Annotated in this window: 223 protein-coding genes (1 of these 223 cut by a window edge); 90 read left to right on the plus strand and 133 right to left on the minus strand. The window is 60.1% G+C overall.

The window, feature by feature from the left end; translation table 11 throughout:
- The first annotated feature begins 298 nt into the window (after window positions 1–298).
- Window positions 299–841 (plus strand): gamma carbonic anhydrase family protein, encoded by a 543-nt coding sequence (locus ACUTQY_RS21645; RefSeq protein ID WP_033645236.1) that lies wholly within the window; start codon window positions 299–301, stop codon window positions 839–841.
- A gap of 42 nt (window positions 842–883) precedes the next feature.
- On the opposite strand, the gene aroE is transcribed toward ACUTQY_RS21645, so the two are convergent.
- Genes aroE through dprA form a run of 5 tightly spaced genes read right to left on the minus strand, consistent with a single transcriptional unit; the run spans window position 884 to window position 4,428 of the window.
- Window positions 884–1,702 (minus strand): shikimate dehydrogenase, encoded by an 819-nt coding sequence (gene aroE / locus ACUTQY_RS21650; protein ID WP_046688552.1) that lies wholly within the window; start codon window positions 1,700–1,702, stop codon window positions 884–886.
- Between the two features lie 11 nt (window positions 1,703–1,713).
- Window positions 1,714–2,283: an L-threonylcarbamoyladenylate synthase type 1 TsaC gene (gene tsaC / locus ACUTQY_RS21655; protein WP_033645237.1), complete on the minus strand. Its 570-nt coding sequence runs from the start codon at window positions 2,281–2,283 to the stop codon at window positions 1,714–1,716.
- A 7-nt stretch (window positions 2,284–2,290) separates the two neighbouring features.
- Entirely contained in the window at window positions 2,291–2,836 is a 546-nt protein-coding gene (locus ACUTQY_RS21660; RefSeq protein WP_019456195.1) for a DNA topoisomerase family protein, read from the minus strand.
- A gap of 25 nt (window positions 2,837–2,861) precedes the next feature.
- Window positions 2,862–3,335: a DUF494 family protein Smg gene (smg, locus tag ACUTQY_RS21665; protein WP_025160381.1), complete on the minus strand. Its 474-nt coding sequence runs from the start codon at window positions 3,333–3,335 to the stop codon at window positions 2,862–2,864.
- Window positions 3,307–4,428: a DNA-protecting protein DprA gene (gene dprA / locus ACUTQY_RS21670; protein WP_033652727.1), complete on the minus strand. Its 1,122-nt coding sequence runs from the start codon at window positions 4,426–4,428 to the stop codon at window positions 3,307–3,309. Before dprA ends, smg begins: the two co-directional genes overlap by 29 nt.
- Before the next feature lie 133 nt (window positions 4,429–4,561).
- On the opposite strand from dprA, the gene def reads away from it, so the two are divergent.
- The 5 genes from def to mscL all read left to right on the plus strand — a co-directional run bounded on the left by def (window position 4,562) and on the right by mscL (window position 9,379).
- Entirely contained in the window at window positions 4,562–5,071 is a 510-nt protein-coding gene (gene def / locus ACUTQY_RS21675) for a peptide deformylase (protein ID WP_015379260.1), read from the plus strand.
- A 17-nt stretch (window positions 5,072–5,088) separates the two neighbouring features.
- Complete coding sequence (gene fmt, locus ACUTQY_RS21680; RefSeq protein WP_046687909.1) at window positions 5,089–6,033, plus strand: methionyl-tRNA formyltransferase; 945 nt, start codon at window positions 5,089–5,091, stop codon at window positions 6,031–6,033.
- Window positions 6,034–6,105: 72 nt separating this feature from the next.
- Window positions 6,106–7,395, plus strand: a complete 1,290-nt coding sequence (gene rsmB, locus ACUTQY_RS21685; RefSeq protein WP_046687910.1) for a 16S rRNA (cytosine(967)-C(5))-methyltransferase RsmB — start codon at window positions 6,106–6,108, stop codon at window positions 7,393–7,395.
- Between the two features lie 53 nt (window positions 7,396–7,448).
- Window positions 7,449–8,825, plus strand: a complete 1,377-nt coding sequence (gene trkA / locus ACUTQY_RS21690) for a Trk system potassium transporter TrkA (RefSeq protein WP_004929716.1) — start codon at window positions 7,449–7,451, stop codon at window positions 8,823–8,825.
- Between the two features lie 137 nt (window positions 8,826–8,962).
- Entirely contained in the window at window positions 8,963–9,379 is a 417-nt protein-coding gene (gene mscL / locus ACUTQY_RS21695; RefSeq protein ID WP_015379263.1) for a large-conductance mechanosensitive channel protein MscL, read from the plus strand.
- A 58-nt stretch (window positions 9,380–9,437) separates the two neighbouring features.
- Here mscL and ACUTQY_RS21700 read toward each other — a convergent pair whose 3' ends face one another.
- The 42 genes from ACUTQY_RS21700 to fkpA form a co-directional block, all read right to left on the minus strand.
- The gene (locus tag ACUTQY_RS21700; protein ID WP_004929720.1) at window positions 9,438–9,644 is read right to left on the minus strand and encodes an alternative ribosome-rescue factor A; all 207 of its coding nucleotides are present in this window, start codon (window positions 9,642–9,644) and stop codon (window positions 9,438–9,440) included.
- A gap of 74 nt (window positions 9,645–9,718) precedes the next feature.
- Window positions 9,719–10,150, minus strand: coding sequence for a Zn(2+)-responsive transcriptional regulator (zntR, locus tag ACUTQY_RS21705; protein ID WP_016930321.1), 432 nt, complete (start codon window positions 10,148–10,150; stop codon window positions 9,719–9,721).
- Window positions 10,150–10,524 carry a DnaJ family domain-containing protein gene (locus ACUTQY_RS21710; protein ID WP_046687911.1) on the minus strand — a complete coding sequence of 125 codons (375 nt, stop codon included), beginning with the start codon at window positions 10,522–10,524 and terminating at the stop codon, window positions 10,150–10,152. The genes zntR and ACUTQY_RS21710 overlap by 1 nt, the downstream gene beginning before the upstream one ends.
- A gap of 148 nt (window positions 10,525–10,672) precedes the next feature.
- Complete coding sequence (gene rplQ, locus ACUTQY_RS21715) at window positions 10,673–11,062, minus strand: 50S ribosomal protein L17 (protein WP_004929726.1); 390 nt, start codon at window positions 11,060–11,062, stop codon at window positions 10,673–10,675.
- A gap of 40 nt (window positions 11,063–11,102) precedes the next feature.
- Window positions 11,103–12,092, minus strand: coding sequence for a DNA-directed RNA polymerase subunit alpha (locus ACUTQY_RS21720; RefSeq protein WP_002919219.1), 990 nt, complete (start codon window positions 12,090–12,092; stop codon window positions 11,103–11,105).
- Between the two features lie 25 nt (window positions 12,093–12,117).
- The gene (gene rpsD, locus ACUTQY_RS21725; protein WP_004929729.1) at window positions 12,118–12,738 is read right to left on the minus strand and encodes a 30S ribosomal protein S4; all 621 of its coding nucleotides are present in this window, start codon (window positions 12,736–12,738) and stop codon (window positions 12,118–12,120) included.
- Window positions 12,739–12,768: 30 nt separating this feature from the next.
- Window positions 12,769–13,158 carry a 30S ribosomal protein S11 gene (gene rpsK, locus ACUTQY_RS21730; RefSeq protein WP_004929731.1) on the minus strand — a complete coding sequence of 130 codons (390 nt, stop codon included), beginning with the start codon at window positions 13,156–13,158 and terminating at the stop codon, window positions 12,769–12,771.
- Window positions 13,159–13,174: 16 nt separating this feature from the next.
- Complete coding sequence (rpsM, locus tag ACUTQY_RS21735; RefSeq protein WP_004929734.1) at window positions 13,175–13,531, minus strand: 30S ribosomal protein S13; 357 nt, start codon at window positions 13,529–13,531, stop codon at window positions 13,175–13,177.
- Between the two features lie 148 nt (window positions 13,532–13,679).
- Window positions 13,680–13,796, minus strand: a complete 117-nt coding sequence (gene rpmJ / locus ACUTQY_RS21740; RefSeq protein ID WP_002227352.1) for a 50S ribosomal protein L36 — start codon at window positions 13,794–13,796, stop codon at window positions 13,680–13,682.
- Window positions 13,797–13,829: 33 nt separating this feature from the next.
- Window positions 13,830–15,161 (minus strand): preprotein translocase subunit SecY, encoded by a 1,332-nt coding sequence (gene secY, locus ACUTQY_RS21745; RefSeq protein WP_004929740.1) that lies wholly within the window; start codon window positions 15,159–15,161, stop codon window positions 13,830–13,832.
- A gap of 7 nt (window positions 15,162–15,168) precedes the next feature.
- Window positions 15,169–15,603: a 50S ribosomal protein L15 gene (rplO, locus tag ACUTQY_RS21750; protein WP_004929742.1), complete on the minus strand. Its 435-nt coding sequence runs from the start codon at window positions 15,601–15,603 to the stop codon at window positions 15,169–15,171.
- Window positions 15,604–15,606: 3 nt separating this feature from the next.
- Window positions 15,607–15,786, minus strand: a complete 180-nt coding sequence (gene rpmD, locus ACUTQY_RS21755) for a 50S ribosomal protein L30 (RefSeq protein ID WP_048232028.1) — start codon at window positions 15,784–15,786, stop codon at window positions 15,607–15,609.
- Window positions 15,787–15,792: 6 nt separating this feature from the next.
- Window positions 15,793–16,293: a 30S ribosomal protein S5 gene (rpsE, locus tag ACUTQY_RS21760; protein ID WP_004929747.1), complete on the minus strand. Its 501-nt coding sequence runs from the start codon at window positions 16,291–16,293 to the stop codon at window positions 15,793–15,795.
- Window positions 16,294–16,307: 14 nt separating this feature from the next.
- Window positions 16,308–16,661, minus strand: a complete 354-nt coding sequence (gene rplR / locus ACUTQY_RS21765) for a 50S ribosomal protein L18 (RefSeq protein WP_004929748.1) — start codon at window positions 16,659–16,661, stop codon at window positions 16,308–16,310.
- A gap of 9 nt (window positions 16,662–16,670) precedes the next feature.
- Window positions 16,671–17,204, minus strand: a complete 534-nt coding sequence (gene rplF / locus ACUTQY_RS21770; RefSeq protein WP_004929751.1) for a 50S ribosomal protein L6 — start codon at window positions 17,202–17,204, stop codon at window positions 16,671–16,673.
- 14 nt (window positions 17,205–17,218) lie between these two features.
- Window positions 17,219–17,611: a 30S ribosomal protein S8 gene (rpsH, locus tag ACUTQY_RS21775; protein ID WP_004929753.1), complete on the minus strand. Its 393-nt coding sequence runs from the start codon at window positions 17,609–17,611 to the stop codon at window positions 17,219–17,221.
- 30 nt (window positions 17,612–17,641) lie between these two features.
- On the minus strand, window positions 17,642–17,947 hold the full coding sequence (rpsN, locus tag ACUTQY_RS21780; RefSeq protein WP_004929754.1) for a 30S ribosomal protein S14: 306 nt from the start codon (window positions 17,945–17,947) through the stop codon (window positions 17,642–17,644).
- 13 nt (window positions 17,948–17,960) lie between these two features.
- A complete protein-coding gene (gene rplE / locus ACUTQY_RS21785) occupies window positions 17,961–18,500 on the minus strand; it encodes a 50S ribosomal protein L5 (protein ID WP_004929756.1) in 540 nt (179 codons plus the stop codon).
- A 14-nt stretch (window positions 18,501–18,514) separates the two neighbouring features.
- Window positions 18,515–18,829 (minus strand): 50S ribosomal protein L24, encoded by a 315-nt coding sequence (gene rplX / locus ACUTQY_RS21790; protein ID WP_004929758.1) that lies wholly within the window; start codon window positions 18,827–18,829, stop codon window positions 18,515–18,517.
- Window positions 18,830–18,838: 9 nt separating this feature from the next.
- Entirely contained in the window at window positions 18,839–19,210 is a 372-nt protein-coding gene (rplN, locus tag ACUTQY_RS21795; RefSeq protein ID WP_000613954.1) for a 50S ribosomal protein L14, read from the minus strand.
- Window positions 19,211–19,382: 172 nt separating this feature from the next.
- Window positions 19,383–19,637, minus strand: coding sequence for a 30S ribosomal protein S17 (rpsQ, locus tag ACUTQY_RS21800; protein WP_004929760.1), 255 nt, complete (start codon window positions 19,635–19,637; stop codon window positions 19,383–19,385).
- Entirely contained in the window at window positions 19,638–19,829 is a 192-nt protein-coding gene (gene rpmC / locus ACUTQY_RS21805; RefSeq protein ID WP_004929762.1) for a 50S ribosomal protein L29, read from the minus strand.
- Complete coding sequence (gene rplP, locus ACUTQY_RS21810) at window positions 19,829–20,239, minus strand: 50S ribosomal protein L16 (protein ID WP_004929764.1); 411 nt, start codon at window positions 20,237–20,239, stop codon at window positions 19,829–19,831. Before rplP ends, rpmC begins: the two co-directional genes overlap by 1 nt.
- 12 nt (window positions 20,240–20,251) lie before the next feature.
- Window positions 20,252–20,950: a 30S ribosomal protein S3 gene (rpsC, locus tag ACUTQY_RS21815; RefSeq protein WP_004929766.1), complete on the minus strand. Its 699-nt coding sequence runs from the start codon at window positions 20,948–20,950 to the stop codon at window positions 20,252–20,254.
- Window positions 20,951–20,967: 17 nt separating this feature from the next.
- A complete protein-coding gene (rplV, locus tag ACUTQY_RS21820; protein ID WP_002223844.1) occupies window positions 20,968–21,300 on the minus strand; it encodes a 50S ribosomal protein L22 in 333 nt (110 codons plus the stop codon).
- Window positions 21,301–21,314: 14 nt separating this feature from the next.
- On the minus strand, window positions 21,315–21,593 hold the full coding sequence (gene rpsS, locus ACUTQY_RS21825; protein ID WP_004929772.1) for a 30S ribosomal protein S19: 279 nt from the start codon (window positions 21,591–21,593) through the stop codon (window positions 21,315–21,317).
- A gap of 14 nt (window positions 21,594–21,607) precedes the next feature.
- On the minus strand, window positions 21,608–22,432 hold the full coding sequence (gene rplB, locus ACUTQY_RS21830) for a 50S ribosomal protein L2 (protein WP_004929775.1): 825 nt from the start codon (window positions 22,430–22,432) through the stop codon (window positions 21,608–21,610).
- Window positions 22,433–22,450: 18 nt separating this feature from the next.
- On the minus strand, window positions 22,451–22,753 hold the full coding sequence (gene rplW / locus ACUTQY_RS21835) for a 50S ribosomal protein L23 (RefSeq protein WP_004951179.1): 303 nt from the start codon (window positions 22,751–22,753) through the stop codon (window positions 22,451–22,453).
- On the minus strand, window positions 22,750–23,355 hold the full coding sequence (gene rplD, locus ACUTQY_RS21840; RefSeq protein ID WP_004929779.1) for a 50S ribosomal protein L4: 606 nt from the start codon (window positions 23,353–23,355) through the stop codon (window positions 22,750–22,752). The genes rplW and rplD overlap by 4 nt, the downstream gene beginning before the upstream one ends.
- A 10-nt stretch (window positions 23,356–23,365) precedes the next feature.
- Window positions 23,366–23,995 (minus strand): 50S ribosomal protein L3, encoded by a 630-nt coding sequence (gene rplC, locus ACUTQY_RS21845; protein WP_015379265.1) that lies wholly within the window; start codon window positions 23,993–23,995, stop codon window positions 23,366–23,368.
- Window positions 23,996–24,027: 32 nt separating this feature from the next.
- Window positions 24,028–24,339, minus strand: coding sequence for a 30S ribosomal protein S10 (rpsJ, locus tag ACUTQY_RS21850; RefSeq protein WP_001181005.1), 312 nt, complete (start codon window positions 24,337–24,339; stop codon window positions 24,028–24,030).
- 381 nt (window positions 24,340–24,720) lie between these two features.
- Complete coding sequence (gene bfr / locus ACUTQY_RS21855) at window positions 24,721–25,200, minus strand: bacterioferritin (RefSeq protein WP_033645244.1); 480 nt, start codon at window positions 25,198–25,200, stop codon at window positions 24,721–24,723.
- Between the two features lie 73 nt (window positions 25,201–25,273).
- Entirely contained in the window at window positions 25,274–25,468 is a 195-nt protein-coding gene (bfd, locus tag ACUTQY_RS21860) for a bacterioferritin-associated ferredoxin (RefSeq protein WP_015379266.1), read from the minus strand.
- Between the two features lie 131 nt (window positions 25,469–25,599).
- Window positions 25,600–26,784, minus strand: a complete 1,185-nt coding sequence (gene tuf, locus ACUTQY_RS21865) for an elongation factor Tu (protein ID WP_015376315.1) — start codon at window positions 26,782–26,784, stop codon at window positions 25,600–25,602.
- A gap of 70 nt (window positions 26,785–26,854) precedes the next feature.
- Entirely contained in the window at window positions 26,855–28,969 is a 2,115-nt protein-coding gene (fusA, locus tag ACUTQY_RS21870) for an elongation factor G (RefSeq protein ID WP_033645245.1), read from the minus strand.
- Between the two features lie 93 nt (window positions 28,970–29,062).
- Window positions 29,063–29,533, minus strand: a complete 471-nt coding sequence (gene rpsG / locus ACUTQY_RS21875) for a 30S ribosomal protein S7 (protein ID WP_004956203.1) — start codon at window positions 29,531–29,533, stop codon at window positions 29,063–29,065.
- A 96-nt stretch (window positions 29,534–29,629) separates the two neighbouring features.
- Window positions 29,630–30,004 carry a 30S ribosomal protein S12 gene (gene rpsL, locus ACUTQY_RS21880; RefSeq protein WP_004930426.1) on the minus strand — a complete coding sequence of 125 codons (375 nt, stop codon included), beginning with the start codon at window positions 30,002–30,004 and terminating at the stop codon, window positions 29,630–29,632.
- A gap of 143 nt (window positions 30,005–30,147) precedes the next feature.
- On the minus strand, window positions 30,148–30,435 hold the full coding sequence (gene tusB, locus ACUTQY_RS21885; protein WP_046687912.1) for a sulfurtransferase complex subunit TusB: 288 nt from the start codon (window positions 30,433–30,435) through the stop codon (window positions 30,148–30,150).
- Window positions 30,436–30,444: 9 nt separating this feature from the next.
- A complete protein-coding gene (gene tusC / locus ACUTQY_RS21890) occupies window positions 30,445–30,804 on the minus strand; it encodes a sulfurtransferase complex subunit TusC (RefSeq protein WP_342188400.1) in 360 nt (119 codons plus the stop codon).
- Between the two features lie 7 nt (window positions 30,805–30,811).
- A complete protein-coding gene (tusD, locus tag ACUTQY_RS21895; protein WP_033645247.1) occupies window positions 30,812–31,201 on the minus strand; it encodes a sulfurtransferase complex subunit TusD in 390 nt (129 codons plus the stop codon).
- Entirely contained in the window at window positions 31,201–31,923 is a 723-nt protein-coding gene (locus ACUTQY_RS21900) for a helix-turn-helix transcriptional regulator (protein ID WP_033645248.1), read from the minus strand. The genes tusD and ACUTQY_RS21900 overlap by 1 nt, the downstream gene beginning before the upstream one ends.
- A gap of 373 nt (window positions 31,924–32,296) precedes the next feature.
- On the minus strand, window positions 32,297–33,121 hold the full coding sequence (gene fkpA / locus ACUTQY_RS21905; protein ID WP_033645249.1) for an FKBP-type peptidyl-prolyl cis-trans isomerase: 825 nt from the start codon (window positions 33,119–33,121) through the stop codon (window positions 32,297–32,299).
- A gap of 356 nt (window positions 33,122–33,477) precedes the next feature.
- Here fkpA and ACUTQY_RS21910 point away from each other — a divergent pair, with 356 nt between their 5' ends.
- Window positions 33,478–33,705, plus strand: coding sequence for a SlyX family protein (locus ACUTQY_RS21910; RefSeq protein WP_033645250.1), 228 nt, complete (start codon window positions 33,478–33,480; stop codon window positions 33,703–33,705).
- A 63-nt stretch (window positions 33,706–33,768) separates the two neighbouring features.
- Here ACUTQY_RS21910 and slyD read toward each other — a convergent pair whose 3' ends face one another.
- The 4 genes from slyD to kefG form a co-directional block, all read right to left on the minus strand.
- A complete protein-coding gene (gene slyD, locus ACUTQY_RS21915; protein ID WP_004930407.1) occupies window positions 33,769–34,356 on the minus strand; it encodes a peptidylprolyl isomerase in 588 nt (195 codons plus the stop codon).
- A gap of 112 nt (window positions 34,357–34,468) precedes the next feature.
- Window positions 34,469–34,672 carry a YheV family putative zinc ribbon protein gene (locus ACUTQY_RS21920; protein ID WP_015379274.1) on the minus strand — a complete coding sequence of 68 codons (204 nt, stop codon included), beginning with the start codon at window positions 34,670–34,672 and terminating at the stop codon, window positions 34,469–34,471.
- Window positions 34,673–34,686: 14 nt separating this feature from the next.
- Window positions 34,687–36,495, minus strand: coding sequence for a glutathione-regulated potassium-efflux system protein KefB (kefB, locus tag ACUTQY_RS21925; RefSeq protein WP_033651722.1), 1,809 nt, complete (start codon window positions 36,493–36,495; stop codon window positions 34,687–34,689).
- A gap of 2 nt (window positions 36,496–36,497) precedes the next feature.
- Complete coding sequence (kefG, locus tag ACUTQY_RS21930; RefSeq protein WP_028127618.1) at window positions 36,498–37,049, minus strand: glutathione-regulated potassium-efflux system ancillary protein KefG; 552 nt, start codon at window positions 37,047–37,049, stop codon at window positions 36,498–36,500.
- Between the two features lie 129 nt (window positions 37,050–37,178).
- Here kefG and ACUTQY_RS21935 point away from each other — a divergent pair, with 129 nt between their 5' ends.
- Window positions 37,179–39,092: an ABC transporter ATP-binding protein gene (locus ACUTQY_RS21935; protein ID WP_060660182.1), complete on the plus strand. Its 1,914-nt coding sequence runs from the start codon at window positions 37,179–37,181 to the stop codon at window positions 39,090–39,092.
- Between the two features lie 6 nt (window positions 39,093–39,098).
- Here the strand turns inward: ACUTQY_RS21935 and tauD are convergent, their stop codons facing one another.
- The 6 genes from tauD to ACUTQY_RS21965 all read right to left on the minus strand — a co-directional run bounded on the left by tauD (window position 39,099) and on the right by ACUTQY_RS21965 (window position 44,060).
- Window positions 39,099–39,947, minus strand: a complete 849-nt coding sequence (tauD, locus tag ACUTQY_RS21940; protein WP_033645253.1) for a taurine dioxygenase — start codon at window positions 39,945–39,947, stop codon at window positions 39,099–39,101.
- Window positions 39,944–40,780: a taurine ABC transporter permease TauC gene (tauC, locus tag ACUTQY_RS21945; RefSeq protein ID WP_033645254.1), complete on the minus strand. Its 837-nt coding sequence runs from the start codon at window positions 40,778–40,780 to the stop codon at window positions 39,944–39,946. The genes tauD and tauC overlap by 4 nt, the downstream gene beginning before the upstream one ends.
- A complete protein-coding gene (gene tauB, locus ACUTQY_RS21950; RefSeq protein WP_033645255.1) occupies window positions 40,777–41,544 on the minus strand; it encodes a taurine ABC transporter ATP-binding subunit in 768 nt (255 codons plus the stop codon). The genes tauC and tauB overlap by 4 nt, the downstream gene beginning before the upstream one ends.
- 9 nt (window positions 41,545–41,553) lie before the next feature.
- Complete coding sequence (gene tauA, locus ACUTQY_RS21955) at window positions 41,554–42,549, minus strand: taurine ABC transporter substrate-binding protein (protein ID WP_004930383.1); 996 nt, start codon at window positions 42,547–42,549, stop codon at window positions 41,554–41,556.
- A 114-nt stretch (window positions 42,550–42,663) separates the two neighbouring features.
- The gene (locus tag ACUTQY_RS21960) at window positions 42,664–43,446 is read right to left on the minus strand and encodes a PhzF family phenazine biosynthesis protein (protein ID WP_046687914.1); all 783 of its coding nucleotides are present in this window, start codon (window positions 43,444–43,446) and stop codon (window positions 42,664–42,666) included.
- An 11-nt stretch (window positions 43,447–43,457) separates the two neighbouring features.
- Entirely contained in the window at window positions 43,458–44,060 is a 603-nt protein-coding gene (locus ACUTQY_RS21965) for a LysE family translocator (RefSeq protein ID WP_033645257.1), read from the minus strand.
- Window positions 44,061–44,179: 119 nt separating this feature from the next.
- Here ACUTQY_RS21965 and ACUTQY_RS21970 point away from each other — a divergent pair, with 119 nt between their 5' ends.
- The 3 genes from ACUTQY_RS21970 to ACUTQY_RS21980 all read left to right on the plus strand — a co-directional run bounded on the left by ACUTQY_RS21970 (window position 44,180) and on the right by ACUTQY_RS21980 (window position 46,411).
- Window positions 44,180–45,160: a hydrolase gene (locus ACUTQY_RS21970; protein WP_033645258.1), complete on the plus strand. Its 981-nt coding sequence runs from the start codon at window positions 44,180–44,182 to the stop codon at window positions 45,158–45,160.
- Window positions 45,157–45,390, plus strand: coding sequence for a YheU family protein (locus tag ACUTQY_RS21975; protein WP_004930376.1), 234 nt, complete (start codon window positions 45,157–45,159; stop codon window positions 45,388–45,390). Before ACUTQY_RS21970 ends, ACUTQY_RS21975 begins: the two co-directional genes overlap by 4 nt.
- A 151-nt stretch (window positions 45,391–45,541) precedes the next feature.
- Window positions 45,542–46,411: a phosphoribulokinase gene (locus tag ACUTQY_RS21980; protein WP_042785488.1), complete on the plus strand. Its 870-nt coding sequence runs from the start codon at window positions 45,542–45,544 to the stop codon at window positions 46,409–46,411.
- Between the two features lie 38 nt (window positions 46,412–46,449).
- On the opposite strand, the gene ACUTQY_RS21985 is transcribed toward ACUTQY_RS21980, so the two are convergent.
- A complete protein-coding gene (locus ACUTQY_RS21985) occupies window positions 46,450–46,857 on the minus strand; it encodes an OsmC family protein (RefSeq protein WP_025304517.1) in 408 nt (135 codons plus the stop codon).
- 382 nt (window positions 46,858–47,239) lie between these two features.
- On the opposite strand from ACUTQY_RS21985, the gene crp reads away from it, so the two are divergent.
- Window positions 47,240–47,872, plus strand: a complete 633-nt coding sequence (crp, locus tag ACUTQY_RS21990; protein WP_004090925.1) for a cAMP-activated global transcriptional regulator CRP — start codon at window positions 47,240–47,242, stop codon at window positions 47,870–47,872.
- Window positions 47,873–47,922: 50 nt separating this feature from the next.
- A complete protein-coding gene (locus ACUTQY_RS21995; protein ID WP_047026485.1) occupies window positions 47,923–50,001 on the plus strand; it encodes a YccS/YhfK family putative transporter in 2,079 nt (692 codons plus the stop codon).
- 40 nt (window positions 50,002–50,041) lie between these two features.
- Here ACUTQY_RS21995 and argD read toward each other — a convergent pair whose 3' ends face one another.
- The 6 genes from argD to ppiA all read right to left on the minus strand — a co-directional run bounded on the left by argD (window position 50,042) and on the right by ppiA (window position 56,850).
- A complete protein-coding gene (argD, locus tag ACUTQY_RS22000; RefSeq protein WP_033645260.1) occupies window positions 50,042–51,259 on the minus strand; it encodes a bifunctional acetylornithine/succinyldiaminopimelate transaminase in 1,218 nt (405 codons plus the stop codon).
- A gap of 131 nt (window positions 51,260–51,390) precedes the next feature.
- A complete protein-coding gene (locus ACUTQY_RS22005) occupies window positions 51,391–51,966 on the minus strand; it encodes an aminodeoxychorismate synthase component II (RefSeq protein WP_033645386.1) in 576 nt (191 codons plus the stop codon).
- A 72-nt stretch (window positions 51,967–52,038) separates the two neighbouring features.
- Window positions 52,039–53,562, minus strand: a complete 1,524-nt coding sequence (locus ACUTQY_RS22010) for a helicase HerA-like domain-containing protein (RefSeq protein WP_033645261.1) — start codon at window positions 53,560–53,562, stop codon at window positions 52,039–52,041.
- A gap of 151 nt (window positions 53,563–53,713) precedes the next feature.
- Window positions 53,714–54,439, minus strand: coding sequence for a two-component system response regulator BtsR (gene btsR, locus ACUTQY_RS22015; RefSeq protein WP_046688553.1), 726 nt, complete (start codon window positions 54,437–54,439; stop codon window positions 53,714–53,716).
- The gene (locus ACUTQY_RS22020; RefSeq protein WP_046687916.1) at window positions 54,439–56,124 is read right to left on the minus strand and encodes a sensor histidine kinase; all 1,686 of its coding nucleotides are present in this window, start codon (window positions 56,122–56,124) and stop codon (window positions 54,439–54,441) included. Before ACUTQY_RS22020 ends, btsR begins: the two co-directional genes overlap by 1 nt.
- Before the next feature lie 156 nt (window positions 56,125–56,280).
- Window positions 56,281–56,850, minus strand: a complete 570-nt coding sequence (gene ppiA / locus ACUTQY_RS22025; protein ID WP_038878108.1) for a peptidylprolyl isomerase A — start codon at window positions 56,848–56,850, stop codon at window positions 56,281–56,283.
- 353 nt (window positions 56,851–57,203) lie between these two features.
- Between ppiA and ACUTQY_RS22030 the strand changes: the two genes are divergently transcribed.
- From ACUTQY_RS22030 to tsgA, 4 genes are all read left to right on the plus strand, one after another.
- Window positions 57,204–57,542, plus strand: coding sequence for a PTS lactose/cellobiose transporter subunit IIA (locus ACUTQY_RS22030; RefSeq protein WP_025304525.1), 339 nt, complete (start codon window positions 57,204–57,206; stop codon window positions 57,540–57,542).
- Complete coding sequence (locus ACUTQY_RS22035) at window positions 57,539–58,846, plus strand: 6-phospho-beta-glucosidase (protein WP_046687917.1); 1,308 nt, start codon at window positions 57,539–57,541, stop codon at window positions 58,844–58,846. The genes ACUTQY_RS22030 and ACUTQY_RS22035 overlap by 4 nt, the downstream gene beginning before the upstream one ends.
- Before the next feature lie 72 nt (window positions 58,847–58,918).
- Window positions 58,919–59,899 (plus strand): LacI family DNA-binding transcriptional regulator, encoded by a 981-nt coding sequence (locus ACUTQY_RS22040; protein ID WP_033645266.1) that lies wholly within the window; start codon window positions 58,919–58,921, stop codon window positions 59,897–59,899.
- Window positions 59,900–60,090: 191 nt separating this feature from the next.
- Entirely contained in the window at window positions 60,091–61,275 is a 1,185-nt protein-coding gene (tsgA, locus tag ACUTQY_RS22045) for an MFS transporter TsgA (RefSeq protein WP_025304528.1), read from the plus strand.
- 54 nt (window positions 61,276–61,329) lie between these two features.
- Here tsgA and ACUTQY_RS22050 read toward each other — a convergent pair whose 3' ends face one another.
- Window positions 61,330–62,610 carry a cytosine deaminase gene (locus ACUTQY_RS22050; RefSeq protein WP_169539927.1) on the minus strand — a complete coding sequence of 427 codons (1,281 nt, stop codon included), beginning with the start codon at window positions 62,608–62,610 and terminating at the stop codon, window positions 61,330–61,332.
- 290 nt (window positions 62,611–62,900) lie between these two features.
- Between ACUTQY_RS22050 and nirB the strand changes: the two genes are divergently transcribed.
- The 3 genes from nirB to cysG are packed head-to-tail and all read left to right on the plus strand — an operon-like array spanning window position 62,901 to window position 67,227.
- A complete protein-coding gene (nirB, locus tag ACUTQY_RS22055; RefSeq protein WP_046687919.1) occupies window positions 62,901–65,450 on the plus strand; it encodes a nitrite reductase large subunit NirB in 2,550 nt (849 codons plus the stop codon).
- Complete coding sequence (gene nirD / locus ACUTQY_RS22060; protein WP_033645269.1) at window positions 65,447–65,773, plus strand: nitrite reductase small subunit NirD; 327 nt, start codon at window positions 65,447–65,449, stop codon at window positions 65,771–65,773. The genes nirB and nirD overlap by 4 nt, the downstream gene beginning before the upstream one ends.
- A 50-nt stretch (window positions 65,774–65,823) precedes the next feature.
- The gene (cysG, locus tag ACUTQY_RS22065; protein ID WP_046687920.1) at window positions 65,824–67,227 is read left to right on the plus strand and encodes a siroheme synthase CysG; all 1,404 of its coding nucleotides are present in this window, start codon (window positions 65,824–65,826) and stop codon (window positions 67,225–67,227) included.
- A 51-nt stretch (window positions 67,228–67,278) separates the two neighbouring features.
- Here cysG and trpS read toward each other — a convergent pair whose 3' ends face one another.
- From trpS to pilM, 12 genes are all read right to left on the minus strand, one after another.
- Entirely contained in the window at window positions 67,279–68,286 is a 1,008-nt protein-coding gene (trpS, locus tag ACUTQY_RS22070; protein ID WP_004930324.1) for a tryptophan--tRNA ligase, read from the minus strand.
- A gap of 2 nt (window positions 68,287–68,288) precedes the next feature.
- Window positions 68,289–68,987 carry a phosphoglycolate phosphatase gene (locus tag ACUTQY_RS22075; protein WP_033645272.1) on the minus strand — a complete coding sequence of 233 codons (699 nt, stop codon included), beginning with the start codon at window positions 68,985–68,987 and terminating at the stop codon, window positions 68,289–68,291.
- Complete coding sequence (rpe, locus tag ACUTQY_RS22080; protein ID WP_019456160.1) at window positions 68,980–69,657, minus strand: ribulose-phosphate 3-epimerase; 678 nt, start codon at window positions 69,655–69,657, stop codon at window positions 68,980–68,982. Before rpe ends, ACUTQY_RS22075 begins: the two co-directional genes overlap by 8 nt.
- Window positions 69,658–69,708: 51 nt before the next feature.
- Window positions 69,709–70,521 carry an adenine-specific DNA-methyltransferase gene (gene dam / locus ACUTQY_RS22085; protein WP_033651736.1) on the minus strand — a complete coding sequence of 271 codons (813 nt, stop codon included), beginning with the start codon at window positions 70,519–70,521 and terminating at the stop codon, window positions 69,709–69,711.
- Between the two features lie 84 nt (window positions 70,522–70,605).
- Window positions 70,606–71,619 carry an SPOR domain-containing protein gene (locus ACUTQY_RS22090; RefSeq protein ID WP_033645274.1) on the minus strand — a complete coding sequence of 338 codons (1,014 nt, stop codon included), beginning with the start codon at window positions 71,617–71,619 and terminating at the stop codon, window positions 70,606–70,608.
- Between the two features lie 156 nt (window positions 71,620–71,775).
- Window positions 71,776–72,876 (minus strand): 3-dehydroquinate synthase, encoded by a 1,101-nt coding sequence (gene aroB / locus ACUTQY_RS22095; RefSeq protein WP_046687922.1) that lies wholly within the window; start codon window positions 72,874–72,876, stop codon window positions 71,776–71,778.
- A gap of 106 nt (window positions 72,877–72,982) precedes the next feature.
- The gene (gene aroK, locus ACUTQY_RS22100) at window positions 72,983–73,504 is read right to left on the minus strand and encodes a shikimate kinase AroK (RefSeq protein WP_004391482.1); all 522 of its coding nucleotides are present in this window, start codon (window positions 73,502–73,504) and stop codon (window positions 72,983–72,985) included.
- A gap of 349 nt (window positions 73,505–73,853) precedes the next feature.
- Window positions 73,854–75,098, minus strand: a complete 1,245-nt coding sequence (hofQ, locus tag ACUTQY_RS22105; RefSeq protein WP_046687923.1) for a DNA uptake porin HofQ — start codon at window positions 75,096–75,098, stop codon at window positions 73,854–73,856.
- Entirely contained in the window at window positions 75,095–75,454 is a 360-nt protein-coding gene (locus tag ACUTQY_RS22110; protein WP_046687924.1) for a HofP DNA utilization family protein, read from the minus strand. Before ACUTQY_RS22110 ends, hofQ begins: the two co-directional genes overlap by 4 nt.
- Window positions 75,447–75,941, minus strand: coding sequence for a hypothetical protein (locus tag ACUTQY_RS22115; RefSeq protein WP_046687925.1), 495 nt, complete (start codon window positions 75,939–75,941; stop codon window positions 75,447–75,449). The genes ACUTQY_RS22110 and ACUTQY_RS22115 overlap by 8 nt, the downstream gene beginning before the upstream one ends.
- Window positions 75,934–76,473, minus strand: coding sequence for a PilN domain-containing protein (locus tag ACUTQY_RS22120; protein WP_046687926.1), 540 nt, complete (start codon window positions 76,471–76,473; stop codon window positions 75,934–75,936). Before ACUTQY_RS22120 ends, ACUTQY_RS22115 begins: the two co-directional genes overlap by 8 nt.
- A complete protein-coding gene (pilM, locus tag ACUTQY_RS22125) occupies window positions 76,473–77,306 on the minus strand; it encodes a type IV pilus biogenesis protein PilM (protein ID WP_046687927.1) in 834 nt (277 codons plus the stop codon). The genes ACUTQY_RS22120 and pilM overlap by 1 nt, the downstream gene beginning before the upstream one ends.
- Before the next feature lie 121 nt (window positions 77,307–77,427).
- On the opposite strand from pilM, the gene mrcA reads away from it, so the two are divergent.
- Window positions 77,428–79,986: a peptidoglycan glycosyltransferase/peptidoglycan DD-transpeptidase MrcA gene (gene mrcA, locus ACUTQY_RS22130; protein ID WP_046687928.1), complete on the plus strand. Its 2,559-nt coding sequence runs from the start codon at window positions 77,428–77,430 to the stop codon at window positions 79,984–79,986.
- Window positions 79,987–80,037: 51 nt separating this feature from the next.
- Here mrcA and nudE read toward each other — a convergent pair whose 3' ends face one another.
- Window positions 80,038–80,592 carry an ADP compounds hydrolase NudE gene (gene nudE / locus ACUTQY_RS22135; RefSeq protein WP_033645281.1) on the minus strand — a complete coding sequence of 185 codons (555 nt, stop codon included), beginning with the start codon at window positions 80,590–80,592 and terminating at the stop codon, window positions 80,038–80,040.
- 445 nt (window positions 80,593–81,037) lie between these two features.
- Between nudE and ACUTQY_RS22140 the strand changes: the two genes are divergently transcribed.
- The 7 genes from ACUTQY_RS22140 to ACUTQY_RS22170 all read left to right on the plus strand — a co-directional run bounded on the left by ACUTQY_RS22140 (window position 81,038) and on the right by ACUTQY_RS22170 (window position 87,937).
- On the plus strand, window positions 81,038–83,170 hold the full coding sequence (locus ACUTQY_RS22140; protein WP_123062013.1) for an intracellular growth attenuator family protein: 2,133 nt from the start codon (window positions 81,038–81,040) through the stop codon (window positions 83,168–83,170).
- Window positions 83,171–83,268: 98 nt separating this feature from the next.
- Window positions 83,269–83,949: a GMP/IMP nucleotidase gene (gene yrfG, locus ACUTQY_RS22145; RefSeq protein ID WP_025304546.1), complete on the plus strand. Its 681-nt coding sequence runs from the start codon at window positions 83,269–83,271 to the stop codon at window positions 83,947–83,949.
- A complete protein-coding gene (gene hslR, locus ACUTQY_RS22150) occupies window positions 83,946–84,353 on the plus strand; it encodes a ribosome-associated heat shock protein Hsp15 (RefSeq protein WP_033645283.1) in 408 nt (135 codons plus the stop codon). Before yrfG ends, hslR begins: the two co-directional genes overlap by 4 nt.
- A 25-nt stretch (window positions 84,354–84,378) precedes the next feature.
- Complete coding sequence (hslO, locus tag ACUTQY_RS22155) at window positions 84,379–85,257, plus strand: Hsp33 family molecular chaperone HslO (protein ID WP_033645284.1); 879 nt, start codon at window positions 84,379–84,381, stop codon at window positions 85,255–85,257.
- 194 nt (window positions 85,258–85,451) lie between these two features.
- The gene (gene pckA, locus ACUTQY_RS22160) at window positions 85,452–87,071 is read left to right on the plus strand and encodes a phosphoenolpyruvate carboxykinase (ATP) (RefSeq protein WP_015379308.1); all 1,620 of its coding nucleotides are present in this window, start codon (window positions 85,452–85,454) and stop codon (window positions 87,069–87,071) included.
- 126 nt (window positions 87,072–87,197) lie between these two features.
- Window positions 87,198–87,461: a FitA-like ribbon-helix-helix domain-containing protein gene (locus tag ACUTQY_RS22165; RefSeq protein ID WP_004930730.1), complete on the plus strand. Its 264-nt coding sequence runs from the start codon at window positions 87,198–87,200 to the stop codon at window positions 87,459–87,461.
- A complete protein-coding gene (locus tag ACUTQY_RS22170; protein ID WP_016930378.1) occupies window positions 87,458–87,937 on the plus strand; it encodes a type II toxin-antitoxin system VapC family toxin in 480 nt (159 codons plus the stop codon). Before ACUTQY_RS22165 ends, ACUTQY_RS22170 begins: the two co-directional genes overlap by 4 nt.
- Window positions 87,938–87,969: 32 nt before the next feature.
- Here the strand turns inward: ACUTQY_RS22170 and envZ are convergent, their stop codons facing one another.
- From envZ to cbpA, 4 genes are all read right to left on the minus strand, one after another.
- Entirely contained in the window at window positions 87,970–89,340 is a 1,371-nt protein-coding gene (gene envZ / locus ACUTQY_RS22175) for a two-component system sensor histidine kinase EnvZ (RefSeq protein ID WP_033645286.1), read from the minus strand.
- Window positions 89,337–90,056 carry an osmolarity response regulator transcription factor OmpR gene (gene ompR / locus ACUTQY_RS22180; protein WP_004709363.1) on the minus strand — a complete coding sequence of 240 codons (720 nt, stop codon included), beginning with the start codon at window positions 90,054–90,056 and terminating at the stop codon, window positions 89,337–89,339. The genes envZ and ompR overlap by 4 nt, the downstream gene beginning before the upstream one ends.
- A gap of 256 nt (window positions 90,057–90,312) precedes the next feature.
- Window positions 90,313–90,618 (minus strand): chaperone modulator CbpM, encoded by a 306-nt coding sequence (locus ACUTQY_RS22185; RefSeq protein ID WP_004930739.1) that lies wholly within the window; start codon window positions 90,616–90,618, stop codon window positions 90,313–90,315.
- Between the two features lie 5 nt (window positions 90,619–90,623).
- Window positions 90,624–91,586, minus strand: a complete 963-nt coding sequence (cbpA, locus tag ACUTQY_RS22190) for a curved DNA-binding protein (RefSeq protein ID WP_033645288.1) — start codon at window positions 91,584–91,586, stop codon at window positions 90,624–90,626.
- A gap of 230 nt (window positions 91,587–91,816) precedes the next feature.
- Between cbpA and greB the strand changes: the two genes are divergently transcribed.
- The 6 genes from greB to ACUTQY_RS22220 all read left to right on the plus strand — a co-directional run bounded on the left by greB (window position 91,817) and on the right by ACUTQY_RS22220 (window position 98,238).
- On the plus strand, window positions 91,817–92,290 hold the full coding sequence (greB, locus tag ACUTQY_RS22195) for a transcription elongation factor GreB (protein ID WP_033645289.1): 474 nt from the start codon (window positions 91,817–91,819) through the stop codon (window positions 92,288–92,290).
- A gap of 157 nt (window positions 92,291–92,447) precedes the next feature.
- On the plus strand, window positions 92,448–94,781 hold the full coding sequence (locus tag ACUTQY_RS22200) for a Tex family protein (RefSeq protein ID WP_046687930.1): 2,334 nt from the start codon (window positions 92,448–92,450) through the stop codon (window positions 94,779–94,781).
- Window positions 94,782–95,085: 304 nt separating this feature from the next.
- Window positions 95,086–95,382, plus strand: a complete 297-nt coding sequence (locus ACUTQY_RS22205; protein WP_142076148.1) for a hypothetical protein — start codon at window positions 95,086–95,088, stop codon at window positions 95,380–95,382.
- Window positions 95,383–95,386: 4 nt separating this feature from the next.
- Window positions 95,387–95,611, plus strand: coding sequence for a ferrous iron transporter A (gene feoA / locus ACUTQY_RS22210; protein ID WP_033645291.1), 225 nt, complete (start codon window positions 95,387–95,389; stop codon window positions 95,609–95,611).
- A gap of 72 nt (window positions 95,612–95,683) precedes the next feature.
- The gene (gene feoB / locus ACUTQY_RS22215; RefSeq protein ID WP_046687931.1) at window positions 95,684–97,999 is read left to right on the plus strand and encodes a Fe(2+) transporter permease subunit FeoB; all 2,316 of its coding nucleotides are present in this window, start codon (window positions 95,684–95,686) and stop codon (window positions 97,997–97,999) included.
- Entirely contained in the window at window positions 97,999–98,238 is a 240-nt protein-coding gene (locus tag ACUTQY_RS22220) for a FeoC-like transcriptional regulator (RefSeq protein WP_004930758.1), read from the plus strand. Before feoB ends, ACUTQY_RS22220 begins: the two co-directional genes overlap by 1 nt.
- A gap of 43 nt (window positions 98,239–98,281) precedes the next feature.
- Here ACUTQY_RS22220 and ACUTQY_RS22225 read toward each other — a convergent pair whose 3' ends face one another.
- Both ACUTQY_RS22225 and bioH read right to left on the minus strand, forming a co-directional pair.
- Window positions 98,282–98,566 (minus strand): YdgH/BhsA/McbA-like domain containing protein, encoded by a 285-nt coding sequence (locus ACUTQY_RS22225; protein ID WP_004930765.1) that lies wholly within the window; start codon window positions 98,564–98,566, stop codon window positions 98,282–98,284.
- 270 nt (window positions 98,567–98,836) lie between these two features.
- Window positions 98,837–99,607: a pimeloyl-ACP methyl ester esterase BioH gene (bioH, locus tag ACUTQY_RS22230; RefSeq protein WP_046687932.1), complete on the minus strand. Its 771-nt coding sequence runs from the start codon at window positions 99,605–99,607 to the stop codon at window positions 98,837–98,839.
- A 40-nt stretch (window positions 99,608–99,647) separates the two neighbouring features.
- Between bioH and gntX the strand changes: the two genes are divergently transcribed.
- Together gntX and nfuA are read left to right on the plus strand one after the other, a co-directional pair.
- The gene (gene gntX / locus ACUTQY_RS22235) at window positions 99,648–100,331 is read left to right on the plus strand and encodes a DNA utilization protein GntX (protein ID WP_046687933.1); all 684 of its coding nucleotides are present in this window, start codon (window positions 99,648–99,650) and stop codon (window positions 100,329–100,331) included.
- 58 nt (window positions 100,332–100,389) lie between these two features.
- Window positions 100,390–100,965 carry a Fe-S biogenesis protein NfuA gene (gene nfuA, locus ACUTQY_RS22240; protein WP_004930777.1) on the plus strand — a complete coding sequence of 192 codons (576 nt, stop codon included), beginning with the start codon at window positions 100,390–100,392 and terminating at the stop codon, window positions 100,963–100,965.
- Between the two features lie 184 nt (window positions 100,966–101,149).
- Here the strand turns inward: nfuA and malQ are convergent, their stop codons facing one another.
- On the minus strand, window positions 101,150–103,243 hold the full coding sequence (malQ, locus tag ACUTQY_RS22245; protein WP_046687934.1) for a 4-alpha-glucanotransferase: 2,094 nt from the start codon (window positions 103,241–103,243) through the stop codon (window positions 101,150–101,152).
- Between the two features lie 9 nt (window positions 103,244–103,252).
- Window positions 103,253–105,658: a maltodextrin phosphorylase gene (malP, locus tag ACUTQY_RS22250; RefSeq protein ID WP_046687935.1), complete on the minus strand. Its 2,406-nt coding sequence runs from the start codon at window positions 105,656–105,658 to the stop codon at window positions 103,253–103,255.
- 460 nt (window positions 105,659–106,118) lie between these two features.
- On the opposite strand from malP, the gene malT reads away from it, so the two are divergent.
- Window positions 106,119–108,833 (plus strand): HTH-type transcriptional regulator MalT, encoded by a 2,715-nt coding sequence (gene malT, locus ACUTQY_RS22255; protein WP_033645297.1) that lies wholly within the window; start codon window positions 106,119–106,121, stop codon window positions 108,831–108,833.
- 3 nt (window positions 108,834–108,836) lie between these two features.
- Here malT and ACUTQY_RS22260 read toward each other — a convergent pair whose 3' ends face one another.
- The 6 genes from ACUTQY_RS22260 to ulaA are packed head-to-tail and all read right to left on the minus strand — an operon-like array spanning window position 108,837 to window position 113,262.
- Entirely contained in the window at window positions 108,837–109,523 is a 687-nt protein-coding gene (locus tag ACUTQY_RS22260) for an L-ribulose-5-phosphate 4-epimerase (RefSeq protein ID WP_046688554.1), read from the minus strand.
- A 4-nt stretch (window positions 109,524–109,527) separates the two neighbouring features.
- Window positions 109,528–110,382, minus strand: a complete 855-nt coding sequence (locus tag ACUTQY_RS22265; RefSeq protein WP_033645298.1) for an L-ribulose-5-phosphate 3-epimerase — start codon at window positions 110,380–110,382, stop codon at window positions 109,528–109,530.
- Window positions 110,383–110,391: 9 nt separating this feature from the next.
- Complete coding sequence (locus tag ACUTQY_RS22270) at window positions 110,392–111,048, minus strand: 3-keto-L-gulonate-6-phosphate decarboxylase UlaD (protein ID WP_033645299.1); 657 nt, start codon at window positions 111,046–111,048, stop codon at window positions 110,392–110,394.
- Between the two features lie 12 nt (window positions 111,049–111,060).
- Window positions 111,061–111,531 carry a PTS ascorbate transporter subunit IIA gene (ulaC, locus tag ACUTQY_RS22275; protein ID WP_033645300.1) on the minus strand — a complete coding sequence of 157 codons (471 nt, stop codon included), beginning with the start codon at window positions 111,529–111,531 and terminating at the stop codon, window positions 111,061–111,063.
- Between the two features lie 10 nt (window positions 111,532–111,541).
- Window positions 111,542–111,850, minus strand: coding sequence for a PTS ascorbate transporter subunit IIB (gene ulaB / locus ACUTQY_RS22280; protein ID WP_033645301.1), 309 nt, complete (start codon window positions 111,848–111,850; stop codon window positions 111,542–111,544).
- A 14-nt stretch (window positions 111,851–111,864) separates the two neighbouring features.
- A complete protein-coding gene (gene ulaA / locus ACUTQY_RS22285) occupies window positions 111,865–113,262 on the minus strand; it encodes a PTS ascorbate transporter subunit IIC (RefSeq protein WP_033645302.1) in 1,398 nt (465 codons plus the stop codon).
- 354 nt (window positions 113,263–113,616) lie between these two features.
- Here ulaA and ulaG point away from each other — a divergent pair, with 354 nt between their 5' ends.
- From ulaG to glpD, 6 genes are all read left to right on the plus strand, one after another.
- The gene (gene ulaG / locus ACUTQY_RS22290) at window positions 113,617–114,681 is read left to right on the plus strand and encodes an L-ascorbate 6-phosphate lactonase (RefSeq protein ID WP_033645303.1); all 1,065 of its coding nucleotides are present in this window, start codon (window positions 113,617–113,619) and stop codon (window positions 114,679–114,681) included.
- 111 nt (window positions 114,682–114,792) lie between these two features.
- Window positions 114,793–115,548 carry an HTH-type transcriptional regulator UlaR gene (gene ulaR, locus ACUTQY_RS22295; RefSeq protein ID WP_033651753.1) on the plus strand — a complete coding sequence of 252 codons (756 nt, stop codon included), beginning with the start codon at window positions 114,793–114,795 and terminating at the stop codon, window positions 115,546–115,548.
- 84 nt (window positions 115,549–115,632) lie between these two features.
- Window positions 115,633–115,959: a thiosulfate sulfurtransferase GlpE gene (gene glpE / locus ACUTQY_RS22300; protein ID WP_033645305.1), complete on the plus strand. Its 327-nt coding sequence runs from the start codon at window positions 115,633–115,635 to the stop codon at window positions 115,957–115,959.
- 171 nt (window positions 115,960–116,130) lie between these two features.
- Window positions 116,131–116,967, plus strand: a complete 837-nt coding sequence (glpG, locus tag ACUTQY_RS22305) for a rhomboid family intramembrane serine protease GlpG (protein WP_033645306.1) — start codon at window positions 116,131–116,133, stop codon at window positions 116,965–116,967.
- Window positions 116,968–117,017: 50 nt separating this feature from the next.
- Window positions 117,018–117,776, plus strand: a complete 759-nt coding sequence (locus tag ACUTQY_RS22310; RefSeq protein WP_004930797.1) for a DeoR/GlpR family transcriptional regulator — start codon at window positions 117,018–117,020, stop codon at window positions 117,774–117,776.
- Between the two features lie 245 nt (window positions 117,777–118,021).
- The gene (gene glpD, locus ACUTQY_RS22315) at window positions 118,022–119,530 is read left to right on the plus strand and encodes a glycerol-3-phosphate dehydrogenase (RefSeq protein WP_004930801.1); all 1,509 of its coding nucleotides are present in this window, start codon (window positions 118,022–118,024) and stop codon (window positions 119,528–119,530) included.
- A gap of 59 nt (window positions 119,531–119,589) precedes the next feature.
- Here the strand turns inward: glpD and glgP are convergent, their stop codons facing one another.
- The 8 genes from glgP to asd all read right to left on the minus strand — a co-directional run bounded on the left by glgP (window position 119,590) and on the right by asd (window position 132,067).
- A complete protein-coding gene (glgP, locus tag ACUTQY_RS22320) occupies window positions 119,590–122,037 on the minus strand; it encodes a glycogen phosphorylase (RefSeq protein ID WP_033645307.1) in 2,448 nt (815 codons plus the stop codon).
- A gap of 140 nt (window positions 122,038–122,177) precedes the next feature.
- A complete protein-coding gene (gene glgA, locus ACUTQY_RS22325; RefSeq protein ID WP_033645308.1) occupies window positions 122,178–123,608 on the minus strand; it encodes a glycogen synthase GlgA in 1,431 nt (476 codons plus the stop codon).
- A gap of 135 nt (window positions 123,609–123,743) precedes the next feature.
- The gene (glgC, locus tag ACUTQY_RS22330; protein ID WP_004930810.1) at window positions 123,744–125,021 is read right to left on the minus strand and encodes a glucose-1-phosphate adenylyltransferase; all 1,278 of its coding nucleotides are present in this window, start codon (window positions 125,019–125,021) and stop codon (window positions 123,744–123,746) included.
- A gap of 15 nt (window positions 125,022–125,036) precedes the next feature.
- Entirely contained in the window at window positions 125,037–127,019 is a 1,983-nt protein-coding gene (gene glgX, locus ACUTQY_RS22335) for a glycogen debranching protein GlgX (protein WP_033645309.1), read from the minus strand.
- Window positions 127,016–129,202, minus strand: a complete 2,187-nt coding sequence (glgB, locus tag ACUTQY_RS22340; protein WP_033645310.1) for a 1,4-alpha-glucan branching enzyme — start codon at window positions 129,200–129,202, stop codon at window positions 127,016–127,018. Before glgB ends, glgX begins: the two co-directional genes overlap by 4 nt.
- Window positions 129,203–129,677: 475 nt before the next feature.
- Window positions 129,678–129,968 carry a contact-dependent growth inhibition system immunity protein gene (locus ACUTQY_RS22345; RefSeq protein WP_033645311.1) on the minus strand — a complete coding sequence of 97 codons (291 nt, stop codon included), beginning with the start codon at window positions 129,966–129,968 and terminating at the stop codon, window positions 129,678–129,680.
- Window positions 129,969–129,976: 8 nt separating this feature from the next.
- Window positions 129,977–130,582: an RNase A-like domain-containing protein gene (locus ACUTQY_RS22350; RefSeq protein ID WP_232096335.1), complete on the minus strand. Its 606-nt coding sequence runs from the start codon at window positions 130,580–130,582 to the stop codon at window positions 129,977–129,979.
- A gap of 381 nt (window positions 130,583–130,963) precedes the next feature.
- Window positions 130,964–132,067 carry an aspartate-semialdehyde dehydrogenase gene (gene asd, locus ACUTQY_RS22355; protein WP_016930397.1) on the minus strand — a complete coding sequence of 368 codons (1,104 nt, stop codon included), beginning with the start codon at window positions 132,065–132,067 and terminating at the stop codon, window positions 130,964–130,966.
- Window positions 132,068–132,259: 192 nt separating this feature from the next.
- Between asd and ACUTQY_RS22360 the strand changes: the two genes are divergently transcribed.
- Window positions 132,260–132,853, plus strand: coding sequence for a YhgN family NAAT transporter (locus tag ACUTQY_RS22360; RefSeq protein ID WP_025159894.1), 594 nt, complete (start codon window positions 132,260–132,262; stop codon window positions 132,851–132,853).
- A 30-nt stretch (window positions 132,854–132,883) separates the two neighbouring features.
- Here ACUTQY_RS22360 and gntK read toward each other — a convergent pair whose 3' ends face one another.
- The 4 genes from gntK to ACUTQY_RS22380 all read right to left on the minus strand — a co-directional run bounded on the left by gntK (window position 132,884) and on the right by ACUTQY_RS22380 (window position 137,151).
- Window positions 132,884–133,411: a gluconokinase gene (gntK, locus tag ACUTQY_RS22365; protein WP_046687937.1), complete on the minus strand. Its 528-nt coding sequence runs from the start codon at window positions 133,409–133,411 to the stop codon at window positions 132,884–132,886.
- 99 nt (window positions 133,412–133,510) lie between these two features.
- Window positions 133,511–134,827: a gluconate transporter gene (gene gntT, locus ACUTQY_RS22370; protein WP_016930400.1), complete on the minus strand. Its 1,317-nt coding sequence runs from the start codon at window positions 134,825–134,827 to the stop codon at window positions 133,511–133,513.
- A gap of 340 nt (window positions 134,828–135,167) precedes the next feature.
- Window positions 135,168–136,163, minus strand: a complete 996-nt coding sequence (gene gntR, locus ACUTQY_RS22375; protein ID WP_033645312.1) for a gluconate operon transcriptional repressor GntR — start codon at window positions 136,161–136,163, stop codon at window positions 135,168–135,170.
- Window positions 136,164–136,455: 292 nt separating this feature from the next.
- Window positions 136,456–137,151, minus strand: coding sequence for a pirin family protein (locus ACUTQY_RS22380; protein ID WP_342188395.1), 696 nt, complete (start codon window positions 137,149–137,151; stop codon window positions 136,456–136,458).
- A gap of 389 nt (window positions 137,152–137,540) precedes the next feature.
- Between ACUTQY_RS22380 and ACUTQY_RS22385 the strand changes: the two genes are divergently transcribed.
- Window positions 137,541–138,056, plus strand: a complete 516-nt coding sequence (locus ACUTQY_RS22385; RefSeq protein WP_033645313.1) for a GNAT family N-acetyltransferase — start codon at window positions 137,541–137,543, stop codon at window positions 138,054–138,056.
- Complete coding sequence (locus ACUTQY_RS22390; protein WP_128868642.1) at window positions 138,049–139,230, plus strand: P1 family peptidase; 1,182 nt, start codon at window positions 138,049–138,051, stop codon at window positions 139,228–139,230. The genes ACUTQY_RS22385 and ACUTQY_RS22390 overlap by 8 nt, the downstream gene beginning before the upstream one ends.
- Window positions 139,231–139,291: 61 nt before the next feature.
- Here the strand turns inward: ACUTQY_RS22390 and iolE are convergent, their stop codons facing one another.
- Genes iolE through iolD form a run of 4 tightly spaced genes read right to left on the minus strand, consistent with a single transcriptional unit; the run spans window position 139,292 to window position 144,168 of the window.
- Complete coding sequence (gene iolE, locus ACUTQY_RS22395; protein WP_015379329.1) at window positions 139,292–140,188, minus strand: myo-inosose-2 dehydratase; 897 nt, start codon at window positions 140,186–140,188, stop codon at window positions 139,292–139,294.
- Between the two features lie 59 nt (window positions 140,189–140,247).
- Window positions 140,248–141,132 (minus strand): sugar phosphate isomerase/epimerase family protein, encoded by an 885-nt coding sequence (locus tag ACUTQY_RS22400; protein WP_046687939.1) that lies wholly within the window; start codon window positions 141,130–141,132, stop codon window positions 140,248–140,250.
- A 31-nt stretch (window positions 141,133–141,163) separates the two neighbouring features.
- Window positions 141,164–142,186 carry a Gfo/Idh/MocA family protein gene (locus ACUTQY_RS22405; RefSeq protein ID WP_033645317.1) on the minus strand — a complete coding sequence of 341 codons (1,023 nt, stop codon included), beginning with the start codon at window positions 142,184–142,186 and terminating at the stop codon, window positions 141,164–141,166.
- Between the two features lie 41 nt (window positions 142,187–142,227).
- Complete coding sequence (gene iolD, locus ACUTQY_RS22410; RefSeq protein ID WP_033645318.1) at window positions 142,228–144,168, minus strand: 3D-(3,5/4)-trihydroxycyclohexane-1,2-dione acylhydrolase (decyclizing); 1,941 nt, start codon at window positions 144,166–144,168, stop codon at window positions 142,228–142,230.
- A gap of 546 nt (window positions 144,169–144,714) precedes the next feature.
- On the opposite strand from iolD, the gene ACUTQY_RS22415 reads away from it, so the two are divergent.
- Together ACUTQY_RS22415 and ACUTQY_RS22420 are read left to right on the plus strand one after the other, a co-directional pair.
- Window positions 144,715–146,646: a bifunctional 5-dehydro-2-deoxygluconokinase/5-dehydro-2-deoxyphosphogluconate aldolase gene (locus tag ACUTQY_RS22415; RefSeq protein WP_033645319.1), complete on the plus strand. Its 1,932-nt coding sequence runs from the start codon at window positions 144,715–144,717 to the stop codon at window positions 146,644–146,646.
- Window positions 146,647–146,849: 203 nt separating this feature from the next.
- Window positions 146,850–147,686 (plus strand): MurR/RpiR family transcriptional regulator, encoded by an 837-nt coding sequence (locus tag ACUTQY_RS22420; RefSeq protein ID WP_004930856.1) that lies wholly within the window; start codon window positions 146,850–146,852, stop codon window positions 147,684–147,686.
- Between the two features lie 38 nt (window positions 147,687–147,724).
- Here the strand turns inward: ACUTQY_RS22420 and iolB are convergent, their stop codons facing one another.
- Together iolB and ACUTQY_RS22430 are read right to left on the minus strand one after the other, a co-directional pair.
- Window positions 147,725–148,546: a 5-deoxy-glucuronate isomerase gene (gene iolB, locus ACUTQY_RS22425; protein ID WP_033645320.1), complete on the minus strand. Its 822-nt coding sequence runs from the start codon at window positions 148,544–148,546 to the stop codon at window positions 147,725–147,727.
- A gap of 77 nt (window positions 148,547–148,623) precedes the next feature.
- Window positions 148,624–150,129, minus strand: coding sequence for a CoA-acylating methylmalonate-semialdehyde dehydrogenase (locus tag ACUTQY_RS22430; protein ID WP_046687940.1), 1,506 nt, complete (start codon window positions 150,127–150,129; stop codon window positions 148,624–148,626).
- A gap of 556 nt (window positions 150,130–150,685) precedes the next feature.
- On the opposite strand from ACUTQY_RS22430, the gene ACUTQY_RS22435 reads away from it, so the two are divergent.
- Window positions 150,686–152,128, plus strand: coding sequence for a sugar porter family MFS transporter (locus tag ACUTQY_RS22435; RefSeq protein ID WP_033645322.1), 1,443 nt, complete (start codon window positions 150,686–150,688; stop codon window positions 152,126–152,128).
- A gap of 31 nt (window positions 152,129–152,159) precedes the next feature.
- Window positions 152,160–152,996, plus strand: a complete 837-nt coding sequence (locus ACUTQY_RS22440) for a TIM barrel protein (RefSeq protein ID WP_046687941.1) — start codon at window positions 152,160–152,162, stop codon at window positions 152,994–152,996.
- A gap of 36 nt (window positions 152,997–153,032) precedes the next feature.
- Here ACUTQY_RS22440 and fetB read toward each other — a convergent pair whose 3' ends face one another.
- From fetB to ACUTQY_RS22465, 5 genes are all read right to left on the minus strand, one after another.
- Complete coding sequence (fetB, locus tag ACUTQY_RS22445) at window positions 153,033–153,806, minus strand: iron efflux ABC transporter permease subunit FetB (protein ID WP_033645324.1); 774 nt, start codon at window positions 153,804–153,806, stop codon at window positions 153,033–153,035.
- Complete coding sequence (fetA, locus tag ACUTQY_RS22450) at window positions 153,793–154,470, minus strand: iron efflux ABC transporter ATP-binding subunit FetA (RefSeq protein ID WP_046687942.1); 678 nt, start codon at window positions 154,468–154,470, stop codon at window positions 153,793–153,795. Before fetA ends, fetB begins: the two co-directional genes overlap by 14 nt.
- 189 nt (window positions 154,471–154,659) lie before the next feature.
- Entirely contained in the window at window positions 154,660–154,947 is a 288-nt protein-coding gene (locus ACUTQY_RS22455) for a FaeA/PapI family transcriptional regulator (RefSeq protein WP_033645326.1), read from the minus strand.
- 37 nt (window positions 154,948–154,984) lie between these two features.
- Window positions 154,985–156,094, minus strand: a complete 1,110-nt coding sequence (locus tag ACUTQY_RS22460) for an FKBP-type peptidyl-prolyl cis-trans isomerase N-terminal domain-containing protein (protein ID WP_226772922.1) — start codon at window positions 156,092–156,094, stop codon at window positions 154,985–154,987.
- A gap of 29 nt (window positions 156,095–156,123) precedes the next feature.
- Window positions 156,124–156,537, minus strand: coding sequence for a hypothetical protein (locus tag ACUTQY_RS22465; protein WP_033645328.1), 414 nt, complete (start codon window positions 156,535–156,537; stop codon window positions 156,124–156,126).
- Window positions 156,538–157,294: 757 nt separating this feature from the next.
- On the opposite strand from ACUTQY_RS22465, the gene ACUTQY_RS22470 reads away from it, so the two are divergent.
- The 9 genes from ACUTQY_RS22470 (at window position 157,295) to pdxR (ending at window position 166,318) form a co-directional block, all read left to right on the plus strand.
- Entirely contained in the window at window positions 157,295–157,825 is a 531-nt protein-coding gene (locus ACUTQY_RS22470) for a fimbrial protein (protein WP_033645329.1), read from the plus strand.
- 91 nt (window positions 157,826–157,916) lie between these two features.
- Complete coding sequence (locus ACUTQY_RS22475; RefSeq protein ID WP_033645330.1) at window positions 157,917–158,468, plus strand: fimbrial protein; 552 nt, start codon at window positions 157,917–157,919, stop codon at window positions 158,466–158,468.
- A 71-nt stretch (window positions 158,469–158,539) separates the two neighbouring features.
- Window positions 158,540–161,041, plus strand: coding sequence for a fimbria/pilus outer membrane usher protein (locus ACUTQY_RS22480; protein ID WP_033645331.1), 2,502 nt, complete (start codon window positions 158,540–158,542; stop codon window positions 161,039–161,041).
- Window positions 161,042–161,065: 24 nt separating this feature from the next.
- Window positions 161,066–161,812 (plus strand): fimbrial biogenesis chaperone, encoded by a 747-nt coding sequence (locus ACUTQY_RS22485; RefSeq protein ID WP_033645332.1) that lies wholly within the window; start codon window positions 161,066–161,068, stop codon window positions 161,810–161,812.
- An 11-nt stretch (window positions 161,813–161,823) separates the two neighbouring features.
- Window positions 161,824–162,435 carry a fimbrial protein gene (locus ACUTQY_RS22490; RefSeq protein WP_033645333.1) on the plus strand — a complete coding sequence of 204 codons (612 nt, stop codon included), beginning with the start codon at window positions 161,824–161,826 and terminating at the stop codon, window positions 162,433–162,435.
- A gap of 14 nt (window positions 162,436–162,449) precedes the next feature.
- Window positions 162,450–163,454, plus strand: a complete 1,005-nt coding sequence (locus ACUTQY_RS22495) for a fimbrial protein (RefSeq protein WP_033645334.1) — start codon at window positions 162,450–162,452, stop codon at window positions 163,452–163,454.
- Between the two features lie 18 nt (window positions 163,455–163,472).
- Complete coding sequence (locus ACUTQY_RS22500; RefSeq protein WP_046687944.1) at window positions 163,473–164,012, plus strand: fimbrial protein; 540 nt, start codon at window positions 163,473–163,475, stop codon at window positions 164,010–164,012.
- A gap of 109 nt (window positions 164,013–164,121) precedes the next feature.
- A complete protein-coding gene (locus ACUTQY_RS22505) occupies window positions 164,122–164,745 on the plus strand; it encodes a LuxR C-terminal-related transcriptional regulator (protein WP_033645336.1) in 624 nt (207 codons plus the stop codon).
- A 79-nt stretch (window positions 164,746–164,824) separates the two neighbouring features.
- Window positions 164,825–166,318 carry a MocR-like pyridoxine biosynthesis transcription factor PdxR gene (gene pdxR / locus ACUTQY_RS22510; RefSeq protein ID WP_033651776.1) on the plus strand — a complete coding sequence of 498 codons (1,494 nt, stop codon included), beginning with the start codon at window positions 164,825–164,827 and terminating at the stop codon, window positions 166,316–166,318.
- Here the strand turns inward: pdxR and ACUTQY_RS22515 are convergent.
- Entirely contained in the window at window positions 166,315–167,229 is a 915-nt protein-coding gene (locus tag ACUTQY_RS22515) for a DMT family transporter (RefSeq protein WP_046688555.1), read from the minus strand. The genes pdxR and ACUTQY_RS22515 overlap by 4 nt on opposite strands.
- A gap of 297 nt (window positions 167,230–167,526) precedes the next feature.
- Here ACUTQY_RS22515 and ACUTQY_RS22520 point away from each other — a divergent pair, with 297 nt between their 5' ends.
- The 4 genes from ACUTQY_RS22520 to ACUTQY_RS22535 are packed head-to-tail and all read left to right on the plus strand — an operon-like array spanning window position 167,527 to window position 173,693.
- The gene (locus tag ACUTQY_RS22520) at window positions 167,527–168,765 is read left to right on the plus strand and encodes an SrfA family protein (RefSeq protein ID WP_342188393.1); all 1,239 of its coding nucleotides are present in this window, start codon (window positions 167,527–167,529) and stop codon (window positions 168,763–168,765) included.
- A complete protein-coding gene (locus ACUTQY_RS22525; RefSeq protein ID WP_046688557.1) occupies window positions 168,765–171,710 on the plus strand; it encodes a virulence factor SrfB in 2,946 nt (981 codons plus the stop codon). The genes ACUTQY_RS22520 and ACUTQY_RS22525 overlap by 1 nt, the downstream gene beginning before the upstream one ends.
- The gene (locus tag ACUTQY_RS22530; RefSeq protein WP_445583315.1) at window positions 171,707–172,120 is read left to right on the plus strand and encodes a virulence factor SrfC family protein; all 414 of its coding nucleotides are present in this window, start codon (window positions 171,707–171,709) and stop codon (window positions 172,118–172,120) included. The genes ACUTQY_RS22525 and ACUTQY_RS22530 overlap by 4 nt, the downstream gene beginning before the upstream one ends.
- On the plus strand, window positions 172,107–173,693 hold the full coding sequence (locus ACUTQY_RS22535; protein ID WP_445583316.1) for a virulence factor SrfC family protein: 1,587 nt from the start codon (window positions 172,107–172,109) through the stop codon (window positions 173,691–173,693). The genes ACUTQY_RS22530 and ACUTQY_RS22535 overlap by 14 nt, the downstream gene beginning before the upstream one ends.
- A gap of 33 nt (window positions 173,694–173,726) precedes the next feature.
- Here ACUTQY_RS22535 and ACUTQY_RS22540 read toward each other — a convergent pair whose 3' ends face one another.
- The gene (locus ACUTQY_RS22540) at window positions 173,727–174,626 is read right to left on the minus strand and encodes a LysR substrate-binding domain-containing protein (protein ID WP_046687946.1); all 900 of its coding nucleotides are present in this window, start codon (window positions 174,624–174,626) and stop codon (window positions 173,727–173,729) included.
- A 141-nt stretch (window positions 174,627–174,767) separates the two neighbouring features.
- On the opposite strand from ACUTQY_RS22540, the gene ACUTQY_RS22545 reads away from it, so the two are divergent.
- From ACUTQY_RS22545 to ACUTQY_RS22560, 4 genes are all read left to right on the plus strand, one after another.
- Window positions 174,768–175,778, plus strand: a complete 1,011-nt coding sequence (locus tag ACUTQY_RS22545) for an aldo/keto reductase (protein ID WP_096242669.1) — start codon at window positions 174,768–174,770, stop codon at window positions 175,776–175,778.
- 53 nt (window positions 175,779–175,831) lie between these two features.
- Window positions 175,832–176,629 carry an SDR family NAD(P)-dependent oxidoreductase gene (locus ACUTQY_RS22550; protein WP_033645342.1) on the plus strand — a complete coding sequence of 266 codons (798 nt, stop codon included), beginning with the start codon at window positions 175,832–175,834 and terminating at the stop codon, window positions 176,627–176,629.
- Window positions 176,630–176,665: 36 nt separating this feature from the next.
- Complete coding sequence (locus ACUTQY_RS22555) at window positions 176,666–177,082, plus strand: SRPBCC family protein (protein WP_033645343.1); 417 nt, start codon at window positions 176,666–176,668, stop codon at window positions 177,080–177,082.
- 144 nt (window positions 177,083–177,226) lie between these two features.
- Window positions 177,227–177,646 carry a VOC family protein gene (locus ACUTQY_RS22560; RefSeq protein ID WP_033645344.1) on the plus strand — a complete coding sequence of 140 codons (420 nt, stop codon included), beginning with the start codon at window positions 177,227–177,229 and terminating at the stop codon, window positions 177,644–177,646.
- On the opposite strand, the gene ACUTQY_RS22565 is transcribed toward ACUTQY_RS22560, so the two are convergent.
- Window positions 177,643–178,326, minus strand: coding sequence for a Crp/Fnr family transcriptional regulator (locus tag ACUTQY_RS22565; protein ID WP_033645345.1), 684 nt, complete (start codon window positions 178,324–178,326; stop codon window positions 177,643–177,645). The genes ACUTQY_RS22560 and ACUTQY_RS22565 overlap by 4 nt on opposite strands.
- A gap of 158 nt (window positions 178,327–178,484) precedes the next feature.
- Here ACUTQY_RS22565 and ACUTQY_RS22570 point away from each other — a divergent pair, with 158 nt between their 5' ends.
- Together ACUTQY_RS22570 and add are read left to right on the plus strand one after the other, a co-directional pair.
- Entirely contained in the window at window positions 178,485–179,426 is a 942-nt protein-coding gene (locus ACUTQY_RS22570; protein WP_033645346.1) for a nucleoside hydrolase, read from the plus strand.
- A gap of 9 nt (window positions 179,427–179,435) precedes the next feature.
- Complete coding sequence (gene add, locus ACUTQY_RS22575; protein ID WP_046688558.1) at window positions 179,436–180,428, plus strand: adenosine deaminase; 993 nt, start codon at window positions 179,436–179,438, stop codon at window positions 180,426–180,428.
- A 29-nt stretch (window positions 180,429–180,457) separates the two neighbouring features.
- Here add and ACUTQY_RS22580 read toward each other — a convergent pair whose 3' ends face one another.
- Window positions 180,458–181,657 (minus strand): BaiN/RdsA family NAD(P)/FAD-dependent oxidoreductase, encoded by a 1,200-nt coding sequence (locus ACUTQY_RS22580; RefSeq protein WP_033645347.1) that lies wholly within the window; start codon window positions 181,655–181,657, stop codon window positions 180,458–180,460.
- Window positions 181,658–181,957: 300 nt separating this feature from the next.
- On the opposite strand from ACUTQY_RS22580, the gene pitA reads away from it, so the two are divergent.
- Window positions 181,958–183,460 carry an inorganic phosphate transporter PitA gene (pitA, locus tag ACUTQY_RS22585; RefSeq protein WP_033645348.1) on the plus strand — a complete coding sequence of 501 codons (1,503 nt, stop codon included), beginning with the start codon at window positions 181,958–181,960 and terminating at the stop codon, window positions 183,458–183,460.
- A gap of 74 nt (window positions 183,461–183,534) precedes the next feature.
- Here the strand turns inward: pitA and uspB are convergent, their stop codons facing one another.
- On the minus strand, window positions 183,535–183,870 hold the full coding sequence (gene uspB / locus ACUTQY_RS22590) for a universal stress protein UspB (protein WP_004930978.1): 336 nt from the start codon (window positions 183,868–183,870) through the stop codon (window positions 183,535–183,537).
- A gap of 433 nt (window positions 183,871–184,303) precedes the next feature.
- Here uspB and ACUTQY_RS22595 point away from each other — a divergent pair, with 433 nt between their 5' ends.
- From ACUTQY_RS22595 to ACUTQY_RS22640, 10 genes are all read left to right on the plus strand, one after another.
- Entirely contained in the window at window positions 184,304–185,077 is a 774-nt protein-coding gene (locus ACUTQY_RS22595; RefSeq protein WP_033645349.1) for an SDR family oxidoreductase, read from the plus strand.
- A gap of 104 nt (window positions 185,078–185,181) precedes the next feature.
- Entirely contained in the window at window positions 185,182–186,090 is a 909-nt protein-coding gene (locus tag ACUTQY_RS22600) for a LysR family transcriptional regulator (RefSeq protein WP_033645350.1), read from the plus strand.
- 267 nt (window positions 186,091–186,357) lie between these two features.
- The gene (gene uspA, locus ACUTQY_RS22605) at window positions 186,358–186,795 is read left to right on the plus strand and encodes a universal stress protein UspA (RefSeq protein WP_004930988.1); all 438 of its coding nucleotides are present in this window, start codon (window positions 186,358–186,360) and stop codon (window positions 186,793–186,795) included.
- A 200-nt stretch (window positions 186,796–186,995) separates the two neighbouring features.
- A complete protein-coding gene (gene gdhA, locus ACUTQY_RS22610; protein ID WP_021505207.1) occupies window positions 186,996–188,339 on the plus strand; it encodes an NADP-specific glutamate dehydrogenase in 1,344 nt (447 codons plus the stop codon).
- A gap of 329 nt (window positions 188,340–188,668) precedes the next feature.
- Window positions 188,669–189,655 carry an autoinducer 2 ABC transporter substrate-binding protein gene (locus ACUTQY_RS22615; protein ID WP_033636379.1) on the plus strand — a complete coding sequence of 329 codons (987 nt, stop codon included), beginning with the start codon at window positions 188,669–188,671 and terminating at the stop codon, window positions 189,653–189,655.
- A gap of 105 nt (window positions 189,656–189,760) precedes the next feature.
- Entirely contained in the window at window positions 189,761–191,260 is a 1,500-nt protein-coding gene (locus tag ACUTQY_RS22620; protein ID WP_033645351.1) for a sugar ABC transporter ATP-binding protein, read from the plus strand.
- Window positions 191,253–192,242 (plus strand): ABC transporter permease, encoded by a 990-nt coding sequence (locus tag ACUTQY_RS22625; protein WP_015379367.1) that lies wholly within the window; start codon window positions 191,253–191,255, stop codon window positions 192,240–192,242. Before ACUTQY_RS22620 ends, ACUTQY_RS22625 begins: the two co-directional genes overlap by 8 nt.
- A gap of 1 nt (window position 192,243) precedes the next feature.
- Entirely contained in the window at window positions 192,244–193,197 is a 954-nt protein-coding gene (locus ACUTQY_RS22630; protein ID WP_016930441.1) for an ABC transporter permease, read from the plus strand.
- 10 nt (window positions 193,198–193,207) lie between these two features.
- Window positions 193,208–194,845: an FGGY-family carbohydrate kinase gene (locus ACUTQY_RS22635; protein ID WP_004931001.1), complete on the plus strand. Its 1,638-nt coding sequence runs from the start codon at window positions 193,208–193,210 to the stop codon at window positions 194,843–194,845.
- The gene (locus tag ACUTQY_RS22640; RefSeq protein WP_033645354.1) at window positions 194,845–195,444 is read left to right on the plus strand and encodes a KpsF/GutQ family sugar-phosphate isomerase; all 600 of its coding nucleotides are present in this window, start codon (window positions 194,845–194,847) and stop codon (window positions 195,442–195,444) included. The genes ACUTQY_RS22635 and ACUTQY_RS22640 overlap by 1 nt, the downstream gene beginning before the upstream one ends.
- A gap of 28 nt (window positions 195,445–195,472) precedes the next feature.
- On the opposite strand, the gene rsmJ is transcribed toward ACUTQY_RS22640, so the two are convergent.
- The 4 genes from rsmJ to ACUTQY_RS22660 form a co-directional block, all read right to left on the minus strand.
- Window positions 195,473–196,219, minus strand: coding sequence for a 16S rRNA (guanine(1516)-N(2))-methyltransferase RsmJ (rsmJ, locus tag ACUTQY_RS22645; RefSeq protein ID WP_028128290.1), 747 nt, complete (start codon window positions 196,217–196,219; stop codon window positions 195,473–195,475).
- 8 nt (window positions 196,220–196,227) lie between these two features.
- Entirely contained in the window at window positions 196,228–198,270 is a 2,043-nt protein-coding gene (prlC, locus tag ACUTQY_RS22650; RefSeq protein WP_046687948.1) for an oligopeptidase A, read from the minus strand.
- A gap of 118 nt (window positions 198,271–198,388) precedes the next feature.
- Window positions 198,389–198,850, minus strand: a complete 462-nt coding sequence (locus ACUTQY_RS22655) for an HIT family protein (protein ID WP_033651785.1) — start codon at window positions 198,848–198,850, stop codon at window positions 198,389–198,391.
- 16 nt (window positions 198,851–198,866) lie between these two features.
- Entirely contained in the window at window positions 198,867–199,271 is a 405-nt protein-coding gene (locus ACUTQY_RS22660; protein WP_025304616.1) for an ASCH domain-containing protein, read from the minus strand.
- 135 nt (window positions 199,272–199,406) lie between these two features.
- Between ACUTQY_RS22660 and ACUTQY_RS22665 the strand changes: the two genes are divergently transcribed.
- From ACUTQY_RS22665 to ACUTQY_RS22680, 4 genes are all read left to right on the plus strand, one after another.
- Complete coding sequence (locus tag ACUTQY_RS22665) at window positions 199,407–200,249, plus strand: 23S rRNA (adenine(2030)-N(6))-methyltransferase RlmJ (protein WP_033636386.1); 843 nt, start codon at window positions 199,407–199,409, stop codon at window positions 200,247–200,249.
- 130 nt (window positions 200,250–200,379) lie between these two features.
- Window positions 200,380–201,732: a glutathione-disulfide reductase gene (gorA, locus tag ACUTQY_RS22670; protein ID WP_046687949.1), complete on the plus strand. Its 1,353-nt coding sequence runs from the start codon at window positions 200,380–200,382 to the stop codon at window positions 201,730–201,732.
- Between the two features lie 160 nt (window positions 201,733–201,892).
- A complete protein-coding gene (locus ACUTQY_RS22675; protein ID WP_033645359.1) occupies window positions 201,893–202,387 on the plus strand; it encodes a molybdopterin-dependent oxidoreductase in 495 nt (164 codons plus the stop codon).
- The gene (locus ACUTQY_RS22680; RefSeq protein WP_033651793.1) at window positions 202,384–204,168 is read left to right on the plus strand and encodes an ATP-binding response regulator; all 1,785 of its coding nucleotides are present in this window, start codon (window positions 202,384–202,386) and stop codon (window positions 204,166–204,168) included. Before ACUTQY_RS22675 ends, ACUTQY_RS22680 begins: the two co-directional genes overlap by 4 nt.
- Here ACUTQY_RS22680 and ACUTQY_RS22685 read toward each other — a convergent pair.
- From ACUTQY_RS22685 to ACUTQY_RS22700, 4 genes are all read right to left on the minus strand, one after another.
- Window positions 204,158–205,009: a helix-turn-helix domain-containing protein gene (locus ACUTQY_RS22685; RefSeq protein WP_033645361.1), complete on the minus strand. Its 852-nt coding sequence runs from the start codon at window positions 205,007–205,009 to the stop codon at window positions 204,158–204,160. The genes ACUTQY_RS22680 and ACUTQY_RS22685 overlap by 11 nt on opposite strands.
- 456 nt (window positions 205,010–205,465) lie before the next feature.
- Entirely contained in the window at window positions 205,466–208,570 is a 3,105-nt protein-coding gene (locus tag ACUTQY_RS22690) for an autotransporter serine protease (protein WP_422125033.1), read from the minus strand.
- 118 nt (window positions 208,571–208,688) lie between these two features.
- Window positions 208,689–211,712, minus strand: a complete 3,024-nt coding sequence (locus ACUTQY_RS22695; RefSeq protein ID WP_046687951.1) for an autotransporter serine protease — start codon at window positions 211,710–211,712, stop codon at window positions 208,689–208,691.
- Window positions 211,713–212,192: 480 nt separating this feature from the next.
- Window positions 212,193–212,831 (minus strand): TetR/AcrR family transcriptional regulator, encoded by a 639-nt coding sequence (locus ACUTQY_RS22700; protein ID WP_033645365.1) that lies wholly within the window; start codon window positions 212,829–212,831, stop codon window positions 212,193–212,195.
- Between the two features lie 263 nt (window positions 212,832–213,094).
- Here ACUTQY_RS22700 and ACUTQY_RS22705 point away from each other — a divergent pair, with 263 nt between their 5' ends.
- Window positions 213,095–214,312, plus strand: coding sequence for a Tm-1-like ATP-binding domain-containing protein (locus ACUTQY_RS22705; protein WP_033645366.1), 1,218 nt, complete (start codon window positions 213,095–213,097; stop codon window positions 214,310–214,312).
- Window positions 214,313–214,403: 91 nt separating this feature from the next.
- On the opposite strand, the gene spy is transcribed toward ACUTQY_RS22705, so the two are convergent.
- Entirely contained in the window at window positions 214,404–214,895 is a 492-nt protein-coding gene (gene spy / locus ACUTQY_RS22710) for an ATP-independent periplasmic protein-refolding chaperone Spy (protein ID WP_342188447.1), read from the minus strand.
- 542 nt (window positions 214,896–215,437) lie between these two features.
- On the opposite strand from spy, the gene pdeR reads away from it, so the two are divergent.
- Complete coding sequence (gene pdeR / locus ACUTQY_RS22715; RefSeq protein WP_046687952.1) at window positions 215,438–217,432, plus strand: cyclic di-GMP phosphodiesterase; 1,995 nt, start codon at window positions 215,438–215,440, stop codon at window positions 217,430–217,432.
- A 16-nt stretch (window positions 217,433–217,448) separates the two neighbouring features.
- On the opposite strand, the gene ACUTQY_RS22720 is transcribed toward pdeR, so the two are convergent.
- On the minus strand, window positions 217,449–218,315 hold the full coding sequence (locus ACUTQY_RS22720) for a crotonase/enoyl-CoA hydratase family protein (protein ID WP_033652699.1): 867 nt from the start codon (window positions 218,313–218,315) through the stop codon (window positions 217,449–217,451).
- 341 nt (window positions 218,316–218,656) lie between these two features.
- Between ACUTQY_RS22720 and yhjD the strand changes: the two genes are divergently transcribed.
- From yhjD to ACUTQY_RS22735, 3 genes are all read left to right on the plus strand, one after another.
- The gene (gene yhjD / locus ACUTQY_RS22725; RefSeq protein ID WP_021505224.1) at window positions 218,657–219,676 is read left to right on the plus strand and encodes an inner membrane protein YhjD; all 1,020 of its coding nucleotides are present in this window, start codon (window positions 218,657–218,659) and stop codon (window positions 219,674–219,676) included.
- Between the two features lie 329 nt (window positions 219,677–220,005).
- Window positions 220,006–221,328 (plus strand): MFS transporter, encoded by a 1,323-nt coding sequence (locus tag ACUTQY_RS22730; protein ID WP_016930463.1) that lies wholly within the window; start codon window positions 220,006–220,008, stop codon window positions 221,326–221,328.
- A gap of 101 nt (window positions 221,329–221,429) precedes the next feature.
- Window positions 221,430–222,197 carry a CDP-diacylglycerol diphosphatase gene (locus ACUTQY_RS22735; protein WP_046687953.1) on the plus strand — a complete coding sequence of 256 codons (768 nt, stop codon included), beginning with the start codon at window positions 221,430–221,432 and terminating at the stop codon, window positions 222,195–222,197.
- Here the strand turns inward: ACUTQY_RS22735 and ACUTQY_RS22740 are convergent, their stop codons facing one another.
- Window positions 222,198–224,237: an AsmA family protein gene (locus tag ACUTQY_RS22740; RefSeq protein ID WP_033645371.1), complete on the minus strand. Its 2,040-nt coding sequence runs from the start codon at window positions 224,235–224,237 to the stop codon at window positions 222,198–222,200.
- 91 nt (window positions 224,238–224,328) lie between these two features.
- A complete protein-coding gene (gene pdeH, locus ACUTQY_RS22745; protein WP_046687955.1) occupies window positions 224,329–225,120 on the minus strand; it encodes a cyclic-guanylate-specific phosphodiesterase in 792 nt (263 codons plus the stop codon).
- Window positions 225,121–225,356: 236 nt separating this feature from the next.
- Between pdeH and ACUTQY_RS22750 the strand changes: the two genes are divergently transcribed.
- The gene (locus tag ACUTQY_RS22750) at window positions 225,357–226,292 is read left to right on the plus strand and encodes a sugar kinase (protein WP_046687956.1); all 936 of its coding nucleotides are present in this window, start codon (window positions 225,357–225,359) and stop codon (window positions 226,290–226,292) included.
- Between the two features lie 54 nt (window positions 226,293–226,346).
- On the opposite strand, the gene ilvC is transcribed toward ACUTQY_RS22750, so the two are convergent.
- On the minus strand, window positions 226,347–227,215 hold the 3' portion of the coding sequence (gene ilvC, locus ACUTQY_RS22755; protein ID WP_046687957.1) for a ketol-acid reductoisomerase. Its footprint extends 607 nt past the window's final position; 869 of the gene's 1,476 nt are visible here — the last part of the coding sequence; the start codon falls outside the window, past its right edge — the gene reads right to left on this strand; its stop codon occupies window positions 226,347–226,349.

Below are 227,215 nucleotides of genomic sequence, written 5' to 3' on the forward strand. Positions count from 1 at the left end.
TACGCTTTCCTCTTTCAGAGTCAACCCTAATTTTCAGGATTTTTTCTCTTTCTTCCCGGCCGCTGTGTGAAGTGAATCACTTGCGCCGTGTCGATGGAGGCGCATTATAGGGATCCGAGTTTTTTGCACAACCCCTTTTTTGATCTTTTCTTTCTGTTTGCACACTTTTCAGCCCTTCCGAGTGGATCTTGTGCGATCAGGGCCATTTTCCGCAGGATCCGGCGCTGCGATTGGTTGTAATTCCATCGTCAGAGTCTAGTATTGCCGGTAAATATGATCCCGACGTGAGGCAAGCACCATGTCCGATGCAGTACGTTCTTATCTTCAATACACCCCCAAACTCGGTCAGCGCGTCTTGATCGATCCTTCCAGCGTCGTCATCGGCGACGTCGATCTGGCGGATGACGTCAGCATCTGGCCGCTGGTCGCCATTCGGGGCGACGTCAATGCGGTAAAGATCGGCGCACGCAGCAACATACAGGACGGCAGCGTACTGCATGTGACTCACCGCTCCGAACATAACCCCGACGGTTATCCCCTGTTGATTGGAGAAGACGTGACCGTAGGCCATAAAGCGATGCTGCACGGCTGCGCCATCGGCAACCGGGTGCTGGTCGGTATGGGATCGATCCTGCTGGACGGTGTAGTAGTAGAAGACGACGTGATGATTGGTGCCGGCAGTTTAGTGCCGCCGGGCAAACGCCTGGTCAGCGGCTATCTCTATATGGGCAGCCCGGCACGCCAGGTTCGGCCGTTGACCGCCGCCGAGTTGGAAGGATTGCTTTATTCTTCGAACAACTATGTACGCTGGAAAGATGAATACCTGTCGGAAGACATCTGACGGACGCCCCGTTCCCTATAAATAAAGAGAACGGGGCAGGATTTATGCCGCCAGTTCGCTGCGCAACTGGCGCAATACCGGCTCGATCTCTGGCATCACGCCGTGCCAAAGTTGGAAAGCATGCGCCGCCTGCCCCACCAGCATGCCCAGCCCATCGGCATATTCCGTTGCCCCCTGCTGCTGCGCCCAGGCCAGGAATGGCGTAGCGCCCTGCTGATAGAACATGTCATAGCAACGAGTGTGTGCATTAACTACGCCCGCCGGCAACGCCGGGATCTCTCCGCTGATGCCGGACGCCGTCGCATTGATCACCAGTTCGAACGCTTGCTGATCCAATTGATCCATCGGCGCCGCCGAGATCTCCCCCAGATGCCGAAAAGCGTCTGCCAACGCCTGGGCTCGGCTGAAGGTGCGGTTGGTGATCGTTAGCCGACAGCCGAAAGACAGCAGCGGCAGGATCACGCCGCGCGCTGCGCCGCCGGCGCCCACCAGCAGGATGCGATCCTGCGGCCGGATCAATTGCTGACGCTGTAGATCGGTCAGCAACCCGATGCCGTCGGTGTTATCCCCCAACAGCTCGCCATTAGGCAATACCTTCAGGGTGTTGACCGCACCGGCCATCGCTGCGCGCTCGCTCAGCTCAGAAGCGGCCGAATAAGCACGCTCCTTGAAAGGCACCGTGACGTTCGCCCCCAGCCCTCCGGCGCGGATAAACGCCTGCAGGCTGGTTTCAAAACCGTCTAACGGTGCCAACACCGTCCCATAAGGATGCTCAATGCCGGTCTGGGCAGCAAACAGCGCATGAATTCGCGGCGACTTGCTGTGGCCGATAGGGTTGCCAAATACCGCAAACTTCTCCATGCCCATTACCTCTAGCCCTGACGGATCTGTTCACCGGTCAGAACGTCTCTGATTTCGGAAGGATTAAGACGGCCACCCACCTTGCCGCGCAATACCGGGAAAGCTTCGCCGAACTGCCGCGTAACCTCATCCGCACTGCGGCATGGCTCCAGCCCACTGAGATTGGCGCTGGTCGACACCAGCGGCTTGCCATACTGCCGGCACAGCTGCTGCACCAACGGATGATCGCTGACGCGCACCGCCAGCGAGCTGAAGCGTCCGGTCAGCAAACGCGGCGTCTCCGGCCGAGCGGGCAAAACCCAGGTTACCGGCCCAGGCCAGCTGGCAAACATCGTCGTGCGCTGCTGTTCGCTGAGCGCACTGTCGTCGATATAAGGCTTAAGCTGTGCATAGTCGGCGGCGATCAAAATCAGCCCCTTTTCCCACGGCCGCTGTTTCAGCGCCAGCAATGCATTGACCGCCTGCTCGCTGTCGGGATCGCAACCCAGGCCGAATACGGCTTCTGTGGGATACGCAATCACCTGCTGTTGATGCAAAGCATCGATGATAGATAAAAGGTTCGGGCTTAATTCTGAGTTCATGATGTGATTATTCTGTAGTCGCGACGGGTTTTCCGCACAGCTTGCTGGCACAGCACAGGACGGGGCCTTTTGCCGTGCGCTTTTCCATCAGCAGCGGATAATGGCAATAGGCGCACTCACCGGCGACAGGTTTAACATTGAGGGCAAACTGGCATTCCGGGTAACGATCGCAGGAATGAAAAACTTTGCCGTAACGCGACTTGCGCTGCAGCAGTTTGCCTTGGCCGCACTGCGGACAGGTAATGGCGGTTTCGTCAGGCTTATCGATCACTTCAGTGTGATCGCACTGCGGATAATCGCTGCAGCCGATAAACATGCCATAGCGCCCCTGGCGCAGCACCAACGTCGCCTGACATTTCGGGCACTGTTGCCCATCCAAGACCTTAACGATATGTCCATCGGCCTGCGCTTTCAGCGGCCGAATATATTGGCATTCAGGGTACTGGGAACAGCCGAGGAAGGGGCCGTGGCGACCGCTACGGATCACCAGTTCGGCCCCGCATTCCGGACAGGGTTCATTTTGCCTGGCGGCAAAAATCGCGTTTTTTGTCATAACGTCTTCTATGCGCGTTATCGGCTCAATGCAGATAACCTTCGTTCACTTCAAACAACAGTTCTTCCATTTGCTGATAGGCGCTTTCATATCCGGGGATATTAAACAGCACCATCAACACGACCCATTTCAGATCTTCGAGATCGAATTCCGCATTATCCAAAGCCATAACGCGGTCGATAACCATTTCACGGGTTTCGAGGTTCAATACCTGAATCTGTTCCAGGAACAGGAGAAAACCACGGCAGCCGGCGTCCAGACGTGCACCTTCTTCTTCGGTGTAGATCCGCATTGCCAGCGGATCGGCATCCATAAAGTAAGGGGCATTTTGACCCTCTTGCAGGTCAGCCAACTTCTCAAGCCAATTCAACGCGTTGTAGATATCATCCCGATGAAACCCCGCCTGAGCGAGATCATCGGTCAGTTGATCCTGATCGACGCGCATCTCTGGTTCATTGTGGATATAAGTTTCAAACAAGTACATGAGTACGTCGAACATGGCTTGCCCTCCTTATTCGGACATAGCCGCCGGGTACAGCTGCGATCCACCCTGCTAACTCCAGCTCGAGTAACTTGATTACCACCACTGGCACAGGTTGGCCGGCACGTTCAGCGACGACGTCAACAGGTGTCACCTCATCTCCTACGTTAGCCAACACATCGCCAAATGGCAATTCAACTTCAGCTTGCGACGCACAAATAGTTGTATTTTCGTTCAGTGACAGCCATTGAAGGCCGCTTCCCAGCAATTCGGCGATATCTTTCGGCCCGGTGACCAGATGCGCGCCCTGCTGGATTAACCAATGCGTCCCCTCACTCATCGGGTTTCCTAATGGCCCAGGCAAGGCGAATACCTCACGCCCCTGCTCCAACGCGTAGCGAGCCGTCACCAGGGTACCGCTGCGCAGCGAAGCTTCTATGACCAGAACCCCCAGGCTGAGCCCGCTGATAATGCGGTTACGGCGTGGGAAATGGTCGGCCAGAGGCAAATCGGTGACTAAATGATCTGAAATCACGGCGCCGCCCTGCTCGACTATCTGCTCCGCGAGCCGGCGGTGCCGGCGCGGATAGATATTGCCCAGCCCGCTGCCCAACACCGCAATCGTGCAGCCATCGGCCGCCAGCGCCGCACGATGGCAAATGCCGTCGATGCCGATCGCCAAACCGCTGGTGATGGTGAAACCGCAACGCGCCAACTCCTCGGCGAAATGGTTCGCCCAGCGCTCGCCGTAATGGCTGAACTGCCGGCTGCCGACCATAGCGAGCTGAGGTTGCAACAGCACCCGAGGATCGCCCTCGATCAGCAGAAACAGCGGCGCGTCGTCGATCTGAGCCAGGTTTTCAGGATAGCCGGGCGCCCCATAGTTCAGCATACGGTGCGCCGGCTCCTCCAGCCAACGCAGGGTGGCCGCCAGATAGACGGGATCCACTCGGTTGAACTGTGCCTGCTGCCGTTCGTTCAATCCCAGCTCATGCAACACGCGGCGAGGCTCGCCACTCATTTGCGATAACTGTCGCACGAGCCGACTGGCCACGACGGTCTGTAGCCCCGTGACTCCCCGCATCCGTAAAGCGATCTCTTCCGGCCGCATCGTCTGTTCCCTCAGCAAAAACGGTGGTATTGCCAATCTGAGCAATTGGTGCGCAATGCTGTCAATCAGGTCGGGAAATGTCTAGAATAGAGGTTAAACCTCGTTCATTACTCGGATACAGATCTAAAGATATATGTCAGTCTTGCAGGTATTACATTTCCCAGACGAGCGTCTGCGCAAAGTCGCAGCGCCGGTAAAAGAAGTCAATGCAGATATCCAGCGCATCGTGGATGATATGTTTGAAACCATGTACGCAGAGGAAGGCATTGGCCTGGCTGCGACTCAGGTGGATATCCATCAGCGCATTATCGTGATCGACGTCTCCGAGAATCGCGATCAGCGCCTGGTGCTGATCAACCCGGAGCTGCTGGAAAAAAGCGGCGAAACCGGCATCGAGGAAGGCTGTCTTTCCATTCCCGAGCAGCGTGCGCTGGTGCCGCGCGCCGCGCAGGTGAAGATCCGCGCGCTGGATCGCGAAGGCAAACCTTTCGAGCTGGAAGCGGACGATCTGCTGGCGATCTGCATCCAGCACGAGATGGATCACCTGATGGGTAAACTGTTCGTCGATTACCTGTCGCCGCTCAAGCGTCAGCGCATTCGTCAGAAACTGGAAAAAATGGCCAAGCTTCAAGCCCGCGCCTAACCGATCAGGAAATCAACGTGTCTGACTCTTTACGGATTATTTTCGCCGGAACACCAGACTTCGCAGCGCGTCATCTTGACGCGCTGTTGTCATCTGAGCACCAGATTGTCGGCGTATTCACTCAACCCGACCGTCCGGCAGGCCGCGGCAACAAGCTAACGCCCAGCCCGGTCAAAATGCTGGCCGAACAACACCAATTGCCGGTATTTCAGCCTAAATCGCTGCGCCCCGAAGAGAACCAGCGTCTGGTGGCGGATCTCAACGCCGACGTGATGGTGGTGGTTGCCTACGGGTTGATTCTGCCGCAAGCGGTGCTGGATATGCCGCGTCTTGGCTGCATCAACGTACATGGTTCGCTGCTGCCTCGCTGGCGCGGCGCGGCGCCGATCCAGCGTTCGCTCTGGGCCGGTGACAGCGAAACCGGCGTGACTATCATGCAGATGGATGTCGGTCTCGATACCGGTGACATGATGCACAAGATCGCCTGCCCGATTGAGAGCAGCGATACCAGCGCCAGCCTCTACGACAAGCTGGCGCAGCTCGGCCCGCAGGGCATGCTGACGACGCTGCGCAAAATGGCCGACGGCAGCGCCACCCGCGAAGTGCAGGACGAGTCGCAGGTCACCTACGCCGAGAAGCTGAGCAAAGAAGAAGCTCGCCTGGATTGGACACTGTCCGCCGCACAGCTGGAGCGTTGCATCCGCGCCTTCAACCCTTGGCCGATAAGCTACTTCACCATCGATGAGCAACCGGTGAAAGTGTGGCAGGCCAGCGTAATGGCGGAAAGCGCCAACGCGGAGCCGGGCACCGTTGTCCATGCCGACAAGCACGGCATTCAGGTGGCGACCGCCGACGGTATCCTCAATCTGATCCAATTGCAGCCCGCCGGCAAGAAACCGATGTCGGCGCAAGACCTGTTAAATTCACGTCGTGAATGGTTTACCCCGGGTAACCGGCTGTAAGTCACCCCACTGCCCGGCCGTTCATCGCCGGGCCGTTATTTTCTTAATGCCGATCGTTATCAGCTTCAGCCTATGAAAAATAATTACAATCTCCGCAGCATCGCTGCCAAAGCCATCGGCCAGGTGCTGGATCAAGGGCAGTCACTGAGTACTGTTCTGCCGGCGCTGCAAACCTCCATCAGCGATAAAGACCGCGGGTTGCTGCAGGAACTGTGCTTCGGCACGTTACGCGTACTGCCGCAGCTCGAATGGTGCATTCAGCAATTAATGGCCAAACCGCTGACCGGCAAGCAACGTACACTTCACTATTTGCTGATGGTCGGCCTGTATCAGCTGTTGTATACCCGTATCCCGGCGCACGCCGTGCTGGCAGAAACCGTGGAAGGCGCGGTAGCGCTGAAACGCCCGCAGTTGAAAGGCCTGATTAACGGTGTCTTGCGGCAGTTCCAGCGCCAACAGGAAGAGCTACTGCAGCGCGCCGCCAACAATGACAGCCGCTATCTGCACCCGAGCTGGTTGCTGAAACGTATTCAACAGGCTTATCCCGCCAACTGGGAACAGATCGTCGACGCCAATAACCAGAAGCCGCCGATGTGGCTGCGCGTCAACCGCCTGCATCACACCCGTGAGGCTTACCTGCAGCTGCTGACCGACGCCGGCATCGCCGCGGAGCCTCATGCAGACTATGCCGACGCAGTGCGGTTGCTGGCACCTTGCGCCGTGACCGATCTGCCAGGGTTCGCCGACGGCTGGGTCACCGTGCAAGATGCCTCAGCCCAAGGCTGTGTTGATCTGTTGGATCCACAAGACGGTGAACAGATCCTCGATTTGTGCGCCGCGCCCGGCGGCAAAACCACGCATATTCTGGAAGCGGTGCCGAAAGCACAGGTTATGGCCGTCGATATCGACGAACAGCGTCTGGCGCGGGTGAAAGAAAACCTGCAGCGTCTGCGTTTGCACGCAGAGGTTAAACTGGGCGATGGCCGCACACCGCAGCAATGGTGCGGTGACAAGCAGTTCGACCGTATCCTGCTGGACGCGCCTTGTTCGGCCACCGGCGTGATCCGCCGTCATCCCGACATCAAATGGCTGCGCCGCGATCGCGACATCGCCGAACTCGCCGCCCTGCAAGCCGATATCCTGGAGGCCGTCTGGCCGCATCTGAAATCAGGCGGCGTGATGGTTTACGCAACCTGCTCTATTCTGCCGGATGAAAACAGTAGTCAGATCGCCGCGTTCTTGCAGCGCCATGCCGATGCCAAGCTGGTTGAAACCGGCGATGCGCAGCGGCCGGGACGGCAGAATATCCCGCATCCCGAGGACGGCGATGGCTTCTTTTACGCTAAGCTGATTAAAATGTAATTCTTCAGGGTGCCCACGCGCCCTAAGTCTTTCAGTGTGAAGCAGAGAACACGATGAAAATAATTATTCTTGGTGCCGGGCAGGTTGGCGGGACGCTGGCGGAAAACCTGGTAGGTGAAAACAACGATATCACCGTCGTCGATACCGACTCCGGCCGGTTGCGTCAGCTGCAGGATAAATTCGATCTGCGAGTGGTTCAGGGACATGGTTCTCACCCCCGGGTGCTGCGCGAAGCTGGCGCAGAAGATGCCGACATGCTGGTCGCCGTCACCAACTCCGACGAAACCAACATGATCGCCTGCCAGATCGCCTATTCTCTGTTTAATACCCCCAACCGTATCGCCCGTATCCGCGCGCCGGAATATATCCGCGAGTCGGAGAAACTGTTCCTGCCGGAAGCGGTGCCGATCGACCATCTGATTTCGCCGGAGCAGCTGGTCATCGACTATATCTACAAGCTGATTGAATACCCCGGCGCGCTGCAGGTGGTCAACTTCGCCGAAGGCAAGGTCAGCATCGCCGCGGTTAAAGCCTATTACGGCGGCCCGCTGGTCGGCAATGCGCTCTCTTCGATGCGCGAACACATGCCGCATATCGACACTCGCGTCGCCGCCATTTTCCGCCAGGATCGGCCGATTCGTCCGCAAGGCTCGACCATTATCGAAGCCGGTGATGAAGTGTTCTTCGTTGCCGCCTCACAGCACATTCGCGCGGTGATGAGCGAACTGCAACGGCTGGAAAAACCTTATAAGCGCATCATGATCGTCGGCGGCGGCAACGTCGGCGCCGGCCTGGCCGCCAAGCTGGAGAAAGACTATAACGTCAAACTCATTGAGCGCAATCAGCAACGTGCCGCCGAACTGGCCGAGCAGTTGCACGATACCATCGTGTTCTACGGCGATGCCTCCGACCAGGAACTGCTGGCCGAAGAGCACGTCGAGCAAGTGGATGTCTTCATCGCCATCACCAACGACGATGAGGCCAACATCATGTCGGCTATGCTGGCCAAGCGCATGGGCGCCAAGAAAGTGATGGTCTTGATCCAGCGGCGCGCCTATGTCGATCTGGTACAAGGCAGCGTGATCGATATTGCCATTTCACCGCAGCAGGCAACCATCTCCGCGCTGCTTGGGCATGTGCGCAAAGCGGATATCGTCAGCGTTTCATCGCTGCGCCGCGGCGTGGCGGAAGCGATCGAGGCGATTGCCCACGGCGATGAAAGCACGTCCAAAGTGGTTGGCCGCATCGTTGAAGATATCAAGCTGCCACCGGGTACCACCATCGGCGCTATCGTTCGTGGCGACGACGTCATCATCGCTAACGGCAACAGCAAAATCGAACAGGGCGATCATGTCATCATGTTTATTACCGACAAGAAATTCGTGCCGGACGTTGAACGCCTGTTCCAACCGAGCCCGTTCTTCTTGTAGAACGAATTTATTTGGCGATGGTCTATAATCGCGTAGTTGTTCTCTGCCTTGAGAGGAGATAAAACTTCTCTCCTTTTGTGGCAAAGGGAAATTGCTTTGTTAAACTTGAGTTATTAATTCTGCAAGGGGTGCGTTCTATGAGTATGTTGAAAGAGTTTCGCGAATTTGCCATGCGCGGCAACGTGGTCGATCTGGCCGTCGGTGTGATTATCGGTGCCGCGTTCGGCAAGATTGTTTCATCCTTCGTCGCTGATATCATCATGCCTCCGCTGGGCTTACTGATCGGCGGTGTCGACTTTAAACAGTTCCATCTGGTATTACGTGAAGCTCAGGGCGCCGTACCGGCGGTGGTAATGAACTACGGTTCATTCATCCAAACCGTATTTGACTTCGTGATTGTCGCCTTCGCCATCTTCCTGGCGATTAAATTGATGAACAAAATGCGCCGCAAACAAGAAGAAGCTCCGGCAGCGCCGCCAGAACCTACTGCAGAAGAGAAACTGCTGACGGAAATCCGTGATTTGCTGAGCCAGCAACAGCAGCCAAAACTGTAAGACAGCATTTGGTTATGCCAATAAAAAGCCACCGGATGAAGGTGGCTTTTTTAATGCCTTAAAACCAGAAGGCCAGTGGTAAATTATCGTTTGATAGTTTGCCACTGGCCTCCCAGTTACCGCCTTTGTTGTGTTTTTCTTTACGTCGATAGCTGCCTTTGCCTTTCACATTCTTTTCTACCCGCTGACGGAATAGCGGGTCATGCAGAAGCGCCTCAATGGCGTTATCTTGAATCTGGCCTTTGGTATGACGATATTTCGTCATGATAATGCTCCTGTAAAATATGAGGGATAAAACGGGGCGATAATACTGCCGGCGATATAAAAATTAAAGTGCCGTCAGCAACCTTTTTTGCCTTTGTCATCGCTGGCGCCCTGTTCCAAAGCTTCCAGGATCGAACAGTAGTTGCTGGTATGGGCGGTACCGCAGCAGGCGTCGCTCAGCCGTTTCAACGATTCACGCATCCGGGTCAGCTCCGCCAACTTGCTTTCCACTTCGCTCAGGCGCGCATCAACGATAGACTTCGATTCCTGGCAGGTGTGATGTTCCGGATCGACCCGGATCGACAGCAGCTCGGCGATCGTTTCCAGAGTAAAGCCCAACTGCTTGGCATAGCGGATAAAACGCAGCCGCTGCAGATCCTGCTCGGTGTACAGCCGATAACCGCCTTCAGTACGGACATTGTGATCCATCATGCCCTGCTTTTCATAGTAACGCACGGTATCCGGCGTCACTTCGGCAAGCTTGGCCAACTGACCTATCTTGAACATTACTTCTCCTCTCGGGTGAGTTTACCGTCCAGCGCACGCTGATATTCGCCATGCAAGAAGTCCGTGCTCATTCCAGCGTGACGCAACCGATGTTCCAGCAGCGCCATGCGCTTGCTGAGATCGACATAGTCCGGATGCTCACTGTTGATCCCTTGCAGTAAGTGAGCAACGGTTAATGCCTCTTTGCGATCTTCCAGCGCCGGCGGCAGATATCCGGCATTTTTCAGCAGGCGGTAACCGGCGCGTAGCTCAGCAGGCACCGCGCTGTCATCGTCCAGCACGAGCGGTTGTCCCTGGCCGGGCAGATTGTCGAACTCGCCTTTATTCTGGGCATCAAGGATATGACGTTCCGCCCATTGGTCGAGCAACCCCATAACAGACAGCCTCAGTGAGCTTATTGAATGAGTCTAAGCATAACGGATAGGAGCGGGGATCTTAAGCTCGCCGGGGGAATTGAGCACATTTGGCTGGATTTGGACGTAAAAAAACCGGGCAAGCCCGGTTTTTTTACGCGTCTACAGATTACTCTGCAGTTGCTACTTCTGCTTGAGACTCAGCACGATCAACCAGCTCGATGTATGCCATCGGCGCGTTGTCGCCTGCGCGGAAGCCACACTTCAGAATGCGAGTGTAACCACCGGCACGGCTCGCGAAACGCGGGCCCAGCTCGTTAAACAGTTTTGCCACGATCTCGTTATCACGAGTACGGGCGAATGCCAGACGACGATTAGCTACGCTGTCGGTCTTGGCAAGAGTAATCAGCGGCTCAACAACGCGACGCAGCTCTTTTGCTTTTGGCAGGGTCGTCTTGATGATCTCATGACGAACCAAAGAGCCGGCCATGTTACGGAACATAGCCTGGCGATGGCTGCTGTTACGGTTCAGTTGACGACCACTCTTACGATGGCGCATGACCTTATCCTTCTCAGTAAAACCTTAACCTGTGATCCGGTTACTCGTCAGCAATGCTTGCCGGCGGCCAGTTTTCCAGGCGCATGCCCAGAGACAGACCACGTGAGGCCAGCACGTCTTTAATCTCGGTAAGAGATTTTTTACCCAGGTTTGGCGTTTTCAGCAACTCAACCTCGGTACGCTGTACCAGATCACCGATGTAGTGGATAGCTTCTGCCTTGAGGCAGTTAGCAGAGCGGACAGTCAATTCCAGATCGTCAACAGGGCGCAGCAAGATCGGATCGAATTCCGGTTTCTCTTCTTTAACTTCCGGCTGACGTACATCACGCAGGTCAACGAAAGCTTCAAGTTGTTCAGCCAGAATGGTGGCCGCACGGCGGATCGCCTCTTCAGGATCGATCGTGCCATTGGTCTCCATCTCGATGACCAGCTTATCCAAGTCAGTACGCTGTTCTACACGCGCAGCTTCAACATTGTAGGCGATACGCTCTACAGGGCTGTAGCAGGCGTCAACCAACAGACGACCGATTGGGCGCTCATCTTCTTCCGAATGAATTCGGGCAGAAGCCGGCACATAACCGCGACCGCGCTGAACTTTGATACGCATGCTGATAGCCGCGTTCTCATCAGTCAGGTGGCAGATCACGTGCTGAGGCTTGACGATTTCGACATCACCATCATGGGTGATGTCGGCAGCGGTCACAGGGCCAATGCCAGATTTATTCAGGGTAAGAATAACTTCGTCTTTGCCTTGAACTCTCACCGCCAGCCCTTTCAGGTTGAGCAGGATCTCCAGGATATCTTCCTGTACGCCTTCTTTGGTGCTGTACTCATGCAGTACACCATCAATCTCAACCTCGGTCACCGCGCAACCCGGCATAGATGAAAGCAGAATACGGCGCAGTGCGTTGCCAAGAGTATGGCCAAAGCCACGCTCTAAAGGCTCAAGGGTCACCTTGGCGTGCGTCGAACTGACTTGCTCGATATCTACCAGGCGCGGTTTTAGAAACTCTGTCACAGAACCCTGCATTGTGTCCTCTCTTTGGTACTAAGCTTTACTTGGAGTAAAGCTCGACGATCAGGTGTTCGTTAATGTCCGCAGACAGATCGGTACGTTCAGGCATACGCTTGAACACGCCTTCCATCTTAGCAGCATCAACTTCCAGCCAAGTCGGCTTTTCACGCTGCTCAGCCAGCTCCAGAGAAGCTTTAACACGAGACTGCTTTTTAGCTTTCTCGCGGATGCTGACTACGTCATTCGGAGATACCTGATAAGAAGCGATGTTAACAACGCGACCGTTTACCATAACTGCTTTGTGGCTAACCAGCTGACGTGACTCTGCACGAGTAGCGCCGAAGCCCATACGGTAAACAACGTTGTCCAGACGACCTTCCAGCAGCTGCAACAGGTTTTCACCGGTGTTGCCCTTCAGGCGGGTTGCTTCTTTGTAATAGTTACGGAATTGACGCTCCAGAATGCCGTACATACGGCGAACTTTCTGCTTCTCACGCAACTGAACACCGTAATCAGACAGACGCGGTTTACGCGCACCGTGCTGACCAGGTGCTTGTTCAATTTTACACTTGGAATCGATCGCGCGAACGCCAGACTTAAGGAACAGGTCTGTGCCCTCACGACGGCTCAGCTTGAGCTTAGGACCCAAATATCTTGCCATTTTCTTTCTCCAACAATCCTAAAAGCTGCGTTACACGCGGCGCTTTTTCGGCGGACGACAACCGTTATGAGGGATCGGAGTCACATCAGTAATATTAGTGATGCGGAAACCAGCCGCGTTCAGAGCGCGGATAGTAGACTCACGACCAGGACCAGGTCCTTTAACCATAACTTCCAGGTTCTTGATACCGTATTCTTTTACTGCGTCAGCACAACGTTCTGCTGCAACCTGTGCTGCGAACGGAGTGGACTTACGAGAACCACGGAAACCGGAACCACCGGCTGTTGCCCAACCCAAAGCATTACCCTGACGATCAGTGATGGTAACGATGGTGTTGTTGAAAGAAGCATGGATATGAGCCACGCCGTCAGAGACTTGCTTTCTTACACGCTTACGTGTACGAACAGGTGCCTTTGCCATTATTCAATAACCCCGATTATTTCTTGATCGGCTTGCGCGGACCCTTACGGGTACGAGCGTTGGTCTTGGTGCGCTGACCGCGTACCGGCAGACCACGACGATGACGCAAACCACGATAGCAACCAAGGTCCATAAGACGCTTGATGCTCAGGGTAATTTCACGACGCAAATCACCCTCAACGGTGTATTTGGCAACTGCATCACGAAGCTTTTCGATTTGCTCTTCAGACAGCTCACTGATCTTAACATTTTCAGCAATACCCGTGGATGCACAGATAGCCTGTGAACGGGTTTTACCGATACCGAAGATCGACGTTAAGGCGATAACGGTATGTTTATGATCAGGAATGTTAATGCCTGCTATACGGGCCACTATGCACTCCTACTATTTTATACAGCAACACCATTCTGAAAAGCCCGTTTTCAGGATACTCAAATAGTGTTGCAGTGCGACATACAAAAGATTGGCTGGCTAATCTAGCCAGCTCAACCCAACTTTGCAAGAAAAATATGCGAGATAATCAGCCTTGACGCTGTTTATGCTTCGGCTCGGCGCTGCAAATCACACGAACGACACCGTTACGCTTAACGATTTTGCAGTTACGACATAATTTCTTGACGGAAGCACGAACTTTCATTTTTACTCTCCGTAACTTCTCAAACGAATCTGACTAGCGGTTATAGCCTTTCAGATTTGCTTTCTTCAATGCAGACTCGTACTGACTTGACATCATCAGAGTTTGCACTTGAGCCATAAAGTCCATGATGACGACAACCACGATCAGTAGCGAGGTACCACCAAAGTAGAATGGTACTTTCATTGCATCACGCATGAACTCCGGGATCAGGCAGATGAAAGTAATGTACATCGCGCCCACCAGGGTTAAACGCGTCATTACTTTATCGATATACTTCGCCGTTTGCTCTCCCGGACGAATTCCTGGTACGAAGGCACCGGACTTCTTCAGGTTATCTGCTGTCTCACGCGGGTTGAATACCAACGCCGTGTAGAAGAAACAGAAGAAGATGATTGCAGACGCATAGAGTAACACATAAAGCGGTTGCCCTGGCTGCAAATACAGCGAAATCGTAGTCAGCCAGTTCCAACCGGTACCGCCCCCAAACCATGATGCAATCGTGGCCGGGAACAGAATAATGCTGGAAGCGAAAATCGCCGGGATAACACCCGCCATGTTCACTTTCAACGGTAAGTGTGTACTCTGTGCTGCATAAACACGACGACCTTGTTGACGCTTCGCATAGTTAACGACGATACGACGTTGACCACGCTCAATGAAAACAACGAAGAAGGTTACTGCAAACACCAATACTGCAACCAACAGCAGCAGGAGGAAGTGCAGGTCGCCTTGCCGCGCTTGCTCGATAGTATGGGCCACTGCCGGCGGGAGCCCCGCTACAATACCCGCGAAGATAATGATCGAGATACCGTTGCCGATACCGCGCTCAGTAATCTGCTCACCCAGCCACATCAGGAACATTGTCCCGGTGACCAAGCTCACAACCGCAGTAAAGTAGAATGCAAAGCCTGGGTTTAACACCAGGCCCTGCATACCAGGCATATTCGGCAGACCGGTAGCAATACCGATCGACTGGAATATGGCCAATACCAGCGTACCGTAACGGGTGTACTGACTAATCTTGCGACGGCCAGCCTCCCCTTCTTTCTTGATTTCCGCCAACGCCGGATGAACCACCGTCAGCAGCTGGATAATGATCGACGCCGAAATATACGGCATGATCCCCAGAGCAAAGATAGAAGCACGGCTGAGGGCACCACCAGAGAACATGTTAAACATTTCAATGATAGTGCCTCTCTGCTGCTCAAGCAATTTGGCAAGCACAGTGGCATCGATACCAGGAATCGGAATGAAAGAGCCGATGCGGAAGACAATCAGCGCGCCGATGACAAACAAAAGTCTGCGCTTCAGCTCGCCGAGCCCGCCTTTAGCACTTTGAAAATCTAATCCTGGTTGCTTAGCCATCTGCTACTTATTCCTCAATTTTACCGCCAGCAGCCTCGATAGCAGCACGAGCGCCTTTGGTGACACGCAGACCACGCAGGGTTACCGGACGAGCGACTTCGCCAGAAAGTACAACTTTCGCGAATTCGATCTGGACACCAACTACGTTAGCGGCTTTCAGCGCGTTCAGGTCGATAACATCGCCTTCAACCAGAGCGAGTTCAGACAGACGAACTTCTGCCGTGATCATCGCTTTGCGTGAAGTGAAGCCGAATTTCGGCAGACGACGGTACAGAGGCATCTGACCACCTTCGAAACCACGACGTACGCCACCGCCAGAACGAGACTTCTGACCTTTGTGACCACGGCCGCCGGTTTTACCCAGGCCAGAACCAATACCACGACCTACACGCTTAGGCGCATGCTTGGCACCTTCAGCCGGAGACAGAGTATTTAAACGCATCTGTTACTCCTCAACTTTAACCATGTAGGAAACCAGGTTGACCATACCGCGAACAGCAGGAGTATCCTCGCGCTCTACGGTGTGACCAATACGACGCAGACCCAGACCGAGCAGAGTAGCTTTATGCTTCGGCAGACGGCCAATTGAGCTGCGAGTTTGTGTAACTTTAATAGTCTTAGCCATGGTCAATTACCCCAGAATGTCGGCAACGGATTTACCACGCTTAGCAGCGACCATTTCAGGAGACTTCATATTCGCCAGAGCGTCGATAGTTGCACGAACCACGTTGATCGGGTTGGTGGAACCATAAGCTTTAGCCAATACGTTGTGCACCCCAGCAACTTCGAGAACGGCGCGCATTGCACCGCCCGCGATGATACCGGTACCTTCATGAGCAGGCTGCATGAACACGCGAGAACCCGTGTGAGCGCCCTTAACAGGGTGCTGCAGGGTGCCGCTGTTCAGCGCGACGTTCATCATGTTGCGACGGGCTTTTTCCATCGCTTTCTGGATCGCTGCTGGAACTTCGCGTGCTTTGCCGTAGCCAAAACCAACGCGACCGTTACCATCACCAACTACAGTCAGTGCGGTAAAGCTGAAAATACGGCCACCTTTTACGGTTTTAGATACGCGGTTTACCGCGATCAGCTTTTCCTGCAGTTCGCCAGCTTGTTTTTCGATGTGAGCCATCTTAAACCTCTTCCTTAGAACTGAAGGCCAGCTTCACGGGCAGCATCTGCCAGTGCCTGGACTCGACCATGATATTGGAAACCGGAACGGTCAAAGGATACTTTCGCAATCCCTTTTTCCAACGCGCGCTCAGCCAGAGCTTTACCTACGGCTGCTGCTGCGTCTTTGTTACCGGAATACTTCAGTTGCTCCGCGATAGCTTTTTCTAAAGTAGAAGCGGCTACCAGTACTTCAGAACCGTTTGGAGCAATCACCTGTGCGTAAATGTGACGCGGGGTACGATGTACCACCAGGCGGGTTGCACCCAGCTCTTGGAGCTTGCGGCGTGCGCGGGTCGCACGACGGATACGAGCAGATTTCTTATCCATAGTGTTACCTTACTTCTTCTTAGCCTCTTTGGTACGCACGACTTCGTCGGCGTAACGAACACCCTTGCCTTTGTAAGGCTCAGGACGACGGTAAGCGCGCAGATCTGCTGCTACCTGGCCAATTACCTGCTTATCAGCGCCTTTCAGCACGATTTCAGTTTGGCTTGGGCATTCAGCAGTGATACCTGCCGGCAGCTGGTGATCGATAGGGTGAGAGAAGCCCAGGGCCAAATTCACCACGTTGCCTTTAACGGCAGCACGATAACCAACACCTACCAGTTGAAGCTTCTTGGTGAAGCCTTCGGTAACACCAACAACCATTGCGTTCAGCAGAGCGCGCGTGGTACCCGCTTGGGCCCATGCGTTAGCAAAACCTTCGCGCGGAGCGAAAGTCAGTGCGTTAGCTTCTTGCTTCACTTCAACGGCGTCGTGGATAGTACGAGTCAACTCGCCGTTTTTACCCTTAATCGAAATAACCTGACCGTTGAGTTTTACCTCTACGCCGGCAGGAATGACGACGGGTGCTTTTGCAACACGAGACATTCTTTCCTCCCGAATTAAGCTACGTAGCAGATAATCTCGCCACCAAGACCAGCCTGGCGAGCTGCACGATCGGTCATAACACCTTTAGAGGTAGAAACAACAGCGATACCCAAACCGGCCATAACTTTTGGCAGCTCATCTTTTTTCTTGTAGATGCGCAGACCTGGACGGCTGATACGTTGAATGCTTTCTACCACAGCTTTGCCCTGGAAGTACTTCAGTACCAATTCCAGAACAGGCTTGGCGTCGCCTTCGATTTTGAAATCTTCAATAAAACCTTCTTCCTTCAGCACGTTGGCAATTGCCACTTTCAGCTTGGAGGAAGGCATGGTGACCGCAACTTTGTTCGCGGCTTGACCGTTACGGATACGGGTCAGCATATCCGCGATCGGATCTTGCATGCTCATCTGTCTTTACTCCCGTGATTCAATTGGTAATTACCAGCTAGCCTTTTTCAAGCCTGGTACTTCACCGCGCATAGCGGCTTCACGAAGCTTAATACGGCTCAACCCGAATTTGCCCACATAACCATGTGGACGGCCAGTTTGGCGGCAGCGTTTACGCTGACGAGACGGGCTGGAATCACGCGGCAGAGTTTGCAGCTTGAGAACGGCATTCCAACGATCTTCATCGGATGCGTTCACATCAGAGATAATAGCTTTCAGTTCAGCGCGTTTTGCAAAGAACTTGTCAGCTAATTTCACGCGCTTGACTTCGCGTGCTTTCATTGATTGCTTAGCCATCAGTAACCCTGCCTTACTTGCGGAACGGGAAGTTAAAAGCAGCCAGCAGCGCGCGGCCTTCATCATCAGATTTCGCAGTAGTGGTAATGGTAATATCCAAACCACGAACGCGATCGACTTTGTCGTAGTCGATTTCTGGGAAGATGATTTGCTCACGCACGCCCATGCTGTAGTTGCCACGGCCATCGAATGACTTGGCGGACAGGCCACGGAAGTCACGGATACGTGGAACAGCAATGGAGATCAGACGCTCAAAGAACTCCCACATGCGTTCGCCACGCAGAGTTACTTTACAGCCGATCGGATAGCCCTGACGGATTTTGAAGCCTGCAACGGATTTGCGGGCTTTGGTGATCAACGGTTTTTGACCGGAGATAGCTGCCAGGTCCGCTGCTGCGTTATCCAGCAGTTTCTTGTCAGCAATCGCTTCACCAACACCCATGTTCAGGGTGATCTTCTCGACCCGAGGGACTTGCATGACAGAGTTGTAATCAAACTGAGACATCAGTTGTTTGACTACCTCGTCTTTGTAGTAATCATGCAGTTTCGCCATCGTATTACTCCAAATTACTTGATAGTTTCGCTGTTAGATTTGAAGAAACGGACTTTTTTGCCGTCTTCGAATCTAAAGCCTACACGGTCAGCCTTGCCGGTAGCCGCGTTGAAGATAGCAATGTTAGAAACCTGAATTGCAGCTTCTTTCTCAACAATGCCGCCTGGTTGGTTCAGAGCCGGAACCGGCTTCTGGTGTTTCTTAACCAGGTTGATGCCTTCAACAATGACCTTGCCAGCAGACAGGACATTTTTTACTTTACCGCGCTTACCTTTGTCTTTCCCGGTAATCACGATAACTTCGTCATCACGACGGATCTTCGCTGCCATGTTCGCTCCTTAGAGTACTTCTGGTGCCAGAGAGATAATTTTCATGAACTTCTCATTACGCAGTTCACGAGTTACCGGCCCAAAAATACGCGTACCGATTGGCTGCTCGCTGTTATTGTTCAAAATAACGCATGCATTGCCATCGAAGCGAATGACAGAACCGTCCGGGCGACGTACACCCTTCTTGGTGCGCACCACTACCGCCTTCAGAACATCGCCTTTCTTCACCTTACCGCGAGGAATTGCTTCCTTGATGGTAATTTTGATGATGTCGCCGACGCCTGCGTAGCGACGGTGCGAGCCACCTAGAACCTTGATACACATTACGCGACGTGCACCGGAGTTGTCGGCGACGTTCAGCATAGTCTGTTCTTGGATCATTTTAGTGCTCCGCTAATGTCAACTACTACTTTAAAGACCCAAGTAAAAATTAGGCCGTTGAAAAGCCCCATAACCGAGGGCGCAGCATTATAACACCGCTTACTTGGTATGGGTAGAAAAAATAAACGGCTCATTTTCTGAGCCGTTTATTAAGTGAGAGCCAGCTACTCTATTACAGAATCGCTTTCTCTACAACGCGAACCAACGTCCAGGACTTGGTCTTGGACAGTGGGCGGCATTCGCGGATTTCAACCACGTCGCCGGTACCACATTCGTTGTTCTCGTCATGTACGTGCAGCTTGGTCGTACGTTTGATGAATTTCCCGTAGATTGGGTGCTTCACAGTACGCTCGATAGCAACAACGATGGATTTCTCCATTTTATCGCTAACAACACGACCCTGCAGGGTACGGATAACTTCAGTCATTTACACACCCGCCTTTTGAGTCAGTAAAGTCTTAACGCGTGCGACGTCACGACGCACTTGTTTCAACAGGTGAGTTTGTTGCAGCTGGCCACTGGCCGCCTGCATGCGCAAGTTGAATTGCTCACGCAGCAGGTTGAGCAGCTCGGCATTCAGCTCTTCAACGCTTTTTTCACGCAGCTCTTGTGCTTTCATTACATCACCGTCTTAGTTACAAAGGTGGTTTTGATCGGCAGTTTCGCTGCTGCCAGTTTGAATGCCTCGCGGGCAACCTCTTCTGGCACGCCGTCCATTTCGTACAGGACCTTACCAGGCTGGATCAGGGCAACCCAATACTCCACGTTACCCTTACCTTTACCCATACGCACTTCCAGCGGCTTCTCGGTGATCGGTTTGTCCGGGAATACACGGATCCAGATCTTGCCTTGACGCTTAACTGCACGAGTCATTGCACGACGAGCTGCTTCGATTTGACGAGCAGTCAGACGGCCACGGCCAACAGCTTTCAGACCGAAAGTGCCGAAGCTAACATCCGTACCTTGCGCCAGACCACGGTTGCGGCCCTTGTGCACCTTACGGAATTTTGTACGCTTTGGTTGTAACATCAGCGACTCTCCTTACTTGCGGCCTTTACGCTGCTGCTTTTTAGGTTGAGCAGCCGGTTCCGGTTGTTCAACTGCAGCCATACCACCCAGGATCTCACCTTTGAAGATCCATACCTTAACGCCGATTACACCATAAGTGGTGTGCGCTTCAGATGTGTTGTAGTCGATGTCCGCACGCAGAGTGTGCAATGGAACACGACCTTCGCGGTACCATTCGGTACGTGCGATTTCAGCGCCGCCAAGACGGCCGCTTACTTCAACTTTGATACCTTTAGCGCCAAGACGCATTGCGTTCTGTACTGCACGCTTCATAGCACGACGGAACATAACGCGACGTTCCAGCTGAGAAGTGATGCTGTCAGCAACCAATTTAGCGTCGAGTTCCGGTTTACGGACTTCGGCGATGTTGATCTGTGCAGGAACGCCAGCGATGTCCGCTACGACCTTGCGCAGTTTTTCGACGTCTTCACCTTTCTTGCCGATAACGATGCCTGGGCGAGCAGTGTGAATGGTCACACGGATGCTCTTCGCAGGACGCTCGATAACGATGCGAGAAACGGAAGCTTTCGACAGTTCCTTAGTCAGGAATTGACGAACTTTAAAGTCGCTGTCCAGGTTGTCAGCGAATTCTTTGGTATTCGCATACCAAGTAGAGTTCCAAGGTTTGACAATACCCAGGCGAATACCATTAGGATGTACTTTCTGACCCATTGCTAGTCTCCAGAGTCTCAGCGATCGGACACAACCACAGTAATGTGGCTGGTGCGCTTCAGGATGCGATCTGCACGACCTTTTGCACGCGGCATAATGCGCTTCATGCTTGGGCCTTCGTCTACGAAGATTTTCGTAACTTTCAGATCATCGATGTCAGCGCCATCGTTGTGTTCTGCGTTAGCAATGGCAGACTCCAGCACTTTCTTAACCAGACCAGCAGCTTTCTTGTTGGTGTAGGTCAGAGTTTCCAGAGCTTGCGACACTTTCTTACCGCGAATCAGGTCAGCAACAAGGCGAACCTTCTGAGCAGAAGAACGAGCGTGGCGATGTTTAGCGATAGTTTCCATCTCTTCCTCCTACCTTAGCGCTTTTTAGCTTTTTTATCAGCCGCATGGCCGCGATAAGTACGAGTCGGCGCGAATTCACCCAGTTTGTGACCGACCATTTCATCGGAAACGAACACTGGTACGTGCTGACGACCATTATGGACAGCGATGGTCAAACCGATCATGTTAGGAAAGATCGTTGAACGACGGGACCAAGTGCGCAAAGGCTTCTTGTCACCGCTTTCCACCGCTTTCTCTACCTTCTTCAGCAAGTGCAGGTCAATAAAAGGACCTTTCTTGAGAGAACGTGGCATGGCTTATCCTCTAATTATTTTTTGCTACGGCGACGTACGATGAACTTATCAGTACGCTTGTTGCTACGGGTCTTCTTACCTTTGGTCTGAACGCCCCACGGAGTTACCGGGTGCTTACCAAAGTTACGACCTTCACCACCACCGTGCGGGTGATCTACCGGGTTCATCGCCGTACCGCGAACGGTAGGACGAACACCACGCCAACGTGCAGCACCTGCTTTACCCAGAACGCGAAGCATGTGTTCAGCGTTACCGACTTCACCCAGGGTGGCGCGGCAATCAGCTGGAACTTTACGCATTTCGCCGGAGCGCAGACGCAGAGTTACGTAGGAACCATCACGAGCAACGATCTGAACGTAGGCACCAGCGGAGCGAGCCATCTGGCCGCCTTTGCCTGGTTTCATTTCTACGTTGTGAACCGTTGAACCAACTGGAATGTTGCGCATCGGCAGGGTGTTACCCGCTTTGATTGCAGCATCAACGCCAGATTGAATCTGGTCACCAGCTTTCAGGCCTTTCGGCGCCAGGATGTAACGGCGTTCGCCGTCTTTGTACAGAACCAGCGCGATGTTCGCGGAACGGTTCGGATCGTACTCCAGACGCTCAACCACAGCAGGGATACCGTCTTTGTTGCGCTTGAAGTCAACCAGACGATAATGTTGCTTGTGGCCACCACCGATATGACGGGTGGTGATACGGCCATTGTTGTTACGACCACCGCTTTTGCTCAGTTTTTCCAGCAGCGGGGCATAAGGTTTACCCTTGTGCAGCTCAGGGTTAACCACTTTAACAACGTGGCGACGACCCGGAGATGTAGGTTTACATTTAACAATTGCCATTGTTCTTACTCCTCCGACTTACTCTGCGCCGCCGATGAAGTCCAGATTCTGGCCTTCTTTCAGGGTGACGTAAGCTTTTTTCCAGTCGCTACGACGACCAACACGCTGACCGTGACGTTTCACTTTCCCTTTAACAACCAGGGTGTTCACGTCTTCGACTTCGACTTCAAACAGTTTCTGCACTGCAGCTTTGATTTCTGCTTTGGTCGCGTCTTTGGCAACTTTGAGAACGATGGTGTTGCTTTTTTCCATCGCAGCGGATGCTTTTTCAGATACGTGCGGTGCACGCAGCACTTTCAGCAAACGTTCTTCACGGATCATGCCAGCATCTCCTCAACTTGCTTCACAGCATCAGCAGTCATAACCACTTTGTCGAAGGCGATCAGGCTAACCGGATCGATACCTGCTACATCGCGCACGTCAACCTTGTACAGGTTGCGAGCTGCCAGGAACAGATTCTCATCCAGTTCACCGGTCACGATCAGCACGTCTTCCAGAGCCATATCTTTCAGTTTCTGTGCCAGCAGCTTAGTTTTAGGCGCTTCTACAGAGAACTTCTCGACAACGATCAGACGATCTTGACGTACCAGTTCGGACAGGATGCTTTTCAGCGCGCCGCGGTACATCTTTTTGTTTACTTTCTGACTGTGGTCCTGTGGCTTAGCAGCAAAGGTCACGCCGCCTGAACGCCAGATCGGGCTCTTTACAGAACCTGAACGCGCACGGCCGGTGCCTTTCTGACGCCATGGCTTTTTGCCGGAACCAGTTACTTCAGCACGGGTCTTCTGAGCACGGGTACCTTGACGGGCACCTGCTGCATAAGCAACAACAACCTGGTGTACCAGCGCTTCGTTGAAATCACGACCGAAGGTAGTTTCGGAAACAGTCAGCGCGCTTTGCGCGTCTTTCAATACTAATTCCATTGCTATCCCCTTACGCCTTCACAGCTGGTTTAACGATCAGGTTGCCACCGGTTGCGCCCGGTACAGCACCCTTAACCAGCAGCAGGTTGCGCTCAGCGTCAACACGTACTACGTCCAGGCTCTGAACGGTTACGCGCTCATCACCCAGGTGGCCAGCCATTTTCTTGCCTTTGAACACTTTGCCCGGAGTCTGGTTCTGACCGATAGAACCCGGAACGCGGTGAGACAAGGAGTTACCGTGGGTAGCGTCTTGGGTACGGAAGTTCCAGCGCTTAACAGTGCCAGCAAAACCTTTACCTTTAGAAGTACCGGTAACATCGACTTTTTTAACGTCAGCGAAGATTTCTACGCTAATTTCCTGACCTGCAGCGAATTCTTGACCTTCTTCCAGGCGGAATTCCCACAGACCACGGCCAGCTTCAACGCCAGCTTTAGCGAAATGGCCCGCTTCCGGCTTGGTTACACGGTTAGCTTTTTTGCTACCAGTGGTAACCTGAACGGCACGGTAACCGTCGGTGTCCAGGCTTTTAACCTGAGTCACGCGGTTCGCTTCAATTTCAATTACGGTTACTGGGATAGAAACGCCATCTTCAGTGAAGATACGGGTCATACCCACTTTTTTACCGACTAAACCAATCATTGTTTCAACCTCTCAATCGCTCAATGACCTGATTAACCCAGGCTGATCTGCACGTCTACACCGGCAGCCAGATCCAGACGCATCAGAGCATCAACGGTTTTCTCGGTTGGCTCAACGATGTCAACCAGACGCTTGTGAGTGCGAATCTCGTACTGATCGCGCGCGTCTTTGTTGACGTGCGGAGAGATCAGAACGGTAAAGCGCTCTTTGCGAGTTGGCAGCGGGATCGGACCACGGACTTGCGCACCAGTGCGCTTTGCAGTCTCGACGATTTCCGCGGTTGATTGATCGATCAGACGATGATCAAACGCTTTCAGGCGGATACGGATTCTTTGGTTCTGCATGAGACCAGAGCTCCAATTATTTATAAACGTAAATAATTACTCCTCACACCCATTTCGATTGATGGGGGAGTGTAATCGTCAACATATAACCCCCATATCGGGAGTATTGTTCGAAAGGCAAAAAAGGCCTGCCAATCGACTGATTCGCTAAAATCAGGCTTACCAAGATTAGGTAAGCCCGCGCATTATACGCAAAATGGCCCAGGAAGCAAGCCGCAGTTGGAAATATGCTCAGGAAATCGTCATTTTTGCGCGTTCAGTGGCAGTTGGCGTGTTAACACGGCGAACAGGGAATGAATTAGGCTTGGCGGGAACACTCTCCCCTGCCCCACCGAGAAAACGGCCGCCGGCAGGAGAGACGATGATGAATGGACGGAAGGCTTACTCTTTGCGCTCTAAAATCTGGGCCTGGGCATAGTTCTGAATACCGAGACGGGCAATCAGATCCAGCTCCGTTTCCAGCCAGTCGATATGCTCTTCTTCATCGGCCAGGATTTCAATCATCAAATCGCGGCTGACGTAATCGTGGATCGAATCGGCATAGGCGATGCCTTCGCGCAGGTTCTTGGCGCCCGCCAGCTCCAGCGCCAGATCGGAACGCAGCATCTCTTCGATGTCTTCGCCGATGTTCAGCTTGCCGAGATCTTGCAGATTCGGTATCCCTTCCAGGAACAGGATACGCTCGATGTAGCGATCGGCATGTTTCATTTCGTCGATCGACTCGTGATATTCCTTGTCGTTGAGGCGCATTAAGCCCCAATTCTTGAACATGCGGGCGTGCAGGAAATATTGATTGATGGCAACCAGCTCGTTGCCGAGCAATTTATTGAGGTGAGCAATGATCTTTTTATCGCCTTTCATAGGTAACTCCTCCTGGCCAGTTCTAAAAGTGTAGAACCTGTAAGCCAAGAGTCAAAAATAACCTTACCCTTTGTTAGGCAACTTCATGCATTGGGATGATAGTTCCGCGTTCCTCCACCATAATCTGTCTTGCCTGACGAATGCACTTTCCACAATCGGTACCAATCGGCACAAGTTCACGCAGTTGCTTCATGGTATGGGGATTGTGCTGACGCACCGCATTACGGATCGCTTTGTCAGTCACCGCATTACACAGACATACATACATAGAGAGACTCACTTCTTAACCAATGCATTGAGTCTAAATAGGAATGGTTTTTATTTCAATTAAGATTTGTACAAATTGCATAAAAAAAGGGCACCAAAGTGCCCTTTTTTGTGTCGAAAAATTATTCGCGATTAAGCGATAACTTTAGCAACAACACCAGCGCCTACAGTACGGCCGCCTTCACGGATTGCGAAACGCAGACCGTCGTCCATCGCGATTGGGTGAATCAGGGTTACAACCATGTTCACGTTGTCGCCTGGCATTACCATCTCTACGCCTTCTGGCAGTTCGATGGTACCGGTCACGTCAGTAGTACGGAAGTAGAACTGTGGACGGTAGCCTTTGAAGAATGGCGTGTGACGACCACCTTCATCTTTGCTCAGGATGTACACTTCAGATTCGAACTGGGTGTGTGGCTTGATGGAGCCTGGTTTAGCCAGTACCTGACCACGTTCGATTTCTTCACGTTTGATACCACGCAGCAGAACACCTACGTTCTCACCAGCACGGCCTTCGTCCAGCAGTTTGCGGAACATTTCAACGCCAGTACAGGTAGACTTAACGGTGTCTTTGATACCAACGATTTCAACTTCTTCGCCAACTTTGATGATACCGCGCTCAACACGGCCGGTAACAACGGTACCACGACCGGAGATGGAGAATACGTCTTCGATTGGCAGCAGGAACGGCTTGTCGATAGCACGCTCTGGCTCTGGGATGTAGCTGTCCAGGGCTTCGGCCAGTTCGATGATTTTCGCTTCCCACTCAGCTTCGCCTTCCAGCGCTTTCAGCGCGGAACCGCGGATCACTGGCAGGTCGTCGCCTGGGAAGTCGTACGCGGACAGCAGTTCGCGAACTTCCATTTCTACCAGTTCCAGCAGCTCTTCATCATCAACCATGTCGCATTTGTTCATGAATACGATGATGAAAGGAACGCCAACCTGACGACCCAGCAGGATGTGCTCACGGGTCTGAGGCATTGGGCCGTCAGTCGCAGCAACTACCAGGATCGCGCCGTCCATCTGAGCAGCACCGGTGATCATGTTTTTCACGTAGTCGGCGTGCCCTGGGCAGTCAACGTGCGCGTAGTGGCGAGTCGGGGTGTCATACTCAACGTGAGAGGTGTTGATGGTGATACCACGAGCTTTTTCTTCTGGCGCGTTATCGATCTGGTCGAAAGCACGTGCAGAACCGCCGTAGGTTTTAGCCAGAACGGTGGTGATCGCTGCAGTCAGGGTAGTTTTACCGTGGTCAACGTGGCCGATAGTACCAACGTTAACGTGCGGTTTTGTACGTTCAAATTTTTCTTTAGACACGGCTATATTCCTTACTATAGCGCTCTCCCCTTCTGGAGAGAGCACGGGACTTTGGTTTTAACCCTGCAGCTTATTTGCCACGGGCTTCGATTACGGCCTGAGCGACGTTGTTCGGTGCATCATCATACTTCAGGAATTCCATGGTGTATGATGCACGACCTTTAGTCAGAGAACGCAGCTGAGTTGCGTAGCCGAACATTTCGGACAACGGTACTTCAGCGTGGATCTTAACGCCAGTCACTTCAGATTCCTGACCGCGCAGCATGCCGCGACGACGGCTCAAGTCACCGATAACGTCACCGGTGTTCTCTTCTGGAGTCTCAACTTCAACCTTCATGATAGGCTCAAGCAGAACTGGTTTCGCTTTCTTAAAGCCTTCTTTAAAGGCGATAGATGCGGCCAGTTTAAACGCCAGTTCAGAGGAGTCAACGTCGTGGTAAGAACCGAAGTGCAGACGAATACCCATATCTACTACCGGGTAACCAGCCAACGGACCAGACTTCAGCTGCTCCTGGATGCCTTTATCAACGGCAGGGATGTATTCGCCAGGAATTACGCCGCCTTTGATGTCGTTGATGAACTCGTAACCTTTCGGGTTAGAGCCCGGCTCCAGTGGGTACATGTCGATCACAACGTGACCGTACTGACCGCGACCACCAGACTGCTTGGCGTGCTTACCTTCAACATCGGTAATCTTCGCGCGAATCGCTTCGCGGTAAGCTACCTGAGGTTTGCCCACGTTAGCTTCAACGTTGAATTCACGCTTCATGCGGTCAACGATGATGTCGAGGTGCAGTTCACCCATACCGGCGATGATGGTCTGGTTAGACTCTTCGTCAGTCCATACGCGGAATGACGGGTCTTCTTTAGCCAGACGGCCCAGAGCCAGACCCATTTTCTCTTGGTCAGCTTTGGTTTTTGGTTCAACGGCGATAGAGATTACCGGCTCAGGGAATTCCATACGCTCCAGGATGATTGGAGAGTCTGGATCACACAGGGTGTCCCCGGTGGTCACGTCTTTCAGACCGATCGCAGCGGCGATGTCGCCTGCGCGAACTTCTTTGATCTCTTCACGCTTGTTGGCGTGCATCTGAACGATACGGCCGAAACGCTCACGCGCAGCCTTAACGGAGTTCAGCACGGTGTCGCCGGAGTTAACAACGCCGGAGTACACGCGGAAGAAGGTCAGGTTACCTACGAACGGGTCGGTAGCGATTTTGAACGCCAGAGCAGAGAACGGCTCGTCATCACTTGCGTGACGCTCAGCCGGGGTGTCTTTACCGTCGTCCAGGATACCGTTGATCGCAGGAACGTCAGTTGGCGCCGGCAGGTATTCGATTACCGCATCCAGCATCGCCTGTACGCCCTTGTTCTTGAACGCAGAACCACAGGTAACCAGGATGATTTCGTTGTTCAGCACGCGCTGACGCAGAGCGGACTTGATTTCTGCCTCGGTCAGCTCTTCGCCGCCCAGGTATTTTTCCATCAGCTCTTCGGAAGCTTCCGCAGCGGATTCGATCAGGTTCTGGCGCCATTCTTCAGCCAGTTCCATCATGTCAGCCGGGACGTCTTCGTATTCGAAGGTAACGCCTGCGTCTTCTTCGTTCCAGTTGATCGCCTTCATCTTCACCAGGTCGATAACGCCGGTGAATTTGTCTTCTGCGCCGATAGCCAGCTGCAGAGGAACAGGGTTAGCGCCCAGACGAGTTTTGATCTGGCCAACAACTTTCAGGAAGTTAGCGCCCATACGGTCCATTTTGTTAACGAACGCGATACGTGGCACTTTGTATTTGTTAGCCTGACGCCATACGGTTTCAGACTGTGGCTGAACACCACCAACAGCACAGTAAACCATTACCGCGCCATCCAGCACACGCATGGAACGTTCTACTTCGATGGTGAAGTCAACGTGCCCTGGGGTGTCGATGATGTTTACGCGATGCGGTTCGAACTGCTTGGCCATACCAGACCAGAAGGCAGTCGTCGCTGCAGAAGTGATGGTAATACCACGCTCCTGCTCCTGTTCCATCCAGTCCATGGTGGCAGCGCCGTCATGAACTTCACCGATTTTGTGGTTTACACCGGTGTAGAACAGAATACGTTCGGTAGTGGTGGTTTTACCGGCGTCGATGTGAGCACTGATACCGATGTTACGGTAGCGTGCAATGGGTGTTGTACGAGCCATTTGATTCCTCTATTCCTAGGGCGTTCAAGTTCAGTTAACCCAAGCGGGCCGATTTGACGCGCCCGCTTGGTTAGCATGACTACAGCCAGATGATTACCAGCGGTAGTGGGCGAACGCCTTGTTGGCTTCGGCCATACGGTGAACGTCTTCACGCTTCTTAACAGCAGAACCTTTGTTCTCTGCTGCGTCAGACAGCTCGTTCGCCAGGCGCAGAGCCATGGATTTATCACCGCGTTTACGTGCAGCATCAACGATCCAACGCATTGCCAGAGCATTACGACGAACCGGGCGGACTTCAACTGGTACCTGATAAGTAGAACCGCCAACGCGACGCGACTTAACTTCTACAGTCGGGCGAACGTTGTCGAGAGCGACTTCGAAAGCTTCCAGGTGATCTTTACCAGAACGCTGAGCCAGGGTCTCCAGCGCGGTATAGACGATTGCTTCTGCAGTAGATTTTTTACCGTCTACCATCAGGATATTTACAAATTTGGCCAGCAGCTCAGATCCGAACTTAGGATCTGGCAGGATTTTACGTTGGCCGATTACGCGACGACGTGGCATGGAAATACTCCGTTGTTAATTCAGGATTGTCCAAAACTCTACGAGTTTATTTTGACATTAAAGTTAAAACGTTTGGCCTTACTTAACGGAGAACCATTAAGCCTTTGGCTTCTTCACGCCGTACTTGGAACGAGCTTGCTTACGGTCTTTAACACCGGAGCAGTCAAGTGCACCACGGACGGTGTGGTAACGCACACCTGGCAGGTCTTTTACACGACCGCCACGGATCAGGATTACGGAGTGTTCCTGCAGGTTGTGGCCTTCGCCACCGATGTAGGAAGTCACTTCGAAACCGTTGGTCAAACGCACACGGCAAACTTTACGCAGTGCGGAGTTTGGTTTTTTCGGGGTAGTGGTATATACGCGGGTGCATACGCCACGTTTCTGCGGGCAGGCTTCCAGCGCTGGAACGTTGCTTTTAGCAGCCTTCACAGAGCGTGGTTTGCGAACCAGCTGGTTAATTGTTGCCATTAAAAAAGCTCCTGGTTTTTGCTTCGTACTAGCTTCGTAAACATGTGATAAATCCCCTCGTATGCACTACTGGCAAAGTACGAGGACGCAGAATTTTAGGGCTGACCAGTATGGGTGTCAAGAAATATACAACATCACCGTCATCACCAGGCCATTTGGCTGCGGTGTTGTTCGGTTAATTCAACGAAGTGATTATAGCCGACGACAGTGATTTTGTGCGAAAAATGACCAATCAACCCCCTGGCTTCCAGGTCGTCCTGCAGCGCATAAAGGGATATGGGGGCGGCGAGCAGCGATTCAAGATGGGCGCTACCAACAAGGCCTGCGAGCACGCCATCCTGCAGCAGCAGCAGCGCGTCGCCCTCCGCGGTCAGGCGCAACAGCGCGGGCAGGTCACATTGGTTTGGCGAATTGCTCAGGGTATACAACATCAGAAGTTCCTAAAACGTCATTACGGCGTCGTAGCCGGCCAATTCACGGCACAGTTCGTCAGGCGCCAGCACCTCGGCATCCAGCACCCAATCGGTCACCTGACTCAGCCCGCGTTCCTGCAGCGAAGCCTGGCACAGATAACACCGCTCCACGTCATACAGCGGCAGCACACCGAAAGTGGCGATATAATTGCGCGCCAAAATCTTTTCCGGTTGCTGGCCCGGCAACAGCTGCAACACGCCATCACCGATAAAAAACACCCCCAAATCCTCACTGAGCGCCGACGTGGCGAGCAGCGCATCCAGCCCTTCCCTGCCGCCGGCGCCGCCATGCGGCCCGTGGGTGAAAACAAAAGCGACTCGTTTCATCATTTCCTCAGAACTGCACCAGACGGTCGCAACTCAGCGACGCTTCGGCCAGGGAACCCAGCCCGCTCAGGGTAAAACCGGGCTGCAGGTTGGCGCCGGCCAGCCCCTGCTGCTGCGCTTCCTGTTCGTCGGTGACGCCCCGACGCAGCGCGGCGGCCACGCAGACGTTGAGCGCTACGCCGTGTTGCTGCGCGAGCTGCGTCCAGCCGCGCACCAGATCGAATTCGTCGCTGGCGGGCGCGGTTAACCGGTTGGCGTTCAACACCCCTTCACGGTAGAAAAAGACGCTGGAAAGACGATGCCCTTTCGCCAGTAAAGCCTGAGCGAATTGATAGGCGCTGCTGGCCTGCTGCGTGCCATAAGCCGGGCCGGTAACCAACAGACAATAGTCGAGCATCAGCGGTCACTTCCTACCAGGTCGCCGCTTTTAAACTGGCGAATGTACAGATAGACGGTGTGTTTGGAGATATTCAGACGATCCGCCACCTGGTTGATCGCATCCTTGATGTCGAAGATGCCTTTCTCATAGAGATTGAGCACCACCTGTCGATTCTTGGCGTTATTGGACACCGAGCGGTCGGCGTTCACCTCTTCGATGGTGAACTCCAGCGTCTGCGCCACCAGATCGTCGACGGAAGAGGCGAAGTTCACCGACGACGGCACGTCCTGCGCTGTCGGCGGCATAAAGGTTTGCATGATCTGCGAGAACGGCACGTCGAGGTTCATGTTGATGCACAACAAACCAATCACCCGCTGCTCGCGATTGCGAATGGCGATAGTCACCGATTTCATCAATACGCCGCTCTTGGCGCGGGTAAAGTAGGCTTTCGACACGCTGCTGTCGTCGCCGGCCATGTCGTGCAGCATGCGCAGCGCCAAGTCGGTGATCGGCGAGCCGATTTTGCGCCCGGTGTGTTCCCCGTTGGCGATGCGCACCGCCGAGCTGTTCAAGTCTTCCAGCGCGTGCAATACGATTTCGCAGTGGCCGCCGATCAACATCGCCAGCCCGTCGACCACCGCTTCATAGGATTTCAGGATTTCATGATCCGTTTGAGTAAACGGACGTTCATTCAGCAAATCAAGTTCGCTGGCTTCGCTGGATAAAAGCGAATTCGACATCGAAGATACCACCCTCATAGATCGCCTGTGCCAGGGGGCGCAGCTAAAACCGCTCGGGCCGGATCGCTGCCGTCGTCGGCGCGCTGCAGCGCGGCTGGCTGAGAGCGGCATAAAACGGCGCGATGACATCCGCGGGCGAGGCGGCCGGGAACAATTTTAGGTACACGCCCTAAGGGGCAGACGCATGACTGATAAGTCAGAATTATTAGTCTAGCAAAGCGGCCGGAGCAAAGTCCTTGCGTTTGCGCGTGGTATTGACGTTAAGCCCGATGCCCGGCAGGCGTCAAGCGTTCAATGGAGAGAGCGGTAGCGGCTGCCGAAATGAAAACCGCCGCGGAGGGCATCCGCGGCGGTGGCAAACAGAGCGACGAGATTATTTCGCTTTGGCGTCGGCTTTGGCGTCGGCCGGTTTTTCGGCTTTAGCGTCGGCTTTCGGCGCCGCTTTCACATCCAGCAGCTCGACGTCGAAGACCAGCGTGGAGTTAGCCGGGATGCCCGGAACGCCGGTTTTACCGTAGGCCAGCGCCGGTGGAATCACCAGCTTGATTTTGCCGCCTTTCTTGATGTGCTTCAGGCCTTCGGTCCAGCCAGGGATCACACCATCCAGACGGAATGACAGCGGCTCACCGCGGGTGTAGGAGTTATCGAACTCGGTACCGTCGGTCAGGGTGCCTTTGTAGTTCACCACCACGGTGTCGCTGTCTTTCGGCGCTTCACCCGCGCCCGGTTTCTCTACCTGATACAGCAGGCCGGATTCGGTTTTCTTCACGCCTTTTTCTTTAGCGAAGCTGTCGCGATACTTGGCGCCTTTGGTTTCGTTGTCCTTGGCGTCCTGCTCCATCTTCGCCTGAGCGGAAGCCTTCACGCGCGCTTCAAAGCCCTGCAGGGTCTTTTCGATGTCGGCGTCGTTCAGCTTGCTCTTGTTAGCGAAAGCGTCCTGAACGCCGGCGATCAGCTGATCTTTGTCCAGCTTGATGCCCAGCTTCTCTTGCTCTTTCAGAGAGTTGTCCATGTAACGGCCAAGAGAGGCGCCCAGTGCGTAAGCCGCTTGCTCGTCGTCGTTTTTGAACTTGCCGGTGCTTGGCGCTGCTGCCGCGTCTGCCGCCGGTTTAGCGGCATCGGCTGCCATGACCTGGGTCGCATTCAGAGCAAAAGCCATGGTGGTTGCCAGAAGCGTGACTTTAAACAAAGATTTCATCCATTTCTCCAGTGTCTGAAGCAATGCCCCAAACAATCATTAGGTAAGATAACCGGGCTACTATAGCTGCCTGAAACAAAACAAAACAGTCGCACAGGTAACCAATCGAGTCAAAGTGTGACTCCCGCTTTGCCAAGAAGTTTCCCGCTGCGTGCTACTCACATGATAAATCAGATTTTTCTTGCAGAATATTCGGCGAGGTTAGCAAAAAACGGCGAATCAGGCGTGCAGCTTTTCAGCACTTTACACTGCCGATCGCAACGTTGCGCGCCGCCCAAAGAAATAGCGCGGGCAAACCCGACGCCAGCTGTTACCATAGCGCCGAATCAGGATTTTATCGCGTCAGAGGTAGCCTCATGCACAACGCCGACATTCAAAGCCTGCTACAGCGGCTTGAAGAACTGGAAAGCCGTCAGGCTTTTCAAGAGCTCACTATCGAAGAGCTTAACCAGACCGTCACCCAGCATCAGATGGAAATGCTGAAGATGCGCGAGCACCTGCGCATGTTGACCGACAAACTGCGCTCGACCCAAACCTCGATGATCGCCTCGCAATCGGAAGAAACCCCTCCGCCGCACTATTGAGGGGCGCCGCGCATAAAAAAGGGCAGCCAATGGCTGCCCTCTCGTCTCGGGATTGCGTTCTGCTTAGTGGCAGCCGCAACCGCCGTTGCCGCAACCGCCTTTACCGTGGTCGTGACCATGGTCGTGATCGTGGCTGTGGCCGTGACCGCCGCAGCAGCCTTCACCGTGCTCGTGGTGATGATCGTGCTCGCCGTGTACGTGACCGTGCGCCAGTTCTTCTGCAGTCGCTTCGCGGATCGCGACAACTTCCACGTTGAAGTTCAGGTTTTGGCCGGCCAGCATGTGGTTGCCGTCAACCACAACGTGGTCGCCGTCAACTTCGGTGATTTCAACCGGTACCGGGCCCTGATCGGTGTCAGCCAGGAAACGCATGCCGACCTGCAGTTCGTCAACGCCCATGAAGACGTCTTTCGGTACGCGCTGCACCAGGTTTTCGTCGTAGTTGCCGTACGCGTCGTTCGCGCCGACGTGAACGTCAAAACGATCGCCAACGTCGTGGCCTTCGAGCGCTTTTTCCAGACCTGCGATCAGAGAACCATGCCCGTGCAGATAGTCCAGCGGTGCGCTCACCGGAGACTCATCAACCAAAACACCGTCTTCTGTACGTACTTGGTAAGCCAGGCTGACCACCAAGTCTTTTGCTACTTTCATGATATCTCCTACCGTTGGCTACTAGGACGCGCACCGTTATCGGGATGCGCGCCTTTTCCGGACAGATTGTAACGGAAATCTGCCTCGCTGTACCCTCCGGGATAAAAAAACGCTACTTCGGCTGAAAAATGCCGATCACCTGCTCTTGCGGTCGAACGTGTTTTTCCACCTGTTGTTCGGTCTGGCGCTGGTGATGGCCGCACTTGACGCACTCCACCACTTCCACCTGATCCTCCCGCCATACCGCCAGCGTATCCATGGCGCTACAGCTCGGGCACACCGCTCCGGCGATAAATCTCTTACGTGTTGCAGACATCGTTATGCTCCCGCTTATTCGTATTCATCCCAGCCGTCAAACTGGCGACTTTCTTTTTGCATTTCGCGATGGAAGAGCTCTTCCAGCTCGCGCCGCGCCTCTTTCACGCGAGAAATTTGCGCCACGTCGCCCTGATGCGGCGGCATCAGCTCACGCAGCATGCGCATATCCAGACGACGGAAATGCTGCTGGGCGCGAAAGGCCTGATGCGGGTGCATGCCCAATTCCATCAGCGCCTTGCGCCCCAGTTCCAGCGCGCTGGAGAAGGTCTCGCGGCTGAACTGTTTTACGCCCGCCTGCAGCAGCTCATGCGCCTCCACGCGGCCGCGCGCGCGCGCCAGGATGCTCAGGTTCGGGAAGTGCTGCTGGCACAGCCGCACGATCGCCATGGTGTCTTCCGGCTCATTGCTGGTGATCACGATCGACTTGGCCTTCTCTGCGCCTGCCGCGCGCAGCAGCTCCAGCTCGGTGGCGTCGCCGTAATAGACCTTGTAACCGTAGCGACGCAGCACGCCGACGGCGCTGACGTCGCGTTCCAGTACGGTAATGCGCATTTTGTTGGCCATCAGCAGGCGGCCGATCACCTGGCCAAAACGCCCGAAGCCGACGATGATCACCTGCGGATCGTCATCTTCCACGTACGGCGTCTCCTCGTCTTCGTCTTTGGCGTTATAGCGGCGCGCCAAAATGCGATCGATGGCCTGCATCAACAGCGGCGTGGTCATCATCGACAGCGTCACCACCACCAGCAGCAAAGAGAGTTGATCCGGCTGCAGCACCTTTTGGGCGCCCGCCGCCGAAAACAGCACGAAGGCGAACTCACCGCCCTGGCTGAGCACGCCGGCGAACTGCAGGCGTACCGAACTGCGCAGGCCGAACAGGCGCGATACGCCGTAGAGCACGCCGGATTTCACCGCCACCAACGCCAACACGCCGATCAACACCTCGGCCAGATGGGTGTAGAGCACGCCGATATTCAACACCATGCCCACCGAGATAAAGAACAGCCCCAGCAGCAGCCCTTTAAACGGCTCGATGGAGATCTCCAGTTCGTGGCGGTATTCGCTCTCCGCCAGCAGCACGCCGGCGATGAAGGTGCCGAGCGCCATCGACAGGCCGAGCGTCTCCATAAACAGCGCCGAGCCGAGCACCAGCAGCAGCGCCGCGGCGGTAAAGATCTCGCGCACGCCGGAAGCGGCGATATAGCGGAACAGCGGCCGCAGCAGGAAGCGGCCGCCGATCAGCATGCCGCCGAACGCCGCCACCTTGAGCGCGATCTTCGCCCAGTCGTCGCTGGTGCCGCCGGCGCCGGCCAGAATGGGGATCAACGCCAGCGCCGGGATCACCGCCATATCCTGGAACAGCAGCACCGAGAAACCCAGCTGCCCGCCTTCGTTGCGGTTCATGCCCTTTTCGCGCATCAGCTGCAGCGCCATGGCGGTGGAAGACATCGCCAGGCCAACGCCGCCGATCACCGCCGCCTGCCAGGCGAAGTGCGTCAGGTACAGCAATGCGCCCAGCACCGCCGCGGTGATCAGCACCTGGCCGGCGCCGGCGCCGAAAATCGAGCGCCGCAGCTCCCACAGCTTGCTGGGGTTCAGCTCCAGGCCGATGATGAACATCAGGAACACCACGCCCAGCTCGGAGAAGTGCAGGATCTCGTCAACGTCGCGAATAAAACCCAATCCCCACGGGCCGATGGCGATGCCGGCGATCAGATAACCCAGCACCGCGCCGATCCCCAGGCGACGGGCGATCGGCACCGTCACCACCGCGGCAAACAGGAACAGTAAAATGGCGGTCAGTAAGGTCGATCCTTCCATGATCACCGCCCCCCGTGCGGCAGCGGGTGGCTCAGCCACTCCCCGTAGGCGTCTGCGTGGCTGCGCAGCACCTCCGGCTTTTGCCGCCGCGCCCAATAGACCACGAACGGCGTCAACCAGTGCATATGGCACATCCCGGCGGTCAACTCGAACGGCCGCAGGATATCTTCCATCGGATAATGGTTATAACCGCCGGTGCGGTAGGCGCCTTCCGGCTCGCCGGTGGTGATCACCGAACGCCAGTATTTACCCGCCAGCGCATTGCCGCCCACGCCGCTGGCGAAGCCGCGCGCCAGCACGCGATCCAGCCATTCCTTCAGCAGCGCCGGGCAGCTGTAGGTATACAGCGGGTGCTGAAACACGATGACCTGATGCTCACGCAGCAGCTGTTGTTCGTGATGAATATCGATAAAAAAATCAGGGTAGTGCGCGTAGAGATCGTGCACGGTGACATGTTCCAATTGCTGCGCCGGTCGAAGCAAAACCCGGTTCGCCACCGAGTCATGGGATTCCGGATGGGCATACAGCAGCAAGACCTTGGGCGGCTGCGACATCATTCCCCTCCAAAGCGTCGTCAGGGTAGCGGTTTTCCGTTACCATGCATCGCAAAGACAAAAACAGCGCGCGGTGCGCGTTCTGTTACCTTAATGATAATTTAACATACTCTGAACATACGGCGCTTTATGATTGTATTCTCCTCGCTACAAATCCGACGCGGCATCCGCGTCCTGCTGGACAACGCCACGGCGACGGTTAATCCAGGTCAGAAGGTCGGCCTGGTCGGCAAAAACGGCTGCGGCAAATCCACGCTGTTGTCGCTGCTGAAGGGTGAGATCGCGGCGGATGGCGGCAGCTTCACCTTCCCCGGCAACTGGGCGCTGGCCTGGGTCAACCAGGAGACGCCGGCGCTGGACGTGCCGGCGATCGAGTATGTTATCGACGGCGACCGCGAGTTTCGCCAGCTCGAAGCCGAACTGCAGGCCGCCAACGACCGCAACGACGGCCACGCCATCGCCACCCTCCACGGCAAGCTGGACGCCATCGACGCCTGGACCATTCGTTCCCGCGCCGCCAGCCTGCTGCACGGTCTCGGCTTCTCCAACGAACAACTGCAAAGCCCGGTGCGCGACTTTTCCGGCGGCTGGCGCATGCGTCTTAACCTGGCGCAGGCGTTGGTGTGCCGTTCCGATCTGCTGCTGCTCGACGAACCGACCAACCACCTGGATCTCGATGCGGTGATCTGGCTGGAGCGCTGGCTGAAAAGCTATCCCGGCACGCTGGTGCTTATCTCGCACGACCGCGACTTCCTCGATCCGATCGTCGACAAGATCCTGCATATCGAACAGCAGACGATGAACGAGTACACCGGCAACTACTCGTCGTTCGAACGCCAACGCGCCACCAAACTGGCGCAGCAGCAGTCGCTGTATCAGCACCAGCAAGAAAAAGTGGCGCACCTGCAAAGCTATATCGACCGCTTCCGCGCGCAGGCGACCAAGGCCAAGCAGGCGCAGAGCCGCATCAAGATGCTGGAGCGCATGGAGCTGATCGCCCCGGCGCACGTCGACAACCCGTTCACCTTCAGCTTCCGGCCACCGGAAAGCCTGCCGAACCCGCTGCTGCGCATGGAAAAAGTCAGCGCCGGGTACGGCGACAAGGTGATCCTGAAGTCCATCAAACTGAACCTGGTGCCCGGCTCACGCATTGGCCTGCTCGGCCGCAACGGCGCCGGTAAATCGACGCTGATCAAACTGCTGGCCGGCACCCTGGAGCCGCTGAGCGGCGAGATCGGCCTGGCGAAAGGCATCAAGCTGGGTTACTTCGCTCAGCACCAGCTGGAATTCCTGCGCGCCGACGAATCGCCGCTGCAGCACCTGAGCCGCATCGCGCCACGGGTGCTGGAGCAGCAGCTGCGCGATTATCTGGGCGGTTTCGGCTTCCAGGGCGACAAGGTCAGTGAAATCACCGAACGCTTCTCCGGCGGCGAGAAGGCGCGGCTGGTGCTGGCGCTGATCGTCTGGCAGCGCCCGAACCTGCTGCTGCTCGATGAACCGACCAACCACCTGGATCTCGACATGCGCCAGGCGCTGACCGAGGCGCTGATCGATTTCGAAGGCGCATTGGTGGTGGTCTCGCACGACCGTCACCTGCTGCGCTCCACCACCGACGATCTGTACCTGGTGCACGATGGCCAGGTCGAGCCTTTCGAAGGCGATCTCGACGATTATCAGCAGTGGCTGATCGATCTGCAGCGCCAGGAAAGCCAACAGGACGCGCCGGAAAAAGAGAGCGGCAGCAACAGCGCGCAGGCGCGCAAGGATCAAAAACGCCGCGAGGCGGAGTTCCGTACGCAAACCCAACCGCTGCGCAAGCAGATCGCCAAGCTGGAACAGCAGATGGAAAAACTGGGCGCCGAACTGGCGGCGGTGGAAGAGCAGTTGGCGGATTCCGCACTGTACGACATCAGCCGCAAGGCCGAACTGACCGACTGCCTGCAAAAGCAAAGCCAGGCCAAATCCGCGCTCGAAGAGACGGAAATGACCTGGCTGGATGCGCAGGAACAGCTGGAGCAGTTAACGCAGGCGTTCGACGCCTAACCGTTGTTACGCCTTGTAAAAGGGCTTGTCCCCCAGAATGGTCGCGCGGTGCATGATGCGCCGCTGCGGCAGATAATCCGCGTTGGCGTAGTGCTGCGTCACGCGGTTATCCCAGATCGCCACGTCATTCTCCTGCCAACGCCAGCGCACCTGAAACTCCGGTTTGGTGATGTGAGCAAACAGGAAATTCAGTAAAGCGTCGCTCTCCTTCGGCGCCAGATCGACGATCCGCGTGGTGAACCCTTCATTGACGAACAGCGCCTGCCGGCCGCTGACCGGATGGGTACGCACCACCGGATGCAACAGCGGCGGGTTTTTCTGCACCGCCAGTTGCCAGCGCTGATGCTCTTCTTCACTGCCGCGATGCTTGTGCTCCGGGAACGACTTGGTGAAGTCATGTTCCGCGCGCAGCCCCGCGAGCAGCGTTCTGAACGGCGCCGACAGCGCCTCATAAGCGGCAATGCCGCTGGCCCACAGCGTATCGCCGCCGGTGGCAGGCAGCGTCTTGGCCGCCAGGATCGCCCCCAGCGGCGGGTTCTCGATAAAGGTCACGTCGGTGTGCCAGTTGTCGTTGTCCGGCGGGTTGTCGTCGTGGGTATCGAGCACGATGATCTCTTCCACGTCGGTGGCGTGCGGATAGACCGGATGGATGTGCAGATCGCCGAAGCGGCCGGCCAGATCGCGCTGCTGCAGCGGCGTGATCGGCTGGTTGCGGAAGAACAGCACCTGATGCTTGAGCAGCGCATGATAAAGCTGTTCAAACTGGCCGTCGCCCAGCGGCCGGGCCAACTCGACGTTTTCCACCAGCGCCCCGATGTAAGGCCCCAGCGGGGTGATATTCAGACGTTCGTTCATTGCTGTACTCCATGCCACGGGGTCAATCGGCGCTGCAGGGCGCGCAGCCCCAGCTCCAACCCAAATGCAATCACCGCAATCACGCCGATGCCGGCCAGCACCACGTCGGTCGCCAGAAACTCACCGGCGGATTGCACCATAAATCCCAGGCCGCGCGTGGCGGCGATCAGTTCGGCGGCTACCAGCGTCGACCAGCCGACGCCCAGCCCGATGCGAATGCCGGTCAGGATCTCCGGCAGCGCGCTCGGCAGCACCACGAAACGCAGCACCTGCCAACGCGTGGCGCCCAACGCGCGGGCGGCGCGCACCCGTACCTGCGCCACGCTGCGCACGCCCGCCACGGCGGACAGCGTCACCGGCGCGAAAATCGCCAGATAAATCAGCAAGATCTTCGAGGTTTCGCCGATGCCGAACCAAATCACCATCAGCGGCAAATACGCCAACGGCGGCACCGGACGATAGATCTCAATCAGCGGATCGAGGATGCCGCGCACCGTGTCGTTCAGCCCCATGGCGATGCCCACCGGAATGCCGACGATCACCGCCGCCAGCAGCGCCACCAAAATGCGCCCCAGGCTGGCCGCCAGATGCTGCCACAGCGTGGCGTCCATAAAGCCTTGCGGGCTGGCGATGGTGATCAGCTGATGCAATACCTGCTGCGGCGCCGGCAGGAACAGCGGGCTGATCAGCTGCAGCGCCGTCACGCCCCACCAGACGATCAACACCGTCAACAGCGTGGCGCCGCTCAGCCAAACGTTGCGCGGCACGCTGAAACGGCGCGTCGCTTTGCCCTGCGGCTGCGCCGCGGCCTTTAACGTGGAATGCAGGCTCATAACAAGGCCTCGCGCTGTTGGAAAACTTTGCCCAGCACGTATTCGCGCTGTGCGATAAATTCAGGATCGGACTTAATTGAGCGGCAGGCTTCGCCGTCGGCATAGCGTTGGCCGAAGTTCAGCGACAGCCGCTCCACCACCTGCCCCGGCCCCGGCGACAGCAGCAACAGCTCGCTGGCGAGGAACACCGCCTCTTCAATATCGTGAGTGATCAGCAGCACCTGCTTGCCGGTATCGCGCCAGATGGTCAGCAGCAGCTCTTGCATCTGCTCGCGAGTGAACGCGTCCAGCGCGCCGAACGGTTCATCCAGCAACAGCAGACGCGGATCGGCGGCCAGGGCGCGGGCGATGCCGACGCGTTGGCGCATGCCGCCGGAAAGCTGCCAGATGAAATGCCGCTCGTAACCGGCCAGACCGACGCGCTGCAACATCTGCTCCGCCACCTGGCGGCGCTGCGCCTTGCCGACGCCGGCCAGCTGCAGGCCGAACTCGACGTTGTCCACCACGTTACGCCACGGCAGTAAACCCTCATGCTGGAACACCACGCCCCGTTCGGCGCTTGGGCCATGAACGGACGTTCCATCCAGCGTGATGCTGCCAGCTGAAGGCTCGATAAACCCGGCGATTAAATTCAGCAGCGTGGTTTTGCCGCAGCCCGACGGGCCGAGCACCACCACCAGTTGCCCGGCGGCGATCTGGAACGACACGTCACGCAGCGCGGGCCGCCCCTGATACTCTGCTGAAAGATGGCTGACGTTTAGCATCCTGCTTCCTTACGACTGCGGCGCAGCCTGCACCTGTTTCACAAAACGGTCGGTCACATAAGCGCTGTAATCGCTGTCGACCTGCGGGATCTTGCCCTGCTGCTTGAGGAATTCGGCGGTATCGCGGATCGCCTTGTCCACCGGCTGGCCGAGTTGGGCGACCTGATCCGCCACCGGCAGATAACGGTTCCCCTTCACCAGCTCCGGCACCTGCGCTTCCGGCACGCCGCTCAAGCGCGCCAAGGTGCTGAGATGGCTCGGATCTTTCAGCCACTGTTCCGGCGCTGCCAGGTAGGCCTTCTGCGCCTGCAGGGCGCTGGCGGCAAAGGCGGTCACCACGTCGGGATGTTTCTCGGCGAAGTCTTTGCGCACCACCCACACGTCCAGGGTTGGCGAACCCCATTCGCCCACCTGCGCGGAGTCGGTCAACACCTTGCCCTGTTTGGCCAGTTCGTTGACCACCGGCGCCCAGACGTAGGCGCCGTCGATGTCGCCGCGCTGCCAGGCGGCGGCGATGGCCGGCGGCTGCAGATTGAGGATCTTCACCTGTTCAGGCTTGATGCCCCAATGTTTGAGCGAGGCCAGCAGGCTGTAATGAGTCGTAGAAATAAACGGCACCGCGATGCGCTTGCCGATCAGATCCTGCGGGCTTTTGATGTCATTCTTCACCACCAGCGCTTCGGAACTGCCGAGCTGCGAGGCGATGAGGAACACTTCGATGGGGAGTTTTTGGCTGGCGGCCACCGCCAGCGGGCTGGAGCCGATATTGCCGATCTGCACGTCGCCGGAGGCCAGCGCGCGCAACACGCTGGAGCCGCTGTCGAACTTACGCCAGTCGACGGTCGCACCGGACTGTTTGGCGAAGCTGTTTTCCGCCTGCGCCACCTTGGCCGGCTCCGCCGACGTCTGGTACGCCACGGTGACGTCCACCGCATAGGCGCTGGCAGCGCTGAGCGACAGCGCCAGCAGCGCCGCGTTGCGTAAAGAAAAGAGTTTGCCCGCCATGTTCCGCTCCGTTGATAAAAATCTGTTCAGTTGCTGACAGTTTTATCTGAGCGATGACGGGCGATAAAAGAATAAAAAAGTCTTCTTTATTACCTTAGGTAATATTAAAGCGAATCACAGCACGATCGTCCCGCGTAGGAACACGTGAGCGTAGCCGCCGAGCAACGTGCGGTCCCCGTGCAGTTCGCAGAACAGCTCGCCGCCGCGCGCCGAAATCTGCCGGGCGTGCAGCCGATGGCGGCCGAGACGCGCCGTCCAGTAGGGCATCAACGTGCAATGCGCGGAGCCGGTCACCGGATCCTCGCCGCCGTCGAGCGTGAAATAGCGCGAAACGAAGTCCACGGTGTCACCCGGCGCGGTGACGATCACCGCGCGGCCGGCCAATGCGATCAGCGCCGAGATGTCCGGGCGCAGCGCGCGCACCTGCGCCTCATTTTCCACCACCGCCAGCAGCGCTTTCGCCTGCCACACTTCCTGCGGCTGCACGCCCAGCAGCGCCGCGAGGCCCGCCGGTTCGGCGACTTTCTGCGGCGGCCTGGCGGGGAAATCAAGCACCAGCCGCTCCCCGTCCCGCTCATCGCGCTTGACGAACAGCTCGCCGCTGGCCGATCTGAAGCGAATATCCTTCAGCGCCGGGTTAACCGCGCTGAACATCACATGCGCCGCCGCCAGCGTGCCGTGGCCGCAAAGATCGACCTCACGCTCCGGGGTAAACCAGCGAATGGCGGTCATGTCGCCGTCATCCCAGACAAAGCTGGTTTCCGGCAGGCCGATCTCGTTGGCGATCGCCTGCAGCCGCTCCGTCGGCAGCGGCTGCGTCAGCAGGCAGACCCCGGCCGGGTTGCCGCGCAGCCCCTCACCGGTAAAGGCGACCACGTGATAATAGTTTTCCGCCATCGTTCCGCTCCTTAATGCCAAATCAGTAATACACAGGCTGCAGTCAGCAGCCCCATGGAAACGTTGAAGATAATCCAGGCCTTTTTGCTGCGCAGCAGGCGGCCGATCACCGTGCCGAACGCCAGCCAGATAACGCCAGCGACGATGTTGACCGCCAAAATGCCCAGCGCGATCGCCGCAATGGAACCGTTGTACTTATCGCCCGCCAGACTGAAGCTCGCCACCGCGCCCAGCGCCATCAGCCAGGCTTTCGGGTTGAGGAACTGCAACAGCCAGCCCTGATACAGCCGCACCGGCTGCGGCGGCGCCACGTCGGTTTCCAGCTTTTCATAGGCGGCGGTGGCGACTTTCCACGCCAGCCACAGCAGGTACAAACTGCCGAGGATTTTCAGGATCAGGTGCAGCGACGGGTAAACCAGGATCAGGCTGCCGACGCCGAAGGCCACCAGCAGCAAAATGCTTTGCATGCCGAGCATGATGCCGATCATCAGCCACAGCGAACGCATAAAGCCGAAATGAGCGCCGGAGGTGGTCAGCAGCAGGTTATTGGGGCCAGGCGTGATGGCGGCGACCCACAGGAAGCCCAGCATCGAAAGGAATAAACTCGGTTCCATGGCACGGGTGCTCCTCACCCAAGGCGCTTTTTTGCAGTATCATTGTCAGTTATTGGTATTGAAGCTAACAGTGCGCCTGGGATCTCACAATAGTCGCCAACAACATTTTTACTCCGCCTATGCATGACGTCTTTCGCCCCCTGACCGGGGCCAGTAACCCGCACCTGCAAACGCTGTTGCCGCGGCTGGTGCGCCGCCGCGTGTTATTGAAACCGCATTGGCAACGGCTGGAATTGCCCGACGGCGATTTCGTCGATCTCGCCTGGAGCGAGGATCCGGCGCAGGCGCGCGACAAACCGCGCGCGGTGCTGTTCCACGGTCTGGAGGGCAGCTTCTACAGCCCCTACGCGCATGGCCTGCTCAACGCCTGGCGCGAACGTGGCTGGCTCGGGGTGGTGATGCACTTTCGCGGCTGCAGCGGCGTGCCCAACCGCAAACAGCGCATCTACCACTCCGGCGAAACCGAAGACGCGCGCTTCTTCCTGCGCTGGCTGCGCGACAGCTACGGCGAGGTGCCAACCGCGGCGGTAGGCGTTTCACTCGGCGGCAACATGCTGGCCTGTTATCTGGCGCAGCAAGGCGCCGACAGCCTGCTGCAGGCGGCGGTGGTGGTCTCGGCGCCGCTGATGCTGGAGCCCTGCGCCTACCGCATGGAGCAAGGCTTCTCCCGCGTCTATCAGCGCTACCTGTTGGGGCAGCTGAAACAAAACGCCACCCGCAAACTGTTGCACTACCCGGACACCCTGCCGCTCAAGCTGTCGCAGCTGAACGGGTTGCGGCGCATCCGCGAATTCGACGACGCCATCACCTCGCGCATTCACGGCTTCAGCGACGCCACCGATTATTATCGCCGCTGCAGCGCCCTGCCGCTGTTGCCGGCGATCCAAACGCCGCTGCTGATCATCCATGCGAAGGACGATCCCTTCATGACCCATGAGGTGATCCCCGACGTCGCCGGCCTGCCGCGCAATATCGAATATCAGCTGACCGAGTTCGGCGGCCACGTCGGCTTTGTCGGCGGCACGCTGAAAAAACCGCACATGTGGCTGGAGCATCGCATTCCGGCCTGGCTTTCCCCTTATCTGGACATCCCGACGTGATCATTCCCTGGCAAGAACTGGCAACCGACACCCTGAACAGCCTGATCGAATCCTTTGTGCTGCGTGAAGGCACCGATTACGGCGAGCACGAACGATCGCTGGAGCAGAAGGTGGAGGACGTGCGCCGCCAGCTGAAAAACGGCGAGGTGGTGCTGGTGTGGTCGGAACTGCATGAGAGCGTCAACATCATGCCGCGCGGTCAGTTCCGCGCCGGGCAGGAAGAAATTTAGTGGCGCCCGGTTCTATGACTGACGGAAAAAATCAGGTAACAATGGGACATTGCAAACCAGCGCGCGCCATTTTTTCCTGACATAGAGAGCGTCAACAAGAGCCACAATAATCCCCTGACGCCGGCGCATTCAACACGGAGTGACAACCACCATGTCTGCCAAACATCCCGTTATCGCGGTGACCGGTTCCAGCGGCGCCGGCACCACCACCACCAGCGTGGCGTTCCGCAAAATCTTCCAACAGCTCAACATTCGCGCCGCCGAGCTGGAGGGCGACAGCTTCCACCGCTACACCCGGCCGGAAATGGACGCGGCGATCCGCAAGGCGCGCGATCTGGGTAGACACATCAGCTATTTCGGCCCCGAGGCCAACGACTTCGGCCTGCTGCAGCAGAGCTTTATCGAGTACGGCAAAAACGGCACCGGCCGTTCGCGCAAGTACCTGCACACCTACGACGAAGCGGTGCCCTACAATCAGGTGCCGGGCACCTTCACCCCGTGGGAGCCGCTGCCGGCGCCGACCGACGTGCTGTTCTACGAGGGGCTGCACGGCGGTGTGGTCACCGAGCACCATGACGTGGCCAACCACGTCGATCTGCTGGTCGGCGTGGTGCCGATCGTCAACCTGGAGTGGATACAGAAGCTGATCCGCGATACCGGCGAACGCGGCCACTCCCGCGAGGCGGTGATGGATTCGGTGGTGCGTTCGATGGAAGACTACATCAACTACATCACGCCGCAGTTCTCGCGCACCCACATCAACTTCCAGCGCGTACCGACGGTGGATACTTCCAACCCGTTCGCCGCCAAAGCCATTCCCTCACTGGATGAAAGCTTCGTGGTGATCCACTTCCGCGGGCTGGATCAGATTGACTTCCCCTATTTGCTGGCGATGCTGCAGGGCTCGTTTATCTCGCACATCAATACGTTAGTGGTGCCGGGCGGCAAGATGGGGCTGGCGATGGAGCTGATCATGGCGCCGCTGGTACAGCGGCTGCTGGAAGGCAAGAAGATCGAATAAACGCGTTGAGCGCGGCGGCGGGCCGCGCTCCGTCTCGATTACGCCGGCTGGCGGATCTCGAAGCTGTGGGTCACCGTGGCGGCCTTGTTGAGCATCAGCGCCACCGAGCAGTACTTCTCCGCCGACAGGTTCACCGCTCGCTCTACGATTTTGTCGGTCAGATCCTGGCCGGTGACGATGAAGTGCAGGTTGATATGGGTGAACAACCGCGGGGCTTCTGCACGGCGCTCGGAGGTCAGCTTCACCTCGCAGTCGCGCACGTCGTTGCGCCCTTTTTGCAGGATGGACACCACGTCGATCGCGCTGCAGCCACCCACCGACATCAGCACCATCTCCATCGGGCTGGGCGCTTTATCGCCGGCGTTGCCGTCCATCAGCACCTGGTGGCCGGAGGCCGATTCACCCAAAAACGTTAACCCTTCCACCCACTTAACTCTTGCCTGCATTCTGGTCACTCCGGTTGATTTCTTAAAATCAGAGTACGCTTTCGCATAGAAACAGGCAACGTAACCTGATGCTAATCATGCTGAAGCGAGACAACACGAGACACCCGCCTTACTCTGTGCTACAAACAGAGCCGCAATAAATCTTTCCGGGACACTGAATTTCAGGGAAACGCCCAGAGAAAGGCTCCTTTACCGGTATGTTAACAGAATGTAGCTTGCAGCGCTTACGGCAAGTTAATATGCTAGAGCGACAGCGTATTTTTATGACACGCCTCAAAACTTGCCGGTAGCCCTCGCTCATAACTGCGGCTACAGGCGGGTTTTACAGGGAACTCTGACCCCTGTGACACAAGGCAGCGATAACAACAGAGGATAACAGCGAATGGTTCTCGGCAAACCGCAAACAGACCCTACTCTCGAATGGTTCCTGTCTCATTGCCATATCCACAAATATCCATCGAAGAGTACGCTGATTCACCAAGGTGAAAAGGCCGAAACGCTTTACTACATCGTGAAAGGCTCCGTCGCGGTGCTGATCAAGGATGAAGAAGGTAAAGAGATGATCCTGTCCTACCTCAACCAGGGGGATTTCATCGGCGAGCTCGGATTGTTCGAAGAAGGTCAGGAGCGCAGCGCCTGGGTTCGCGCCAAAACCGCCTGTGAAGTGGCCGAAATTTCCTACAAGAAATTCCGCCAGTTGATCCAGGTTAACCCGGACATCCTGATGCGTCTGTCCGCCCAAATGGCGAGCCGCCTGCAGGTCACTTCCGAAAAAGTGGGCAACCTCGCCTTCCTGGACGTCACCGGCCGCATCGCGCAAACCCTGCTGAATCTGGCGAAGCAACCCGACGCCATGACTCACCCGGACGGCATGCAGATCAAGATCACCCGCCAGGAAATCGGCCAGATCGTCGGCTGCTCGCGTGAAACCGTTGGCCGTATTCTGAAAATGCTGGAAGACCAAAACCTGATTTCCGCCCACGGCAAGACCATTGTCGTCTACGGCACCCGTTAATCCCTGAAGAAACGGCGCAATCTGCGCCGTTTTTTTGTCTGCTCTCTGCCATGTGGCGCCGCCTGATTTACCACCCGGAAGTCAACTACGCACTGCGACAAACGCTGGTGTTGTGCCTGCCGGTGCTGTTTGGCCTGCTGATTGGCCAGCTGCAGCTCGGCCTGATGTTCTCTCTGGTGCCCGCCTGCTGCAATATCGCCGGTCTGGACACGCCGCATAGGCGCTTCTTTAAACGGCTGATCGTCGGCGGTGCGCTGTTTGCCCTCAGCAGCCTGCTGCTGCAACAAGCCCTGCTGTGGCACGTGCCGCTGCCGGCGCTGATGCTGGGCCTGGCGCTGCTGCTCGGCGTCACCGGCGAAATCAGCCCGCTGCACGCCCGGCTGTTGCCGGCGGCGCTGGTGGCCGCCATCTTCTCCCTCAGCATGGCCGGCACCGTGCCTCTCTGGCAGGCGCCGCTGCTGTACGCGATCGGCACCGCCTGGTACGGCTTATTCACCTGGTTCTGGTTCCGGCTGTGGAAAGAGCAGCCGATGCGCGAGACGCTGAGCCAGCTCTATCTGGAACTGGCGGACTACTTCGAAGCCAAATACTCGCTGCTGACTCAGCACACCGATCCGCAGACCGCTCTGCCGCCGCTGCTGGTGCGCCAGCAAAAGGTGATGGATCTGATCAGCCTGCTGTACCAACAGCTTAATTTCCTGCCGCACGCCAACAACCTCGATCAAAAGCGTCTGCAACGCGCCTTTCAGGTGGCGATGGATCTGCAGGAGCACATCACCGTCAGCCTGCACTTGCCGGAGGAAGTACAAAAACTGATGGAGCAGAGCCAGGCCGAAGCGATCATTCGCCGCAACGCTCAGGTGATCGCCGGGCGGCTGCGCGTGGTGGCGCACGATATTCTCTACCATCAACATTCGAAGCGCTTTTCCATGACGCACGAACTGGCGGCGCTGGAAAAAATGGCGGCGCAGCATCCCGACAACCCGGTCGGCCAGTTTTGTTACTACCATTTCAGCCGCATTGCCCGCCTGCTGCGCACCCAGCATCCGCTGTACCGCCGCGATTTGATGCCCAGCCAGCATCGCCTGCCGTTTTGGCCGGCGTTGGCCAGCTACCTGTCGTTCAAATCCACGGCGCTGCGCAACGCCGCGCGGCTGGGGGTGACGCTGGCGGTCGGCAGCAGCCTGGGGGCGGTATTCAATCTGCCGAAGCCGTACTGGATACTGCTCACCATCATGCTGGTGAGCCAAAACGGCTATAACGCCACCCGGGTGCGTATTCAGCACCGTGCGCTCGGCACGATCGCCGGTTTGTTGCTGGCGGCCGGGCTGTTGCAGCTGCAATTACCGGAAGCAGAAACACTGAGCATCATGCTGATGATCACGCTGTTGGCCTACCTGGTTTCGCGCAAGAACTACGGGCTGTCGGTGATTGGCTTTACGGTCACGGCGGTTTACACCCTGCAGCTGCTGGCGCTGAACGGCTCGCATTTTTTGGTGCCGCGTCTGATCGATACGCTGATCGGCTGCGTGCTGGCGTTCGGCGGCACCATTTGGCTGTGGCCGCAGTGGCAAAGCGGGCTGCTGCGCAAGAATGCCCATCAGGCGCTGGAAAACGATCAAGCCGCGCTGCGGCTGATGCTGAAGCAACCGGAGCCGGACGCCACCGCGTTGGCCTATGCCCGCATGCAGGTCAACCAGGCGCACAATGCGCTGTTCACTTCGCTCAATCAGGCGATGCAGGAACCGGGGTTCGCCTCGAACTATCTGGCGGACATGCGGCTGTGGGTCACTCACAGCCAGTTCATCGTCGAACACCTGAACGCCATGACCATCCTGGCGCGCGAGCACTACATGCTGACGCCGAAGCTGGCGGAAGCGTATCTGCAAACCTGTGAAATCGCGCTGCAAAGCTGCCAGCAGCGGTTGGAATACGACGGCCCGAGCAGTGACAACAGCGGCATCATGCAGCCGCCGGATCTGCATCCGGAGATGCCCGTCACCGAGATGGAACGTCATTTGCGGCGTATTCTGTCGCACCTGAGCGTCATGCACACCATTTCGTCGCTGGCCTGGCGCCAGCGCCCGCACCACGGCATCTGGCTCAAGCGTAAACTGCGCGATCAATAAGGGCGCGGCATGCCGCGCCCCGTTATTCGCCGCAGGTGCTTCAGGCGTTGATCACATCCTGCACCGCCAGCTCGAACAGCGCCATGCCGGCCTCGATGTCCTGCAGCTCCACCACCAGCGACGGCGCAAAGCGGATCACGTTCGGCCCGGCGTTGAGGATCATCAGCCCACGCGCGGCGGCGGCGGTGAGGAAATCGCGCGCTCTGCCGTGATAATGCGGCGTCAGCTCGGCGCCGATCAGCAACCCCATGCCGCGAATGGCGGTGAAAATACCGTATTTATCGCCGATATTCTGCAAAGACTGTACATACAGCGCATGGCGCTGCTCGATGCCGCTCAGCACCTCCGGCGTATTGATCACATCCAGCGCCGCCTCCGCCACCGCGCAGGCCAGCGGGTTGCCGCCATAGGTGGTGCCGTGAGTGCCCACCTGCATCACCGACGCAATCTCTTCGGTAGTCAGCATGGCGCTCACCGGGAAACCGCCGCCCAGCGCCTTGGCGGTGGTGAGAATGTCCGGCGTCACGCCATAATGCATATAGGCGAACAGCTTGCCGCTGCGCCCCATACCGCTTTGCACTTCATCGAACACCAGCAGCGCCTGATGTTGGTCGCACAGTTTGCGCACGCCTTTAAGGAAGTCGGCGTCGACCGGCGTAATGCCGCCCTCGCCCTGAATCGGCTCCATCACCACCGCGCAGGTGTGGTCGTCCATCACCGCTTTCACCGCCGCCAGATCGTTGAACGGCACGTGCACGATGTCGGCCGGCTTCGGCCCGAACCCGTCGGAATATTTGGCCTGCCCGCCCACCGACACGGTGAACAGCGTGCGGCCGTGAAACGCGTTATAGAAGGCGATGATTTTGGTTTTATAGGGGCTGTGGCGGGTGATAGCGTAATGACGCGCCAGTTTGAACGCCGCCTCGTTGGCCTCTGCGCCGGAGTTGGCGAAGAACACCCGATCGGCGAAGGTGGCGTCGATCAATTTGCTCGCCAGGCGCAGCGCCGGTTCATTGGTGAAGACGTTGCTGGTATGCCACAAGGTTTCGCCCTGGCGTTTGAGCGCCTCGACCAGCGCCGGATGGCAGTGCCCCAGCGCCGTCACCGCTATGCCGCCGGAAAAATCGATGTACTCTTTTCCCTGCTGATCCCAGACCCGGCTGCCTTGGCCGCGCACCGGCACAAACTGGGCGGGTGCATAAACAGGCAGGATCACCTGGTCAAAGGTGCTGCGGCTCACTGCGGATTTGTCAGTCATTTTCGGCTCCACCCTGAAGGTTTTTCAGCGCTATCGCGATGTTATAATGAAAATATAATCACGAAATATGCATAAAAAAACACTAAAGCGCAAATGCAAAACGCCTGACGGGCGAAAAAAATGCGAAGGGATTAACGCCTGAGAAAATTGTCCAACAGCTGATGGCCCTGCTCGCTGAGCACGCTTTCCGGGTGGAACTGCACCCCTTCCAGCGCCAGCGTGCGGTGGCGGATACCCATGATCTCGTCGCGCACGCCGTCGCGTTCGCTCCAGGCGGTCACTTCAAAGCAATCCGGCAGCGTATCGGCTTTCAGCACCAACGAATGGTAACGCGTCACGGTCAGCGGATCGCTCAGGCCGCGAAACACGCCGACGCCCAGATGGCGAATCGCCGAGGTTTTGCCGTGCATCACCGCGCGGGCGCGCACCACCTCGGCGCCGAACGCCTGCCCCAGCGCCTGGTGCCCCAGGCACACGCCGAGGATCGGCAGCTTGCCGGCGAAATGACGAATGGCAGCCAGCGAGATGCCCGCTTCGTTCGGGGTACAAGGGCCGGGGGAAATCACCAGATGCTGCGGCGCCAGCCGCTCGATATCGGCCAGCTGCAGCTCATCATTGCGCTTCACCACCACCTCGGCGCCCAACTCGCAGAAGTACTGGTAAAGGTTATAGGTAAAGGAGTCGTAGTTATCGATCAGCAGCAGCATGTTAGGTCCGGCAGAGAAAAACGCCGCCATAGTTTACTGATTTAACCCGCCGCTGCCGACGATAATTTCCGCTTACTTTTTACGGCCGCCGGTGATCGAGCCCAGTACGCCGCGCAGGATCTGCCGGCCGAGATCGCGCGCCATGCTCTTGGCAGCGGTCTGGACGATGCCGTCGCGTTTGCCGCCGCGCGGGCCGGTGGAACCGAACAGCAGCTCGTTCAATCCGTCCATCAGGCCGCCGCCCGTCTGTTGCTGCGCTTGCGCCTGCGGTTGCTGCCCCTGCTGCGCAGTGCCGACGGTGGCGAAGCCGCCCGACGACAGCTTCTCGTAGGCGGACTCGCGGTCAATCATGTCTTCATAGCGGCCATACAGCGGCGACTTGTTGATCGCGCTGTTCAGCCCTTCCGCGCCGAGCATGCCCATCTTGGATTCCGGCGCGATGACCATCGCCCGCTCCACCACGTTCGGCCGGCCCTTTTCGTCGAGGAATGACACCAGCGCTTCGCCCACGCCCAGCTCGGTGATCGCCGTTTCAGCATCGAAGGCCGGATTGGCACGCAGGGTTTGCGCCGCCGTTTTCACCGCCTTCTGATCGCGCGGCGTAAAGGCGCGCAGCGCATGCTGTACGCGGTTGCCCAACTGGCCCAGCACGCTGTCCGGGATATCCAGCGGGTTCTGGGTGACGAAGTAAATGCCGACGCCTTTGGAGCGGATCAGGCGCACCACCTGTTCGATCTTGGTCAACAGCGCCGCTGGCGCGTCGTTGAACAGCAGGTGCGCTTCATCGAAGAAGAACACCAGCTTCGGCTGTTCAGGGTCGCCCACTTCCGGCAGATGTTCAAACAGCTCGGCCAGCAGCCACAGCAGGAACACTGAATACAGCTTCGGCTGATTGATCAGCTTGTCCGCCGCCAGCAGGTTGATCACGCCATGACCGTTGGCGTCGGTTTTCATCAGATCGTTGATGTCCAGCATCGGCTCGCCGAAGAACTGGTTGGCGCCCTGCTCTTCCAGCGTCAGCAACCCGCGCTGGATGGCGCCGATCGACGCGGCAGAGATGTTGCCGTACTGAGTCTGGAATTGTTTGGCGTTATCGCCGACGAACTGCACCATGGCGCGCAGGTCTTTCATGTCCAACAGCAGCAGCGCGTTGTCATCGGCGATTTTGAACACCAGCTGCAGCACGCCGCTTTGCACCTCGTTCAGATCCAACAGGCGCCCCAGCAGCAGCGGCCCGAGATCGGAAATCGTGGCGCGGATCGGATGCCCCTTTTCGCCGTAAATATCCCACGGGATAATGGTGCAGGCCTGCGGCTGCCAGTCGGTGACGCCAATCGCTGCCAGGCGCGCCTGCAGCTTCTCGGAAGGCACGCCCTCGGCGCCGATGCCGGACAGATCGCCCTTCACGTCCGACAGGAACACCGGCACGCCGATGCGCGAGAACTGTTCGGCCATTTTTTGCAGCGTCACCGTCTTGCCGGTGCCGGTTGCCCCGGTAATCAACCCGTGGCGGTTGGCCAACGCCGGCAAAATCACCAGATCCTGTTCCGGTTTTCCGTCTTTCATCGCCTTGGCGATAATCCGTGGTTCACTCATTTTCTGTTCCTTTGACGCTGACGCGGCGCGAAACGCGCCTGTTGATGCAATAAAGCTATAAGCGCCGCGTAACCCCGTCAAGGACAAACAAAAAGGGCGCCGTCGGGACGCCCATGATGCCTGTCTTTTCAGAATCCCCCTAAGACCTGCGTCACCCCCGCAGCCCCAGTTGCTCCTTCAGCGCTTTCAAATAGCGCCGGCTGACCGGCACCGGATCGCCGGCGGACATGATCATCTCCGCCGCGCCGCCTTCTTCGAAGCGGATCTCGCGCACCTGCTCCAGGTTGACCAAATACTGCCGATGGCAGCGCACCAGCGGCGTACGGCTTTCCAGCGTGCGCAGCGTCAATTCGGTGAAACACTCCATGCCGTCGCTGCGCACCACGAATACCCCGCTCAGTTTGGAACGGATCGCCAACACCTCGTCGAACCGCAGCAGATAGATGCGGCTGTGGCCGGTGCAGGGAATGTATTTCAGGTAACCGGCGCTCTCATCCAGCGCCGTCACGTCCTGCGGCGCACTGCGCTGCCGCAGGCGTTGCAGCGTCTTGCTCAGCCGCTTCGGCTCCGCCGGCTTCAGCAGATAGTCGAAGGCGTGCTCCTCGAACGCCTGCACCGCGTATTCGTCGTAGGCGGTCAGAAACACGATGTGCGGCATCCGATTGGGATCCAGCATGCCGACCATTTCCAGCCCGCTGATACGCGGCATTTGAATATCGAGAAACACCACGTCCGGCTGCAGCCGGTGGATCTGGCTGATGGCTTCGATGGCGTTGGCGCATTCGCCGATGATCGCGATCCCCGCTTCGGCCTCCAGCAGATGGCGCAGGTTGTCGCGCGCGGAAGGCTCATCGTCAACAATCAGTGCGTTTAACATCATGCGGCCCTCTCCATGGGAACATTGAGCGTAATGCGGGTATAGGCGTCCGGCCGGCAATCCACCTGCACGCCATAGCCTTCGCCGTAGCGCACGCGAATGCGTTTATCTACCAGATTCATACCCAGCCCGCTGCAGTTCGGTTTCGGCTGGAACAGCCCGGCGTTGTCCGTCACCTGCAGCAGCAGATGCTCGCCTTCGCAGCAGGCGCCGATTTCGATGCGGCCCACGCCCAACAGATGCGAGGTGCCGTGCTTGATGGCGTTCTCGACGATCGGCTGCAGCGAAAACGCCGGCAGCCGCGCCGCCAGCAGCGCCTCGGGCAGCGATACCGCAATCTCCAGCCGATCGGCGAAACGCGCTTTCTCGATCTGCAGGTAGGCGTTCACATGTTCTATCTCGTCCGCCAGACTGACTTCATCATCCGAGCGCTTGAGGTTTTTGCGAAAGAAGGTCGAAAGGGACTGCACCAACTCGCAGGCGCGCTCGCCATCACGGCGGATCACCGCCACCAGGGTATTCAAGGCATTGAACAGGAAATGCGGATTGACCTGCGCATGCAGCAGCTTGATCTCCGACTGCGCCAGCAACTGCTTGTGGCGCTCGTACTGTCCGGCCATGATCTGCGCCGACAGCAGGCTGGCGATGCCTTCACCCAACGTACGGTTGATGGTGCTGAACAGCTGGCTTTTCGGTTCGTACAACTTGATGGTGCCGATCACCCGCTGGTTTTCGCCGCGCAGCGGGATCACCAGCGTCGATCCCAGCTTGCAGGCCGGATTGATCGAGCAGCAGTAAGAGAGCTGGTTGCCGTCGGCGTACACCACCTCGTTGTTGTCGATGGCGCGATGCGAATGCACCGAGGCGATCGGCGTGCCTGGCAGGTGGTGATCGTCGCCGATGCCGATAAACGCCAACAGCTTGTCGCGATCGGTGATCGCCACCGCGCCGATGCCCAGTTCCTGATAAATCACCCGGGCGACCTTCATGCTGTTTTCCTGATCGAACCCCTGCCGCAGGATGCCCTCGGTGCGCTCGGCGATCTTCAGCGCCTTGGAAGAGAAGGCGCTGGTGTATTTTTCGAACATCGCGCGCCTATCCAGCAGGATTTGCATGAACATCGCCGCGCCGACGGTATTGGCGATCATCATCGGCAGCGCGATGTGCTCCACCAGCTGCAACGCTTCGTCGTAGGGGCGCGCCACCGCCAGAATGATCGCCATCTGCAACACTTCCGCCACCAGCGCCACGCCGCCGACGAACAGCGGATTGAACAGCAGCTCGATGCGCCCGCGGCGCATGGCGATGCTGTGTACGATGCCGCCGACCAGGCCTTCCGACACCGTGGAGATCGCGCAGGCCACGTCGGTCATGCCGCCGAGCGTATACCGGTGCAGGCCGCCGGTCAGCCCGACCAGAAAGCCTACCGACGGCCCGCCCAGCAAGCCGCCCAGGACCGCGCCTATCGCGCGGGTATTGGCGATCGAATCCTGAATGTGCAACCCGAAATAGGTGCCCATGATGCAGAACACCGAGAAGATCACGTAACACAGCAGCTTGTGCGGCAGGCGAATGGTCACCTGCATCAGCGGGATAAATAGCGGGGTTTTGCTCAGCAGATAGGCGATGACGAGATAGACGCACATCTGCTGCAACAGCAACAGCACCTGGTTAAATTCATACATGGCAGCAACTCATCCAGAGACAACAAAGGGCGAACGCCGGATTTCCGGTCTGATTATTGTCTGCCGATTAGAGCATGGGGCGCAGGAGAAAACAGTGATGAAGGCAAGGCTTCGGGAGGAAGGAGCGGCCGACCCCGGCGGGATCGGCCAAAAAACTTACGGCAGTACCTTGGCCGACAGAATCACCACCGGTTTGGTCGGCACATTCTGGTAAGGGCCGACGTTGCCGGTCGGCACCTGGGCAATTTTGTCCACCACGTCCATGCCTTTCACCACTTTGCCGAATACCGCGTAGCCGAAGTCACGCTGGCCGTGATCCAGGAAGGCGTTATCCGCCACGTTCAGGAAGAACTGGCTGGTGGCGCTGTCCTTGTCGGCGGTGCGCGCCATCGAGATGGTGCCGCGCAGGTTGCGCAAGCCGTTGTCGGCTTCGTTCTTGATCGGCGCCTTGGTGGATTTTTGCTGCATGTCAGCGGTGAAACCGCCGCCCTGGATCATAAAGCCCGGGATCACGCGGTGGAAGATGGTGTTGTTGTAGTACCCGCTGTTCACGTAGTCGACGAAGTTCTGGCTGGAAACCGGTGCCTTCTGGCTGTCGAGCGCCAACTCGATATTCCCCGCCGAGGTCGTCAGCATGACGTGGGTCTCACCGGCGGCGAGTGCGGCTGGCGCCACTGCGGTCAGGGAACACAGCGCGACGAAGGTCACTAAAGTACGTTTGAACATTAACGGGTCCTTTCTCTGAGAGACAAACAACGGAAAAGCGCTTTGATTCTAAAGAGCTGTATCGGCAAGTGCCAGCCATTTACCTATATTTACCCAATTACGGGACATATCCTAGGCGGCCCTGAATTTTGCTGCGGAAAGTATGGGCGCAGAAGGCTTTTTTGCCAACCGCATCACGCATTTTTTGCCCCGCGCCACCCTGGGTCGGTTTTTGCGATCTGCCTCCCAGTTTGCACACGCATTGTCGTTACTCTATTTAAATGAGAGCGCTCTCATTATAAAAAGAACGGATACTGAAGCATCCCACGGCGGCGTCGCCGCGCAACCCCTGGAGAAATGACGTGAGTGAATTGATGACTGAAGTCAGCCCCGAGTTTGAAAGCACCATCATGGAACTGCTGGTGTTCTCCGGCAGCGCGCGCAGTAATGCGTTGATGGCGTTGCGGCAAGCGCGCGCCGGTGACTTCGCCGCCGCGGCCAAACACATGGTCGAATCCAAAGAGTGGGTGAAGAAGGCGCACCTGATCCAGACCGAGCTGATCGGCCTGGACGAAGGCTGCGGCAAGCTGGCGATCAACCTGATCACGGTACATGCGCAGGATCATCTGATGAACGCCATGGTGATCCAGGATCTGGCCGACGACATGATCGAGCTCTATCGCCGTCAGTCGCAAACGGAGGGCCGCTCATGAGCACGCTCAAAATCGCGGTGATTGGCGGTGGCAGCAGCTACACTCCCGAACTGGTCGATGGGCTGATCCAACGCATCGATGAGCTGCCGGTCACCGAACTGGCGCTGGTGGACGTCGAGCCAGGCCGCCAAAAAGTGGAAACCATCGCCGCCCTGACCCGCCGCATGCTGGCGCGCCACGGGCTGGAACAGGTGAAGGTCAGCGTGCACTTCGCGCTGGACGAAGCGATTCGCGGCGCCGCTTTCGTGCTGACCCAGTTCCGCGTCGGGCAACTGCCGGCGCGCGCCGCCGACGAACGGCTGGGCCTCAAATACCAGCTGCTCGGCCAGGAGACCACCGGCGTCGGCGGCTTCGCCAAAGCGCTGCGCACCATTCCGGTAATGCTGGATATCGCCCGTCGGGTGGAAAAGCTGGCGCCGGACGCCTGGATCATAAACTTCACCAACCCGGCCGGCATCGTCACCGAGGCGGTGTCCCGCTTTACCAAAGCGAAGATCATCGGCCTGTGCAACGTACCGATCAGCATGCATCACATGATCGCCAACATGCTGCAGGCGCCTTACGCCGACGTGCAGCTGCGGTTTGCCGGTTTGAACCACATGGTCTGGGTGCATCAGGTCACGCAGCAGGGGCGCGACGTCACCGGCAACGTGATCGACATGCTGTGTGACGGCGCGGCGCTGACCATGAACAACATCAAGGAAGAGCCCTGGCAGCCGGACTTCCTGCGCGCGCTCGGCGCCATCCCCTGCCCGTACCACCGCTATTTTTACCAGACCCGCGAGATGCTGGCGGAAGAGATGGCCGCCGCCGGCGAGCGCGGCACCCGCGCCGAGCAGGTGATGCAGGTAGAAAAAGAGCTGTTCGAGCTGTATGCCGATCCGCTGTTGAACAGTAAGCCGGAGCAGCTCAGCTTCCGCGGCGGTTCTTTCTATTCCGAAGTTGCGCTGGAGCTGATCCGTGCTATCCATAATAATCTCGGCACGCAATTAGTGGTCAACACCGCAAACCGCGGCGCAATCCATGGCCTGCCGGACGATGCTGTGATAGAAATCAACTGTATCGTCGATGCTCAGGGCGCGCATCCGCTGACCTTCGGCCCGCTGTCGGAACCGATGCAGGCGCTGACGCAGCAGGTGAAAGCCTACGAACGCCTGACCATCGAGGCCGCGGTGCACGGCGATCGCCGCAGCGGCTTGCTGGCGCTGATCGCCAACCCGCTGGTGGGCAACGCCAATCTGGCGCAGCCGTTGCTGGACGAGGTGTTGACGATAAACGCGCCGTATTTACCGCAGTTCAGGTAAGCGCCTGCGCGCGGTATGACAGGGGTTCGGCGCGCCGAACCCATTTTTTTAGCCGTAATCAGGAGTTGGACGATGGTGACACTGGAAGATGTCGCGGCGCTGGCGGGCGTATCGCGCGCCACCGTATCGCGGGTAGTGAACGGCGACAGCAACGTCAAAGCGCCGACCCGCGAGAAGGTTGAACGCGCCGTCGCCCAGCTCGGTTACACCCCCAACCCGGCGGCCCGCGCGCTCGCCTCCAGCCACAGCAATACCCTCGGGTTGGTCACCACGTCGTATCGCGGCGGCTTCTTCGGCGCGCTGATGGACTTCGTGCAAACCGAGGCCGAATCCCACGGCAAGCAGCTGCTGGTGACCCAGGGCCGCAACAGCGCCGAAAACGAATGGCAGGCGGTGCAGCGGCTGTTCAGCCTGCGCTGCGACGGCGTGATCCTGCACGTGCGTTTTCTCAGTGACGATCGGCTGCGCCAGCTGGCGGCGGAGCAACGTCATTTCGTGTTGCTCGATCGTCTGGTGCCGGGGCTGGAAGACCGCTGCGTCACCTTCGATCATCCGCTCGCCAGCCGCATGGCGACCCAGCAACTGCTCGACGCCGGCCACCGGCGCATCGCCTGCATCAGCGGGCCGCGCGAACGGCCGTCGAGCCGCCTGCGGCTGCAAGGGTTTGAAGAGGCGATGCAGGCGGCGAATATCGAGCCGGTGGCCTGTCTGGAGGGCGTTTACGATCTGGAAAGCGGTTACCGCTGCGCCGATCGCCTGTTGCGGCAGGCCGCGCCGCCCAGCGCCATCTACTGCTGCAACGAAGAGATGGCGATCGGCGCCCTGCTGGCGATCAACGAGCACCGCCTGCGGGTGCCGCAGGATATCTCCTTGATCTGCTACGACAGCGGCGAACGCGCGCCCTTCGTCCGCCCGGCGTTGAGCAGCGTACACTTTCCCATCAGCGAGATGGCGCAATACGCGGCGCGCAGGTTGATCGATCCCGCCACCCCGACGCACCGTTTTGAGCCGACGATCATCAACCGTGATTCCATTGTGACGGTACGCAAATAGATCACAATAATGCGTATCATCCCTTCATGGGTTGCATCAAAAAATCGACAGCCATCACAAAAAATCCCGTTGTCTGTGCTAGGATCCGCCCCCTGGTGGCCTGAACGGGACTTTTTTCTGCGTTTGCCAGGAAAAGCCAGCGGCCTTATGCCAGTTTTAAAACCTCTAACAGACATATTCAGGCCTATATAATGAATGACAGTAACCGCATACGGCTTACCTGGATCAGCTTCTTTTCGTACGCGCTGACCGGTGCTTTAGTGATCGTCACAGGGATGGTGATGGGAAACATTGCAGAGTACTTTAATCTGCCGGTTTCCAGCATGAGTAACACCTTTACTTTCCTCAACGCCGGCATTTTGATTTCGATCTTCCTCAATGCCTGGCTGATGGAAATCATCCCGCTGAAGCGTCAGCTGATCTTCGGCTTTGTCCTGATGGTGCTGGCGGTGGCAGGGCTGATGCTCGGCAAGAGCCTGACCATGTTCTCGCTGTGCATGTTTATCCTTGGCGTGGTTAGCGGCATCACCATGTCGATCGGCACCTTCCTGATCACCCACATGTATGCCGGCCGCCAGCGCGGTTCACGCCTGTTGTTCACCGATTCCTTCTTCAGCATGGCCGGGATGATTTTCCCAATCGTCGCCGCCATGCTGCTGGCTCGCCATATCGGCTGGTACTGGGTTTATGCCTGCATCGGCCTGCTGTACGTGGGGATCTTCGTGCTGACCCTGTGCTCCGACTTCCCGGTGCTGGGCAAGAAAGGCGCCGACGCCGGTCAACCGGTCGAGAAAGAAAAATGGGGCATCGGCGTGCTGTTCCTGTCGATCGCCGCGCTGTGCTACATCCTTGGCCAGCTGGGCTTCATTCAGTGGGTGCCTGAGTACGCCACCAAGTCGTTCAACATGGACATCGGCCAGGCCGGTAAGCTGGTGAGCGACTTCTGGACCTCATACATGGTCGGCATGTGGGTGTTCAGCTTCATCCTGCGCTTCTTCGATCTGCAGCGCATCGTTACCGTGCTGGCCGCGCTGGCCACCGGCGCGATGTACCTGTTCGTCAGCACCGACAATCCGGAGCACCTGGGCTACTACATCATGGCCCTGGGCTTCGTTTCCAGCGCCATCTACACCACGCTGATCACTCTCGGCTCGCTGCAGACCAAGGTCTCCTCGCCGAAGCTGGTCAACTTTATCCTGACCTGCGGCACCATCGGCACCATGCTGACCTTCGTGGTCACCGGCCCGATCGTGGCGAAAGGCGGGGCGCACGCGGCGCTGACCACCGCCAACGGCCTGTACCTGGCGGTGTTCGTGATGTGTCTGCTGCTGGGCTTCGTGACCAAGCACCGCAGCCACGGTCACGTAACGCACTGATTTCTTCGCATCAAATACATCAAGGGCGCCCGCAAGGCGCCCTTTTTTTGCGCCTTAGCGCCGAAAATCCACCGTCTCATCCTGCTGCAGATGCAGCGTGGTTTCCGCCGGCCGCGTTTCGGCGATCACCGCGCCCTGGCGAATCGAATAACGCACCGGCGTCTGGCGGCGCACCGCGTCGAAACCGCTTTCCGCCGGCAGGATCACCAGGTTGGCGCTGTTGCCGGCCGCCAGGCCGTAGTCGCTCAGGTTAAGCGTGCGCGCGCTGTGGCTGGTGATCAGCTTCAGCCCGTCGTCGATTTGGCCATAGCCCATCAGCTGGCACACGTGCAGCCCCATATGCAGCACCTGCAGCATGTTGGCGGTGCCGAGCGGATACCAGGGATCGAACACATCGTCGTGGCCGAAGCAGACGTTGATCTCCGCCTCCAGCATCTCCTTCACCCGCGTCACGCCGCGCCGTTTTGGGTAGCTGTCGAAACGCCCCTGCAGGTGAATGTTCACCAGCGGGTTGGCGACGAAGTTGATGCCGGACATTTTCAGCAGGCGGAACAGCCGCGAGGCGTAAGCGCCGTTGTAAGAGTGCATCGCCGTGGTGTGGCTGGCGGTGACTTTCTCCCCCATCTCCAGCTTCAGCGCCAGCGCCGCCACGGTCTCGACGAAACGCGATTGCTCATCGTCAATTTCATCGCAGTGCACGTCCACCAGCCGATCGTATTTTTGCGCCAGCGCGAATGCCTTATGCAGCGACTCCACGCCGTATTCGCGGGTGAATTCGAAGTGCGGAATGGCACCCACCACGTCGGCCCCCAGCCGCAGCGCCTCTTCAAGCAGCGCTTCGCCATTAGGATAGGAAAGGATCCCCTCCTGCGGGAAGGCGACGATCTGCAGCGTCACCCAGGGCGCCACCTCCTGCTTAACTTCCAGCATGGCGCGCAGTGCGGTCAGCGTGGGATCGGAAACGTCGACGTGGGTGCGCACATACTGCACGCCGTTGGCGATCTGCCACTTGAGCGTTTGCCAGGCGCGTTGCTTGACGTCTTCATGGGTCAACAAGGCTTTGCGTTCTGCCCAGCGCTCAATCCCCTCAAACAGCGTGCCGGACTGGTTCCAGGCCGGCTGGCCGGCGGTTTGCGTGGTATCCAGATGAATATGGGGTTCGACGAATGCCGGCAGCGCCAGCCCGCCCTGCGCATCCAGCACGTCGCTGCGCCACTCCTGCCCTTCCGGCTGCGGCACCAGATGCGCAATGCGCCCCTGTTCTATCGCCAGTTGCCACAATCCTTCATGCCCGCTTAAACGCAGGTTGTCGATAAACTTCAATGGACGTTTCACCACCCTTCACCTCTGCCGTTGCGCTGGTTTTCTTCATCATACTGGCAGCGGATCGCGCTGACAAAGTCGCCGTTGCATGCCGGCCTGCGCGTCTACTCCCAGCGGGGTAGTTGGTGCGCGACCTGACTCGCTTCAGCTAAAGGTGAATAAAATCCGCAACTTATCAAAAAACGTGGAAAATCATTCATATACCACGTTGTGGGTATATAAAGGCGCGATTGATTTGCATCAATAAATTGCCCCTCGGGAGGGATAAGGTAAGCCTAGGAAACCCGAATTTTGAGGCAATAATGAGCAGAGTCAAACTTGCCGTGATCGGCAATGGCATGGTCGGCCACCGGTTCATCGAAGATCTGTTGGATAAAGCAGACAAAGACCTATTCGACATCACCGTATTTTGCGAAGAGCCGCGCATCGCTTACGATCGCGTGCATCTCTCTTCCTATTTCTCGCACCATACCGCCGAAGAGCTGTCGCTGGTGCGCGAAGGCTTTTACGAAAAGCACGGCGTGAAGGTGCTGATCGGCGAACGCGCCATCACCATCAATCGCGACGAGAAAGTCATCCACTCCAATACCGGACGCACCGTCTATTACGACAAGCTGATCATGGCCACCGGCTCCTATCCGTGGATCCCGCCGATTAAAGGCTCGGATAGCCAGGACTGCTTCGTTTACCGCACCATCGAAGACCTGAACGCCATTGAAGCCTGCGCGCGCCGCAGCAAACGCGGCGCGGTGGTCGGCGGCGGGCTGTTGGGGCTGGAAGCTGCCGGCGCGCTGAAAAGCCTGGGGGTGGAAACGCACGTGATCGAATTCGCTCCGGTGCTGATGGCCGAACAGCTCGACCCGATGGGCGGTGACCAGCTGCGCCGCAAGATCGAGCGCATGGGCGTCAAAGTACACACCGGGAAAAACACCCAGGAGATCGTCAACGGCGGCGGCACGGCGCGCAAAACCCTGCATTTCGCCGACGGCAGCCTGCTGGAAGTGGATTTCATCGTTTTCTCCACCGGCATCCGCGCCCAGGACAAGCTGGCGCGTCAATGCGGACTGGAGATCGGCCGCCGCGGCGGCATCGCCATCAACGACTGCTGCCAGACATCGGATCCGGACGTGTACGCCATCGGTGAGTGCGCCGCCTGGCGCGATCGCACCTTCGGCCTGGTGGCGCCGGGTTACAAAATGGCGCAGGTGGCCGCCGATCACCTGCTGGGCCGCGAAAACGGCTTCCAGGGTGCCGACATGAGCGCCAAACTGAAACTGCTGGGCGTAGACGTCGGCGGCATCGGCGATGCCCACGGCCGCACCGAGGGCGCCCGCAGCTACGTTTATCTGGATGAGAGCAAAGAGGTCTACAAACGCATCGTGGTCAGCGCCGACAACAAAACCCTGCTCGGCGCAGTGTTGGTCGGCGATACCAGCGATTACGGCAACCTGCTGCAGCTGGCGCTGAACGGCATCGCGCTGCCGGAAAACCCGGACGGCCTGATCCTGCCGGCCCATGCGGGCAGCAAGCCGGCCATCGGCGTGGATTCGCTGCCGGAAAGCGCGCAGATTTGCTCCTGCTTCGACGTCAGCAAAGGCGACATCATCCGGGCAGTCAACCAAGGCTGTCACACCGTGGCGGCGCTGAAAGCCGAAACCAAGGCCGGCACCGGCTGCGGCGGCTGCATCCCGCTGCTCACCCAGGTGTTGAACGCCGAGCTGAGCAAGCAAGGCATCGAGGTCAACCACCACCTGTGCGAACACTTCGCCTATTCACGCCAGGAGCTGTTCCACCTGATCCGCGTCGAAGGCATCAAGTCGTTCGAGGCGTTATTGGCCAAATACGGCAAAGGCTACGGCTGCGAAGTCTGCAAACCGACCGTCGGCTCGCTGCTGGCCTCGTGCTGGAACGAATACATCCTCAAACCGCAGCACACGCCGCTGCAGGATACCAACGACAACTTCCTCGGCAATATCCAAAAAGACGGCACTTACTCGGTGATACCGCGCTCCGCCGGCGGCGAAATCACCCCGGACGGCCTGCTGGCCATCGGACAGATCGCCAAGGAGTACAATCTTTACACCAAAATGACCGGCTCGCAGCGCATCGGCATGTTCGGCGCGCAGAAAGACGACCTGCCGGCCATCTGGCGCAAGCTGCTCGCCGCCGGCTTTGAAACCGGGCACGCATACGCCAAGGCGCTGCGCATGGCGAAAACCTGCGTCGGCAGCACCTGGTGCCGCTATGGCGTCGGCGACAGCGTCGGTTTCGGCGTCACGCTGGAACATCGCTACAAAGGCATCCGCACCCCGCACAAAATGAAATTCGGCGTCTCGGGCTGTACCCGGGAATGCGCCGAAGCGCAGGGCAAGGACGTCGGCATCATCGCCACCGAAAACGGCTGGAACCTGTATGTTTGCGGCAACGGCGGCATGAAACCGCGCCACGCCGACCTGCTGGCCGCCGATCTCGATAGCGAGACCCTGGTGCGCTACCTTGACCGTTTCATGATGTTCTATATCCGCACCGCCGATAAGCTGCAGCGCACCTCGGTATGGCTGGAGAGCCTGGAAGGCGGCATCGATTACCTGCGCAAGGTGATCGTTGACGACACGCTCGGCATCAACGAGCAGCTGGAAGCGGATATCGCCCGCCTGCGCGAGGCAGTGATCTGCGAGTGGAAAGAAACCGTCGAGCACCCGGAAACGCAGCTGCGCTTCGCCCACTTCATCAACAGCCCGCTGCGCGATCCGAACGTGCAGGTGGTGGCCGAACGTGACCAACACCGCCCGGCGCGCCCTGACGAGCGCATTGCCGTCACCCTGATCGACACCGAGGAGAGCCAAGCATGAGCCAGTGGATTACCGTTTGCCCCATCGCCGACATCCTGCCCGGCACCGGCGTGTGCGCCCTGATCGGCGATCGGCAGGTGGCGGTGTTCCGCCCCTATGCCGACGAACAGGTGTTCGCCATCAGCAATATCGACCCGTTCGCCCAGGCCAGCGTGCTGTCGCGCGGGCTGATCGCCGAGCATCAGGGGGAGTTGTGGGTCGCCAGCCCGCTGAAGAAACAGCGTTTCCGCCTGTACGATGGCCACTGCCTGGAAGATGACAGCCGCTCCGTCGCCAGCTTCACCAGCCGGGTGGTCGACGGCATCGTGCAAGTCGCGGCATAACCTTTCGGGGGCGCATCCCGCCCCCACGCCGATAACCCTGAGGAATGCCGATGGACTACCTGCCGATTTTCTGCCAACTGCAACACAAAGCCTGCCTGCTGGTCGGCGGCGGCGAAATCGCCGAACGCAAGGCGCGCCTGCTGCTGGACGCCGGTGCGGCGCTGACCGTCAACGCCCTGGCCTTCAGCCCGCAGTTCCACCAGTGGGCGGCAGAAGGCCTGTTGACGCTGGCCGAGGGCGAATTCAGCCCGGCCCTGCTGACGGAAAAATGGTTGGTGATCGCCGCCACTGACCGGCTGGAGGTCAACGCGCGGGTGTACCAGTGCGCCAACCAGCAGCGGGTGTTCTGCAACGTGGTCGATGACCCGAAACGCGCCAGCTTTATCATGCCGTCGATCATCGATCGTTCGCCGATCGTGGTGGCGGTGTCCTCCGGCGGCAAAGCGCCGGTGTTGGCGCGGCTGCTGCGCGAGAAGCTGGAAGCGCTGCTGCCGCAACACCTCGGCAAGCTGGCGCAGCTCGGCGGATCGCTGCGTCAACGGGTGAAACAGCGCTTCAGCAGCCTCGGCGCGCGCCGCCGCTTCTGGGAGCGGCTGTTCGCTCACGATCGGCTGGCGCAATCGCTGGCCAATGACGACGCGGCTCTGGCCGAACGCCAGCTCGAACAGCTGTTCAGCGAACGGCCGGAGGATCGCGGTGAAGTGGTGCTGGTGGGCGCCGGGCCGGGCGATGCCGGCCTGCTGACGCTGAAAGGGCTGCAACAGATCCAGCAGGCCGACGTGGTGGTTTACGACCGGCTGGTCTCCGAAGCGATCATGACGCTGGTTCGTCGCGACGCCGAGCGCATCTTCGTTGGCAAACGCGCCGGCCATCACTGCGTGCCGCAGGAGCAGATCAACCACATCTTGCTGCAGCAAGCGCGGCAAGGCAAACGCGTGGTGCGCCTGAAGGGCGGCGATCCCTTTATCTTCGGCCGCGGCGGCGAAGAGCTGGAAACGCTGGCGGACGCCAACGTACCGTTCTCGGTGGTGCCGGGCATCACCGCCGCCTCCGGCTGTTCCGCCTACAGCGGCATCCCGCTCACCCACCGCGACCACGCGCAGAGCGTGCGTCTGGTGACCGGCCACGCCAAGGCCGACGGTGGATTGGACTGGGCGACGCTGGCCGCCGGGCAACAGACGCTGGTGTTCTATATGGGGCTGTCGCAGGCGGCGGAGATCCAGCGCCGGCTGATCGCGAACGGACTGCCGGCCGCCACACCGGTGGCGCTGGTGGAAAACGGCACTTCCTGTCGTCAGCGGGTGATCGAAGGCGAGCTTGGCCAACTGGGCGCCTTGTCCCTGCAGGCCGCCAGCCCCAGCCTGATCATCGTCGGCAGCGTGATCAGCCTGCGCAGCAAGCTCAATTGGTTCGCCAGCGAAGCCCCGCCCGCCGGCCTGGCGCAAATGGCGTGATACCGACGTAAAAAAAGCGGCCCAAGGCCGCTTTTTTTATTTGCGCCGGCGTTACGCCTGCGGCGGTACGAAACCGACGGCCTGATAAACCTTCGCCAGGGTTTCCTGCGCGCGTGCACGGGCTTTGGCGGCGCCGTCGCGCATCACCTGCTGCAGGTAGGCTTCGTCGTTGCGGAAGCGGTGGTAACGCTCCTGCAGCTCAGCCAGCATGCCGGAGACGGCTTCCGCCACCGCGCCTTTCAGGTGGCCGTACATTTGGCCTTCGAACTCGGCTTCCAGCTGCGCGATGCTCTTGCCGGTGACGCCGGCGAGGATGTCCAACAGGTTGGAGACGCCCGCCTTGTTGACCACGTCGTAACGCACGACAGGCGGCTCTTCCGAGTCGGTCATTGCGCGTTTGATCTTTTTGGTCACCGCTTTCGGATCTTCCAGCAGGCCGATCACGTTGTTGCGGTTATCGTCCGACTTGGACATCTTCTTGGTCGGTTCCTGCAGCGACATCACGCGTGCGCCGGATTTAGGAATAAACGGCTCCGGCACTTTGAACACGTCGCCGTACAGCGCGTTGAAACGCTGGCCCACGTCGCGGCTCAGTTCCAGGTGTTGTTTCTGGTCTTCGCCCACCGGCACCTGATTGGTTTGATACAGCAGGATGTCCGCCGCCATCAGCACCGGATAGCTGAACAGCCCGGCGTTGATGTTCTCCGCGTAGCGTGCGGATTTGTCTTTGAACTGCGTCATGCGGCTCAGTTCGCCAAAATAGGTGTAGCAGTTCAGCACCCAGCTCAGCTGCGTGTGCTCAGGCACATGCGACTGCACGAAGATGGTGCTTTTTTCCGGATCGATACCGCAGGCCAGATACAGCGCCAGCGTATCCAGCGTGGCTTTGCGCAGCTTTTCGGCGTCTTGGCGCACGGTGATGGCATGCAGATCGACGATGCAGTAGATGCAGTCGTAGTCGTCCTGCATCTGCACCCACTGACGCAGCGCACCCATGTAGTTGCCGATGGTCAGTTCGCCGGACGGCTGCGCGCCGCTAAATACGATGGGCTTACTCATGTTTAAATTTCCTGATTCTCTAAAGATGACAGCCCAAGAGCGGGCAACAAATCGGCGAAGCGCTCCAACACCCGATCGGGGTGGCTCAGGGCGATCGATTCGCCGTAGTTATAACCGTAGGTAAAACCGACGCTCGGGCAACCGGCGCCCTGAGCGGCTTGAATATCGTTGCGCGAATCGCCGACGAACAGCAGTTCATGCGCTCGCAACCCAAGCTTGCCGAGCACCAGATACAACGGCGCCGGGTGAGGTTTCTTTTCCGTCACGTCGTCGCCGCCGATCACCAGCGAAAAATACTCGCCAATGCCCAGCGATGCCAGCAGCGGCGCCACGAACGGCGTCGGCTTGTTGGTCACCAATGCCATCGGGTAACCGTGCGCGGCCAGGCGGGCCAGCGTCTCTTGCACCTGCGGGAACAGGCGGCTGCCGCTGTCAACAGTCTGCGCGTAGAAATGATCGAAGCGCTCACGCAGCCGGCTGCACTGCTCCGGCGTGTCTTCCGCTTCCGCCCAGCGCAGCGCGCGCTGCACCAGCACGTCGGCGCCGTTGCCGATCCAGGTGCCAACTCGCTCTTCACCCGCTTGCGGCAGCCCCCTCTCTTCCAGCGCCATATCGATGGCGGCCGCGAGGCCCGGCGCGCTGTCGACCAGCGTACCGTCAAGATCGAAGGCCAGTGCGCGGATCGCGCCGAAATCAGCCATGGGAAACCTTCGCCAGCTCGCTGCGCATTTCGTCGATCACTTTGCGGTAGTCCGGCTGGCCAAAGATGGCGGAACCGGCGACAAACATATCGGCGCCCGCGGCGGCGATTTCGGCGATGTTGTCCACCTTCACCCCGCCGTCGACTTCGAGACGGATATCGCGGCCGCTGTCGTCGATCAGTTTGCGCACCTGGCGCAGCTTGTCGAGCGTGCCGTGGATGAACGACTGGCCGCCGAAGCCCGGGTTGACCGACATCAGCAGGATCACGTCGATTTTATCCATCACGTAATCAAGATAGCTCAGCGGGGTCGCCGGGTTGAACACCAGGCCGGCCTTACAGCCGTGCTCTTTGATCAGCTGAATGGTGCGATCGACATGTTCGGAGGCTTCAGGGTGGAAAGAGATATAAGACGCGCCGGCCTTGGCGAAGTCAGGCACGATGCGGTCCACCGGCTTGACCATCAGATGCACGTCAATCGGCGCGGTAATGCCGTAGTTGCGCAGCGCTTCGCACACCATCGGACCGATGGTCAGATTGGGCACGTAGTGGTTGTCCATGACGTCGAAGTGCACCACGTCGCCGCCTGCGGCCAGCACGTTAGCGGTATCTTCACCTAACCGGGCAAAATCTGCCGACAGAATGGACGGGGCAATCAAAAACTTTTTCATCCGCTTCTCCAAACGTAGGGTCGAGTTGTTATGCGCCGGGGTGCCCCCGGCTTAGCGATACAGCGCCAAAAGCTCGTTCACTTTGCTGCGGCCGAGAATATTGCGGCTGATCGTGCGGCGCGCTTTCACCACATACAGCGCAGCATGCTGGTACCAGTCGCGCGTCAGCTCGGTATCGTGATTGGAAATCAATACCGGCACCCGGCTCTCTACCGAGAGCTGATGCGCCAGATGCGCCAGGCTCTGCTGATCGGCGATGCTGAAGCTGTTGGTGTGGTAAGCGGTGAAATTCGCCGTCGCCGACAGCGGCGCATAAGGCGGATCGCAATACACCACGGCGCCGGCTGCAGCCTTCGCCATGGTATCGCGGTAATGCTCACAGACAAAAGTGGCATTGCGCGATTTTTCAGCAAACCAGTAGAGCTCTTCTTCCGGGAAGTACGGTTTCTTGTACCGGCCAAACGGCACATTGAACTCGCCGCGCAGGTTATAGCGGCACAGGCCGTTATAGCAGTGACGGTTCAGGTACAGGAACAGCAGCGCCCGGCGGTAAGGCTCGGTGCTAGTATTGAACTCTTCTCGCAGCAGGTAAAACTGATCCGAGTTATTGAATTCATCGGCGAAAAGCGTGCGGGCATCGCGCACGAAGTCATCCGTGCGCAGCTTAACGATGTTATACAGGTTGATAAGATCGCTATTGATGTCGGCGAGAATGTAGGCGTCGTAATCCGTATTCAGAAAGACGGATCCCGCACCCACGAAGGGCTCGATTAAGCAGTCTCCCGCCGGCAGATGGCGACGAATCTCATCTACCAGCGGGTATTTTCCACCAGCCCATTTTAAAAAAGCGCGGTTTTTCTTCATGCCGTCAATTAGCTACTTATACAATTCAGAGCGGCGGATTGTACTCTGTTTCAGACAGCACATCAGCGCACAAATTTAAATGATTTATTTTTTAAGATCTTGCTGCACTTGGTGTACAGGTCGAACCCATGGTTTTTTCGCCTGCACATCGGCCGGCAACGAAGCAATGGCGCGCTTCGCTTCCGCAGAAGACGCATAGTTGCCGCTCACCAGCACGTACCACGGCTTGCCGTCACGCTTGGTGGCATACACCAGGTAATTCTGCAGCTTCTGCTGTTTGGCGTAGGCGTTCAGCGTATCGGAACGCGAAGCGCTGCTCAGTTGCAAGGTATAGTGGCTGCCCGGCGCAGACTGCACAGAACTGCCGCTGCTGGCGACCGCTCCCGCTTTCGCGGTGGAAGACGGTTTGGCCGGCGGCGTATACACCGTAGTCGGTGATTTATGCTGCGTTGCGGTCGGTTTGGCGGCGGCGGTTTTCGCCGGCGTTTTATGCTGTTGCGGGGCAGTGCCCTGCACAGGACGCGTCGCTTCGCGCGCTGCGGCGCCGCTCATCACCGTTGCCGGTGCGGTCGGCAACGTCGACGCTGCGCCGGTCATGCCCTGCGTAGCGGCATCCACCTGCCCCTGCTGCTGCGACAGCGCATCCGCCATGTTGCCCGGCAAATCGACGCGCTGCTGCGCACCGCCTTGCTGAGGCTGCGTTTGCGCTTCGGTCGGCGTGCCGGAGATCGGCGGAACGCTGACGTTCTGCGGTTGCTGCGGCTGAGTCGCGCTCACGCCGTTATTATCGTGGGTATCCGTCGTGCCGCCCGGCACGCCGTTATTGGCGGTGGTCAGCGACGAAGAACCGGACAGGTTGATATCGCGGGCCGCGCCGTTTTGCGCGCCGCTCTCCTGAGCCGCTTCATGTTTGGTCGGCGCCTTCAGGGCTGAACCGATGCCGATAATCAGCAGCAGCAGCACCAAAATGCCGATGCCAATCATCAAATGCTGGCGCGAAACGGCGAAGCGCGGCGCGGCGGCCGGCTTGCGCGAACGCGTAGGACGACGATCGCTGCTATCAGGTCTGAGATCGTCTTCCGGTTTAAACTCGTCCATCTGAAACCCTCCAACTAGAGGCAAAAGCCCACCACCGTAGACCTACCGTGGCACGGGCGGATTAACCCGATGATGGCAAAGCGACACCCGTCGTGCTCTGCTCACTGTATTAATATAGATGCTAATGGCGGCTAAGCCACTGTTACTTAGTCCGATTTAATTACGCTTCCGCTCAGGCAAGCAGGCGGCGATCGACGCCAGCACCAGCTCATGCCCTACGCCGCCGCGCACTTCCGCCGCACCGATCGCGGTCGGCAACACCAAACGCAGTTCCCCCGCCAGCACTTTCTTGTCGCGCAACATGTGCGGCAAGTAGGATTCCGGCGTCATTTCCTGCGGCCCGCAGACCGGCAAGCCGGCGCGCAGCAGCAGCGCTTTGATGCGCTCGATGTCTTCAACGGAGAACTGGCCGAGACGGTGCGCGGTTTCCGCCGCCATCACCATGCCCGCAGCCACCGCCTCACCGTGCAGCCACACGCCGTAGCCCATCTCGGCTTCGATAGCATGGCCGTAAGTATGGCCCAGATTCAGCAGGGCGCGCAGGCCGCTTTCGCGTTCGTCTGCGGCCACCACCTCGGCCTTCAGCTCGCAGCAGCGGCGAATACAGTAGGCCAACGCCTGCATATCCAACGCCATCAGCGCATCGATGTTATGTTCCAACCAGACGAAAAACTCGCGATCGAGGATGATCCCGTATTTGATGACTTCGGCCAGGCCGGAAGAGAGTTCACGCGTCGGCAGCGTTTTCAGGCAATCCAGATCAACCACCACCGAAGCGGGTTGATAGAAAGCGCCGATCATGTTTTTGCCGAGCGGGTGGTTGACGGCGGTCTTGCCGCCCACGGAGGAGTCCACCTGCGACAGCAGCGTGGTGGGAACCTGAATGAAGCGCACGCCGCGTTGGTAGCACGCGGCGGCAAAGCCGGTCAGATCGCCGACAACGCCGCCACCGAGCGCGATCAGCGTGGTATCGCGCCCGTGCGGTTTTTCGAGCAGCGCCGAAAACACCTGCTCCAACACCGCCAGAGATTTGTACTGCTCACCATCGGGAAGAATCACCTGATCCACCACGACGCCGCTCTGCTCCAGCACCTGCCGGACACGCTCCAGATAGAGCGGCGCCAGGGTCTGGTTGGTGACCAACATCGCTTGTTCACCCGCCTTTAACGGCATAAAAGAAGCCGGATCGTCAAACAATCCGGCGGCGATGGTAATCGGGTAGCTGCGCTCCCCAAGCGTTACAGTAATTCTCTCCATGTCGCGCTTAGTTCTCTGTATGGTACGGCGGTGGTTGATCCCCGCAACGGCGGGGAACACAAATCAGTTTTCCGCATTGGCCGACGGCGAACGCGAAAATCAGCAATCAGTTGCTTTCCAGCATGTTGATGATCTGGTTGGCAACCACTTTAGCGCTCTGATCGTCGGTGCGAATGGTGACATCGGCAATCTCTTCATACAACGGATTGCGCTCTTTCGCCAAAGCTTCCAGCACTTCACGCGGCGGAGAATCAACCTGCAGCAGCGGGCGTTTTTTATCACGCTGGGTACGAGCCAACTGCTTTTCGATCGTGGTTTCGAGATAAACCACCACGCCGCGCGCGGACAGACGGTTGCGCGTTTCGCGCGACTTCACCGAACCGCCGCCGGTCGCCAACACAATCCCTTGTTTTTCCGTCAGTTCATTAATGACTTTTTCTTCACGATCGCGGAAACCTTCTTCCCCTTCCACGTCGAATACCCAGCCCACGTCAGCTCCGGTACGTCGCTCAATTTCTTGATCGGAGTCGAAGAACTCCATATTGAGTTGCTGAGCTAACTGACGGCCAATAGTGCTTTTGCCGGCACCCATAGGCCCAACCAGAAAGATATTGCGTTTCTCTGCCATGTTTTTCGGTATTACTAAGACAATTCGTTAATGTTAACCCGCCCCGCCAATCAAATCAGCGGCGGGACCTAAACTGAAACCTCATGAGCGATAGTGCGAGATCAGACGAAAAATTATCTCAACACTCTTGGTAGTTTGGCAACCGAATAAATCGCAATCCACGCCGCGGGAGGGAAACCATATGTTTTTAACGGCGTCTTGGCGCTAACAAAAAACCTCGGTGCTCAATTCGGTAACCCTTGTAAGCTAAATCGGCCGCAGCGTCAAACGCAGATCCCCCCAAGGGGATAAAAAAGTGTATCTGCTCATCAACTTTAGGCGATTTGCCGCCCGGCCGACAGGCCGCCGCTTATCCCTTAATCAGGGTTGGCGTAATAAAGATCACCAGCTCGCGTTTTTTCTGTTGTGCGCCGCTCTGCCGGAACAAGCCCCCCAGCAGCGGCGCATCCCCCAGTCCCGGCACCTTGTCCGCCGTCTTGCCGCGATGCCGTTGAAAAATGCCGCCGAGCACCAGGGTTTCGCCGTTTTTCACCGTGATCTGCGTCTTAATCTCCTGTTTATCGATGGTCAACGCCTCTCCGGCCCCTCGGCTGATGGCGCGCCCCGGCATATTTTGGCTGATCTGCAGCGTCAGCGTGATGCGCCCGTCCGGCAACACCTTCGGCGTCACCTCCATGCCCAGCACCGCCTCTTTAAACTCGATGGCGGTCGCACCGCTGGCGCCGCTGGACACTTCATAAGGGATCTCCGTCCCTTGCTTGATGCTGGCGGTTTGCAGATGCGCCGTCAGGAGACGCGGGCTGGCGATGATCTCCACCTGATTTTCCTGCTCCAGCGCCGTCAGCTCCAGGCTCAGCAAACGCCCGCTGATGCGCGCCAGATGGAAACCGGCGTTCACCGCGCTGCGCTCCAACGGCAGGTTAACGCCGATATTGCCCGGCCGCAGCGGCCGCGCCGGCCTGTCGTCGGGCGCCAATCCCCAACGCACGCCGAGCTCACGCAGGCTTTCGCTGTTGATGGTCACGATATGCGCCGCCAGTTGCACCTGTGCCAGCGGCGCATCCATTTCCGTTATCCGCTTTTTCAACTGCGCCACAATCGGCGCGGTGTCGCGCAGCAGCAGCGTATTGGTGCGTTTATCCGCCAACACGCTGCCACGCTCGCTCAGCAACGCGCCACGTTGGGCGTTGAGGCTTTCGGCAATTTCCGCCGCATCGCCGTTTTGCACGGTCATCGTCAGGCTGTGCAAGGGTTGCCGCTGCGCCAGCGCCTCTTGCTGCTGTCTTTTTTCCCGCGCATCCGGCTCCGGGGAGATCAGCATCACGTTACCCTCCCGCGTCATCGTCAGTTTGCCCATACGCAGGGTCAGCGCCAGCGCCTGGGGCCAGGGCACATCCTCCAGCCGCAGCGTCAGATTGCCGCTCACGCCCGGCGCGGCGATCAGGTTCATCTGCCGATAATCCGCCAAGGCCTGCAGGATGACCGTGACCGGCGCATCCTGAAACTCCAATGAGATTATCTGTTTATCCTGAGCCTGCGCGGTGCCGAGCGCCAAACACCCTAGCGCCAAGCCCAGTCCAGCGCGTCCTTTCATGATTTGTCATCCTTGTCGTCGATCATCAGCGATATGTCGTCGCGGCTCGTCGGGCACTCCGGTTCGGCCGTCAGCGCCTTCAACGTCAGGCTGCGCGCCTGCACCTGCGTCACCTGCCAGCGCTCGGCAAGCACCCGTTGTTGCGGCCGCAGGCGCAACCATTGCCCCGCCGGCGTCACCACCCAGCCATAGCGCTGCATCGGTTGCCCGATGACGCCTTTCAATCGCCAGCCCGCCGGGGATGTCTCTGTCTGGGCGCAAGCAGGCATCGGAGGCGGCGCAAACGGGTCGCGCGGTTCGGCGCATAAGGCCCACGGCCATAGCAGCCACCACCAACGGCCGGATCTTTTACTCATCGGCCAGCTCCTCGGCGGCATCCTGTAAAACCAACCGCGCCGTCATGCCCTGCGGCGGCGTCTCCACGCTCAATTGTTCGAGACGCAAATCGGCGGGCAGCGCCTCCAGCAGCGCCAACAAACCGGGGTAGTCAATGCGCAAGCTCAGCGTCTGCCGCGGCGGTTTTTCCTGCCGCTGCCAGCGCAATAAGGCGCCCCCCGCACGTTGCAGCCCGTTCGTCAGATCGCCGGTGGCGGCCGGAGTGAGCGGCGTCGGCGGTATCAGGGCGACCGGCGCCTCGTCCAGTTGGCGCTGCGCCACGGCGATCTGTTGCAGCAAGCGCTGTTGCCGCTCTGTCGCACTTTCCCGCTGACGCCATTCGTCTTGCAGCATCCAGCCCCCACCCAACAACGCCAACGTGCCGATGCCCAGCCATTGCGCGGCCAGCAATCGCCGGCCCGACAGGCCCAGCAAGAAGCGCAGCCCAGATGGCAAACGGTTATCCATCACGCCCCCATTGCGCCACCAGATGAAAGGCGTACAGGCCGTCGTCGCGTTGCGCCACCTCCGCCAAACGCAGCCGCGGTAACGCGGGCATCCCCGCCAGCCGCCGTTCGAACTGCGAAATGGCGGCAGGAGAACGGCTCAATCCACGCAGCCGCAGGCCGTTCGCCGCATCGCTGTCCAACGCCGTGAGCCACAGCGGTGGGGGGAGGCAGGAGGAGAGTTGCTGCAGCAGTTGCAAATAACGCCGGTTATGTTGGGCATTGCGCGCCTGCCGTTCAGCGAGGGCGCTGTATCGCGCCCGTTGCGCCCGTTCCTGCTGCTGCTGACGGACGAGCAGCGTCACTGCCGCCAGCTCTTCTTCCAACAGCGCCAGCCGCTCCTGACGCTGCGCCTGTTGATGACGCAGTTGGCCGGCGACGAGGCCCCCTGCCAGCAACAGCACCGTTACCTGCAACAGCAACACGCCCAGCCAGAAGCAGCCGCGCCGCCGATCGCGACGTTGCCGCCAGGGCAAAAAGTTGACCTGGTACATCAGCGGTCCTCCTCGCGCAGCGCCAGACCGCCGGCCAACGTAAACGCTGAGGGATGCACGGGCAACGGCGGACGCAGCTGCGTGAAGGCGCTGAGCGGCGACCAGGAAAGGCAGCCGACGGGCAAGGCTCCTGCCAGCACGCTGCCGGCATAGACCGGTCGATCATCGTCCGTCGGCGTCTGGGCTTGCAGCGCCCGCAGCGCCTGCGCGTCATCGTCGCCCGGCGTCAGCCCGAACGCGAACGCGCCGTCGGCCGGCGCCACCCACAGCCATTCTCGCTCGAGACGATGCATCAGCCCCGCGGTGTGCGGCACGCCCGCCGCCGTCGCCATCATCCGCAGCGCGCAGGGCGTAATATCGACCGCTTGCGGATGCAGGCCCGCCTGGCGCAGACAGTGCAGCCACTGCTGCAGCTCCTGCCGCCGCGCGGCGGTCAACAGCAGCGCCGCCCCCTCCGCCGGCGCAGCGCGATAGTCGAGCGCCAGCGTCTGGCCGTCGAGTGGGAACTGCTTCACGCCGTGGCCAACGATATAGTCGCTGCGTTCCGGCTCGCGCAGCCGCGCGTCCGGCTGCGCCATGCACTGTTGCAACACCCGCTGCGCCGGCAGGGCAATGCGTAAGGAAATATGTCGCGGCAGTTGGACGCGCCATTGCCGCAGCGCCCGGATCAGGGCTTCGGAAGGTGCCAGGCAGCCGTCGCGTAAAACCGCCTGCGGCAGCGTCTGTTGCCACCAGTGACGCAGTTGCCAGCCGTTGCGGCGGCGTTGGACCGCCAGCGCCCGCACGCAGTCGATTTGTATATCCAGCCCCACCTGCCATGCTTGAGGGAACATGTTTCACAAGCCTCCATAACATCCGATGATAAAAGAACATATCCATGTCGCAGGCTTGCCTTTATACTACCGCGCGGTTGTTTATAAACTGCCCAAATGACTTAGAAATGGGAAATCTCAGGTGAAGTTCGTAAAGTATTTACTAATCCTTGCAGTATGTTGCATCGTGCTGGGAGCAGCCTCGATTTTCGGCTTGTACAAATATGTCGAGCCGCAGCTGCCCGACGTCGCAACGCTGAAAGACGTGCGGCTGCAGATACCGATGCAGGTTTACAGCGCCGATGGCGAACTGATCGCCCAGTACGGCGAGAAGCGCCGCATTCCGCTGAAGTTGGATCAAATTCCGCCGGTGATGGTGCACGCATTTATCGCCACCGAAGACAGCCGCTTCTATGATCACCACGGTGTCGATCCGGTCGGCATCTTCCGCGCGGCCTCCATCGCGTTGGTCTCCGGTCACGCTTCCCAGGGGGCCAGCACCATTACCCAACAGCTGGCGCGTAACTTCTTCTTAAGCCCGGAACGCACCCTGATGCGTAAAATCAAGGAAGCCTTTCTGGCGGTACGCATCGAGCAGATGCTGACCAAAGATGAAATCCTTGAGCTGTATCTGAACAAGATCTACCTGGGTTATCGCGCTTACGGCGTGGGCGCCGCCGCGCAGGTCTATTTCGGCAAGGACGTCAGCCAGCTCACCCTGAGCGAGATGGCGACCATCGCCGGCCTGCCGAAAGCGCCGTCCACCTTCAACCCGCTCTATTCGCACGATCGCGCCGTTGCCCGTCGCAACGTAGTGCTGTCGCGCATGCTGGACGAACACTACATCACTCAGGCGCAGTACGATCAGGCGCGTTCTGAAGATTTGGTCGCCAACTACCATGCGCCGGAAATCAGCTTCTCCGCCCCGTATCTCTCCGAGATGGTGCGTCAGGAGATGATCAAGCGCTACGGTGAAAACGCCTATACCGACGGTTATAAGGTTTACACCACCGTGACCAAACGGCTGCAGCTGGCGGCGCAGGAATCGGTGCGCAATAACGTGTTGGCCTATGACATGCGCCACGGCTATCGCGGCCCGTCAAACGTGCTGTGGAAAGTCGGCGAAGCGGCCTGGGATCGCAAACAGATTGTCGACTCGCTGAAAAACCTGCCGAACTACGGCCCGCTGGCGCCGGCGGTCATCACCGCCGCCAACCCGCAGGAAGCGACGGCGATGCTGGCCGACGGCAGCAGCATTGCCCTGCCGATGGCCACCATGCGCTGGGCGCGCCCATACCGTTCAGACACTCAGCAAGGCCCAACGCCGAAACGCGTCACCGACGTGGTGCAGCCAGGCCAGCAGGTCTGGGTGCGTAAAGTGAACGAGACCTGGTGGCTGTCGCAGGTGCCGGACGTCAACTCGGCGCTGGTTTCCATCAACCCGAACGACGGCGCGGTGAAAGCGCTGGTCGGCGGCTTCGATTTCAACCAGAGCAAGTTCAACCGCGTCACGCAGGCCCTGCGTCAGGTGGGCTCGAACATCAAACCGTTCCTGTATACCGCCGCGATGGATAAAGGCCTGACGCTGGCCACCATCCTGAACGACTTGCCGATCACCCGTTGGGATGCCGGCGCCGGCACCGACTGGCGGCCGAAGAACTCGCCGCCGACCTACGATGGCCCGATTCGTCTGCGTCAAGGGCTGGGGCAGTCGAAGAACGTGGTGATGGTGCGCGCGATGCGTGCGATGGGCGTCGACTACGCGGCGGAATATCTGCAGCGCTTCGGCTTCCCGGCACAGAACATCGTGCATACCGAATCGCTGGCGCTGGGCTCCGCTTCCTTCACCCCGATGCAACTGGTGCGCGGTTACGCGGTGCTGGCGAACGGCGGTTATCTGGTCGATCCGTACTTCATCACCAAAATTGAAGACGACAACGGCAATACGGTGTTCGAAGCCAAACCTAAAGTGGTTTGCAGCAGTTGCAACCTGCCGGTGATCTACGGTGATACTCACCGTTCGGCCGTGCTGTCCGATGACAACATCGAAAACGTCGCCACCTCGCAGGAAGGCAGCAACAGCACGGTGCCGATGCCGCAGCTGGAGCAGGTAACCCCGGCTCAGGTGCAGCAGGACGGCGACCAACAGTATGCGCCGCACGTGATCAGCACGCCGCTGGCCTTCCTGATCCACGACGCGCTGAACAGCAACATCTTCGGTGAACCGGGTTGGATGGGCACCGCCTGGCGCGCCGGGCGCGATCTGAAACGTCATGATATCGGCGGCAAAACCGGTACCACCAACAGTTCCAAAGACGCCTGGTTCTCCGGCTATGGCCCGGATACCGTGACGTCGGTGTGGATCGGCTTCGACGATCACCGCCGCGATCTGGGCCGTTCGACAGTGTCCGGCGCCATCCCGGATCAGATTTCCGGCGGCGAAGGCGGTGCCAAGAGCGCCCAGCCGGCGTGGGACGACTTCATGAAGATCGCGCTGGAAGGCATTCCGGAGCAGAAAGTCACGCCGCCGCCGGGCATCATCAGCGTCACCATCGACAAGAGCAGCGGCAAGCTCTCTGGCGGTGGCGGCGGCAGCCGTTCCGAGTACTTTATCGAAGGAACGCAGCCGACGGATTACCCATCACGCGATACCGGCACCACGCTGACCGATCCGGGCGGCGAAAGCCACGAGCTGTTCTGATCGAAAAGGGCCAGAGAAATCTGGCCCTTTTTTTATGCGGCGCGAAGCGTCTCAGCGCGAAGCGCGCAGAAACGCCTCGGAGAGGAACAGCGCGCTGACGTTGCGCGCCTCACGGAAATCCGGTTCCGCCAGCAGCGCCATCATGTTGGCGATCGGCCAGCGCACCTGCGGCAGGGGTTCCGGTTCGTCCCCCTCCAGGCTCTGCGGGTAGAGATCGTGCGCCAGCACGATATTCATTTTGCTGGAAAAGTAGGATGGCGCCATCGTCAGCTTGCTGAGGAAATCAAAGCGTCTGGCACCGAATCCCACCTCTTCCATCAGCTCGCGGTTGGCCGCCTCCAGCACCCCCTCGCCGGGATCGATCAACCCTTTCGGGAAGCCGAGCTCATAGGATTCAGTGCCCACCGCATATTCGCGGATCAGCAGCAGGTCATCGCCAATCACCGGCACAATCATCACCGCTTCGCGATCCGAAGGCCGCATGCGCTCATACACCCGCCGCACACCGTTGCTGAATTCCAAATCGACCGACTCGACGTTGAACAAACGCGAACGCGCGACCGTTTCCACTTTCAGAATTTTAGGTTTTTGCAGGTGTTTATCCATGATTGCCTCAAAGAGGTTGCCCAGGCGCGGACAGGGCAACCGAAAAAATGATTGGCGTAACGCACGGCTCGTTGGCGCTCAAACGCTGACCAAATTCGATCTTGATCACATTGTGCGTTAAGGGCAAGCTCGGCCGCAACGCGCATGAACAGTAATTTACTTTCTTTTAACAAGCGTCGCCAGCCGCGGGCGATTTTCTGCACTGATTCAGCAAACAGCGCGCATGAAAATAGGATAATGCCGATATCGACAGCAGGGGCCGGTTGCTAGTATCACGCAGGCAAGAATCAGTGATAAAATGACCTTGCTTCATGAAGGAATGAGATCCAAAGCGAAAATCTGTTTGTTCCCTCATTAGTTCTGGGTGCCTCCTGGCGGTTTACTCCGTATAATATTCAGCTTTTCATCAGGTTGGCGAAATTCACGGGTGTGAGATGGGGATTGCATGAGCACAATAGTGTTGATATTGGCCTTAGTGCTTGTCTGCCTGATTGCCGCCGGCCTGTACCTGTGGTTCAAGGCCCGCCACCCGACGGCGCTGGCACGCACGCTGCCGTTTATCAAACCCGCCCACCGCAAGCTGACCGACGAAGAACGCGCGGCGGTCGAGTTCTACCTCAATCAACAAAACAAGCTGAGCAACAAACTGTTGCCCGGCGGCGCTACGCTGCCCGCAGCCAAACTGGCGCTCACCCCGCAAAGCGATAACGTTTATCCCGTGACGCACGCCATCACCCGTTACGGGCTGGCCAGCGACGATCCCAATAAATGGCGCTATTACCTCGATGCCGAAGAGGTACATCTGCCGCCATTTTGGGAACCCTACATCACCGCCGACAACCATGTGGAAGTGATACGAACCCAGACGCTGCCGCTGGTGATTTCGCTCAACGGGCACTCGCTGAAAGATCATATCCACGACCGGCCGCAGCCGCCGGTCGTGACCGCCGCGCCGACCAAAAACGCCTCCATCCGCAAGGAAGAGAGCGAGCATGTCGAGCTGGTGAACATTCGCAAGGAAACGCCGGAAGAGCATGCGCTGAACCGGCCGAACGGCATCCGTGAAGCCGTCATCATCTCCGCCGCGCTGCTGCTGCTGTTCTTCAGCCTGATCAGCCCGGTGCTGGTGATCCCCTGGATGATTTTCGTGGCGGTGCTGATGATCGCCTGGGGAGGGTGGAACCTGTTCCGCCGCCCGGCGTCGCGCGAGTTGAAAGAGATCCACTGCCTGCGCGGCACGCCAAAGCGCTGGGGCCTGTTCGGCGAATCCGGCCAGGGGCAGATCAGCAATATTTCGCTCGGCATTATCGATCTGATCTATCCGCCGCACTGGCAACCGTACCTGACGCAGGATCTGGGCAAAACCACCGATGTGGACGTCTATCTCAACCGTCAGGTGGTGCGGCAGGGGCGCTTCCTGTCGCTGCATGACGAAGTGAAGAATTTCCCGCTGCAGCAGTGGGGCCGCAATGCGGTGCTGGTCGCCAGCTCGGCGCTGGTTCTGCTGCTGCTGCTGATCTATATCCCGCTCAACCTGCCGTTGACCCTCAGCATGGCCTGGCTGCAAGGCGCGCAAAAAGTGGAAGTGACCAGCGTACAGGCGCTGGAGGCCACGCCGCTGCGCATCGGCGACACGCTGAAAGTGCGCGGCAGCGGCATGTGCTATGTCCCGCCGCCGGCCAACGGCGGCGGCGCCGTCAATTTTGCGCCGTTCGACTGCTCCGGCATCTATTGGAACACCGCCGCCCCGCTGCCGCAGCCGGAATCGGAAGTCATAGACAAAGCGACAGCCCTGCTGGCGACGGTCAGCGGTCAGCTGCATCCGAGCGGCGCCGATCAGAAGGTCAACCCGCAGCTGGCCAGCGCCATCGAGAAATCCGGCATGATCCTGCTGGACGATTTCTCCGATATCGTGCTGAAAACGCAGGATCTGTGCCAGACGGAAAACGACTGCGTACGGCTGAAAAACGCGCTGGTTAACCTGGGCAACGCGAAAAACTGGAGCAGCCTGGTGAAACGCGCCAAATCCGGCGCGCTGCAAGGCGTCAACGTCCTGCTTCGTCCGGTCAGCGCCGAATCGCTGGAAAGCCTGACCAAAGTGGCCACCTCGTCGTTCATCTTCAATGAGACGCGACTGGCCGCCGCTGCGCTCAACAGCCCGCCGCCAGGCGGTTTCCTGATCCGCAGCGACGAAGGCCGCCAGTGGGTCAGTCACCCCCAGCCGCAGACGCCGCAAAGCGAATACAACGCGCTCGACCAGTGGAATGAGCTGCAGCGCCAGTCCAACCTGCTGCTGCATACCCCATTCCAGGCGCAGGGCGTGATCACCAGCCTCAGCGTTGACGCCAACGGCACTCGCCACGTGGCGTTGCACAGCGAACCGGACATGATCACCCTGTGGCGCTATCTCGGCACCAGCCTGTTGTTGCTGGCCGTAGTGGTCAGCCTGGGTTATAACGCCTGGCGGCTGGTGCAGCGTCGGCGCATCAATCAGCACCGCGTCGCCGATATCCAGCGTTACTACGACAGCTGCTTCAACCCGCAGCTCAATCCGATGTCGATGCGGCCGATGGCCTGAACCTGACGCCGGGGCTTCGGCCCTGTCATCCGCTTATGCTACGCTAACGCTATTATTCTCATCTGCGGACTGCCCGTCGGTCCGCCCGTGGAGTTTTTATGGTTCCCGAGTTTGATTGGCCGCAGATCGATACCGTGCTGCTGGACATGGACGGCACATTGCTGGATCTGGAGTTCGACAGCCACTTTTGGCTCAGCCTGGTGCCGCAGGCGCTGAGCGAAAGGCGCGCCATTCCGTTCGACGAAGCCCGCCACATCATCGAGCGGGAATATCAGGCGGTGCAGCACACCATGAACTGGTATTGCTTCGATTACTGGAGCGAGCGGCTGGATCTGGACATTTACCGCATGACCAGCGAAGTGGGCAGCCGCGCCCGGCTGCGCGAAGACACCGAGCCTTTTTTACGGGCGCTGCGCGACGCCGGCCTGCAAACCATTTTGCTGACCAACGCCCATCCGCACAGCCTGGCGGTGAAAATCGAGCATACCGGCCTCGATCGGCACCTTGATTTATTGTTTTCCACCCACACATTTGGTTATCCGAAAGAAGATCAGCGTCTGTGGCAGGCAGTGCAACAGCACACCGGATTCAACCCGCAGCGCACGCTGTTTGTCGACGACGGCGAGCCGATCCTCGACGCGGCGCGCACTTTCGGCATTCGTTACTGCCTGGGCGTGCAAAACCCGGACTCCAGCACGGCGGAGAAAAGCTTCCAGCGCCATCCGTCGATGCGCGACTACCGCCTGCTGATACCGGCGCTGGCCAAGGGGGAAGCATGAAGGAAAAAGCGACGCGCGACGACGCGGTCCGACTGGATAAGTGGCTGTGGGCCGCACGCTTCTACAAGACCCGCGCGCTGGCGCGCGAAATGATCGACGGCGGCAAAGTGCATTACAACGGCCAGCGCGGCAAGCCGAGCAAGATTGTCGAGCTCAACGCGGAGCTCAAACTGCGGCAGGGCAACGAAGAACGTACGGTGATCGTGCTGGCGCTGACCAGCCAACGCCGCGGCGCCAACGAGGCGCAGCAAATGTATCAGGAAACCGAAGCCAGCATCGCCAACCGCGAAAAAATGGCGCTGGCGCGCAAGATGAACGCGTTGACCATGCCGCATCCGGACCGACGTCCGGACAAAAAGGAGCGGCGCGACCTGATGAAATTTAAATTTGGTGAGCAGGAATAACCCCTCACCGCAATGAGAGAAGATTATGTCCAACCATGACCAATTGCACCGTTACCTGTTTGAAAACTACGCGGTGCGCGGCGAGCTGGTTACCGTCAGCGAAACCTATCAGCAGATCCTGAACAACCACGACTACCCGGCGCCGGTGCAAAAACTGCTGGGCGAGCTGCTGGTCGCCACCAGTCTGCTGACCGCAACCCTGAAGTTCGACGGCGACATCACCGTTCAGCTGCAAGGCGACGGCCCGCTGAAGCTGGCGGTGATCAATGGCAACAACCGCCAGGAGATGCGCGGCGTTGCGCGCACCCAGGCGCCTATCGCCGACGACAGCACCCTGCATCAGATGATCGGCAACGGCGTCATGGTCATCACCATTTCCCCAACGGAAGGCGAACGCTATCAGGGCGTGGTCGGTCTGGAAGGGGAAACGCTGGCCGAATGCCTGGAAGCCTACTTCCGCCAGTCTGAACAGTTGCCGACCCGCCTGTTCATCCGCACCGGCGAAGCGGAAGGCAATGCCGCGGCGGCCGGCATGCTGCTGCAGGTGCTGCCGGCGCAAGACGGCAACCTCGATGATTTCGATCACCTGGTGCAACTGACCAACACGGTCAAAAGCGAAGAGCTGTTCGGCCTGCCGGCCAACGAGGTGCTGTACCGTCTGTATCATCAGGAAGAAGTCACCCTGTATGAACCGCAGGACGTGCAATTCCGTTGTACCTGTTCACGCCAGCGTTGCGCCGACGCGCTGCTGACGCTGCCGACCGACGAAGTGGCGGACATGCTGGAGCAGGACGGCAATATCGACATGCACTGCGACTACTGCGGCAGCCACTATGTCTTTGACCCGGTTGATGTTGCCGCGTTGTATGCGGGCAACGCCGGCGAAAGCGATCGGTTGCACTAAGTCACACCCTCTCGGCGGGCGCGCCCTGCGCCCGCCAAGCCCCGCCGTTTGCACGTTTGCTTTTTTCCGTGTGCTATCTCTCAGATCGTAACGAAATACCGCCTAAAACGTTAAATATTTGATACCCATCGCGGTTACGCACCGTTAGATCCCTACAATTGCCGCCAGAAATTCTGTGACCAAGGAGTAGTAACATGCGCGTTAAAGGTATAACCCCTCAGGATCTGGCCGCTTACGGCATTCACGACGTCAGCGAAATCGTTCACAACCCGAGCTATGAACTGCTGTTTAAGGAAGAAACAGACCCATCTCTGGAAGGTTTTGAGCGTGGGGTAGTCACCAAGCTGGGTGCCGTCTCCGTCGATACCGGCATCTTCACCGGCCGTTCGCCGAAAGACAAATACATCGTCCGTGACGACATCACCCGCGATACCGTGTGGTGGGCCGATCAGGGCAAAGGCAAAAACGACAACAAACCTCTCAGCCCGGAAGTCTGGGCCGATCTGAAACACCTGGTCACCGAGCAACTGTCCGGCAAGCGCCTGTTCGTGGTGGATACCTTCTGCGGCGCCAACGCCGACTCGCGCCTGAAAGTGCGTTTCATCACCGAGGTGGCCTGGCAGGCGCACTTCGTGAAAAACATGTTCATCCGCCCGAGCGACGAAGAGCTGGCAGACTTCGAGCCGGACTTCGTGGTGATGAACGGCGCCAAATGCACCAACCCGAACTGGCAGCAGCAAGGCCTGAACTCGGAGAACTTCGTCGCCTTCAACCTGACCGAGCGCATGCAGCTGATCGGCGGCACCTGGTATGGCGGCGAAATGAAGAAAGGCATGTTCTCGATGATGAACTACCTGCTGCCGCTGAAAGGCATCGCCTCGATGCACTGCTCGGCCAACGTGGGCGAGAAAGGCGACGTGGCGGTGTTCTTCGGCCTGTCCGGCACCGGCAAGACCACCCTCTCCACCGATCCTAAGCGTCAGCTGATCGGCGATGACGAGCACGGCTGGGACGACGACGGCGTGTTCAACTTCGAAGGCGGTTGCTACGCCAAGACCATCAAGCTGTCTGAAGAAGCCGAGCCGGACATCTACCACGCCATCAAACGCGATGCGCTGCTGGAAAACGTCACCGTGTTGGCCGACGGCAGCATCGACTTCAACGACGGTTCGAAAACCGAGAATACCCGCGTTTCTTACCCGATCTACCATATCCAGAACATCGTCAAGCCGGTGTCCAAGGCGGGTCACGCCACCAAGGTGATCTTCCTGACCGCCGACGCCTTCGGCGTGCTGCCGCCGGTATCGCGCCTGACCGCCAACCAGACTCAGTACCACTTCCTGTCCGGCTTCACCGCCAAGCTGGCCGGCACCGAGCGCGGCGTGACCGAGCCGACGCCAACCTTCTCCGCCTGCTTCGGCGCCGCATTCCTGTCGCTGCACCCGACGCAGTACGCCGAAGTGCTGGTGAAACGCATGCAGGCCGCCGGCGCCCAGGCTTACCTGGTCAACACCGGCTGGAACGGCACCGGCAAACGCATCTCGATCAAAGATACGCGCGGCATCATCGACGCCATCCTGAGCGGTGAAATCGACAAGGCGGAAACCGTTACCCTGCCTATCTTCGATCTGGCGATGCCGACCGCGCTGCCTGGCGTGAACCCGGAGATCCTCGATCCACGCAACACCTACGCCAGCCTCGAGCAGTGGCAGGAAAAAGCGCAGGATCTGGCCGAGCGCTTCATCACCAACTTCGACAAATACACCGACACGCCTGCGGGCGCCGCGCTGGTCAGCGCCGGCCCGAAGCTGTAATTCGGTAGCGTTACCTCTTCAGCTAAGGCGCGGATCCCGCGCCTTTTTTTATTTCAATTGATTGCTTTTTAACCGGCGAGACGAGAGAATAAGTCAATGCAATCATTGATAGCAAAGGAGGTTTCAATGGCTACTATCACCGTCAGAAATCTGGACGACGAAATCAAAGAGCTGCTGCGTATCTCAGCGGCGAAAAACGGCCATTCCATGGAAGAGGAAGCGCGCATGATCCTGAAACAGGCGCTGGTGAAAAAGCCGCCGCGCTATGGATTGGGTACCTGGATGCATCAGCACTTCGCCGAATTCGGCGGCGTTGAGCTGGAGATCCCACCGCGTGACGCCGTGCCGCCACGCATCGTCACCTTTGATGATGAAGATGACAACGCATGATCATTATCGACACCAACGTCATTTCAGAAACGCTGCGTCCCAGCCCGTACTACAACGTCATTAACTGGTTAAATGAAAAGGACAATGACGAGCTCTATCTCAGCGCCATTGTCCTCGCCGAACTGTTCAGCGGCGTGGCCTGCATGCCTGACGGCAAACGCCAGCGGGATCTCAAGCTGAAATTGGCGGACGCCATTGAATTGAAGTTCGAGGGGCAGATATTGCCGTTTGATGGGCTGTGCGCGATGCAATACGCGGAATTGACGGCAAGGAATCGGCTGTTGGGTAAAGCGATGAGCGTGCCCGATACCCAAATCGCCGCCACCTGCCTGCATTACGGCGCCGCGCTGGCCACCCGCAATACCAAAGACTTCCTCCACTGCGGCATCGAATTAATCGATCCGTGGCAGGCGCCGACCGGCCGCCGGTTGCATGAGGATGCGGCGGAATACTACGTGATGAGCAGAAAGTCCTGACGGGGCCGCAGCGGCGCGGCCCACATCAGAGGTCAGGCGGTTTCCCTGGCCGTTTGATGGCCGTTGGTCGACTCTTTTTTCTCCATCGGCAACGGAATATAAGCGCGGATCAATAGCCCGCCGCGCTCGCTGGTGCCGATATCCAGTTCGCCGTCATGCGCGTCGATAATACGCTGCACGATCGCCAGCCCCAGGCCGGTGCCGCTGGTGCTGCGCGCGCTGTCACCGCGTACGAACGGCTGCAGCAGGTGCTTCAACTCGTCCGGCTTGATGCCCGGGCCGTCATCTTCCACCTGGAACCAGCCGCGCTGCAGCTCACGGCCGCTGCTGACCTTGATCCAGCCGTTGCCGTAACGCGCCGCGTTCACCACCATATTCACCGCCGCCCGTTTAATCGACAGCGGATGCACGTTCATCATCAGCTCGCCCGGCGACAGCGCGGTTTCAATCACCCGCTCATAGCCGCTCTCGGCCGCGACCACTTCGCCTAAAATGGCGTTCAGATCGCTGCTTTCGGTCGGCATTTCCTGCCCGGTGCGCAGATAATCGATGAACTGCTCGATGATGGCGTTGCACTCTTCGATGTCTTTATTGATCGACTCGGCCAGATAGCCGTCTTCGGCGCTCATCATCTCCGTCGCCAGGCGGATGCGCGTCAACGGTGTGCGCAGGTCGTGGCTGACTCCGGCCATCAGCAAAGTGCGGTCATCCGCCAGCTGTTTGACGCCCGACGCCATCTGATTGAATGCGCGAGTCACCGACCGCACTTCGGAAGCGCCATACTCGCGCAGCGGCGGCGGAATAATGCCCTTGCCCACCTGCAGCGCCGCATGTTCCAGCTCCACCAGCGGGCGGTTTTGAATACGAATAAACAGCCAGGCGCCGCCGATCGCGAGCAGCATAATCGCCAGCGTATAGCGGAACAGCGGCGAGAAATCGCCCTGGTGGATTTCCGTCAGCGGCACGCGCACCCAGATATCGGGCTGCAGCCAGGTTTTCAGCCACACCACCGGGGAGTTCTTGTTCACCTCCACCCGCACATCGGTCGGCCCGCCGAGCTGCTGCGCCATCTGCTGGCTGAGGAACTGGTAGTGCTGCGCCCAGCGCAGGCCGCTCTCCTCCGCCGCCGAGTTGGTGTAGAGAGAGATGCCCAGCTCGCGGTAGATCTCACGGCGGAACGCCGGCGGCACCTCCAGCAGCGTGCCATCCTCCAGCTGCAGCCGATCGGTCATCAGCATACGCACTTCGTAGGCCAATACCTTGTTGAACTGCTGCAGGCTGGGCAGGATGGCGAAGTTCAGCACCACCAGATAGGTCGTCACCAGGCTGACGAACAGCAAGGTGACGATCAACAACAGGGTTCGGGCAAACGAGCTACGCGGTGAAAAGCGCAATCGCCTCATGCCTTACTGCCGTCCGGGACGAAAACGTAGCCGAGACCCCACACGGTCTGGATATAACGCGGATGCGCCGGATCTTCTTCAACCATACGGCGCAGACGAGAGATCTGCACGTCGATGGAGCGTTCCATGGCGCTGTATTCGCGGCCACGCGCCAGGTTCATCAGCTTATCGCGCGACAGCGGTTCACGCGGGTGGCTGACCAGCGCCTTCAGTACCGCGAACTCGCCGCTGGTCAACGGCATCGGCTCGTCTTCGCGGAACATCTCACGGGTGCCGAGGTTCAGTTTGAATTTGCCGAAAGCGATCACCGCTTCTTCCTGCGAAGGCGCGCCCGGCAGTTCGTTCGCCTGACGGCGCAGCACCGCGCGGATACGAGCCAACAGCTCACGCGGGTTGAACGGTTTAGGAATGTAGTCGTCGGCGCCGATTTCCAGGCCCACGATGCGATCGACCTCTTCGCCTTTCGCGGTGACCATAATGATCGGCATCGGGTTGCTCTGGCTGCGCAGGCGGCGGCAGATGGACAGGCCGTCTTCGCCCGGCAACATCAGATCGAGCACCATCAAATGGAAGGATTCACGAGTCAGCAAGCGATCCATTTGCTCAGCGTTGGCAACGCTGCGAACCTGGAAGCCCTGCTCGGTTAAATAACGTTCTAAAAGCGCGCGCAGGCGCATGTCATCATCGACAACCAGGATCTTATGATTCTCTTGCATGGTATTACTCCCAAAGGCTTTATTGCCTGACTCGAATATTGTTAGAAAACCTTGCCATTTGAGACAGCGTTTAATGGTATGTATTCTAGACGAAATTGTTACAAAGCTTATTCTTTTCCCCATTTATCAACAATTTTCAGTGAATGTCGACGGGGGTTCGTCAAAATTTCGCCCTTTATCGGCGCAATGTGGGGCGACGGCCCAATTTTGTGCAATTTCGCCACCGGGAAGCGCCCGGTGGCGTTCAGCTCTCGGGTCAGGAAGTTTGCAGGAAACGCGCCAGCTGCCTGCGCAGCTGCCGGTTCTCTTGCTGTAGCGCATCAACCCGGTCGAGCAGCGTCAGCGCCATGGCGATCCCCGGCCAGTCCAGATCCAGCTCCGCCCGCAGCCTGCGTGCGCGCTGCAGATGGCTCAGCGCCGGATAATCAAACTCCCAGCGCGGCTGCGCCGGCTCCAGCGGCACGATAACGCCCAGGCCGACGATCTCGACCAGCTCGTCCTCTGAAATCTCCACCCTCTGACACAATTCCACCACGGTGAAAGTGATCTCTTTTTTCATCATCTGCTTTACTCCCATTCCGCGCGCGGGTTGAATGCCGCCTGTTCAGCCAGTTCCCGCCACAGGGCGCTGGCCTTCTCGTTCGGCTTCGGCGGCATCACCACCTTGAGAATAACGTACAGGTCACCGGGCTCTTTCTTGCCCGCCAGCCCTTTGCCTTTGACCCGCAGCCGTTTGCCGCTCTGGCTGCCGGCCGGCACGGTCAGCGCGATTTTGCCGGTCAGCGTCGGCACCTCAATGCTGGCGCCGAGCGCCGCTTCCCACGGAGCGAGCGGCGCCACGATGCTCAGGTTGTGGCCGTCTATCTCAAACAACGGGTGCGGCGCGAGGCGGATAACCAGATACAGGTCGCCGTTCTGGCCGCCGCCCACGCCGGCAACGCCCTGCCCCTTGAGGCGAATGCGCTCGCCGTCGCCCACGCCGGCCGGAATTTTCACGTTCAGCGTCTTGCTGGCTTCGCTTACCTGCCGCCCCAGTTCGTCGTACACCGGCAGCTTGTAGGAAATCTCGCGGCTTTGACCATGCAGCGTTTCCTCGAGGAACAGCGGCACCTCCATCTCCAGATCCTGGCCGCGGAAGCCATGCCCGCCGTGCGAGTGCGAAGCGGAACGGTGCCCGCCCGCCGCCCGCCCGCCGAACATGCTCTCGAAGAAGTCGGAGAAGTCTTGCGCGTCGGCGCCGCCGCCGTGCCATGAGGCGCTCTGCTGATAGCCGCCGTGATCGCCGCGCGCCTGGCGGCCAAAGTTCGGATCGTTGCGATGCAGCCGGATCTGATCGTACTCGGCGCGGCGCTCGTCGTCCTTCAGTACCTCATAGGCTTCGGCCAGTTCCTTGAACTTGCTCTCGGCGTCGTCTTCGGTGCTCACGTCAGGGTGATATTTACGCGCCAGCCGGCGGTAGGCCGTTTTGATGGTTTTCAGATCGGCGTTGGGCTCAACGCCCATCGTGGCGTAGTAATCTTTAAATTCCATGCGGTAATACCTTCAATGTGTTGGGTTGTGCGCCAAAATTCCTTGTCTCTCTCGCCAGATATCCTCCTTTCGTCACATTCTTTTTCCGCTATCGCTAAGCATACTCCCGATTGTTAAAAGCTGCGCAAACTGAATAAAAACCGTGCGACAAGGCGCAGGCCCGCGCGCCATTTTTAAAGCCCTCCGCATTCACGTACACTGTGGCGGTGGCCCCATAAAGATAAATCACGATGAGAACTCAACTGATAACCCGTGAAGGGTATGACAAGCTCAAACAAGAGCTGGATTACCTCTGGCGCGAAGAACGCCCCGAGGTGACCAAGAAAGTGACCTGGGCCGCCAGCCTGGGCGACAGAAGCGAAAACGCCGATTACCAATACAACAAGAAGCGGCTGCGCGAGATCGATCGCCGCGTCCGCTATCTGACCAAATGCCTGGAGCAGTTGAAGATCGTCGATTACTCCCCTCAGCAGGAAGGCAAAGTGTTCTTCGGGGCCTGGGTGGAGGTGGAGAATGACGACGGCGAGATCAAACGTTTTCGCATCGTCGGCTACGACGAGATTTTCGGCCGCAAGGATTACATCTCCATCGATGCGCCGATGGCGCGCGCCCTGCTGAAAAAAGAGGTCGGGGACGTCGCCACCGTCAATACCCCGCTGGGCGAGGCGCAGTGGTACGTTAACGAGATAAACTACCCGAAGTAAGCTTTCAGCTTTTTCCGAACCGCCGCCAACGCCGCCGCCTGAGCTGTTCTCCACGCCGCGGCCGCGCGGCGGCGGCCCGCTCCGCTGGCATTTTCCGCGATCAATCCGTATAACTGTCCCCTGTTTATTCACCGTTCTCAATACAGATACCAGACCTATGAATGACCCACTGAGCCGCATTATTGCAACAGAACTGCAGGCCCGGCCGGAGCAAGTCGACTCCGCCATCCGTCTGCTGGATGAAGGTAATACCGTGCCCTTTATTGCACGCTATCGTAAGGAAGTCACCGGGGGCCTGGACGACACCCAACTGCGCCAGCTGGAAACCCGCCTGGGTTATCTGCGTGAACTGGAAGATCGTCGTCAGACCATCCTGAAGTCGATCGATGAACAGGGCAAACTGACCGAACAACTGGCGGGGGCGATCAACGCCACGCTGAGCAAGACCGAACTCGAAGACCTCTACCTGCCGTACAAACCCAAGCGCCGCACCCGTGGCCAGATCGCCATCGAAGCCGGTCTGGAACCGCTGGCGGACACGCTGTGGCAGGATCCGCAACAGCAGCCGGAACAGCTGGCTGAACGCTACGTCGACGCCGAGAAGGGCGTGGCGGACGTGAAAGCCGCCCTCGACGGCGCGCGCTATATCCTGATGGAGCGCTTCGCCGAAGACGCCGCGCTGCTGGCCAAGGTGCGCGACTACCTGTGGAAAAACGCCCATCTGGTCTCCAAAGTGGTCGAGGGCAAGGAAGACGAAGGCGCCAAGTTCCGCGACTACTTCGATCACCACGAACCGATTTCCCAGGTGCCTTCGCACCGCGCGCTGGCGATGTTCCGCGGCCGCAACGAAGGTGTGCTGCAGCTGGCGCTGAACGCCGATCCGCAGTTTGAGGAAGCGCCGCGCGAAAGCCAGGCGGAGCTGATCATCATCAATCACCTCAATCTGCGCCTGAACAACGCTCCGGCCGACGCCTGGCGCAAGGCGGTGGTCAACTGGACCTGGCGCATCAAGGTGCTGCTGCACCTGGAAACCGAACTGATGGGCACGGTGCGCGAACGCGCGGAGGATGAAGCGATCAACGTCTTCGCCCGCAACATGCATGATCTGTTGATGGCCGCGCCGGCCGGCATGCGCGCCACCATGGGCCTCGATCCGGGCCTGCGCACCGGGGTGAAAGTCGCCGTGGTCGACGCGACCGGCAAACTGGTGGCCACCGACACCGTCTATCCGCACACCGGGCAAGCGGCCAAAGCCGCCGCCATCGTCGCGGCGCTGTGCATCAAACACAACGTGGAGCTGGTGGCGATCGGCAACGGCACCGCTTCGCGTGAAACCGAGCGTTTCTATCTCGACCTGCAAAAGCAGTTCAGCGACGTCCGGGCGCAAAAAGTGATCGTCAGCGAAGCGGGCGCGTCGGTGTATTCCGCGTCCGAACTGGCGGCGCAGGAGTTCCCGGATCTCGACGTGTCGCTGCGCGGCGCGGTGTCCATCGCCCGTCGTCTGCAGGATCCGCTGGCGGAGCTGGTGAAGATCGACCCGAAATCCATCGGCGTCGGCCAGTATCAGCACGACGTCAGCCAGAGCCAGCTGGCGAAAAAGCTGGACTCGGTGGTGGAAGACTGCGTGAACGCCGTCGGCGTCGATCTGAACACCGCTTCGGTGCCGTTGCTGACCCGCGTGGCCGGCCTGACGCGCATGATGGCGCAGAATATCGTCAACTGGCGCGACGAGAACGGCCGCTTCAGCAACCGTGAACAGCTGCTGAAAGTCAGCCGTCTGGGGCCGAAAGCGTTCGAACAGTGCGCCGGCTTCCTGCGCATCAACCACGGCGACAACCCGCTGGATGCCTCTACCGTCCACCCGGAAGCCTACCCGGTGGTGCAGCGCATTCTGGCCGCCACCGAGCAGGCGCTGCAGGATCTGATGGGCAACGCCTCGGCGGTGCGCAGCCTGAAAGCGGTCGATTTCACCGACGACAAGTTCGGCGTGCCGACGGTCACCGACATCCTGAAAGAGCTGGAGAAGCCGGGCCGCGACCCGCGTCCTGAGTTCAAAACCGCCACCTTTGCCGAAGGCGTGGAAACCCTCAACGATCTGCAGCCGGGCATGATCCTGGAAGGGTCGGTCACTAACGTCACCAACTTCGGCGCCTTCGTGGATATCGGCGTGCATCAGGACGGTCTGGTGCACATCTCCTCGCTGGCGGACAAGTTCGTCGAAGATCCGCACACCGTGGTGAAGGCCGGCGACATCGTCAAAGTGAAGGTGATGGAAGTCGATCTGCAGCGGAAACGCATCGCGCTGAGCATGCGCCTGGATGAGCAACCGGGCGAAGGTTCACCGCGCCGCGGCGGCAACGCGCCTGCACAGGCGCGCGACAACGCCAACCGTTCGGCAGGCGGCAACAAGGCCAAACCGCGCAATGCGACGCCGGCCGGCAACAGCGCCATGGGCGACGCGCTGGCAGCGGCGTTCGGCAAGAAACGCTAAGCCAGAGCCAACAGGGCGGAGCCTGCTCCGCCCTTTCTGATGAATAAAACTTGCGGCATTTTTGACCCGCCTCAATAAACCATCATCTTTTTATTTCCCGTTCCTGCGTGACCGCCCTCCCATTATTCAGGCAACAAAAATGCCTCCTGCAGCCATTTATTAACAACTTCGTTAACACGCATTTTTCATCTCGCGAATTGTGAGAGAAACACAAATGGTTACCGCTCGCATTACGGCGGAATAATGTTATCGAATTGCCTTTCAGCGGAAATAAATAAAGGGAAAAAGCCATCGATATTTGCAAATGAGAAAACTCGGCTACAAATACGTAACTGATTTAACTCACCATTCTCATTTGTCGCCGCGTATAAGCGGTGGTAAAACGGGGATTATCAAGGGGGCCAGCCAAAAAGCGGCCGCCGCCAAAATAATTGGTTACAATACCCTTACTTTTTGCATTGAATGCGATAATGATAATTACTATTATTTTCGCTCACTTTATTGCATGACCTTATGGATGAATACCGCCGACGGCGTGGCATTTTCGCCGGCAACGTCCAATTATCATCAGCCCGATGCTCATCGGCACCCGGAAGGTTAATGACATGCAGCTTCAACCTAAACGCACATATAAGATTGTCGGCTTTTCCAGCGAGATTGCGCCGGCCTACCGCCAAAAATTGTTATCGCTCGGCATGCTGCCCGGCTCTTCGTTCGACGTGGTGCGCGTCGCGCCGCTGGGCGACCCGATAGAAATTAAAACCCGCCGCGTCAGCCTGGTGCTGCGCAGGAAGGATTTGGCGCTGCTGCAGCTCGACGGCCAGCCCTGAGCCGGCGCGCCCTCCGTTTGCCGGTGCGCCTTTGCGCCGGCGCTGTTCTCCTTGAAGACGACACGCAGAACTATGAAAAAACTCACCATCGGCTTAATCGGCAACCCGAACTCCGGCAAAACCACGCTGTTCAACCAACTGACCGGCGCGCGCCAGCGGGTCGGCAACTGGGCGGGCGTGACGGTCGAACGCAAGGAAGGCCATTTCACCACCCCGCAGTCCGACGTGCGGCTGGTCGATTTGCCCGGCACCTACTCCCTGACCACCATTTCGGAGCAGACGTCGCTCGATGAGCAGATCGCCTGCCACTACATTTTGAGCGGCGACGCCGATCTGCTGATCAACGTGGTGGATGCCTCCAACCTGGAACGCAACCTCTACCTGACGCTGCAGCTGCTGGAGCTGGGCATTCCCTGCATCGTGGCGCTCAACATGCTCGACATCGCCAAAAGCCAGCATATCGATATCGACGTCGCCGCGCTGTCGGCGCGCCTCGGTTGCCCGGTAGTGCCGATGGTCTCCACCCGCGCCGACGGCATCGGCGTGCTGAAACAAATGATCGACAATCATCGCATCAACGAACAGCAGGCGCTGGTGAACTACCCGCCGCTGCTGCTGAAAGAGGTCGCCACGCTGAGCGACGCCATGCCGCAAACGCTGCCGGCGGCGCAGCGCCGCTGGCTGGCGCTGCAGATGCTGGAGGGCGACATCTACAGCCATCGCCTGGCCGGCCCCGCCGTGGCGCGGCTGCCAGCGGCCATTCAGGCGCTGCAACAGCAGCAGCAGGAGGACCCGGCGCTGGTGATCGCCGACGCGCGCTACCAGTCCATCGCCGCCCTGTGCGACGCGGTCAGCAACTCGCAGCAGGCGATGCCCAACCGCCTGACCGACATGCTGGATAAAGTGATCCTCAACCGCTGGCTGGGCGTACCGATCTTCCTGCTGGTGATGTACCTGATGTTCCTGCTGGCGATCAATATCGGCGGCGCGCTGCAGCCGATCTTCGATATCGGCTCGGCGGCGATCTTCATTCAGGGCATTCAGTGGCTCGGTTACACCCTGCACTTCCCCGACTGGCTGACCGTCTTCCTGGCGCAGGGCGTCGGCGGCGGCATCAACACCGTGCTGCCGCTGGTGCCGCAGATCGGCATGATGTACCTGTTCCTGTCGTTCCTGGAAGACTCCGGCTACATGGCGCGCGCGGCGTTCGTGATGGACCGCCTGATGCAGGCGCTCGGGCTGCCGGGCAAATCCTTCGTGCCGCTGATCGTCGGCTTCGGCTGTAACGTGCCGTCCATCATGGGCGCCCGTACGCTGGACGCCCAGCGCGAGCGCCTGATCACCATCATGATGGCGCCGTTCATGTCCTGCGGCGCCCGTCTGGCGATCTTCGCGGTGTTCGCCGCCGCCTTCTTCGGCCAGGACGGCGCTGGGGTGGTGTTCTCGCTGTATATGCTCGGCATCGCGGTGGCGATCCTGACCGGCCTGGTGCTGAAATACACCCTCATGCGCGGCGAAGCCTCGCCGTTCGTGATGGAGCTGCCGGTTTACCACGTGCCGCACCTGAAAAGCCTGCTGCTGCAAACCTGGCAGCGGCTGAAAGGCTTCGTGTTGCGCGCCGGCAAGGTGATCGTGGTCGCCAGCATGTTCATCGGCGGCCTGAACAGCTTCTCGTTCAGCGGCAAAACGGTCGACAACATCAACGACTCCGCGCTGGCTTCGGTCTCCAAGGTGCTGACGCCGCTGCTGCAGCCGATGGGCGTCCACAGCGATAACTGGCAGGCCACCGTCGGGCTGGTGACCGGCGCGATGGCGAAAGAAGTGGTGGTCGGCACGCTGAACACGCTGTATACCGCCGAGCACATCAACAAAGAGGCGTTCAACGCCGCCAACTTCAACCTGCTCGATGAACTGGGCGGGGCGCTGCAGGAAACCTGGGACGGGCTGAAAAACACCTTCAGCCTGAGCGTGCTCTCCAACCCGATCGAAGCCAGCAAGGGCGACGGCGAGATGGGCGTCGGCTCGATGGGCGTGATGAGCAGCAAATTCGGCTCCGGCATTTCCGCCTACAGCTACCTGATCTTCGTGTTGCTGTACGTGCCTTGCGTCTCGGTGATGGGCGCCATCGCCCGTGAATCGAGCCGCGGCTGGATGACCTTCTCAATCCTGTGGGGGCTGAACGTCGCCTACTCGCTGGCGACGCTGTTCTATCAGGCGGCCACCTTCAACCAACATCCGCAGTACAGCCTGACGGCGATCCTGGCGGTGGTGCTGGTAAACCTGCTGGTGCTGTTCGGCCTGCGCCGGGCGCGCAGCCGCGTCACGGTTCGCCTGGGCAACGCCACGCCGGCGGCCTGCTGTCAGGGCGCCAAAGGGAGCTGCCACTGATGGCCGGGCTGCTGCAGGTGCGCGATGCGTTGGCGCTGCGCGGCAGCGCTCAGGCGCAGCAGCTCAGCCAATCGCTGGCGACGCCGCTGCCGCTGGTGCAGGCGATGCTGGACCGTTTGACGGCGATGGGGAAAGTGGAACGCATCGAACAGGATGACGGCGCCTGTCTGAGCGGCGGCTGCAAAAGCTGCCCGCAGGGCCAGGGGTGCAGCACGGTGTTCTACCGGCTGAAGGCCTGACGTTCAGGGGCGCCGCTGCGGGCGCCCCCTTGCCGTTCAAGGCTTATTGCTTGTCTTTGTAAACTTCGGCGATGGCGCTGAATTTACCGTGTTCGCGGCCCGCCAGGATCACGTAGTATTGACCGCCCTTTTCGTCCGCCAGTTTGGACAGCTCTTCCTTGGCATCCATCGGCGACGTGGTTTCCGCCGTGGTGGTCACGGTGCCGATCTTCTCGTATTTACCCGGATTCTTATCCAGATCTTCCTTGGTCAGCAGGGTTGCCGCCATGGAGCCGAAAGACACCGAACCCAGCACTGCCGCTGCAATAATCATCTTCAATGATTTCATGACACTAACCTCTCAATGGATAATTTATCTGTTATGAAAGCCGTCCAGGATCCATGCGTAGTACTGCAGGCTGCCGCGACATCCTCAGGCCTCGTTGCTTTCCCTGACGGGGCCTGTTTCCCAGAGACGAAACGCCAAAATGAAAATCGCCGCACGTGGTCTTTTCATTTTGCAGCCAACGCATTGACTCACTAAGTATTGAACAGCTTTGTCTTTTATCCACCCGGCAGCGTTTTTTTTCGCGCTCTATCGTGCGTTTTCACGCTGCATTCAATGTGCTGCAATAAACGCTTCGATCATCGTCACAAATTCATCGGGATGAGAGATAAACGGCGCATGGGCGGCTTTAGCCACGATCTGCGACGTGGAGTTCGGCCAGGCGGCGTCGAGCAGCTCGGCGACCTTGCGCGGCACCAGCCCGTCCAGATAGCCGTAGATCCGCAGCAGCGGCTGCGGCAGCTCCGCCAGCGGCGCGCGCAGATCGGCGGTGCGCAGGATCTCCAACCCGCCGTTCAGTACTTCGACGCTCGGCGTCGGTTGGTTGAGCACCACCGCTTTCAGCTGGCGCGCATCCTGACGCGCGCTCTCGGTGCCCAGCGTCTGCAGCGCCAGAAAACGCTCGACGGTGCGCTGGAAATCCAGGCTTAGCTGGTGCTGGAAACCGCTCAGCACGTCCGGACGGATCCCCGGCCACTCATCGCGGGCGGCAAAGCACGGCGAGGAGGCCACGGTGATAAGCCCGCTGACCCGCTGCGGCTGCATCAGCGTCGCCTGGCTGGCCACCAGCCCGCCGAGCGACCAGCCGAGCCACCAGGCCTGCGGCGGGGCGGCCGCCAGCACGATTTCCGTCATCTGCGCCAGCGACAGGGCGCCGAACCCCTGGCTACGGCCGTACCCCGGCAGATCGACCAGGTGCAGGCGAAAATGCGGCGTCAACCGCGCCTGAATGCAACTCCACACTTCGGCGTTCAATCCCCAGCCGTGCAGCAGCACAAGATCGCGTTCACCTTCACCTATTGTTTGCCAGTACAGCGCTGTCATTGGTTATTGTCCTTTCATGCTTACCCGTCTCGGAGACACTATGCTATCAATCCGCAGCCGCTGTTGGCTATGCCGACAGCCATTGAGCCTGATGCGTCATGGCCTCTGCAGCTGCTGCCTGCGTCACCTGCCGGCCAGACCGCCGTGTTGCCCGCGCTGCGGGCTGCCCGCCGGGGAGACGCGCACGCCCTGCGGCCGCTGCCTGCAACGGCCACCGCCCTGGCAACAGCTGGTGTTCGTCGGCGACTACGTGACGCCGCTCAGCGGCTTGGTCAAAAGGTTCAAGTTCCACCGCTCGCCCGAGCTGGCGCCGGCGCTGGCGCGCCTGATGCTGTTGCGCTGGCAGCAGGCGCGCAGAGAGCAGTATCTGAACAGACCCGACCTGATTTTGGCGGTACCCTTGCATGCAACACGCTGCTGGCGCCGTGGCTATAACCAGAGCGATCTGCTGGCCCGGCCACTGGCGCGCTGGTTGGGTTGCGCCTACCGGCCCGCCGCCTTGCGCCGGGTGCGCAAAACCGCCCTGCAACAGCGGCTGAGCGCCTCTGCCCGCAGACGCAATCTGCAGCGCGCGTTCGCCTGTACCGTGCCGGTCGCCGGCCGGCATATCGCCCTGGTGGATGACGTGGTGACCACCGGCAGCACCGTCTCGGAGATCGCGGCGCTGCTGCGGCGGCAAGGCGCCGCCTCGGTGCAGATATGGTGCGTTTGCCGCACGTTGTAGTGCCACGGCAATGGGCGTATTATAACCGACTATAGAAGTCAACTATTGAGCTAATGCTATGATCCGTATAACAGATGCTGCACAGGAACACTTTGCCAAACTGCTGGCAAATCAAGAAGAAGGCACCCAAATCCGCGTATTCGTGATCAACCCGGGCACGCCGACGGCCGAATGCGGTGTCTCTTATTGCCCGCCGGACGCGGTAGAAGCGACGGATACCGAACTGAAGTTCGACAAACTGTCCGCCTATGTCGATGAACTGAGCGCGCCGTATCTGGAAGACGCCGAAATCGACTTCGTGACCGACCAGCTGGGTTCTCAGCTGACGCTGAAGGCGCCGAACGCCAAGATGCGCAAGGTCGATGACGACGCGCCGCTGATGGAACGCGTGGAATACGTGCTGCAGTCGCAGATCAACCCACAGCTGGCGGGCCACGGCGGCCGCGTAACGCTGATGGAGATCACCGACGACAACATGGCTATTCTGCAGTTCGGCGGCGGTTGCAACGGCTGTTCGATGGTCGACGTCACGCTGAAAGAAGGCATCGAGAAAGAGCTGCTGCAGAAGTTCCCGGAGCTGAAGGGCGTGCGTGATTTGACCGAGCACCAGCGCGGCGAGCACTCCTACTACTGATACCCTTCTTACTTGAAGTTGCAGCGTTGTTGGCCGCATGCGCGCACCCCAGTCACTTACTTAAGTAAGCTCCTGGGGTTTTACGCACTTGCCGCCTAGCTGCAACGCCAATTAATTCGGGTATCCGTCATTTGGATGGGACTAAAGTTCTCGTCCTTTGACCTAATACAACGACACCTCATCGTCACCCCACCGACACCTTGCGTCGGCGCTTGTCCAAATCCTTCAGCAGCCGGTTTATCCGCGGGTCGGCGAACATCTCCTCCAACGTCCGGGTCAGCTTGCGCCGCCAGTTAGGGTACTGATCGCTGGTGCCGGGGATGTTGACCGGATCGGCCATGTCCAGCCAGTCTTCCGGCTGCAGGCCAAGCAAGGCGCTGGCGCTGTCGGCGACATAACGCTGCAGGCCGCGGTTGAGCAGCGGGCTCATGCCGAGTAGCGCCGCCTTCTTGCCCACCTTCTGCGGCACGCAGCCATAACGATGCAATCCATCCAGCAGCCCCTGCTTGGCGCGTTCTCGATCGGCGAACAGCGCCCGCAGGATTTCCGCGTCCGGGTAGAGACCCAGCCGGTTGCCGAGCGTCAGATCGTCGCTTTGCCAGTAGCCGCGCAGCGTCGGCAGATCGTGGGTGGTGATGGTCGCCATCGCCTGTACCGGATAGGCCTGCGGCGCGCGGAAATGGTGTTCGCCGTCGCTTTCGAAATAGAGCACTTTGTAGGAGTAGACGCCGCTGTCGCGCAGCTTGCCGACGATTTCCACCGGCACCGTGCCGAGATCCTCGCCGATCACCATGCAGCGGTGGCGCTGGCTTTCCAGCGCCAGCACCGCCAGCAGATCGTCCACCGGGTATTTGACGTAGGCGCCGCGATCGGCGGTTTCACCATACGGGATCCACCACAGCCGCAGCAGCGCCATGACGTGATCGATACGCAGCGCGCCACAGCTGGTCATGTTGGCGCGCAAAAGATCGATGAACGGCTGATACCCGCGCGCCGCCATCACGTGCGGATCCATCGGCGGCAGGCCCCAGTTTTGCCCCAGCGGGCCCAGAATATCCGGCGGCGCCCCGACCGACGCTTTCAGGCAGTACAGCTCGCGGTCACACCAGGTTTCCGCCCCGCCTTCCGCCACCCCGACCGCCAGATCGCGATACAGGCCGATCGGCATCTGCTGCTGCCTGCTCTGGTCAAAACACTGCGCGAACTGGGTGGCCGCCAGCCACTGCAGCCACAGGTAAAAACGAACCGTTTCCTGGTGTTCAGCGCAGAACTGCCGCACCGCTTCGCTATCCCCCTGCCGATAACGTTCGGGCCAGGCCGGCCAGCCCCACTGGCTGATGTCATCCGCCGCTAAATGGGCATGCAGCGCGTCGAAGGCCGCCTGCCGGAACAGGCTGTCGCCGCCGTCCGTCACGAATTGCTCGAACGCCTGACGCTGCGCGTCGTTTGGCTTGCGCGCCTGAAATACCGGAAACGCCAGCCTCAGCGCCGCCAGTTTCAGCTGCATCACGGCGGTGTAATCCACCCACTCCGCAGCGCGCGCTTTGGCGAGCTGTTTCTGCGTCGCCGGCTTCTGCCACCAGCGCTGCGCCGCGTCGCTGCGCTGGAAATCCTCCACCGCGTTGACGTCGATATACGCCAGGTTCAGCCAGCGGCGCGACGAGGGGCTGTATGGGCTGGCGCTCTCCGGGTTGGCGGGGTACAGCGCATGGATCGGGTTGAGGCCGACGAAAGCGCCGCCGCGTTCCCCCACCTCTTCCACCATCAGGCGCAGATCGCCGAAATCGCCGATGCCCCAGTTGCGATCGGAGCGCAGCGTGTACAGCTGAACGCAGGCGCCCCACAGCTTTTTGCCGGTCAACAAGGCGTCCGGCTCGAAGCAGCGCCTCGGTGCGACGATCACTCGGCATGACCACTGCCGTGCGCCCTGGCTCAACGTCAATTGGTGGTAACCCGCCGGCAGCTCACCGGGCAGCGTCAGGGTCTTGCGCGCGCCGACGCGCCCCTGCAGGCATTCGCCGTCTTCACGCTGCAGCGCCCACAGGTATTCGCCTTCGCCCGTCGGCGTCAGCGCCAACGGCGCACCCTGATAGAACACCTTGACCGCCGGTAACGGCGGCGGCGCGGTATCCTGCACCGCATCATCGGCCCACTTCATGGCCGCCAGCAGCTTGCGCTTGGTCTGCGGCTCAATCGCCTGCCGTTTGCCGTGAGCATTGATGAAATCGGCAGCGATCCCCGCCTGCGCTGCCGCCTGATCGATACGCTTGCGATCCATTCGCTCTCCTTAACGTTTGGCTTGCCAGATGCGCTGCTGGTAATCGCGGATCGAGCGATCCGAGCTGAACATGCCGACGCGCGCGGTGTTAAGGATAGTCCGCCGCGTCCACTCGTCCCGATCGCGATACAGCTCATCGACCCGGCGCTGCGCCTGGCAGTACGAGGCAAAGTCCGCCAGCACCAGATAGGGATCGCCGCCTTCCAGCAGGCTGTGCAGCATCATGTCGAACGCGTGCTTGTCGCCATGGCTGAAAGCGCCGCTCGCCAGTTCATCCAAAATCGCCTTCAGGTGCTTGTCCTTCTTGCGGTAGCTGAGCGGATCGTAGCCCTTCGCCACTATCGCCTTCACCTGCTCCACGGTATTGCCGAAGATAAAGATGTTGTCTTCGCCCACCTGCTCGGCGATTTCGACGTTGGCGCCGTCCAGCGTGCCGACCGTCAGCGCGCCGTTCAGCGCCAGTTTCATGTTGCCGGTGCCGGAGGCCTCTTTACCGGCGGTGGAGATCTGCTCGGAGATATCCGCCGCCGGGATCATCAGTTCGGCCACCGACACGCGGTAGTCCGGAATAAACGCCACTTTCAGGCGATCTTTCACCAGCGGATCGTTATTGATCTTCTCGGCCGCCTGATTGATGGCGTAGATGATGTTCTTCGCCAGGTAGTAGCCCGGCGCCGCCTTGGCGCCGAACAGGAACACGCGCGGCACGATGTCCAGATTCGGGTTGTCGCGCAGTTGGCGATACAGCGACAGGATGTGCAGCAGGTTCAGGTGCTGGCGTTTGTACTCGTGCAGGCGTTTGATCTGCACATCGAAAATCGCGTCCGGGTCGAGCGTCAGCCCCATCACGCCGTGTACGTAATGGGCCAGCGCCACCTTGTTGTCGCGTTTGATCTGCTGATAACGCTGGCGGAACGCCGCGTCGTCGGCGAATTTCTCCAGCCCGCGCAACGCGTCGAGATCGCTCGCCCACTCCACCTTCAGCGTCTCGTCGATCAGGCCTGACAGCGCCGGGTTGCACTGTTTCAGCCAGCGGCGCGGCGTGATGCCGTTGGTGACGTTATGGAATTTGTTTGGCCACAGCTGGTGATATTCCGGGAACAGATCTTTCACCACCAGATCCGAGTGCAGCTGCGCCACGCCGTTGACCGCAAAGCCGCTGACCACGCACAGGTTGGCCATGCGCACCTGCTTGTTGTGGTGCACCGCCAGTTTGGCCCACACTGCCTCGTCGCCCGGCCAGTGCTTATCCACCAGCTTTTTGAACCTGGCGTTGATCTGTTTGATGATGGAGAAATGGCGCGGCAGCAGGCTGCGCACCAGTTTTTCATCCCAGCATTCCAGCGCTTCCGGCATCAGGGTGTGGTTGGTATAGGCGAAGGTGTTGCTGGTGATCGCCCAAGCCGCCTCCCACTCCAGCTGGTGTTCGTCCAGCAGAATGCGCAGCATTTCCGGAATGGCGATGGTCGGGTGGGTGTCGTTCAGCTGGATCACTTCGTACTTCGGCAGCTCTTCAATCTTGCGGCCGGCCTGATGGTGCTTGCGCAAAATATCCGCCACCGAGCAGGCGCACTGGAAATACTGCTGCATCAGGCGCAGGCGCTTGCCGGCCTGATGGTTGTCGTTCGGGTACAGCACCTTGGTCAGCTTGTCGGCTTCTACACCCTGCTTCTCCGCCTGCAGAAATTTGCCGTCGTTGAAATCGCTCAGGTTGAACGGATGCTGATGGGTCGCCTGCCACAGGCGCAGCGGCTGCGCCACGCCGTTGCGATAGCCCAGCACCGGCAGATCCCAGGCTTCGCCGCGCAGGGTGAAGGCCGGGCGCCACAGTTCGCGGCCGTCGGCCTGCTTTTCCAGCTTGCCGCCGATGCCCACGTCCACCGCCAGCGCGGCGTTGTGGCGGAACCACGGATAGCTCTCGCGTTGCCAGTTATCCGGCGCCTCTTGCTGTTGCCCACCCTGGAACGACTGGCGGAACAGCCCGTACTGGTAGTTCAGCCCATAGCCGGTGGCCGGTTGTTCCACCGTCGCCATCGAGTCGAGGAAACAGGCCGCCAAACGCCCCAGCCCGCCGTTGCCCAACGCCGGATCGGTTTCCTGCTCGAGCAGATCCGCCAGCTTGACGTTCTGCTCGGCCAGCGCCTGCTCGACGGTGTCGTACCAGCCCAGGTTGATCAGGTTGTTCGCCGTCAACCGGCCAATCAAAAACTCCATCGAGATGTAGTTCACGTGACGCAGCGGTTTGGCGCTTTTGCGCGGCGCCGGCTGTGCGGCCAGTTGCTCGGCCAGCGCCGCACTGACGGCTTCCCACCATTGATGTTGCGTCATTTGCTGCGCGGAACTGAGGCCGAACCGTTGCCACTGACGGGCGAGCGCCGCCAGAAAAGCATCCTTCTTGAGCGTAGGCTGTGACATAAGGAAAACTCTCTATCCAGTAAGTGGGTCAAATTGCCGCTATCGTGCCGGTGAGAAAGCCTGACGGCATCATCCCGCCTGGGGATTAGCTGGGGAGGAGGATTGGGGCGTAGCTGGAATTGTGATCTCAGGCACTTTTTGACTCCCTTGCAACGATGCAAAAAAGCCCGCCAACGCGTGCGGCGAGCACTGAGAACGTTAACCATGACGTTAGCACAAGTATTCGCGCTGCTGAAGTTTTGTCCATGGCCGGAAATGCGATCCGCAACCGCATCGCCGTACTCCGACACCAAACGTAAAAAAGTGTGATCGATAGCAACTTAACTCCAAGCCGATGCGGAAGCTTGTTGCAATACGTTTAGGGTTGGCAGAAGTTAGGGGGAGCTATTAATTACGAACCATAAAATAATTAGCGCCACTCCAATCCCGGCGGGAACCGCGATTTATATCCTGGAATACTATGCTGATCCCATCAAAACTGAGCCGCCCGGTACGGCTGCAAAATACCGTGATCCGCGATCGCCTGCTGGCCAAACTGGCCAGCGCGGGCAACTATCGTCTGACACTGGTCAATTGCCCGGCGGGATACGGGAAAACCACGCTGATCGCCCAATGGGCGGCCGGCAAGGCCGATCTGGGCTGGTATTCCCTGGATGAGAGCGACAACCAGCCGGAGCGTTTCGCCAGCTACCTGATCGCGGCGCTGCAGCAGGCCAGCGGCGGCCGCTGCGTCAAGAGCGAAGCGCTGAGCCAGAAGCACCAGTACGCCAGCCTGTCGGCGCTGTTCGCCCAGCTGTTTATCGAGCTGGCCGACTGGCATCAGCCGCTGTACCTGGTGATCGACGACTATCACCTGATCACCAACGACGCCATTCACGAAGCCATGCGCTTTTTCCTGCGCCATCAGCCGGAAAACCTGACGCTGATCCTGCTCTCGCGCACCCTGCCGCCGCTCGGCATCGCCAACCTGCGGGTGCGCGATCAGCTGCTGGAAATGGGCACGCAGCAGCTGGCGTTCACCCATCAGGAAGCCAAACAGTTCTTCGATTGCCGCCTGGCGGCGCCGATGGAACAGCAGGACAGCAGCCGCCTGTGCGACGAAGTCGAAGGCTGGGCCACCGCGCTGCAGCTGATCGCGCTGTCGGCCCGCCAATCCACCTCCTCGGCCCAACTGTCGGCCAAGCGGCTGGCGGGGCTGAACGCCAGTCACCTGTCCGACTATCTGGTGGACGAAGTGCTGGATCACGTCGATGCCGATGCGCGCGCCTTCCTGCTGCGCTGTTCGGTGCTGCGCTCAATGAACGATGCGCTGATCGTGCGGCTGACCGGCGAAGACAACGGCCAGCAGCGGCTGGAGGAGCTGGAACGCCAGGGGCTGTTTATCCACCGCATGGACGACACCGGCGAATGGTTCAACTTCCACCCGCTGTTCGCCTCTTTCCTGCGCCAGCGTTGCCAGTGGGAACTGGCGCTGGAGCTGCCGGGGTTGCACCGCGCCGCCGCCGAGGGCTGGCTGGCGCTGGGGTATCCGGCGGAGGCTATTCACCATGCGCTGGCGGCCAGCGACGTCAGCATGCTGCGCGATATCCTGCTGCAACACGCCTGGTCACTGTTCCACCACAGCGAACTGGCCCTGCTGGAGGAGTGCCTCAACGCGCTGCCGTATGAGCGCCTGATTCAGAACCCCAAACTGGCGCTGCTGCAGGCCTGGCTGGCGCAGAGCCAGCACCGCTACAGCGAGGTCAACACCCTGCTGGAGCGCGCCGAGCGCACCATGCGCGAACAGAAAATCGAGATAGACCAAACGCTGCACGCCGAGTTCGACGCCCTGCGCGCCCAGGTGGCGATCAACGCCGGCAAACCGGAAGAAGCCGAGCGGCTGGCGACCGAAGCGTTGAAATTCCTGCCGCTGTCCAGCTATTACAGCCGCATCGTCGCCACCTCGGTGACCGGCGAAGTCCACCACTGCAAGGGCGAGCTGGCGCGCGCGCTGCCGATGATGCAGCAAACCGAACAGATGGCGCGTCGTCATCAGGCCAACCATTACGCGCTCTGGGCGCTGCTGCAGCAGAGCGAAATCCTCATCGCCCAGGGCTTCCTGCAGGCCGCTTACGAAACCCAGGATAAGGCGTTCGAACTGATCCGCGAGCAGCACCTGGAACAGCTGCCGATGCACGAATTCCTGCTGCGCATTCGCGCGCAGATCCTGTGGTCGTGGTCGCGTCTGGACGAAGCGGAAGACGCGGCGCGCACCGGGCTGAAAATCCTGGCGAACTACCAACCGCAACAGCAGCTGCAGTGCATCGCCATGTTGGCCAAATGCTCGCTGGCGCGCGGCGATCTGGACAACGCCAATACCCATCTGCAGCGCTGCGAAACCCTGCTGCACGGCGCCCACTATCATCGCGACTGGTTGACCAACACCGACAAGTCGCGGGTGATCCACTGGCAAATGACCGGCGACACCGCCGCCGCCGCCCAGTGGCTGCGCCACACCGAAAAGCCCGGCATGGCGGACAACCACTTCACGCAGGGCCAATGGCGCAACATCGCGCGAGTGCAGATCCTGCTCGGCCAGTATGAAGAGGCCGGCGTGGTGCTGGATGAACTGAACGAAAACGCCCGTCGCCTGCGGCTGGTGAGCGATCTCAACCGCAATCTGCTGCTCAGCAACCAGCTCTACTGGCTGCAAGAGCGCAAGGGCGAAGCGCAGCAGGCGCTGATCGAAGCGCTGTCGCTGGCCAACCGCACCGGCTTTATCAGCCACTTCGTCATCGAAGGCGAAGCGATGGCGCAGCAGCTGCGCCAGCTGATCCAGCTCAACACGCTGCCGGAGCTGGAACAGCATCGCGCCCAGCGCATCCTGCGCGACATCAACCAGCATCATCGGCACAAATTCGCGCATTTCGACGAGAACTTCGTCGATAAGCTGCTGACCCATCCGCAGGTGCCGGAACTGATCCGCACCAGTCCGTTGACCCAACGCGAATGGCAGGTGCTGGGGTTGATCTATTCCGGTTACAGCAACGACCAGATCGCCGGTGAGTTGGATGTAGCGGCCACCACCATCAAGACCCATATCCGCAATCTATACCAGAAGCTGGGCGTGGCCCATCGCCAGGAAGCGGTGCAGCAAGCGCAGCAGCTGCTGAAGATGATGGGGTACGGCGCCTGATAGTCAGCGCTGGCCGTAATAAGCGCCGGCGCCATGTTTGCGGCTGAAATGTTTCGCCGACAGGTGTTCATCGATCCGGCGCAGGCCGGGGTTAATGCCCCGGCTGATCCACGCCATCTTAGCCACCTCCTCGAGCACCACCGCGTTATGCACCGCCTCATCCGGCGAGCAGCCCCAACTAAACGGACCATGCTGATACGCCAGAATGCCGGGAATGTGCAACGGCTCGCGCCCGCACAGGGTTTCGATAATCACCCGGCCGGTGTTCAATTCATATTCCCGCGCCACCTCTTCCGCCGTCAGCGCGCGGGTGCAAGGAATGTCGCCGGAAAAATAGTCGGCATGGGTGGTGCCAAACGCCGGTATCGCCTCACCCGCCTGGGCCCAGGCGGTGGCGTGAGTGGAGTGCGTATGCACGACGCCGCCGAGTTGTGGGAATGCCCGGTACAGCGCCAGATGCGTCGGCGTATCGGATGAAGGCCGCAGTTGCCCCTCAACAACCTCCCCTCGCGCATTCACCACCACCATATCTTCCGCCCGCATCGTTTCATAAGGCACGCCGCTGGGTTTTATCACCATCAGATCGCTGGCCCGATCGATGCCGCTGACATTGCCCCAGGTATAGGTCACCAGCCCGTGCTCAGGCAGCGCCATATTGGCTTTGTAGACCTGCCATTTCAGTTGTTCCAGCATGTTAGCTCCCTATTTCCAACCCGGCCTCTGCCATGCGTTCAACCACCCAGGCACGCGCCTCCCGCACCGCCTGCAGCGGGTCGGGCGCCTTCTCGCTCCACATTTCGAGCAGATAGGGGCCGCGATAGCCGCTCGCAAGCAGCGTTTCGAAGCAGCGAGTGAAATCGACCACGCCCTCGCCGAACGGCACGTTCTTAAACTCTCCCGGCCGCGTATCCTTAACGTGCACCGCTACGATATGCCCGCGTCCGGCTACGAGCTCCATCTGCACATCGTTGTCCCAGGCAGACAAATTGCCGATGTCCGGGTACAGCTGAAACCATGGGTTATTCAGGTAGTGGACATAACCCAGCGCCTTGCTGATCGAATTCATCAGCGCATAATCCATGATTTCCATCGCCAGCATGACCTGCGCGCGGCTGGCCATCTCCACCGCCTGCGCCAAGCCGGCGCGGAACCGGGCGCGGGTCTGCGCAGTAGCCTGTTGGTAATAAACGTCATATCCGGCCAGTTGGATCACCCGTATGCCGGTATCCTGCGCCAGCCGGATGGCCTTGCGCATGATCTCCAGCCCCCGCTCGCGCGTCCTGTCGTCTTCACTGCCCAACGGAAAACGCCGATGGGCGCTAAGGCACAAAGAAGGGACGCGCACACCGCTGGCCGCAACGGCGCCGATCAGCGCCAGTCGCTGCTCGCTGTTCCAATCCAGCCGCGCCAGACGGCCGTCGCTTTCATCGATCGACATTTCAACGAAATCGAATCCCAACTCCCCCGCCAGTTGCAAGCGCGTCAGCCAGTCCTCGCCCGGCGGCAACGCCTTCTCGTAGATGCCCAACGGTACGGATTTTTGCAACATAACCGCTCCTCAGCCCCACAGTTGGGCGATGACGCGTTTAAATTCCCGCGCCGCCGCGACCGGATCGGCGGCATCGCGAATGCTGCGCCCGGCGATAAAAACATGGATGGGAATGCCCCGGAACAGAGGCAAATCCGCCAATGACAATCCGCCGGTAACCGTCACCTTGAAACCCATCTCGCTCAGGCGATGAACCGCGCGGATATCGTCATCGCTCCAGGCGACGCCCGCCGCCTGCGCGTCACGGCTGCGGTGATACACCACCTGACCAATACCCGCCTCACGCCACGCCTGCGCCTGTTCCCAGGTCCAAAATCCCGTCAGTTCGATCTGCACGTCGCCACCGAACTCATGCGCCACCTGCAGCGCGCCCTTGGCCGTATTGATGTCAGCGCAGCAGATCACCGTGATCCAGTCGGCGTGCGCCTCGAAGCACATCCGCGCCAAAATTTGCCCCGCATCGGCGATTTTCGCGTCCGCCAACACGATGCGATCCGGATACAGCGCTTTCAGATCGCGCACGGCCCGTACGCCTTCCGCCACGCACAAAATAGTGCCGACCTCAATGATGTCGACTTCGGCCGCGATCAGGCGCGTCGTATTGTAAGCCGCGGCCATGGACAGGTTATCCAGCGCCACTTGCAGCATCGGTAAATGCGTTTTCATTGCATGTCTCCTTCAATTCGCCGCCGCCGCGGACGTTTTGTCGATTAACGCCAGTACCTCGCTCGCCCGGCGACAGGCCCGCAAGCGATCGAAGTTCGCCTCATCTTCGAACAGGTTAACCACTTGCATGATGCCCACCTCCTGATGCGTTTTGGCGTCCACCGCCGCCATGGTGATCAAGATATCTATCGGATCGTTGTCCTCATCGCCGAAGCACACCGGCGTTTTCAAGGTGACCAAGGCGAAGCCGGTTTTCAGCACCCCTTCCTCCGGCCGACCATGCGGCATCGCCAGGCCGGGCGCCAACACGAAGTAAGGGCCGTGCCGTTCGACGCCGGCCAGAATGGCGTCGAAATAGCGAGGCTCCACCACGCCGGCGGCCACCAGCAGATCGACCCCCAGCCGCACCGCCTGACGCCAGTCGGCAGCCTCCGCCTGCAGGTGAATAGCGTTGTTCTGCGCCAACGAATCGCTCAGCTTCATGACTCGCTCCTCACTGCTTCAAATCTTGCGGAAAATGCGCGCCGATGACTTCCATCAGCTTCGGACCGAAGTCGGCAGCCGAGAGCATATTGCGCACCCCAACTACGTATTTGTTGCCGCTGACGACGATCTCATCCGCGACATGGGTGGAAGCGATGATGATGTCAGCCCCGCTCAACTCGGATTTGTATTCCCCCACCGCACAGCTGTTGACCGAATGATCCACGCCTTGCTGCGTTAAAAATTGGTCGACTTTCATTTTCATGATCATGGAACTGCCTTGTCCGCAACCGCACACCGCCAGGATTCGTACCGTCATAATCTGCACTCCTATTAACGTGACGCTGGTTCAACCGATTGTTTTTCAGCATCTTCCTCCGCGCGCAGGGTGCGCCCGGCGAAGAACATGTACAGCAGCGCGATGGCGATCACCACGCCCATAAACCACAGGCCGAAGCTCAGCCCTTGCATCAGCGGCGGCGCCAGAATCGACCAGTCCGCCATTCCCATCCAGGCGCTCAGCCCGGTCAGCTTGATGGCCCACACGCAGCCCAAGATCTCTATCATCCCCATCACCAGGCAGATCTTCATCGCCGCGCGCCAGCCGCCAAAGTGGTTAGCGAACACGCCGATGGTGGCGTTAGAGAAGAACATGGGAATGAAACCGGGGATGATCATGATGGAAGCGCCGCACGCCAGGAGGATGCCGACGGCGATCAATTGGCCGATGGTGCCCCACATAAAGCCCCACACCACGGCGTTGGGCGCGAAGCTATAGATGGCGGCGCAGTCGATGGCCAGTACCGCACCGGGGATCAGGCGTTGGGAAATCCCATTGAAGGCCTCGGTCAATTCGGCGACGAACATGCGCACGCCCTGCACGATGATGAAAATCGCCACCGCGAACATCAGCCCGGTTTGCAGGATATAGATGCTCCAGTGGGTTTTACCGGCCATCGCCTGCAGGGTATCCAAGCCGAACGAGCAAAGAATGATGCCGAAGAACAGCGTCATCACGATGGCGGTGGAAACGATGTTGTCATGGAAAATATTCAGCCACCCAGGCAGCTTCAGATCTTCCACGCTGTCCTCTTTTTTACCGAGATACGGCGCTGCCTTATACGCCAGCCACGAAGCGAACTGCTGTTGGTGCCCAATGGAGAAACCGCTGTTTTCCGTCACCGCCTGCGTCGGTTTGAACATCATGTTGGACGTGATGCCCCAATACAGTGAAGCCAACAGCGCGCTGCACAATACCGTTGTCCACATGCCGTAGCCCAGAATGTAGAAAAATACCGCGATCAACCCCACCTGCTGAAACATGATATGACCGGTAAGCATGATGGTGCGGATGCCGGTAATGCGCCTCAACAGCACGTAGAGTATGTTCAGCGCCAGCGCCAGCAAGACCGCGTAGCCGACCCAGCTATAGGCCTCCCCCATCCGATCGATGGTGGCCATCATCGAGGCATAGGTATCTGAAATCGCCCCGTTGATGCCGTACACCTCGGACAGCTTCGCCACCACCGGTTTGAACGTGCCGGTCAGGATGCCGGAACCGGCTTGCAGCAACATGAAACCGATAATGGTTTTGATCGTGCCTTTGATAATGACCGCCGCGCTTTTGCGCAGCAACGTGTAACCCAGCAGCGTAACCAGCCCCAACAGCAGCGGCGCATTGGTCATCACCTGGTTAAAAAAGACGGTGAAGATGGTGTAAAGAGTTTCCATACGGCTCTCCCGAAAAGGTTGGCATGCAGGTAACGCCTTCACCATACCAATCACAAGAAATCACAAAAAGATCATAAATGATTATTTGTGAACAACCTCGCAAGTTAAAAATCAATTCCACTAACATTCAATGAATTAGACGGCTTACATTTTATTACCCATTGAATTTAATAGCAGTTAATCAAACAAAAAGGAGATAAAAGGACGGCGCACCACGTAAATCCGGCGGTGTTATCGTGTATTTCGATCGTTGTCAGTTGAAAAAAACGGTGCTAAATTCGATCAAAACAAATCACATAAAATCTTTAAATGATTATTTGTGATTGCATTATCACCGCCAACGAGGAACGACCCATGAGTAAAGTCAACGACATCACCCGCGAATCCTGGATATTGAACACCTTTCCCGAATGGGGCACCTGGCTGAACGAAGAGATAGAGCAGGAGAAAGTTGCGCCCGGCACCTTCGCCATGTGGTGGCTGGGCTGTACCGGTATCTGGCTCAAATCCGAAGAAAGCGCCAATCTGTGCGTCGACTTTTGGTGCGGTACCGGCAAGCAAAGCCACGGCAACCCACTGATGAAAACCGGCCACCAAATGCAGCGAATGGCGGGGGTGCGCAAGCTACAGCCTAACCTGCGCACTACCCCATTCGTACTGGATCCCTTCGCGATTACCCAGCTCGACGCCGTCTTGGCCACGCACGACCACAACGATCACATCGATGTGAACGTCGCCGCGGCGGTGTTGCAAAATTGCGCCGCCACCGTTCCGTTTATCGGGCCGCAAAGCTGCGTGGATATCTGGATTGGCTGGGGTGTGCCGCCTGAGCGCTGCATCACCGTCAAACCTGGCGACGTGATAAAAATCAAAGACATTGAAATTCATGCGCTGGACGCCTTCGATCGCACGGCGCTCATCACACTGCCGGTGGAACAAAAAGCGGCGGGCGTTCTGCCGGACGGCATGGACCTGCGGGCGGTCAACTACCTGTTCAAAACGCCGGGCGGCAACCTTTATCACAGCGGCGATTCCCACTACTCCAACTATTACGCCAAGCACGGCAACGATCATCAGATCGATGTCGCCCTCGGTTCCTACGGCGAGAACCCGCGCGGCATTACCGACAAGATGACCAGCGCCGACATCTTGCGCATGGCGGAATCGCTGAACGCCAAGGTCGTGATCCCCTTCCACCATGACATATGGTCGAATTTCCAGGCGGATCCGCAGGAAATTCGCGTGCTGTGGGAAATGAAGAAAGACCGGCTCAAATACGGTTTTAAACCGTTTATCTGGCAGGTTGGCGGCAAGTTCATCTGGCCGCAGGATAAAGACAATCTGGAGTACCACTACCCGCGCGGTTTCGATGATTGCTTCACCCTCGAACCCGATCTGCCCTTCAAGTCTTTCTTGTAATCAACCGGTGTTGCATACGGATGCGCGCTTTTGAACGGGAATGATTCAAATCGTCAAACGGCGCGCATATAATCATAGGCAACGACGTTTTCTCTCTCCGACGGAGCCCGCATGACAGAGTCCCAACGCCACAACGCCATTCTCGATCTCTTGCAGCGCAAGGGGCAAATCTCCGTGGCGGACGTCATCGCGGCGTTTGACATCTCTCCGGCTACCGCGCGCCGGGACATCAACAAACTGAATGAAATCGGCAAATTGCGCAAAGTGCGCAACGGCGCCGAAGCCACACAAACTCCGCGCCCGGCCTGGACGCCACTCAATATCCACCAAACCCAGCACCTGGACGAAAAAATGCGTATTGCGGCGGCCGCGGCACAGCTCTGTCAGCCGGGTGAAAGCGTGGTGATCAATTGCGGCTCCACCGCATTTCTGTTGGGCCGTGAAATTTGCGGCAAGCCGGTTCAGGTGATCACCAATTATCTGCCGCTGGCCAATTACCTGATTGAGCAGGAACATGACAGCGTGGTGATCATGGGAGGCCAGTACAACAAAACCCAGTCGATTACTCTGGCGCCCCAGGACGGCGACGCCACCCTGTACGCCGGGCACTGGATGTTCACCAGCGGTATCGGCCTCACCGCTGACGGCCTGTATAAAACCGATATGCTGACCGCGATGGCGGAACAGAAGATGCTCAACTACGTCGGTAAACTGGTGGTGCTGGTTGACAGCAGCAAAGTCGGCCAACGCGCCGGCATGCTGTTCAGCCGTACCGAGCAAATCGCCATGGTGATCACCGGCCGCGCCGCCGATTCGGCGATCGTTGAGCAACTGCGTCAACAAGGGGTAGAAGTGCTGCTGGTGTGAGAAAACCACAAGCTTGCTCTGGTCTTAAACGCCGCAGAGTTGGTTACAATAGCGGCGTCCCCCAATAATGAGGCAGTCAGCAGTATGGAACAGTTCGAAGCGATCAACGTTGAACAGGCTTACAGCCTCTGGAAAGAGGGCAGCGCCGCCCTGGTCGACATCCGCGATCCGCAAAGTTTTGAAGCCGGGCATACGCCGGGCGCCTTTCACCTCACCAACGCCACCCTGTCGGCCTTTATGCAACAAAACGACTTCGAGCGGCCGGTGATGGTGATGTGCTACCACGGCAACAGCAGCCGCAGCGCGGCGCAATACCTGCTGCACCAGGGGTTCGACGCGGTCTACAGCATCGACGGCGGTTTCGAGGCCTGGGCCCGTCAGTATCCGCAAGACGTGGAAACCTCAGCCTGATCCCCGCCGCCCGTCGCGCATCGGCGGGCTTTCCCTTCGATTTTATGCGCGTTTTCGCGGGTTTTTCGCAGATCCGTTTGCCAGCGCTCAGGATTTCGACGTTATAATCGGCCGTCAGGGTCGCCGGCGAGCAAGCCGCGGCCAAAATCATTCACTTACGACGGAAGAGCAATGGTTAGAGTAATCGCCGTATCCAACCCGCGCCTGGCGCTGGCCTTTGTCGACTATATGGCGACCCAGGGCATCCGGCTTGAGCTGCGCAACAGCGGCGAAGCGGCGGAAATCTGGCTGGCCGACGACGGCCACCTCGAGCAGGTGCAACACGAGCTGCAGCAGTTTCTGGTCGATCCGCTCAACCGCCGTTATCAGGCCGCCAGCTGGCAGACCGGCCATACCGACGCCGGCCTGCACTATCAGAGCGAATCCTACCTGCACACCCTGCGCAGCAAGGCCGGGCCGCTGACGCTCGGCGTGATGGTGCTGTGCATCGCGGTCTATATTCTGATGCAGGCGCTGGGCGACGATACCGTGATGTACTGGCTCTCCTGGCCGCAAGACAGCAGCCAATACACGCAGCTGTGGCGCTGGATCAGCCATGCGTTCCTGCATTTCTCTCTGCTGCATATCCTGTTTAACCTGATGTGGTGGTGGTATCTCGGCGGCCAGATGGAAAAACGCCTCGGCGCCGGCAAGCTGTTCGTGCTGGCGGTGGTGTCGGCGTTCTTCAGCGGCTGGGCGCAATCGCTGTTCAGCGGCGCGCTGTTCGGCGGGCTGTCAGGCGTGGTCTATGCGCTGATGGGCTATGTCTGGCTGTCGGGCGAACGGGCGCCGGAGCGCGGCCTGATGCTGCCGCGCGGCCTGATGGTGTTCTCGGTGCTGTGGCTGGTGGCCGGATATTTCGATATTTTAGGAATGTCGATCGCCAACGCGGCACACGTAGCCGGTTTAGTGTTAGGGTTATTGATGGCATTTTGGGATACGCGTCATCGCGCACACAACGAACAATAACAGCCGGGAGCTATGCCCAGCGGGCATAGCGGGCGTTTTAGGGGATTATCGTGAAGCAAACACAGCGTCATGACGCAATTATCGAGCTGGTGCGCCTGCAGGGTTACGTCAGCACGGAAGAGCTGGTCGAGCATTTTGACGTCAGCCCGCAAACGATTCGCCGCGATTTGAATGACCTGGCCGACCAGAACAAGATCCAGCGTCACCACGGCGGCGCGGCGCTGCCTTCCAGCTCGGTCAACGCTGCCTATAACGATCGCAAGGTGATGTGGTCGGAAGAGAAAGCCCGCATCGCCCAGCGCGTCGCCAGCCAGATCCCGGACGGCGCCACGCTGTTCATCGATATCGGCACCACGCCGGAGGCGGTGGCCCATGCGCTGATGAACCACAAGAACCTGCGCGTGGTCACCAACAACCTTAACGTCGCCACCCTGCTGACCGCCAAGGAAGACTTCCGCCTGATCCTGGCCGGCGGCGAAGTGCGCACCCGCGACGGCGGCATCATGGGCGAAGCCACCCTGGACTTCATCTCCCAATTCCGTCTCGATTACGGCATTCTCGGCATCAGCGGCATCGATATGGACGGCTCACTGCTCGAATTCGACTATCACGAAGTGCGCACCAAACGCGCGATTATCGAAAATTCCCGCTGCGTGATGCTGGTGACCGACCACTCCAAATTCGGCCGCAACGCCATGGTCAACCTGGGCAACATGAACCTGATCGACTACCTGTTTACCGACCAGCTGCCGCCGCCGAGCGTGATGAAAATCATCGAACAGTACGACGTGCAGCTGGAGCTGTGCTGATTCGGCCTTAACCTGCGGGGCGCGCCGCCGCCCCGTTTCATCCCTTTAACCCCCTCACCGACAGCCGTTTGCGCGCCCGCGCCATATCCATGCTACTTGTGTGACTATCATCACCAAACTGTTACCTCTATCACGCCTAAATGTTTTTGTTTGGTTAAGTCTTGGCTTGCTTGTTGGTTTTTGATTACAATCATGAGCGAAAACGAACATGAAAGAGCTATTTCGAACATCTGGAGGAAGATGACGTGGAAACCAAAGACTTGATCGTTATCGGTGGCGGCATCAACGGTGCCGGCATCGCGGCGGATGCTGCCGGGCGCGGGCTGTCGGTACTGCTACTGGAAGCGCAAGACTTGGCCTGTGCTACGTCTTCCGCCAGTTCCAAACTGATCCACGGTGGCCTGCGCTACCTGGAACACTACGAATTCCGCCTGGTGAGCGAAGCGCTGGCCGAACGTGAAGTGCTGCTGAAACTGGCGCCGCACATCGCGTTCCCGATGCGTTTCCGCCTGCCGCACCAGCCGCATCTGCGTCCGGCCTGGATGATCCGTATCGGCCTGTTCCTGTACGATCACCTGGGCAAACGCACCAGCCTGCCGGGCAGCAAGGGGTTGCGCTTTGGACCAGAATCGGTGCTGAAGCCTGAACTGAAGCGCGGTTTCGAATATTCCGACTGCTGGGTCGACGATGCTCGCCTGGTGGTGCTGAACGCGCAGGAAGTGGAAAAACGCGGCGGCGAAGTGCGCACCCGCACCAAAGTGACCCGCGCATGGCGCGAAAACGGCCTGTGGATGGTGGAAGCGGTCGATATCGACAGCGGCAAAACCTTCACCTGGCGCGCCAAAGGCCTGGTGAACGCCACCGGCCCGTGGGTGAAAAACTTCTTCGACGACGGCCTGAAGCTGAAATCGCCTTACGGCATCCGTCTGATCAAAGGCAGCCACATCGTGGTGCCGCGCGTGCACGATCAGCCGCAGTCTTACATTCTGCAGAACGAAGACCACCGCATCGTGTTCGTGATCCCGTGGAATGACGAGTTCTCCATCATCGGCACCACCGACGTGGAGTACAAAGGCGATCCGAAAGACGTGAAGATCGACGAGAACGAAATCGCTTATCTGCTGAAAGTGTACAACGATCACTTCAAGAAGCAGCTGGGCCGCGACGACATCGTCTGGACTTACTCCGGCGTGCGTCCGCTGTGCGACGACGAATCCGATTCACCGCAGGCGATCACCCGCGATTACACGCTGGACGTGCACGACGAGCAAGGCAAGGCGCCGCTGCTGTCGGTCTTCGGCGGCAAGCTGACCACCTACCGCAAGCTGGCCGAACATGCGATGGAAAAACTGGCCCACTACTACCCAGGCTGCGGCCCGGCGTGGACCAAAAACGCCACGCTGCCGGGCGGTGACATCGACGGCGACCGCGACGGTTACGCGGCCAAACTGCGCCGTGCGCACGGCTGGCTGCCGGAAGCCCTGGCGCGCCGCTATGCCCGCACCTACGGCAGCCAGAGCGAGCTGATCCTGGCCGGCGCCAACGGCCTCGCCGATCTGGGCGAAGATTTCGGCCACGGTCTGTATGAAGCCGAACTGCGCTATCTGACCGAGAAAGAGTGGGTCGTGGAGCTGGACGACGCTATCTGGCGCCGCACCAAGCTGGGCATGTGGCTGGACGAAGCGCAGCAGGCGCGCGTGAAAGCCTGGCTGGCGGAACACGCGAAAACGAAAGCGCTGTCGCTGGCTTCCTGAGCCGCAGCGTAACGAAAAAGGGCCGGTTATCCGGCCCTTTGCTTTTTTCCTGCCCCGCTTTACAGCTTCACCGGCTTAATGTGCCAAATTTCATCCGCATATTCCTGAATGGTGCGATCGGATGAGAAGTAACCCATATTGGCGATATTCAGCACCGCGCGCCGCGTCCACTCGTCCTGATTGAGATACACCTCGTCCACCTTGTCCTGCGTGTCCACATAGCTGCGGTAATCCGCCAACAGCTGATAGTGGTCGCCGAGGTTCACCAGCGAGTCGAACAAATTGCCATAGCGCTTCGGCTCCTCAGGGCTGAACATGCCGGTGGCGATCTGCGTCAGCGCCTGATGCAGCTCTGGGTCTTGCTCGTAGTACTGGCGCGGGTTGTAACCGTTGCGGCGCAGTTCCTCGACCTGCTCGGCGGTATTGCCGAAGATAAAGATGTTCTCCTCCCCCACGTGCTCGCGCATCTCGACGTTGGCGCCGTCCAGCGTGCCGATGGTCAGCGCGCCGTTCAACGCGAACTTCATATTGCTGGTGCCCGAGGCTTCGGTGCCCGCCAGCGAGATCTGTTCCGACAGATCCGCCGCCGGGATGATGATCTGCGCCAGGCTGACGCCGTAGTTCGGAATGAACACCACCTTCAACTGGGTATGCACGCGCGGATCGTTGTTGATCACTTTGGCCACGTCGTTGATCAGGCGGATGATCTGCTTGGCGGCATAGTAGGCCGAGGCCGCCTTGCCGGCAAAGATCACCACCCGCGGCACGCGCTCGATATCAGGGTCGGCCAGCAAACGGTTATACAGCGTGATGACGTGCAACACGTTGAGCAACTGCCGTTTGTACTCGTGGATGCGTTTGATCTGCACGTCGAACAGCGCATCCGGGTTAACCACCACGTTGAGCGTTTTGGCGATGTACAGCGCCAGCCGCTCCTTGTTCTGCCGCTTGGCGCGCTGCACCGCCTGCAGGAAGCTCGGGTAATCGATGTTGGCCTTGATCTCGCTCAGCTGGCTGAGATCGGTGCGCCAGGTTTGGCCGATGCAGTCGTCCAGCACCGCCGCCAACGGCGGGTTGGCCAGCGCCAGCCAACGACGCGGCGTCACCCCGTTGGTTTTGTTGCAGAAACGAGTCGGGAACAGCCGGGCGAAGTCGGCGAACAGCGACTGCACCATCAGTTCGGAATGCAGAGCGGAAACGCCGTTGACCTTGTGGCTGGCCACCACCGCCAGCCACGCCATGCGCACCCGACGGCCGTTGGTTTCGTCGATGATCGAGACCCGCGCCAGCAGATCGTTGTCGCCCGGCGCCACCTCCTGCACCATTTTGAGGAAGTGATCGTTGATCTCGAAAATCAGCTGCAGATGGCGCGGCAGGATGCGGCCGAGCATGTCCACCGGCCAGGTCTCCAGCGCCTCGCTCATCAGCGTGTGGTTAGTGTAGGAGAATACCTGCTCCACCACTTCCCAGGCGTCGAGCCACTTGAACTTGTGCTCGTCGATCAGCCGGTGCATCAGCTCCGGAATCGACAACACCGGGTGAGTGTCGTTGAGGTGAATGGCGATCTTGTCCGCCAGGTTGTCGAAGGTTTTGTGCATCAGCCAATGGCGATTGAGAATATCCTGTACCGTGGCCGACACCAGGAAATACTCTTGTCGCAAGCGCAATTCACGCCCGGAGGAGGTCGAATCGTCCGGATAGAGCACGCGCGACACGTTCTCCGAATGGTTTTTATCTTCCACCGCCGCGAAGTAATCGCCCTGATTGAACTTGCCGAGGTTGATCTCGTTACTGGCCTGCGCGCCCCACAACCGCAGCGTGTTGGTGGCGTCGGTGTCGAAACCGGGGATCACCTGATCGTAGGCGATGGCCACGATTTCTTCGGTCTCCAGCCAGCGGGCCTTGGCCCCCTCCTGCTGCACGCGGCCGCCGAAGCGCACCTTGTAGCGGGTGTTATGGCGCGGAAACTCCCACGGATTGCCGTACTCCAGCCAGTAGTCCGGCGATTCCATCTGTTGGCCGTTGACGATGTTCTGCTTGAACATGCCGTACTCATAGCGAATGCCATAGCCGCGCCCCGGCAGCGCCAGCGTCGCCAGCGAGTCGAGGAAGCAGGCCGCCAGCCGGCCCAGACCGCCGTTGCCGAGCCCGGGGTCGTTCTCTTCCTCCAGCAGCTCCGCCAGGTTCAGCCCCATCTCGTTCAACGCGTTGTCGATGTCCTGATAAATGCCCATCGACAGCAGCGCGTTCGACAACGTGCGGCCGATCAGAAACTCCATCGACAGGTAATACACCTGCCGCACGTCTTGAGACAGCTGGGCGCGGTTGGAGCGCAGCCAGCGCTCAACCATGCGATCGCGCACCGCGAACAGGACGGCGTTGAGCCAGTCGTGGCGGTTGGCGATCGCCGGATCCTTGCCGACGATAAACATCAGCTTATAGGCAATGGAATGTTTCAGCGCTTCCACACTGACCGTAGGTGAGGTGTAACTAAACGGTGAAGTCATGGCTTTTAATCCCTAATGGGGAGCCCAGCCATCCGCCGCGGAATAGCTGGCCCCGCTGAACATGGGCGCGGTACGCTGCGCCCCGACAATCTACCCTTACGGTTGCCCGCCGCGCGTCAACCCGCGACGCGAATCGCGGACTACAAGCGTTGATAAAGCGATAAATACTCTTTCGCCGCCACCGGCCAGCCGAAGTCCACGCTCATGGCGTGGCGCTGAACGTGGCGCCAGTGTTTCGGCCGGCTCCACAGCACCATGGCGCGGCGGATGGCGTTGCCCAGCGCGACAGCGTCGCAATCGTCGAACACGAATCCGCTGGCGGTGCCGTCGGCCAGGTTCTCCAGCGCGCAGTCCACGACCGTGTCCGCCAGTCCGCCGGTGCGGCGCACCAGCGGCAGAGTGCCGTATTTCAGGCCGTAGAGCTGCGTCAGGCCGCAGGGCTCGAAGCGGCTCGGCACCAGAATGACGTCGGCGCCGCCGATGATGCGGTGGGAGAAGGATTCGTGATAACCAATCTGCACGCCGACCTGCTCAGGGTAGTCGGCGGCGGCGGCCAGAAACGCCTGCTGCAGCACCGCGTCGCCGGCGCCCAGCAGCGCCAACTGCCCGCCCTGCGCCAGCAATTCGGGCAGCGCCTGCAGCACCAGATCGAGGCCTTTCTGGCTAGTCAATCGGCTCACCACCGCGAACACCGGCAGCGATTCGTCCACCTTCAGCCCCATGGCCTTTTGCAGATGCAGCTTGTTTTTGACCTTGCTTTTCAGATCGTCGGCGTCGTAGCGGGCGCTCAGCCGCGGGTCGTGGGCCGGATCCCAAATCTTGTCGTCCACGCCGTTGAGGATGCCGCTCAACCTGCCTTGCCGCTGCCGCTCCTGCAGCAGCCCCTCCATGCCGTAGCCAAACTCCGGCCGGGTGATCTCGCGCGCATAGGTCGGGCTGACGGCGGTCACGTGGTCGGCATAAAACAGCCCGGCCTTGAGGAACGACATCTGACCGTAAAACTCCAGGCCATAAACGTCGTAAAACGACGCCGGCAGCCACAGCTCGGTCACGTGATGGGCGGAGAACAGGCCCTGATAGGCCAGGTTGTGCACGGTGAACACCGAACGCGCCGGGTGGCCGTTGGCGGCCAGATAGGCGCAGCTCAGGCCGGCATGCCAGTCGTGAGCGTGCACCAGCTGCGGACGCCAGTAGCGATCCAGCCCCTTGGCCAACTCGCAGGCCATCCAGCCCAGCAGCGCAAAACGCCGGTGGTTGTCGGGGTAAGCGTACATGGACTGATCGTGGTACGGACTGCCCGGCCGGTCATACAGCCAGGGCGCATCGATCAGGTAAATGCCCACGCCATGGTAGGTGCCGTAACGCAGGCCGACACGGCCGGCGAACGAGTCTATCTCCGCCACCAGCACGGTGTCGGGTATGCCGTTGCGTACGTCAGGGAAAGCGGGCAATAGCACCCGAACATCGGCGCCTTCGGCGATTTGCGCCGCCGGCAGCGCGCCAACCACGTCTGCGAGTCCGCCCGTTTTCAGTAGGGGGAACATTTCAGAACATACGTGTAAGACCTGCATTATCACTCCTGAAAGTCGGCCGAAGGCCTCTGGATAAGAAATAAAGCAGGCTTGCCGCTGTTATGTGTGCCGCGTTGCGCAAGCCATCGAACCGTTCATCGGGCGGCAGGCTATCATTCTGCCCCCCACGTTAACTCACAATTTTGACAACATTTCGCGCGTCACCAGCACGATGCCGCCTTCCGAGCGATAGAAACGCTTGCTGTCCTCATCGGCGTTTTCCCCGATCACCATGCCCTCCGGAATATGGCAGGCGCGGTCGATGATGCAGCGCCGCAGGCGGCAGGAACGGCCGACGTTCACGTCCGGCAGCAATACGGTAGAGTCGATGGTGCAAAACGAGTTCACTCGCACGCGCGGGAACAGCACCGAATGCACCACCACCGAGCCCGAGACGATGCAACCGCCGGACACCAGCGAATTCATGGTCATGCCATGGCTACCGGAGCGATCCTGCACGAACTTGGCCGGCGGCAGCGGTTCCATGTGGGTGCGGATCGGCCAGGCGCGGTCGTACATGTCCAGCTCCGGCGTCACCGACGCCAGATCGAGATTGGCGCGCCAGTAAGCGTCCAGCGTGCCCACGTCGCGCCAGTAAGGCGGCAAGTCGGGGTTGGACGTCACGCAGGACAAGGTAAACGGATGCGCCCACGCCGCCTGCTGCGCGGTGATTTTCGGGATCAGATCCTTGCCGAAATCGTGGCTGGAGCCGGGGGTCGACATATCCTCTTCCAGCAGTTGGAACAGGTAGGCGGCATTAAAAATATAGATGCCCATGCTGGCCAGCGACATATCCGGGTTGCCCGGCATCGCCGGCGGATCGGCGGGCTTTTCCAGAAACTCGATGATGCGGTCGCTTTCATCCACCTTCATCACGCCGAATTCGCCGGCTTCGCTGCGCGGCACCGGCAGGCAAGCCACGGTGCACTGAGCGCCCTTCTCGACGTGGTCGATCAGCATGCGCGAATAATCCATCTTGTAGATGTGATCGCCCGCCAGGATCACCACGTATTCGGCCTCGTAGCGGCGGATGATATCCAGGTTCTGGTACACCGCGTCGGCGGTACCCTTGTACCAATGCTCGGTGCTGAGGCGCTGCTGGGCTGGTAGCAGATCGACGAACTCATTCATCTCCTCGTTGAGGAACGACCAGCCGCGCTGAATGTGCTGCACCAGCGTGTGCGACTGGTATTGGGTGATCACGCCGATGCGGCGGATGCCGGAGTTCAGGCAGTTCGACAAGGCGAAGTCGATGATGCGGAATTTGCCGCCAAAGTGGACGGCGGGCTTGGCGCGGGTGGAGGTCAAATCTTTCAGACGTGAACCGCGGCCGCCGGCCAGGATCAGCGCTACGGATTTAATCGGCAGCTGGCGCGCCAACATCAGGGGGTCTTTATTTTCAAACCTAACCATAGCGGACTCCTTTTATTATTTCCGTACCAGTACGCAAAGCGAGCGCGCGGCCTGGTGCCAGGCGGGCAATACCGCCCGTGAGTCTTCCTGAGTGAACGGGGCGACAACCTGCCAATCGCCTTCCGGCAACCTCATCTCCGTCGTTTGCGGCGTGGCGTTGATCAGCAGCAGCCAGCGCTGCGACAGCAGGATCTGCATGAGCGGCTCGCCCTGCTCCCACTGCTGCGCGTCGAGCGCCTGCCCTTGCGCGTTCAGCCACTGCACGCTGCCGTCGTCCTGCTGCCACCAGCGGTCCTGCTGCAGCGCGGGGATCTGGCGGCGCAGCGCGATCAGCGCCGCGACGTAATCGGTCAGCGCGTCGTCCGCCGTGGCCCAATCGAGCCAGGTGGTGGCGTTGTCCTGACAATAGGCATTGTTGTTTCCCTGCTGGCTGTGTCCCTGTTCATCGCCGGCCAGCAGCATCGGCGTTCCCTGGGACAGCAACAGCGTGGCGAGCATCGCCCGTTGGCTGGCCCTGCGGCGTTGCACAATGGCGTCGTCGGCGACCAGGCCTTCGACGCCGTGGTTGTTGCTGAAATTGCGATCGCTGCCGTCGCGGTTGCCCTCGCCGTTGGGCTGATTGTGTTTCTCATTGAAGCTGACCACGTCCTGCAGGGTAAAACCGTCATGGGCGGTCAGCATATTGACGGTGGCGTAAGGCGCTCGCCCGCGCTGGTTATACAGATCGCTGGAAGCGGCAAAACGCCGGGCGAACTGGCCGAGCGATACGCCGCTCTGCAGCCAGAAACGACGCATGTCATCGCGGTAATGATCGTTCCATTCGGCGAAGCGGCCAGGAAACGCCCCTACCTGATAGCCGCCGGGGCCAATGTCCCAGGGTTCGGCGATCAGCTTGCAGCGCGACAGCACATCGTCCGCCAGCATCGCCTGGAACAGCGGCGCATCGCGATCGAACCCCGGCGTGCGGCCGAGCACGCTGCCCAGATCGAAACGGAAGCCGTCGACGTGGCACTCCCGCACCCAAAAACGCAGGCAATCCATCACCCAGGCCACGCCCTGCGGCTGATCCAACCGCAGCGTGTTGCCGCAGCCGGTGTCGTTGACATAGTCCCCTTCGGGCGTCAGCCAGTAGTAGCTCAGGTTATCGATGCCGCTCAGCGACAGCATCGGCCCGTCCATATCCAGCTCGGCGCTGTGGTTGAACACCACGTCGAGGATCACCTCGATGCCGGCTTTGTGCAGCGCCTTGACCGCATCGCGGAATTCGTTCAGCGGCGTGGCATCGGTGCTCAGGCTGGCGTAGCGGTTGTCCGGCGCATAGGGCGCCAGCACGTTATAGCCCCAATAGTTGATCAGCCCCAGCCGCTGCAGGCGCGGTTCGGAGGTATGTTGCTGCACCGGCAGCAGTTCCAGCGCGGTGATGCCGAGGCGTTTGAAGTGGGCGATCATCGCCGGGTGCCCCAATGCGGCGAAGCTGCCGCGCAGCGCCGGCGGGATCTGCGGGTGCAGCAGCGTCAGGCCGCGCACGTGCGCTTCGTAAATCACCGTCTGTCCCCAGGGCGTGGCAGGCGGGCGATCGTCCTGCCAGTCATACTGTTCGTCCACCACCACGCACTTCGGCATCAGCTCCGCGCTGTCGTGCGGGTCCGGCTGCTCGTAACCGCCGTGCAGGTGCGGGTGATCCGCCACCGGCCCTTCCACCGCGCGCGCGGCCGGATCGAGCGCCAGTTTGTTGGGGTTGAAACGCTGTCCGTTCGCCGGGTCAAACGGGCCGTAGACCCGGTAACCGTAACGTTGCCCCGGCCTGCCGCCCGGTAAGTAGCCATGCCAGATATCGCCGCTGCGCGCCGGCAGCGGCAGGCGCACTTCGCGCTGCTGGCCGTCGAACAGGCACAGCTCCACCCGCTCGGCGTGCGCCGAGTACAGGGTAAAGTTGATGCCTTCGCCGTCGTAATGCGCGCCCAGCGGCGCGGCGAGGCCGGCCGTCAGCTCCGTCATGGCGCCTCCCGCAGCAGATAAATGGTCGCCAGCGGCGGCAGCGTTACGCAGATGGAGAAGTCGCGGCCGTGGCTGCCGACCGCTTCGGAAGAGACCCGCCCCTGATTGCCGGCGTTGCTGCCGTGATAGTGGTGCGAATCGGTATTGAGGATCTCGCGGTAGTCACCGGCGCGCGAGAGGCCGATGCGGTAGCGGTAGCGCGGCACCGGGGTAAAGTTGCTGATGGCGATCAGCTCATTGCCCTGCGAATCGTAGCGCGCGAACGCGAACACCGAGTTGTCGTGATCGTCGACCACCAGCCACTCGAAGCCGTCAGGCCGGTAGTCGCGCTCGTACAGCGGCGCCTGCTGCCGGTAGCAGTGGTTCAGATCGCGCACCAGCCGCTGCACGCCGTTATGCCAGTTATCCAACCCTTCCAATAAATGCCAGTCGAGGCTGGTATCGAAATTCCACTCGCGCCCCTGTGCGAATTCGCAGCCCATAAACAGCAGCTTCTTGCCCGGATGCGCCCACATAAAGCCGTAATAGGCGCGCAGGTTGGCGAATTTCTGCCAGGCGTCGCCCGGCATACGGTCGAGGACCGATTTTTTGCCGTGCACCACTTCATCGTGCGAGATAGGCAACACGAAGTTCTCGGTATAGGCGTACAGCATGCCGAAGGTCATCTGGTTGTGGTGATACTTGCGGTGCACCGGATCGCACTTCATGTAATTGAGCGTGTCGTGCATCCAGCCGAGGTTCCATTTGTAGTGGAACCCAAGGCCGTTGGCGTCCGGCGGCAGGGTGACGCCGGGATAGTCGGTGGATTCCTCCGCCAGCGTCACCGCGCCCGGCTGCGCCTGGCCGATAGTCTGGTTGGTATAACGCAGGAAGGCGATGGCCTCCAGATTCTCGTTGCCGCCGTAGTAATTCGGCACCCACTCGCCGTCGGCGCGGCTGTAGTCGCGATAGATCATCGACGCCACCGCATCCACCCGCAGCGCGTCGATGCCGAAGCGCTCCAGCCAATACAGCGCGTTGCCCGCCAGGTAGTTGCGCACCTCGTGGCGACCGTAGTTGTAAATCAGCGTATTCCAGTCCTGATGGTAGCCCTCGCGCGGATCGGCGTATTCGTACAGCGCAGTGCCATCGAAATTCGCCAGGCCGTAGGCGTCGCTGGGGAAGTGCCCCGGCACCCAGTCGAGGATCACGTTGATGCCCGCCTCATGCGCCGCCGCCACAAACGCCCTGAAGTCGGCCGGCGTGCCGAAGCGCCGGGTCGGCGCATACAGCCCCAGCGGCTGGTAGCCCCAGCTGCCGTCGAACGGGTGCTCGTTGACCGGCAGCAGCTCGATATGGGTGAATCCCATGTCCTTCACATAGTCGATCAGCTGCACCGCCAGTTCACCGTAGCTGAGCCAAAAGTGGTTATCGGTGTGGCGGCGCCATGAGCCGAGATGCACCTCGTAAATGGCGATCGGCTGGTCAAAATCGTTGGCGCGGCGGCGCGCCGGCGTCGACGGCACCACCTCCGGCAGCGGCGCCACCAGCGAGGCGGTATCCGGGCGCATCTGCGCCTCAAAGGCGTAAGGATCGGCTTTCAGTTGGGTATTGCCATAGCAATCGACGATTTCATATTTGTACAGCTGCCCGGCCCGCACGCCGGGCAAGAACAGCTCCCAGATGCCGTTCTCACGCCGCAGACGCATCGGGTGGCGGCGGCCGTCCCAGAAGTTGAATTCCCCCACCACCGAGACGCGCTGCGCGTTGGGCGCCCAGACCGCAAAGCTGACGCCGTCGACGCCATCCAGCGTGACGAGGTGAGCGCCCAGCCGTTCATAGGGGCGCAGATGCGTGCCTTCGGCCAATAACCAACTGTCGATATCCTGCAGCAGCGGGCCGAACCGGTAGGGATCGTCGACGATCTGTTGATGATCGCGCCAGCTGACCTGCAGCTGATAGCGGAAAGGATTTTTTCGCCGCGGCACCACGGCGCTGAAGAAACCGCGCGGATCGTCGCAGTTCAGCTGCACCAGTCGCCGGCCGGTTTGCTGTTCCACCAGCCAGACTGCGCCGGCGTCCGGCAGCAGCGCGCGCACTTGCAGACCGTTATCGGTCGCATGCATGCCAAGCAGAGCAAAGGGATCGGCGTAATGGCCGGAGATGATCTGATCAATCACGTCACGATCGGGAAGTACAGGCATAGTCTTCTTCCTTAGATTAACAGCATGATCTAAGCACGGCTTGTTGGTTATTCCTTGGCCGTTTTGGTCATCATGCAATGCATTCGGACTCTAAAGCGTGATTGCGGTCGGTTATTGACCAATCTTTACTCTGCCGACCTGAATTTCGCTCTTTATGCTTATTTTTTGAAATATTTCAGTCATGGTGAAAAAGTGTTCACCCCTGCGTTAAGCATAGCCAATGTCTGTTAAAAACTGCTCGGCATTGGTGAGGAAAATTCTTCATTAAGAAAACTGCCAGCCTGACGGCATCTGCATGTGGCGGCCGACGAGAAGAGATGCGGGGTACAGCCCAATGAAACGAGACTTGCGATAACGCTGCCCGACGCGGCGCGCAGCGAACAAAAAAGCGGAAAATAAGGCGTTAGGGGGCTGAAAGCGCTCAGCCCCCAGGAAGTGCGGGTTTACAACAAAGTACAGAAGCAGCAGGTATCGCCTATTCCAAAGCAGAGATCACCTTCTCAAGAAACGATCGCGCCGTGTATCCCCATGGCGCTGGTGCAAACTCCCCATCAGCAAGTTCAGCAACAGCAAGTTCAAGCTGTTGTTCCTCAGGATATTGCGCCAGCAACGCTCGTGCTTCATCGACGGTTTTTCTCACTGTCGCGGTATTTTCCGTCTCCCGATAAGAGGCCAGGATCTCTTCTACAGACTCTCCAAATAAATCATAATCTTGCCCAAAAAAAACACGCACAAGTGTACCGAGATTAGCGACTGAAAAGCCCATAGGGTCCCTTATCTGATAATGGGGTAAGCGGTTAAAATGTAATACGGCTTACCGTTGTAAATTTTCTTTAGCAAGACAACCCGCACGCTGTTGGACGTTAATTGAATTGTGCTTCCTTGCCTGTAGCCAAAACCAACCGCTTTACCCACCTTATGCGTGAGTTCAAGCACGTTGGCCGAAGTAGGCTGTTGCGCCCAGCGCTTAATAAGCGCGTTATTCACTTTCAACGCCCGACTAATCGCGTCTTCAGCAGTACGTAAATCTGTAAATGTCGAGGCTGACTGTAAACCAGGACTCTTTGCCAAGCGCTCCAGCAGCTCTTCTGAACTTTTAGCAACATGCTTAGCAATAGTGTGCCCACCTCCTTTTGCACCGGCTATAGACTCGTGTTCAAGCAATTTTAATTGCCCCACCCGAACGGAAGCCACGCGTACAGCGCCTAAAGCGGTTGCAAACACCAAAGGAACGGCAATATCTACCGTTAAACCGACGTTGTAAGCCATATCTTCGTCGGCCCCCAGACTCTGAGCCAGCAAAACCGCCGACTTATAAGTGTCTGTAGTCAATGATCGGCCGGTAATGATCTGATTTGATGCGGTTTTTATGCTATCCATGCTATGAGTGCCAACGACCACGCATCCCACTTTGGTTAACAATGTTGGGTCAGGCGCATAGCACATCACCCCAGCCCCAAGAAGTTCGACGACTCCCCCCGCTAAACCCAGCCCCCCATGAGCCGATTACCCCAGGTTTCCCCTTCTGTGACCGTGCTATCCGACATCACGGCCGCTAGCTGCACGGGTGAAAGCGCGACCTGCAATCCTTCGTTGGAAATCATATCCCTATACCTGCGCTATGTTGCCAATGCGCTTATAAATATCACAGGGAAGATTAACTTGTAACCACATTCAGACCATACCGACATGACTCCGCTCATATGAAAAAGCCCGCAATAAGCGGGCTTTGAAATACAACAGATGAACTGGCGAGCGGGTTTACAGCAGGATGCGCAGCATGCGGCGCAGCGGCTCGGCCGCGCCCCACAGCAGTTGGTCGCCCACGGTGAACGCCGACAGGTACTCCGGCCCCATATTCAGCTTGCGCAGACGGCCGACCGGCGTATTCAGCGTGCCGGTCACCGCCGCAGGCGTCAGTTCGCGCATGGTCAGCTCGCGGTCGTTCGGGATCACGCGCACCCAGTCGTTGTGCGTCGCCAGCATCTGCTCGATTTCCGGCAGCGACACGTCTTTTTTCAGCTTCAGGGTGAACGCCTGGCTGTGGCAGCGCAGCGCGCCCACGCGCACGCACAGGCCATCGACCGGGATCACGCTGCCGGTGTTGAGGATCTTGTTGGTCTCCGCCTGGCCTTTCCACTCTTCGCGGCTCTGGCCGTTGTCGAGCTGCTTGTCGATCCACGGGATCAGGCTGCCGGCCAGCGGCACGCCGAAGTTGTCGGTCGGCAGTTTGCCGCTGCGGGTCGCCTCGGTCACCTTGCGTTCGATATCCAGAATGGCGGAGGCTGGATCCTGCAGCTCTTTCGCCACATCGGCGTGCAGCATGCCCATTTGGGTCAGCAGTTCGCGCATGTGGCGAGCGCCGCCGCCGGAGGCCGCCTGGTAGGTGGCGACCGACGCCCACTCCACCAGATCGTTGGCGAACAGGCCGCCGAGGGACATCAGCATTAGGCTGACGGTGCAGTTGCCGCCGACGAAGGTTTTGATGCCTTTGTCCAGGCCCTGCTGGATCACCGCGTGGTTGACCGGATCCAGAATGATGATGGCGTCATCCTGCATGCGCAGCGACGAGGCCGCGTCGATCCAGTAACCCTGCCAACCGCTGGCGCGCAGCTTAGGGTAAACTTCGTTGGTATAATCGCCGCCCTGACAGGTAATAATGATATCGAGCGCGCTCAGGGCGTCGATGTCATAGGCATCCTGCAGCGTGCCCTGCTGGCCGCCGAAGGCCGGCGCGGCAGAACCGTGCTGCGAGGTGGAGAAAAAGACCGGGCGAATGGCGTCGAAATCGCGCTCTTCCGTCATGCGTTGCATGAGAACCGAGCCGACCATTCCGCGCCAACCGATGAAACCAACGTTTTTCATAATATCTGTGTCCCGCCCGGATAAGGGCTTATTAGGTGATAACGAGTTGTGTGCAATATCTCCTCACCTTACAAAATGTCGGCGCGGGCGCAAAGTGAATTTATTCGATGGCTGGGGATTTCTCAGCAATCCTTCTTATAGGCAAGGACGCGGCCGAAAAGGCCGAGGCGTTTTCCCGATCACGAGGTCACCATGACAGAGATGATTTCCGCTACGGTATTGCTGTTTTTAATTATGGATCCGCTGGGCAACCTGCCGATTTTCATGTCGGTGCTCAAACACCTGGAACCGCGCCGCCGCCGCGTGGTGTTGATTCGCGAGCTGCTGATCGCCCTGCTGCTGATGCTGATCTTCCTGTTCGCCGGCGAGAAAATTCTGGCGTTCCTCAACCTGCGCACCGAAACCGTCTCCATTTCCGGCGGCATCATCCTGTTTCTGATCGCCATCAAGATGATTTTCCCCTCGCAGGAAGGAAACAGCTCCGGGCTGTCCGCCGGCGAGGAGCCGTTCCTGGTGCCGCTGGCGATCCCGCTGGTGGCCGGGCCGTCGATTCTGGCTGCATTGATGCTGCTGTCGCACCAGTATCCACATCAGCTGCCCCATCTGGTGGCGGCGCTGTTGATCGCCTGGGGCCTCTCTGCGGCCATTTTGCTGATGTCGAACCTGTTCCTGCGCCTGCTGGGCAGCAAAGGCGTCAGCGCGCTGGAGCGGTTGATGGGGCTGATTCTGGTGATGCTGTCGACCCAGATGTTCCTGGACGGCGTGCGGGCTTACATGAAGCTGTAGGCGCCTGGCGGCGCCGACAACGGCCCGCGCTCAGCGGGCGGTAACGCGGCGAATATAGGCGAGCGTATCGGCGACCACGCCGTCCAGCGGCTGGTTGATGTCGATCGCTTGCACATCCGGCTCCTGCTCGCCCGGCTCTTCCAACGTGGCGAACTGCGAAACCAGCATCTGCGGTTTGAAGAAATGACCTTTGCGCTGCTTCAGGCGCTCCTCGATCACCGCTTTGTCGCCTTTCAGGTAGAGGAAATGCAGGTTGCTATTCCCTTCGCGCAGGCGGTCGCGATAGCTTTTTTTCAGCGCCGAGCAGACCAGCAGCGACACGGGATTGGTGCGTTGCATGGCGAAGATGGCGTCATTCAAGGCCGCCAGCCACGGGGCGCGATCGTTGTCGTCCAGCGCGTGCCCGGCAGCCATTTTGTTGATGTTGGCGCGCGGATGCAGATAATCGCCGTCCAGCATGGCGGCATCGGCTTCCCGGGCGACGGCGCTGGCCACGGCGGATTTACCGCTGCCGGACACCCCCATCAGGATAAATACGTGATTCTGCGGATTACTCATTGTGTCATGCCCTTATGGGAACTGGCGCGAGCGCCAAATGCGTCCCAACTGATAAAGATACTCTGGAACGCCGACGCCCCGCAGGGCGTCGGATAACGATTATACGACCGTCGCCAGCAGCAGGCAGCCCACCAGGCCACACACCGAGATGATGGTTTCCAGCACCGACCAGGATTTGATGGTTTCCATGATGCTCAGGTTGAAGTACTCCTTGAACAGCCAGAAGCCCGGATCGTTAACGTGCGAGAAGATAACGCTGCCGGAACCGACCGCAATCACCATCAGCTCAGGGCTGACGCCGGTGGTGGCGATCAGCGGGGCGACGATGCCGCCGGCGGTGATCGCCGCCACGGTGGCGGAACCCAGCGCCAGACGCAGCGCGGCGGCGATCGACCAGGCCATCAGGATCGGCGAAACGTTGCTGCCTTCCATCAGGCCGGCGATGTACTGCTCGACGCCGCTGTCCACCAGCACCTGTTTGAAGGCGCCGCCGCCGCCGATGATCAACAGCATCATGGCGATGATTTTAATCGAGTCGGTGATGGTGCCCATCACTTCATCCATGGTGCGGCCGCGGTTCAGGCCGAAGGTGAAGATGGCGATCAGCACGGCGATCAGGGTCGCCATCACCGGGTCGCCGAAGAACTCGGCGAAGCGCAGCAGGCTGTGGCCCTTCGGCAACACCATTTCAGCCACCGCGCGCAGCGCCATCAGGATCACCGGCACCAGCGACGTGGCGACGCTGACGCCAAAGCTCGGCATCTCCGCGTCGGTAAAGGTTTTCGGGTTGTACAGGCCTTCCGGCACCGGCTTGTCGATGCCTTTCAGGAAGCGGGCATAGACCGGGCCGGCCAGGATCACCGTCGGGATCGCCAGCAGCGTGCCGTACAACAGGGTTTTACCCATGTCGGCATGGAAGATGGTGGCGATAGCGGTCGGGCCCGGGTGCGGCGGCAGGAAGCCGTGAGTCACCGACAGCGCAGCGGCCATCGGCACGCCGACGTACAGCAGCGGAATGCGCGCGGAGGCGGCGATGGTGAACACCAGCGGCAGCAACAGCACAAAGCCCACTTCGTAGAACAGCGCGAAGCCGACGGTGAAACCGGTCAGCACCACCGCCCATTGAATGTGTTTTCTGCCGAACTTGTCGATCAGCGTGGTGGCGATGCGCTGTGCGCCGCCGCAGTCCGCCAGCAGCTTGCCGAGCATGGCACCGAAGCCCATGATCAGCGCCAGGCTGCCCAGCGTGCCGCCCACGCCGGCCTTGATGGAGCCGATGACCTTATCGACCGGCATCCCCTGTGCAATCCCGACCGCCAGAGCAACCAGAACCAGAGAGATAAAGCCGTTCAGCTTGAAGCGGATCATCAGCAGCAGCAGCAGCGCTACGCCGCCTGCAACAATCACTAATGGCATAGTTTTTCTCCAACCTTTTATCGCGACTCTCTTTACGATAGGCGTAAAGCGTGCGGTTGTTTTATTTTTAGGCTCTTTCCCGGTGTTTAAGAAGAGCTGTAGGTGTTGTTGATTCAGAGGTTCAGTCTTGCAGCAAGATGACCGCCCACTCGTTGTTACCGGTATCATGATACCGGTAACAACATAAGCCTCGGAACCGGGTAAGCGGCTAAAATTCGCGTTCTGGGACAGAGATCAAACTTATGTCGGCAACGAGCGGCGGGCTTACAGGCGGGATAACCAGCGCGCCTCAGGACGCGCTGCAAAAAGAAAGGGTGTTAAAACAGAACGTTAAAATGGCTCAGATGCTGCCGCCTGGGATCACGGTGAAACCGACGTCCACCATGCGCGGGCACACCGTTTCACCACGCAGCCGGGCCAGCAAGCGCTCGGCGCCGATCTGCCCCATGCGTTCGCGCGGCGTCAGCACGCTGGCCAGCTTCGGCACCATCACCTGACCGATGTCATGGCCGTGGAAACCGGCGATCGCCATGTCCTGCGGGATCGACAGCCCCTGTCGCTGGCACTCGAAGGCCGCGCCGATCGCCAGGTCATCGTTGGTGCAGAAGATACTGTCGATCTGCGGATAATCGCGCTGCGCCTGGCGCAGCAGCTCGCCGCCGGCGGAATAGGAGGAAGATCGCGCGGTCATGATGCTGTAAGGCTCCAGACCGGATTCACGCATCGCCTGCTCATACCCCTGCTGCTTGATGAGGGTACGTTCATCCTGGCGGGCGCCGAAATAGACCACGTGACGGTGGCCGTGCGCGATGATCTGCTGGGTCATCTGGCGCGCCGCCTCGAAGTTGTTGAAGCCCACCGCCAGATCGATGCACGGCGAGACGCAGTCCATCAGCTCTACCACCGGAATGCCCGCCACCTCGATCATTTTCAGGGTGCGCGGCGTGTGATGGCGCTCAGACAGGATCAGGCCGTCGATATTGTAAGACAGCAGCGAGGTCAGACGCTCTTCTTCACGCTCCGGCAGGTAGCCATAGTGCGCCAGCATGGTCTGGTAGTTGTGCGCGTCGGTCACGCTTTCGATGCCGCGCAGCACTTCGGCGAACACCTGGTTGGTCAACGACGGCAACAGCACGCCAATCGCCCGGCTGGTGGCGTTGGAGAGGATGTCCGGCGCGCGGTTGGGGATGTAGCCCAGCTCATCCAGCGCGACGGCGATTTTTTGCTGCAGGGCGGCGGAAACCTGGTCGGGATTGCGCAGATAACGGCTCACCGTCATCTTGGTCACGCCCACCTTGTCCGCCACATCCTGGAGTACCGGCCGTTTTTTCTTCATTATCAATGAACTGACTAACCGTGAATGGGCAGTCATTTTAGCAAAAAAAACGGCGGGCCGATATTGTCGGTTATGCGACGGCCAACGCAAAAAGGGCTCACACCGTGAGCCCTTCATACGCAGACAAAGGGGAAAAAGCGTGGTTTTTCCCCTTTGTGATTGTCAGCCGAAAATCAATAAATTGATTTTCCTTGTTTTTATATGTTTTGCCGGCGTTAAGTCAGGCAGCGTCATCAGGCTTGTCGTTAACCTCAAGGGCTCACACCGTGAGCCCTTGATATTTACCGCTTAATCACACCGGCGGCAGATCGAACAGCAGGATTTCGCTCTCTTCGTCGGCCTGAATCGTCAGCGCAGATTCATCCCACACCGCGAACGCGTCGCTGATGCCGGCGGTCTGGCCGTTGACCGAGACCTTACCGCGCACCACCTGGATCCAAACGCGACGGCCGGCGGCGAACGGGCATTCCCCCTGCTCGCCTTTATTCAGCGCCCAACGCGACAGCGTCATATCCTGGAACACCTTCAGCGAGCCGTCACGCGCATCCGGCGACAGCACCAGCTGACGGCCCTGCGGCGCGTCGAACATGCGCTGCTCGTAGCGTGGCTCAAGCCCGACCTGATCCGGGATGATCCAAATCTGGTACAGGTGCAACGGACGATCCTGATTGGCGTTGTACTCAGAGTGACGCACCCCGGTGCCCGCACTCATGATCTGGAATTCGCCGGCCTGGATCTGCTCCTTGTTGCCCATGCTGTCCTGATGTTCCACCGTGCCGCTCAGCACATAGGTCAGGATTTCCATGTCTTTATGCGGGTGGGTACCGAAACCCTGCCCTGCGTCGATCATATCTTCGTTGATCACCCGCAGCGCCGAGAACCCCATAAAGTTCGGATCGTAGTAATCGGCAAATGAGAAGGTGTGCCAGCTATCCAGCCAGCCATGATTGGCGTGGCCGCGGTCTTCCGCTTTACGTACATAAATCATATTCAACTCTCCTCAATGTTTTTTTACAGTCTAGTCCTGCCAGCAGAATAAGAAAGCGTAAAAAACTCATGCCTCTGTTCAAAAATTTCGATGGAATGGAACAGCGGATGGGCAGCGGATTTGTTGAAGGCGGAAACGGCTGAAAAACGGCAAAAAAAAAGCCAGCACCCGAGCTGGCTAAGTAAACACTGGAAGCAATGTGAGCAATGTCGTGCCTTCGCAGCGAGAGTATCAAGGGTTGATGCCCTCCCCGGAACGCATCGCAATAATAATCATTATCATTCGCACCTGTAAAGCGTTTTTTTTGACCCGTTCAAATAATATTGACTCAAGGCAGTAAACGGATAAATTCAGAGGTTATTCAACCGGTAAGCAAAAGGAGCAGCGACATGAGCGAGATCGTGATACGCCACGTGGAAACAACGGATGCGCAAGCCCTGCATCATCTTTATTCGCAGACACCCGTCTATCGCGATACGCTGCAGCTCCCGCTACCGTCCGTCGAGTCCTGGCAGAAGCGCCTCGCCAATCCCGAACCGGGCACGCATAACCTGGCGGCCATCATCGACGGGCAGCTTGCCGGCCAGTTGGTTGTGATGCTGAATCAACGCGTTCGCCGCCGCCACGTCGCCACCTTCGGCATCGGCGTCGATCCGCGCTACCACGGCAAAGGCGTCGGTAGCCGCCTGATGCAGGCGATGATCGACCTGTGTGACAACTGGGCGGCCATTGAGCGCATCGAACTGACGGTGTTCACCGACAACCCGGCGGCCATCGCGCTATACCGCAAATTCGGTTTCGAGATAGAGGGCACCAGCCGCGCCTATGCCATGCGCGACGGCGTGCTGGTCGACGCCTACCATATGGCGCGTTTGCGCTCCGGGCAGCCGTACGGCGATGCGTAATATTCCCCACCCGCAGGGGCCGCTGTGCCGGCCCCTGCATATCAACCGCCGAACCTTTTTACAAGCGCTGGCCGGCCTGACCGCCGCCGTCGGCATATTCTCTCCTCTCACCCCATTAGGTGCCGCTATGCCAACTCCCGCCGCCGGGCGCCCAGGCGCTCGCAACCTGATTACCGATGTGCCGGGCCTGAAGGTCGGCGTGGCGCAGGACAGCCGGGTGCGCACCGGCGCGACGGTTATCCTGCCGGACAGCCCGGCGATTGCTGCCGTGGACGTGCGCGGCGGCGGCCCCGCCACCCGGGAAACCGACGCGCTGGGTGAGGACAATTTGGTACAGACCATCGATGCGCTGACGTTCAGCGGCGGCTCGGTTTACGGTCTGGCGGCGGCGGATGGCGTCGCAGCCTGGCTGGGGCAACAGGGTAAAGGCTACGCGCTGCGCCCGGCACCCGGCGTGCCGGTCTCCCCTATCGTGCCCACCGCCTGCCTGTACGATCTGGCCAACGGCGGCGACAAAAACTGGCAGCTCACGCCGCCGTATCGCCAGTTGGGCATCGAGGCGGTCGGCAAAGCCGGCCTGGATTTTCCGCTGGGCACCGTCGGCGCCGGCTACGGCGCCATGACCGGCATGGGTAAGCTGAAAGGCGGCCTCGGCTCGGCATCTATCATTGCCGCCAATGGCGCTACCGTCGGCGCCCTGGTGGCGGTCAACAGTTTGGGTGCGGTGGTCGCACCCGGCACCCGCGCCTTCTGGGCGACGCCTTATGAAATTAACGGTGAATTTGGCAACGGCGGCGCGGCGGCGCTGGCGCAACTGCATGCGCAGGGTGAAGACTGGATGGTGCAAGAGCCGCAGGGCGGCAGAAAGAACACCACCCTGGCCTGCATCGCCACCGACCTGGCGCTGACGCGAGTGGAGTTGAAACGGGTGGCCATCATGGCGCAAGACGGTATGGCGCGCGCTATTCGCCCACTGCACAGCCCGTTTGACGGCGACGTGGTGTTCGCCCTGTCCACCGGGCTGCGCGAGGTTCAGGGCAGCCGTGAACTGGCGGTACTGCAAATCGGCGCGCTGGCGGCGGATACCCTCGCTCGGGCGATCGCCCGTGGTGTGCATACCGCCACACCGTGGCCAGGCAGCCAGGTCACAACCTGGCAAACGCTCGGCGGCTAACGCGCCGCCATCAAAAAAGGGGCGCCGGCGGCGCCCCTCGATCTTTATTGCCCCTCGCCGTTTAAATACCGGCGGTTTCCCGAATATAGCGGCGCGCTTTCACCGCATACTCGAACGGGTTGGCCAGCGCCGGATCCTGCTCGGCCTCCACCACCATCCACCCTTTGTAACCGCGCTCGTCCAGTAGCTTGAACACCGGCCTGAAGTCGATCACGCCATCACCCGGCACGGTGAAGGTGCCCTTCTTAACGCCGTCGAGGAAGCTCAGCTTGTTGGCTTTCACTTCCGCCACCACCTCATCGCGCACATCCTTCAGATGGACGTGGTTGATGCGCGGCAGATACTTCTCCAGGATCGCCATCATCGCCTGCTGGCTGCCTTCCGAATAGTAGGCGTGGCCGGTATCGAACAGCAGGTAGACGTCGTCGTTGACCATGCTCATGTAGCGATCGATTTCGGCCGTGGTCTGAATGCCGGTGCCCATGTGGTGGTGCAAACACACCTGCATGCCTTTGTCGGCGGCGATCTTCGCCAACTCGTTGTAACCGTCGGCCACCCGCTGCCACTCTTCATCACTAAAGTACGGCTTCTCTTCGAACACGCCTTTGGTGGTGCCCTGAATACTCTTGCTCTGCTCGGAGCAGCCGATCACCCTGGCGCCCATGGCATGCAGGAAATTCATGTGGTTGATAAACTCATCGATGGTTTTGTCTTTCTGACCGTCGGCGAAAAAGGTGCTGAACCAGGCGTTGCAGATCTGGATGCCGCGAATATCCAGCATCGGTTTCAGCACCGCCGGATCGCGCGGGTATTTGCTGCCCACTTCACTGCCGGTGAAACCGGCCAGCGCCATTTCGCTGACGCACTGCTGAAAGGTATTTTCCTTGCCCAGATCGGGCATGTCGTCGTTGGTCCAGCCGATCGGCGCGATGGCCAATTTCACGTTGTCTTTATTCATGGTCTGCCTCGGTCCTTGGAGGGCCGCCGGTGCAAACGCCGCCGGCGAGCCGAATAAGATTATTTGTCCAACAGCTCTCTTTCGATGCGCTCTCTGGTCGCCACCGCCTGGCTCGGCATCTTTTCCGGGTAGCCGAACAGCGAGGTGCAGATGATCGATTCACCGCCGGCCTTGAAGCTGCGGTTGGCAAATTCCATCTCGCGCAGCGTCTGGAAAAGGGCGTCGAAATTCACCTCGCCTTCGCCGATGCCGACGTGCTGGTGCACCGCGGCGTCAACACCCGGCGGATTGACGATATAACGGCAATGCTTGGTGTGATTCATGGTGTCGGCGATCAGCACGTGGGAAAGATCGTCCCCGGCGTACTGCAGCATGCCGGCCACGTCACCCTGCCCTTTGTCGTAGTAGAAGGTGTGCGGCACGCTGTAGAGGTATTTGACGTGGTCGCTGCGCAGCGATTTCACCAGATCGGCGGTTTCGTTGCTCAGCTCACAGAAGTCCCACGGATGCGACTGGATCTCCATACGGATGCCCTCACGCTCGACGATCGGCAGCAGCTCCTCCATCGAGCGATACCACAGCTCCTCGCAGATCTCCGGCTCGTTGGGGTTACCGGCCAACTCGGTGTTGATCACCTGCACGCCCATCTCCACCGCGATTTCGATCATCCGTCGCCAGTTTTTGACCGCCGCCTGGCGGCGATCTTCCCCCGGCCCGGACCAGCGATACACCACGATAAATGAGGATATTTCCACGCCGGTCGCTTTCAGGGCGTTTTTATACTCCGCCATGATTTCGCGGCTGGCCTTCGGATGCTTGTAAAACGGGTTGATCTGCGGGTGCGGCGACTGCTCGATGTACTTATAGCCCCAGTCCGCCACCTGCTGAACCATTTTGGTCACGCCCAAATCCCGGATAACGTCGACATCAAAAGCGATCTTCATGGTCACTCCTCTGCAATCGTGGGTACGGGGTTCAAGCCGATGGCTTGTTGTAAAACGCCGGGCGCGCCGGCAGGGTCACCGGTACGATCTCGCCGCTGAGCTGGGCCGCCACGCAGGCGTCGGCGGTCACGGCGGCGGCGTAGCCGTCCCAGGCGGAAGGCCCGGTCAGTTGGCCCGCGGCCACGTCGTTGATGAACCCCTGCAGCTCGACGTCATAGGCGTCGATAAAGCGATCCTTCCAGTCGGTCAGAATTTCGGTCGACAGGCGGGCGCCGCTGCGCAGCTGCACCGAGGACGGCTCCGGCAGTTTAGCGATGCCGGTTTCCCCCACCACTTCACACTGAATGTCGTAGCCGTACTGGCAGTTGACGAAAATCTCGACGTCGATGCGGGTGCCTTTGGCGGTTTCGAACAGCACAATCTGCGGATCTTTCAGATGCGGGAACGCCTTCGGGCTCTTGCGCGGGAACACCACCTGCACCGACACATAGTCGTCGTCGAGCAGCCAGCGCAGCACGTCGATTTCGTGGATCAGGGTGTCGGTGATCGCCATATCGGTGGTGTAAGCCTCGCCGACCGTCGGGTTGCGGTGCGCGCAGTGCAACATCAGCGGTTCGCCGATCTGGCCGCTGGTCAGCACCTGTTTCAGCGCGCGATAGCCCTGGTCATAGGGGCGCATAAAGCCGACCTGCACCAGCCGCTTGCCGTACTTCGCTTCGGCATCGACGATGTTTTTGCAGCCCTGCGCGGTCACCGCCAGCGGTTTCTCGCAGAACACCGGTTTGCCGGCGGCGATGGCCGCCAGCACGAATTCTTCGTGACTCGGCCCCCAGGAGGTGACCAGCACCGCCTGCACGTCGGCGGCCTTGATCAGATCGTGGCCGCTGTCATACACCCGCGCATCCAGCTGCAGATCGTTCACCGCCTTGGCGGCGTTGTCGCGATTGATGTCGTTCACCGCCACGACGCGGGCGCCCTGCAAAACTTGACTGCAGCGACGGATATGATCGCGGCCGATGGCGCCGGTGCCGATAACCCCAATGTTCAAAGTCATTTTCGCTACCCTCTGGAAAGTGTGTTGTGTTCGAAAACGAATCAGTAATCGCGCGCCTTATCGATGTTTTCCTGCAGTTTGCGCGCCACTGCGACGATTTTTTCGCTGTCGGCCACCTGAGCGCCGCCCACGCGCCACCAGCTGAGGTACTTGTGCACCATGGTCTTCGGCAGCACTTTGATGTCGAGCAGCGTGGACACGGTTTGCCTGCGGGCGTCGGCCAGCGCGTCGAGCAGCTGCTGCTCGGTGGTGACGCGATAGGTTTTGCACCCGTAAGCCGCCGCCAGCATGGCGAAATCGACCGGCACCAGTTTGCCGTCGAGCTTGCCGCCCTCTGGATTACGGAAGCGGAATTCGGTGGTGTAGCTGTCCATGCCGTGCTCCATCTGCAGGTTGTTGATGCAGCCGTTGGTCATGTTGTCGAACAGCACCACGTTGATCTTGCAGCCTTCCTGAATCGAGGTGACCAGCTCGGAATGGAGCATCATGAAGGCGCCGTCACCCACCATCGCGTACACCTCGCGCTGCGGCTCGGCCAGCTTGACCCCCAGCGCAGCGTTCACCTCGTACCCCATGCAGGAGTAACCGTATTCCACGTGGTAACCGTGCTCGCCATGGTTGTGCCACACCCGCTGCAGGTCGCCCGGCAGGCTACCGGCGGCGGCGACAATCACGCTGTCCGGCGGCAGCTCACGGTTCAGCACCCCCAGCACCCGGCTTTGCGTCATCGCCGAGTCGGTCTGCGCGATAAATTCGGCGAACACCCGCTCGCGATCGAGGTGATCGTCGATCTCCGGTACAAAACCCGCGCCGCCGTATTCCACCGCGTAAACCCGCTCGGTCTCTTCACGCTGGGCTGCGCGCGCCGCGGCGATGGCGTCGCCCCAGCCGGCGCGGTAGTCAGCCTGCGCCAGCAGCGCGCCCAATGCGTTCAGGGCCTCGCGGGCGTCCGCCAGCACCTGCACGCCGTCGAGCTTGCCGGCGTCAAAGGCGCTGACGTTGATATTGAGGAAGTTAACGTCCGGGTGTTGGAACAGCCATTTGGACGAGGTGGTGAAATCGGTGTAACGGGTACCGACGCCGATCACCAGATCGGCCTGCCGGGCCAACGTGTTGGCCGCCAGGCAGCCGGTTTCCCCGATGCCACCGAGGTTGAATGCATGGTCGCTCGGCACCGTGCCTTTGCCGGCCTGGGTTTCGGCAAACGGAATGCCGAAGCGCTCGGCAAATTCGCGCAGCGCCCGCCCGGCCTGCGAGTATTTCACGCCGCCGCCGCACACCAGCAGCGGTTTGCGTTTGGCCGTCAGCAGCGCCAAGGCGTCCGCCAACATGCCGTCGGTCGCCGGGCGGCGATCGAGCCGGTGCACGCGTTTTTGGAAGAAATAGTCGGGGTAGTCGTAGGCTTCCCCCTGCACGTCCTGCGGCAGACACAGCGTCACCGCGCCGGTTTCCGCCGGATCGGTCAGCACGCGCATCGCGTTGATGCAGGCGCTCATCAGCTGTTCCGGCCGCACGATGCGGTCCCAGTACTTGCTCACCGCGCGGAACGCGTCGTTGGTGCTGATGCTGAGATCGTAAGACTGTTCGATTTGCTGCAGCACCGGATCCGGCTGGCGGGAAGCGTAAACGTCGCCTGGCAGCAGCAATAAAGGGATGCGGTTGGCGGTGGCGGTAGCCGCGGCGGTGATCATATTGGCGGCGCCGGGGCCGACCGAGGAGGTGCAGGCGTAAATCTGCCGGCGCAATTTCTGCTTGGCGAAGCCGATCGCCGCGTGGGCCATCCCCTGTTCGTTGCGGCCCTGGTGCACCCGCAGATCGCCACTATCCTGTTCCAGCGCTTGCCCCAACCCCAGTACGTTGCCGTGGCCGAAAATCGCGAAAATGCCCGCGACGAATTTGGTTTCCACCCCGTCGGCCAGCAGATACTGGTTATCGAGAAATCTGACGAGCGCCTGCGCCATGGTTAGCCTGATCTTGCCCATTTACTCACCCTTTAGATTGAGGGCCGCCCCGGAAAGGGCTCGCGCCGAGCCGACAATCCCGTGTTTGTGTTACGCGGCGGCAGCTATTATCTTGAGCAGGCGATGCCCGCTGCTCACGAAGTCGACAACCTGAAACGTGAAGCGATTATAAACAAATATATTTTTCATAAAATCACATTACAGAAGAAACATTTCATTTTGCGATAAAGATCGCATATTAGATGAAAAGCCCGTTTCATCTCGTGGTTTGGCCTTTACCGGCTTAGCGCCGCGCACCAGCCGGGGAATGCCATCAGCACGCAGGGCGACCGTCTTTCATCCTGCCCCGGCGCCTCTTTGCCACACGCCCTCCGCCACCCTCTCATGGCGACTTAATCCGCTTTTTCCGCTCCTCCGTCGATGTTTTAAATGCATCACATTTTTGGGGTGTAAATTTCATTCCATATTGAAATTGAAATTTTCATTCCCCATACTGTTCCCATGCTTCCTGCAAGGCGCCACGCTCGGGCCGCCGCCGGAGTTTTGCTTAAACAGAAGGAAACGGGTATGGCTACACAAGAAAAACAGCTTGATGTCATTTGTCTCGGGCGCATCGCCGTCGATTTCTATGCTCAGCAGATCGGCGCGCGTCTGGAAGACGCCGGCACATTCGCCAAATACCTCGGCGGCTCTTCCGGCAACGTGGCCTACGGCACCGCCATTCAGGGGTTGAAATCCGGCATGCTGGCCCGCGTCGGCGATGAACACATGGGCCGCTTTCTGCGTGAAGAGCTGCAGCGCGTCGGGGCCGATACCCGCTGTCTGATCACCGACAAACACCGGTTAACCGGCCTGGTGATCCTCGGCATCAAGGATCAGGAAACCTTCCCGCTGATCTTCTACCGCGAAAACTGCGCGGACATGGCGCTGACGCCGGACGACATCGACGAAACCTACATCGCCAGCGCGCGCGCGCTGGCCATCACCGGCACGCACCTGTCGCACCCGAACACCCGCGCCGCCGTGTTGAAGGCGCTGGAATACGCGCGCCGCCACGGTTTGCGCACCGCGCTCGACATCGATTATCGCCCGGTGCTGTGGGGGCTGACGTCGCTGGGCGACGGCGAAACCCGCTTTGTGGAATCGGCACAGGTGACCCGCGAGCTGCAGGAAGTGCTGCACCATTTCGATCTGATCGTCGGCACCGAAGAGGAATTTCATATCGCCGGCGGCAGCACCGATACGCTGACGGCGCTGAAAAACGTGCGCCGGACGACCGCGGCCACGCTGGTGTGCAAGCGCGGCGCGCAGGGCTGCTCGGTGTTCGAAGATGACATCGCCGACGACTGGGCGCAGGTGAAGCTGCACGCCGGCGTGCGGGTGGAGGTGCTGAACGTGCTGGGGGCCGGCGACGCCTTTATGTCCGGTCTGCTGCGCGGCTATCTGAACGATGAGGGTTGGGATCAGGCCTGCCGCTACGCCAACGCCTGCGGCGCATTGGTGGTCTCGCGCCACGGCTGCGCGCCGGCCATGCCGACCAAACGGGAGCTGGACGACTACCTGCAGCGTGAACAACAGGTCACGCGCCCGGACCGCGACGCGCGCCTGAACCACCTGCACCGGGTCACCACCCGCAAGCAACAGTGGCCGGAACTGTGCGTGTTCGCCTTCGATCACCGCAAGCAGCTGGCGGACATGGCGCGCGAAGCCGGCGTCGGCGAGGAACGCATCCCGCGTCTGAAGACCCTGCTGCTCACTGCGGCGCGACAGGCCGCCGCGCAGGCCGGGCTCAACGGCAACAGCGGCATTCTGGCCGACACCACCTACGGGCAGGCGGCGCTGAACGAAATCACCGGCCAGGGATGGTGGATCGGCCGGCCGGTGGAGCTGCCCAGCTCGCGCCCGCTGCGCCTGGAGCACGGCAATATCGGCTCGCAATTGATCGACTGGCCGCAGGAGCACGTGGTGAAGTGCCTGGTGTTTTATCACCCACACGACGCGGCGGAACTGCGCCGCGAACAGGATGCGCTGATCGCCGACGTCTACCGCGGCTGCTGCAAATCCGGCCATGAGCTGCTGCTGGAGGTGATCCTGCCGGACGGCAATGCCGACAAGGACGAGCGCTATTACCTGGAGATGATTGAACACTTCTACCAGTTGGGCATTCAGCCGGACTGGTGGAAACTGCCGCCGCTGAGCGCGGAAAACTGGCAGCGGGTCGGCGCGCTGATCGACGCCTGCGATCCCGACTGCCGCGGCGTGCTGATCCTGGGGCTCGACTCCCCGGAGGCGGTGCTGAAGGCGGGCTTTGCCGCCGCCGCAGATGCGCGCTGGGTGAAAGGTTTCGCCGTCGGCCGCACCATTTTCGGCCAACCTTCGCGCCGCTGGCTACAGGGGGAAATCGACGACGCGGCCCTGATCGAGCAGGTGAAACAAAAATACCTGACGCTGATCGGTTTCTGGCGCCAGTACCGTCCGCAGGCGGGCGGCGCGCACTGACAGCAACAGCAGGTTCACGTCCCCTTAAGGCCATTTCGCCGCTTTAAGGGGATTTTTTTGCCCATTTTCTGTGAAGTCGCGCAATGTGCGATCGAATAAATCGCTTTTTGAGGAAATGAAATTTCCGCTCCGTCTGTTAAAATACCCTGTCAATATTTCAGGCGTCAGGCCAATGCGCCTTCACCCCACTGCGAGCCGAATGGATGAACAACCCAACTCAACTTTCGCTGTTACAGGACGAGATCCGCCACCGTTATGAAACGCTGAGCAAGCGTTTGAAGCAGGTGGCGCGCTACATTTTGGATAACAGTAACAGCATCGCTTTCGATACCGTTGCCTCCATCGCCGCACAGGCCAGCGTGCCGCCTTCCACCCTGATCCGTTTCGCCAACGCCTTCGGCTTCAGCGGCTTCAACGAAATGAAGCAGGTGTTCCGTCAGCATCTGATGGAAGAGACGGTGAACTATACCGAGCGCGCGCGCCTGTTCCGCCAAACCTCCACCGACGACAACGTCGCGCCGGAGAAACCGGCGGAGATTCTCAACGTGTTCACCATGGTCAACGCGCAGGCGCTGCAGCAGCTGGCGATGCAGATCGCCCCCGAGCAGCTGGATCGCGCCGTCGAGCTGCTCAACAACGCCGAAAACATCTACGTGATCGGCCTGCGCCGCTCGTTCAGCGTCGCTTCCTACCTCACCTATGCGCTGCGCCATCTGGAGCGCCGCGCGTTTCTGATCGACGGCCTGGGCGGGATGTTCACCGAACAGCTGAGCATGGTGAAACCGAAGGACGTGGTGATCGCCATCAGCTATTCGCCGTACGCCCGCGAGGCGGTGGAACTGGTGGAATTGGGCGCCAAGCGCGGCGCGCAGCAGATCGCCATCACCGACAGCCAGGTCAGCCCGCTGGCCGCCTTCAGCGACGTCTGTTTCGTGGTGCGCGAAGCGCAGGTGGACGGGTTCCGCTCGCAGGTGGCTTCGATGTGCCTGGCGCAGACGCTGGCGGTCTCGCTGGCGCTGAATAACGCCCGGGACGAGTAAAGCTGACAAAAAAGCCCGGCAAGCCGGGCCTCAAGCGCCTATTGCGCGGCGGGGTAGCCGTCGCCGTTAATCCAGGCGTGGTCTTTTTCCCAGGTGAACTTCCACTGCCGCACCGGCCCGGCCATCACGTTGAGGTAATAGTTGTCGTAACCCGCCAGGGTCGCCACCGGGTGATAACCGCGCGGCACTTTCACCACGTCGCGATTGTAGACCGGCATGCACTCGTCGAGCGTGCGGTCGTCGGTATAGACGCGCTGCATGCAGAACCCTTGCTCCGGCTGAATGCGGTGATAGTACGTCTCTTCCAGATAGGTTTCGTCCGGCGAGTCTTCTTGATCGTGCTTGTGGCTCGGGTAGGAGCTGGTGTTGCCCTCGTCGGTGTAAACCTCCACCACCAGCAGACTGTCGGCCGGCTCGCTGTCCGGCAGAATGTTGTGCACCAGCCGCTGGTTGCGCCCCTTGCCGCGCCGCTCCACGCCGATATCCGCCGGCGTGATCAGCCGTGAAGGCAGGTGGCCGCCGCCGGGCGCGCTGCACACCGCCAGCTCCAGATCGGTTTCCGCCCGCACGTCGATGCGATCGTGGTGCGGCACATACACCGCATACGGCGGCGTGCGCTCGAACGGGCTCATGCGTTTGCCGATATGCGGGTATTCAGCGCGCCGCGTGGCGACGGAGGCGATACCGGCCACCAGCACCAGACACAGTTCCTTGTCGCCGCATTCCAGCTGCAGCGACTGCCCGGCAGCCAGGCGGTAAACGTCAAAGCCGACATAGCGCCAACCGGCATTTTCCGGCGTCACGTGCTGGATACGCCCCTCGGCGTTCGGCGTCTGACATTTGGCAAGCAGTGAAGACATTTCGATTCTCCTGTTAACTCGCAGTGCAAAGGCCGTTGCTCCGAAGGAGCAACGGCCTGGCCTGAGTGTGAAAGCGCTTAGCCCAGCGTCGGCATGCTGAATTCGGACACCGTCTGCTGCCCGGCCGGCCAGCGCGCGGTGGCGGTCTTCATGCGCGTGTAGAAGCGCACGCCGTCGGTGCCGTGCACGTTCAACGCGCCGAACACCGAGCGCTTCCAGCCGCCGAAGCTGTGGAACGCCATCGGCACCGGCACCGGCACGTTGACGCCGACCATTCCGGCCTGCACGTCTTGCACGAACTGGCGCGCATAGTGGCCGCTGCCGGTGAAGATGGCGCTGCCGTTGCCGAATTCGTGGCCGTTCACCGTGTCGATGGCGGTGCGGTAGTCCGGCACCCGTACGATGCCCAGCACCGGCCCGAAAATCTCTTCGCGGTAGATGCGCATGTTCGGCGTCACATGGTCGAACAGCGTGCCGCCGACGTAGTAGCCTTCAGGATAGCCCGGCACCTGATAGTTGCGGCCGTCGGCCACCAGGGTGGCGCCTTCTTCCACGCCCAAATCGATGTAGCCCAGCACCTTTTTCTGGTGAGCGGACGACACCAGCGGCCCCATTTCATTCTCTTCGCCGCCCTGCTGCAAGCCCGGCCCGACCCGCAGCTGCGCGATCAGCGGCTTCAGTTTGGCGATCAGTTTATCGGCAGTGTCGTCACCGACCACCACGGCGATCGGCAACGCCATGCAGCGCTCGCCGGCAGAGCCGAACGCGCCGCCCATCAGCGCGTTGACCGTGGCGTCCAGATCGGCGTCCGGCATGACGATCGCCTGGTTCTTCGCCGCGCCGAAGGCCTGCACCCGCTTGCCGTGCGCGCTGGCGGTGGTATAGATATGTTCCGCCACGGTGGAGGAGCCGACGAAGCTCACCGCCTGAATGCGCGGATCGGTACACAGCTGCGCCGCATCTTCATTGGCGCAGTGCACCACGTTGAACACGCCGTCCGGCAAACCGGCTTCCTTCAACAGTTCCGCCAGGCGCACCGAGGCCGAAGGCACCAGCGCCGGCGGCTTGAGGACGAAGGTGTTGCCGCAGGCCAGCGCGATGGGGAACATCCACATCGGCACCATCGCCGGGAAGTTGAACGGAGTAATGCCCGCCACCACGCCCAGCGGCTGCATCAGCGAGAAGCTGTCGACGCCGCTGCCGACGTCCGGCGAGTACTCGCCTTTGATCAGATGCGGGATGCCGCAGGCGAATTCGACCACTTCCATGCCGCGCGTCAGTTCGCCCAGCGCATCCGAATACACTTTGCCGTGCTCGCTGACGATAAGCTCGGCCAGCTCGTCGCGGTGCTGTTCCAGCAGCGCCTTGAAATTGAACATGATGCGCGCGCGGCGCAGCGGCGTAGTGCGCGACCAGTCGGCGAACGCCCGGTGGGCCACGTCGATGGCCTGCTTGACTTCGGCGGCGGTGCTCTGCGTGACGCGCCGCTCAACCTGCCCGCTGGCCGGGTTGTGCACGTCGACGGTCTGATTGCTGCTGCTCAGGCACACCTGCCCGTCAATAAAGTTACCCACGGTTTTCATGTCACGCCCTCTTTTCAAGTCCGCTGTCGCCTGGCCACACGCAGGCGGCGCGGCGTTAATCGTCCCGCTCGCCAAACCCCGTCGGCAAGCCGGCTACATCCTGACCGGATGCAGCAAACTCTATTTCATTGAAAAAAAAGTTTCAAATAAATTGTTTTGAAAAATTTATTTTTAGTGCGTGAGGTCGCAATTTTGCGGTGTCGATCGGGTTGGCGCTTTCATTACCGCGCCAATCAAGGCGCGGTTTCGCAGGAGAGTCCATCGCTAATGCACACTGACTTTGCTACAGAAAATCCGCACTGCGCCTGACCTGCGGCCGTTACCGCCTCCCTCCGAACGCCCAAGGCGCCCGGATCGCTCGCGACGGTTTTTTTTGAACTGGATCTAAAAATCAATATTCCATTATTCACTAATTATGAAATAAATGTTCTTGTTTGTTCCAGCATTTATCAACGACATCGCCTTGATGACAGGCACGGTTCACACCCTTCCGCTCGCCCTCTTCCCGACACCCCAACCGTGCGGACGGAAGCCAGGATAAAAATCGGAGCAACACATGTCATATCAGCGTAAGCACAATACCGGTTACATATTGCGAATTTGCGGCATCGCCGCCCTGGGCGGCATTCTGTTCGGCTACGACACCGCCGTGATCTCCGGCGCGATCGAAGCGTTGAAAACCTATTTCAATCTCAGCCCGGCCGAAACCGGCTGGGCCGTCTCCAACGTGGTGATCGGCTGCGTGGTCGGCGCCTTCGCCGCCGGGCCGCTGGCGGCGCGCTGGGGCCGTAAAAAAGCGCTGATGCTGGCGGCGCTGCTGTTCACCGTTTCCGCCGTCGGCGCCGCATTGGCCCCGACCTTCACCTGGTTCGTCATTTACCGCATCATTGGCGGGCTGGCGGTCGGCATCGCCGCCACCGTGTCGCCGATGTACATGTCGGAAGTGTCGCCGAAAGACATGCGCGGGCGGGCGCTCAGCATGCAGCAGTTCGCCATCGTCTTCGGTCAGATCGTGATTTTCTACGTCAACTTCAAAATCGCCAGCCTCGCCAGCGAAGCCTGGCTGGTGGAAATGGGCTGGCGCTGGATGTTCGCCTCGGGCGTGATCCCCTGCATTCTGTTCTGCATCCTGGTGTTCGTCATTCCTGAATCGCCGCGCTGGAACGTGATGATGGGCCGCGACGATCAGGCGCTGGCGATGTTGACCAAAGTCTCCAACGCCGCCCACGCGCAGAATCTGCTGAAAGAAATCAAAGACTCGCTGCAGCAGGATCAACAGCAGCAGCACCGGAAGCTGAACTACGGCGATGTGCGGGTGCGTTTCATCCTGTTCGTCGGCTGTATGATCGCCATGCTGCAACAGGTCACCGGCGTTAACGTGATGATGTACTACGCGCCGGTGGTGCTGAAAACCGTCACCGAAAACGCGCAGGAAGCGCTGTTCCAGACCATCTGGATCGGCGTGCTGCAGCTGGTCGGTTCGGTCATCGGCGCCATGCTGATGGATCGCATGGGCCGCATTCCGTTGATGCGTTACGGCACGCTGGGCGCCATCGCGGGCCTGCTGCTCACCTCGTACGCGCTCTACACCCAGGCCACCGGCTATTTCGCGCTGTTCGGCATGCTGTTCTTCATGGTGTTTTATGCGCTCTCCTGGGGCGTCGGCGCCTGGGTGCTGGTGTCGGAGATCTTCCCGAACCGCATGCGCGCACAGGGGATGAGCATCGCCGTCGGCTGCATGTGGGTCGCCAACTTCGCGGTGTCGCAGTCGTTCCCGATGATCAACGATCACCCTTACCTGTTCTCGCATTTCCACGGCGCCTTCCCGATGTGGATCTTCGCCGCCTGCTGCCTGTTCAGCTACTGGTTTATCGGCCGCTATATCCCGGAAACCAAAGGCGTCTCGCTGGAAAAAATGGAGCAGGTGGTGTTGGCCAAACGCCACCGCCAATCCCAGCCCGACGGCAAGCCGCTGCCGCTGGAAAACGGCAAATCCTGATCTCTCAACCCTGACCGCTGGAGTCATGCCCATGAACATTGCGCTGGACCGCTTCTGCATTAACCGCAAGATCGCGCCGAATCTCGATCTGGACAATTTTTTCCGCCTGGTGAAACGCTGCGGGCTCAGCAAAGTCGAGCTGCGCAACGACATGCCCAGCGGCAAGGTGACCGACGATCTGAGCGACGCGCAGCTCAACGCGCTCGCCGCGCAATACGGCATCGAGATCGTCACGATCAACGCCCTCGGCAGGTTCAATCTGATGGATGACCCGGCAGCGCTGCAACAGCGCGCCGAAGCGATGCTGGCGCAGGCGCAGGCCATCCGCAGCCGGGCGCTGGTGCTATGCCCCCACTGCAGCGCCGACGACACGCGCAGCGAGCAGCAAAAACGCGACGACACCCTCGCGGCGTTGCGGCTGCTGGCACCGCTGTTTGCCCGCTATGGCGTACAGGGATACGTCGAACCGCTGGGCTTCGGCATCAGCTCGCTGCGATCGTCGCTGTTGTCCCAGGCGCTTATCCGCGACTCGGGCGCGCCGTACCGCATTGTGCTCGATACGTTCCACCACTATCTGAGCGGCGTGACGCAGGCCGACTTTGACGCGCAGATCCAGGTGGCGCAGATCGGCCTGGTGCATCTGTCCGGCGTGGAGGACGGGCGGGATAAAAGCGCGCTGAGCGACGAAGAGCGCATCATGCTGAGCGAGGGCGATCGGCTGGAGAGCCGCCGCCAGGTGCAGAACCTGGAACGCCTGGGCTACACCGGCGTCTATGCTTTCGAACCGTTCTCTTCACAGCTGGACCGCTGGAGCGAGGCGGATATCGAACGGGAAATCCGCCAGAGCATCGCCCTGCTGCAAGGGTAAACAAAACGGCCTCCGCGGAGGCCGTTTTTCATGGCGTTACTTCAGGTTGCCGACCACCAGCTGATGGCGCTCGTTGTAAAACTTACGGTAGGCCAGATAGCAGGCGATGATGGTCGACAGGCTGGCGGTGGAAAGCAGCATGAAGGTCACCATAATCTGATATTTGATCGCTTTCACCGGATCGATGCCGGCGAAGATCAGCCCGGACATCATGCCCGGCAGGCTGACCAGCCCAACGGTTTTCGCCGAGTCGACGGTCGGGATCAGCGAAGCGCGGATGCTGTCGCGGATCAGCGCCGCCGACGCGAACTTGGGCGTCGCCCCCAGGCTGAGCATCTCCTGAATCTTCTGCTGCTCGCTTTTGAAACGCTGGCCGAGGTTGGTATAGCACAGCCCCACCGCCACCATGGCGTTACCGGCGATCATCCCGGAGATGGGGATCACCTGCATCGGCGTAAATTCAATGGAGCCGGTCAACACCAGCACCGCCAGCGTCAGCACCGCGCCGGTGGTGATGGCGATAAACGACGTCACGAACGCGTGTTCGACGTACTTGCTGCGTTTCTTGGCGTTGTAGGCCGCGTTAAAGCAGATGAACAGCACCATCAACACGGTGAGAACGGCGTTATCCAGGTCGAAAATATACTTCAGCACGTAGCCGACGATGATCAGCTGCACCACCGCGCGGCAGATGCTCCAGATGATGTCCTTTTCCAGCGCCAGCTTTTCCCGGTGGCTGATCAGGATGGCGACCACCACCAGCACCATCGACAAGCCCAAGGATTCGTTGGTGATATTATGCTGATTCATGCTGTTGCTCCTGTGGCTCGGCGCTGTGCGCGCGCAGGGTGATCACCTCGTCCGCATGCGCTATCTCTTCGGTATCGTGCGTCACCCACAGCACCGCCAGCCGGTGTTCCGCCACCAGCTGATGCACGATTTCGTTGACGTTGCGCTTATTTTCCTCGTCCAACGCGCTGGTGATCTCATCGAGCAACAGCACCCGCGGCATAAACTGCAGGTTGCGGATCAGGGACACGCGCTGCTTCTCCCCGCCGGACAGTTCATTGATGCTTTTCGTCAGCATCGCCTCCGGCAGGCCGAAACGCGCCAGATCGGCCTTCATTTTTCGCTCGGCCGGCGGTTCCTGGCGGATCTGATACGGCAGCGCCAGATTGTCGTAAACCGTATTGCCGAATAGCGCCGGCGTCTGGAAGCAATAAGAGACCTGCTTGCGATACGCCTCCGGCGACATCTCGTCGATCGCCTGGCCGTCAAAATAGAGGCTTCCGCTGGTCGGATTCATTAAGGAAGAGATGATTTTCAGCAGCGTGCTTTTTCCGCAGCCGGAAGGCCCGGTGATCAGTTTGAACTCGCCCTCACCCAACGTGAAAGAGACGGAGTCCAGGATCACCTGGCGGTCTATTTGATAATGAATATCATCCAATCTCAGTATGTCTTTCTTTTCCTTCATTACGATGCCGGCTCCCTACACCTGTTCCCGTCTGAGCGATAAGTATATGGTCGCAAAAAACATCTTAGCAATGCCTGCGCGGAGGGCGGAAAGCGGAGAGGAGGATTGGCGGAGCGAAACGCCCCGCCAAATAATAAGATTAATTAATGTTTAGCTGTAAGATAGTCAAAAGCGACCGTCAGGGTCGAATCACTCTTTTTTTATCGCTGCCTGTTCGTCGCAGCTGTACCAGCGTAGAGAATTGTTGATGCTGCGGTGGGTACAGCGGACCTTGCCCTCCTTTTCCAGCGCCAGCAGCAGGGTGCGGGTGGTATAAATGTTTTCACCGCATTTATCAGCCAGCTCGCGGGTCTTCGGCCACTGCTCCGGCGGGGGATGATGGCCGCCGGAGCCTTCCACACGATCCCTGCACAATCCTTGCAACACATTCAGCATCAGCGATTTTCTGCTTTCAAACGTTTTCGGCGCCTTGGCCATAGCATTCCTCCTGAGTGGTTACTGCTGAGCTCCCCGCTCACGACTGCACGTCAGCGATGCGCAGGGTATAAATCATGGTGGCGTCCGGAGGGATCGCCGGCGGGCTGCCCTGCTTGCCGTACGCCAGCGCCGGCGGCACCACCAGCGTGATCGAGCCGTGGCGCTGCAGCTTCTCGATAGCCGCGCGAAACAGCGGCGGATAGCGCGTCAATGGCTGCGAGATCACCGTTCCCGCGAGCTCCATGTCTTTGATCACCCGGCCGTCGGTCAGGCTTTCGCGCACCACGATATCCACCCGATCGTCGGCGCCGATCGCACCGCTGCCGGCATAGTCCACCCGGTAGTAGAAACCGAGCGCATCTTGCTTGACTCCCTCCTGGCGGGCGAAATCGGCCAGATAGGCCTTGCCGTCCGGAGGGGGAGCCTGTGTCTGTTGCGTCTGCTGCAAACGTTGCTGCGCCGTGCGCAGCGCGCTGTCGATGGCGGCCTCATCCAGCCGCAACCGCCCGGCCAGGGTATCGGCGATGCCCGCCAGCAAAAGCCGCCGATCCGCCTCCAGTCCCGCACGCCGGTTCTCCTGTTGCAGATGCAAAATATCGCGCCCCAGCGATACGCCGGCGGCATACGCCTGCTTGTCCGCCTCGCTGGCCAGCACCGGGGCCTCAGCCGCCTGCCGCCGCTCAGCCAGCAAGGTGTCTACCCGCTGTCGTTGCTGTGCCAACTGCGCCGTCAAGCTTGCGCTGCGCTGTTCGGCCCGCGTGAGCGAAGCGGCCAGCGCGGTGACCTCAGGCAACGGCGCAACGGCCTGCCGCAACGCCTTCAGGGCATCGGCCAGTGGCCGAATATCGACATCGGTCCGCTCGCTTTTCGGCGCCGCGGCGGCCTGAGCCGCCGCCAACTGGCGCTCCAGCTGACGGATTTTCTCCGCCTGCTGTTGTACAGAGTGCTTCAGAGAAGTTAAACGAGCGCCGTCTGCCCCCGCGACGGCGGCCGGTTTGGCGGCCGGTGCGGGCGCCGGTTTACGCGCGGTTTCCTCCTTGAGCGCGGCCGGCGGAGCCTGCCGCTGTTCGGCAAATTTCAACAGGGCGGGAATGCCGTCGTCAGCGGCGCAAACGGCGCCGCTCAGCGCCAACAGCCAAAGCCCCATCGCCCATCTTTGCGCGCATCGCTTCATGGCTACAGATTCTCGACCCGGTTGGACAGATCGGACATCAGCTCATGTTCAACGTCGGCGCAGAATTTCTCGGTTTTATATTGATAAAGAGCATCAATCGCTTTACGGGTGCTTTCATCCACATTGCCGCGCACGCCAGCATATCCGGAAGCGTTGGAAAGCAGACCGTTAAAATAGGCAATGCGTTTTTGGTAACTCTGCGGATTAATATTTTTTAATGAGTTAACCCGTTGCTGGCAAAGCGCGATACGTTGTTCATCGGATTTATCATTAGGATTGTTCTGTGAAATTTTTTTCACGGAATTCAGGTTTGTCTTGCTACCGCCCACGCAGCCTGACAGCGACATGACAGACAGTAAAAATATAGCAGAAACTACCGTGCGGCGGCCGCCGCAAGCATTAATCATCGTTATCATTCCGTTTATAATCCTTTAATTGTCACTTAGGTCATCATTATGTGGCGAACGGCAACAGCACATGCCTTAATTTGATTAATCAAAATGGGTTAGGCAGTGAAAAATCCCTATACCGCAGTGCGATAGAATAATTCACTACCGATGACATTGTTATTTAATTGTTAATGAATTAGACCTAAACGCGGGCTAAACACGAATAAAAAAACCAATCCCTTAGGAGAAGAAAACCACGAAACAACAATAAAAACAATAGATTATGTTTTATATTTTGTTTCTAAAGGGAAATTCATCATCTGCTGCCTCAGGGCGATATTAGCAAAACAATATGGCGAATTGTAGGTATCAGCCTATTTCCCCCGATCTAATATCTCGCATATCGTTATTTATATAGTGATTTATACTGGATAATATTTGTATACGATCTATTGGTTTTAAAGCAAATATATTTCTTTTTCCTTTTGGTTTTATATTCTGAATTTGACTTAATTTAATAAAATCTATTTCCAAGCAATACTATTATTTGCAAGAATATTCCCAGCAACACGCCACACGTAAAACTCGTATTTTATTTACCAGAAAATCCATTGTCGATTTTCCCAATCTCGTTATTTCTCATAAATAACGGATGTTGGCGTATTGCCCAGAGCAAAAGGATCTGGCTCCAACCGTACGGCCGGCGACATGACGTTGCCGCCGCTGCGGGGGATTTAGATGTGCTGTTCTTTTTATTTAAAAACTCTCTACAGGAACCTGAGAAATGAAACTGAATAAATTAATGCTGGCAACCGTGATTGCTTTCGCTTCTGCATCTGTTGCTCACGCCGCATCTAATCAGGGCAGCGGTAAAGTCACCTTTACCGGCGAAATTATCGATGCGCCATGCAGCGTCGCGCCGGAATCCGTTGACCAAACCGTACCAATGGGCCAGATCAGCAGCCGCATCCTGGCTAACCAGGGTAAATCCAGCATGCAACCTTTCAACATCGAACTGAAAGATTGCTCCATCTCCACCATGAAAAACGTCAAGGTGACCTTTACCGGCACGCCTGATCCGGTCAACAACAAACTGCTGGCCCTGAGCGGCACGGCAACCGGCGCCGGCATCGTGATCTACGACAACCTGCACTCCAAGGAAGTGGAACTGGGCACGGCGACCGACGGTCAGGGCCTGAACAACGGCGACAACTCGCTGAAATTCGCCGCTTACCTGCAGGGCAGCAGCGCCTCCGCCGCCGTGGTGCCGGGCGACTTCACCAGCGTGGCCAACTTCACCCTGGCTTACCTGTAATACCCCACAGGGGATGTCTCAGGGCATCCCCCGCTTGATTGCATGCCGACGAGAGCGGCAAGGGAACAGGGCAAGACAGGGAGACGCCAGCATGACTATCCGCCTTTGCGGCCTGTTGCTCATCGCGCTCAGCGTAGGCAGCGCGGCGGCGGCAGTGAAAAATCAGGGCCACGGCAAAGTCAGCCTGGGCGGCACCATCGTTGAAACGCCGTGCGGCATCGCCAGCGACAGCCTGGATCAAACCGTCGATTTCGGTCTGATCTCCATGACCGATGCCTCGCAGGACGGGCAATCGGTGCTGATCGGCAGCCGCCGTCATTTCACGATCAAACTGGTGAACTGCGAACTGGCCAGCCAGGTGAAGCCTGACTTCATCTATCGCGCAGCCAACGTCACCTTCGACGGCACCGCCGACAGCCGGGATCCTTCCCTGCTGGGCGTTTACGGCGAGGCGCAGGGCGTGGCTATCGAGCTGTTGACCGATGCCGGCACCCCGATCCCGCTCGGCAGCACGACGGCGGATTACCAGATCGTCGCCGGCGACAACACGCTGCGTTTTGGCGCGCAGTTGCGCCTGCATCCCGATAAGGCACGGGCGGGCGGCTTCAGCTCTCTGGCCAAATTCACCCTGTCTTATCTCTAGCGCCGGCGGGCGCTGCACAGCATTACGTATTCAGGTCGCACGGATGACCTGCTATTGGGCGCGGACTTGCCATGAGTGATTATGCTATGACGTCATTACTGACACGGAAACACCTACCTCTTCTCGTCATTCTATCTTTCCTCTGGGTGCGTCCGGCATTTTCCGCCACGGAATTCAATACCGACGTCCTGGATATCGGCGAGCGCAGCAAAGTGGATCTTTCGCGTTTCTCCGATGCCGACTACGTCATGCCCGGCGCTTATTTGCTGGACATCAAGATCAACCAGAAAACGCTGCCCCAGCGCAGCATTCAGTATTTCCCGTCGCCGGATAACAAGAGCGGCAGCCAGGTGTGCCTGCCGCCTGATCTGGTGGAAAAAATGGCGCTGAAAGAAGAAGCGGCCAAAAAAGTCACCCTGTGGCACGACAACCAGTGCGCCGACATTCGCGGCATCAAAGGCGCGACCGTCTCCGATCGCATCGGCGGCGGCGTGCTGGCGATCACCATCCCGCAGGCGTGGATGAAATACTCCGATCCCGACTGGACGCCGCCCGAGCAGTGGGACGACGGCATTCCCGGCCTGCTGCTGGACTACAACCTGAGCGGCCAGTTAGGCAAGCAGAATCACAACAACAACACCGCCCAGAACCTGAGCAGCTACGGCACGCTGGGCGCCAACCTGGGCCCCTGGCGCCTGCGCGCGGACTACCAGGCCAATTACAATCAGCAGGCCGGCGATCGCAGCACCGGCTTCGACTGGAACCAGATCTACGCCTACCGCGCGCTGCCGATGCAGGCCGCCAAGCTGACGCTGGGTGAGATTTATCTCGACTCCGGGGTGTTCGACGCCTATCGCTTCACCGGCCTCAATCTGGCCAGCGACGAGCGCATGCTGCCGCCGAACCTGCAGGGCTACGCGCCGGAAGTGCGCGGCATCGCCAAGAGCAACGCCAAGATCACCGTCTCGCAGGAAGGCCGCACGCTGTACGAAACCACCGTGCCCGCCGGGCCGTTCGCCATTCAGGATCTCAACAGCTCGGTGCGCGGCAAGCTGGACGTCAAGGTGGAAGAGCAGGACGGCACCGTCTCGACCTTCCAGGTGGATACCGCCACCATTCCGTACCTGACCCGCCCGGGCTACGTGCGCTACAACGTGGCGCTCGGCAAAACCTCGGCCTACGACCACCGCACCCAGGGCCCGCTGTTTTCCGCCAGCGACTTCTCCTGGGGGCTGAGCAACGCCTGGTCGCTGTATGGCGGGGCGCTGCTCGGCGGCGACTATAACGCCTGGGCGCTCGGCCTCGGCCGCGATCTGAACGTGTTCGGCGCCATGTCGCTGGACGTCACCCAGTCGATCGCCCGTCTGCCCGGCGAGCCGACCGCCAGCGGCATGTCGTTCAAGCTCAACTACGCCAAACGGTTCGATGAGCTGAACAGCCAGATCACCTTCGCCGGCTACCGCTTCTCGCAGCGCAAGTTCATGAACATGTCGCAGTACCTGCAGGAGCGTTACGGCGATTACGACAAGAATTACAACGGCCGCCAGAAAGAGCTGTATACCATCACCGCCAGCAAAACCTTTATGGCGGAAGACAGCGCCAAGGCGATCACCGCCTACCTGACCTACTCGCACCAGACCTATTGGGATGCGCGAACCCAGGACCGTTACGGGCTGTCGGCCAGCAAGCTGTTCAGCGTCGGCGATATCAGCAACATCACCGCCTCGCTGTCGGCTTACCGCACCTATTACCAGGGCCGCACCGACGACAGCGTGATGCTCAACTTCACCGTGCCGATCGGCGACCGTCGGCGCGTCGGTTATGCGCTGCAAACCAACAACGGCGATGTCACGCAGACCGCGTCGTACAACGACTACAGCGATCCGGACAATACCTGGCAGGTCAGCGGCGGCTTTAATCAGTCCGGCAAATCGCTGGCGCGCGGGTACTACACCCACAACGCCTCGTTTGGCTCGCTGAACGCCAGCGCCTCTTACCAGCAGGACAGCTACTCGTCGATCGGTGGCTCGTTCCGCGGCGGCCTCACTGCGACCCGGCACGGCATCGCGGCGCATCAGAACTCGAGCAACGGCGGCAGCCGCATGATGCTCGACACCGACGGCATCGCCGGCGTGCCGATCAACAACGGCCGCGCCTACAGCAACCGTTTCGGGCTGGCGGTGATTTCCGACATCACCAGCTACTACAACACCGACACCCGCATCGACGTCAACAAGCTGGCGGACGACGTCGAGGCCACTCGCGCCGTGGTGCAAGGCACGCTGACCGAAGGCGCCATCGGTTACCGCCACTTCGAGGTGGTGAAAGGCAGCAAGCTGTTGGCCACCATTCGCCTCGCGGACGGCAGCGAACCGCCGTTCGGCGCCGCGGTGCTGAGCGAGAAAGGCCGCGAGGTCGCGGTGGTCAACGACGGCGGCTCGGTTTACCTGACCGGCGTGCAGCCGGAGGAAAAACTGGACGTCGCCTGGGAAGGCCAACGCCGCTGCCGCATCGTGATCCCCGGCGCCGCCAAGCCGCTGGACCAGCTGCTGCTGCCGTGCGCCACCCTGTAATCCGTAACGCTGAGAAATAATGACATGAACAAACACCCGATAACGCTACTGACCGCCGCCGGCCTGGCCCTGAGCGCCGTACTGCCCACCGCCGACGCGGCGATATCGCTGGATCGCACGCGCGCCGTTTATGTGAGCGACGCCAAATCGATCAGCCTGAATATCGTCAACGAAAACAAAGAGCTGCCCTTCCTGGCGCAGTCCTGGCTGGAGAACGAGCAGCACCAGAAAATCACCTCGCCGCTGGTGGTGCTGCCGCCGCTGCAGCGCGTGGAACCAAGCGAGCGCAGCGTGGTGCGCATCACCAAGACGCCGGAGGCGGATCGCCTGCCACAGGATCGCGAGTCGGTGTTCTACTTCAACCTGCGCGAAATTCCGCCGAAAAGCACCAAAACCAACGTGATGCAGCTGGCGCTGCAAACGCAGATCAAACTGTTCTATCGGCCGAAAGCCATCGTCGCGCCCAAGGGCCAGGTGTGGCAGGAAAAGCTGGTGTTCCGTAAAAGCGGCGGCGCCATCACCGTCGACAACCCGACGCCGTTTTACATCACCCTGACCGGTATGACGCGGCAGACGCAAAAACAGGGCGGCGGCGCGATCGGCGGTTTTCAGCCGCTGATGCTGAAGCCGAAATCCAGCGAAAGCCTCAAGCTGCAAGAGACCGGCATGAACAGCTTCGTCATCACCTACATCAACGACTACGGCGGCCATCCGGAGCTGCGCTTCGTCTGCAATGGCGGCGTTTGCACCGCCGTGCCCGAGAAAAAATAAGGAGGTCCAGCATGGCTGAATTCACCGATCGACTGCGCCCGCTGCTGCTCGGCGCACTGCTGTGCGGCGGCGGCGCGATGGCGGCAACGCCGCTGGGCGTGATCGAAGGCACCACCGGCACCGTCAGCTTTCACGGCGGCCTGCTCAGCTCCCCCTGCAGCCTGACGCCGGACAGCCGGGATCAATCCGTCGATCTGGGCGACGTCAGCGCACGCGACTTCCGCAACGCCGGCGATCGCAGCGCGCCGGTGCGTTTTCGCCTCTCGTTCCGCAACTGCCTGCTGGGCGCGCGCGCGCTGGCGGATAACCCGGCCGGCCCGCGCAACGGCGACGCCGGCCGCCTCTACCTGCAGGGAGAGCAGGCCGCCACGCTGGTGTTTCTCGGCGAAAGCGATGTCGACAACCCATCGCTGCTGAAGCTGAACGGCGGCGTGCAGGGCATCGGTCTGCGGCTGCAAGACCAACAAGGCCAGGCGCTGGAGCTGAATCAACGCAGCCGCCCTTACATTCTGCAACCCGGTAGCAACACCCTGTGGTTCAGCGCCAGCGTGGAATCCACCCAGCGGGCGGTGATGGCGGCCGGGTTCGCCGCCGTGGCGCACATTCAGGTGATTTACCTGTGAGGCTCGAGAACGCGATGAAAACACAACTGACCAAACTCTGCCTGCCGCTGGCGATCGCGCTGGCGGCCCCCGCCGCCTGGGCCAACGGCTACGTCACGCCGGACGGCGGCCCCAAACAGTTCTATATCGATCTGAATCAAAGCAACATCACCAACCAGGTGGGGTTCACCAAACAGTTTCCCTATTCATTAGGCGGTACCTATACCGGCAAGGCCTACTGCGATACGCCGATCCCCCGAAGCCCGCACTTTTACAAGTCGGATTCGGCGCTGCCCCCCTCTGACTACGGCAACGGCTTCTTGCAGTTGAACGACTTCCTGGATTTAAAAGCCGAAGTGTGGATTGCAGGTAATAAGAAGGCCTATGTCACGGTGCCTTTTTACAACGAATCCAACGAGTATCCCAATCACAGTTGCTCACCGCCCTATGTGCAGGTCAACAACTATGAAAGCGGTTCAAAAGGCCGCATCACCTTCCGGGTGCGCAAAAAGATCATCAACGGCGTCGAGATTAACGATCGGCAGATCATCGAGATGTTCGGCCGCCTCGGCTCAACCGACGGCGGTTTCGGCCCCAATCCGATGGCGCAGGTGTTTATCCAGTCCGCGATCCTTTACGTGCCGGATAAATGCGTGGTGAACGAAGGCCAGCTGATCAACGTGGAGTTCGGCGAAATCGGCGGCAGCGATCTCAACGGTTCAAACTACCCGCAAAGCATTCCGGTGCGTTTCCAGTGCGAGGGCGGCAGCTTCGAGGACGGCACGCTGAACATCAAGCTGGCGGTCTCAGGCACGGCCGCTTCCTTCAGCAACGAGGTGTTCAAAACCGACAAGAACGATCTCGGCATCCGGCTAACGCACAACGGCCAGCTGGTCATTCCGAACGAGTTTTACCCGGTGCCGAACATCGGCAACGGCGGCTCCTGGAACCTGGTGGCGGCGCCGTTCGCCAACGGCGGCGCGGAGATCGGCGAAGGGGAATTCAACGCGTCGGCCACCATCGTGGCGGCATTCCAGTAACCGAGGGAGGAACGGAAAATGCGTCTACGCGCTTTAGCGCTGCTCAGCTGCGCGTCCTGGTGGTTTGCCGCCATGCCGGCGGCGGCGAACACCGAGCTTATCGGCGCGCCGGTGCAGTTCCACGGCACCGTGGTGAGCCGGCCGTGCAATATCGAACCGCAGTCCGCCGATCAGCTGGTGGAGATGGGCACGGTGATCGTCAAAACCCTGTACCGCTACGGCCACACCACGCCGGTGCCGTTCAGCATCAAGCTGACCGACTGCAAGACCACGGTGTTCAAATCCGTCAGCGTGACCTTCAGCGGCACCGAAGACGGTGAGCTGCCGGGCAAGCTGGCGATCAACAACGGCGCGAACGGCGCCGCCATCGCCCTGTTCGATCATCAGGGCGCAGACATCGATTTGAATAAGGCCACCAGCGCCGTCGCGCTGCAAAACGGCCCCAACAGCCTGAACTTCACCGCCTACGTGCAAGGGCGGCCCAGCGCGATTCAAAACCAAAGCATTACCGAAGGCGAATTCACGTCCATCGCCAATTTTGTGCTGGCGTACCAATAAGCCCCGCACCATCCCAGGGAAATCAGGAAAACGACCGGCGCGCGAACGCCGGCGATGGGCCGTCACCGTTTGCTCCGGCGCGGCGCCACGGCTTTTTAAGGAGTCACCCATGCCAGATATTCGCTTCACGCTGTTCGACAGCGATAACTTCTACCAGCAGGGGCTGCGTCTGCTGCTGCAGGACTATCTGCACTCCCTGAACGAATGTCACCGCCGGTACCCGCAGTTCTCGCCGCTGGCGCTGCAGGCGTTGGATAACATCGAAATCGTGTTCCGCACGCCGGAAGAGCGCTGGGGCTGCGCCTGTTGTTATCAAAGCCCTCACGGCGTTCCGCGCCAGCGGCAGCTGACCCTGCTGATCCTCGACGACGCGACCCAGCAACAGGTGAAAAACCTGCCGCCGCTGTTCAGCATCCATCGGCGCGATTCGGCCTACGCCATTCGCCTCAAGCTGCAGATGGCGTTGGAAAAGTTCATCCTGCATCCGTGGGTGGCGCTGCACGCCGCCGGCCAGTGGAAATGCCAGGCTTGCCGCATCGCCGCGCTCAGCCACTGCGAGAAAAAGGTGCTGGGTTTGATGAGCAGCGGCATGTCCGCCTGCAGCATCGCCGGCCTGCTGCAGCGCAGCCAGAAAACCATCAGCGCCCATAAGCGTTCGGCGATGCGCAAGCTCAACGTGCGTAAAAACAGCGAGCTGAATAAGGTGCTGCTGAATCAGCGCGGGTTGAGTTGACTGACAACGGACTCGCGAGTGCCGACAGAGTGGTTTACTCTGAATACTCATTTTTGCACTGCACAGCGAGCCGGAATGCATGCCCAGAACAGCCCAAGTCGTTGACGTCCCCGCCCTCGGCGAGATTGACCGCCAGGCGGGGCAGCTAAGCCACCAACTGGCGCAGGCACTGCGCCGGGCCATCCACAAAGGCGATCTGAAAGCGGGCGATCTGCTGCCTTCGACGCGCCGGCTGTCGGCGGCGCTGAATCTGGCGCGCGGCACGGTATTGGAAGCGTTTGCTCAACTGACGGCGGAAGGCTTTCTTGAACCGCAGCCCGGCTCCGGCACCCGGGTCGCCCACTATCAGGCGCCGCGCCGCACGCCGCACGCCACGGTGCAAACCGCTCCGGCCACAGCCGTGCCGCTTTCTTCACAGGCGCAGCATCTGGCGCGTTTTGCCGCCCAGGCGCGGGCGCTGCCGTCGGTGCCATTCACCGTGTCGGTCCCGATCGGCGATACCGCGCCCGACGATATCTGGCGGCGGCTCGGCAACCGCATCCGGGCGCGCGGCCCCGGCGCCCCATCCGGCTATGGCGATCCGTTGGGCGCCCTGCCGCTGCGCGAAGCCATCTGCGATTATGTGCGCCGTTCCCGCTCGGTAAACTGCACGCCGCAGCAAATCCTCATCACCGCCGGCACCCAGCAGGGACTGTATCTGGCCGCGCAGATCCTGTTGGACGCCGGCGACAGCGCCTGGGTCGAGGATCCCGCCTACGCCGGCATCACCGCCCTTTTTAACAGCCTGTTTCGCGATCGGCACATGATCAGGGTGCCCGTCGCCGACGACGGCATCGACGTTGCCGCCGGCGTGCGCCTGGCCGCCGACGCCCGCGCCGCTTTTGTCACGCCGTCGCATCAATATCCGCTGGGCATGCCGATGAGCATGGCGAAAAGAAGCGCCCTGCTGGCCTGGGCCAGAGAACGGCAGGCCTGGATCGTGGAAGACGATTACGACAGCGAGATGCGCTACGCCGGCCACCCGTTCCCTTCGCTGCAAGGGTTGGCGCCCGAGCGGACGCTCTATCTCGGCACCTTCAGCAAGGTGCTGTTCCCTTCGCTGCGATTGGGTTACGCCATCGTGCCGCCGCCGCTGGTCGACGCCTTTTGCGGCGCCCGGATCCTGATGGATCGTCACCCGCCCAGCGCAGATCAACACGTACTGGCCGCCTTTATCGCCGAAGGGTATCTCGACCGGCATATCCGCAAAATGCGCGGCGTCTACGCCGAGAAACGCCGGGTGCTGATCGAGACGATCAACGCGCGCATCCCGGCCGAATTGGGGAGGGTGCAGCCCTGCGATCAGGGCATGCACATGGTGCTGTGGCTGAGGAAAGATCTCGACGACGTGCAGGTCGCCCAGCAGGCCAACGAAGCCGGATTGGCGCTGCGGGCGGTATCGCCGATGTATGCGCCCGGCCACGGTGAGCCGGGTCTGGTGCTGGGGTTGGGCGGTTACGATGACCGCCAGGTGCAGCAGGCGGTGGAACGACTCGGCGAGGTGATCCGCGCCTGCGCCCGCAACGGGGCCTAGCGAGAAAAGCGCTTGGCGCCGAACACGCAAGCCACCACGCCGGCCATCACGGCGATCATCATCGGCTGGACGGTTTCCTGCAGCAGCCAGCCCGCCAGCGCCAGGCCGAAGAACGGCTGCAGCAGCTGCAATTGCCCGACGGCGGCGATGCCGCCCTGCGCCAGGCCGCGATACCAGAAGATAAAGCCGATCCACATGCTGAACACCGAGACGTAAGCCAGCGACAGCCAGGCGGCGCCGCTGACGACGGGCCAAGCGGCCGGCGCCGCCCACCATGCGGCCGCCAGCGTCAACGGCAACGCCGCCACCAGCGCCCAGGAGATCACCTGCCAGCCGCCGATCCGGCGCGACAGCACCGCGCCTTCGGCATAACCCAAACCGCACAGCAGCACCGCGCCGACCATCAGCGCATCTCCCTGCCAGGCGCCGCCGCTCCCCTGGCTCAGCGCGAACGCCCCCACCAGCGCGGCGCCAATGCCCGAAAAAGCCCAAAAAGCGGGCTTGGGGCGCTCACCGCCGCGCAAGACGCCAAAACCGGCGGTCGCCAGCGGCAGCAGGCCGATATACACCAGCGAATGCGCCGAGGTGGTGTGCTGCAGCGCCAGCGCCGTCAGCAGCGGAAAACCGATGACCACGCCGAGCGCTACAAACAGCAACGGCGGCAAATCGGCCCGCGTCGGCCGCGCCTGGCGAGTGATCCGCAGCGCGCACAGGGCCAGCAAAGCGGCGATCGCCGCCCTGATCGCCGTCAGAAACAGCGGATCGAGCTCCAGCACCGCCACCCGGGTGGCGGGCAACGAGCCGCTGAAGATAATCATGCCGAGGAAACCGTTCATCCAGCCCTGAGCCGAATGCCCGACGGCGGGATGAGCGGGGGTAACAACGAGAGTTTTTTCAGACTGACTGTCCATCATGCGAATGCTCCGCACGCCTGAGGCATACCGAAATCGGCAACCCGCGAGGCGAGGTCATAGTGAAAGAGAACATCGTTCCCCGGCGTCGCTTGCCGGGGCTGCGTTCTATTTTTCAGATAAAGCGGTTCACAGACAGGTCCAGATAGCGAGATTTTCACTGTGCCGGTTGCCAAAGTGCGCCGCTAACGCCAAAGAAGGGCGTTTTTCGGGCTGTCCTTGGCCGTTTGGCGGCATCGCCGGCGGGGTATCATGGACTTTTATGCGTTTTTGCAGAACAGGACAAGGTGCGGCGCCGTGGTGAAACCCTTCTTACGCAGTGGCAGTTTGGATGATGTGCTGGCTTTAGGCGAAAACGGGCAACCGATCTACGCCTGCGCGCAGCAGCTGGGGGAAACCCTGCGTCTTCGCCGACAGCAGCAGGCCGCCGACTGTCTGGCGATCCCCCAGCCGAACGAAAGCGGCACGCGCATCGACTGGTATGCGCCCTTTCCGGGCAAGGTGACCTCCTGGCTGGCGGCAAGCGATGCCCAGCGCGCGCAGGCGGTGCGCCACCTGGAACACTGTCTGGCGACCTTCCGCAGCCTGACCGAACAGACCCGGGCGACCGATCACCCCAGCCACCGCCTGTTCGGCGCGCTGCTGGCCAAAGCGATGCACATTCCCGATCCCAACCACGTCTACCTGGTGGACGATCGGCCGGTGCTGACCTTTTGGGGCTTTATCAAACCGCAGGCGCAGAGCCCGGACGATCCGTTAGCCTGCCTGCGCCCGCTCGAATCGGAAGTGGAAAAACAGGCGCCGATCGCCGCCGCGCCGCGCAAACCGGCCGTTGTCGAACCGGTAAAACCGGCCCCGGCCGCCGAGCCTGAACCGGTGCCCGCCCCGACGACGCCCGCCGAATCCCCCGCCGTTGTTCGCCCGCGTCGACGCCACGCGCTGTGGCTGTTGCCGGTACTGCTGCTAGGCAGCGCGGCGCTGGCCGCCTGGCTGCACCGCTCACCGCCGCCGCAACCGGCGATGCCGGCTGAGGTGCGCCCTCCGGCACCGCCGGAAAAAACCGCCGCGCCGTTGCCTGAGCTGCGCTTGCCGCTGGCGCACGCCACGCTGATGCCGCCGCCCCCGGCGCCGGTCATCCCGCAGCCGGCGGACAAAAATGCGCTGGTGCTGCCGCCCGAGGCGGTGAAGGCCGGCTCCACCCGTTTCCTTAACGGCAAATGGCGCGCCACGGTGGCGCTGAAAGATCCGATCACCGGCAAGCGCCCCAGCCTGCAATACCGCCTGAACGCGGGCAAAGGCAGCGCCGTCATCGCCTACGGCGACGGCGTCACCTGCCGGGTGGCGGTCGAGGCCGGGCTGATGCAGTCCGGCAATCTGGTGATCAACAGCCGCACCAAAGCGCGCTGCAGCGACGGCAGCCGCTACCAGATCCCGGAAATCGTCTGCCGCCAGGGCGAGACCGGGGCCGCGGAATGCACCGGCCGCTACGATGCGGACACCACCTATCCCATGACGTTCAAGCGCGAGAGTAAATGATGCTGGCACCCCTTACGGACTACAAACACGGCATTACGCTGATTCAGGACAGCGGCATTCAGTTTATGGACTTTGCCCTGACCCCGCGGCTGGACGCCGAGTTTCCCGGCAAATTCGTGCGCAAGACCGCCAGCGGCCCGCTGCTGCGCCTGCAATGGGAGGCCGAGAGCGGCAAATATCAGCTGCCGGCCGAGGGCGGGCAAGCCGCCGAAGTGGTGCGGCCGGAGTTCAGCTACCCGCTGCAGCAGTCGCTGCGCCTGCTGGATAAGCTCTGGCTGCCGTTGCCGTTCTTGCGCTATACCGCCTCGGGGATATTTTTGTCAGGCCCGGATAACTGGGCTCGCCTGCAGGTGGTGCAACTGGATGAACCGGATCAGGACGGCAACCTGCTGCGGGTGGTGCTGGCCTTCGATACCCGCGCCGCCGCGCCCGGCCAGGAAGCGTTGGCGCCGGGCAAGAGCGATCTCGGCGCCGATCTGAGCTTCGCGCTGGCGCACCGCAACCACGAGCTGGGCGAGTTCCTCGATCTGACCTGGGTGGACGGCTGGCTGCGCGAGGCGTTCAGCCAGCGCGCCGCCGAGCGGGAACAGCGCGCCGAGGCGGAGATCAACGCCGGGCTGAAAACCTTCGAGTATCAGGCGCACTACCTCAACCTGTTGCACATGCTCGGCCATCAGCTGACGGTGCCGCAGATAAAAATGGCGGCGGCGACGCTGCAACAGCCGGCGATCGACGTCGATCTGGTGCTGGACGTCGGCAATTCTCACACCTGCGGCGTGCTGGTCGAAGACCATCCGGAAGAGAGCAACGGCCTGAAGCAAACCTATGAGCTGCAGCTGCGTTCGCTGTCCGAACCGCACTGCGTCTACAACGAACTGTTCGAGAGCCGGGTGGAATTTTCTCGGGCCGCGTTCGGCAAGCCGCATCTGTCCTTCCAGAGCGGACGCGACGACGCCTTCCAATGGCCGTCCATCACCCGCATCGGCCGTGAAGCCGCGCAATTGGCGCAGCGACGCGAAGGGCATGAAGGCACCACCGGCATCTCCAGCCCGCGCCGCTATCTGTGGGACGAAGAGCGCTATGCGCCCGGCTGGCGCTTCAACGAGCGGCACGAGCCGATGGCCGCCGCCGCGCCGTTGACCACCTTGATCAACGACGAGGGCGTGCCGCTGTCCGCCTTGCCGACGGCCGAACGGCTGCCGGTGTTCGCCGCCCATTACAGCCGCAGCGCGGTGATGAGCCTGATGCTGAGCGAGCTGTTGGCGCAGGCGCTGATGCAGATCAACAGCATCGCCCAGCGCAGCCGCATGCCGAACGCCGCCGCCCCGCGCCGTTTACGCGCCATCATCCTGACGCTGCCGTCGGCGATGCCGAAGCCGGAGCGGGAGATCTTCCGCCGCCGCATGCAGGAAGCGATCGGGCTGGTGTGGAAAGCCCTCGGCTGGCACCCGCAGGATGCGCCGTTCGACGGCGCGCACACTCGCTTCCCGGCGCCGCAGGTGCAGATCGAGTGGGACGAAGCCACCTGCGGCCAGATGGTCTATCTGTACAACGAAACCCAGGTGAACTTCGCCGGCCGCACCGACGCCTTCTTTGCCGCCATGGCGCGGCCCGATCGGCCGCTGGCGCCGGGTGAACAGCCCGGCAAGACGCTGCGCATCGCCTCCATCGACATCGGCGGCGGCACCACCGATCTGGCGATCACGCACTACTCGCTCGATGACGGCGTAGGCAACAACATCAAAATCAACCCGCGCCTGCTGTTCCGCGAGGGCTTTAAGGTCGCCGGCGACGATATCTTGCTGGACATCATCCAGCAGTTTGTCTTGCCCGCCGTGCAACAGGCGTTCGAGGCCGCCGGCGTGAGCGCCGCTGCGGCGCTGATGGACAAACTGTTCGGCAACGAAGGGCGCATGGACGGGCTTTCCACCCTGCGTCAGCAGGCCGCGCTGCAGATCTTCATGCCCGCCGGACGCGCGCTGCTCGCCGCCTATGAGCAGTACGATCCGCTGGACAGCCGCGCGGAAATCGCCGCCGGCCTCGGCGATCTGCTGCCGCAGCGGCCGACGCCGCAGGTGCTGGCGTTTATCAACGGCGAAGTGCAGCGCGAAGCCGACAGCGACGCCTTCGATATCCTGCACACCCCGCTGGTGATCCGTCTGGCCGACCTGCACGCCGCTTTCTTGTCCGATCGCATCGGCATCGGCCGCTGTCTGCGCCTGCTGGCCGAAGTGGTGGCGCTGTACACCTGCGACGTGTTGCTGCTGACCGGCCGCCCGGCGCGCTTCCCCGGCGTGCAGGCGCTGCTGCGCCACCTGCAGCCGCTGCCCGCCAGCCGCATTCTGCCGCTCGAGGGCTACCACACCCGCAGCTGGTACCCGTTCAACAAACGCGGCCGCATCGACAACCCGAAATCCACCGCTGCCGTGGGCGCCATGCTGTGCCTGCTGGCGATCGATCTGCGGCTGGAGAGCTTTTACTTCAACGTCGGCGATTTCCAGCCCTACTCCACCATTCGCTATCTGGGCATGCTGGACGGCAACAACATGCTGGCGGACGATAACGTCTATTACCGCGACATCGATCTGGATCGCGCCGATTTCGCGCTCGATCCCGCCGGCAGCTTCCAGCTGCGCGGCCCGCTGCGTCTGGGCTTCCGCCAGCTGGACAACGAACGCTGGCCGGCCTCGCCGCTCTATACGCTGACCATCAATGACGCCCAGTTGGCGCGCAAGCTGGCCGGCGACGCGGTGATCGGCCTGCGGCTGGCCATCACCGCCAGCGCCGAGCAGGGCGCCGAGAGCGTCAAGATCGCCCAGGCGCTGCTGGCCGACGGCAGCCCCGTCCCGGCGCACCACCTGCAACTGAAACTCAATACCCTGGCTGCCAGCGCCTCCGGTGCGACCCACTACTGGATAGACAGCGGGAGCATTTACCCACGATGAACACGCAAACCCTCGCCCCAGCGGCTCCGAATAACGCGCTCAGCGCCGGCATTTTGCAGGCGATCGACTGGGTGGACGCCGCACGCCATCACTCCGCCCGCCTGGAGCGGGAAGCCGATCGACTGATACAGCGTTTGCGGCGTTGCCATAACCGCGCCGCACTGTTGGAAAACACACGGCCTGCGCAGGTCGCCATCGGTTTATATGGCCACAACGCCGCCGCCAAAGCCCATCTGTTGGCGGCGCTGGCGCCCGGCGCGAAGCGCTTCGACGCGGACCTTTCGCTCGCGGTGCGCTACTGCACGGCGGCCGAGGCGGGGCCCGCCGATTATCCGATCGCCCTCGCCTTGCTCGATGAAGCGCAGTGGTTGGCCATGACGATTGACGCCGCCGCAGTTGAGCATCGATGACCGCGCGCGCCTGTTTGCGCCGCTGTGGGGAGAGGAAGCGACGCTGACGGCGCGTTACCGCCAGCTGGCGCACGCACTGCATACCCTCGACGGCAGCAGACGGGTTCATGCCCCGCGCCGCGCGTTGGCGCTGCTGACCGCAAGCGCCGCACCGGAAAACGCCACGATCGCCGTCATGACCGAAAACGGCGATGAACGGGAGATCGCACTGAGCGATCTGGCCTGGCTGACCGCAGAATTGACCACCCTGCTGCCGCAGACGACGCAGGCAGGCTTGCCCGCCGACGTGGCGCTGATCGACCTGCCCGGCAGCCGCATCTGTCCGCAGGCGGAGCCGGCGCAGCGTCTGCAGCAGGCGAAGCGCGCCCATTTACTGGCCCGTTGCGCCGACGGCCTGCACGCCAGCCTGCTGCTGGTGACCGATGCCGCCGCCACGCCGCAGGACACCGCGCGCGTCGGCCAGGCGCTCGCCGATTGGGTCAACCACACCCAGGGGGAAACCCCGGCGCTGCGCCAGCGCCGCAAGCCCGGTTTAATCTGGGCGATCACGCCGTTCGACCTGCGTCAGGAAGGCAAAGCGCGGCCCGACGATGCCGTCCAGCGTCAGGTCGGCGAGCCCGGCGACAGCTGGGCCACGCTGCTGGCGCTGGATGAACAGGACTGCCGCCGGATGGTGAACTACCTGGCTGCACAGGCGCGCCCGGCCCACAAACAAGCGCGCTTGCTCGAACAGCGTGAAGAGTTGCAGCGCGAACTGACGGAAAGCCTGCTCGGCAACTGGCTCTCCGTCGCCGATCCGCACGCGGCGCAGCAACGCGCCCAGCAGCTGTTGCGCGCGTTGCAGGCGCAGGCCGGCCGCCACGGCGAACTGCTGGAACGGTTGCTGCCCCAGCGCGATACGCTGCGCCAGCTTTATCAGCAACAGCAGCATACGACGCCGTCCCAGACGACGCCGCCTTCGCCGTTTGGGCTGGATATCGATCTGTTCGGTGCGCAAGACCCTGCGGCGCCCGGCGAGCAGCCCGCATCGCCTTTCGCCGCGCGGATCTTCGCCGACTGGGTCAACCATCTGCGCGCGCTGCCTGACAGCCGCCGGTTGCTGGATCTGCTCGGCGTCGACAGGCCGCACCTCGAACTGCTGGTCGATGCGCTGATCGGCGCCGCCTGCCGCCTGCGGCTCGACGACGAACTGGAGCGCGCGCTGTGCGCCGGGAGCTTGCCGGAACAGGGTGAAGATCGGCAGATCAGCCAGGCGCTGGCGCTACTGGGCGACTTCGTCGCCTGGCTCGGCTTCCAGCGGCGCGACGCGGCCACGCGCCCCGAGAGCCGCGTCAATCCCGGCCAGCCGATCTTTACCCCGCCGCCGCAGCCGGCGGTGGACTGGAGTGGCCAGCAGCGGCTAACCCGGCTGGCGCCGACGCCGACCAAAAATACCGCGTTTTATATCTATGACTGGCTGATCGGCCTGCAAACCCTGCTGGCGGAGAATGCCGCGCAGGCGCAGCCCGCGCTGGCAGACGAGCAGCGCGCCGACCTGGCGGCGATCGTCGCGGCCCTGCGCGCTGCGCCGTAGCAGGCGCCATCCGGGCCGGACGCCGCCGCGCGATCAGTGGCAGGCCGGCCCGGCCGACATCACTTCGCGAAAGTGGGTGACCAGCGGGCGCAGGTTGGCCTTGTGCCACACTGCCCACAGCTGCGTGGTGTATTGCATCCAGGGCAGCTCGCGCAGCACCACGCCTTGCGGCGCGTTATGCCGCAGGCTGTGCTGGATAAGCGTCATCCCCAACCCGGCGGCGACCAGCCCCAACGCCGTCAGCGGCTCGCCCGCTTCCAGCCGAATATCCGGATCGAACCCGGCCTTCACGCAGGCCGCCACGAAGTCGTCGCGCGAATGGGCATCCTCTTTGTGGATCACCGAGATCCAGGCCTGATCGGTGAGATCCGCCGGCTGCAGCGTTTCCCTGTCCGCCAGCGGATGCGTCTGCGGCAGGGCCAGCAACATGCGATCGTCCAACACCTGCGTATAGTTCAAATCCTGATCGTCGCGATCCGGCGCCGTATTGACCAGCGCCACGTCCAGGCTACGCTGCCGCAGCCCTTCCAACTGCATGGAAGAAGGCTGGCTGTAAAGCACGATGTGCACATCCGGCCGGGACACCCGCAGCGACCGCAAGGCGTTCGACAAGACGCCGGAGTGCATCGCATTTTCGATATAGCCGATGCACAGCCCACCGTCTTCACCCCGCCCCAGGCGGCGTCCGAGCGATTCGAGCCGGTTGGCGTGCGTCAACAGCGCGCGGGTTTCGGCCAGAAACGTCTGGCCGTCAGCGGTCAGGCGAATGCGCTGCTGATTGCGCTCAAACAGCATCAATCCGAGACGTTCCTCAAGCTGGGAAATCTGCCGGCTCAGCGGCGACTGGGAAATGTGCAGCCGTTCGGCAGCGCGGCCGACGTGCTCCTCTTCCGCCACCGCGACGAAGTATTTCAACTGACGTAAATCGATCATGTGAGACCTCAAAGGACTTAACTTAGACAAATTATGTCCTATCAAGTCACAACTTGCCACGCTATCTTTAGCCTCGTGACGGGGCAGACGCACTGTGCGCCCCCCAATTTCCCTGAAAAGATAACGTATTGAGGACCTGACATGAGCATCAGAAATATTTTACCCGGCAAGATCGGTTTGGGCGGCGCACCGCTCGGCAATATGTTCCGCAACATCCCGCAAGACGACGTGCAAGCCACCGTCAGCGGCGCCTGGGATCTGGGCATCCGCTACTTCGACACCGCGCCGCTCTACGGTTCCGGCCTGTCGGAAATCCGCATGGGTGAAGTGCTGTCGCACTACCCACGCGATGAGTATGTGCTGAGCACCAAAGTGGGCCGCATCATGCTGGACGAAGAAGAAGACACTTCCGCCCGCGATCTGGGCGAGAAAGGCGGTTTGTTCGAACACGGCTTGAAGAACAAAATAGTCAACGACTACTCCGCCGACGCCACGCTGCGTTCCATCGAAGACAGCCTGAAGCGCCTGAAAACCGACCGCCTGGATATCGTCTGGATCCACGATCCGGCCCAGGATTTCTACGGCGACAACTGGATTGAACAGTTCAACATCGCCCGCACCGGCGCTTTCCGCGCGCTGACCCGTCTGCGTGAAGAAGGGGTGATCAAGGCCTGGGGCCTCGGCGTCAACCGCGTCGAGCCTTGCGAACTGGCGCTGGGCCTGAGCGAAACGCAGCCGGACGCCTTCCTGCTGGCCGGCCGTTACAGCCTGCTGGATCATGAACGCGCGCTGCAACGTTTGATGCCGGAAGCCCTGGCGAGCAACGTCGACATTGTCGTCGGCGGCCCTTACAACTCCGGCGTGCTGGCCGGTGGCGAGCACTACGAATACCAGAAAGCATCCCCGGCGGTGCTGGCGAAAGTGGCGCAAATCAAAGCGATCGCCGCTCGCTTCCAGGTCGACATCAAAGCCGCCGCGCTGCAGTTCTCGCTGGCTAACCCGGCGGTCGCCGCCGTGATCCCCGGTTCGAGCCGCCCTGGCCGGATGGCCGAAGATCTGGCCGCGCTGGACGCCGTTATCCCGGCTGAATTCTGGGCCGAAATGCGCCGTCAGAAACTGGTGGCCGACAACGCGCCGCTGCCGATTCGTTAAGTTTTATGGGGCCGCATGGCCCCATTACCCCCATTAACTCGATGAGATACATGATGAAACTGGATCTTTCAGGCAAAGTCGCCGTCGTCAGCGGCTCCACCTCTGGCATCGGCCTCGGCATCGCACGCGGGCTCGCCAAAACGGGCGCCACCGTGGTGATCGTCGGCCGTCAGAAAGCCGGGGTCGATAACGCCATCGCCGACATCAGCGCCAACGTGCCCGGCGCGCAGGTGCGCGGCGTGGTCGCCGATCTCGGGACGGAACACGGGGCTGCAACCCTGTTCGCCGCGGAACCGAGAGCCGACGTGCTGATCAACAACCTGGGCATTTTCAACGATAACGACTTCTTTACCGTGCCCGACAGCGAGTGGATGCACTTCTATAACGTCAACGTCCTCTCAGGCGTGCGGCTGGCGCGCCACTATGCGCAGAGCATGACCGAGCAGGGTTGGGGACGCATTATTTTCGTGTCGTCCGAATCCGGCGTCGCCATCCCGGCGGACATGATCAACTACGGCGTCACCAAAAGCGCCAACCTGGCGGTGTCTCACGGCCTGGCGAAACGCCTCGCCGGCACCGGCGTGACGGTCAACGCCATCCTGCCGGGGCCAACCTTTACCGAAGGCCTGCAAGACATGCTGGCGGATGCGGCGGCCAAATCCGGGCGCAGCGCCCGCGATCAGGCCGACGAGTTCGTTAAAACCGAACGCCCAAGCTCCATCATTCAGCGCGCGGCGGACGTCGATGAAGTGGCCAACCTGGCCGTTTACCTCGCGTCTCCGCTGTCTTCGGCCACCACCGGCGCGGCGCTGCGCGTCGACGGCGGCGTCGTAGACACGCTGGCAATGTAACCCTGTACCCGAAACCGATATTAAGAGAGAAAGAAAATGGCTACTACATCCGTCTCAATGGACATCCCGGCATCCGCCGACACCGTATGGCAACTGATCGGCGGCTTCGACGCCCTGCCTGACTGGCTGCCGTTCATTCCGAAAAGCGTCATTTCGCAAGGCGGCCGCGTGCGCACTTTGACCACCGCCGACGGCGGCACCGTCATCGAGCGGCTGGAAGCGTTCGATAACCGTCAACGCAGCTACAGCTACTCCATCATGCAGGCGCCGTTCCCGGTGGTGAATTACCTGTCCACCCTGTCAGTGCACGCCACCGACGACGCCAACGTGGCGCGCGTGGAATGGTCGGGCAGCTTCACGCCGGTCAACATCAGCGACGACGAGGCCATCGCCCTGTTCAGCGACATCTACCAGGGCGGCCTGGATGCGCTGAGCGGTAACTTCCCTCGTTAACGCTTGAACACTCAAGCCCCACGGCCGATGGCTGCACCCATCGGCCGTTTTTTTTTGGTTTGGCCGCGCGAAGCGGCAACGCCGCGAAACAGGATAAATCCGCCATCGCCGCTTATGCTGTAAAGGAGATGTTCATTTGAGGAGATGACCGTGCGCCCTTTCAACCTGCAACAGTTGGATCATGTGGTTCTGCGCGTGCGCGATATGCAGAACAGCCTGCGTTTTTATACCCAGGTCATCGGTTGTGATATCGCCAAACAGCGGCCGGATTTGGGGCTGGTGCACCTGCGCGCCGGCGCCTCCATGATCGACCTGGTGGACGTCAACGGCGTGCTGGGGAAAAAAGGCGGCGAAGCGCCCGATCTTCATCGGCAAAATGTCGATCACGTCTGCCTGCGCATCGATCCGTTCAACGAAGACGCGTTGTTGACCTACCTGCGATCGCAGGGGATCGACGCGGATCCCGCCGAATCGCGCTACGGCGCGGAAGGCGACGGGCCGTCGATTTATTTCAGCGATCCGGACGGCAATCGCGTGGAATTGAAAGGGCCGGCGCTCGATTAACCGCTTTGGTTACCTTCGATAGCGGACAGCCGTTGGCGATCGGTCACCCGCAGTGATTTGTTTTTAAACTGAATGATGCCTTCCGCCGCGAGCTGCGCCAGCGCGCGGCTCAGTTGTCTGACGGAGATGCCCAATCTCGCCGCCAGCGCCTCCCGGTTTTCCAGCTCAATCAACTCCCCTTCGCTCTTTACCTTGAATAATAAAAATTTTCGCAGTTTATATTCCGCCGTCAAAACGCCGTTCGCATGCAGCAAGGAGGAATTCAGCAGCTTATTGCTCAATTGCCGGCAGATAAAGGTGAGGAATGCCGGGTCGCTCAGGGCGTGATTGTTGATGACCTCTATCGGTGCCGCGAGAAGCAGCGCGTCGGTCACCGCCTGCACGGTGCTGAACAGCGTGCGCTGCGCCTGGGAGAACAGCTCCAGATCGCCAATTACCGAGAAATCCGTTTCGAAGGAAAAGACAATGTGCGCGCCATTCACATCAAAATTCTCAACCTGCAATTTTCCCTGCACGAGAAAAAACAGGTGGGTCAAACGATCGCTTTGCGTCACCAGGTATTCGCCGGCTTCGACGCTCACCAGGCGCAGTGCGGCGAGCAGCGTGGGCGAAAGCGCCGTTTGCAGATCGTGAACCTCAATGAACGCTTCTTTTAGCTTGCTGTCACCGACCGTTTTCAAGGCGATTCACTCCCAAGGCTCATCCTTAAACGTCTTGCCTCCTCGCTTTCGACTGCGTTCAGCATAGCCGACGCGCTTCAGAACGAAAAAGGACATCTGACCTTTTTTGCCTTGGGCCGCCTGGGTATTTTCTCCGTACCCCCTACGAGGAGATTGCCATGCGACACATTCTGATAGACACCGATACCGCTTCCGACGATGCCGTTGCGCTGCTGATGGCGTTGCGCGAACCTGGCGTGAAAGTGGAAGCGATCACCGCGGTCGCCGGAAACTGCCCGCTAGAACACTGCGTCAAAAATGCGCTCATTTGCGTGGAAAAAGCGGGAACCTATGCTCCTCCGGTTTACGCCGGCATGGCGAAACCACTGTTTCGCACGCGCTATCACTCGCACCATATTCACGGTGAAGACGGCATGGGCGACATGGCCTTGCCGACCCCACGCTTGGCCGTAGAACCCGTTCATGCCGTGGACGCCATCATCGACTGCGCCGCACGGCTCAAGGGCGAGCTGGAAATCGTCACCCTGGGGCCGCTGACCAATCTCGCGATGGCGGTGCTGAAAGCGCCCGCGCTGGCCGAAAAAGTGAAGCGCGTGTATGTCATGGGCGGTTCCGGACTGACGCCCGGCAATATCACCCCGCTGGCCGAATTTAATTTTTACGCCGACGCCGAGGCTGCGCATCTGGTGCTCACTGCCGGGCTGCCGCTCACTCTCGTCGGCTGGGAGATCGGCATGGGGGAAGCGTTTATCGACGAACGCGATATAGAACGATTGAATAACCTCGGCGAACTGGGACGCTTTGCCGTGCGCTGCAATCGCGCGCTGATGGCGTTCAACGCACGGCGCACCGAACGCAAAGGGTTTGATTTGCCCGATCCGACCACCATGGCGGTGGCGCTCTATCCAGATATCGTCGAGACCAGTCTGGAAGCGTATTCATGGGTAGAATATAAAAGTGAGAGGTCTTACGGCCATTACGTCATCGATTCCACTCAGCTTACCGGCGAACCGGCCAATGCGCGCGTGATTACCCGCATTAAGCCCGGCCTGTTTAAAGAAAAACTGTTCTCGTTGTTATCTCAGCCGTTAATGAAATAAGTGACCCGCATGAAATTCGATCCAAGAAAATTGAAGAAAGTGGAATTACACGTCCATTTGGATACCTGTTTAAGCTACCACTATTTAAAAAAGGTCGACCCGCAAATAACCAGAACGGCATTTAATCGGCAATTTGTCGCGGCGAAACGATGCGCCGATCTGGGGGACTTTCTAAGCAAGATAGCGCCGCAAATAGATCTATTGCAGACAAGCCAGGCGATAGCGCTGGCCGTCGAGGACTTATTCGCGCAGTTGGCGGCGGATAATGTCATCTATGCCGAGCTGCGCTTCGCGCCGCTGCTGCATACCCGGCTGGGGTTAACCGGCGAAGCGGTGGTCGAGACGGTGCTGGCGGCCATGCATAACGCCTCGCGGGCTTACGGCATCGCCGCCGGGCTTATCCTATGCACGCTGCGGCATTTCGACGCGGCCGCCAGCCTGCAAACGGCGAAGCTGGTTATCGATTATCAGGGAAGCGGCGTGGTGGCGCTGGATTTGGCCGCCGATGAAGCACGTTACCCGCTGACCCACCATGTGGCGGCCTTTCGCACCGTGCTTGCCGCCGGCGGCAACGTCATCGCCCACGCCGGTGAGGCGAAAGGCCCCGACAGCGTGCGGGAAACGCTAGATAGGCTGCAGGTGTCACGCATCGGCCACGGCGTCAGAAGCATCGAGGACCCTGCGCTCGTCGAGCGCCTGGTAGCCACCGGCGTCCTGCTCGAGATCTGCCCCAGCTGCAATCTCACCTGCAATTTGTTCGACAGCATCGACGATCATCCGATAGATCGGCTCAAAAAGTGGGGGGTGCGGCTAAACGTGAATACCGATGCGCGCACCGTCGTCGATACCACGCTGAACAAGGAGTACCAGCTGTTGCATGACGCCTTCGGCTGGCAGGATGACGATTTTAACCGCAGCAACCGACAGGCGCTGGAGGCGAGTTTTCTCGACGGCGATACTAAAATTAAATTAATGAGTCAGCTCAATGCCGGGTCGATGTGACCCGGCGCGTTTCAAGGCCAACCGGCGTTTTAACGCCCCTGCGCCGCCAGCGCCTGGGCGCAGGCCCAGGCCGAGCTCCAGGCCCACTGGAAGTTGTAACCGCCCAGCCACCCGGTCACGTCCACCACTTCGCCGATAAAATAGAGCCCCGGCGCCTTGTGGGCTTCCATCGTCTTGGAAGAAAGTTCGTTGGTGTCGACGCCGCCGAGCGTCACCTCCGCCGTGCGATAACCCTCGGTGCCGTTCGGCTGCACGCGCCAGTTCTGCAACAGATCCACCAGTGCCGCCTGCTGCGGCGCATTCAGCTGCTTCAGCGTCGCCTCCGGCAGTTGTCCCAGGGTCTGCAAGCATTCCACCAGCCGCTTCGGCAAGTGCAGCGCCAGGGTGTTTTTCAGGCTTTGGTTAGGGTGCTGCAGGCGCTGTTCATCAAGGAAGCCCGCCAGATCAAGCTCAGGAAGTAAGTTAATGCTCACATACTCACCCGGTTGCCAGTAGCTGGACAGCTGCAATACCGCCGGGCCGGACAGGCCGCGATGGGTGAACAGGATGCTTTCACGGAAGCTGACGCCGTTCTCGGCGGTGATCACCGCCGGCACCGACACGCCGGACAGCGTTTGCACATGCTCCAGCAGCGGCTTATGCAGGGTAAACGGCACCAGCCCGGCGCGCGTCGGCAGCACCCTGAGGCCGAACTGCTCCGCCAGCTTGTAACCGAACGGCGAGGCGCCCAGCCCCGGCATGGATAATCCGCCGCTGGCCACCACAAGTGAGCGAGCACTTACTTTTTCGCCATTCAGCGCCAGCGCGTAGCCGTTCTCGGTTTTCTCCACGCCCAGCACTTCGCTGCGCAGGCGCATCGTCACCTGGCCCAGCTCGCACTCTTTGACCAGCAGATCCACCACCTGCTGCGCCGAATCGTCGCAGAACAGCTGCCCCAGCGTTTTTTCATGGTAGGCGATGCCGTAACGGTTGATCAGATCGATGAAGTCCCACTGGGTGTAGCGCGCCAGCGCCGACTTGCAAAAATGCGGGTTGTTCGACAGATAGGCCGCCGGTTCGGCGTACATGTTGGTGAAGTTGCAGCGCCCGCCGCCGGACATCAGGATCTTGCGGCCCGGTTTTTTGCCGTTGTCGAGCAGCAACACGCGGCAACCGAGTTGCCCCGCCTGCGCGGCGCAAAACATGCCGGCGGCGCCCGCCCCAATCACTACGACATCAAACTGTTCCACCTGAGCCTCACTTATCAAAACCACAATCGCGACAAAAGAGCGCCATATTACGCCGTTTCACCGCCGGTCACCGCCAAATTCACGGCGGCAGATTGTAAAGCCCCCGCGCCGCCAACGCCATAGTAAGAAAATATTACAGAGGTCAGAGCAGATTAACGCATTGATATTCCATATTTTTGTTATAGACACGCCACCATTTCGTCATGTCCAAATCAAAAAAACGTCATATTTTCCTTTTCCCCGGCACCGGTTGTCACTGATAATGCGCGGCGTTCATGTCCACAAACTGGCGTAACGCTTATGCTGCATTTGTTCGCTGGCCTGGATTTCCATACCGGCCTGATGTTAATTCTCGCATTGTTGTTCGTGTTGTTTTATGAAGCCATCAACGGTTTTCATGATACGGCCAATGCGGTCGCTACAGTTATTTATACCCGCGCCATGCGCTCGCAACTTGCGGTCGTGATGGCAGGTTTGTTCAACTTTCTTGGCGTAATGCTCGGCGGTTTGAGTGTTGCTTACGCCATCGTCCACTTGTTGCCTACCGATCTGTTGTTGAACGTCAGTTCAGCACACGGATTAGCCATGGTCTTCTCCATGCTGTTGGCGGCAATCATCTGGAACCTCGGCACCTGGTATTTCGGTCTGCCGGCGTCCAGTTCCCATACGCTGATAGGCGCAATCATCGGTGTCGGTTTAACCAACGCCCTGATGACCCACACTTCGGTCGTGGATGCGCTTAACGTCCCGAAAATGATTGGCATTTTCCTTTCTCTGCTGTTCTCGCCGCTGGTCGGCATGATGGTGGCGGGAGTAATGGTGTTCGCCTTGCGCCGCTATTGGAGTGGCACCAAGAAACGCCAGCGTATCCACATGACCCCAGCGGAACGTGAAAAGGTCGACGGCAAACGCAAGCCGCCGTTCTGGACCCGTATCGCGCTGATCCTGTCGGCGATTGGCGTCAGCTTCTCGCACGGCGCCAACGACGGTCAGAAAGGCATCGGCCTTATCATGCTGGTGTTGATCGGCGTTGCCCCGGCCGGCTTCGTGGTCAATATGAATGCAACCGGTTATGACATCACCCGTACGCGTGACGCCGTGACCCACCTGCAGCAATATTACCAGCAGCACGGCGACGCGCTGTCGCATGCGGTGTCGTTGACGCCGCTGGTGCCAAGCCCGGATGACGAAGCCACGCCTGGCAAACCGGCCGAGTTCCACTGCGACAGTTCGCGCGCCATGCCGGCGATCGAGCTGGCTCAGGGCATGCTGACCAACCTGCAAAGCTACGATCAGTTGACGGTTGAGCAGCGCAGCCATTTGCGCCGCCTGCTGATGTGCGTGACCGACACGGCGGATAAAGTCGCCAAGCTGCCGGAAACCTCATCCGCCGACCAGCGCTTCCTGAAGAACCTGCGTCAGGATCTGCTGCAGACCGTCGAGTACGCGCCGATGTGGATCATCGTCGCCGTCGCGCTGGCGCTGTCGCTCGGCACCATGGTGGGCTGGAAACGCGTAGCCACCACCATCGGCGAGAAGATCGGCAAGAAAGGCATGACCTACGCCCAGGGCGTATCGGCCCAGATGACCGCGGCGCTGTCGATCGGCGTGGCGAGTTATACCGGCATGCCGGTCTCCACCACCCACGTTCTCTCTTCGGCGGTTGCCGGGACGATGATCGTGGACGGCGGCGGCGTGCAGAGCAAAACCGTGAAGAACATCCTGTTGGCTTGGGTGCTCACCCTGCCAATCTCGATTCTGCTTTCCGGTGCGCTGTATTGGGTCGCGTTGAAGCTGATCTAAGCGACAAGCATCATGAGGAAGGCGGCCGCATGGCCGCCTTTTTTTTTGCCTGCATCAAGGGAAACAGAAAGGCATTAATACCAAATCATCATCGCTATCAGGCAGATGACCACCAGGCCGCACAGGGCCGAAGTCAGCATAAACTGCCCGCGCACCCGCTCACAGCGGCGAATAAACTCCGGATCGTGGTGCTCGACATAGCGCTGCGCGAAAATATAACGCACCAGCCTCAGCTGCTTGCTGGGTTGGCCGTGGGCGGTAAAGAAACCGCCGCCGTCGACATATTGGTACAGCAGCGGGTCACAGCCGCGCAATACCACCAGCAGCGCGCGCAGAGAAGAGTAATACCGCACCATGTTAACCACACACACCACACACAAGGCCCAAAACAGCGCGACGGTACTGATCATGATTGCCCCCTCAAGGCGTTGTTATCCGCGGCCATCCGCCGGGTCCAACCGCCCTACCTCATTACCCGATACTCTGCTGGAGCTTACCGCTCTCATCCCCTTTTTTTGCCTGCACGGGCCACGCCCATAACCCACCGCCTCCGAAGACGTTGCCGCACCGCACGATGAGATTTGCACGGCATGGTTCTACTCAGAGGAGAAATGATGAGGCCCATATCCATCATTGTAGGTTAATGAAACGCAAACTGGCCTGAGCAGTGGATAAAATTTACCGCCCTGTGCCGAAAAGTCACCTGCCGGGGCGTTATAAGCGATAACCATCCGTTTCGATTATGTCGCATTTCTGGATAGTCTATCCCGCGCTGCGCCGCTGATCTTTCCCCCCACGCTGGCTAGACTCAGGTTTCCGTTACGCTTATCCAAGGAAACTGTTATGGCAAACCATTCAATCAAGGGAAAAACCGTCCTGATCGCCGGCGGCGCCAAGAACCTCGGCGGGCTGATCGCGCGCGATTTGGCTGAGCAAGGCGCCAAAGCGGTGGTGATCCACTACAACAGCGCCGCCTCCAAAACCGAGGCGGAGAAAACCGTCGCCGCCATTCAGGCCGCCGGGGCGCAAGGCGTCGCGCTGCAGGCCGATCTGACCACGGCGGGCGCGGTCGAGAAGCTGTTCGCCGATGCTGTCGCCGCCGTCGGCAAGCCGGATATCGCCATCAATACCGTCGGCAAGGTGCTGAAAAAGCCGCTGATCGACATCAGCGAAGCCGAGTATGACGAGATGACTGCGGTCAACGCCAAAACCGCGTTCTTCTTCCTGAAAGAAGCGGGTAAGCACCTTAACGACAACGGCAAAATCTGCACGCTGGTCACCTCGCTGCTCGGCGCCTTCACGCCGTTCTACGCCGCTTACGCCGGCACCAAAGCGCCGGTGGAGCATTTCACCCGCGCCGCCGCCAAGGAGTTCGGCGAGCGCGGCATCTCCGTGACGGCGGTCGGCCCCGGCCCGATGGATACCCCGTTCTTCTACCCGGCGGAAGGCGCGGACGCCGTGGCCTACCACAAGACGGCGGCGGCGCTGTCGCCATTCAGCCAAACCGGCCTGACCGATATCGAAGACGTGGTGCCGTTCATCCGTCATCTGGTCAGCGACGGCTGGTGGATAACCGGCCAAACCATCCTGATCAACGGCGGCTACACCACCAAATAAACCCGGCGGGGGCACCTATCGCCCCCGCACCTGCTCGCGCGCAACCGCGCCATGCGGCTACACTCTCTGTCAGAAACGGCGCCAAGGAACAGCAGGTCAACGAGATGGACAGATTCAATCAATACCGCGTATTCGTGCAGGTGGCGGAGATGGGCAGCTTTATCCGGGCGGCCCATGCGCTGGAGGTGCCGCGCGCCTCGGTGTCCGCCGCCGTTCAGCAACTGGAAACGCAGCTGGGCGTGCGCCTGCTGCACCGCACCACACGGCAAGTGCGGCTGACCGCCGACGGCGAACAGCTGCTCGAACGGCTGCGCCCGCTGCTGGCCGAGGTGGAGGATATCGATCAGTCGTTTCAGGCCAGCCAACGGCAGGCCTCCGGGCGGCTCAGCGTCGATGTGCCGAGCCGCATCGCCCGTCGGCTGATCGCGCCGGCGCTGCCCAGCCTGCTGCGGCGCCACCCTCATCTGCAGCTGGTGCTCGGCTCCGCCGATCGCGCCATCGATCTGGTGCAGGAAGGGGTCGACTGCGCGGTGCGCGTCGGCGATCTGCACGACAGCAGCCTGGTGATGCGCCCGCTCGGCCATATCGCGCTGATCAACTGCGCCAGCCCCGCCTACCTGAGCGAATTCGGCCATCCTCTTCATCCCGCCGATCTCGCCGAGGGGCACTGGAGCATCGGCTACGCCTCGCCCAGAACCGGCCGCGAATCCCCCTGGGAATACCTGACCGGCGACGGCCACACCCAGCGGCTCGACTTGCCCAGCCGGGTGGTGGTCAACAACGCCGAAAGCTATATCGCCTGCTGCCGCGCCGGGCTGGGATTGATGCAAATCCCGCGCTACGACGTGCAACACCTGCTCGACGCCGGTGAACTGGTGGAAGTCCTGCCCGGTTACCGCGCCGCCTCCATGCCGATCGCCCTGATCTACCCCCATCGCCGCCAGCGTTCCCGCCGTTTGGCGGTGTTTCACGAGTGGTTTGAAAGCCTGCTGCAACCGCATCTGGAGCGCTGATTGCACATTTAGCGCTATACTTTGTTTAATAACGCTTATAATTCAAGCGGTCAGACCGTTAAAACCCGCATAACCCTTAGGCTTTTTCGCCGCGCGGGTGTACAACGAAAGGTATCGTGCGCAGAGATTTTCGATGCGGCGCAGTGTGATCGCCCCAACATATCATTGCGTTATCCGAATGATACTATGGAACCAAAAGCGCCAGGCGGGTACACGGAACGCCTGCTAACCCTTTTTAATCGGCATGTTTATGGAAGGAGTATTCTTATGGCTTACAAACACATATTGATCGCGGTAGACCTATCCCCGGAAAGCAAGATCCTGGTAGAAAAAGCCGTCTCTATGGCGCGGCCGTATAACGCCAAAGTTTCTCTGATCCACGTCGATGTCAACTATTCCGATCTCTATACTGGCCTGATCGACGTCAATCTCGGCGACATGCAAAAGCGCATCTCTGAAGAAACCCACCAGGCGCTGACCGAGCTGTCGCAAAACGCCGGCTACCCGATCACCGAGACCCTGAGCGGCAGCGGCGATCTGGCGCAGGTGCTGGTGGACGCCATCAAGAAATACGACATGGATCTGGTGCTGTGCGGCCACCACCAGGACTTCTGGAGCAAACTGATGTCTTCCGCTCGCCAGCTGATCAATACCGTGCACATCGATATGCTGATCGTGCCGCTGCGCGACGAAGAAGACGAATAAAGTAAGCGCCTGCTAACTTAACTGCCCAACGCCCGCGCCCTGCGGGCGTTTTTCATGCCGCTACGCCGATTAATCGCTTGATAATCAACCGCCCTCCGATGATATAGTCGCTAAAGACACAACATCCTCCCCCGAGCATCACCTATACCCAAATCTATAAGAAATAGCGGGGGAAAATTTAATGCTAAAAGGAGTTATCCATGGAATATGCCGTATCGGTAGAGTCTTTCCTGTCCTCGTTACAACGCCATAACCCCCACCAGCCGGAATATCTGCAGGCCGTGCGCGAAGTGTTCACCTCGCTGTGGCCATTTATCGAGCGCAACCCGCGCTATCGCGAACAGGCGCTGCTGGAGCGCCTGGTGGAGCCCGAGCGCATCATTCAGTTCCGCGTCAGCTGGGTGGACGATCGCGGCCAGGTGCAGGTCAATCGCGCCTTTCGTGTCCAGTTCAACTCGGCCATCGGCCCCTACAAGGGCGGCATGCGCTTCCACCCGTCGGTGAACCTGTCGATCCTGAAGTTCCTCGGCTTTGAGCAGACCTTCAAGAATGCGCTGACCACCCTGCCGATGGGCGGCGGCAAAGGCGGCTCCGATTTCGATCCGAAGGGCAAAAGCCAGGGCGAGATCATGCGTTTCTGCCAGGCGCTGATGACCGAACTGTATCGCCACTTGGGCCCGGACACCGACGTGCCGGCCGGCGACATCGGCGTCGGCGGCCGTGAAGTCGGCTTTATGGCCGGCATGATGAAGAAACTGTCCAACAACACCGCCTGCGTGTTTACCGGCAAAGGGCTCTCCTTCGGCGGCAGCCTGATCCGCCCCGAGGCGACCGGCTACGGCCTGGTGTACTTTACCGACGCCATGCTGCAGCGCCACGGCTTGGGCTTTGAGGGCATGCGGGTGGCGGTGTCCGGCTCCGGCAACGTGGCGCAGTACACCATCGAGAAAGCGTTGGAGCTGGACGCGCGCGTGATCACCGTGTCGGATTCCGGCGGCACTCTGGTGGACGAAGACGGCTTCACCACCGAGAAGCTGGCGCACCTGGCGGAGATCAAAAACCAGCGCTACGGCCGGGTGGCGGACTATGCCCGCGAACGCGGCCTGACCTACCTGGCGGGCCAGCAGCCGTGGAACGTGCCGGTGGATATCGCCCTGCCGTGCGCCACCCAGAACGAACTGGACCTCGAGGCGGCGCAGACGCTGATCCGCAATGGGGTGAAAGCGGTGGCGGAAGGCGCCAACATGCCGACCACCATCCAGGCCACCGACGCCTTCCTCGACGCCGGGGTGCTGTTCGCGCCCGGCAAGGCGGCCAACGCCGGCGGCGTAGCCACCTCGGGGCTGGAGATGGCGCAAAACGCCGCGCGCATCGGCTGGCGGGCGGAAAAAGTGGATGTACGTTTACAACATATCATGGCGGATATTCACCATGCCTGCGTGGAATACGGCGGCGAGGGCAAGCAAACCCACTATGTACACGGCGCGAATATCGCCGGTTTCGTTAAGGTTGCGGAGGCGATGCTGGCCCAGGGCGTGCTGTAATCGGGCGCAAAGGTGATCTTGTTCACACATCGATTAAATGCTTCAATGCCGGCCTCTGCGCCGGCATTTTTTTCCGCGTCCAAGCCATCAAAATGATGCATGAAAGTTAATTAAAGGTTAATAAAAAGTTATTTATGGCCGTTTAATTGGTAGTAAGTTTACCACCACCAAATAATTAAACATTTATTTAACACTAAATACGCCAGTATTTTACTTAAATGTGCGCAGATCACATTTTATTAACTTCAGCTACGCCCCCTCTTCCATTCCTTTGTAATCTGCAGCGGTGGAAAAACCGCCACCCCTACAGATAAAAAAAGGTACAGCTAATGAAATTTAACCTCGCATTATTAAATGCATGTGTGGTTTCTGCGTGCATGTTATCGACAACACCTGTGTTCGCCGCTGATAAATATGAGATTGCCGTGGTCGCCAAAGTGACCGGCATTCCGTGGTTCAACCGCATGGAAGTGGGCGTCAACGAAGCGGCGAAAAAACTCGACGTCAACGCTTACCAGACCGGCCCGTCTACGCCGGATCCGGCTGCGCAGGTCAAGGTGATTGAGGATCTGATCGCCAAGAACGTCAACGCCATCATCGTGGTGCCGAACGACGCCAAGGTGCTGGAGCCGGTGCTGAAAAAAGCGCGCGACAAAGGCATCGTGGTGCTGACCCATGAATCCCCGGACCAGCAGATCGGCCAGTGGGACATCGAGACCATCGACAGCGAGAAATACGCGCAGGCCAACGTCGATGAGCTGGCGAAAGACATGGGCGGCAAAGGCGGCTACGCGATCTACGTCGGCTCGCTGACTGTGCCGTTGCACAACGCCTGGGCCGATTCCGCCATCAAATACCAGAAAGAAAAATACCCGGACATGTTTGAAGTCACCTCGCGCTTGCCGGTGGCGGAAAGCATCGACAAATCCTACGCCACCACGCTGGATCTGATGAAAACCTATCCGCAGATGAAGGGCATCATCGGCTTCGGTTCGCTCGGCCCAATCGGCGCCGGCCAGGCGGTGGCCAAGAAACGCGCCAAGGACAAAATCGCGGTGGTGGGCATCGCCATGCCGGCGCAGGCCGCTCCTTACCTGATGCGCGGCGACATCAAGAAAGCGCTGCTGTGGGATCCGAAAGACGCCGGTTATGCGCTGGTGACGGTGGCCGACCAGCTGCTGCAGGGCAAAGAAGTGAATAAGGACCTGTCGATCGAGGGCCTCGGCAAAGCCGACGTCGATATGGAACACAAAGTGATTCGGTTTAATAAGATTTTGGAAGTGACCAAAGACAACGCCCAATCGCTCGGATTCTGATTTTTCGCGTAATTTCGCCACACCGGGAAAGTAGTTAAACCCTCGTAGGGGCGCAGCAACGCTGCGCCCAGGGCTTCGGCCGCTACGCAAGCACAGGTTAACGTTATGACAGCCTCCCCCGCATTTATCACCCTGGAGAATATCAGCAAGCGATTCCCAGGCGTGCTGGCATTAGACCAGATCAACCTGACGCTGAATAAAGGCGAAGTGCACTGCCTGGCCGGGCAAAACGGCTGCGGCAAAAGCACCATCATTAAAATCATCTCCGGCGTCTATCAGCCGGAAAAAGGCGCCAATATTTCGCTGGAAGGCAAACTCTTCCACGCCCTGACGCCGCAGCTGTCCGGTTATTACGGCATACAGGTGATCTACCAGGACCTGTCGCTGTTCCCTAACCTGACGGTGGCGGAAAACATCGCCATCCACCGTTACCTGCCCGGCGGCCACTTCTGGGTGCACAAGCGGGTGATGCGCCAGACGGCGCTGGACGCCATGGCGCGGGTCGGCGTACACATCGATCCCGATAAAAAAGTAGAAAAACTGTCGATCGCCGATCGGCAGCTGGTGGCGATTTGCCGCGCCATCGCCGCCGAAGCGCGCTTGGTTATCATGGACGAACCGACCGCCTCGCTGACCCGCCAGGAGGTCGACGGCCTGCTGCGGGTGGTCAACGAACTGAAGGCGGCCGGCATCTGCGTGGTGTTCGTCAGCCACCGATTGGATGAAGTGATGGAAGTCGCCGATCGCATCAGCGTGATGCGCGACGGCAAGCTGGTGGGCACCTGGCCGGCCAGCGAACTGGACAGCCATGAACTGGCGTTCCTGATGACCGGCCAACGCTTTCATTACAGCCCGCTGCCCCCGCTGCCGCCGGCCGAACAGGCGCCGCTGCTCGAGGTGCGCAACCTCAGCCGCGGCGAGAAATACCGCAACGTCAATCTGGCGCTGCGCGGCGGCGAGATCGTCTCGATCGTCGGCCTGCTCGGCGCCGGCCGCACCGAACTGTGCCTCAGCCTGTTCGGCATGACGCGGCCGGACAGCGGCGAGATCCGCATCGAGGGCCGGTCGGTGCAGCTGCACAACAACCGCGAAGCGGTGCGCCACGGCATCGGCTACGTGTCGGAAGATCGTCTGACGCAGGGATTGATCATGGAGCAATCGATCTACGACAACACCATCGTCACCGTCTTCGATCGGCTGCATACCTCGCTCGGGCTGCTGGATCACGCCAAGGCGACCGAGCTGGTCAACCGGCTGATCCGCGATTTGAACATCAAGGTGTCCGACAGCGCATTGCCGGTGAAAACCCTGTCCGGCGGCAACGCCCAGCGCATCGCCATCGCCAAATGGGTCGCGACCCAGCCGAAGATCCTGATCCTCGACTCGCCCACCGTCGGCGTCGACATCGCCAACAAAGAGGGGATCTATCAGATCGCCCGCGATCTGGCGCAGCTGGGCATGGCGGTGCTGATGATCTGCGACGAGATCCCGGAAGCCTATTACAACAGCCATCGGGTGATGGTGATGCGCAAAGGCGAGCTGATCGCCGAATTCGCGCCGCACCAGAGTACCGAACAACAGATCGCCGAGGTGGTGAATGGATAAGTCATTATTGGCCCGCCTGGCCGGGCGGCACGAGTTTTATCTCGGCCTGCTGGTGCTGCTGCTGGCGATCGGCCTAAGCGCCGGCACCGATGAGTTTCTGACGCTCGGCAACCTGACCGACGTCGCCACCAGCTACGCCATTCTCGGCATCCTGGCCTGCGGGCTGTTCGTGGTGCTGATCGCCGGCGGCATCGACATTTCGTTCCCGGCGGTCACCGCCATCGCGCAGTATGTGATGGCCAGTTGGGTGATCCAGCACGGCGGCAGCTTCCCGCTGGCGTTCGCCCTGGCGATTGGCGTCGGCCTGCTGCTCGGGCTGGTGAACGGTTTCCTGGTGTACTGGCTGAAGGTGCCGGCGATCATCATCACCATCGCCACCCTTAACCTGTTCTACGGCCTGCTGGTATACGCCACCAACGGCACCTGGCTGTACGGCTTCCCGGACTGGTTCATGAACGGCATCAACTGGTTCTCGTTCCAGGGCGCCGACGGTTACGACTACGGCCTGACGCTGCCGCTGCTGTGCCTGCTGGCAACCATCGTCGTCACCGGCGTGCTGATGAACCGCACCCGGCTGGGGCGCCAGATCTACGCCATGGGCGGCAACCGCGACGCGGCGTCGCGCCTGGGGTTGAACCTGCTGCGGCTGCACTTCTGCGTCTACGGCTATATGGGCATTCTGGCCGGCGTCGCGGCGGTGGTGCAGGCGCAGATCACCCAGTCGGTGGCGCCCAACTCGCTGCTCGGCTTCGAGCTGACGGTATTGGCGGCGGTGGTGCTGGGCGGCACCAGCATGAGCGGCGGCCGCGGATCGTTGACCGGCACCCTGCTCGGCGTGGTGCTGCTGGCCTTCCTGCAAAACGGGCTGACGCTGCTCAGCGTCTCGGCCTATTGGCACCAGGTATTCAGCGGCGCGATCATTTTGATCAGCATCAGCACCACCGCCTGGAACGAAAAACGCAAGCTGCTCAAGGAGATCTGACATGACGCAGTTAACTCGGTTGATCCCAAACGATCGGATCATTCGCCTGCAGGGCGCGATCATCATCGCGGTGGCGCTGCTGTTCGCCGGGCTGCTCGGATCGCGCTTCTTCAGCCTCGGCAACTTCCAGTCGATCGCCTCGCAGCTGCCGATCCTCGGCCTGCTGGCGCTCGGCATGGGCATCACCATGCTGACCGGCGGCATCAACCTGTCGATCATCGCCGGCGCCAACGCCTGTTCGCTGGTGATGGCGGCGATCATCGTCAGCCATCCCGACCAGCCGCTGTTCCTGGCGCTGGCGCTGTTGGCCGGCCTGCTGGTGGCGGTGGCGATCGGCGCGCTCAACGGCGCGCTGGTAGCCTGGATAGGCGTCTCGCCCATCCTCGCCTCGCTCGGCACCATGACCCTGATCACCGGCCTGAATATTCTGCTGTCCAACGGCGCGGTGATCTCCGGCTTCCCGGCGGCGATTCAATTTCTCGGCAACGGCGCCGTGCTCGGCGTGCCGGTGGCGCTGATCCTGTTCCTGCTGGTGGCGGTGGGTCTGTGGCTGCTGCTGGAGCACACCACGCTGGGGCGCAGCCTGTACCTGATCGGCTCCAACGAGCAGGCCACCCGCTTCAGCGGCGTGAACACCGCGCGGGTGCAGATCGCGGTGTACATCCTGTCGGCACTGCTCGGCTGGGGCGCCGCCCTGCTGATGATGGCCAAGTTCAACTCGGCCAAGGCCGGCTACGGCGAATCTTATCTGCTGGTGACCATTCTGGCCTCGGTGCTGGGCGGCATTAACCCGGACGGCGGCTTCGGCCGCATTCTGGGGCTGGTGCTGGCGCTGATCGTGCTGCAAATGTTGGAAAGCGGCCTCAATTTGCTGGGGGTCAGCAGCTACCTGACCATGGCCCTGTGGGGCGGCGTGCTGATCCTGTTTATCGCGTTACAGAATCGAAAAGCCTGAGGAGAAAATAATGGCGAGCTATTTTATTGGCGTAGATGTGGGCACCGGAAGCGCGCGCGCGGGCGTATTCGATCTCAATGGCCGCATGGTCGGCCAGGCCAGCCGGGCCATCGATCTGTACCGGCCGAAGGCGGATTTCGTCGAGCAGTCGTCGGATAACATCTGGCAGGCGGTGTGCAATGCGGTGCGCGACGCGGTCAACCAGGCCGACATCAACCCGATCCAGGTCAAAGGGCTGGGCTTCGACGCCACCTGTTCGCTGGTGGTGCTGGATAAAGAAGGCAAACCGCTGACCGTCAGCCCCTCCGGCCGCACCGAGCAGAACATCATCGTGTGGATGGATCACCGGGCGATCGCCCAGGCCGAGCGCATCAACGCCACCAAACACCGGGTGCTGGACTTCGTCGGCGGCATCATTTCGCCGGAGATGCAGACGCCGAAACTGCTGTGGCTGAAGCAACACATGCCCACCACCTGGGCCAACGCCGGTTACCTGTTCGATCTGCCGGACTTCCTCACCTGGCGCGCCACCCAGGACGCCACCCGCTCGCTGTGCTCGACGGTGTGCAAGTGGACCTATCTCGGCCACGAGCAGCGTTGGGACAAGAGCTACTTCCAGCAGATCGGGCTGGAAGACGTGCTGGAACACGACGCCGCCAAGATCGGCAGCGACGTTAAAATGATGGGCGAGCCGCTGGGCCATGGCCTGACTCAGCGCGCCGCCAGCGAGATGGGGCTGATCGCCGGCACGGCGGTGAGCGTGTCAATCATCGATGCCCACGCCGGCACCCTCGGCACGCTGGGCGCCACCGGCGTCTCCGGCGAGGTGGCCGACTTCAACCGCCGCGTCGCGCTGATCGGCGGCACCTCCACCGGTCATATGGCGATGTCGCGCACCGCGCGCTTTATCGGCGGCGTTTGGGGGCCGTATTACTCGGCGATCCTGCCGGAATACTGGTTGAACGAAGGCGGCCAGTCCGCCACCGGCGCGCTGATCGACCACGTCATCCAGTCGCACCCGTGCTATCAGGAGCTGCTGGCGCAGGCGAAAACTCAGGGCCAGACCATCTATGAGGTGCTGAACGCCATTCTGCGCCGCATGGCCGGCGAGCCGGAGAACATCGCCTTCCTGACGCAGGACATTCACATGTTGCCGTACTTCCACGGCAACCGCTCGCCGCGCGCCAACCCGACGCTGACCGGCATCCTGACCGGGCTGAAGCTGTCGCGCACGCCGGAGGACATGGCGCTGCACTACCTGGCCACCATTCAGGCCATCGCGCTCGGCACCCGCCACATCATCGAAACCATGAACCACAGCGGCTACAGCATCGACACCATCATGGCCAGCGGCGGCGGCACCAAGAACCCGATCTTCGTGCAAGAGCACGCCAACGCTACCGGTTGCGCCATGCTGCTGCCGGAGGAGAGCGAAGCGATGCTGCTGGGCGGCGCGATGATGGGCACCGTGGCGGCCGGCGTGTTCGACACCTTGCCGGAGGCGATGAGCGCCATGAGCCGCATCGGCAAGACGGTGACGCCGCAGACCAACCAGATAAAAAGCTACTACGATCGCAAATACCGGGTGTTCCACGAGCTGTACAACGACCACATGAAATACCGCCGGTTGATGCAGGAGGAGGCGTGATGCAGCAAGAGTGGCGGCAGGCCGTGCAGGGCTGGCAAACCTACAGCCAGGAGCTGGCGCAGCTGGGCGAACGCCTCGATGCGCGCACCTGGCAACGGCTGCTGGCGCTGCTGGCCGACTGCCGCGGTAAAATCGCCGTCACCGGCGTCGGCACCTCGGGGATTGCGGCGCGCAAGATAGCCCATATGCTGGCCTGCGTGGAGCGGCCGGCGGTCTACCTCGACGCCACCGGCGCTGCGCACGGCGATCTGGGTTTTCTGCGCGCCGACGATCTGCTGATCCTGATCTCGCGCGGCGGCAATTCCGACGAGCTGACCCGCCTGCTGCCGACGCTGCAGGCCAAGGGGGTGACGCTGATCGCGGTGACGGAAAACCCGCATTCCGCCATCGCGCAGGCGGCGCAGCTGACGATCGCCACCGGGGTGCAAAAGGAGATAGATCCGCTGAACATGCTGGCCACCACCTCAATTGTGCTGGTGTTGGCGATCTTCGACGCCGCCTGCACCTGCCTGATGACGCGCAGCGGTTACGATAAGGACACCTTGCTGGCGGTGCATCCGGGCGGCGGCGTGGGGAAAAGTTTGCGGGAGGAAAACTGAGGGCCCGACACCGCGGGCCCGGCAGACATTACAGCGGCATGTAGATATCGAAACGGTGGCTTTTGGTCAGCGTGGCGGCGTGCGCCGGCACATCGGCCAGCGGCGGCGCGTAGTCCGGGCGTTTCACCACCACGCGCTTGGTCGCCAAACGGCGCGCCGGTTCCAGCAGGCCGTCGGCGTCATCGTCGCTGCCCACCAGCGATTGGAACACCCGCATCTCTTTCTTCACCAGCGCGCTTTTCTGCTTGTGCGGGAACATCGGATCGAGATACACCACCTCGGGGCGCGGGCTGAGATCCGCCAGCGCCGTCAGGCTGGAGGCGTGCAGCAGCGTCAGGCGCTCGCGCAGCCACGGGCCGATTTCCGCATCCTGATAGCCGCGCTGCAGGCCGTCGTCCAGCAACGCCGCCACCACCGGATTGCGCTCCAGCATCCGCACCCGGCAGCCCAGCGCCGCCAGCACGAAGGCGTCACGCCCCAGCCCGGCGGTGGCGTCCACCACGTCCGGCAGGTAGCTGCCCTTGATGCCGACCGCCTTGGCCACCGCCTCGCCGCGGCCGCCGCCGAAACGGCGCCGGTGCGCCATGGCGCCGGAGACGAAATCGACGTAGATCCCGCCGAGCTTCGGCTCGTCGCGCTTACGCAGCTCCAGCCGCTGCGGGGTCAGTACCAGCGCCATCGGCGCATCGTCGTCGGACGTCAGCCGCCAGCGCTGCGCCAAAACAGACAAGGCGCCGGGATCGGCGCCTGCTTCACACAATAAACACACGCTCACGTGTCGGGTTATCCTTTAATGCCGTAATGGCGCAGCATAGCATCCAGCTGCGGCTCGCGGCCACGGAAGCGTTTGAACAGCGCCATCGGCTCTTCCGAACCGCCGCGCGACAGGATGTTGTCGAGGAAGGATTTGCCGGTCTCGGCGTTGAAAATCCCCTCTTCTTCGAAGCGCGAGTAGGCGTCGGCCGACAGCACTTCCGCCCACAGGTAGCTGTAGTAACCCGCCGCGTAGCCGCCGGCGAAGATGTGGCTGAAGGCGTGCGGGAAGCGGCCCCAGCTCGGCGAAGGCACCACCGCCACCATTTTCTTCACTTCCGCCAGCGTCGGCAGGATCTGCGCCCCTTTCTCCGGGCTGTATTCGAAGTGCATGCGGAAATCGAACAGACCGAACTCCAGCTGGCGCAGAATGAACAGCGCCGCCTGGTAATTCTTGGCCGCCAGCAGCTTGTCGAGCATGGCCTTCGGCAGCGGCTCGCCGCTCTGGTAGTGGCCGGAGATAAACGCCAGCGCTTCCGGCTCCCAGCACCAGTTTTCCATAAACTGGCTCGGCAGCTCGACCGCATCCCACGGCACCCCGTTGATGCCGGAGACGCCGGCGGTATCGATCTGCGTCAGCATGTGGTGCAGACCGTGGCCGAACTCGTGGAACAGCGTCGTCACTTCGTTATGGGTGAACAGCGCCGGCTGGTCGCCCAGCGGGCGGTTGAAGTTGCAGGTCAGGTAAGCGACCGGTTTTTGCAGCGTGCCGTCAGCCTTGCGCAGGCTGCCGACGCAGTCGTCCATCCAGGCGCCGCCGCGTTTGTTTTCGCGGGCGTACAGATCGAGGTAGAAGCTGCCGCGCAGTTCGCCGTCGGCGTCGAACAGATCGAAGAAGCGCACGTCCGGATGCCAGGTATCCACGTCTTTACGCTCTTTGGCGGTGATGCCGTAGATGCGTTTCACCACTTCGAACAGCCCTTCCACCACCCGCTGTTCCGGGAAGTACGGGCGCAGCTGCTCGTCGCTGATGGAGAACAGGTGCTGCTTCTGTTTTTCGCCGTAATAGGTGATGTCCCAGGCGTCGAGCTCGTCCACGCCATAGTGCTGTTTGGCGAAGGCGCGCAGCTGCGCCAGCTCCTGCTCGGCCTGCGGGCGGGCGCGCTTGGCCAGATCGCTCAGGAAGCCGATCACCTGCTCCGGGCTTTCCGCCATCTTGGTCGCCAGCGACTTGTCGGCGTAGGTGTCAAAGCCCAGCAGCTGAGCCAGCTCGTGGCGCAGCGCCAGCGTTTCCGCCATCACTTCGCTGTTGTCCCATTTGCCGGCGTTCGGCCCCTGGTCAGAGGCGCGGGTGGCGAAGGCGCGGTACATCTCTTCACGCAGCGCGCGGTTGTCGGCGTAGGTCAGCACCGGCAGGTAGCTCGGCATGTCCAGCGTCAGCAGCCAGCCGTCCTGCTCTTTGGCCTGCGCCATCGCCTGGGCCTGCGCCAGGGCGCTTTCCGGCAGGCCGCTCAGCTCGGCTTCGTCGGTAATCAGTTTGCTCCAGCCCATGGTGGCGTCGAGCACGTTGTTGCTGTAGGTGGAACCCAGCTCGGACAGGCGCGCGACGATCTCGCCGTAGCGCTGCTGTTTGTCCGCCGACAGGCCGATGCCCGACAGCTCGAAGTCGCGCAGCGCGTTGTCCACCGCCTTGCGCTGCGGCACGCTCAGCGTCTCGAACGCCGCGCCCTCTTTCAGGCTGCGGTAGGCCTGGTACAGCCCTTCGTGCTGGCCGACCCAGGTGCCGTACTCGGACAGCAGCGGCAGCGCCTGCTCATAGGCGGCGCGCAGCTCCGGGCTGTTTTTCACCGAGTTCAGGTGCCCGATCGGCGACCAGATGCGCGACAGGCGATCGTCCGACTCCGCCAACGGCTGACACAGATTGTCCCAGGTGAACGGCCCCGGCTGCGCGACCACGCGCTCTACCGCAGCGCGGCAGTCCGCCAGCGCGGATTGCACCGCAGGCACGATATCTTCAGGGCGGATCGCCGAAAACGGCGGCAGGGAAAACGGGATCAGCAACGGATTTGTCATAGGGCAGTCCTGATTAGCGTTGGGGCCCGCCACGGGGGCGAGCCTTAAAATGCGTATGAATCTCTAACATGGAGCCAGGCAACAGGAAAATCAATGCCCGGCGTTGATCGTTCGTGCCTTAAACGGCGCATTGGCGAATGCGGGCGGCCAGAGCCGCCAGCTGTTCGTCGTCGGCGCGCGCCGCATCGTGGGAGGAGATATAACCTTCGTAACGCGTGAAAAACTTCGGCGAGGTCGATTCGATCGGCCGCCACTGCTCCAGCGACGCGGTGCCGTGCAGCGGGATCAGTTTGGCGTGCACATGGTCAACGCCGTAGCCCTCAAACACCATGCCGCAGCGGCCGACGTCGTCGAACGCGCGATCCAGCTGCTTTGCCACCCGCTTGGTCGCCAGCATCAACGCGCTCAGCACCTCGTCCGGCAGGTCAAACGCGTAGCTCGGGTGGTGCGCCTTGGGGATCACCACGCTGAAGCCGTCGGTGTTGGGAAAGATGGACAGGAACGCCAGATGGTCGTCGTCTTCCCAGATTTTATGGCACGGCGCCTTGCCCGCCACGATGTCGCAAAAAATGCAGCTCATCCTTTCTCCTTGTGATTCACAGCGTTTCAACCCGTTCGAATTCTTCGAATACCAGCCACATGTCCGGCGCAAAGCTCCCCTCGCGGGTAAAGAATGCCTGATGCCCCTCGCGCCAAAATGCCAGGCTTTTGTCGCCTTCGCCCTCTTTGGCCGCCATCTCGGCGGTCACCTGGTCGTAGCGCACCAGGCGCAGCGCCAGGGTCCTGATCACGCAGGCCGGTTCGCCGCGGCCATCGAGAACGATGCTGTAATCGCCGATCCTCGGGGTTTGTTCCCGACGATAGCTCGCATAGGAACTGCAGGTGGCGGTTTTATCCCCGCTCAGCACCAACCCCAGCAGTTCGTCGGCTAACGCGGGGCCGTCGCCGAACGCCCAGCGCGCCGCGTCGGGGTAATTCGCCAAAATCGCCTGTTTGCTCATCGTCCTGTCCCTTTCTGTTAACGTCTGCGGCAACGGAGTCCGGTTTTTCCCGGCCAGACAGTTTATACTGTGCAGATTATAAGCCTTATTGCATTGAATGCTCCGTCTGCGGAGCACAAGGAACCGCCACCCGTCATGTTAAGTTATCGCCACAGTTTCCACGCCGGCAACCACGCCGACGTGCTCAAACACACCGTTCAGAGCCTGATCATCGAGTCGCTGAAGGAAAAAGAGAAGCCGTTCCTGTATCTGGATACCCACTCGGGCGCGGGCCGTTATCAGCTCAGCGGCGAACACGCCGAGCGCACCGGCGAATACCTGGAAGGCATCGGCTTGCTGTGGCAACGCGACGATCTGCCCGAGGAGCTGGCGGCCTACATGAGCGTGGTGCACAACTTCAACCGTTCCGGCACGCTGCGCTACTATCCCGGCTCGCCGCTGATCGCCCGCCAGCTGCTGCGCCCGCAGGATAAAATTCACCTGACCGAGCTGCACCCGAGCGATTACCCGCTGCTGCGCAGCGAGTTCCAGAAAGACGAGCGCGCCAAAGTGCAGCGCGCCGACGGCTATCAGCAGCTGAAATCCCAGCTGCCACCACCGTCGCGCCGCGGCCTGATCCTGATGGACCCGCCGTATGAAATGAAGACCGATTACCAGGACGTGGTCAAAGGCATTCAGGAAGGCTACAAGCGTTTCGCCACCGGCACCTACGCGCTGTGGTACCCGGTGGTGATGCGCCAGCAGATCAAACGCATGCTGCGCGATCTGGAAGCCACCGGCATTCGCCGCATCCTGCAGATCGAGCTGGCGGTGAAACCCGACAGCGATCAGCGCGGCATGACCGCTTCCGGCATGATCGTCATCAACCCGCCGTGGAAGCTGGAACAGCAGATGAAAAACGTGCTGCCGTGGCTGCACAAGGTGCTGGTGCCGTCGGGCATCGGCCACCATCTGGTCAACTGGGTGGTACCGGAATAATCCCCGGCAGGGCGCGCTTTGCCGCGCCCTGCGTCCGCCTATCGCAGCCATCGACGCAATCTTTGCGACAAACCCCGGTCAGGCGTTAAACTCTTACCCTCTTCAAATTCACAACTCATGGAAATCCCAGATGACGAAACATTACGATTATCTAGCAATAGGCGGCGGCAGCGGCGGTATCGCATCGATCAACCGGGCAGCCATGTACGGCCAAAAGTGTGCGCTGATTGAAGCCAAAGAGCTGGGCGGCACCTGTGTAAACGTGGGTTGTGTACCGAAAAAAGTCATGTGGCACGCGGCGCAGATCGCCGAGGCCATCCATCAGTACGGCCCGGACTACGGCTTCGACACCACCGTCAACGCCTTCGACTGGAAAAAGCTGGTCGCCAACCGCACCGCCTATATCGACCGCATTCACAACTCCTACGATAACGTGCTGGGCAAGAACAAGGTTGACGTGATCAAAGGGTTCGCGCGCTTCGTGGATGCGCACACCGTGGAAGTGAACGGCGAAACCATCACCGCCGATCACATCCTGATCGCCACCGGCGGCCGCCCGAGCCATCCGGCTATTCCGGGCGCGGAATACGGTATCGACTCCGACGGCTTCTTTGAGCTGGACGCCATGCCGAAACGCGTCGCCGTGGTGGGCGCCGGCTATATCGCCGTAGAGATCGCCGGCGTGCTGAACGCGCTGGGCGCGGAAACGCACCTGTTCGTGCGCAAGCACGCGCCGCTGCGCACCTTCGATCCGATGATCGTCGACACCCTGGTGGAAGTGATGAACACCGAGGGGCCGAGCCTGCATACCGAATCGGTGCCGAAAGCAATCGTCAAGAACGCCGACGGCAGCCTGACGCTGCAGCTGGAAAACGGCAAGGCATTCACCGTCGACTGCCTGATTTGGGCCATCGGCCGCGAACCGGCGACCGACAACCTGAACCTCGACGTGACCGGGGTGAAAACCAATGAGAAAGGCTACATCGACGTCGATAAGTTCCAGAACACCAACGTCAAAGGCATCTACGCGGTGGGCGACAACACCGGCGCGGTAGAACTGACCCCGGTCGCCGTGGCCGCTGGCCGCCGCCTGTCCGAGCGCCTGTTCAACAACAAGCCGGACGAGCACCTGGACTACAGCAACATCGCCACCGTGGTGTTCAGCCACCCGCCGATCGGCACCGTCGGTCTGACCGAGCCGGAAGCCATCGAGAAATTCGGCGCGGACAACGTGAAGGTGTACAAATCCTCCTTCACCGCCATGTACAGCGCCGTGACGCAGCACCGCCAGCCGTGCCGCATGAAGCTGGTGTGCGCGGGTAAAGAAGAGAAGATCGTCGGCCTGCACGGCATCGGCTTCGGCATGGACGAGATCCTGCAGGGCTTCGCGGTGGCGGTGAAGATGGGCGCCACCAAGAAGGACTTCGACAACACCGTGGCTATCCACCCGACTGCGGCGGAAGAGTTCGTCACCATGCGCTGAGGCGCTACGTTTATCCCTCTCTCAGGCCGGGGTAAATACCGGCCTGTTCTTTTTGTGCGGTTTACTATTCCCTTCGCACCCGCCTGCTTTTTCTGCCATTATTCTGCCTGATAAATTAGCGGGACTGATACAAACCTCCCCGCGCCTCTGGAGAACGCCGATGCTGTTCAAACTATGCAAAACCCTTGCGATGGCCTGCGTGGCCCTGATTATCGCCCAGAGCAGCGCGCTCAGCTTTACCCTGGAAGTGGCGGGCAAGATCGACAACGTGACCGATCCGGTCAAAAAAAGCTATCTGTTCACCGATAAACAGCTGTTGGCGATGCCGGTGCACAGCATCACGACCTCCACCTCCTGGACGCCGCAGAGGAAGTTTGAAGGGATTTCGGTGGCCGACATCCTGGAGCGCGTCGGCGCCAAGGGCGAGACGCTGACCTTCTACGCGCTGAACGATTATTACATCGACGTGCCGTTGTCCGACGTCAAGAAGTACAACATGATCCTGGCCTACAAGATGGACGGGGAGATGCTGAAGCTCAGAAACTTCGGCCCGCTGTTCCTGGTTTACCCGCGTGACGCCGCCGGGCCTGAGCTGAACTCGCCGTTGTACAACTCGCGCTTTATCTGGCAAGTCGACAGGATCGTGATCAAATGAAGCTGACGACCTTTAAGAACGGCAGCAGGCTGGCGATACCGGCCATCTTCGCCGCGCTGTTTCTGGTGGCTTCGACCGTCACGCTCTATTACTACAGCGCCACCCTGTCGAAGAAAGGGCTGTATGCCATCGCCGGCACGCAGGAGAACTACTCCTGGTCGATCGCCAAGTTCTCCATCAAGCTGGCGGAATTCGACACGTTCGTCGAGCAGCAGAGCCACGCGCCGCAGGTGGACAACGACAACCTGCGGCTGCGGTTCGAAATCCTCTATTCGCGCTTTTACGTGCTGGAAACCGTCTCCGAATCCACGCAACCGCTGTACGCCGAGCCGGGCTACCCGGAAGTGGTCAAGCAGATGCGCCTGCAGATGGATCGCATCGATAAACTGCTGGATAACCCGAAAATCGACTTCAATCAGGTTTTCGCGGCCATGAAGGCCATTAAGCCTTACGCCATCGAAATGGCCAACCTGACCGACCACGCCGAGGTGAAGCAGCGCACCGCCGCCTATGAGGACTACATCGAGAAACGGCACATCATTTTCTATGGGCTGGTGATTGTCATGTTCTCGGTGATCGCGCTGATCGCCATCACCCTGATCGTGTTCCGTCAGCAGCGGCTGACCATTCGCCAGCAGGCCAAGGCGATCGAGGCGGAGAAAGCGACCCGCACCAAAAACGCCTTCCTCGGCGCCATCGGCCACGAACTGCGCACCTCATTGCAGAGCGTGATGTCGGCCATCGACGTGCTGGTGAATACCCGGGTATCGGCGGAGCATGCGGACACCTTCCAGCGGCTGGAGACCGCCGCGCAGCAGATCGAAAGCCAAATGAAAGATCTGACCGACTACGCGCACCTCGACAGCGGCATGATGGAGCTGCGCATCGTGCCGTTCGACGCGCAGAAGCTGATCGCGGAGACCGCCAACGAAATCGCTACTTTGACCCGCAAAGAGCAGGTCAAGCTAAGCTGCGAGGTGGAGTGCAGCCACCTGTTGGTGCATTCGGACCCGCTGCGCATCCGGCAGATTATCGTCAACCTGCTGACCAACGCCTACAAATACACCGAAAGCGGCAGCATTACGCTGCACAGCTGTCTGCGCCGTCAACCCGGCGGCAGTTCGCTGATTATCGAAGTGACCGACACCGGCATCGGTATCGAAAAAGACCAGCTCGATCAGATCTTCAAACCCTTTACCCAGTTGGATCAGTCGCATACCAAGCAATATGCCGGCGTGGGGATGGGGTTGGCGATCGTGCACGGCCTGGTGACGCTGCTCGACGGCACCATCACGGTGTACAGCGAAATCAAGAAGGGCAGCACCTTTATCGTCAGCATTCCGGTGCAGATCAGTGAAGAAGAACGCGCCGACGAGCCCGCCGCCGCCAATGCCTCTCTGCAGCAGAAACCGCAGCAGGTGCTGGTGGTGGATGACAACAAGTCGGTGGGTGACGCCTTTGCGGCGTTGCTGGATAAGCTGGGTTACCAGCACGAACTGTGCGACTCGCCGGAGCGCGCGCTGCAGAAACTGCTCAGACGCCCTTACGACGCGCTGTTGCTGGATCTGCAGATGCCGGGCATCGACGGCGCCGCCCTGGCCAGGCAGCTGCGCAATCGTCGCGGCCCCAACCGCCATGTGCCAATCATCGGCATCAGCGCCTACACGCCTGAGCAACTCACGGCGGATCAGCGCGCGCTGTTCGACAACTACCTGATGAAGCCGGTTCGGCTGGATGCGCTGTCGAACGCGCTGGCCGAGGTGTTCCCCGCTAAAGATTAAAACAGCGTTGCAGTGCGGCTTCGATCACATGGAGCCGCACCGGTTTTTCATAAGGGCCGAGCACATCGTACTCGCGCATCGCCTGAGCGATTTCCGATTCGCGTCGATCGGTGCCCAGCTCACCGGTCAGCACCAGTACCGGCGCGTCCGGGTTGTCGGAGGCGCGGATGGTGGCGATACAGCGATCCGCCGTTTCTTCACCGATTAGCCAGTCCACCACGTAACCGTCGAACAGGCTTTGCTGCAACGCCTGACAGAAGCTGTCGACGTCGTAAAACGCCACCGCGTTGAAACCGCAGCCGCCAAGATACTTGGCCAACTCATCGGCCGCCTGATGCGAATCGTCCAATACCGCAATGCTCAGACGCTCGTCGTCGCCATAGCCGGGCCGGATTTCGATCAGCTCGACGCCATAACGCGGCCCTGCCGGCGCCTCATCGGCGCGATAGATATGCCATTGCCCCTCGATGCGCAGCGCCACAAATTCCGCCGGCCGCCCGGCGGGAAGCTCGTCGCCGATGTGCCCGACGCAAGGCATCGCGACCCCTGCCACAAAAAAGATGGCATCGCGCGCCATGTTCGGTTCGGCCGCCTCGTGTTCGGCGCTCAAATCGGCGATCGCCGCCGGCGTTTCTCCGAGCGCGGCCGCGACGCTGTTGATCTGTTCCAGCGTCCAGGGGCTTTGCCCTTTCAATTTGCGGTGCGCATGTGAAAAACTCAGATCCAAGATGCGGCTGAGCTCTCGGGCATGCTGACGTTTTCCAATCCCGTAATGTAAAAACAGCTCTCTGACCCGATTGGCAATCGACTGTGAATCGAATTTTTGGTGATTGTTATCCATTTGTTCCTTCGATTTTTTTTACTGATTTATCAGTCGTTTTGATTATTTCTGCTGAAAAAGCCACATCTAAAACTAGCATCCCATGCAATTATGCGTTAAAAACGTTGCTTGACATACCATGTTGCATCGTCAAACATGGTATCAAAAGAGACATACAGCAATACACTATAAAAAAACAACACCAGCACGTTTTTTAATAATAACCATAGTAACACCAGGGAAAATTTGTTCCGTTGCCGCTACTGAGACGATGCTCACATCGCTCGGACTGCATAAGCAAAACGGGGCTTGAGCCTTTAGCGCTAATCTGTTTTACCCACTTTTGAGCCGGGATCCGTCAGGGTCCCGGTTTTTTATTGTCCTGACGCCGCGCCATCATACGTTCTCCCCCCACCGCCGCAAATAAAAACGGAGCCGGCATGCCGGCTCCGTTGTCGTTGTAATGACCGCTGAACGTCAGAAGCGCCAGGTGAAGCCGGCGTTGACGCTGTTATCCTGATGGTGCTGCGACAGCAGCCCGCCGTAGCCCAGCGACAGCGAGGCGTTTTCGTTCACCGCCACTTCCGCCCCCGCCTTCAGCACCATACCGTCACGCGACACCGGCACGCTGTCCACCACGAACGGCGCGTTGCCGCCGTTGAACCGCAGCCCGGTGCCACGCGCCAGCCCGCCGTACTGGTGTTGCCATCCCAGCTCGCTACGCAGCGCCACCGTCGTGCCCGGGGTCACCTGCCACGCGGTGTCCGCACGCAGCCCCAGCGTCGACACCGTCGCATCCGTGTGCTGCTTGTCGCCGCGCAGCGCCGCCGCGCCGCCGCTTTCCGCGATGCCGTTGTTTTCGAAGTTCACGTACGCCAGGTTGACGAACGGCTCCAGGTTCAGCCACTCGCCCTGCACGCTGTAGCCCGCTTCCGCGAACAGCTGTTCGGTGCGCGCGCTGTACTTCGCCGTGTCACGGTCCGACTGCATCCCGTAGTTCACCGACCGTTTGGTGTCGATGCGGTGCCAGGTGTAGCCCGCCCCGCCACGCAGCGCCAGCGCCCCGAACTGCTTGTCGCCGTACGCCGCCAGATGGTAGTTGTCGCTGTCCGCCTTCGACCCGTAGCCGCCGTGCAGCGAGGTGCGGGTGTAGCCGGTCGCCACCCCCAGCCGCCAGTCGGCCGCCGCCGCCGAGTCCAGCCCCACCAGCACCCCGTAGGTCGAGGCCTGATAGCCGGTGGCGTTGGCGTCGCCCGACGCGTGGTCCCACGCCCCCAGCAGCTGCGCCCAGGCGCCGTCCTCGTCCGCCTTGATGGCCGACGAGCTCGCCAGCCCTTCCGCCTGACGCAGCCGCCCGTTCAGCGCCTCACGCAGGTAGCGGCTGTCGTTCACCAGCGCCGACGCGATATCCGCATGGATTTGCCCCGACAGCTGACGGAACGCCTGCCGCGCCTCGCCCGCCGTGCCGCTGTTAAGAACGCTTTCGTACACCGGGTTGCCCGCCGCCAGCGCATCCGCCGCCGCCGCCACCGCCCGCTCGTTCGGCGTCTGCGCCACGCTGGCGAAGCTTGTGCCGTTGCGCCCGACGCTCAGCGTCACCCCGGCCGGCTGGTAGCTCAGCCCGGTGCCGAGGAACAGGTAGTTCGGCGCCACCGCGTCAAACTGCCCGCTCACCCCCTGCTGCGCGCTCAGGATGGTGTACTGCTGGCCCAGCAGGCTGCGCACCTCGCTTTGCGTCAGCAGGTTGGCGCTGTTCTCCAGCGTCACCGCCACCTCGCCGCCGCCAATCGTCGCCGATCCGCTGCTCTGGATCCGATCGCTCTGGCCGTTCGGCCCCACTTCCACCGCGTAGCGCGAACCCGGCTCGAAGCTGACGTTGCCCGCCACGTTCAAGGTGCCGATCGAGTTGCCCGGCGCCACGGTGCCGCCGCGGCGGGCGGTCAGCGAACCGACCGTGCCGTTGCCGCCGACGATGCCGCCGCTCTGCACGCTGACGTCCGAGGTGACCGAGCCGTTGATCGCCAGCCGCCCCTGATTGACCAGCGTCGGGCCGGAATAGGTGTTGGCGCCGGTCATGACCAGCGTGCCCATCCCTTCCTTGGTCAGGCCGCCGTGGCCGGAGATGTTATTGGAGTAAACGTCCAACTCACAGCTGATATCGTCACACTTCCTGGCATGCAACGTACCGGCATCCACCTCGGCGCCCAGTCCCGGAATATTGACGACAAACTGGGTCGGGCCGTAGGCCACGCCCGTCGGATCCGGGATGCGGAACTCTGCGGGAATATCCTCGACGGTATAGAACATGCCCGGGCCGTTGATAGCCTTGCCCAGGTTGATCATCCCCCAGCCGTAGAGCGCGTCGATGCCCGGCGCGCCCATGTCGGTGGCGGTGGTTTTCAGCACGTCGGCAATCTGCGCCGAGTTCATGTACGGGAAACGCTGCAGCAACACCGCCACTGCGCCGGTGACGTGCGGGGTCGCCATCGAGGTGCCGTTTTTATTGCCGTAGTCCGACACCAGATTGGCCGGATCGGAACCGTTGGCCACGGTGCTGTAGATTTTGCTGCCCGGCGACGAGACGCAGAAGCTGGCGGTATAGCCGCAGCGGGACGAGAAGCTGCTGATGGTGTAAGGCACGCTGTTGGCCGATGCCGCATCCTGCGCCACGCTGGCGACCGACAGCCAGTTCGGCGCGATGTCCGGTACGAAGTAGGCCAGCCCGCTGATCACATCCGGTTGGTTGTAATTGCCGTCGTTACCGGCGGCGAACAGCACCAGAATATTTTTGCGCGCCGCGTCGATGGCGCCCTGATAGCCTGCGCCGGCCAGGCTACCGAGCAGCGGCTTGACCTGATCGAATTGCTCCTGCGCATCCTTCAGCTCGAAGTGCAGCGCGTTAGGATCGCGGCCGCCGTCGGACAGGAAATCGGGAATGCTGACGCCCCAGCTGTTGTTAATCACCCGCACGCCGCTCTTGATCATCGCCTGCCAGCCGGCATTGGTGACGGCGCCGTCCAGGCCGAGGAATTCGCCGTACGCCGGGCCGTCGTTGTCATTATCGACGCTGATCACCTGCGAATCGAAGGCCACGCCGTGCATGCCGACGCCGTCGCGATTCGCCGCGCTGATCCCCGCGACGTGCACCCCGTGATTGCTCAGCATGCCCTGCGAACCGCTGTAGAAGTGGAAGGTGCCGTCGAAGTAAAAACGATCGCCGGCGTTAATTCCCGGCCGGTGCGGATCGGTATAGGCGCGGTAGCCTTCGGTGACGACGTTGATCAGTTTGCCGTCGCCGGCGAATTCGGGATGGCGGTTAACCGGAGTGTCGAAAATGCCCACCTTTTGCCCTTTGCCGGTGTAGCCGGCGGCGTAGGCCTCATCGGCGTGGATCGCCCCCAACCCCCAGTTGGCGTTGAATTCAGCGCTGCGCCAGCTGGCCGGATCGCCGGGTTGGCCATTCACCTCGTGCGGCGCCGCCTGCGCATACCCTGCCAGCGCCATGCAGCAGACCAGCGCATTCAGCCGCCACGGCGAGCGACGAACGTTTCCTTTGCTATCAAAACCCATTGTTGTTGTCATTTCCTTACCTTTTGCTTGTTATTGGCCGACGCCCCAGGTGCGCCGGGTTCTCATTAGCAGGATGTGAAAAAGGAACCACCCGCAGGCGGTTCCCGTACAAGGATTGAGTCGATGTTGCTTAGAAACGCCAGGTGAAGCCGGCGTTGACGCTGTTGTCCTGATGGTGCTGCGACAGCAGCCCGCCGTAGCCCAGCGACAGCGAGGCGTTTTCGTTCACCGCCACTTCCGCCCCCGCCTTCAGCACCATGCCGTCACGCGACACCGGCACGCTGTCCACCACGAACGGCGCGTTGCCGCCGTTGAACCGCAGCCCGGTGCCACGCGCCAGCCCGCCGTACTGGTGTTGCCATCCCAGCTCGCTACGCAGCGCCATCGTCGTGCCCGGGGTCACCTGCCACGCGGTGTCCGCACGCAGCCCCAGCGTCGACACCGTCGCATCCGTGTGCTGCTTGTCGCCGCGCAGCGCCGCCGCGCCGCCGCTTTCCGCGATGCCGTTGTTTTCGAAGTTCACGTACGCCAGGTTGACGAACGGCTCCAGGTTCAGCCACTCGCCCTGCACGCTGTAGCCCGCTTCCGCGAACAGCTGTTCGGTGCGCGCGCTGTACTTCGCCGTGTCACGGTCCGACTGCATCCCGTAGTTCACCGACCGTTTGGTGTCGATGCGGTGCCAGGTGTAGCCCGCCCCGCCACGCAGCGCCAGCGCCCCGAACTGCTTGTCGCCGTACGCCGCCAGATGGTAGTTGTCGCTGTCCGCCTTCGACCCGTAGCCGCCGTGCAGCGAGGTGCGGGTGTAGCCGGTCGCCACCCCCAGCCGCCAGTCGGCCGCCGCCGCCGAGTCCAGCCCCACCAGCACCCCGTAGGTCGAGGCCTGATAGCCGGTGGCGTTGGCGTCGCCCGACGCGTGGTCCCACGCCCCCAGCAGCTGCGCCCAGGCGCCGTCCTCGTCCGCCTTGATGGCCGACGAGCTCGCCAGCCCTTCCGCCTGACGCAGCCGCCCGTTCAGCGCCTCACGCAGGTAGCGGCTGTCGTTCACCAGCGCCGACGCGATATCCGCATGGATTTGCCCCGACAGCTGACGGAACGCCTGCCGCGCCTCGCCCGCCGTGCCGCTGTTAAGAACGCTTTCGTACACCGGGTTGCCCGCCGCCAGCGCATCCGCCGCCGCCGCCACCGCCCGCTCGTTCGGCGTCTGCGCCACGCTGGCGAAGCTTGTGCCGTTGCGCCCGACGCTCAGCGTCACCCCGGCCGGCTGGTAGCTCAGCCCGGTGCCGAGGAACAGGTAGTTCGGCGCCACCGCGTCAAACTGCCCGCTCACCCCCTGCTGCGCGCTCAGGATGGTGTACTGCTGGCCCAGCAGGCTGCGCACCTCGCTTTGCGTCAGCAGGTTGGCGCTGTTCTCCAGCGTCACCGCCACCTCGCCGCCGCCGATCGTCGCCGATCCGCTGCTCTGGATCCGATCGCTCTGGCCGTTCGGCCCCACTTCCACCGCGTAGCGCGAACCCGGCTCGAAGCTGACGTTGCCCGCCACGTTCAAGGTGCCGATCGAGTTGCCCGGCGCCACGGTGCCGCCGCGGCGGGCGGTCAGCGAACCGACCGTGCCGCTGCCGCCGACGATGCCGCCGCTCTGCACGCTGACGTCCGAGGTGACCGAGCCGTTGATCGCCAGCCGCCCCTGATTGACCAGCGTCGGGCCGGAATAAGTGTTGTTACCGGTCAGCACCAGGGTGCCGATACCCTGCTTGGTCAGGCCGCCGTGGCCGGAGATATCGTTGCTCCAGACGTCCAGCCCGCACAGCACATCGCTGCAGACGCGCTCGGTCGGTTTGCCCTTGTCCAGCACCGCGCCGACGCCCGGCAGATCCACCACGAATTGGGTCGAGCCGTAAGCCACGCCCGTCGGATCCGGAATACGGAACTCCGCCGGAATATCCTCGGCGGTCACCAACATGCCTGGCCCGTTGATAGCCTTGCCCAGGTTGATCATCCCCCAGCCGTAGAGCGCGTCGATGCCCGGCGCGCCCATGTCGGTGGCGGTGGTTTTCAGCACTTCCGCCACCTGTGCGCCGCTCAGATACGGGAAACGCTCCATCAGCACCGCAACGCTGCCGGCCACGTGCGGCGCCGCCATCGAGGTGCCGCTGTATTTGGCGTAGCCGGTCGTCAGATTCTCCACGCTGGTGCCTTCAATCACCGAGCTGTATACCCGGGTGCCCGGCGCCGAAACGCAGAAGCTGGCGGTGTAGCCGCAGCGGGAAGAGAAGGTGCTGATGCTGTAGTCGCCGGTATTGGTGGGATCCTGCAAGCTGGCGACCGACAGCCAGTTCGGTGCAATCTCCGGCACGAAATAGGCCAGACCGGCCATGGCATCGGGGTTATTCAGATTGCCGTCGTTACCGGCGGCGAAGATGGTGACCACGCCGCTGCGCGCCGCGTCGATCGCGCCCTGATAGGCGCCGCCGGGCTTGGTGCCGAGGATCTGTTTGATCTGATCGAACTGCTTTTGCGCATCGTTTACTGTGAAATGCGGATAAGCCGGGTCATAACCCCCCTCATCAAACTTTTCGGTAATGCCGATACCCCAGCTGTTATTGATGATGCGCGCGCCGCTGGCCACCAGCGCCTCCCAGCCGGCCTGGTAAACCGCGCCGTCGTTGCCGAGGATGATGCCGTCCTCCGGGCCGGGGTCGCCGTTTTCTGCGCTGATGATCTGCGCGTTGAATGCCACCCCATGCATGGCGCCACCGTCGCGGCTGCCGGCGGCGATGCCGCCCACGTGGGTGCCGTGCGAACCGAGCGTGCCATCGGAGTCCACGCTCGGCGTACCGTCATAGCGGAAAGTGTCGCCTTTTTTCACTGGAATATAGGGATCGGTGTATTCGCGGATGCCTTCGGTAACCAGATTGATCACCTTATTCTCACCGGCAAACTCCGGGTGCTTGGCGTAGACCGGCTGATCGAAAATGCCAAGTTTGATGCCTTTTCCGGTATAACCGGCGGCGTAGGCCTGGTCGGCGTGGATCGCCCCCAGCCCCCATTCCGCGTTGAACTCACTGCTGCGCCAGCTGGCCGGATCGCCCGCTTTGCCGTTCTCTATATAGCTGGAGGCCTGCGCGCCGCCGATCGCCGTCAGGCAGATCAGCATCGCGCTCCATTGTGCGCGATGAACTCCGATTTCAGGCCAGCCGAAGGCCGCCCGAGCGGATTTAACTCCTCTAAGTTTCTTCTCCATCCCAGATACCGTCCGTTGTTGTTTGCAAATGTTTTATAAGATTTTTTGTGTAACAGTTTGGTAACACCAAATAAATAAAGCACAACAATCTCAAGTGCGCTTAATGTGTCACTCGGCAGTTCGGTGGGCGGAGAGAACGTTTCAGGGATGAATCAGACGGGGGACGATAAGGAAAGAGAATGATCTCGCTCAGCGCTGAGGCGGCATTTATTCGCGGGGGATAATTAAATTAATACAATGATAAATAATGATATTTAATTAAAAGACAACCAAAGAAAGCGTCGCCTGAAAAGTGCTTAACAGGCGCTTTTTATCACTTTTAATTATAACTTTTGCCAATATTTACTCAGTGAATTATGCTGATTTTTCACTCAGGCAGCGGCAAAAATTGGATTATCCTGCTGATGTTTTTTTGCTGTTCATCGCATCCTCTTCCGCCTGACGCAGGATGGCTTTGGCCATCCATTGCGTGACATCCTGGATACCCTCAAGCTCCAGCCCCCAGATATCTTTCAGCACCAGGAACACCTCAGAACCGTAAATCAGCGAGAAAGCATGAATCACTCTCTGTAAAGAATCTGGCGGCAGTTTACCCTGCAACGGCTCTACCGCCAGCGCCAGCAGCCGCTTGCGGTTGCCGCGCACGAACTTTTCGCCCGGCGTGGCGTGCGCCCACTGCTGCAAAGAGAGCTGCAATGCGGCGCGCAGCGCCCCTTCGTGTCGCTCCATCTGAGGATAGGCCAACGTCAGCAACTGCTGGATGCGCTTCAGGGCATCGTCGTCCTGCGGGCGCCACGCCAGAATAGGCCCCAGACTTTCCGCCACCACCGCAGTAATTAATGCGCTTTGGGTCGGGAAATAGCGGTAGGCGGTCGCGCGCGATACCTGCGCATGCGCCGCCAGATCGGTGATCGATGGAAACGCGCCCTCGCCATACAGCGTCATTGCGCTGGCCAGCAACAAACGATGTGTTTTCGCCCGGGCGGAGGTCAGAGAAAGGTCGGACGGGGTGGGAAAAGCATTTATCGGCACTTAAACCTCATACATCTGTACACGCTTGCGCGACAGGCGAGACGCCACTGCCGACAGGTTGACGACAAAGGGTTGGCCGCGCAAAAAGCTCAAAAATGAGACAGGAGTCCCATTTTGCACTGAGCTGCCCTTGCAAAAATGATACTGCCGTCTCATTATATAAATACATTAACCAATTTAATTTAAATGCCAACACCAGGGCACCTAAAAAAACATAACACATTAATTTTTAAATAAAAATTAGAAACACCCCGGAAAAATCCATGAAAGATACTTCAAATTTTGTCTATATTGCTACCACAGCAGATACGAAAGGACAAGAGTTGGAGTATGTGCGGCGGCTGATTGCCAGCCTGAATTTACCCACGCGAACCGTCGATCTCTCCACCCGAAGCTTGCCGTTTGACTCCCCGGCCGATATCGGCCCAGAAGAGGTCGCTCGCCACCATCCGGCGGGCGCAGGCGCGGTCTTTCTAGCCAGCCGCGGCCAGGCAATCGCCGCCATGGCGACCGCTTTCGAACGTTTTATCCTGACGCGCCGCGATATCGCCGGCCTGCTTGGCCTGGGCGGCTCCGGCGGCACCGCCATCATCACGCCGGCAATGCAGCAGTTGCCGATTGGCCTGCCGAAATTGATGGTCTCGAGCATGGCGGCGGGAGACGTTTCCGCCTATGTCGGCGCCAGTGATATCAGCATGTTGTATTCGGTCACCGATCTCGCCGGCCTGAACCGTATCTCGCGCCGGGTGCTGGGCAATGCGGCGCGCCAGATAGCCGGCGCAGTCCGCTTCGCCGCCGTCGATCATCACGACGACAAGCCCGCAATCGGCCTGACGATGTTTGGCGTCACCACCCCCTGCATTCAAGCGCTGGTTGCCGATCTTGAGCCGCAATGGGACTGCCTGACGTTTCACGCGACCGGCAGCGGTGGCAGAGCGCTGGAAAAACTGATCGATAGCCGGCAACTGCACGGCGCCATCGATTTGACCACCACCGAAGTGACCGATTACCTGTTTGGCGGTGTGCTGCCCTGCAATGCAGATCGTTTCGGTGCTATCGCGCGTACCGGCATCCCGTGCGTACTCTCCTGCGGCGCGATCGACATGATCAACTTCGGCGCGCTGAATACGGTGCCGGCTCGCTACGCGAACCGCCTGCGCCATCATCACAATCCGCAAGTGACGCTGGTGCGCACCAGCCCGCGGGAAAATGCGCTAATCGGACATTGGATTGGCGAGAAAATCAACGCCTGCGCGGGCGAAGTGCGCTTCGTGATCCCGGCGGGCGGCGTGTCGGCGCTGGATGCCCCTGGGCAACCGTTCTGGGATCCCGCAGCGCTGGCCGCCTTTACGCAAACGCTGGAGGAGACGGTGCACGCCACCCATAAGCGCCGGTTAATAAAAACGCCTTACCATATTAACGATCCGCGCTTTGCGCAGGCCGTTGCCGAACAGTTCCGACATATTGCCGGTGGGGAATGATAATCACTCGCTGCCGGGCCTGCCGGAGATAACGCCGAAAAAAAAGGCCAGACAAATAGTCTGGCCCTTTTTTATTTACCGCGAGCGTATATTACTGACCGGAGGACATCTGCTCCTTCATTTTATTCATATGGTACATCATCTTTTGCTCACGTTTCTGATAATTCTCATTGTATTGTTTTTTCTGCTCAGGGGTCAGCAGGTTATACATTTTATTTTCCGCCTTGGCGCGTTCCAGCATGCGTTCGGATTGCGCTTTGCCGATCGCGTCAATTTGCGCCTTCGCCTTCGCTTCATCGAAGCTGTCGGAAGCCACCAGATTATGCAGCGCCTGGCGTTCCTCTTTCATGCCCGGACCGCGTTTCGAGTGCGACTCTTTCATGATATCGCGCATTTGCTGGCGCTGCTGCTCGGTCAGGTTCAGCCCGGCGAACGGGCCACCTTTACCTTCACCCTTGTGATGCATCATTTTCATCGGCGCGGCATCCGCAGCCGGGGCCGCCGTCGTATCAGCGGCGAACGCCGCAGAAGCAGAACCCAGAGCCAGCGTGGAAGCAATAAATAAAGCCGTCAATTTACGCATAATCATTTCCTTAAAAATTTTTCTTCATCAGGAGCGCTGTACGTTAACAGGCTCATTCGTTCGTCGAAGATAATAATAGGCTGATAAAATTCAAGTAATGCGAGGGTGTGTAAACTTTTTAAAACCCGTCACGGGTTTATTCACCAATTATGAGAAAACTATGAAGAAGGCGTTTATTTGATGGAAATTTTAATTTCCCGGTAAAAATCTCCCCGACAGGGTTATTTTTCAGCCGCCCTCTCACCGCTATAATTTACTCGCCCACAAGGCAACCTTGTATCAACCGTTTTTCGTTAGCGGGGAAGCCGGTACAAACTTCGCACGACCCGATGTTCTCCTCCTACACTTTAAGGCAACCGGTCGCCGGGTGGCGCGTACACCGCAAAACTAATCATTGCTTATAGAATAGTTTCCATTACCCGCCCCGCCTGTGAAAACCTGTTATATGATGCACAGACGCGCACGGCGACCACTTTCGGGCCCACAGGCCGCCAGCGGTTCTTCGTGCTGACCGGCCGCCCGTGCTCTTTTGAGGAATCATCATGTCCGCAGACCAAGGCCCTGAGCTTCTTAACGCCCACTTCGGCACCCAGAGCCCCCACTGGCGGCTGGCGTTTGACAGCAATGCCCTGGAGCTGTCCGCCGTTAAGGGCAAAGCCCACGTCGCGGTGGCGCTGAGCGCCATGGACGCGGCGAAAATTCGCCGTTTGACCGGCGTGACCGCCAGCCTTGAACTCACCATCACGCTGGCCGGCGAACCGCTGCATCTGCATCTGGTCGGGCGCCGCGTCAATAACCTCGAATGGGCGGGCACCGCGTCCGCGTTCAGCGATACCCAATCCGTGGCGCGCGATCTGGTGCATGGGCTCTCCTTCGCCGAGCAGGTGGTGTCCGAAGCCAACTCGGTGATCGTGATCGTCGACCAGCACGGCCGCATCCAGCGCTTCAATCGGCTGAGCGAGGAGTACACCGGGCTGCACGAACACGAGGTGATCGGCAAGAACGTTTTCCAGCTGTTTATGAGCCCGGAAGAAGCCGCCGCCTCGCGGCGCAACATCGCCGGCTTCTTCCGCAACGGCTCTTCGTATGAGGTGGAACGCTGGGTAAAGACGGTCAAGGGCGAGCGGCTGTTCCTGTTTCGCAATAAGTTCGTGCACAGCGGCAGCGGTAAGAACGAGGTGTTTCTGATCTGCTCAGGAACCGACATCACCGAAGAGCGTCGCGCGCAGGAACGGCTGCGGGTGCTGGCCAACACCGATATCATCACCGGCCTGCCGAACCGTAACGCCATCCAGGACAAGATCAACCACGCCATCGCCACACGCAGCGAAGAGAGTTTCGGCCTGGTGTACCTCGATCTCGACAACTTCAAAAAGGTCAACGACGCCTACGGCCATATGTTCGGCGATCGGCTGCTGGTTGAGGTCTCGCTGGCGATCCTCGGCTGCCTGAGCCCGGATCAGGTGCTCGCCCGCCTCGGCGGCGACGAATTTTTGGTGCTGGCGCCTCAGACCGATCGCGAACGTTTGCAAACGCTGGCGCAGCGCATCATCGATCGGCTGAAGACCCCTTTCCGCATCGGCCTGATCGAAGTGTATACCGGCTGTTCGATCGGCATCGCGCTGTGCCCGGAGCACGGCAACGATCTCGACAGCCTGATCCGCAGCGCCGATACCGCCATGTACGTCGCCAAGGAGCACGGCAAGCGCACCTATACCGTCTTCTCGCCGGAGATGAACAAGCGCGTCGCCGAATACATGTGGCTGGACACCAACCTGCGTAAAGGGCTGGAGCAAAATCAGCTGGTATTGTATTACCAGCCTAAAATCGACGCGCGCAGCGGTGAAGTGCACAGCGTGGAAGCGCTGGTGCGCTGGGATTCGCCGGAGCGCGGCCTGATCCCGCCGCTGCAGTTCATCTCCTATGCCGAGGAGTCCGGCCTGATCGGCCCGCTGGGCCAATGGGTGTTGCAGACCGCCGCCTGCCAGGCGGCGCAGTGGCGAGAGCGGGGATTGAATCTGCGGGTGGCGGTCAACCTCTCCGCCCGGCAGCTGGCAGACGACGGCATCGTCAACGATCTGCTCGGGGTGCTGCGCCGTCACCGCATGGCCCCTTGTCTGCTGGACTTCGAGTTGACTGAAAGCAGCCTGATTGAAGACGAAAACCGCGCGCGCGTGCTGATCACCCGGCTACGCGAGCTGGGCGCGCAGGTGCATCTCGACGACTTCGGCACCGGCTATTCGTCGCTGGCGCAGCTGGCGCGTATTCCGCTGGACGCCATCAAGCTGGATAAAAGCTTCGTGCGCGGGGTGAATTTCAACCCGGTTTCGCAATCGCTGGTGCGCGCGATCGTCGCGGCGGCGGAGGCGCTGGCCTTCCGCGTGATCGCCGAAGGGGTGGAGACCGAGAGCGAAAATCAGTTCCTCGACGAGGTCGGCGTGGACGAAAAGCAGGGCTTTCTGTTTGCGCGGCCAATGCTCCCGGAACAGCTGGAGCATTGGCTGCAGTCCTATCGCCCGCGCTCACCTTCCGCGTGAGGCGGGCGCGTTAACGTTAGCCGGCACGACGCAGGTTCAGGGTGTGGCGATCCTGCAACATCACCAGCCGCTCGATGTAGGCGCGATCTTTTTCCTCAATGGTGAAGGCCGAGTGCACCCAATCCTCGGTAATGTCCATCAGCTCGGAACGCGTCAGCTGCAGCACGCGCTGACGCGCCCGCAACATGGCGCGCATGCCGTTGAGCTTCGGCCGGATGGTATCGATGAAAGTGCGCGTCGCCATGTAGGCGTCGCCGGGCTGGAACAGCTGATCCACCAGCCCACGGCTCTCGAACCACTCTGCGGTGTGCGACTCGCCGCCCCAAATCAGTTCTTCGGCCAAGCGCATGCCCGCCTTGCGCGCCACCAGCGAGTAACCGCCCATGCCGGGAAACAGGTTGAACGCAATCTCCGGGAACCCCATGCGCGCATTGTTCTGCGCCAACACGAAATGGTGCGCCAGCGCCGCTTCAAAGCCGCCGCCCAGCGCGCTGCCTTCGACCATCGCAATGCTTACTGCGCCGGTATCGAAACCGCGCGCTGCCGCATGCACGCAGTCGATGCAGGCACGCGCGTAGGCCATCATCGCCTCGCGTTTGCGGTTCTTGATGGCTTCGGCGAAGAACTGCAGATCGCCGCCGACGTTAAACATGTTCGGCACCAGCGAGCCGGTGACCCAGAAATCGAACCGCAGCGAAGACTCTTTCGCCGCCTGCGCCAGCGTCATGATGTCTTCAATCAGCGCCTGATTAAAGCAAGGACGCGGCGCAGCGCGCAGCAGCATCCACATGATATGCCTCTCCTCTTCATAGTAGGCGGAAAGCTGCGACAGATTGCCCGCTTCGGTAAACGGACGGCAGGTGGGGTGATTAAGCAATTTCATAAGACCTTCCAGTTTTTCTGTTGATGACGGGTGAGACCGTTCCAGCCCCTACGGCTGCAGCGGAGCGGCGCTCGGCAACGCGTGGCGCCACATCATGAGTAAACGCTTTCTCGCCGATGAAACAGATAAAAATTGGAGGTAGGGAAGTGAAAAAAACCGAGGCGCGGCGGGGTTTTCATAGGAATTTTACCTATCGACCGCCTCCTGGCATTTCATGCCGGGCGCTAACGCGTTAAGCTCGGAAAATGACCGTTTGCCGCCCCGGCGCTCAAAACGCCGCGGGGCTTTGGCTATAATCAACGCGGATACATGCCGTTTAACGTTAAGGAAATCGTGAAGTAATGCCTACAGGACCAGACCAGGAACGCCGCCAGCCCGCACAAGACACGCCGCCGAAGCCGCTTATCGCCATCAAGACCGGCCATGAAACGCTCGACCGCCGCATCAGCGGTTTTTCACGTCTGATTGAACGCATCAAAGCCTGGCCGAGCGTTGCGCACCTGCTGCGCGCCGCCGAACGCTTTAACGATCGGCTGGGCAGCCAGTTCGGCGCCGCCATCACCTATTTTTCATTCCTCTCGCTGATCCCGATCCTGATGGTGTCGTTCGCCGCCGCCGGTTTCGTGCTGGCTTCCAACCCGGATCTGCTGGCCCGTTTGATCAACCGGATCGTCGGCAGCATCAGCGATCCGACGCTGGCCAGCACGCTGAAGAACACCGTCAACACCGCCATTCAGCAGCGCACCACCGTGGGATTGACCGGCCTGGCGCTGGCGCTCTATTCCGGCATCAGTTGGATGGGCAACCTGCGCGAAGCGATCCGCGCGCAATCGCGTGACGTCTGGGAGCGCAATCCGCAGGATCAGGAGAAAATCTATTTCAAGTACACCCGCGACTTCATCTCGCTGACCGGCCTGGTGGTCGCACTGATTATCACGCTGTCGCTGACCTCGGTCGCCGGCTCGGCGCAGGCGGCGATCGTCAACGCACTGGGGCTGGACGGCATCGAATGGCTGCGGCCGGCGCTGACGACGATCGCGCTGTCGATCTCGATTTTCGCCAACTATCTGCTGTTCCTGTGGATTTTCTGGATGCTGCCGCGCCACAAACCGAAGAAAAAAGCGCTGCTGCGCGGCACCTTGCTTGCGGCTATCGGCTTTGAGGTGATCAAGTTCGTGATGACGATGACGCTGCCGCAGGTGGCGAAATCGCCCTCCGGCGCGGCCTTCGGCTCGGTGATCGGGCTGATGGCGTTCTTCTACTTCTTCGCCCGCCTGACGCTGTTTTGCGCCGCCTGGATCGCAACGGCCGACTACAAAGGCGACAAAGCCTTGCCGGAACGCGAGCCGCCGGCACGCTGAAGCCATGCAATCGTGCCGGTGTTATCGCACGCGCCGGCACTTTCCTCTGGTTAACAAGCAAAAAACCAGTCAATCTCTCTAAATCATGCGGCATGGCATTCGAAAAACCAGCATAACAAACTACCCAGTCACTTTTCTTTCCCGTTTTTACAGCCATTCACACTGTATGAACCCCATTTCTCAACGTTTAACGCTACAGAAAAGAAGTCAGGGAAAACATTAGTCTTTTTAACCGGTTAGCGGCGGCGCTGCCCAGAGTTCCAGCGTTGAAAAGGCGGAATGCTGTCACTAAGATGGATTTTTACCCCCTCCAACAATAAGAAATAGATATGCAAGCCACCATCGCACCCCCACTCGACGCCGACGACGCGTCTACACCGGTGAATTCCCGCGGGAAAGTCATCGTCGCCTCGCTGGTCGGCACCGCCATCGAGTTCTTCGACTTTTACATCTACGCCACCGCCGCGGTGATCGTGTTCCCGCACATCTTCTTCCCGCAGGGCGACCCGACCACCGCGACGCTGCAGTCGCTGGCCACCTTCGCCGTCGCCTTTGTCGCGCGCCCTATCGGCTCTGCGCTGTTCGGCCACTTCGGCGATCGCGTGGGGCGCAAGGTGACGCTGGTCGCCTCGCTGCTGACCATGGGGATTTCCACCGTGCTGATCGGCCTGCTGCCGAGCTATGAAACCATCGGCATCTTCGCCCCTATCCTGCTGGCGCTGGCGCGCTTTGGCCAGGGGCTGGGGCTGGGCGGCGAATGGGGCGGCGCCGCCTTGCTGGCGACGGAGAACGCGCCGGCCAAAAAACGTGCGCTGTACGGCTCCTTCCCCCAGTTGGGCGCCCCGATCGGCTTCTTCTTCGCCAACGGCACCTTCCTGCTGCTCTCGTGGCTGCTGAGCGACCAGCAATTTATGGAATGGGGCTGGCGCGTGCCGTTCATCCTCTCCGCCGCATTGGTGCTGATTGGCCTGTACGTCCGGGTGTCATTGCATGAAACGCCGGTGTTCGCCAAAGCGGCCAAGGCCGGCAAACAGGTGAAAGTGCCGCTCGGCACGCTGCTGAGCAAGCATCTGAAAGCCACCATCCTCGGCACCTTCATCATGCTGGCGACCTACACGCTGTTTTATCTGATGACGGTCTATTCGATGACCTACGGCACTGCGCCGCAGCCGCTGGGGCTCGGTTACTCCCGCAACAGCTTCCTGTGGATGCTGATGGTGGCGGTGATCGGTTTCGGCGTGATGGTGCCCATCGCCGGCCTGCTGGCGGACGCGTTCGGCCGTCGCAAGACCATGATCGCCATTACCCTGCTGATGATCGGCTTCGCGTTCCTGTTCCCGACCCTGCTGGGTTCCGGCAACCAGGCGCTGGTGATGGGCTTCCTGCTGTGCGGCCTGAGCATCATGGGGCTGACCTTTGGCCCGATGGGCGCGCTGCTGCCGGAGCTGTTCCCCACCGAAGTGCGCTATACCGGCGCATCGTTCTCCTACAACGTCGCGTCGATTCTCGGCGCGTCCGTGGCGCCTTACATCGCCACCTGGCTGGCGGCCCACTACGGGCTGTTTTACGTCGGCATGTACCTGGCGGCGATGGCCGGGCTGACGCTGCTGGCCCTCCTGCTGATGAAAGAAACCCGCCACCAGTCGCTGTGATCCTCTGCGGCCCCCTCACTGCGGGGGGCCGCACGCGTTGTTCGTTTCCTGTCATAAAACCGGGCTATGCTGGACGTTTCTCTCGGTAACAGGATCGGCCGATGTCTCTGCGTCGTGGGGTATTTGTCTGCGTGGTGCTGCTGGCGGCTCTCGCCATCGCGCTCTATTACGGGTTGAAACCCGACCATCCCGATGCGCTGTGGCGCATCGTCAGCCAGCAATGTCTGCCCAATCAGCAGGCGCATGACAACCCGGCGCCCTGCGCGCAGGTGGATGTGCAGGCCGGTTTCGTGGTGTTTAAAGATCGCAACGGGCCGCTGCAATACCTGCTGATGCCCAGCGCCAAAATCACCGGTATCGAAAGCCCGGCAGTGCTGGACGCCGCCACGCCGAATTTCTTCGCCCAGGCCTGGCGCGCGCGCCACGTGATGGCGGAACGCTATGGCAAACCGATCGACGACGGCGATATTTCACTGGCGATCAATTCGGAATATGGCCGCACGCAAAACCAGCTGCACATTCATATCTCCTGCCTGCTGCCGGCGGTAAAACAGCGGCTGGCGCAGATCGGCCCCCATTTCATCGAGCAATGGCAACCGCTGCCCGGCGGCCTGTTGGGGCATGACTATCTGGGGCGGCGGGTGACCCCCGCCGAACTGGAACAACAGGGCGCCTTCCGCCTGCTGGCCTCCGGCCTGCCGCGCGCCGACGGGCGTATGGGCAGCTTCGGCCTGGCGATGACCGCGCTGCCGGACGGGGATTTCCTGCTGCTGGCAACCGAGCGCAGCCTGCTGCCGTTCACCCTGGCCTCGGCGGAAGAGATCCAGGATCACGACTGCCGGCTGCTCACGCCGCCGCCGCGCACCTGATTATTTTTTGCCTTTCATCTCCCTCAGGATCTGCCCGCACTGGTTCTCCTCGCCGCCTTCACTGGGCGAGACCAGCGCCAGCAGCGCCGCCGCCGGCGTCAGCACCGCCCCCAACGCCACCGCCGCCGCGCCGCGCGCGATCAGCGGCCCGGCTTTGACCCCGGCGTCCGGATGCTTGAAGGTGCCTTTCACGTACAGCGGCGATCGCAGGGTCAGCACGCGCATGCCCTTGCTTTCCGGATCGATGGATAAATCCAGCCGTTCGGTGGCGAGGTTGGTGTTGCCGGTGATGTTGATCACCGCGTTTTCGGTGTCGAACACGAACAGTCGCGGCGCGGCGACGCCGCTGCGGATGCCGACGTCCGCCGCCGCGCAGTTGATGCCCACCACGTCGTCACCGAACAGCTGTGCCACCAGATAGTTACCGACGTTCAGACCGAGGATCTCCATCAGGCTACGGCTGATCACCCCGTTATTGATCAGCAGGCGCAGATCGCCGTTGCTGGTCGCCAGCAGCTCGGCCACCGAATTGCCGCTGCCCGTCAGCCTGGCATCGCCGTTCATCTGCCCGAGGCTGCGCTTCATCGCCTCCACGTTCGGCAACAGCTGTTTAAGCTGAAGTTTGCGTGCATGCATATCCACCTGCCCGCGCATCGGCTTTTTGCCGCCGTCGAGGCGCACGACGGCGTTCAGGCTGCCGCCCGCCATGCCGAAGCGCAACGGATCCAGGCGCAGTTCGCCATTGTTCAGCTTCAGGTGCGTGGCCAGATCGCTCAGCGGCAAATCGCTGCCGCGTTCAATGCGCGCGGCGGCAAACTTCACGTCCGCATCCATCTTGCTCCAGCTTTGCGTATCGAACTGTTCGACCGGCAGCACCTTATCCGCAGGCTGACGGCTTTTCTCGCCGCGCCCGGCTTTGGCGGCGTTGGAGTCGGCGCCGATCAGCGGCGCCAGATCCGCCAACCTCAGCTGCCGGGAGTTCACCGCGCCGCTCAGCGTGGGCCGCGGTTTACCGGCAACGTACTTCAAGCTGCCGTGAATGTCGCTGTCGCCGATTTTTCCGTCGAATTTCTGGTACTCAAACACCGCGCCGCCCGGCTGATGCAGACGGGCGGTCAGATGGCCATCGGTCGCATACGGCGGGGTATTCGGCAACAACACGCCGGTCAGGCCATAGAGGTTGCTCAGGCTTTCACCGGAAAATTTCAGCTGTACATCCAGGCCGCCGAGGTTCAGCGGATCGGACAAGGTGCCCGCGACCACCACCCGGGTGCTGCCGGAGCGCACATCGGCCTGCAGCGGGAACGGCAAATCGGCGCTCTGCAGCGACAGCATGCCGCCAATCTTGCCGCTGCCGCTCAACGGTTCGCCGTTATATTTGCCCTTCACCTGCCAGCCGAAAACGTAATCGGGGGTCGCGGTCTTGTCGCCGCCCTGTTTGCCGGTCACTTCACTGAACGGCAACGGCTTGCCGAGCGGATCGATGACGGCGCGGAAATCCGCCTTCAGCGTGGCGTCTTTAAAGGCGATCTGCCCCTTGTCGAATACGATGTCGTGAACGGTGAACGACCAGTCGGAAGGCGGCTGCTTGGGATCCTGGCCGGCAGCCAGGTCAAACGTCCAGTTGTTGTCGCCGTTGGCCAGACGTTGCAACGAAGCATTCGGCTGCTTCAGCCAGATGCGCGGGATCAGCAGCTCTTTACCCAGCAGCGCCAGCGGCGCAATGCTGGCGTCGACGCGCTGCAGCGTCACCATGCTGTCGCCGGGCATGTTTTTCGGGTTACCCAGCCACACGTCTTCGGCGTGAATATGCGGCCAGGGCACCCAGGCGCGCCAGCCGCCCTCATCCGGATTGCGCGACCAGTCGACGCCCAGATCGCCGCGAATGGCGAACGGTCGCCGCAGTTCGGCCGACACTTTGTCGTTGATGGTAGGCTTGAGTCGATTCCAGTCGAAGGTAGCAATGAAGATCGCCAGCGCGACGATCAGTAGCAGCACAATGCCGCCCAGCCAGCTGAAAACCTTTCCTGTTCTTGTCATAGCGGCTCCCTCAGCGCATAAATCGGGCTGCCGAATGAAAGGAAAAGGAGTTAGCAGCCCCGTTTAAGCCTAGCTGAGGATAGGCCGGAGTTCACGCCGGCGTGTCGGGCGCGGCGAACAGCGTCGGCACGCTGTGCAGAGTTTCAAAGCACGCCGGGCGGGAAAGGTAGTAGCCCTGAGCGGCCAACGCGCCGGAACGCTGCACCAGCCGCCACTCTTGTTCGGTTTCCACACCCTCGACGATCACCCCGTCGCTGTGCTGGTTCATCATCTTGATCAGGGTGCCGAGCAGCTGGACGCCCTCTTCCGACTGTTTGAGCAAGGTAAACAATTCGCGCGCCACCTTGATGTATTGATAACGCCAGGCGCCGACGGCGGAGAAGTTGGCCAGCCCGCTGCCGAAATCGTCCAGCCACAGCCGCTCGCCGCCGACGATCTGCTGCAGCGGGCGGTTTGACGCCGTTTCGGCGTGCTCCACCAGCTCGAAGCGCAGATAGGGCATCTCGGCGATCTGCCGTTGCAACGCGCTATGGCGCTGCAACGCTTGCAGCGCGATGCCGTCGATATTGACCGACACCATCACCGCGTGACGAATGAACAACGCCTGCCAGCGCTGCAACAGCGCCAGCTGTTCCTGGATCACCTGCAAACGCTGGGCGACGCCGAGCGAGGAAAAATAATGCTCCGGGGATTGCCGCTTGTCCGGCTCATTCGGGTGATACACCGCCGTCAGCAGTTCCACCGCCAGCAGCGCGCCGCTGGTGCGATAAATCGGCTGGAAGGTATACAAGCGCCGGCATTGCCGCCAGTAGCGCCGCGATTTGGCGCAGGCATAGAGGGCAAAACAAGGCGCCAGCAGACCAGAGATCAGATTGGTTATCATCGGTACTATCGCCGTGGCGGGGAAATGAGAGCGCTGCCGCTGTTTCTTTACCCAGCTTATCGGCAACGCAGCGTAAAACTTTAAGCCGAATTGCCGCCCGTTTCGCCTCCGTCCTGCCCGCGTTCGCCGATCGCGATCATAAAAAATTAAAACGCCGTTTTAATTTATTGACTCCCTGACCGCCTTGCGTGGAGACTGACAGCTATTGCTTCTTCTTTAGCCAGGGCTTATTGACGATGACTATCCGAAATCTCGCCGTGATCGGCGAATGCATGATCGAGCTGTCGCAGCAGGGCGCACAGCTGACGCGCGGCTTTGGCGGCGATACCCTCAACACCGCCGTCTACCTCGCCCGCCAAATGCCGGAACAGACGCTACGGGTGCATTATGTCACCGCACTCGGCACCGACAGTTTCAGCGGCGACATGCTGCAGGCCTGGCGGCAGGAGAAGATCGAGACCGAGTTGATTCAGCAATTCGACAACAAGCTGCCGGGCCTGTACCTCATCGAAACCGACGCCGCCGGCGAACGTACTTTCTACTACTGGCGCAATGACGCCGCCGCCCGGTATTGGCTTGCGGGACCGCAGGCCGACGCACTGTGCGAACGGCTGGCGCAGTTCGATTACTTGTACCTCAGCGGCATTAGCCTGGCGATCCTCGCGCCTGCCGATCGCATGAAACTGCTGGCGCTGCTGCGCCGCTGTCGCGCCAACGGCGGCAAGGTGATCTTCGACAACAATTACCGTCCGCGCCTGTGGCAAAGCCGTGAGGAAACGCAGCAGGCCTACCGCGAGGTGCTGGCCTGTACCGACATCGCTTTTCTGACGCTGGATGACGAAGAGTTGCTGTGGGGAGCGCAGCCTATCGAACAGGCGGTAGCTCGCACGCAGGCGCTCGGCGTCGGCGAGATCGTCATCAAACGCGGCGCGCACGCCTGCCTGGTGTTCAGTATGGCAGGGGAGAAGCTTGAGGTGCCGGCGATCGCGCTGCCGCCAGAGCGTGTCGTCGACACCACCGCAGCGGGCGATTCTTTCAGCGCCGGTTACCTGGCGGCCCGCCTGAACGGCGGCAGCGCCCAACGGGCGGCGCAGCGCGGCCATCTGCTGGCCGCTACGGTGATCCAGCATCGCGGCGCCATCATTCCCGCCGCAATGATGCCGGAGGCATAAAAAAAGCCGGCATCGCTGCCGGCTCTTTCTCTTTGTGCTTTGCCTTGCGGAAAATCAGCCCGCGACGGCGATGCGTTTCATATCGGTCATGTAGCCGCGCAGTTTACGGCCGACGGTTTCGATAGGGTGGCTGCGCACCGCTTCGTTCACGTCGCGCAGCTGCGCATTGTCCACCGCCGTACCCGTCACAGCTTTGCCCAAATCGCCCGCCTGCAGGGTGGTCATGAAGTCCTTCAGCAGCGGCACCGCCGCGTTGGCGAACAGGTAGTTGCCGTACTCTGCGGTATCGGAGATGACCACGTTCATTTCATACAGACGCTTACGCGCAATGGTGTTGGCGATCAGCGGCAGCTCGTGCAGCGACTCGTAGTAAGCCGACTCTTCGATGATGCCGGCATCGACCATGGTTTCGAACGCCAGCTCAACGCCCGCTTTCACCATCGCCACCATCAGCACGCCGTGATCGAAGTACTCTTGCTCGCTGATCTTGCCTTCAAACTGCGGCGCATTCTCGAATGCGGTTTTGCCGGTCTCTTCGCGCCAGGTCAGCAGTTTCACGTCGTCTTCCGCCCAGTCGGCCATCATGCCGCTGGAGAACGCGCCAGAGATGATGTCGTCCATGTGCTTCTGGAACAGCGGCGCCATGATGGTTTTCAGCTGTTCGGACAGCGCATAGGCGCGCAGCTTGGCCGGGTTGGACAGGCGATCCATCATCAGGGTGATGCCGCCCTGCTTCAGCGCTTCGGTGATGGTTTCCCAGCCGAACTGAATCAGTTTCTCGGCGTAAGCCGGATCGGTGCCCTCAGCAATCAGCTTGTCGAAGCACAGCAGCGAACCCGCCTGCAGCATGCCGCACAGAATGGTCTGCTCGCCCATCAAATCGGATTTCACTTCGGCAACGAAGGAAGACTCCAGCACGCCGG

Source organism: Serratia sp. TSA_130.1 (assembly GCF_052691795.1).

Bases quoted from the DNA above. Each gene is read 5' to 3' on its own strand.
- ACUTQY_RS22030 (WP_025304525.1), top strand. From the start codon at position 57,204: ATGACTGAAGTCAGCCCCGAGTTTGAAAGCACCATCATGGAACTGCTG.
- tauD (WP_033645253.1), bottom strand. From the start codon at position 39,947: ATGAACGAACGTCTGAATATCACCCCGCTGGGGCCTTACATCGGGGCG.
- trpS (WP_004930324.1), bottom strand. From the start codon at position 68,286: ATGAGTAAGCCCATCGTATTTAGCGGCGCGCAGCCGTCCGGCGAACTG.
- ACUTQY_RS22020 (WP_046687916.1), bottom strand. From the start codon at position 56,124: ATGTATGAATTTAACCAGGTGCTGTTGCTGTTGCAGCAGATGTGCGTC.
- hofQ (WP_046687923.1), bottom strand. From the start codon at position 75,098: ATGAAAGGACGCGCTGGACTGGGCTTGGCGCTAGGGTGTTTGGCGCTC.
- ACUTQY_RS22640 (WP_033645354.1), top strand. From the start codon at position 194,845: ATGCAGCAAGAGTGGCGGCAGGCCGTGCAGGGCTGGCAAACCTACAGC.
- rplR (WP_004929748.1), bottom strand. From the start codon at position 16,661: ATGGATAAGAAATCTGCTCGTATCCGTCGTGCGACCCGCGCACGCCGC.
- ACUTQY_RS22090 (WP_033645274.1), bottom strand. From the start codon at position 71,619: ATGGACGAGTTTAAACCGGAAGACGATCTCAGACCTGATAGCAGCGAT.
- add (WP_046688558.1), top strand. From the start codon at position 179,436: ATGAAATTCGATCCAAGAAAATTGAAGAAAGTGGAATTACACGTCCAT.
- ACUTQY_RS21970 (WP_033645258.1), top strand. From the start codon at position 44,180: ATGCATGACGTCTTTCGCCCCCTGACCGGGGCCAGTAACCCGCACCTG.
- tauC (WP_033645254.1), bottom strand. From the start codon at position 40,780: ATGAGCCTGCATTCCACGTTAAAGGCCGCGGCGCAGCCGCAGGGCAAA.
- ACUTQY_RS22350 (WP_232096335.1), bottom strand. From the start codon at position 130,582: ATGGATAGCATAAAAACCGCATCAAATCAGATCATTACCGGCCGATCA.
- pdxR (WP_033651776.1), top strand. From the start codon at position 164,825: ATGCCCAGAACAGCCCAAGTCGTTGACGTCCCCGCCCTCGGCGAGATT.
- gorA (WP_046687949.1), top strand. From the start codon at position 200,380: ATGACGAAACATTACGATTATCTAGCAATAGGCGGCGGCAGCGGCGGT.
- rplQ (WP_004929726.1), bottom strand. From the start codon at position 11,062: ATGCGCCATCGTAAGAGTGGTCGTCAACTGAACCGTAACAGCAGCCAT.
- ACUTQY_RS22620 (WP_033645351.1), top strand. From the start codon at position 189,761: ATGACAGCCTCCCCCGCATTTATCACCCTGGAGAATATCAGCAAGCGA.
- pdeR (WP_046687952.1), top strand. From the start codon at position 215,438: ATGTCCGCAGACCAAGGCCCTGAGCTTCTTAACGCCCACTTCGGCACC.
- aroE (WP_046688552.1), bottom strand. From the start codon at position 1,702: ATGGAGAAGTTTGCGGTATTTGGCAACCCTATCGGCCACAGCAAGTCG.
- iolD (WP_033645318.1), bottom strand. From the start codon at position 144,168: ATGGGCAAGATCAGGCTAACCATGGCGCAGGCGCTCGTCAGATTTCTC.
- ACUTQY_RS22075 (WP_033645272.1), bottom strand. From the start codon at position 68,987: ATGGCTGATTTCGGCGCGATCCGCGCACTGGCCTTCGATCTTGACGGT.
- kefB (WP_033651722.1), bottom strand. From the start codon at position 36,495: ATGGAAGGATCGACCTTACTGACCGCCATTTTACTGTTCCTGTTTGCC.
- ACUTQY_RS22695 (WP_046687951.1), bottom strand. From the start codon at position 211,712: ATGCTGATCTGCCTGACGGCGATCGGCGGCGCGCAGGCCTCCAGCTAT.
- ACUTQY_RS22440 (WP_046687941.1), top strand. From the start codon at position 152,160: ATGAACATTGCGCTGGACCGCTTCTGCATTAACCGCAAGATCGCGCCG.
- fusA (WP_033645245.1), bottom strand. From the start codon at position 28,969: ATGGCTCGTACAACACCCATTGCACGCTACCGTAACATCGGTATCAGT.
- ACUTQY_RS22415 (WP_033645319.1), top strand. From the start codon at position 144,715: ATGGCTACACAAGAAAAACAGCTTGATGTCATTTGTCTCGGGCGCATC.
- def (WP_015379260.1), top strand. From the start codon at position 4,562: ATGTCAGTCTTGCAGGTATTACATTTCCCAGACGAGCGTCTGCGCAAA.
- ACUTQY_RS22470 (WP_033645329.1), top strand. From the start codon at position 157,295: ATGAAACTGAATAAATTAATGCTGGCAACCGTGATTGCTTTCGCTTCT.
- ACUTQY_RS21645 (WP_033645236.1), top strand. From the start codon at position 299: ATGTCCGATGCAGTACGTTCTTATCTTCAATACACCCCCAAACTCGGT.
- ACUTQY_RS21985 (WP_025304517.1), bottom strand. From the start codon at position 46,857: ATGCAGGCAAGAGTTAAGTGGGTGGAAGGGTTAACGTTTTTGGGTGAA.
- fetA (WP_046687942.1), bottom strand. From the start codon at position 154,470: ATGAAGGAAAAGAAAGACATACTGAGATTGGATGATATTCATTATCAA.
- dam (WP_033651736.1), bottom strand. From the start codon at position 70,521: ATGAAGAAAAACCGCGCTTTTTTAAAATGGGCTGGTGGAAAATACCCG.
- rpsQ (WP_004929760.1), bottom strand. From the start codon at position 19,637: ATGACTGAAGTTATCCGTACCCTGCAGGGTCGTGTTGTTAGCGATAAA.
- ACUTQY_RS22010 (WP_033645261.1), bottom strand. From the start codon at position 53,562: ATGAGTGAACCACGGATTATCGCCAAGGCGATGAAAGACGGAAAACCG.
- ACUTQY_RS22475 (WP_033645330.1), top strand. From the start codon at position 157,917: ATGACTATCCGCCTTTGCGGCCTGTTGCTCATCGCGCTCAGCGTAGGC.
- bfr (WP_033645244.1), bottom strand. From the start codon at position 25,200: ATGAAAGGCGATAAAAAGATCATTGCTCACCTCAATAAATTGCTCGGC.
- slyD (WP_004930407.1), bottom strand. From the start codon at position 34,356: ATGAAAGTAGCAAAAGACTTGGTGGTCAGCCTGGCTTACCAAGTACGT.
- ACUTQY_RS22035 (WP_046687917.1), top strand. From the start codon at position 57,539: ATGAGCACGCTCAAAATCGCGGTGATTGGCGGTGGCAGCAGCTACACT.
- ACUTQY_RS22545 (WP_096242669.1), top strand. From the start codon at position 174,768: ATGAGCATCAGAAATATTTTACCCGGCAAGATCGGTTTGGGCGGCGCA.
- ACUTQY_RS21980 (WP_042785488.1), top strand. From the start codon at position 45,542: ATGTCTGCCAAACATCCCGTTATCGCGGTGACCGGTTCCAGCGGCGCC.
- ACUTQY_RS22385 (WP_033645313.1), top strand. From the start codon at position 137,541: ATGAGCGAGATCGTGATACGCCACGTGGAAACAACGGATGCGCAAGCC.
- ACUTQY_RS22120 (WP_046687926.1), bottom strand. From the start codon at position 76,473: ATGTACCAGGTCAACTTTTTGCCCTGGCGGCAACGTCGCGATCGGCGG.
- rpmC (WP_004929762.1), bottom strand. From the start codon at position 19,829: ATGAAAGCACAAGAGCTGCGTGAAAAAAGCGTTGAAGAGCTGAATGCC.
- ACUTQY_RS22170 (WP_016930378.1), top strand. From the start codon at position 87,458: ATGATCATTATCGACACCAACGTCATTTCAGAAACGCTGCGTCCCAGC.
- ACUTQY_RS22500 (WP_046687944.1), top strand. From the start codon at position 163,473: ATGCGTCTACGCGCTTTAGCGCTGCTCAGCTGCGCGTCCTGGTGGTTT.
- fetB (WP_033645324.1), bottom strand. From the start codon at position 153,806: ATGAATCAGCATAATATCACCAACGAATCCTTGGGCTTGTCGATGGTG.
- malT (WP_033645297.1), top strand. From the start codon at position 106,119: ATGCTGATCCCATCAAAACTGAGCCGCCCGGTACGGCTGCAAAATACC.
- rpmD (WP_048232028.1), bottom strand. From the start codon at position 15,786: ATGGCTAAGACTATTAAAGTTACACAAACTCGCAGCTCAATTGGCCGT.
- yrfG (WP_025304546.1), top strand. From the start codon at position 83,269: ATGGTTCCCGAGTTTGATTGGCCGCAGATCGATACCGTGCTGCTGGAC.
- rpsE (WP_004929747.1), bottom strand. From the start codon at position 16,293: ATGGCTCACATCGAAAAACAAGCTGGCGAACTGCAGGAAAAGCTGATC.
- nfuA (WP_004930777.1), top strand. From the start codon at position 100,390: ATGATCCGTATAACAGATGCTGCACAGGAACACTTTGCCAAACTGCTG.
- ACUTQY_RS22680 (WP_033651793.1), top strand. From the start codon at position 202,384: ATGAAGCTGACGACCTTTAAGAACGGCAGCAGGCTGGCGATACCGGCC.
- ACUTQY_RS22460 (WP_226772922.1), bottom strand. From the start codon at position 156,094: ATGGGGCTTTGGCTGTTGGCGCTGAGCGGCGCCGTTTGCGCCGCTGAC.
- zntR (WP_016930321.1), bottom strand. From the start codon at position 10,150: ATGTTCAAGATAGGTCAGTTGGCCAAGCTTGCCGAAGTGACGCCGGAT.
- ACUTQY_RS22455 (WP_033645326.1), bottom strand. From the start codon at position 154,947: ATGGCCAAGGCGCCGAAAACGTTTGAAAGCAGAAAATCGCTGATGCTG.
- btsR (WP_046688553.1), bottom strand. From the start codon at position 54,439: ATGTTAAACGCACTGATTGTTGACGATGAGCCTTCCGCGCGCGACAAC.
- ACUTQY_RS22570 (WP_033645346.1), top strand. From the start codon at position 178,485: ATGCGACACATTCTGATAGACACCGATACCGCTTCCGACGATGCCGTT.
- ACUTQY_RS22530 (WP_445583315.1), top strand. From the start codon at position 171,707: ATGAACACGCAAACCCTCGCCCCAGCGGCTCCGAATAACGCGCTCAGC.
- glgC (WP_004930810.1), bottom strand. From the start codon at position 125,021: ATGGTTAGGTTTGAAAATAAAGACCCCCTGATGTTGGCGCGCCAGCTG.
- tauB (WP_033645255.1), bottom strand. From the start codon at position 41,544: ATGCTAAACGTCAGCCATCTTTCAGCAGAGTATCAGGGGCGGCCCGCG.
- ACUTQY_RS22265 (WP_033645298.1), bottom strand. From the start codon at position 110,382: ATGTTGCAAAAATCCGTACCGTTGGGCATCTACGAGAAGGCGTTGCCG.
- prlC (WP_046687948.1), bottom strand. From the start codon at position 198,270: ATGACAAATCCGTTGCTGATCCCGTTTTCCCTGCCGCCGTTTTCGGCG.
- rplX (WP_004929758.1), bottom strand. From the start codon at position 18,829: ATGGCAGCGAAGATCCGTCGTGATGACGAAGTTATCGTGATTACCGGG.
- ACUTQY_RS22630 (WP_016930441.1), top strand. From the start codon at position 192,244: ATGACGCAGTTAACTCGGTTGATCCCAAACGATCGGATCATTCGCCTG.
- smg (WP_025160381.1), bottom strand. From the start codon at position 3,335: ATGTTCGACGTACTCATGTACTTGTTTGAAACTTATATCCACAATGAA.
- ACUTQY_RS22270 (WP_033645299.1), bottom strand. From the start codon at position 111,048: ATGAAAACGCATTTACCGATGCTGCAAGTGGCGCTGGATAACCTGTCC.
- rplP (WP_004929764.1), bottom strand. From the start codon at position 20,239: ATGTTACAACCAAAGCGTACAAAATTCCGTAAGGTGCACAAGGGCCGC.
- ACUTQY_RS22595 (WP_033645349.1), top strand. From the start codon at position 184,304: ATGGCAAACCATTCAATCAAGGGAAAAACCGTCCTGATCGCCGGCGGC.
- ACUTQY_RS22750 (WP_046687956.1), top strand. From the start codon at position 225,357: ATGACTATCCGAAATCTCGCCGTGATCGGCGAATGCATGATCGAGCTG.
- ACUTQY_RS22360 (WP_025159894.1), top strand. From the start codon at position 132,260: ATGACAGAGATGATTTCCGCTACGGTATTGCTGTTTTTAATTATGGAT.
- ACUTQY_RS22205 (WP_142076148.1), top strand. From the start codon at position 95,086: ATGAGAAAACTCGGCTACAAATACGTAACTGATTTAACTCACCATTCT.
- ACUTQY_RS22555 (WP_033645343.1), top strand. From the start codon at position 176,666: ATGGCTACTACATCCGTCTCAATGGACATCCCGGCATCCGCCGACACC.
- asd (WP_016930397.1), bottom strand. From the start codon at position 132,067: ATGAAAAACGTTGGTTTCATCGGTTGGCGCGGAATGGTCGGCTCGGTT.
- secY (WP_004929740.1), bottom strand. From the start codon at position 15,161: ATGGCTAAGCAACCAGGATTAGATTTTCAAAGTGCTAAAGGCGGGCTC.
- yhjD (WP_021505224.1), top strand. From the start codon at position 218,657: ATGCCTACAGGACCAGACCAGGAACGCCGCCAGCCCGCACAAGACACG.
- rplN (WP_000613954.1), bottom strand. From the start codon at position 19,210: ATGATCCAAGAACAGACTATGCTGAACGTCGCCGACAACTCCGGTGCA.
- ACUTQY_RS21960 (WP_046687914.1), bottom strand. From the start codon at position 43,446: ATGGCGGAAAACTATTATCACGTGGTCGCCTTTACCGGTGAGGGGCTG.
- fkpA (WP_033645249.1), bottom strand. From the start codon at position 33,121: ATGAAATCTTTGTTTAAAGTCACGCTTCTGGCAACCACCATGGCTTTT.
- ACUTQY_RS21920 (WP_015379274.1), bottom strand. From the start codon at position 34,672: ATGTCTGCAACACGTAAGAGATTTATCGCCGGAGCGGTGTGCCCGAGC.
- ACUTQY_RS22465 (WP_033645328.1), bottom strand. From the start codon at position 156,537: ATGATAACGATGATTAATGCTTGCGGCGGCCGCCGCACGGTAGTTTCT.
- ACUTQY_RS22220 (WP_004930758.1), top strand. From the start codon at position 97,999: ATGGCCGGGCTGCTGCAGGTGCGCGATGCGTTGGCGCTGCGCGGCAGC.
- glgA (WP_033645308.1), bottom strand. From the start codon at position 123,608: ATGCAGGTCTTACACGTATGTTCTGAAATGTTCCCCCTACTGAAAACG.
- rpsD (WP_004929729.1), bottom strand. From the start codon at position 12,738: ATGGCAAGATATTTGGGTCCTAAGCTCAAGCTGAGCCGTCGTGAGGGC.
- rplE (WP_004929756.1), bottom strand. From the start codon at position 18,500: ATGGCGAAACTGCATGATTACTACAAAGACGAGGTAGTCAAACAACTG.
- rplF (WP_004929751.1), bottom strand. From the start codon at position 17,204: ATGTCTCGTGTTGCAAAAGCACCCGTCGTCATTCCTGCCGGCGTAGAG.
- rpmJ (WP_002227352.1), bottom strand. From the start codon at position 13,796: ATGAAAGTTCGTGCTTCCGTCAAGAAATTATGTCGTAACTGCAAAATC.
- ACUTQY_RS22380 (WP_342188395.1), bottom strand. From the start codon at position 137,151: ATGATTTATGTACGTAAAGCGGAAGACCGCGGCCACGCCAATCATGGC.
- spy (WP_342188447.1), bottom strand. From the start codon at position 214,895: ATGCGTAAATTGACGGCTTTATTTATTGCTTCCACGCTGGCTCTGGGT.
- ACUTQY_RS22665 (WP_033636386.1), top strand. From the start codon at position 199,407: ATGTTAAGTTATCGCCACAGTTTCCACGCCGGCAACCACGCCGACGTG.
- ACUTQY_RS22420 (WP_004930856.1), top strand. From the start codon at position 146,850: ATGAACAACCCAACTCAACTTTCGCTGTTACAGGACGAGATCCGCCAC.
- rplW (WP_004951179.1), bottom strand. From the start codon at position 22,753: ATGATCCGTGAAGAACGTTTGCTGAAAGTGCTGCGTGCACCGCACGTA.
- ACUTQY_RS22485 (WP_033645332.1), top strand. From the start codon at position 161,066: ATGAACAAACACCCGATAACGCTACTGACCGCCGCCGGCCTGGCCCTG.
- ACUTQY_RS22625 (WP_015379367.1), top strand. From the start codon at position 191,253: ATGGATAAGTCATTATTGGCCCGCCTGGCCGGGCGGCACGAGTTTTAT.
- bfd (WP_015379266.1), bottom strand. From the start codon at position 25,468: ATGTATGTATGTCTGTGTAATGCGGTGACTGACAAAGCGATCCGTAAT.
- rsmB (WP_046687910.1), top strand. From the start codon at position 6,106: ATGAAAAATAATTACAATCTCCGCAGCATCGCTGCCAAAGCCATCGGC.
- gdhA (WP_021505207.1), top strand. From the start codon at position 186,996: ATGGAATATGCCGTATCGGTAGAGTCTTTCCTGTCCTCGTTACAACGC.
- nirD (WP_033645269.1), top strand. From the start codon at position 65,447: ATGAGCCAGTGGATTACCGTTTGCCCCATCGCCGACATCCTGCCCGGC.
- ulaA (WP_033645302.1), bottom strand. From the start codon at position 113,262: ATGGAAACTCTTTACACCATCTTCACCGTCTTTTTTAACCAGGTGATG.
- ACUTQY_RS22490 (WP_033645333.1), top strand. From the start codon at position 161,824: ATGGCTGAATTCACCGATCGACTGCGCCCGCTGCTGCTCGGCGCACTG.
- ompR (WP_004709363.1), bottom strand. From the start codon at position 90,056: ATGCAAGAGAATCATAAGATCCTGGTTGTCGATGATGACATGCGCCTG.
- pilM (WP_046687927.1), bottom strand. From the start codon at position 77,306: ATGTTCCCTCAAGCATGGCAGGTGGGGCTGGATATACAAATCGACTGC.
- tsaC (WP_033645237.1), bottom strand. From the start codon at position 2,283: ATGAACTCAGAATTAAGCCCGAACCTTTTATCTATCATCGATGCTTTG.
- ACUTQY_RS22550 (WP_033645342.1), top strand. From the start codon at position 175,832: ATGAAACTGGATCTTTCAGGCAAAGTCGCCGTCGTCAGCGGCTCCACC.
- gntX (WP_046687933.1), top strand. From the start codon at position 99,648: ATGCTATCAATCCGCAGCCGCTGTTGGCTATGCCGACAGCCATTGAGC.
- dprA (WP_033652727.1), bottom strand. From the start codon at position 4,428: ATGCGGCCGGAAGAGATCGCTTTACGGATGCGGGGAGTCACGGGGCTA.
- ACUTQY_RS22635 (WP_004931001.1), top strand. From the start codon at position 193,208: ATGGCGAGCTATTTTATTGGCGTAGATGTGGGCACCGGAAGCGCGCGC.
- ACUTQY_RS21910 (WP_033645250.1), top strand. From the start codon at position 33,478: ATGCACAACGCCGACATTCAAAGCCTGCTACAGCGGCTTGAAGAACTG.
- feoA (WP_033645291.1), top strand. From the start codon at position 95,387: ATGCAGCTTCAACCTAAACGCACATATAAGATTGTCGGCTTTTCCAGC.
- nirB (WP_046687919.1), top strand. From the start codon at position 62,901: ATGAGCAGAGTCAAACTTGCCGTGATCGGCAATGGCATGGTCGGCCAC.
- ACUTQY_RS22400 (WP_046687939.1), bottom strand. From the start codon at position 141,132: ATGAAGATCGCTTTTGATGTCGACGTTATCCGGGATTTGGGCGTGACC.
- ACUTQY_RS21995 (WP_047026485.1), top strand. From the start codon at position 47,923: ATGTGGCGCCGCCTGATTTACCACCCGGAAGTCAACTACGCACTGCGA.
- ACUTQY_RS22345 (WP_033645311.1), bottom strand. From the start codon at position 129,968: ATGGGCTTTTCAGTCGCTAATCTCGGTACACTTGTGCGTGTTTTTTTT.
- malQ (WP_046687934.1), bottom strand. From the start codon at position 103,243: ATGGATCGCAAGCGTATCGATCAGGCGGCAGCGCAGGCGGGGATCGCT.
- rpsJ (WP_001181005.1), bottom strand. From the start codon at position 24,339: ATGCAGAACCAAAGAATCCGTATCCGCCTGAAAGCGTTTGATCATCGT.
- cbpA (WP_033645288.1), bottom strand. From the start codon at position 91,586: ATGGAATTTAAAGATTACTACGCCACGATGGGCGTTGAGCCCAACGCC.
- iolB (WP_033645320.1), bottom strand. From the start codon at position 148,546: ATGTCTTCACTGCTTGCCAAATGTCAGACGCCGAACGCCGAGGGGCGT.
- ACUTQY_RS21660 (WP_019456195.1), bottom strand. From the start codon at position 2,836: ATGACAAAAAACGCGATTTTTGCCGCCAGGCAAAATGAACCCTGTCCG.
- gntT (WP_016930400.1), bottom strand. From the start codon at position 134,827: ATGCCATTAGTGATTGTTGCAGGCGGCGTAGCGCTGCTGCTGCTGCTG.
- ACUTQY_RS22390 (WP_128868642.1), top strand. From the start codon at position 138,049: ATGCGTAATATTCCCCACCCGCAGGGGCCGCTGTGCCGGCCCCTGCAT.
- ACUTQY_RS22200 (WP_046687930.1), top strand. From the start codon at position 92,448: ATGAATGACCCACTGAGCCGCATTATTGCAACAGAACTGCAGGCCCGG.
- pitA (WP_033645348.1), top strand. From the start codon at position 181,958: ATGCTGCATTTGTTCGCTGGCCTGGATTTCCATACCGGCCTGATGTTA.
- ACUTQY_RS22735 (WP_046687953.1), top strand. From the start codon at position 221,430: ATGTCTCTGCGTCGTGGGGTATTTGTCTGCGTGGTGCTGCTGGCGGCT.
- tsgA (WP_025304528.1), top strand. From the start codon at position 60,091: ATGAATGACAGTAACCGCATACGGCTTACCTGGATCAGCTTCTTTTCG.
- ACUTQY_RS22730 (WP_016930463.1), top strand. From the start codon at position 220,006: ATGCAAGCCACCATCGCACCCCCACTCGACGCCGACGACGCGTCTACA.
- ACUTQY_RS22185 (WP_004930739.1), bottom strand. From the start codon at position 90,618: ATGATGAAAAAAGAGATCACTTTCACCGTGGTGGAATTGTGTCAGAGG.
- ACUTQY_RS22505 (WP_033645336.1), top strand. From the start codon at position 164,122: ATGCCAGATATTCGCTTCACGCTGTTCGACAGCGATAACTTCTACCAG.
- ACUTQY_RS22115 (WP_046687925.1), bottom strand. From the start codon at position 75,941: ATGGATAACCGTTTGCCATCTGGGCTGCGCTTCTTGCTGGGCCTGTCG.
- ulaR (WP_033651753.1), top strand. From the start codon at position 114,793: ATGACAGAGTCCCAACGCCACAACGCCATTCTCGATCTCTTGCAGCGC.
- ACUTQY_RS22740 (WP_033645371.1), bottom strand. From the start codon at position 224,237: ATGACAAGAACAGGAAAGGTTTTCAGCTGGCTGGGCGGCATTGTGCTG.
- ulaB (WP_033645301.1), bottom strand. From the start codon at position 111,850: ATGACGGTACGAATCCTGGCGGTGTGCGGTTGCGGACAAGGCAGTTCC.
- ACUTQY_RS22165 (WP_004930730.1), top strand. From the start codon at position 87,198: ATGGCTACTATCACCGTCAGAAATCTGGACGACGAAATCAAAGAGCTG.
- rpsL (WP_004930426.1), bottom strand. From the start codon at position 30,004: ATGGCAACAATTAACCAGCTGGTTCGCAAACCACGCTCTGTGAAGGCT.
- ACUTQY_RS22705 (WP_033645366.1), top strand. From the start codon at position 213,095: ATGAAAGATACTTCAAATTTTGTCTATATTGCTACCACAGCAGATACG.
- tusD (WP_033645247.1), bottom strand. From the start codon at position 31,201: ATGCTCGACTATTGTCTGTTGGTTACCGGCCCGGCTTATGGCACGCAG.
- ppiA (WP_038878108.1), bottom strand. From the start codon at position 56,850: ATGTTCAAACGTACTTTAGTGACCTTCGTCGCGCTGTGTTCCCTGACC.
- rpsS (WP_004929772.1), bottom strand. From the start codon at position 21,593: ATGCCACGTTCTCTCAAGAAAGGTCCTTTTATTGACCTGCACTTGCTG.
- ACUTQY_RS22655 (WP_033651785.1), bottom strand. From the start codon at position 198,850: ATGAGCTGCATTTTTTGCGACATCGTGGCGGGCAAGGCGCCGTGCCAT.
- ACUTQY_RS22615 (WP_033636379.1), top strand. From the start codon at position 188,669: ATGAAATTTAACCTCGCATTATTAAATGCATGTGTGGTTTCTGCGTGC.
- iolE (WP_015379329.1), bottom strand. From the start codon at position 140,188: ATGAATAAAGACAACGTGAAATTGGCCATCGCGCCGATCGGCTGGACC.
- ACUTQY_RS21710 (WP_046687911.1), bottom strand. From the start codon at position 10,524: ATGGGGTTGCTCGACCAATGGGCGGAACGTCATATCCTTGATGCCCAG.
- ulaG (WP_033645303.1), top strand. From the start codon at position 113,617: ATGAGTAAAGTCAACGACATCACCCGCGAATCCTGGATATTGAACACC.
- hslR (WP_033645283.1), top strand. From the start codon at position 83,946: ATGAAGGAAAAAGCGACGCGCGACGACGCGGTCCGACTGGATAAGTGG.
- ACUTQY_RS21965 (WP_033645257.1), bottom strand. From the start codon at position 44,060: ATGGAACCGAGTTTATTCCTTTCGATGCTGGGCTTCCTGTGGGTCGCC.
- gntR (WP_033645312.1), bottom strand. From the start codon at position 136,163: ATGAAGAAAAAACGGCCGGTACTCCAGGATGTGGCGGACAAGGTGGGC.
- tusB (WP_046687912.1), bottom strand. From the start codon at position 30,435: ATGTTGTATACCCTGAGCAATTCGCCAAACCAATGTGACCTGCCCGCG.
- uspA (WP_004930988.1), top strand. From the start codon at position 186,358: ATGGCTTACAAACACATATTGATCGCGGTAGACCTATCCCCGGAAAGC.
- rpsN (WP_004929754.1), bottom strand. From the start codon at position 17,947: ATGGCTAAGCAATCAATGAAAGCACGCGAAGTCAAGCGCGTGAAATTA.
- ACUTQY_RS21720 (WP_002919219.1), bottom strand. From the start codon at position 12,092: ATGCAGGGTTCTGTGACAGAGTTTCTAAAACCGCGCCTGGTAGATATC.
- rpsK (WP_004929731.1), bottom strand. From the start codon at position 13,158: ATGGCAAAGGCACCTGTTCGTACACGTAAGCGTGTAAGAAAGCAAGTC.
- aroB (WP_046687922.1), bottom strand. From the start codon at position 72,876: ATGGAGAGAATTACTGTAACGCTTGGGGAGCGCAGCTACCCGATTACC.
- ACUTQY_RS22720 (WP_033652699.1), bottom strand. From the start codon at position 218,315: ATGAAATTGCTTAATCACCCCACCTGCCGTCCGTTTACCGAAGCGGGC.
- glpG (WP_033645306.1), top strand. From the start codon at position 116,131: ATGGTTAGAGTAATCGCCGTATCCAACCCGCGCCTGGCGCTGGCCTTT.
- pckA (WP_015379308.1), top strand. From the start codon at position 85,452: ATGCGCGTTAAAGGTATAACCCCTCAGGATCTGGCCGCTTACGGCATT.
- ACUTQY_RS22660 (WP_025304616.1), bottom strand. From the start codon at position 199,271: ATGAGCAAACAGGCGATTTTGGCGAATTACCCCGACGCGGCGCGCTGG.
- ACUTQY_RS22515 (WP_046688555.1), bottom strand. From the start codon at position 167,229: ATGGACAGTCAGTCTGAAAAAACTCTCGTTGTTACCCCCGCTCATCCC.
- feoB (WP_046687931.1), top strand. From the start codon at position 95,684: ATGAAAAAACTCACCATCGGCTTAATCGGCAACCCGAACTCCGGCAAA.
- trkA (WP_004929716.1), top strand. From the start codon at position 7,449: ATGAAAATAATTATTCTTGGTGCCGGGCAGGTTGGCGGGACGCTGGCG.
- ACUTQY_RS22685 (WP_033645361.1), bottom strand. From the start codon at position 205,009: ATGGATAACAATCACCAAAAATTCGATTCACAGTCGATTGCCAATCGG.
- glgB (WP_033645310.1), bottom strand. From the start codon at position 129,202: ATGCCTGTACTTCCCGATCGTGACGTGATTGATCAGATCATCTCCGGC.
- rplO (WP_004929742.1), bottom strand. From the start codon at position 15,603: ATGCGTTTAAATACTCTGTCTCCGGCTGAAGGTGCCAAGCATGCGCCT.
- ACUTQY_RS22225 (WP_004930765.1), bottom strand. From the start codon at position 98,566: ATGAAATCATTGAAGATGATTATTGCAGCGGCAGTGCTGGGTTCGGTG.
- ACUTQY_RS22560 (WP_033645344.1), top strand. From the start codon at position 177,227: ATGACCGTGCGCCCTTTCAACCTGCAACAGTTGGATCATGTGGTTCTG.
- envZ (WP_033645286.1), bottom strand. From the start codon at position 89,340: ATGAGGCGATTGCGCTTTTCACCGCGTAGCTCGTTTGCCCGAACCCTG.
- ACUTQY_RS22675 (WP_033645359.1), top strand. From the start codon at position 201,893: ATGCTGTTCAAACTATGCAAAACCCTTGCGATGGCCTGCGTGGCCCTG.
- tusC (WP_342188400.1), bottom strand. From the start codon at position 30,804: ATGAAACGAGTCGCTTTTGTTTTCACCCACGGGCCGCATGGCGGCGCC.
- glgX (WP_033645309.1), bottom strand. From the start codon at position 127,019: ATGACGGAGCTGACGGCCGGCCTCGCCGCGCCGCTGGGCGCGCATTAC.
- pdeH (WP_046687955.1), bottom strand. From the start codon at position 225,120: ATGATAACCAATCTGATCTCTGGTCTGCTGGCGCCTTGTTTTGCCCTC.
- ACUTQY_RS22110 (WP_046687924.1), bottom strand. From the start codon at position 75,454: ATGAGTAAAAGATCCGGCCGTTGGTGGTGGCTGCTATGGCCGTGGGCC.
- gntK (WP_046687937.1), bottom strand. From the start codon at position 133,411: ATGAGTAATCCGCAGAATCACGTATTTATCCTGATGGGGGTGTCCGGC.
- uspB (WP_004930978.1), bottom strand. From the start codon at position 183,870: ATGATCAGTACCGTCGCGCTGTTTTGGGCCTTGTGTGTGGTGTGTGTG.
- ACUTQY_RS22435 (WP_033645322.1), top strand. From the start codon at position 150,686: ATGTCATATCAGCGTAAGCACAATACCGGTTACATATTGCGAATTTGC.
- kefG (WP_028127618.1), bottom strand. From the start codon at position 37,049: ATGTCGCAGCCGCCCAAGGTCTTGCTGCTGTATGCCCATCCGGAATCC.
- tauA (WP_004930383.1), bottom strand. From the start codon at position 42,549: ATGGCGGGCAAACTCTTTTCTTTACGCAACGCGGCGCTGCTGGCGCTG.
- rplB (WP_004929775.1), bottom strand. From the start codon at position 22,432: ATGGCAATTGTTAAATGTAAACCTACATCTCCGGGTCGTCGCCACGTT.
- ACUTQY_RS21700 (WP_004929720.1), bottom strand. From the start codon at position 9,644: ATGACGAAATATCGTCATACCAAAGGCCAGATTCAAGATAACGCCATT.
- ACUTQY_RS21900 (WP_033645248.1), bottom strand. From the start codon at position 31,923: ATGTCGAATTCGCTTTTATCCAGCGAAGCCAGCGAACTTGATTTGCTG.
- rplC (WP_015379265.1), bottom strand. From the start codon at position 23,995: ATGATTGGTTTAGTCGGTAAAAAAGTGGGTATGACCCGTATCTTCACT.
- cysG (WP_046687920.1), top strand. From the start codon at position 65,824: ATGGACTACCTGCCGATTTTCTGCCAACTGCAACACAAAGCCTGCCTG.
- ACUTQY_RS22690 (WP_422125033.1), bottom strand. From the start codon at position 208,570: ATGACAACAACAATGGGTTTTGATAGCAAAGGAAACGTTCGTCGCTCG.
- ACUTQY_RS22005 (WP_033645386.1), bottom strand. From the start codon at position 51,966: ATGCTGCTGCTGATCGATAACTACGACTCCTTTACCTATAACCTTTAC.
- glgP (WP_033645307.1), bottom strand. From the start codon at position 122,037: ATGACTTCACCGTTTAGTTACACCTCACCTACGGTCAGTGTGGAAGCG.
- ACUTQY_RS22480 (WP_033645331.1), top strand. From the start codon at position 158,540: ATGAGTGATTATGCTATGACGTCATTACTGACACGGAAACACCTACCT.
- ACUTQY_RS22600 (WP_033645350.1), top strand. From the start codon at position 185,182: ATGGACAGATTCAATCAATACCGCGTATTCGTGCAGGTGGCGGAGATG.
- rpe (WP_019456160.1), bottom strand. From the start codon at position 69,657: ATGAAAAAGTTTTTGATTGCCCCGTCCATTCTGTCGGCAGATTTTGCC.
- rplD (WP_004929779.1), bottom strand. From the start codon at position 23,355: ATGGAATTAGTATTGAAAGACGCGCAAAGCGCGCTGACTGTTTCCGAA.
- hslO (WP_033645284.1), top strand. From the start codon at position 84,379: ATGTCCAACCATGACCAATTGCACCGTTACCTGTTTGAAAACTACGCG.
- greB (WP_033645289.1), top strand. From the start codon at position 91,817: ATGAGAACTCAACTGATAACCCGTGAAGGGTATGACAAGCTCAAACAA.
- argD (WP_033645260.1), bottom strand. From the start codon at position 51,259: ATGACTGACAAATCCGCAGTGAGCCGCAGCACCTTTGACCAGGTGATC.
- glpE (WP_033645305.1), top strand. From the start codon at position 115,633: ATGGAACAGTTCGAAGCGATCAACGTTGAACAGGCTTACAGCCTCTGG.
- ACUTQY_RS22495 (WP_033645334.1), top strand. From the start codon at position 162,450: ATGAAAACACAACTGACCAAACTCTGCCTGCCGCTGGCGATCGCGCTG.
- ACUTQY_RS22040 (WP_033645266.1), top strand. From the start codon at position 58,919: ATGGTGACACTGGAAGATGTCGCGGCGCTGGCGGGCGTATCGCGCGCC.
- ACUTQY_RS22540 (WP_046687946.1), bottom strand. From the start codon at position 174,626: ATGATCGATTTACGTCAGTTGAAATACTTCGTCGCGGTGGCGGAAGAG.
- nudE (WP_033645281.1), bottom strand. From the start codon at position 80,592: ATGGATAAACACCTGCAAAAACCTAAAATTCTGAAAGTGGAAACGGTC.
- rpsH (WP_004929753.1), bottom strand. From the start codon at position 17,611: ATGAGCATGCAAGATCCGATCGCGGATATGCTGACCCGTATCCGTAAC.
- mscL (WP_015379263.1), top strand. From the start codon at position 8,963: ATGAGTATGTTGAAAGAGTTTCGCGAATTTGCCATGCGCGGCAACGTG.
- ulaC (WP_033645300.1), bottom strand. From the start codon at position 111,531: ATGAAGCTGAGCGATTCGTTGGCGCAGAACAACGCTATTCACCTGCAG.
- rplV (WP_002223844.1), bottom strand. From the start codon at position 21,300: ATGGAAACTATCGCTAAACATCGCCACGCTCGTTCTTCTGCTCAGAAG.
- ACUTQY_RS22140 (WP_123062013.1), top strand. From the start codon at position 81,038: ATGAGCACAATAGTGTTGATATTGGCCTTAGTGCTTGTCTGCCTGATT.
- rpsC (WP_004929766.1), bottom strand. From the start codon at position 20,950: ATGGGTCAGAAAGTACATCCTAATGGTATTCGCCTGGGTATTGTCAAA.
- rpsG (WP_004956203.1), bottom strand. From the start codon at position 29,533: ATGCCACGTCGTCGCGTAATCGGCCAACGTAAAATCCTGCCAGATCCT.
- ACUTQY_RS21935 (WP_060660182.1), top strand. From the start codon at position 37,179: ATGATTGTATTCTCCTCGCTACAAATCCGACGCGGCATCCGCGTCCTG.
- ACUTQY_RS22525 (WP_046688557.1), top strand. From the start codon at position 168,765: ATGCTGGCACCCCTTACGGACTACAAACACGGCATTACGCTGATTCAG.
- bioH (WP_046687932.1), bottom strand. From the start codon at position 99,607: ATGACAGCGCTGTACTGGCAAACAATAGGTGAAGGTGAACGCGATCTT.
- malP (WP_046687935.1), bottom strand. From the start codon at position 105,658: ATGTCACAGCCTACGCTCAAGAAGGATGCTTTTCTGGCGGCGCTCGCC.
- ACUTQY_RS22405 (WP_033645317.1), bottom strand. From the start codon at position 142,186: ATGACTTTGAACATTGGGGTTATCGGCACCGGCGCCATCGGCCGCGAT.
- aroK (WP_004391482.1), bottom strand. From the start codon at position 73,504: ATGGCAGAGAAACGCAATATCTTTCTGGTTGGGCCTATGGGTGCCGGC.
- ACUTQY_RS22430 (WP_046687940.1), bottom strand. From the start codon at position 150,129: ATGAAAACCGTGGGTAACTTTATTGACGGGCAGGTGTGCCTGAGCAGC.
- crp (WP_004090925.1), top strand. From the start codon at position 47,240: ATGGTTCTCGGCAAACCGCAAACAGACCCTACTCTCGAATGGTTCCTG.